This window comes from Undibacterium pigrum, assembly GCF_003201815.1.
GTDB lineage: Bacteria > Pseudomonadota > Gammaproteobacteria > Burkholderiales > Burkholderiaceae_D > Undibacterium > Undibacterium pigrum.
In genome coordinates, this window is the sequence record NZ_QJKB01000002.1 from 230,685 (window position 1) to 461,370 (window position 230,686).

183 protein-coding genes and 13 tRNA genes (1 of these 196 running past the window's edge) are annotated in these 230,686 nt (G+C 51.4%); 89 read left to right on the top strand and 107 right to left on the bottom strand.

Annotation, left to right across the window (positions count from 1 at the left end; all coding sequences use genetic code 11):
- On the bottom strand, positions 1 to 1,682 hold the 5' portion of the coding sequence (locus DFR42_RS29865; protein WP_281275142.1) for a methyl-accepting chemotaxis protein. 241 nt of this gene lie to the left of the window's left edge; only the first 1,682 of its 1,923 coding nucleotides appear in the window; it begins with the start codon at positions 1,680 to 1,682; the stop codon falls past the left edge of the window.
- A gap of 200 nt (positions 1,683 to 1,882) precedes the next feature.
- On the opposite strand from DFR42_RS29865, the gene DFR42_RS08065 reads away from it, so the two are divergent.
- From DFR42_RS08065 to DFR42_RS08085, 5 genes are all read left to right on the top strand, one after another.
- Positions 1,883 to 2,557, top strand: coding sequence for a response regulator (locus DFR42_RS08065; protein WP_110254474.1), 675 nt, complete (start codon positions 1,883 to 1,885; stop codon positions 2,555 to 2,557).
- The gene (locus DFR42_RS08070; protein WP_110254475.1) at positions 2,557 to 4,008 is read left to right on the top strand and encodes a sensor histidine kinase; all 1,452 of its coding nucleotides are present in this window, start codon (positions 2,557 to 2,559) and stop codon (positions 4,006 to 4,008) included. Before DFR42_RS08065 ends, DFR42_RS08070 begins: the two co-directional genes overlap by 1 nt.
- A 62-nt stretch (positions 4,009 to 4,070) precedes the next feature.
- The gene (locus tag DFR42_RS08075) at positions 4,071 to 4,385 is read left to right on the top strand and encodes a metal-sensitive transcriptional regulator (RefSeq protein ID WP_110254476.1); all 315 of its coding nucleotides are present in this window, start codon (positions 4,071 to 4,073) and stop codon (positions 4,383 to 4,385) included.
- 55 nt (positions 4,386 to 4,440) lie between these two features.
- Positions 4,441 to 5,280, top strand: coding sequence for a substrate-binding periplasmic protein (locus tag DFR42_RS08080; RefSeq protein ID WP_170133445.1), 840 nt, complete (start codon positions 4,441 to 4,443; stop codon positions 5,278 to 5,280).
- A 46-nt stretch (positions 5,281 to 5,326) separates the two neighbouring features.
- A complete protein-coding gene (locus DFR42_RS08085; RefSeq protein ID WP_170133446.1) occupies positions 5,327 to 5,704 on the top strand; it encodes an Imm41 family immunity protein in 378 nt (125 codons plus the stop codon).
- A 33-nt stretch (positions 5,705 to 5,737) separates the two neighbouring features.
- On the opposite strand, the gene DFR42_RS08090 is transcribed toward DFR42_RS08085, so the two are convergent.
- Positions 5,738 to 7,288 (bottom strand): B12-binding domain-containing radical SAM protein, encoded by a 1,551-nt coding sequence (locus DFR42_RS08090; protein ID WP_110254479.1) that lies wholly within the window; start codon positions 7,286 to 7,288, stop codon positions 5,738 to 5,740.
- Between the two features lie 733 nt (positions 7,289 to 8,021).
- Here DFR42_RS08090 and DFR42_RS08095 point away from each other — a divergent pair.
- Positions 8,022 to 8,366, top strand: coding sequence for a hypothetical protein (locus DFR42_RS08095; RefSeq protein ID WP_110254480.1), 345 nt, complete (start codon positions 8,022 to 8,024; stop codon positions 8,364 to 8,366).
- 280 nt (positions 8,367 to 8,646) lie between these two features.
- On the opposite strand, the gene DFR42_RS08100 is transcribed toward DFR42_RS08095, so the two are convergent.
- Positions 8,647 to 9,651 (bottom strand): HDOD domain-containing protein, encoded by a 1,005-nt coding sequence (locus tag DFR42_RS08100; protein ID WP_110254481.1) that lies wholly within the window; start codon positions 9,649 to 9,651, stop codon positions 8,647 to 8,649.
- 248 nt (positions 9,652 to 9,899) lie between these two features.
- Between DFR42_RS08100 and DFR42_RS08105 the strand changes: the two genes are divergently transcribed.
- Positions 9,900 to 10,925: an alpha/beta hydrolase fold domain-containing protein gene (locus DFR42_RS08105; RefSeq protein WP_245936882.1), complete on the top strand. Its 1,026-nt coding sequence runs from the start codon at positions 9,900 to 9,902 to the stop codon at positions 10,923 to 10,925.
- Positions 10,918 to 11,271: a type II toxin-antitoxin system PemK/MazF family toxin gene (locus tag DFR42_RS08110; RefSeq protein WP_245936883.1), complete on the top strand. Its 354-nt coding sequence runs from the start codon at positions 10,918 to 10,920 to the stop codon at positions 11,269 to 11,271. Before DFR42_RS08105 ends, DFR42_RS08110 begins: the two co-directional genes overlap by 8 nt.
- A 127-nt stretch (positions 11,272 to 11,398) precedes the next feature.
- Here the strand turns inward: DFR42_RS08110 and DFR42_RS08115 are convergent, their stop codons facing one another.
- The gene (locus DFR42_RS08115) at positions 11,399 to 12,826 is read right to left on the bottom strand and encodes a glycoside hydrolase family 18 protein (protein ID WP_170133447.1); all 1,428 of its coding nucleotides are present in this window, start codon (positions 12,824 to 12,826) and stop codon (positions 11,399 to 11,401) included.
- A 164-nt stretch (positions 12,827 to 12,990) separates the two neighbouring features.
- Here DFR42_RS08115 and DFR42_RS08120 point away from each other — a divergent pair, with 164 nt between their 5' ends.
- On the top strand, positions 12,991 to 13,203 hold the full coding sequence (locus tag DFR42_RS08120) for a SlyX family protein (protein ID WP_110254485.1): 213 nt from the start codon (positions 12,991 to 12,993) through the stop codon (positions 13,201 to 13,203).
- A 98-nt stretch (positions 13,204 to 13,301) separates the two neighbouring features.
- Here the strand turns inward: DFR42_RS08120 and DFR42_RS08125 are convergent, their stop codons facing one another.
- From DFR42_RS08125 to DFR42_RS08145, 5 genes are all read right to left on the bottom strand, one after another.
- Positions 13,302 to 14,468 carry an ABC transporter substrate-binding protein gene (locus DFR42_RS08125; RefSeq protein ID WP_110254486.1) on the bottom strand — a complete coding sequence of 389 codons (1,167 nt, stop codon included), beginning with the start codon at positions 14,466 to 14,468 and terminating at the stop codon, positions 13,302 to 13,304.
- A 31-nt stretch (positions 14,469 to 14,499) separates the two neighbouring features.
- Complete coding sequence (locus DFR42_RS08130; protein ID WP_110254487.1) at positions 14,500 to 15,738, bottom strand: cytochrome P450; 1,239 nt, start codon at positions 15,736 to 15,738, stop codon at positions 14,500 to 14,502.
- A gap of 78 nt (positions 15,739 to 15,816) precedes the next feature.
- Complete coding sequence (locus DFR42_RS08135; protein WP_110254488.1) at positions 15,817 to 16,797, bottom strand: MBL fold metallo-hydrolase; 981 nt, start codon at positions 16,795 to 16,797, stop codon at positions 15,817 to 15,819.
- A 145-nt stretch (positions 16,798 to 16,942) separates the two neighbouring features.
- Positions 16,943 to 17,794 (bottom strand): HDOD domain-containing protein, encoded by an 852-nt coding sequence (locus DFR42_RS08140; protein WP_110254489.1) that lies wholly within the window; start codon positions 17,792 to 17,794, stop codon positions 16,943 to 16,945.
- Positions 17,795 to 17,845: 51 nt separating this feature from the next.
- A complete protein-coding gene (locus DFR42_RS08145) occupies positions 17,846 to 19,525 on the bottom strand; it encodes a methyl-accepting chemotaxis protein (protein ID WP_110254490.1) in 1,680 nt (559 codons plus the stop codon).
- A gap of 505 nt (positions 19,526 to 20,030) precedes the next feature.
- Here DFR42_RS08145 and DFR42_RS08150 point away from each other — a divergent pair.
- Positions 20,031 to 20,756: a glycine-rich domain-containing protein gene (locus tag DFR42_RS08150; protein ID WP_110254491.1), complete on the top strand. Its 726-nt coding sequence runs from the start codon at positions 20,031 to 20,033 to the stop codon at positions 20,754 to 20,756.
- A 16-nt stretch (positions 20,757 to 20,772) separates the two neighbouring features.
- Here DFR42_RS08150 and DFR42_RS08155 read toward each other — a convergent pair whose 3' ends face one another.
- Positions 20,773 to 21,390 (bottom strand): PilZ domain-containing protein, encoded by a 618-nt coding sequence (locus tag DFR42_RS08155; RefSeq protein WP_110254492.1) that lies wholly within the window; start codon positions 21,388 to 21,390, stop codon positions 20,773 to 20,775.
- Between the two features lie 121 nt (positions 21,391 to 21,511).
- Positions 21,512 to 22,540 (bottom strand): GlxA family transcriptional regulator, encoded by a 1,029-nt coding sequence (locus tag DFR42_RS08160; protein ID WP_110254493.1) that lies wholly within the window; start codon positions 22,538 to 22,540, stop codon positions 21,512 to 21,514.
- A 102-nt stretch (positions 22,541 to 22,642) separates the two neighbouring features.
- On the opposite strand from DFR42_RS08160, the gene DFR42_RS08165 reads away from it, so the two are divergent.
- Positions 22,643 to 23,086: a PaaI family thioesterase gene (locus tag DFR42_RS08165; RefSeq protein ID WP_110254494.1), complete on the top strand. Its 444-nt coding sequence runs from the start codon at positions 22,643 to 22,645 to the stop codon at positions 23,084 to 23,086.
- A complete protein-coding gene (locus DFR42_RS08170) occupies positions 23,086 to 23,640 on the top strand; it encodes a PaaI family thioesterase (RefSeq protein WP_110254495.1) in 555 nt (184 codons plus the stop codon). The genes DFR42_RS08165 and DFR42_RS08170 overlap by 1 nt, the downstream gene beginning before the upstream one ends.
- 14 nt (positions 23,641 to 23,654) lie before the next feature.
- Here the strand turns inward: DFR42_RS08170 and DFR42_RS08175 are convergent, their stop codons facing one another.
- The gene (locus DFR42_RS08175) at positions 23,655 to 24,458 is read right to left on the bottom strand and encodes an arylamine N-acetyltransferase family protein (RefSeq protein ID WP_110254496.1); all 804 of its coding nucleotides are present in this window, start codon (positions 24,456 to 24,458) and stop codon (positions 23,655 to 23,657) included.
- Positions 24,448 to 24,963, bottom strand: a complete 516-nt coding sequence (locus tag DFR42_RS08180) for a flavodoxin family protein (RefSeq protein ID WP_110254497.1) — start codon at positions 24,961 to 24,963, stop codon at positions 24,448 to 24,450. Before DFR42_RS08180 ends, DFR42_RS08175 begins: the two co-directional genes overlap by 11 nt.
- A gap of 191 nt (positions 24,964 to 25,154) precedes the next feature.
- Here DFR42_RS08180 and DFR42_RS08185 point away from each other — a divergent pair, with 191 nt between their 5' ends.
- Positions 25,155 to 26,078, top strand: a complete 924-nt coding sequence (locus DFR42_RS08185) for a LysR family transcriptional regulator (protein WP_110254498.1) — start codon at positions 25,155 to 25,157, stop codon at positions 26,076 to 26,078.
- On the opposite strand, the gene DFR42_RS08190 is transcribed toward DFR42_RS08185, so the two are convergent.
- From DFR42_RS08190 to DFR42_RS08210, 5 genes are all read right to left on the bottom strand, one after another.
- The gene (locus DFR42_RS08190; RefSeq protein WP_110254499.1) at positions 26,075 to 27,475 is read right to left on the bottom strand and encodes an SH3 domain-containing protein; all 1,401 of its coding nucleotides are present in this window, start codon (positions 27,473 to 27,475) and stop codon (positions 26,075 to 26,077) included. The two genes, DFR42_RS08185 and DFR42_RS08190, sit on opposite strands and share 4 nt — an antisense overlap.
- 7 nt (positions 27,476 to 27,482) lie before the next feature.
- A complete protein-coding gene (locus DFR42_RS08195; RefSeq protein WP_110254500.1) occupies positions 27,483 to 27,803 on the bottom strand; it encodes a hypothetical protein in 321 nt (106 codons plus the stop codon).
- A gap of 34 nt (positions 27,804 to 27,837) precedes the next feature.
- Complete coding sequence (locus tag DFR42_RS08200; protein WP_110254501.1) at positions 27,838 to 28,305, bottom strand: GNAT family N-acetyltransferase; 468 nt, start codon at positions 28,303 to 28,305, stop codon at positions 27,838 to 27,840.
- Positions 28,306 to 28,458: 153 nt separating this feature from the next.
- Positions 28,459 to 29,766: an NCS2 family permease gene (locus DFR42_RS08205; protein WP_245936913.1), complete on the bottom strand. Its 1,308-nt coding sequence runs from the start codon at positions 29,764 to 29,766 to the stop codon at positions 28,459 to 28,461.
- Positions 29,767 to 29,955: 189 nt separating this feature from the next.
- The gene (locus DFR42_RS08210; RefSeq protein ID WP_110254503.1) at positions 29,956 to 30,864 is read right to left on the bottom strand and encodes a LysR family transcriptional regulator; all 909 of its coding nucleotides are present in this window, start codon (positions 30,862 to 30,864) and stop codon (positions 29,956 to 29,958) included.
- 271 nt (positions 30,865 to 31,135) lie between these two features.
- Between DFR42_RS08210 and gcl the strand changes: the two genes are divergently transcribed.
- The 5 genes from gcl (at position 31,136) to pyk (ending at position 37,812) form a co-directional block, all read left to right on the top strand.
- Positions 31,136 to 32,911, top strand: a complete 1,776-nt coding sequence (gene gcl, locus DFR42_RS08215) for a glyoxylate carboligase (protein ID WP_110254504.1) — start codon at positions 31,136 to 31,138, stop codon at positions 32,909 to 32,911.
- 108 nt (positions 32,912 to 33,019) lie between these two features.
- Positions 33,020 to 33,799, top strand: a complete 780-nt coding sequence (hyi, locus tag DFR42_RS08220; RefSeq protein ID WP_110254505.1) for a hydroxypyruvate isomerase — start codon at positions 33,020 to 33,022, stop codon at positions 33,797 to 33,799.
- A gap of 193 nt (positions 33,800 to 33,992) precedes the next feature.
- Positions 33,993 to 34,880 (top strand): 2-hydroxy-3-oxopropionate reductase, encoded by an 888-nt coding sequence (gene glxR / locus DFR42_RS08225; RefSeq protein WP_110254506.1) that lies wholly within the window; start codon positions 33,993 to 33,995, stop codon positions 34,878 to 34,880.
- A 153-nt stretch (positions 34,881 to 35,033) separates the two neighbouring features.
- Complete coding sequence (locus tag DFR42_RS08230; RefSeq protein WP_110254976.1) at positions 35,034 to 36,302, top strand: glycerate kinase type-2 family protein; 1,269 nt, start codon at positions 35,034 to 35,036, stop codon at positions 36,300 to 36,302.
- 85 nt (positions 36,303 to 36,387) lie between these two features.
- Entirely contained in the window at positions 36,388 to 37,812 is a 1,425-nt protein-coding gene (pyk, locus tag DFR42_RS08235; RefSeq protein ID WP_110254507.1) for a pyruvate kinase, read from the top strand.
- 2 nt (positions 37,813 to 37,814) lie between these two features.
- Here the strand turns inward: pyk and DFR42_RS08240 are convergent, their stop codons facing one another.
- Together DFR42_RS08240 and DFR42_RS08245 are read right to left on the bottom strand one after the other, a co-directional pair.
- A complete protein-coding gene (locus tag DFR42_RS08240; RefSeq protein ID WP_110254508.1) occupies positions 37,815 to 38,189 on the bottom strand; it encodes a VOC family protein in 375 nt (124 codons plus the stop codon).
- Between the two features lie 155 nt (positions 38,190 to 38,344).
- Positions 38,345 to 40,591, bottom strand: coding sequence for a M9 family metallopeptidase (locus tag DFR42_RS08245; protein ID WP_110254509.1), 2,247 nt, complete (start codon positions 40,589 to 40,591; stop codon positions 38,345 to 38,347).
- Positions 40,592 to 41,285: 694 nt separating this feature from the next.
- Here DFR42_RS08245 and DFR42_RS08250 point away from each other — a divergent pair.
- The 4 genes from DFR42_RS08250 to DFR42_RS08265 all read left to right on the top strand — a co-directional run bounded on the left by DFR42_RS08250 (position 41,286) and on the right by DFR42_RS08265 (position 44,241).
- The gene (locus DFR42_RS08250; RefSeq protein ID WP_110254510.1) at positions 41,286 to 41,921 is read left to right on the top strand and encodes an ATP phosphoribosyltransferase regulatory subunit; all 636 of its coding nucleotides are present in this window, start codon (positions 41,286 to 41,288) and stop codon (positions 41,919 to 41,921) included.
- Between the two features lie 214 nt (positions 41,922 to 42,135).
- Positions 42,136 to 42,456 carry a hypothetical protein gene (locus DFR42_RS08255; RefSeq protein ID WP_110254511.1) on the top strand — a complete coding sequence of 107 codons (321 nt, stop codon included), beginning with the start codon at positions 42,136 to 42,138 and terminating at the stop codon, positions 42,454 to 42,456.
- Between the two features lie 36 nt (positions 42,457 to 42,492).
- Entirely contained in the window at positions 42,493 to 43,377 is an 885-nt protein-coding gene (locus DFR42_RS08260) for a sensor histidine kinase (protein ID WP_110254512.1), read from the top strand.
- A gap of 45 nt (positions 43,378 to 43,422) precedes the next feature.
- On the top strand, positions 43,423 to 44,241 hold the full coding sequence (locus DFR42_RS08265; protein ID WP_110254513.1) for a LytR/AlgR family response regulator transcription factor: 819 nt from the start codon (positions 43,423 to 43,425) through the stop codon (positions 44,239 to 44,241).
- A gap of 3 nt (positions 44,242 to 44,244) precedes the next feature.
- Here the strand turns inward: DFR42_RS08265 and DFR42_RS08270 are convergent, their stop codons facing one another.
- Positions 44,245 to 44,751 carry a hypothetical protein gene (locus DFR42_RS08270; protein ID WP_110254514.1) on the bottom strand — a complete coding sequence of 169 codons (507 nt, stop codon included), beginning with the start codon at positions 44,749 to 44,751 and terminating at the stop codon, positions 44,245 to 44,247.
- 340 nt (positions 44,752 to 45,091) lie between these two features.
- Here DFR42_RS08270 and DFR42_RS08275 point away from each other — a divergent pair, with 340 nt between their 5' ends.
- On the top strand, positions 45,092 to 45,925 hold the full coding sequence (locus tag DFR42_RS08275; RefSeq protein WP_110254515.1) for a hypothetical protein: 834 nt from the start codon (positions 45,092 to 45,094) through the stop codon (positions 45,923 to 45,925).
- A 75-nt stretch (positions 45,926 to 46,000) separates the two neighbouring features.
- On the opposite strand, the gene DFR42_RS08280 is transcribed toward DFR42_RS08275, so the two are convergent.
- The 7 genes from DFR42_RS08280 to DFR42_RS08310 all read right to left on the bottom strand — a co-directional run bounded on the left by DFR42_RS08280 (position 46,001) and on the right by DFR42_RS08310 (position 55,225).
- The gene (locus tag DFR42_RS08280) at positions 46,001 to 47,086 is read right to left on the bottom strand and encodes a hypothetical protein (protein ID WP_170133448.1); all 1,086 of its coding nucleotides are present in this window, start codon (positions 47,084 to 47,086) and stop codon (positions 46,001 to 46,003) included.
- A gap of 346 nt (positions 47,087 to 47,432) precedes the next feature.
- Complete coding sequence (locus tag DFR42_RS08285) at positions 47,433 to 48,197, bottom strand: LytR/AlgR family response regulator transcription factor (protein ID WP_110254517.1); 765 nt, start codon at positions 48,195 to 48,197, stop codon at positions 47,433 to 47,435.
- The gene (locus DFR42_RS08290; protein WP_110254518.1) at positions 48,190 to 49,320 is read right to left on the bottom strand and encodes a sensor histidine kinase; all 1,131 of its coding nucleotides are present in this window, start codon (positions 49,318 to 49,320) and stop codon (positions 48,190 to 48,192) included. The genes DFR42_RS08285 and DFR42_RS08290 overlap by 8 nt, the downstream gene beginning before the upstream one ends.
- Entirely contained in the window at positions 49,317 to 49,889 is a 573-nt protein-coding gene (locus DFR42_RS08295; protein ID WP_110254519.1) for a transcriptional regulator, read from the bottom strand. The genes DFR42_RS08290 and DFR42_RS08295 overlap by 4 nt, the downstream gene beginning before the upstream one ends.
- 200 nt (positions 49,890 to 50,089) lie before the next feature.
- Positions 50,090 to 51,448: an 8-oxoguanine deaminase gene (locus DFR42_RS08300; RefSeq protein ID WP_110254520.1), complete on the bottom strand. Its 1,359-nt coding sequence runs from the start codon at positions 51,446 to 51,448 to the stop codon at positions 50,090 to 50,092.
- Between the two features lie 22 nt (positions 51,449 to 51,470).
- The gene (locus DFR42_RS08305; protein WP_110254521.1) at positions 51,471 to 52,859 is read right to left on the bottom strand and encodes a nucleobase:cation symporter-2 family protein; all 1,389 of its coding nucleotides are present in this window, start codon (positions 52,857 to 52,859) and stop codon (positions 51,471 to 51,473) included.
- Positions 52,860 to 53,467: 608 nt separating this feature from the next.
- Positions 53,468 to 55,225 (bottom strand): allantoate amidohydrolase, encoded by a 1,758-nt coding sequence (locus DFR42_RS08310; protein ID WP_110254522.1) that lies wholly within the window; start codon positions 55,223 to 55,225, stop codon positions 53,468 to 53,470.
- Positions 55,226 to 55,435: 210 nt separating this feature from the next.
- On the opposite strand from DFR42_RS08310, the gene uraH reads away from it, so the two are divergent.
- Entirely contained in the window at positions 55,436 to 55,789 is a 354-nt protein-coding gene (uraH, locus tag DFR42_RS08315) for a hydroxyisourate hydrolase (RefSeq protein ID WP_110254523.1), read from the top strand.
- Positions 55,790 to 55,792: 3 nt separating this feature from the next.
- Here the strand turns inward: uraH and DFR42_RS08320 are convergent, their stop codons facing one another.
- A complete protein-coding gene (locus DFR42_RS08320) occupies positions 55,793 to 56,731 on the bottom strand; it encodes a LysR family transcriptional regulator (RefSeq protein WP_110254977.1) in 939 nt (312 codons plus the stop codon).
- Between the two features lie 341 nt (positions 56,732 to 57,072).
- On the opposite strand from DFR42_RS08320, the gene DFR42_RS08325 reads away from it, so the two are divergent.
- Both DFR42_RS08325 and DFR42_RS08330 read left to right on the top strand, forming a co-directional pair.
- On the top strand, positions 57,073 to 58,305 hold the full coding sequence (locus DFR42_RS08325; RefSeq protein ID WP_110254524.1) for a urate hydroxylase PuuD: 1,233 nt from the start codon (positions 57,073 to 57,075) through the stop codon (positions 58,303 to 58,305).
- A gap of 28 nt (positions 58,306 to 58,333) precedes the next feature.
- Complete coding sequence (locus DFR42_RS08330) at positions 58,334 to 59,557, top strand: M20 family metallopeptidase (protein WP_110254525.1); 1,224 nt, start codon at positions 58,334 to 58,336, stop codon at positions 59,555 to 59,557.
- 142 nt (positions 59,558 to 59,699) lie between these two features.
- Here the strand turns inward: DFR42_RS08330 and dbpA are convergent, their stop codons facing one another.
- On the bottom strand, positions 59,700 to 61,085 hold the full coding sequence (dbpA, locus tag DFR42_RS08335) for an ATP-dependent RNA helicase DbpA (RefSeq protein WP_110254526.1): 1,386 nt from the start codon (positions 61,083 to 61,085) through the stop codon (positions 59,700 to 59,702).
- Between the two features lie 145 nt (positions 61,086 to 61,230).
- Positions 61,231 to 62,883, bottom strand: coding sequence for a DUF4214 domain-containing protein (locus DFR42_RS08340; RefSeq protein ID WP_110254527.1), 1,653 nt, complete (start codon positions 62,881 to 62,883; stop codon positions 61,231 to 61,233).
- 198 nt (positions 62,884 to 63,081) lie between these two features.
- Between DFR42_RS08340 and DFR42_RS08345 the strand changes: the two genes are divergently transcribed.
- From DFR42_RS08345 to DFR42_RS08360, 4 genes are read left to right on the top strand one after another with little or no spacing between them, the layout of a single operon-like run.
- Positions 63,082 to 63,606, top strand: coding sequence for an SRPBCC family protein (locus DFR42_RS08345; protein WP_110254528.1), 525 nt, complete (start codon positions 63,082 to 63,084; stop codon positions 63,604 to 63,606).
- Positions 63,607 to 63,616: 10 nt separating this feature from the next.
- A complete protein-coding gene (locus DFR42_RS08350; protein WP_110254529.1) occupies positions 63,617 to 64,729 on the top strand; it encodes an acyltransferase family protein in 1,113 nt (370 codons plus the stop codon).
- Between the two features lie 3 nt (positions 64,730 to 64,732).
- The gene (locus tag DFR42_RS08355) at positions 64,733 to 65,023 is read left to right on the top strand and encodes a hypothetical protein (RefSeq protein WP_110254530.1); all 291 of its coding nucleotides are present in this window, start codon (positions 64,733 to 64,735) and stop codon (positions 65,021 to 65,023) included.
- A 53-nt stretch (positions 65,024 to 65,076) separates the two neighbouring features.
- On the top strand, positions 65,077 to 66,006 hold the full coding sequence (locus DFR42_RS08360) for an AraC family transcriptional regulator (protein ID WP_110254531.1): 930 nt from the start codon (positions 65,077 to 65,079) through the stop codon (positions 66,004 to 66,006).
- A gap of 2 nt (positions 66,007 to 66,008) precedes the next feature.
- Here DFR42_RS08360 and DFR42_RS08365 read toward each other — a convergent pair whose 3' ends face one another.
- Both DFR42_RS08365 and DFR42_RS08370 read right to left on the bottom strand, forming a co-directional pair.
- Entirely contained in the window at positions 66,009 to 67,598 is a 1,590-nt protein-coding gene (locus DFR42_RS08365; RefSeq protein WP_110254532.1) for a 2Fe-2S iron-sulfur cluster-binding protein, read from the bottom strand.
- 47 nt (positions 67,599 to 67,645) lie between these two features.
- Positions 67,646 to 68,179 (bottom strand): carboxymuconolactone decarboxylase family protein, encoded by a 534-nt coding sequence (locus DFR42_RS08370; protein WP_110254533.1) that lies wholly within the window; start codon positions 68,177 to 68,179, stop codon positions 67,646 to 67,648.
- A 393-nt stretch (positions 68,180 to 68,572) separates the two neighbouring features.
- Between DFR42_RS08370 and DFR42_RS08375 the strand changes: the two genes are divergently transcribed.
- Positions 68,573 to 70,675: a S46 family peptidase gene (locus tag DFR42_RS08375; protein WP_110254978.1), complete on the top strand. Its 2,103-nt coding sequence runs from the start codon at positions 68,573 to 68,575 to the stop codon at positions 70,673 to 70,675.
- A gap of 56 nt (positions 70,676 to 70,731) precedes the next feature.
- Here DFR42_RS08375 and DFR42_RS08380 read toward each other — a convergent pair whose 3' ends face one another.
- Both DFR42_RS08380 and DFR42_RS08385 read right to left on the bottom strand, forming a co-directional pair.
- On the bottom strand, positions 70,732 to 71,145 hold the full coding sequence (locus tag DFR42_RS08380; RefSeq protein WP_110254534.1) for a GFA family protein: 414 nt from the start codon (positions 71,143 to 71,145) through the stop codon (positions 70,732 to 70,734).
- Between the two features lie 38 nt (positions 71,146 to 71,183).
- The gene (locus DFR42_RS08385; RefSeq protein ID WP_245936884.1) at positions 71,184 to 74,009 is read right to left on the bottom strand and encodes a bifunctional diguanylate cyclase/phosphodiesterase; all 2,826 of its coding nucleotides are present in this window, start codon (positions 74,007 to 74,009) and stop codon (positions 71,184 to 71,186) included.
- A gap of 312 nt (positions 74,010 to 74,321) precedes the next feature.
- Between DFR42_RS08385 and DFR42_RS08390 the strand changes: the two genes are divergently transcribed.
- Positions 74,322 to 75,116 carry a CPBP family intramembrane glutamic endopeptidase gene (locus tag DFR42_RS08390; protein ID WP_170133449.1) on the top strand — a complete coding sequence of 265 codons (795 nt, stop codon included), beginning with the start codon at positions 74,322 to 74,324 and terminating at the stop codon, positions 75,114 to 75,116.
- Between the two features lie 66 nt (positions 75,117 to 75,182).
- On the opposite strand, the gene DFR42_RS08395 is transcribed toward DFR42_RS08390, so the two are convergent.
- The 7 genes from DFR42_RS08395 to DFR42_RS08425 form a co-directional block, all read right to left on the bottom strand.
- On the bottom strand, positions 75,183 to 75,764 hold the full coding sequence (locus tag DFR42_RS08395; protein ID WP_170133450.1) for an outer membrane beta-barrel protein: 582 nt from the start codon (positions 75,762 to 75,764) through the stop codon (positions 75,183 to 75,185).
- A 277-nt stretch (positions 75,765 to 76,041) separates the two neighbouring features.
- Positions 76,042 to 77,136 carry a polymer-forming cytoskeletal protein gene (locus DFR42_RS08400; RefSeq protein WP_110254537.1) on the bottom strand — a complete coding sequence of 365 codons (1,095 nt, stop codon included), beginning with the start codon at positions 77,134 to 77,136 and terminating at the stop codon, positions 76,042 to 76,044.
- 104 nt (positions 77,137 to 77,240) lie between these two features.
- Positions 77,241 to 77,723 carry an SRPBCC family protein gene (locus tag DFR42_RS08405; RefSeq protein WP_110254538.1) on the bottom strand — a complete coding sequence of 161 codons (483 nt, stop codon included), beginning with the start codon at positions 77,721 to 77,723 and terminating at the stop codon, positions 77,241 to 77,243.
- Between the two features lie 100 nt (positions 77,724 to 77,823).
- Positions 77,824 to 78,189, bottom strand: a complete 366-nt coding sequence (locus DFR42_RS08410; protein WP_110254539.1) for a response regulator — start codon at positions 78,187 to 78,189, stop codon at positions 77,824 to 77,826.
- 1 nt (position 78,190) lies between these two features.
- Entirely contained in the window at positions 78,191 to 81,334 is a 3,144-nt protein-coding gene (locus DFR42_RS08415; protein WP_110254540.1) for a response regulator, read from the bottom strand.
- 50 nt (positions 81,335 to 81,384) lie between these two features.
- Complete coding sequence (locus DFR42_RS08420; RefSeq protein ID WP_170133451.1) at positions 81,385 to 82,194, bottom strand: response regulator; 810 nt, start codon at positions 82,192 to 82,194, stop codon at positions 81,385 to 81,387.
- Entirely contained in the window at positions 82,187 to 83,248 is a 1,062-nt protein-coding gene (locus DFR42_RS08425) for a response regulator (RefSeq protein ID WP_110254542.1), read from the bottom strand. Before DFR42_RS08425 ends, DFR42_RS08420 begins: the two co-directional genes overlap by 8 nt.
- A gap of 305 nt (positions 83,249 to 83,553) precedes the next feature.
- Here DFR42_RS08425 and DFR42_RS08430 point away from each other — a divergent pair, with 305 nt between their 5' ends.
- The 3 genes from DFR42_RS08430 (at position 83,554) to DFR42_RS08440 (ending at position 87,336) form a co-directional block, all read left to right on the top strand.
- Positions 83,554 to 85,584 (top strand): UvrD-helicase domain-containing protein, encoded by a 2,031-nt coding sequence (locus DFR42_RS08430; RefSeq protein ID WP_110254543.1) that lies wholly within the window; start codon positions 83,554 to 83,556, stop codon positions 85,582 to 85,584.
- Between the two features lie 85 nt (positions 85,585 to 85,669).
- Complete coding sequence (locus DFR42_RS08435; RefSeq protein ID WP_110254544.1) at positions 85,670 to 86,311, top strand: pyridoxamine 5'-phosphate oxidase family protein; 642 nt, start codon at positions 85,670 to 85,672, stop codon at positions 86,309 to 86,311.
- A 119-nt stretch (positions 86,312 to 86,430) separates the two neighbouring features.
- Complete coding sequence (locus tag DFR42_RS08440) at positions 86,431 to 87,336, top strand: TraB/GumN family protein (protein ID WP_170133452.1); 906 nt, start codon at positions 86,431 to 86,433, stop codon at positions 87,334 to 87,336.
- Between the two features lie 87 nt (positions 87,337 to 87,423).
- On the opposite strand, the gene DFR42_RS08445 is transcribed toward DFR42_RS08440, so the two are convergent.
- Entirely contained in the window at positions 87,424 to 88,971 is a 1,548-nt protein-coding gene (locus DFR42_RS08445) for a DUF4214 domain-containing protein (RefSeq protein ID WP_110254546.1), read from the bottom strand.
- A gap of 352 nt (positions 88,972 to 89,323) precedes the next feature.
- On the opposite strand from DFR42_RS08445, the gene DFR42_RS08450 reads away from it, so the two are divergent.
- Positions 89,324 to 89,752 carry a hypothetical protein gene (locus DFR42_RS08450; RefSeq protein WP_245936885.1) on the top strand — a complete coding sequence of 143 codons (429 nt, stop codon included), beginning with the start codon at positions 89,324 to 89,326 and terminating at the stop codon, positions 89,750 to 89,752.
- A 12-nt stretch (positions 89,753 to 89,764) separates the two neighbouring features.
- On the opposite strand, the gene DFR42_RS08455 is transcribed toward DFR42_RS08450, so the two are convergent.
- Complete coding sequence (locus DFR42_RS08455; protein ID WP_170133453.1) at positions 89,765 to 90,496, bottom strand: substrate-binding periplasmic protein; 732 nt, start codon at positions 90,494 to 90,496, stop codon at positions 89,765 to 89,767.
- Positions 90,497 to 90,776: 280 nt separating this feature from the next.
- Complete coding sequence (locus DFR42_RS08460) at positions 90,777 to 91,976, bottom strand: GIN domain-containing protein (protein ID WP_110254548.1); 1,200 nt, start codon at positions 91,974 to 91,976, stop codon at positions 90,777 to 90,779.
- A 202-nt stretch (positions 91,977 to 92,178) separates the two neighbouring features.
- Here DFR42_RS08460 and DFR42_RS08465 point away from each other — a divergent pair, with 202 nt between their 5' ends.
- Positions 92,179 to 92,823 carry a YcbK family protein gene (locus DFR42_RS08465; protein WP_170133454.1) on the top strand — a complete coding sequence of 215 codons (645 nt, stop codon included), beginning with the start codon at positions 92,179 to 92,181 and terminating at the stop codon, positions 92,821 to 92,823.
- Positions 92,824 to 92,856: 33 nt separating this feature from the next.
- Here DFR42_RS08465 and DFR42_RS08470 read toward each other — a convergent pair whose 3' ends face one another.
- The 3 genes from DFR42_RS08470 to DFR42_RS08480 all read right to left on the bottom strand — a co-directional run bounded on the left by DFR42_RS08470 (position 92,857) and on the right by DFR42_RS08480 (position 99,407).
- Positions 92,857 to 95,574: a M16 family metallopeptidase gene (locus tag DFR42_RS08470; RefSeq protein ID WP_110254550.1), complete on the bottom strand. Its 2,718-nt coding sequence runs from the start codon at positions 95,572 to 95,574 to the stop codon at positions 92,857 to 92,859.
- 65 nt (positions 95,575 to 95,639) lie between these two features.
- The gene (locus tag DFR42_RS08475; RefSeq protein WP_245936886.1) at positions 95,640 to 98,396 is read right to left on the bottom strand and encodes a M16 family metallopeptidase; all 2,757 of its coding nucleotides are present in this window, start codon (positions 98,394 to 98,396) and stop codon (positions 95,640 to 95,642) included.
- A gap of 186 nt (positions 98,397 to 98,582) precedes the next feature.
- Positions 98,583 to 99,407, bottom strand: a complete 825-nt coding sequence (locus tag DFR42_RS08480) for a D-hexose-6-phosphate mutarotase (protein WP_110254551.1) — start codon at positions 99,405 to 99,407, stop codon at positions 98,583 to 98,585.
- A gap of 158 nt (positions 99,408 to 99,565) precedes the next feature.
- On the opposite strand from DFR42_RS08480, the gene DFR42_RS08485 reads away from it, so the two are divergent.
- Both DFR42_RS08485 and DFR42_RS08490 read left to right on the top strand, forming a co-directional pair.
- Entirely contained in the window at positions 99,566 to 99,949 is a 384-nt protein-coding gene (locus DFR42_RS08485; RefSeq protein ID WP_342766839.1) for a SirB2 family protein, read from the top strand.
- An 18-nt stretch (positions 99,950 to 99,967) separates the two neighbouring features.
- Positions 99,968 to 101,524, top strand: a complete 1,557-nt coding sequence (locus tag DFR42_RS08490) for an amidase (protein ID WP_110254552.1) — start codon at positions 99,968 to 99,970, stop codon at positions 101,522 to 101,524.
- A 24-nt stretch (positions 101,525 to 101,548) separates the two neighbouring features.
- Here the strand turns inward: DFR42_RS08490 and DFR42_RS08495 are convergent, their stop codons facing one another.
- Positions 101,549 to 103,147: a GMC family oxidoreductase gene (locus DFR42_RS08495; protein WP_110254553.1), complete on the bottom strand. Its 1,599-nt coding sequence runs from the start codon at positions 103,145 to 103,147 to the stop codon at positions 101,549 to 101,551.
- Positions 103,148 to 103,276: 129 nt separating this feature from the next.
- Here DFR42_RS08495 and DFR42_RS08500 point away from each other — a divergent pair, with 129 nt between their 5' ends.
- Complete coding sequence (locus DFR42_RS08500; protein ID WP_110254554.1) at positions 103,277 to 104,305, top strand: helix-turn-helix transcriptional regulator; 1,029 nt, start codon at positions 103,277 to 103,279, stop codon at positions 104,303 to 104,305.
- On the opposite strand, the gene DFR42_RS08505 is transcribed toward DFR42_RS08500, so the two are convergent.
- On the bottom strand, positions 104,296 to 106,629 hold the full coding sequence (locus DFR42_RS08505; protein ID WP_110254555.1) for a PAS domain S-box protein: 2,334 nt from the start codon (positions 106,627 to 106,629) through the stop codon (positions 104,296 to 104,298). The two genes, DFR42_RS08500 and DFR42_RS08505, sit on opposite strands and share 10 nt — an antisense overlap.
- 19 nt (positions 106,630 to 106,648) lie before the next feature.
- Positions 106,649 to 107,116 (bottom strand): thioredoxin family protein, encoded by a 468-nt coding sequence (locus DFR42_RS08510; protein ID WP_110254556.1) that lies wholly within the window; start codon positions 107,114 to 107,116, stop codon positions 106,649 to 106,651.
- 185 nt (positions 107,117 to 107,301) lie between these two features.
- Between DFR42_RS08510 and DFR42_RS29115 the strand changes: the two genes are divergently transcribed.
- Together DFR42_RS29115 and DFR42_RS08515 are read left to right on the top strand one after the other, a co-directional pair.
- Positions 107,302 to 107,469: a hypothetical protein gene (locus DFR42_RS29115; protein ID WP_170133455.1), complete on the top strand. Its 168-nt coding sequence runs from the start codon at positions 107,302 to 107,304 to the stop codon at positions 107,467 to 107,469.
- Complete coding sequence (locus DFR42_RS08515; RefSeq protein WP_110254557.1) at positions 107,462 to 108,619, top strand: DNA polymerase Y family protein; 1,158 nt, start codon at positions 107,462 to 107,464, stop codon at positions 108,617 to 108,619. Before DFR42_RS29115 ends, DFR42_RS08515 begins: the two co-directional genes overlap by 8 nt.
- A 92-nt stretch (positions 108,620 to 108,711) precedes the next feature.
- Here the strand turns inward: DFR42_RS08515 and DFR42_RS08520 are convergent, their stop codons facing one another.
- The 3 genes from DFR42_RS08520 to DFR42_RS08530 form a co-directional block, all read right to left on the bottom strand.
- The gene (locus DFR42_RS08520) at positions 108,712 to 109,245 is read right to left on the bottom strand and encodes an HD domain-containing protein (protein WP_110254558.1); all 534 of its coding nucleotides are present in this window, start codon (positions 109,243 to 109,245) and stop codon (positions 108,712 to 108,714) included.
- 83 nt (positions 109,246 to 109,328) lie between these two features.
- Positions 109,329 to 112,103 carry a M16 family metallopeptidase gene (locus tag DFR42_RS08525; RefSeq protein ID WP_110254559.1) on the bottom strand — a complete coding sequence of 925 codons (2,775 nt, stop codon included), beginning with the start codon at positions 112,101 to 112,103 and terminating at the stop codon, positions 109,329 to 109,331.
- A 256-nt stretch (positions 112,104 to 112,359) separates the two neighbouring features.
- A tRNA-Arg gene (locus DFR42_RS08530) sits at positions 112,360 to 112,436 on the bottom strand.
- A 267-nt stretch (positions 112,437 to 112,703) separates the two neighbouring features.
- On the opposite strand from DFR42_RS08530, the gene DFR42_RS08535 reads away from it, so the two are divergent.
- From DFR42_RS08535 to DFR42_RS08550, 3 genes are all read left to right on the top strand, one after another.
- Entirely contained in the window at positions 112,704 to 113,252 is a 549-nt protein-coding gene (locus tag DFR42_RS08535; protein ID WP_110254560.1) for a c-type cytochrome, read from the top strand.
- Between the two features lie 553 nt (positions 113,253 to 113,805).
- A complete protein-coding gene (locus tag DFR42_RS08545) occupies positions 113,806 to 116,592 on the top strand; it encodes a TonB-dependent receptor (RefSeq protein WP_245936887.1) in 2,787 nt (928 codons plus the stop codon).
- A 1,083-nt stretch (positions 116,593 to 117,675) separates the two neighbouring features.
- Positions 117,676 to 120,531: a TonB-dependent receptor domain-containing protein gene (locus DFR42_RS08550; RefSeq protein WP_245936888.1), complete on the top strand. Its 2,856-nt coding sequence runs from the start codon at positions 117,676 to 117,678 to the stop codon at positions 120,529 to 120,531.
- A 73-nt stretch (positions 120,532 to 120,604) separates the two neighbouring features.
- Here the strand turns inward: DFR42_RS08550 and DFR42_RS28965 are convergent, their stop codons facing one another.
- The gene (locus tag DFR42_RS28965) at positions 120,605 to 120,958 is read right to left on the bottom strand and encodes a hypothetical protein (protein WP_146218806.1); all 354 of its coding nucleotides are present in this window, start codon (positions 120,956 to 120,958) and stop codon (positions 120,605 to 120,607) included.
- Positions 120,959 to 121,074: 116 nt separating this feature from the next.
- On the opposite strand from DFR42_RS28965, the gene DFR42_RS08555 reads away from it, so the two are divergent.
- Entirely contained in the window at positions 121,075 to 122,817 is a 1,743-nt protein-coding gene (locus DFR42_RS08555) for a methyl-accepting chemotaxis protein (protein WP_245936889.1), read from the top strand.
- Positions 122,818 to 123,020: 203 nt separating this feature from the next.
- On the top strand, positions 123,021 to 123,305 hold the full coding sequence (locus tag DFR42_RS08560) for an energy transducer TonB (protein WP_425450876.1): 285 nt from the start codon (positions 123,021 to 123,023) through the stop codon (positions 123,303 to 123,305).
- 123 nt (positions 123,306 to 123,428) lie between these two features.
- On the opposite strand, the gene DFR42_RS08565 is transcribed toward DFR42_RS08560, so the two are convergent.
- The 4 genes from DFR42_RS08565 to DFR42_RS08575 all read right to left on the bottom strand — a co-directional run bounded on the left by DFR42_RS08565 (position 123,429) and on the right by DFR42_RS08575 (position 130,084).
- Entirely contained in the window at positions 123,429 to 125,597 is a 2,169-nt protein-coding gene (locus DFR42_RS08565; protein WP_110254565.1) for a M3 family metallopeptidase, read from the bottom strand.
- Between the two features lie 135 nt (positions 125,598 to 125,732).
- Complete coding sequence (locus tag DFR42_RS29120; RefSeq protein WP_170133434.1) at positions 125,733 to 125,870, bottom strand: hypothetical protein; 138 nt, start codon at positions 125,868 to 125,870, stop codon at positions 125,733 to 125,735.
- Between the two features lie 7 nt (positions 125,871 to 125,877).
- On the bottom strand, positions 125,878 to 127,086 hold the full coding sequence (locus DFR42_RS08570) for an MFS transporter (protein WP_110254566.1): 1,209 nt from the start codon (positions 127,084 to 127,086) through the stop codon (positions 125,878 to 125,880).
- Between the two features lie 118 nt (positions 127,087 to 127,204).
- Positions 127,205 to 130,084, bottom strand: coding sequence for an ATP-binding protein (locus tag DFR42_RS08575; RefSeq protein ID WP_170133456.1), 2,880 nt, complete (start codon positions 130,082 to 130,084; stop codon positions 127,205 to 127,207).
- Between the two features lie 163 nt (positions 130,085 to 130,247).
- On the opposite strand from DFR42_RS08575, the gene DFR42_RS08580 reads away from it, so the two are divergent.
- The 4 genes from DFR42_RS08580 to DFR42_RS08600 all read left to right on the top strand — a co-directional run bounded on the left by DFR42_RS08580 (position 130,248) and on the right by DFR42_RS08600 (position 134,675).
- Positions 130,248 to 131,807: a DNA-3-methyladenine glycosylase 2 family protein gene (locus DFR42_RS08580; RefSeq protein ID WP_245936890.1), complete on the top strand. Its 1,560-nt coding sequence runs from the start codon at positions 130,248 to 130,250 to the stop codon at positions 131,805 to 131,807.
- Between the two features lie 43 nt (positions 131,808 to 131,850).
- Entirely contained in the window at positions 131,851 to 132,333 is a 483-nt protein-coding gene (locus tag DFR42_RS08585) for a methylated-DNA--[protein]-cysteine S-methyltransferase (protein ID WP_110254568.1), read from the top strand.
- Between the two features lie 261 nt (positions 132,334 to 132,594).
- Positions 132,595 to 133,158, top strand: a complete 564-nt coding sequence (locus DFR42_RS08590; protein ID WP_110254569.1) for a phasin family protein — start codon at positions 132,595 to 132,597, stop codon at positions 133,156 to 133,158.
- 341 nt (positions 133,159 to 133,499) lie between these two features.
- Entirely contained in the window at positions 133,500 to 134,675 is a 1,176-nt protein-coding gene (locus DFR42_RS08600; protein ID WP_110254571.1) for an acetyl-CoA C-acetyltransferase, read from the top strand.
- Positions 134,676 to 134,749: 74 nt separating this feature from the next.
- Here the strand turns inward: DFR42_RS08600 and DFR42_RS08605 are convergent, their stop codons facing one another.
- The 6 genes from DFR42_RS08605 to DFR42_RS08630 form a co-directional block, all read right to left on the bottom strand.
- Entirely contained in the window at positions 134,750 to 137,161 is a 2,412-nt protein-coding gene (locus tag DFR42_RS08605) for an alpha/beta hydrolase family protein (protein ID WP_110254572.1), read from the bottom strand.
- A 156-nt stretch (positions 137,162 to 137,317) separates the two neighbouring features.
- The gene (locus tag DFR42_RS08610) at positions 137,318 to 138,463 is read right to left on the bottom strand and encodes a HupE/UreJ family protein (RefSeq protein ID WP_110254573.1); all 1,146 of its coding nucleotides are present in this window, start codon (positions 138,461 to 138,463) and stop codon (positions 137,318 to 137,320) included.
- Positions 138,460 to 139,647 (bottom strand): tetratricopeptide repeat protein, encoded by a 1,188-nt coding sequence (locus tag DFR42_RS08615; protein ID WP_245936891.1) that lies wholly within the window; start codon positions 139,645 to 139,647, stop codon positions 138,460 to 138,462. Before DFR42_RS08615 ends, DFR42_RS08610 begins: the two co-directional genes overlap by 4 nt.
- Positions 139,648 to 139,674: 27 nt before the next feature.
- Positions 139,675 to 141,765, bottom strand: a complete 2,091-nt coding sequence (locus DFR42_RS08620; RefSeq protein WP_110254986.1) for a TonB-dependent receptor — start codon at positions 141,763 to 141,765, stop codon at positions 139,675 to 139,677.
- 87 nt (positions 141,766 to 141,852) lie between these two features.
- Positions 141,853 to 142,113 carry a hypothetical protein gene (locus DFR42_RS08625; protein ID WP_110254574.1) on the bottom strand — a complete coding sequence of 87 codons (261 nt, stop codon included), beginning with the start codon at positions 142,111 to 142,113 and terminating at the stop codon, positions 141,853 to 141,855.
- 40 nt (positions 142,114 to 142,153) lie between these two features.
- The gene (locus tag DFR42_RS08630; RefSeq protein WP_110254575.1) at positions 142,154 to 143,656 is read right to left on the bottom strand and encodes a DUF4331 domain-containing protein; all 1,503 of its coding nucleotides are present in this window, start codon (positions 143,654 to 143,656) and stop codon (positions 142,154 to 142,156) included.
- Positions 143,657 to 143,979: 323 nt separating this feature from the next.
- On the opposite strand from DFR42_RS08630, the gene DFR42_RS08635 reads away from it, so the two are divergent.
- Complete coding sequence (locus DFR42_RS08635) at positions 143,980 to 145,401, top strand: RtcB family protein (protein WP_110254576.1); 1,422 nt, start codon at positions 143,980 to 143,982, stop codon at positions 145,399 to 145,401.
- 69 nt (positions 145,402 to 145,470) lie between these two features.
- Here the strand turns inward: DFR42_RS08635 and DFR42_RS08640 are convergent, their stop codons facing one another.
- Positions 145,471 to 147,000: a peptide MFS transporter gene (locus DFR42_RS08640; RefSeq protein WP_110254577.1), complete on the bottom strand. Its 1,530-nt coding sequence runs from the start codon at positions 146,998 to 147,000 to the stop codon at positions 145,471 to 145,473.
- Positions 147,001 to 147,485: 485 nt separating this feature from the next.
- Between DFR42_RS08640 and DFR42_RS08645 the strand changes: the two genes are divergently transcribed.
- Entirely contained in the window at positions 147,486 to 147,665 is a 180-nt protein-coding gene (locus tag DFR42_RS08645; RefSeq protein WP_110254578.1) for a hypothetical protein, read from the top strand.
- On the opposite strand, the gene DFR42_RS29125 is transcribed toward DFR42_RS08645, so the two are convergent.
- Positions 147,646 to 147,783 carry a hypothetical protein gene (locus DFR42_RS29125; protein ID WP_170133457.1) on the bottom strand — a complete coding sequence of 46 codons (138 nt, stop codon included), beginning with the start codon at positions 147,781 to 147,783 and terminating at the stop codon, positions 147,646 to 147,648. The genes DFR42_RS08645 and DFR42_RS29125 overlap by 20 nt on opposite strands.
- Positions 147,784 to 147,809: 26 nt before the next feature.
- On the opposite strand from DFR42_RS29125, the gene DFR42_RS08650 reads away from it, so the two are divergent.
- A complete protein-coding gene (locus DFR42_RS08650; RefSeq protein WP_245936892.1) occupies positions 147,810 to 148,220 on the top strand; it encodes a glutaredoxin family protein in 411 nt (136 codons plus the stop codon).
- Positions 148,221 to 148,339: 119 nt separating this feature from the next.
- Here DFR42_RS08650 and DFR42_RS08655 read toward each other — a convergent pair whose 3' ends face one another.
- On the bottom strand, positions 148,340 to 150,298 hold the full coding sequence (locus DFR42_RS08655) for a methyl-accepting chemotaxis protein (protein WP_110254579.1): 1,959 nt from the start codon (positions 150,296 to 150,298) through the stop codon (positions 148,340 to 148,342).
- A 460-nt stretch (positions 150,299 to 150,758) separates the two neighbouring features.
- Here DFR42_RS08655 and DFR42_RS08660 point away from each other — a divergent pair, with 460 nt between their 5' ends.
- The 8 genes from DFR42_RS08660 to DFR42_RS08695 all read left to right on the top strand — a co-directional run bounded on the left by DFR42_RS08660 (position 150,759) and on the right by DFR42_RS08695 (position 161,816).
- Positions 150,759 to 151,874, top strand: a complete 1,116-nt coding sequence (locus DFR42_RS08660; protein WP_170133458.1) for a hypothetical protein — start codon at positions 150,759 to 150,761, stop codon at positions 151,872 to 151,874.
- A 484-nt stretch (positions 151,875 to 152,358) separates the two neighbouring features.
- Positions 152,359 to 153,687 carry a M16 family metallopeptidase gene (locus tag DFR42_RS08665; RefSeq protein WP_110254581.1) on the top strand — a complete coding sequence of 443 codons (1,329 nt, stop codon included), beginning with the start codon at positions 152,359 to 152,361 and terminating at the stop codon, positions 153,685 to 153,687.
- 4 nt (positions 153,688 to 153,691) lie between these two features.
- Positions 153,692 to 155,095: a M16 family metallopeptidase gene (locus tag DFR42_RS08670; RefSeq protein ID WP_110254582.1), complete on the top strand. Its 1,404-nt coding sequence runs from the start codon at positions 153,692 to 153,694 to the stop codon at positions 155,093 to 155,095.
- A gap of 213 nt (positions 155,096 to 155,308) precedes the next feature.
- A complete protein-coding gene (locus tag DFR42_RS08675; protein ID WP_110254583.1) occupies positions 155,309 to 157,771 on the top strand; it encodes an alpha/beta hydrolase family protein in 2,463 nt (820 codons plus the stop codon).
- A 117-nt stretch (positions 157,772 to 157,888) separates the two neighbouring features.
- Positions 157,889 to 158,320, top strand: a complete 432-nt coding sequence (locus DFR42_RS08680) for an ANTAR domain-containing response regulator (RefSeq protein ID WP_110254584.1) — start codon at positions 157,889 to 157,891, stop codon at positions 158,318 to 158,320.
- Between the two features lie 108 nt (positions 158,321 to 158,428).
- Positions 158,429 to 159,841: a sensor histidine kinase gene (locus tag DFR42_RS08685; protein WP_245936893.1), complete on the top strand. Its 1,413-nt coding sequence runs from the start codon at positions 158,429 to 158,431 to the stop codon at positions 159,839 to 159,841.
- Between the two features lie 21 nt (positions 159,842 to 159,862).
- Positions 159,863 to 160,618, top strand: coding sequence for a LytR/AlgR family response regulator transcription factor (locus DFR42_RS08690; RefSeq protein ID WP_110254585.1), 756 nt, complete (start codon positions 159,863 to 159,865; stop codon positions 160,616 to 160,618).
- A 385-nt stretch (positions 160,619 to 161,003) separates the two neighbouring features.
- Positions 161,004 to 161,816 (top strand): TatD family hydrolase, encoded by an 813-nt coding sequence (locus DFR42_RS08695; protein WP_110254586.1) that lies wholly within the window; start codon positions 161,004 to 161,006, stop codon positions 161,814 to 161,816.
- Positions 161,817 to 161,824: 8 nt separating this feature from the next.
- On the opposite strand, the gene DFR42_RS08700 is transcribed toward DFR42_RS08695, so the two are convergent.
- Positions 161,825 to 162,397, bottom strand: a complete 573-nt coding sequence (locus tag DFR42_RS08700) for a CcdC protein domain-containing protein (RefSeq protein ID WP_211324196.1) — start codon at positions 162,395 to 162,397, stop codon at positions 161,825 to 161,827.
- A 170-nt stretch (positions 162,398 to 162,567) separates the two neighbouring features.
- On the opposite strand from DFR42_RS08700, the gene DFR42_RS08705 reads away from it, so the two are divergent.
- Entirely contained in the window at positions 162,568 to 163,440 is an 873-nt protein-coding gene (locus DFR42_RS08705; RefSeq protein ID WP_110254587.1) for a DMT family transporter, read from the top strand.
- Between the two features lie 51 nt (positions 163,441 to 163,491).
- On the opposite strand, the gene DFR42_RS08710 is transcribed toward DFR42_RS08705, so the two are convergent.
- Positions 163,492 to 165,447, bottom strand: a complete 1,956-nt coding sequence (locus tag DFR42_RS08710) for a CocE/NonD family hydrolase (protein WP_211324198.1) — start codon at positions 165,445 to 165,447, stop codon at positions 163,492 to 163,494.
- A 57-nt stretch (positions 165,448 to 165,504) separates the two neighbouring features.
- Complete coding sequence (locus DFR42_RS08715; protein ID WP_110254588.1) at positions 165,505 to 166,167, bottom strand: GGDEF domain-containing protein; 663 nt, start codon at positions 166,165 to 166,167, stop codon at positions 165,505 to 165,507.
- Between the two features lie 152 nt (positions 166,168 to 166,319).
- Here DFR42_RS08715 and DFR42_RS08720 point away from each other — a divergent pair, with 152 nt between their 5' ends.
- The 3 genes from DFR42_RS08720 to DFR42_RS08730 all read left to right on the top strand — a co-directional run bounded on the left by DFR42_RS08720 (position 166,320) and on the right by DFR42_RS08730 (position 169,933).
- Positions 166,320 to 167,153 carry a 1-aminocyclopropane-1-carboxylate deaminase/D-cysteine desulfhydrase gene (locus tag DFR42_RS08720; protein WP_281275153.1) on the top strand — a complete coding sequence of 278 codons (834 nt, stop codon included), beginning with the start codon at positions 166,320 to 166,322 and terminating at the stop codon, positions 167,151 to 167,153.
- 103 nt (positions 167,154 to 167,256) lie between these two features.
- The gene (locus tag DFR42_RS08725; RefSeq protein ID WP_170133460.1) at positions 167,257 to 168,003 is read left to right on the top strand and encodes a substrate-binding periplasmic protein; all 747 of its coding nucleotides are present in this window, start codon (positions 167,257 to 167,259) and stop codon (positions 168,001 to 168,003) included.
- A 160-nt stretch (positions 168,004 to 168,163) separates the two neighbouring features.
- Positions 168,164 to 169,933 carry an ABC transporter substrate-binding protein gene (locus DFR42_RS08730; protein ID WP_110254591.1) on the top strand — a complete coding sequence of 590 codons (1,770 nt, stop codon included), beginning with the start codon at positions 168,164 to 168,166 and terminating at the stop codon, positions 169,931 to 169,933.
- Positions 169,934 to 169,945: 12 nt separating this feature from the next.
- On the opposite strand, the gene DFR42_RS08735 is transcribed toward DFR42_RS08730, so the two are convergent.
- From DFR42_RS08735 to DFR42_RS08765, 6 genes are all read right to left on the bottom strand, one after another.
- Entirely contained in the window at positions 169,946 to 170,251 is a 306-nt protein-coding gene (locus tag DFR42_RS08735; protein WP_110254990.1) for an NIPSNAP family protein, read from the bottom strand.
- A 44-nt stretch (positions 170,252 to 170,295) separates the two neighbouring features.
- A complete protein-coding gene (locus tag DFR42_RS08740) occupies positions 170,296 to 171,063 on the bottom strand; it encodes an SDR family oxidoreductase (RefSeq protein ID WP_110254592.1) in 768 nt (255 codons plus the stop codon).
- A gap of 643 nt (positions 171,064 to 171,706) precedes the next feature.
- Positions 171,707 to 172,768, bottom strand: coding sequence for a TIGR00266 family protein (locus DFR42_RS08750; RefSeq protein ID WP_110254594.1), 1,062 nt, complete (start codon positions 172,766 to 172,768; stop codon positions 171,707 to 171,709).
- An 8-nt stretch (positions 172,769 to 172,776) separates the two neighbouring features.
- Complete coding sequence (locus DFR42_RS08755) at positions 172,777 to 173,463, bottom strand: TIGR00266 family protein (protein ID WP_110254595.1); 687 nt, start codon at positions 173,461 to 173,463, stop codon at positions 172,777 to 172,779.
- 9 nt (positions 173,464 to 173,472) lie between these two features.
- Positions 173,473 to 174,132, bottom strand: coding sequence for a TIGR00266 family protein (locus DFR42_RS08760; RefSeq protein ID WP_110254596.1), 660 nt, complete (start codon positions 174,130 to 174,132; stop codon positions 173,473 to 173,475).
- Positions 174,133 to 174,218: 86 nt separating this feature from the next.
- Positions 174,219 to 175,442, bottom strand: coding sequence for a M48 family metallopeptidase (locus tag DFR42_RS08765; protein ID WP_110254597.1), 1,224 nt, complete (start codon positions 175,440 to 175,442; stop codon positions 174,219 to 174,221).
- 226 nt (positions 175,443 to 175,668) lie between these two features.
- Between DFR42_RS08765 and DFR42_RS08770 the strand changes: the two genes are divergently transcribed.
- The gene (locus tag DFR42_RS08770) at positions 175,669 to 176,547 is read left to right on the top strand and encodes a LysR family transcriptional regulator (protein ID WP_110254598.1); all 879 of its coding nucleotides are present in this window, start codon (positions 175,669 to 175,671) and stop codon (positions 176,545 to 176,547) included.
- A gap of 11 nt (positions 176,548 to 176,558) precedes the next feature.
- Here the strand turns inward: DFR42_RS08770 and DFR42_RS08775 are convergent, their stop codons facing one another.
- Positions 176,559 to 176,951, bottom strand: a complete 393-nt coding sequence (locus tag DFR42_RS08775; RefSeq protein ID WP_110254599.1) for a hypothetical protein — start codon at positions 176,949 to 176,951, stop codon at positions 176,559 to 176,561.
- Between the two features lie 252 nt (positions 176,952 to 177,203).
- On the opposite strand from DFR42_RS08775, the gene DFR42_RS08780 reads away from it, so the two are divergent.
- From DFR42_RS08780 to DFR42_RS08790, 3 genes are all read left to right on the top strand, one after another.
- Positions 177,204 to 179,543 (top strand): DEAD/DEAH box helicase, encoded by a 2,340-nt coding sequence (locus DFR42_RS08780; RefSeq protein ID WP_110254600.1) that lies wholly within the window; start codon positions 177,204 to 177,206, stop codon positions 179,541 to 179,543.
- 255 nt (positions 179,544 to 179,798) lie between these two features.
- The gene (locus DFR42_RS08785) at positions 179,799 to 179,993 is read left to right on the top strand and encodes a hypothetical protein (protein ID WP_146218808.1); all 195 of its coding nucleotides are present in this window, start codon (positions 179,799 to 179,801) and stop codon (positions 179,991 to 179,993) included.
- Complete coding sequence (locus DFR42_RS08790) at positions 179,984 to 181,132, top strand: alpha-amylase family glycosyl hydrolase (protein ID WP_110254602.1); 1,149 nt, start codon at positions 179,984 to 179,986, stop codon at positions 181,130 to 181,132. Before DFR42_RS08785 ends, DFR42_RS08790 begins: the two co-directional genes overlap by 10 nt.
- 47 nt (positions 181,133 to 181,179) lie before the next feature.
- Here DFR42_RS08790 and DFR42_RS08795 read toward each other — a convergent pair whose 3' ends face one another.
- The 5 genes from DFR42_RS08795 to DFR42_RS08820 all read right to left on the bottom strand — a co-directional run bounded on the left by DFR42_RS08795 (position 181,180) and on the right by DFR42_RS08820 (position 186,031).
- Positions 181,180 to 181,479: a hypothetical protein gene (locus tag DFR42_RS08795; RefSeq protein WP_110254603.1), complete on the bottom strand. Its 300-nt coding sequence runs from the start codon at positions 181,477 to 181,479 to the stop codon at positions 181,180 to 181,182.
- Positions 181,480 to 181,551: 72 nt separating this feature from the next.
- The gene (locus DFR42_RS08800) at positions 181,552 to 183,750 is read right to left on the bottom strand and encodes a C1 family peptidase (protein WP_110254604.1); all 2,199 of its coding nucleotides are present in this window, start codon (positions 183,748 to 183,750) and stop codon (positions 181,552 to 181,554) included.
- A 239-nt stretch (positions 183,751 to 183,989) separates the two neighbouring features.
- On the bottom strand, positions 183,990 to 184,958 hold the full coding sequence (locus DFR42_RS08810) for a peptidylprolyl isomerase (RefSeq protein ID WP_110254606.1): 969 nt from the start codon (positions 184,956 to 184,958) through the stop codon (positions 183,990 to 183,992).
- Positions 184,959 to 185,179: 221 nt separating this feature from the next.
- On the bottom strand, positions 185,180 to 185,680 hold the full coding sequence (locus tag DFR42_RS08815; RefSeq protein ID WP_110254607.1) for an SRPBCC family protein: 501 nt from the start codon (positions 185,678 to 185,680) through the stop codon (positions 185,180 to 185,182).
- Positions 185,681 to 185,695: 15 nt separating this feature from the next.
- Entirely contained in the window at positions 185,696 to 186,031 is a 336-nt protein-coding gene (locus DFR42_RS08820) for an ArsR/SmtB family transcription factor (protein ID WP_110254608.1), read from the bottom strand.
- 243 nt (positions 186,032 to 186,274) lie between these two features.
- Here DFR42_RS08820 and DFR42_RS08825 point away from each other — a divergent pair, with 243 nt between their 5' ends.
- The 3 genes from DFR42_RS08825 to DFR42_RS08835 all read left to right on the top strand — a co-directional run bounded on the left by DFR42_RS08825 (position 186,275) and on the right by DFR42_RS08835 (position 189,339).
- Positions 186,275 to 187,933: a M20/M25/M40 family metallo-hydrolase gene (locus tag DFR42_RS08825; RefSeq protein WP_211324200.1), complete on the top strand. Its 1,659-nt coding sequence runs from the start codon at positions 186,275 to 186,277 to the stop codon at positions 187,931 to 187,933.
- 89 nt (positions 187,934 to 188,022) lie between these two features.
- Positions 188,023 to 188,577: a hypothetical protein gene (locus tag DFR42_RS08830; RefSeq protein WP_146218809.1), complete on the top strand. Its 555-nt coding sequence runs from the start codon at positions 188,023 to 188,025 to the stop codon at positions 188,575 to 188,577.
- Between the two features lie 21 nt (positions 188,578 to 188,598).
- Entirely contained in the window at positions 188,599 to 189,339 is a 741-nt protein-coding gene (locus DFR42_RS08835) for a hypothetical protein (RefSeq protein WP_110254610.1), read from the top strand.
- 283 nt (positions 189,340 to 189,622) lie between these two features.
- Here the strand turns inward: DFR42_RS08835 and DFR42_RS08840 are convergent, their stop codons facing one another.
- Complete coding sequence (locus DFR42_RS08840; RefSeq protein ID WP_110254611.1) at positions 189,623 to 190,903, bottom strand: TonB family protein; 1,281 nt, start codon at positions 190,901 to 190,903, stop codon at positions 189,623 to 189,625.
- Positions 190,904 to 191,244: 341 nt separating this feature from the next.
- Here DFR42_RS08840 and DFR42_RS08845 point away from each other — a divergent pair, with 341 nt between their 5' ends.
- Complete coding sequence (locus tag DFR42_RS08845) at positions 191,245 to 196,005, top strand: NAD-glutamate dehydrogenase (protein WP_110254612.1); 4,761 nt, start codon at positions 191,245 to 191,247, stop codon at positions 196,003 to 196,005.
- Between the two features lie 127 nt (positions 196,006 to 196,132).
- On the opposite strand, the gene DFR42_RS08850 is transcribed toward DFR42_RS08845, so the two are convergent.
- On the bottom strand, positions 196,133 to 196,687 hold the full coding sequence (locus DFR42_RS08850) for an SMI1/KNR4 family protein (RefSeq protein WP_110254613.1): 555 nt from the start codon (positions 196,685 to 196,687) through the stop codon (positions 196,133 to 196,135).
- A gap of 144 nt (positions 196,688 to 196,831) precedes the next feature.
- On the opposite strand from DFR42_RS08850, the gene DFR42_RS08855 reads away from it, so the two are divergent.
- The 3 genes from DFR42_RS08855 (at position 196,832) to DFR42_RS08865 (ending at position 202,919) form a co-directional block, all read left to right on the top strand.
- The gene (locus tag DFR42_RS08855; RefSeq protein ID WP_110254614.1) at positions 196,832 to 198,451 is read left to right on the top strand and encodes a M28 family peptidase; all 1,620 of its coding nucleotides are present in this window, start codon (positions 196,832 to 196,834) and stop codon (positions 198,449 to 198,451) included.
- Between the two features lie 193 nt (positions 198,452 to 198,644).
- Positions 198,645 to 200,723: a M13 family metallopeptidase gene (locus tag DFR42_RS08860; protein ID WP_245936894.1), complete on the top strand. Its 2,079-nt coding sequence runs from the start codon at positions 198,645 to 198,647 to the stop codon at positions 200,721 to 200,723.
- A 108-nt stretch (positions 200,724 to 200,831) separates the two neighbouring features.
- Positions 200,832 to 202,919 carry a M13 family metallopeptidase gene (locus tag DFR42_RS08865; RefSeq protein ID WP_211324207.1) on the top strand — a complete coding sequence of 696 codons (2,088 nt, stop codon included), beginning with the start codon at positions 200,832 to 200,834 and terminating at the stop codon, positions 202,917 to 202,919.
- A 177-nt stretch (positions 202,920 to 203,096) separates the two neighbouring features.
- Here the strand turns inward: DFR42_RS08865 and DFR42_RS08870 are convergent, their stop codons facing one another.
- Entirely contained in the window at positions 203,097 to 203,888 is a 792-nt protein-coding gene (locus DFR42_RS08870) for a LytR/AlgR family response regulator transcription factor (RefSeq protein WP_110254616.1), read from the bottom strand.
- Entirely contained in the window at positions 203,885 to 205,063 is a 1,179-nt protein-coding gene (locus tag DFR42_RS08875; protein WP_110254617.1) for a sensor histidine kinase, read from the bottom strand. The genes DFR42_RS08870 and DFR42_RS08875 overlap by 4 nt, the downstream gene beginning before the upstream one ends.
- A gap of 153 nt (positions 205,064 to 205,216) precedes the next feature.
- Here DFR42_RS08875 and DFR42_RS08880 point away from each other — a divergent pair, with 153 nt between their 5' ends.
- From DFR42_RS08880 to DFR42_RS08890, 3 genes are all read left to right on the top strand, one after another.
- Complete coding sequence (locus DFR42_RS08880) at positions 205,217 to 205,699, top strand: (2Fe-2S)-binding protein (RefSeq protein ID WP_110254618.1); 483 nt, start codon at positions 205,217 to 205,219, stop codon at positions 205,697 to 205,699.
- Positions 205,696 to 207,900 (top strand): xanthine dehydrogenase family protein molybdopterin-binding subunit, encoded by a 2,205-nt coding sequence (locus DFR42_RS08885; protein WP_110254619.1) that lies wholly within the window; start codon positions 205,696 to 205,698, stop codon positions 207,898 to 207,900. Before DFR42_RS08880 ends, DFR42_RS08885 begins: the two co-directional genes overlap by 4 nt.
- 85 nt (positions 207,901 to 207,985) lie before the next feature.
- Positions 207,986 to 208,381 (top strand): MAPEG family protein, encoded by a 396-nt coding sequence (locus DFR42_RS08890; RefSeq protein ID WP_110254620.1) that lies wholly within the window; start codon positions 207,986 to 207,988, stop codon positions 208,379 to 208,381.
- Here DFR42_RS08890 and DFR42_RS08895 read toward each other — a convergent pair whose 3' ends face one another.
- Complete coding sequence (locus tag DFR42_RS08895) at positions 208,382 to 209,890, bottom strand: tetratricopeptide repeat protein (protein WP_110254621.1); 1,509 nt, start codon at positions 209,888 to 209,890, stop codon at positions 208,382 to 208,384.
- A 40-nt stretch (positions 209,891 to 209,930) separates the two neighbouring features.
- On the opposite strand from DFR42_RS08895, the gene DFR42_RS08900 reads away from it, so the two are divergent.
- On the top strand, positions 209,931 to 210,197 hold the full coding sequence (locus DFR42_RS08900) for a hypothetical protein (RefSeq protein ID WP_110254622.1): 267 nt from the start codon (positions 209,931 to 209,933) through the stop codon (positions 210,195 to 210,197).
- Between the two features lie 7 nt (positions 210,198 to 210,204).
- On the opposite strand, the gene DFR42_RS08905 is transcribed toward DFR42_RS08900, so the two are convergent.
- Complete coding sequence (locus DFR42_RS08905) at positions 210,205 to 210,753, bottom strand: GNAT family N-acetyltransferase (protein WP_211324210.1); 549 nt, start codon at positions 210,751 to 210,753, stop codon at positions 210,205 to 210,207.
- A 156-nt stretch (positions 210,754 to 210,909) separates the two neighbouring features.
- Here DFR42_RS08905 and DFR42_RS08910 point away from each other — a divergent pair, with 156 nt between their 5' ends.
- From DFR42_RS08910 to DFR42_RS08940, 7 genes are all read left to right on the top strand, one after another.
- On the top strand, positions 210,910 to 211,395 hold the full coding sequence (locus tag DFR42_RS08910; protein ID WP_110254623.1) for a low molecular weight protein-tyrosine-phosphatase: 486 nt from the start codon (positions 210,910 to 210,912) through the stop codon (positions 211,393 to 211,395).
- A gap of 26 nt (positions 211,396 to 211,421) precedes the next feature.
- Entirely contained in the window at positions 211,422 to 211,622 is a 201-nt protein-coding gene (locus DFR42_RS08915) for a hypothetical protein (RefSeq protein ID WP_110254624.1), read from the top strand.
- Positions 211,623 to 211,668: 46 nt separating this feature from the next.
- Complete coding sequence (locus tag DFR42_RS08920; protein WP_170133461.1) at positions 211,669 to 212,628, top strand: M23 family metallopeptidase; 960 nt, start codon at positions 211,669 to 211,671, stop codon at positions 212,626 to 212,628.
- A gap of 102 nt (positions 212,629 to 212,730) precedes the next feature.
- Positions 212,731 to 213,891: a sensor histidine kinase gene (locus DFR42_RS08925; RefSeq protein ID WP_110254626.1), complete on the top strand. Its 1,161-nt coding sequence runs from the start codon at positions 212,731 to 212,733 to the stop codon at positions 213,889 to 213,891.
- A gap of 10 nt (positions 213,892 to 213,901) precedes the next feature.
- Positions 213,902 to 214,675 carry a LytR/AlgR family response regulator transcription factor gene (locus DFR42_RS08930; RefSeq protein WP_110254627.1) on the top strand — a complete coding sequence of 258 codons (774 nt, stop codon included), beginning with the start codon at positions 213,902 to 213,904 and terminating at the stop codon, positions 214,673 to 214,675.
- Positions 214,676 to 214,947: 272 nt separating this feature from the next.
- Positions 214,948 to 216,132, top strand: a complete 1,185-nt coding sequence (locus DFR42_RS08935; protein ID WP_110254994.1) for an efflux RND transporter periplasmic adaptor subunit — start codon at positions 214,948 to 214,950, stop codon at positions 216,130 to 216,132.
- Positions 216,133 to 216,134: 2 nt separating this feature from the next.
- A complete protein-coding gene (locus DFR42_RS08940; protein ID WP_110254628.1) occupies positions 216,135 to 219,374 on the top strand; it encodes an efflux RND transporter permease subunit in 3,240 nt (1,079 codons plus the stop codon).
- Positions 219,375 to 219,599: 225 nt separating this feature from the next.
- Here the strand turns inward: DFR42_RS08940 and DFR42_RS08945 are convergent, their stop codons facing one another.
- The 4 genes from DFR42_RS08945 to DFR42_RS08960 all read right to left on the bottom strand — a co-directional run bounded on the left by DFR42_RS08945 (position 219,600) and on the right by DFR42_RS08960 (position 224,767).
- The gene (locus DFR42_RS08945; RefSeq protein WP_110254629.1) at positions 219,600 to 221,129 is read right to left on the bottom strand and encodes a S41 family peptidase; all 1,530 of its coding nucleotides are present in this window, start codon (positions 221,127 to 221,129) and stop codon (positions 219,600 to 219,602) included.
- Positions 221,130 to 221,200: 71 nt separating this feature from the next.
- Complete coding sequence (locus DFR42_RS08950; protein ID WP_110254630.1) at positions 221,201 to 222,754, bottom strand: S41 family peptidase; 1,554 nt, start codon at positions 222,752 to 222,754, stop codon at positions 221,201 to 221,203.
- Between the two features lie 93 nt (positions 222,755 to 222,847).
- The gene (locus tag DFR42_RS08955) at positions 222,848 to 223,867 is read right to left on the bottom strand and encodes an LLM class flavin-dependent oxidoreductase (protein WP_110254631.1); all 1,020 of its coding nucleotides are present in this window, start codon (positions 223,865 to 223,867) and stop codon (positions 222,848 to 222,850) included.
- An 81-nt stretch (positions 223,868 to 223,948) separates the two neighbouring features.
- On the bottom strand, positions 223,949 to 224,767 hold the full coding sequence (locus tag DFR42_RS08960) for a nucleotidyltransferase domain-containing protein (RefSeq protein ID WP_110254632.1): 819 nt from the start codon (positions 224,765 to 224,767) through the stop codon (positions 223,949 to 223,951).
- 138 nt (positions 224,768 to 224,905) lie between these two features.
- On the opposite strand from DFR42_RS08960, the gene DFR42_RS29735 reads away from it, so the two are divergent.
- A complete protein-coding gene (locus DFR42_RS29735; protein ID WP_245936895.1) occupies positions 224,906 to 226,261 on the top strand; it encodes a hypothetical protein in 1,356 nt (451 codons plus the stop codon).
- A gap of 25 nt (positions 226,262 to 226,286) precedes the next feature.
- Here the strand turns inward: DFR42_RS29735 and DFR42_RS08970 are convergent, their stop codons facing one another.
- The 14 genes from DFR42_RS08970 to DFR42_RS09040 form a co-directional block, all read right to left on the bottom strand.
- Complete coding sequence (locus DFR42_RS08970) at positions 226,287 to 227,339, bottom strand: hypothetical protein (protein WP_110254633.1); 1,053 nt, start codon at positions 227,337 to 227,339, stop codon at positions 226,287 to 226,289.
- Between the two features lie 7 nt (positions 227,340 to 227,346).
- Positions 227,347 to 228,375 carry an RNA ligase (ATP) gene (locus tag DFR42_RS08975; protein ID WP_110254634.1) on the bottom strand — a complete coding sequence of 343 codons (1,029 nt, stop codon included), beginning with the start codon at positions 228,373 to 228,375 and terminating at the stop codon, positions 227,347 to 227,349.
- 89 nt (positions 228,376 to 228,464) lie between these two features.
- Positions 228,465 to 228,540 (bottom strand) — tRNA-Met (locus DFR42_RS08980).
- Positions 228,541 to 229,002: 462 nt separating this feature from the next.
- A tRNA-Ser gene (locus DFR42_RS08990) sits at positions 229,003 to 229,090 on the bottom strand.
- A 243-nt stretch (positions 229,091 to 229,333) separates the two neighbouring features.
- Positions 229,334 to 229,410: transfer RNA gene (locus DFR42_RS08995), tRNA-Thr, on the bottom strand.
- Positions 229,411 to 229,415: 5 nt separating this feature from the next.
- Positions 229,416 to 229,490: transfer RNA gene (locus DFR42_RS09000), tRNA-Asp, on the bottom strand.
- A gap of 6 nt (positions 229,491 to 229,496) precedes the next feature.
- A tRNA-Ser gene (locus DFR42_RS09005) sits at positions 229,497 to 229,585 on the bottom strand.
- Positions 229,586 to 229,662: 77 nt separating this feature from the next.
- Positions 229,663 to 229,738, bottom strand: a tRNA-Arg gene (locus DFR42_RS09010).
- A gap of 10 nt (positions 229,739 to 229,748) precedes the next feature.
- Positions 229,749 to 229,824: transfer RNA gene (locus DFR42_RS09015), tRNA-Trp, on the bottom strand.
- A 41-nt stretch (positions 229,825 to 229,865) separates the two neighbouring features.
- Positions 229,866 to 229,942: transfer RNA gene (locus tag DFR42_RS09020), tRNA-Ile, on the bottom strand.
- Between the two features lie 10 nt (positions 229,943 to 229,952).
- Positions 229,953 to 230,027: transfer RNA gene (locus tag DFR42_RS09025), tRNA-Ile, on the bottom strand.
- 4 nt (positions 230,028 to 230,031) lie between these two features.
- Positions 230,032 to 230,107, bottom strand: a tRNA-Asn gene (locus DFR42_RS09030).
- Between the two features lie 87 nt (positions 230,108 to 230,194).
- Positions 230,195 to 230,268, bottom strand: a tRNA-Lys gene (locus DFR42_RS09035).
- A gap of 76 nt (positions 230,269 to 230,344) precedes the next feature.
- A tRNA-Ala gene (locus DFR42_RS09040) sits at positions 230,345 to 230,420 on the bottom strand.
- Positions 230,421 to 230,686 lie beyond the last annotated feature (266 nt).

A 230,686-nucleotide genomic window follows, 5' to 3' on the forward strand; every position in this document is an offset into this window, starting at 1 on the left:
GCATGGCCAGCCAGTTCGTTACCGGCGTCGACCTGTTCTACGCTGCTGCCTATCAGGCCCTTGATTTCTCGGGCAGCGGTGGCGCTGCGCTGGGCCAGGTTGCGGACTTCGGTGGCGACTACGGCAAAGCCACGGCCTTGTTCACCTGCGCGGGCGGCTTCGACGGCGGCGTTCAGGGCCAGGATATTGGTCTGGAAGGCGATGCCGTCTATGACGCCAATAATTTCAGAAATCTTGCGGGAACTGTCATTGATGGCTTCCATGGTGTGGATAACCTGGCTGACGATACCACCGCCGTCGGTGGCTACCTTGCTGGCATCATTGACGAGTTGATTGGCCTGTCTGGCGCTGTCGGAGTTTTGCCTGACCGTACCTGTCATTTGCTCCATTGACGAAGCGGTTTCTTCCAGACTGGAAGCCTGGGTCTCGGTACGTGCTGACAAGTCCACGTTACCCCTGGCAATATCGTGTGTGCCATTATTGATATTTTCTATGCTGTCCCTGACATTGCCGACTATGTCGATCAGGCTGACACGCATATCTTCAAGTGCCTGTAACAGACGACCGGTTTCATTGTGACCATTGATGTCAACCGGGAAGCGCAGGTCACCACTGGCAATATGTTGCGCCACTACGATGGCTTGTTCCAGCGGCATGCTGACTGAGCGTGCTATGGCCCTGGCAAACAAACCAGCTACACAAATCAGTGCCAGCATGGCAAAGATCATGGTCCACCTGAGCTGGTAAAAATCACTGATGCGCTGGTCCAGTATGCTGTGCAATTCCTTGCTTGCATCGGCATTTAACTGGAATTGTGTGTCTATGGCCCGGGTAGTCAGTTGTACATATTCTACCGATGAAAAATCCAGGGTCTCGGCCTTGGCTATTTTTTCAGTGGCCACTTTCATCGCGCCCATGGCTTGTCCGGTAGCTTCCTTCATGATGGCCCCGAGTTTTTTCTCGATATCGGGATTGCTGAGTACGGCCTTGTTGAAAGAATTGTTCATCTGCTGGGTGCGGTCATTTGATCTCGCGACAAGATCAGATACCACCATCTTGTCTTCCTGTGTCGCTTCTTTTTTCGCCAGCAACCCGGCACCCTTGGCGCGCATGCGCCCCAGTTCTTCCGTCAGGTAGGGCTGGACATAGTACATCGCCTGTATCAGCTGATAACTGTCTATGTTGGGGTCAAGGCTGAGACCATAATAATCGCCGATAAGATCATTGACCAGCAGCAGTTTGGGGACCAGGGCGCTGTGGGCCTGATAACTGGCAGGTACGGCGATTGTGGCTTTGGTAACTTGCTCACGCAAGGTGCTCCAGTCTTGTTCGGCCTTGTTCCAGGCATCGGTGATGGCTTTGTCATTGATTTTTTTGACTATCGCAGCCATGCCTGCATATGAATTATCGGCCTCTTTCTGCTTGGCTTCGCGCTTCTCTTTTTCACTTGTGATACCGCCCAGTACCAGTGCGGATAATCCTCTGTGCTGTTGCGTCAGTTGTACCGTTTTAAGTATCAGGGCCATGGCTGGCAAGCCTTGTTTTTCAGCCAGCGCTGCATCCAGGTTTTTGGAAGATTCGAGGTAATACAGGGCAGTCGGTATGGCTGTCAAAATCAGAGCTATTACGCTGAGTAGCACAAATTTTTGCCATAGCAATAACTTTGTCAACATCGATGTCATTTCAGCCCCCTGGTTGTTAAATCTATAAGATTATCTTGTCAGGCAGAAAGTTTATAAATTTATCTTAGGTCAGACCTGGCATAAATACGATGCGTTTATTGAAAGTCCGGGGTTTTCCATGTCAGAAATAGTTACAGAAATAGTGACGCTTTTGAATCAGGCTGGTAGCCTAGCGTGTATCTGGAGTGAACAGGCTGTGTATGCGCATACTATTAGTTGAAGACCATATCGAGTTATCCCACTGGCTGGCCAAGGCTCTGCGCGATGCGCATCTGACGGTGGAAACTGCCATGAACGGCGCAGATGCCGATGCGCTTTTGCATACTCAGGAGTATGCGCTGGTGATTCTTGATCTGAGCCTGCCCAGGATGGATGGCATGGATGTGCTGAAACGCATGCGTGCCCGTGGCAGCAAGACACCGGTATTGATACTGACGGCCCGTGGTGGGCTGAATGACCGCGTGCAGGGCCTGAACTCTGGTGCAGATGATTACCTGCCCAAGCCATTTGAGCTGGCCGAACTGGAGGCCCGTGTCAAAGCCCTGTTGCGCCGTGCCCAGGGTAATGAGGCCGTCACCCTGACTTGCGGTGCGTTGAGTTTTGATACCGTCATACGGCAGTTCCATTACGAAGGCCTGCCGCTGTCACTGACGCCGCGTGAATATGCGGTGCTGGAAACCCTGATCAGCCGCCCCGGCCAGGCGGTATCCAAGGACAAGCTGTTTGATGAAGTGTTCGCCCTGGATGACGATGCCAATCTGGATGCCATAGAAATCTATATCCACAGGCTAAGAAAAAAACTCGACACCGTCAGCACTGGCAAGGTCGTCATCGTTACCCTGCGTGGCATAGGTTATTTGCTGGAAGCACGCTGATGGCCAGGCCTTATCGACTCGGGAGTTTACGCGGGCAGTTCTTGCGCTGGTTATTGATACCCCTGGTCTTGCTGGTGGCTTTGAATGCTTTTTCGGTTTACCGCAATGCGCTCGATGCGGCGGACCTTGCCTATGACCGTTCGCTGCTGGCTTCTGCCAGGGCGCTGGCAGAGAGGGTGCAGATTGTCGATGGCAAAGTAGTGGCGAATGTACCCTATGTGGCGCTGGACAGTTTTGAAACCGATACCCTGGGGCGTCTGTATTACAAGGTGACTGGCGTCAATGGCGAATTTGTGTCCGGTTATGAAGACCTGCCGGACCTGCCAAAAAATGTGCCACGCTCAGAAATCTATCCCGCCCTGGTACATTTTTTTCACGCTGATTATCAGGACCAGGCTGTGCGCATCGCCGCCCTGCACCAGCCTGTGTATGACGACCAGATGCGTGGCATAGCCCTGATAGAAGTCGGCGAAACCATGGATGCCCGGCGCGGCCTGTCACGTAAAATTCTTATCGATACCCTGTTGCGCCAGGCCGCACTGGTGCTGGCCGTGGCACTCATGGTCTGGGTCGCTCTGCGTTTCGTACTCTCACCCATCATGCAATTGCGTGCTGATGTAGAAGCACGTGAGCCTACCGACTTGTCTGATTTTGACCCAAATGTCGTGCACAAGGAAATACGCCCGCTGGTGAATGCCATGAATGCCTATATGGCGCGGCTACAGACTTTGATCAATGGACAAAAACGCTTCATCGCCGATGCCTCGCACCAGTTGCGCACGCCGCTGACAGTATTGAAAACCCAGGCCGAACTGGCCTTGCGTGAAAACGATGCAGCAGCCATGCGCCAAATCGTTGCCAGCATCGCCCAGACTACCGATGCCACGGTGCATCTGGCGAACCGCCTGCTGACACTGGCGCGTACTGGCCATGGTGCTGCCGCAGCCGAGCTGGAATATATCTTGCTGAACCAGCTGGCGCAAGAAGTTTGCCTGGAACTGGCCATGCCCGCCGTGCGCAAACAAATCGACCTGGCACTGGAAGCCGATGAAGCTATTTCCTATCGCGGCAACACCTTGCTGCTGCATGAAATGCTCAGCAACTTGCTGGACAATGCCATACGCTATACGCCAGAAGGCGGGCGCATCATCTTGCGGGTTTATTTTCAAGAAGGGCAAGCAGTGATCGATATCCAGGATACCGGCCCGGGCATACCTGAAGCTGAACGTGAAAAAGTGTTTGAACCCTTTTACCGCGCCTCCGCCAGTTCTGTCATGAACCCTGGTGGCACTGGCCTTGGTTTATGCATAGTCCATGACATCGTCAAGCTGCATGGCGGCGATATCAGCCTGGCTGATGCCAGCCTGCAAGAAGACGCTCAAACAGACAGCATCGGCTTGTCGGTTTTGCCAGGCTTACGCGTGAAAATCCGTTTCCCCATCCAGGACTGACTGGTGTAGGATACTCAGTAGCAGTATCGGATTTAAAATCACCATAGCGAAGGAGGCTTTTCATGGCAGATACTCCCCCACTGAAAATAGTGCAAGGCACGGCTTTGAACGAGCAGCAAAAGAAAGACCTGTTACACCGCCTGGCCAGGGTAGAAGGGCAATTGCGTGGGGTACAAAAACTGATCGCCAAGGCAGCAGTGCCGGCCGACTGTGAGGCGGTCGCGCAACAAATGTCGGCAGCACGCAAGGCGCTGGACCGCTCTTTTGTTACTTTGCTGACCAGTGCAGTTGTCACCCATGCAGAAAAGGCAGAGACTACAGAAGAAGCCATCGCCAGTACCAGGCGGCTGGCCTCATTGCTGGAAAAATTTGCCTGAAGCCAGGAAGCCTGTAAAAGATTTATCACAAGAGCTAACACAAGAGTCATCAAGCATGCCTACCCTAGTCCAGCCAGATCGTTCTGACCTTGTACGCAGATGGTGGCTGCCGCTGTGCCTGCTATTATTTTTTGTGTTTGGCTTATTTACCTCTTCGTCAATTAAAGCAACTGAAACGGCAAAACAGGAAAAGCTGGTTTTGCTGATACGCGAGCTGCGTAATGACGCCGGTGACATGGTGCCCATACGCGATGAAATCCGCCAGCTACTGAATTACTTTGAACATCAGCTGCAAATCAAATTTGAAATCCGGCGCTATCCCTGGACGCGGCTGTTGATCAATGCCAGGGCCGGTGAAGGCATAGTTTTTGGTTTGTCAAAAAACCGCGAACGCTTGCAGACATATCAGTTTTCTGAAGCCATCTATGCCAACTATGTCTGGCTGGTCACGCGTAGTGATGCCACCTTCACTTATAACAGCATGCTGGATTTAAAAGGCAAGACCGTTGGTATCATACGTGGCACCAGCTATGGTGATGAATTCGATAGCCAGCGCAATGTCCTGTTCCAGGTAGAAGAAGACATAGGCTCGCATGGCGCACGCCTGAAAAAACTCATCAATAAAAGAATGGATGTGATGATCTTTGGCGACCGCCGCGCCCAGGCAGACGAGGTCGAACAATTATTGCTGCGCATCTTGCGCAAGGAATCCAGCACTACAGACAAAACAGTGGAACAGGGCTTCAAGGTCTTGTCCAAACCCATGCTGGTCGACGAATTGCATTTTGCTGCTGTTGGTAGCCAGTATGAAGAATGGATACGCAAGCTCAATGCAGCCATCCTGTTGGGACGAAAATCCGGCGAGATCAGCCGCATACTTATCAGTGATAAATAAGTGTGCAAGTGCCAATGCAAGTAGAGAAATGAAGGTGCAAGTTTTGATGTTTGTACATATCTTGCGTAACCTGCCAGAGCACCCAAACTGGGAAGGCAGCTTTTATGAACAACTCACGGAATACGGGACATGGAACAAGAAAGAATTCTGGCTGCTGCATCGCGATCTTGTCCTGGCAGCGCATGAACTGAAAGATGCCGAGACAGTTGATAAGCAACTGGCTGAGGCAATAGTCAGGCTGCAAGCAAATGTAGACAGACTACTCATGGCGCATTTCGATCAGAACGATGTTTTTACAATTCTCGATTTGAGTGCCGACGAAACCTATGCATTCAAGGAAAGATTTGAAATGGCAGTAGCGGGTGTTTTCTCAGGCAAAGTTATTGCTGAGGATGCATTTGAGTTGATCAACCCACTATTGTAAAAATTAATCAGCGCCTGCGTAGTGTATGCGGGATCACGCCACCATATGCCGCGCCTGTCTCTGCGGGATGGATTTCGTCACTTCCCTGGCGGCTTCTTTCCGGGTTTGTCTTTGTGGAGCAGAAGGGTCAGCCTTGTTGCCCTGCTTGTGCATGGCCTGACCTGCATAGTCGCTCGACATGGCCAGCTGTATCGCTTCTGCGGCAGTGCCCTGTACTTCCAGTAGCCACTTGTTGACCAGGGCTGCCAGCTTGTCGAGGGCGATGCGGTGGGTGGCATCGGTATTGGCAAACAGCCAGTCAGACAAGGCCATGAAATTTTCGAAAGCAGTATCTGCCAGTATCAAGGGCAGGCTATGGGAAAAACGTCCTGAATTGGCAATCAGGTCCCAATAGCGGGCAAAGCGTATCAGCCTTTGCATATCGGCGAAGGCGATGTCCTTGTTGGCCAGGATGGTGTAAGGTGGTTGTGGGTCAAAGGCCAGTTGATAGGCTTCAGTATGACGGATGATGGGCGTGCCGCGCAGGCGCTTCAGGATGCCGAACTGTATCTCGTGCGGACCCAGTGCCACCAGCTTGTTAAAACCCTGGGCAAAACTCTCCATGGTTTCACCAGGCAAGCCCGCAATCAAATCCACATGCAAATGCGCATGCGAATGTTCGCAAAGCCAGCGTATATTCTCGGCGGCCTTGTCATTGTTTTGCTTGCGGCTGATCAATGCCTGCACTTCTGGATTAAAGCTTTGTATGCCTATCTCGAATTGCAGGCTGCCTTCCGGGAATTTTTGTATGCCTTCTTTCAAGGCATCCGGCAAATGATCAGGCACCACTTCAAAATGCGCGTACACAGGATCATGCGGCGCAGCTTCGAGTTTATCGAGGAAGAATTGCATGATCTTCAAACTGGTTTTGATATTCAGGTTGAAGGTACGGTCGACAAACTTGAACAGCCGCGCACCACGCTGATATAGCCCTTCCATCTCTTGCAGGAACTGGTCTATATCAAATGGCCAGGCCGTCTTGTCGAGTGCAGACAAACAGAATTCACACTTGAAAGGACAGCCGCGCGACGCTTCCACATACAGGGTGCGGTGACGGATATCCTGGTCGCTATACAAATGGTAAGGCAATTGTATGTCGGCCATAGGCGCTTGTACGCCTGCGTGTACTTTCATCAGTGGTTGCGGACCTTTCAGGATTTGCTGGCACAGGCTGGCAAAACTGACGTCGCCCCAACCAGTGATGACATAGTCGGCCAGGCGTATGATTTCCTGGTCGGCAGTTTCATGCGATACCTCAGGGCCGCCGAGTATGACCACCGCCTCAGGTGCCACGCGTTTTAATACCGCAACGATTTGCGTGGTTTCCACGACATTCCAGATATACACACCAAAACCGACGATGAACTTTTCGCCGGGTTTGCGCAAGGCCAGGATACGTTCGACGATGTCGGTACTGCGTGCACCGATAACAAATTCCTGGATTTGTGTGACTGGCTGCAACTCGCCCATGTTTGCAAGCAAATAGCGTAATCCCAGCGAAGCATGGGAATAGCGGGCATTCAGGGTAGTCAGCAGGATGGTCATGATACAGATGGCGGGAGCGGCTAAAACCACTATTGTACGCCTCTAGTGCAGGTAGCCTGCCATGAATCCGGTACGCCTCAGCGCGACGCCTGTCGGTCGCGCTTGTGCGGATAGTGAAACTTGCTCATCTGGCATGGATATGCCGATGTTGACATTACTAAGAACTTACAACGAATGCTGTTACAACGACGACTACACAATAATACAGATACTACTACGACAAGAGACTACAACAGGACAACGATCAGTCAGTCAGAGCAGCAGTCAGCATAACGATAGTTGCCAGAATTTGAGCAAAAACGATAACGGTGATCATGTTTATTTCCTTGGTTGATTAAAAACAAGTTCATGTTACAAGAAGGAAACTTGCCAATCCAATTACATGTTTAGATGACCGTTATACGATTTGTGAATGTCATTGTTTAGTCATATTTCCAATTGGCATGAATGTGAGCTTTCCGGTAAGCCCTCAGTCTTGAAACGCATAGACCATCGCCCGGTAATTCCGCGCAGCGACGGTTTTCTTCCTCAGGCATTTCATCTTACGCAGATCACCTCTGCTACCTCGCTTGTCAGCCCGTTTTACTCGTCAAAGTGCGCGCCTCAAAAATCGTTGAAGAGGTGTTTTTGACACTTCATTCTCAGTTTCCTGCATTTCGTCGCATGCCCCTCGCGAATTGACAGCGCAAGTTCTAAAGTACACACATCAACCAACCACAAAGAGGAAAACGAAATGAAAAACACATACAACAACACATTCAAAACTGGCCTGATTTTGTCTACAGCATTGTTGACTGGCGCACTGGCAATCACTGCTGCTTTCACACAAGGCAAGGCTGAAGCAAGCCAGAATGTCGCCAGCATCGCCAGCGTAACCATCTCTGCAAAACGCATGACTGCAGAACAAAAACTGGCCTACGACACTGCTGACAACCTGGCACAAAACGTCACACACACTGTGCTGATCAGTGCTAAAAGATTGACTGCGCAAGAAAAACTGGCGATCGATATGGAAGACCAGATTGAACGTCAGCAACTGGCAGAAAAAGCAGCATCCCGCAAGCACGTACAAGGCTGATGAGCATGTGTTTTGTGAGCGATAGCAATCGCCAAAGCCACAAGGGATGCCAGGAAGTGCAAACGGTTTTTTTCTTCATGACAGCCCGTTTTTAAAACAAAGATTTTCGACAAACAGACGGAAGTTTTTGTTTTGAAAATGGGCAAAGGGTATCAGAGGCTGTTGCAAAGTTAAACTAACTTGGCGTCCCCGGCTAGGCGTCGTCGGCGCAGACAGTGCTTTAGCACTGGGTTTTACATGCGGGCGGCGCAACAACGCCAGGTTAATTTTGCAACAGCCTCTAAGGTTCTTCCTGCGAATGCAGCGCTGTTAAACAGCGCTGCATTTCTGCGTCTGCCGATAAACGCAATTCATCCTCATCGGCATCAATGACACCAGCATTCACCAGCAATCTGATCTTGCTGATGTCACTCGCCTGTTTCAGCACCAGACCCAGATCCTGCAATTCACCTTCATGACTGACCTGGGCTTTGAGTGCCTGCATGACGGCATCGGGGAAATCCCATTCTTTGGCAATGCGGTAAGACAGGATATGCGCCATGTGAAAAAAACGCAGGCGAAATTCGGTAGCCAGTGGCATGACCGGGGCCAGCATGATTTGATCAAGACTGCGAAAGGCAATGATCAAGCCTATGTTTTGCAAAAGACCTGCGAGATAAGCATGAAAACCATCCAGCCCTCTATCTTGTGCCAGCAGGCGGCAGGCTTGCGCGCATTTTTCTGACTGTTCCCAGATCAAAGGTGCAACCACGCTGGTGATACGTCCGGACTGCAGTTGTATCAGTGGCCTGAAAGCCGTGCGTGCTACCAGCAGGCGCAAGCCATTGATGCCCAGCAGGCGTATGGCATTGTCGAGATTGCTGATCTTGTCTGCCGGGCTGTAGTAAGAACTGTTGACTTCGCTGATGATCTCGGCCAGCAAAGTCACATCCCTGGAAATATGGTTGGCCAGCTCATCGACAGAGACATTTTCATTGCGCAGGCTTTTCAGCAATTGCGGCAGCACGCTGGGTACGCGTGGTATGTGGCGGGTATCGCTGAAGTCGGCACGCACCAGACGGTCCAGCGCGATCAGCAAGGGTTTTTCTGCGCCGTGCTGTATCTGCTTGCCATGCACACCCAGCAACCAGGGGTAAAAGCGTGAATCAACATCAAATGCTGCTTGCCAGGCCCCCTCTTCTGCCACGATATCTTCAGGTTCGCTGAATACTGTCACGGCTTGCAGGGCGTCGGCAGACTGGTCCTTGCTGAAACGCCTGATCAGGCTGCGCAAATAGCCTAGCATCTTGCCTCCGGCTGGTAGCGGCAGAATGACGGCAGGCAGTGCAGCAACATAGGAGGCGCTCCATACGGTTGATGCCTGCTATATTCGCACAAACTCGGGCCGCTTTGCACACCCACCATGAGGGCTGTTGCTTGTTTACGGGCTCAAGTAACAAATGTTGCAATAATTAACTGGAATAAAGTCCCACAGTTTTTATAAGATAAGCATTACACCTGCTTTTCTTTTCATCCCTGCTAACGGAGTACAAGATGCCTGTGTCATTCCCTATGTCTGTCTTTCCACGTCCTGCATTGCCTGCGCTGGCGCTTTGCCTGGTAGTGTCGCTGGCCTTGCCTGTTGCTTCAGCCAGTGCAGGTGTGCTGCGCGACAAGATCATGGAAAAACGCCAGGAGAGAAAAGAGCAGAGAGACGCGCAGGCCGCAGAAAAAAATGAAATGAGTGACCCGGAAACAACAGATCTTGCTCCCCAGGGCCTGCCTGCCGGTACCAGGGTTTTGCGTGACATTGCCTATGGCAGCGACAAGCAGCAGACCATGGACATCTACCTGCCCGCCAATGCAGCAAGCCAGAAAAACATGCCTGTGATCTTCATGGTGCATGGCGGTGCCTGGAGAACAGGTAGCAAGACTGCCCGTGGCGTGGTCGAAAACAAGGTAGCGCACTGGCTGCCCAGGGGTTATGTCTTCATCTCCATCAATTACCGTATGCTGCCAGAGATAAAGCCCCTGGAGCAGGCAGATGATGTGGCCAAAGCACTGGCGGCGGCGCAAACCAAGGCGGCAGAATGGGGCGGCTCGCGCAACCGTTTCATCCTCATGGGCCACTCTGCTGGCGCCCATCTGGTATCACTGCTGGCCAGCTCACCCGCAATCGCTGCAAAAGCTGGTGCTTCAGCATGGCTGGCCACTGTCTCCCTCGACAGTGCCGCTTACGATATCAGCAAGATCATGGAGCAAAAACATTATCGCTTTTATGATGATGCCTTTGGCACGGACCCCGCCTACTGGCAGGCTGCCTCACCCAGCCTGCAATTGAAGCAATTGGCCTCGCCTTTCATGGCAGTCTGCTCCAGCATAAGGCCAGACAAACCCTGTGCTCAGGCTGAAGTATTCATCCACAAAGCCAAATCCCTGGGCATGCAGGCTGTCTTGCTGCCGCAAAGCCTTAGCCATGCAGAGATCAATAAAAACCTGGGTCTGGATAATACCTACACGACAGCAGTGGACAATTTTTTAAAGCAGTTTGATACGGTGCTGCATGCAGGGCATGATTAATCGCGGTGAGATTTACTGGGCCTGCCCTGATGAAGAACGTGGCAATATTGCTGGCTTGGCTCATCCACATGTGATTGTGCAAGACAATGTCTTCAATCATTCACGCATCACTACGGTCATTATTTGCGCCCTGACGACCAACCTCAAGCGCGTGACCGAGCCGGGCAATGTCATGCTCGATGCCGGTGAGGCTGGTCTGGAGAAGCAAAGCGTGGTCGTGGTGTCCCAGGTATCGTCGATAGCCAAGACTCAGCTTGGTGAATACATAGGGTGCTTGACTGATGACAGGATTGAGCAGATTCTGGCGGGAATGAGATTTCAGCAGAGGGCGTTTTTTAATAGCTAAATTTAATATCTAAAGAGCTTGTGTGGATGCATATATTGTAGGAGCGGCTTCAGCCGCGAACAATTCACCGCATGGCGTGTTCGCGGCTGAAGCCGCTCCTACAGAGAACAGTTCGCTTTGATATTCCTTATTTGGGCTCGTAATGCAAACCACCCTGCAAACCTGCCTCAGGATTCAATCCTGTATACAGGCTGCGTAGCAGACTACCCTCTTCATCGTCCTGCCCCAGATGCCAGAACATGGCACCGGCCAGCTTGTATTTTTTCAGGTAAGCGATTTTGTAAGCGAAAGAAATTTCATTGTCATAGCTGATGAAGATTTTCTTTTCTGCGTTATATATCCATGGCACCTTGGTCTCATTACTGAAAAAAGACTGATAACCCAGGTTGGCGGCCAGCAGTTTCTTGATTTCACCATAGCCTGGCATGCGTGGGTCTTTGCGGGCAGTACAGGTGTCACAACCCACCAGCAAGCTGGGGTCACCTGCATACACATCACCTGCAGGCGTGACAAAGGGTTGATACAGACCACGGTTCTCTCCGGCTTCTACCTGGAAATAAGCACGGCCATAGAATGGCAAGCCCAGCACCAGCTTGCTGGCTGGCACACCGGCATACAGGTATTGCTGTACGGTGGCATCCACAGTCAGCGGCAAAGGTGAAGGGAAGCGTTGTTCCAGTGCCTTCTTGCTCAATGCCGGTTTGATGGGCAGGGCGCGCAGGGGATTATCAAACATGTGTTCACGCGCATCACCAAACAGATGGGCATTGTGGTTCGTCAGTTTTTCCCATGGGCCAGTCAGGTCATAACTCATGAGATTGATGTAATCAACCTGGGCCGCGATTTGTGGCAAATGCAGGTAGGTGCGCGCCATATTGAAAGCGCCACCAGCTACAGCGATCGTCAGTTGCGGGGTTAGCTTGTTGTCCGGCCTGGTGGCTTTCAACTGGCCCAGTTGCGTGCGCATTTCCTTGAGCAAATCAACAAAGTTCCGGGCATCTTCTGCACGCGGATATTCCCAGTCTATGTCGATACCGTCGAAACCATATTCACGCACCATATCTACGCAGGACTGTGTCAGTTTTTTTCTATTGTCTGCTGTTGCAGCGGCAGTGCGGTAACGGCCTACGGTAGGGCTTTCGTCATTGCTGTAGCCCCAGCCACCGATGGAAAATTGCAAACGCAAATCAGGATTATGTTTTTTCAAGCCCTGCAATTCCTGGAAAATCTTTGCTGCTGCTGGCAGCTTCGTGCCTTCTTCCAGTATGCATTTCCCATCCTGGCTGATGGTCAGGAAAGAAAAATTCAGGTGCGTCAGCATGCGTGCTTTTTCGGCGGTAATCGCTGACACCGGGAAGGCAACTTTGCCCTCGTCATAATGATTGATTTCTTCTTTGTCGAGTGCATAATAAGCCATCACGACAGGTTTATTTTGCGCCTTTACCGCAGGCTTGCTGACTTCTTTGGCATGGGCCGGAGTGGCTAAGACCAGTATGCCAAACAGGCAGGACAAACTGGACAGCAGGGGACGTGGGGAGAGGTCTGTAATTTTCATATACATAGCATGCAAGCGCAGGCAAGTCGGGTCAACAGGTTTTTATTTTTTAGCTAATCAGGGCATACCACTTGCGCAGCTTGCTTGTAAGCAGAGAATACCAGTCCACTAGCATACCAGACTGGTATGGCATACTGTGCACCTGATTAAATGAAAGCGACACCATGACGACAGAAGAAAGACTGATAGACCTGGAAATACGCCTGACCCGTCAGGATGACCTGGTCGACACCCTCAATACCCAGGTGTACAGGCAACAAAAGAAAATCGACGAGCTGGAGGCACTGTGCACTGCAATGGCAGCGCGCCTGCGGGAAGTAGCTGTGGCGGCGAGTCAGCAGACTGCGGTGGTGGATGAGAGGCCACCGCATTATTGAGTGTGATCAAACGATGCTGTGCAGGAGCGGCTTTAGCTGCGAATTGCCTGCTAAGACGAAATGTTCGCGGCTAAAGCCTCTCCTGCAAGACCTGGTTTTTACTCCGCCTGATAAACCCACTTCCCACCCTTGATCTGCACCATGACACGGGCCCTTTGATCGAGACCCAGGTGGTCAGTTTTGCTCATATTGACTACACCATTGGTGGTAGCCAGTCCTTGTGTCGCTTCCAGGGCATCACGCAAGGCTGCGCGGAATTCTGCAGTACCGGGCGCAGCTTTCTTCAAGGCGACGGGGATGGCTTGTTGCAGCAGCAGGCCAGCGTCCCAGGCATAGGAGGCGAATGCGGCCAGGCTGCCTGCGCCGTAAGTGGTTTCAAATTTGCTGGAGAAATCCAGCGCGGCTTTTTTGACGGGGTTGTTGTCAGCCAGTTGTTTGGCGACCATGACCGGGCCGGTAGGCAGGAAGGTGCCATCGCAGTCTTTGCCGCAAACGCGCAGGAAGTCGCTGTTGGCGACGCCGTGGTTGTGGTAGATGCGGCCTTTATAGCCACGCTCTGCCAGGGTTTTGGGTGGCAGGGCGGCGGGCGTACCGGATGCACCGACGACGATGGCTTCTGGATTACTGGACATCAGTTTCAAGACCTGGCCGACCACGCTGTTATCGCTGCGGCTGAAACGTTCTGTCGCGACGACCTTGATTTTTTTCAGCTCGGCATACTTCGTCACTTCCACCAGAAAGGCTTCACCCAGGGCATCTGAGAAACCGATGAAGCCCATGGTCTTGATACCTTTCCTGCTCATGTCTTCGGCGATCGCAATCGCCATCATGGTGTCGGTCTGCGGGGTCTTGAACATCCAGGCTTTATTCGCATCCATGGGTTCTATGATGCGGTTGCTGGATGCCAGGCTGATGGTCGGGGTCTTGCCTTCACCGATGACGCCTAGCATGGCGAGGGAGTTGGGCGTAGTGGTCGAACCTATGATGGCATCGACTTTCTCTTCCGAAATCAGCTTGCGCGTATTGGTCACGGTTTGCGTGGTGTCTGAGGCATCGTCGAGGACGATATAGTCGACTTTTTTACCCGCGATTTCCTTGGGCAGCATGGCAATCGCATTTTTCTCGGGGATGCCCAGCGAGGCCGCCGGGCCTGTAGATGAAATGGTCACGCCTATCTTGATCTGTGCCTGCGCATTGAGGCTGGCGCAAAGCATGATCGTTGCTGCTGCCAGCAGGCTTTTTTTGATGTGCTTGTTTGTCTTCATTTTGTCTCCGTATTTTTTGTTGTGAGTCGTTTTATAGTTTGCAGGGTACTGATAAAAAACCGCGGAAGCGTGCGCGCCCACCTCTGACGGGTGCTGCGCTTAATTCATAATCAGGGAAGCGGGCCAGCAGGCGAGAAATCGCCACCCGGCCTTCAAGCCGTGCCAAAAACATGCCTGCGCACTGGTGTATGCCGGAGGCAAATGCCAGATGGCGGTTCGGGCTGCGGCTGATGTCGAGTTTGTCAGGATCAGGGAATTGCAAGGGGTCACGATTGGCCGCGCCTATGCACAGGCTGATGCGGCTGCCAGCGACGATATTGATATCGCCAATTTGTGTATCCACCGTCGTCATGCGGTTGCCTAACTGGTTGGAACTTTCAAAGCGCAAAAATTCTTCGATGGCGGTATTGATCATTTCTGGCTGGGCGATCAGGCGGGCTTTTTGTTCTGGCCATTCCTGCAGGGCAACCAGGCCATTGCCTATCAGGTTGGTAGTGGTTTCATGCCCGGCATTGAGCAGGAAAACACAGTTTTGCAAGAGCTCGGTTTCAGTCAGTTTTTCACCATTCGCCTCGCCTTCTATCAGGCGGGTCAGCATGTCCGTTTTCGGGTCACCAGGATGCAGGCGGCGTTGTGCCACCAGTTGTTTCAGGTAATCCAGAAATTCTGCAACACATTGATTGGCATAGGCAAAAAATTCTGGCGTAATGGCGGGTTCCAGCGCACCAAGTATGGCGAGTGACCATTCACGCAAGGGTTCGCGTTCATCATGCGGCACGGCCAGCAGATTACCGATGATTTCTACCGGTATGGCTGAGGCGAAATCGCTGATGAGATCAACCTCATTCTTGTTTTCCATCTGATCCAGCAAACCATCGACGAGTTTGATGAGGCCGGGTTCGGTATCTGCCATGGCAGCGGGTGTCAGGCCACCCATGATAAGGCGGCGCACCCTTGTGTGCAATGGCGGGTCATTGAAGACCAGGCTATTGGTGTGGTGTTCATACAGCAGGGTATCGCCGTAGCGCGGTTTGAATTCCAGTTTTTTGTCCGAGCTGAAGGTCCTTGCATCCTTATACACATGCACCAGGTCGGCATAGCGTGTCAGCAGGTAAGAGCCATCCGGCATCTTGCGCACGGGTGTCTGTTCGCGCAGGGCGTGGTAATAGGGATAGGGGTTCTGGTAAAAATCTGCGGGCAGGTGGCGCAGGTCAAAATCATCACTAATGAGCGGCACTGATGTGACGATATTCTGATACTGAGAAGACATAAAAATCCCGGCAAAGGACAGAGTTTGCACTGTGTCCGATTTGCCGGGGACTGTCAATCAGGCAGATGACAATTCAGATCATGGCAGAGGTGCGTAATTGAGTGGCGTCCAGGCATAGCCCTTGCCTTCTTTGCGCACATAACCGAGGGCAGGGAAGGCCAGGTGGGCGGCACCGACCAGATAGCCTTGCTGCGCTGCATCAGCGTAAGCTTTTTGTCTTTGCGCATAGGCTGCCTTGCTGTCGCTATCAAATTGTATGGTGACCGTAGGGTCGTCAAACTGCACTGCAGCAACGTGCATCAGGTCGCCCCACAGCATCAGGGTCTGGCCCTTGCTTTCAACTTTATAGGTGCTGTGACCAGGGGTATGGCCATGAGCTACTACCGCTCTGATACCGGGCACCAGTTCAGTATCACCTTCAAAGGCTTTCAGTTTGCCTGCCTGCACATAGGGCTTCAGTATGGCGATGGCCTTTTCAAAACTGCCTTTGGCGTCCGCTTTGGCTTTGTCCAGGTTGGCCTGGCTTAACCAGTAATCGGTGTCATGCTGGTCTATACGTATGGTAGCGTTAGGAAATACAGCTTTGTCACCATCGACCAGGCCACCGATGTGGTCCGTGTGCATGTGAGTGATGTAGATCTCATCAACTTGTTCAGGCAGGTAACCGGAAGCTTTCAGGTTGGCCTGCAGCTTGCCTGTCGTTGGGCCAAAGAATGCACCAGCACCACTATCGATCAAAATGAGCTTGCTGCCGGTATTGATGAGGAAGGCATTGAATGAAGTGACTACCGGAGTCTGCTGATGGTATTTGGCGAGCGCCTTGCCAACTTTTTCTGGCGTGGTATTGGTCAGCAGTTTGTCGACAGGCAGGGGTACGGTGCCATCAGACAAGGCAGTGACTTCAAAATCACCCAGCATGGTGCGGTAAAAGCCGGGTGCGCTGGTTTTTACCATCGGTGCGGCAGCGTGAGCGCTGATGGCGGGAATGCCAAACACGGCGATGCCAGCGAGGATGGACGAACTGAACAGGCCGGAACGGAGCAAACTTTTCAATTGCATGGTTTTTCCTTTGAAGATGGCAGGGACGCAGCAGACTGGCAACTTTAGCCTGACAGTTTGCTGTGATGGGCGAAAATTGTAAATGCGACAGCTATTATGCCGAATTTCTGCCTGCTTCGTTGGGAGCCGCTTGTTCGCGTCAGTATTAGCTGATCAGGGAGGCAGTCAGGGCATCGACTTCTTCAGCTGACTCAGACAGGATGGAAAGCAGGGTGCCTTCCCCAACCGCAAAATCAATTTCTGATGCTGACTGGCGTATGCTTTCTGGCGAGCGTGGGTCAAGCGGCGAAGGCACTGCTGCCAGTTCATTGGCTAGCAACAGGGTGTCACCCAGGGTTTCTGGCGGCATGACGCGCATACCATACCACAGGGCTTCTACGGCTGATACCACGCGTTTGGGCACCAGCAATTTATTCAGGACTGCACGGCCTATGAAGGTTTCATCGGTTTCTGCCAGGGTATCTGGTGTTGCCGGGGCAGGATCAACTTCCAGCAGGGCCGGGAATTCCTGGGCGCGTGATAACAGGTAAAAGCCACCAACTTCATGCACGATACCGGCAAACAACGCAGTCTCAGCATCCACCTTGCTGACCTTACGGGCAATCAGATGTGCCAGTGCGGCAACATAGGCAGAATGACGCCACAGCGCTTCCATTTTGCTGCGTATGGCAGTGTCAGAGACAGCGGCACTGAGCTGACGCATGACAACAGCAGCAGTGACTGATCGTAAGGTATTGAAACCCAGTATAGTGATGGCAGTACGGATATTGGTGACGCCACCGCCAAAGCGGTTGTAGGCAACAGAATTGGCAATGGCTACCACGCGGGCAGACATCAGGGGTTCCGTCATGACCAGTTTTGCGGCAGTTTCTATGCCGCAATCGGGGTCGTCGAGTGCCTGTTGTATTTTCAGCGAGGCATTCACATTGGTCGGAAATACCAGGTCGCCCTTGCTGGCTTGCGCAACGATACTCTTTAATGCTTCCGACTTGTTCATAATGTGTTTGTTGGAGCAGACCTGACGCAGGAAATCTGCCCCACAAGCCCGCTAATTTTTATTGAAACCTAATGCCCTCACCAGTTTACCAGCAGTTGCCATGATCAAGGAGGGTTCTTCATCAGTATAGTCGTTGCGTACCGGTGTCGCTTGTACTTGCTGTACCCGTCTTACCGTATTTGCAGAATTATCCAGTTTGAAAGCCGAGACAGCTCTGGCCAGGTTATTGGCCTGCTCTTCCATACTCTCGGCTGCTGCTGCTGCCTCTTCTACCAGTGCGGCATTTTGTTGTGTCATTTCATCCATCTGATTGATGGCACGGTTGACTTCTTCTATGCCTGAACTTTGTTCCTGGCCAGCCGCCGTGATCTCTGCCATGATCTGCGCTACATGTTTGACCGAGCTGACGATTTCAGTCATGGTCTTGCCCGCCGCATCGACCAGCTTGCCACCAGCATCGACTTTTTCAACCGAGTCACCGATCAGAGTCTTGATTTCCTTGGCGGCACTGGCACTGCGCTGGGCCAGGTTACGCACCTCGGATGCCACGACAGCAAAGCCGCGCCCCTGTTCACCGGCACGGGCCGCTTCCACTGCCGCATTCAGCGCCAGGATATTGGTCTGGAAGGCAATACCGTCGATGACGCTGATGATGTCGACAATCTTGCGTGAGCTTTCCTTGATGGAGTTCATGGTATGCACGACCTTGCCCACTTCTTCACCACCCTTGATGGCAAAGTTGGATGCAGAAGTAACCAGGCCATTGGCCTGTCTGGCATTATCGGCATTGTGTCTGACAGTGGCGGTAATTTCTTCCATGGAGCTGGCGGTTTCTTCCAGCGCACCAGCCTGGTTTTCAGTACGGGAAGAAAGGTCAGAGTTACCCGTAGAGATTTCTACTGCGGCAATCGCAATGGCGTCAGTACCCTGCCTGACTTCACTGACGATATTGTGCAGGTTGTCACTCATTTCCTTGAGTGCATTCAGCAGCTCACTGATTTCATCCGTGCCGTCAGAGGCTTCGCGGAAAGTAAGCTCACCCGCAGCAACGCGCTTGGCAATCGAGACGGCATCCCGCAAAGGTGTGGTGATGCTGCGTGTCAGGAAGATGGAAAATCCCGCACCAAATAACAGTATGACTGCACCAATGGCGAACAGTGTCATGGTCAGTTGCTTGCCCTTGCTTTCGGCAATGGCAGACAATTCAGAGGCTGATTTGTTTTGGATATCCACCAGTTTATTGATTTCAAGCAAGGCTTTTTGTTGCAGTGGGTCAACCTGGGTGGCAATGAGTTTGACCGCTTCTTCACCATTAAAGGCCAGCAGCATTTTCATGGCTTCTTTGATGGGCACGTCAATTTGCTTGTCGAATTCAGAAACGCTGTCGACTATTTTCTTTTCTTCATCGCTGAGACCCAGGGCAACGAGTTTTTCGCGGGCTTCGGCAAAACGGGCTTGCTGTTTTTTGGAAATGGTTTTTTGTTTGTCGATTTCACCAATATCGCTTTGCAGGCCGATATTGCGTATGGCAATGCCACCTTCCAGCATGCTGCTTTTCATGGTGGCAGCAAGTTCACTTTTGCTGTGGGAAAGCTCCAGTCCGGCAACCATGTCCTTGCGGTTGCTGGCGCTGAAAATACTATCGATGACCAGTATGAGTACCAGCGTAGCGAGTATTACACCAAAGCCCACGGCGAGTCGGGTTCCTATGCGCAAGTGACGCAAATTCATAGTGAATCTCCCAGAAAGAAATACGGTAATACGAGGTCGTGCTTACTTAACATCTTTAATCTGGCGGGCTTGCTGCCTGAAAATCTATTACTCCATTACATGCAAGCTACATGCCAGCCTGAGCTATCACACAATAATTTGCTGGCACTGTTCAGACAAGCATTTGCATGATGAAAAGATTTCAGATAAGCCTCTTGGAAAAACTTTTGTATAAAACAAACATAGCAGAGTCTTAGGAAGAGAAAATCTGGTATCTCAGACCCAGCCTGAAATAAGCTACGGTGTGTTTTTGTTTCGCAGGGCCTATGCAAAACTGCTACGGCGGCGTGCAGCTCATGGCGATACGAATGTTCATTCACCACTGTTGCCTTGCCGGAACATTTGTGTCAGTCCTGGCAGTTAACTAAATCCACTTTGTTTCCATACTATGCCAAAATTGCTTTGGCGCAAAGCATGCATGGCGCAAGTTTTTGTTAAATTCTATTGATCGAGAGCAAGAATACTTATGTCCATCTTACTTAGCATCCTTGTCCTGGTACTGGCTGTCAGTCTGCTGGTGGTCTGGATACGGTGGAGGCGTGCTGCGCAGGCTGACTATATACGTAGTTACATGTTTCCACCCGGACTGTTGGAAAGGCTACACAAACAGCGCCCTGATCTGGCATTAAAAGATCAGCAACTGGTCGCACGGGCCCTGCGCCAGTTTTTCCTGGTCTACCTGAAATCCGGTTTCAAGCATATTTCCATGCCTTCCCAGGTTGTCGATGACTTGTGGCATGAATTTATACTCTATACAAAAAACTACGAACAATTCTGTACAAAAGCCTTTGGCCGTTACATGCACCATACCCCGGCAGCTGTATTGGGAGCCAGCCAGCGCAGCAACGAGGGTCTGCGCCGTACCTGGTGGTTTGCCTGTCTGGAAGAAAATATCAATCCACGCCGGGCCACCCGCCTGCCCCTGTTATTTGCCCTGGATGCAAAATGGAATATCGCTGACGGTTTCCGTTATGAACCCAATTGCAGTGCCTTGCGCAGCAACGGTGATGGCACGGTGTATTGCGGCGGCGACTTTTATGGCGCAGGCAGTAGCGATACTTCTTATGACTTTGGTGATGGCCAGCACACTGGTGGCAGCAGTATTGATAGCAATGGCGGCAGTGACAGCGGTGGGGATAGTTCGGGTTGTAGCGGCGGCTGTGGCGGAGGTTGCGGCGGTGGCGGGGATTAAACCAGATTAATCCAGCTCAGGCATTACCAGGTCTCAGCGCTGCATTACTGCTTTCCAGCCTGTCCATCAGGATTTTCTTTTCACCATCGCGGAAATTCAAAAATTCCAGACCGATGCGGAAAGCATATTGTGAGAGTATGGTGTACACCATCCTGCTCTCGACTTCGATTTTTTGTACCGGCGCACCTATATGCAAAGGTGGTAGCGACATAATGAGCTTCACCCTGCCATTGAAAAACACATTGTAGTCACAAAACATGCTGAGGCCATTTTCAGAAATGTCATTGACCCTGCCGTAATAACTGTTTTGTTGATCCAGGCCTTGATGTATCAGGGCGATTTCCCATTTCACCAGATAACGCGTATGTGAACGCAGTAACTGCGTTTTGACGACATTGAACTTGGCCAGCGTATCGGCAATCGCCGGGTTTTGCGACTGGGACAAGTCTTGCACGACGATGACATCACCCAGATCCGGATTGCCTGATAGCGAGTTAAAGCCTGGTGCCGCGGCTGTAGCTGGAACAGCCGCCTGTTCCGCTACCGTGGGCTGATCAGCAGGCGTAGCGGGAACTGCTGGCGCGACAGGATCGGTGCCATAAGAAACTTTTCTTTTTCCGGGTACTTTGTGCATGGCACCATTATATAGATAAAGCCGGACATAATTTCCACAAAGAAATTACAATAAATTTTTGATATGCTTTGTGTATATTATATTAATTTACACTGAGAGGCATAGTATTGAATAGATCTGCTTACACTGTGCTGACAGCCCGTTTTGCCGGTCTGAATTGTTCACGGTAGCTGGCTGGTGACAAGCCAGAATGTCGTTTGAACAGGCGGCGGAAAGAGCTGGGGTCGCTATAGCCTGTGCGTTCTGCCACTTGTTCCAGCGTCAGCGTGGTGGTTTCCAGCAAGCGCTTGGCAATGTCCATCTTGACTTGCTGTGCATAGGTGGCTGGCGTGGTTTCCAGGGTCTGGTGAAAATGCCGTATCACGGTACGCTCACTGACTGCCAGATGCTCGGCCAGAGCAGGCAGACGGAAAGGCAGGTGGTGATTCAGGCTCAGCCATTTTTGCGCACGCTGTACCAGAACATTTTCATGCTGGTGAGTGTCTTGCTGGGTCAGGCTCAGCATTTGCATATAGGGCATTTGCGAAGTGCGGTTGGCATCGATCAGCAAAGTCTTGGCGACACCACTGGCAATATCGTGGCCGCCAAAGCGCTCCACCAGATGATAGGCAAGATTCAGGAAGCTGGTAGCGGCACCGCTGGTCAGGATATTTTCATATTCATCCAGCACTTCAGACAAACGCAGGCTGACTTCAGGATAACGGGTCTTGAATGCTCTCTCCAGCCACCAGGTAGTGGTCGCATGGCCGCCATCCAGCAAACCGGCTTCCGCCAGCAAGAAGGTGGCGCTGCAATTGGCTGCCAGCACACAGCCCTGTGCATGTCTGGCGCGCAATATGGGGAATAGTTCACGCATGGCATGCATGCTGCTGGTCAGGCCGGTAATGCCGTTTTCCATATACAGGCCAGGCAATAAAATGATATCCGCCTTGCTGTCGGCCTGTATGCAGGCATCGGCACCGAGGCTGACTCTGGCGGGCGTCATGACAGGCTTGCCATCGATGGAATGGGTGCTCCAGGTGAACAGGGGATCTACTTCATCGACGTTCTTGAGTGACCAGATGGCATTGGCGACCGCAAACACATCCAGCGGGCCAGTGACCGCAGATGCCATGCATTGAGGGTAGAGCCAGACTTCGATATGTGCCATTTGTCGCAATCTGCATTAAAAGAGTCAATACTGACACTGTCCGTCTTTTCCTGCAATATCTAGAATACAGAACGGATATTAATAGCGACACAGGAAACAATCATGACGACAGCAGATACAGACAACAGTGCAGCAGAGCAGGCACAGCGCCTCAACCAGTTTGGTGCCAAATTCCTGCCCGGCCATCTGGGCATCAATATCCTCAGTGTGGAAAAAGGCAAGGTCACGGCAGAGTTGCCAGTACAGCCACATTTGCTGGCCCCCAATGGCTACCTGCATGCTGGCAGCGTCGTCACCCTGGCAGATACTGCCTGCGGCTATGGCTGCGTCGCCAGCCTGCCTGAAGGCGCACAAAGCTTTACCACCATTGAATTGAAGTCCAACCACCTGGGCACCGCCCGCGAAGGCACCATCAGCGTGATTGCCACTGCTGTCCATCTGGGCCGTACGACCCAGGTCTGGGATGCCATCGTCAGTTATCAGGGCAAGACCATTGCCCTGTTCCGCTGTACCCAAATGATCTTATTTCCAAAGAAGGAAGCATGATGACAGATGCAAAGATTGACCCAAAGATTGACCCAACTGCAGTCCTGAAACAATGGCAGGAACAGGAAGCCGCAGTCCGCGCCCGCATGGCAGAACCTGGTGTGCTGGGCCTGGACCAGTTGAAAGCCGTCAGCGGTATTGATTTCCTGCGCGGCATTCTGGAAGGGAAATATCCGGTTGCCCATATAGGCAAGACCCTGGACTTCATCCCGGTAGAGGGCGAGGCTGGCCGCATCGTCTTCCAGGGGACGCCGGGTTTGCAGCATTACAATCCACTGGGCAGTGTACATGGCGGTTATTTCTGCACACTGCTGGATTCAGCGGTGGGTTGTGCTGTGCAATCCATGCTGCCTGCAGGTGTCGGTTATACCACGCTGGAAATCAAGGTCAATCTGATACGCGCCATGAACAGCAAGACCGGGCCAGTACGCGCCGAGGGCAAGGTGATACAGGTGGGCAAGCAGGTAGGCACGGCAGAAGGTCGTATCGTCGATGCGGCAGGCAAGGTATATGCGCATGCCACGACGACCTGCCTGATATTTCCTCTGCCTTGAGCCGGACGCCCAGTTCAGTGATGGCGTGCCAGTAATTTGCTGATATCGGTATCCACGGGCAAGTGCATGGCAAAATGTTCCAATAGCAAGGCGCGGTATTCATCTGCATTGTGAATGCTATGCACATGCCGTCCTTGCTCATCGGTGATGATGCATTTATTGTTGGATATGCTGATGCGACCCTTGGCTGTGGCAATCGAGCATATCGACTTTTGCGTAAAATGCGATGCCGGTGAAGTCTGCTGATATTCACACATTTCAAAAAAATCGCTGATAGGATGAGCCCTCGCACTGAAGCGGTATTGTGCATGCCCGACACTATCATCCCTGGTCTGCATGAGCACATAATGCTGCTCATCATCCACTGCCAGGTAATAGCGCAAGCCCAGTTCAAGCACGCCCTCACCGCCTAATCGCAGCGGTGTACGAAAGCAATCGCCAAAGCCCACGTCGGCCAGATAGTCTTGTCCATCCACGCTTACCAGCAAAAGCATGTGATCAAAGTCTGGCCCGTAGTCCTTGCCATTATGCACGCAGGCAGACAAGCGGCTGACGCCAAAACCCAGTGTTTCCAGCAAGAGCGCAAAGGCCTGGTTCAGTTCATAACAAAAACCACCACGGCCCTGTCGCAATAGTTTATCCAGCAAGGCATCGGTCGATAAATCCAGTTTCTTGCCGAGACTGATATCGAGGTTTTCAAAAGCAATGCGCTGCAAATGTGCCTGGTGCAAGGCGGTCAGCGTTTGCAGATCAGCCCGCCGCGGTCCCTGATATGTCAGCCTGTGCAGATAGGCGTCGACTTGTGTTTCATTCAGCATGCAGGCTCTCCGTAAATCGTTCTATGGCAAGCAGATGTTGGTCATGGACAAAGTCCTTTTCACAGCTTGCATACAACATGCCCTGGTAAGCCATGCCCAGATAAGCAAACGTCAGTTGAAAGACTTGTTCAAAGCAGGCGGCGGGTATGGCATCACAACCCGTGCCCAGCAGAGCTGCTTTCTTGCTGCGTAATTGCCGTCCCAGGTCTTTTTCAACTTTCAGCAAATCAGAAATCCTGTCCATGAAAGTCTTCATGATAGCGCTGGGTGCATACCAGTACATAGGGGTTGCCAGTATGATGCGGTCAAAGCTGAGCACCTGCTTCATCAGCGTCAAGAAATCATCATCGCGGTTCCTGAATTCATAATCGAAAGGCGCGATCTGGTATTGATTCAGGTCGATGATGCTGGCCTTGAGTTTGCTGGCAATGGCGATAGCCAGTTCAGCAGTATTGCCTGTGCTTCTGGAGCTACCAACGATAATCACAGTACTGGTTTCAGACATGGTTGCGAAATGTGCTAAACAGGAAAGAGACCTGAATATACTCTGCTATGAAATTTCTTGCAGAGCGCGGGCCGCATATTTTCTTGAAAAGTACATGCCTGTTGTCAAAGTCAGCGATGCATTACAATCAGTCCAGATAGCAGACTTTTGCAACTACCTGACCGGCACACTGGATAACCTCTGGAACAAATATGTCCAAGCTTGCATTCGACCCTACCCAGACCGACTGGAACCTGATACGCAGCTTTGTTGCGGTCGTCGAGCAGGGGTCACTGACCCGCGCAGCCGAGGCCATGGGACTGAGCCAGCCTACCCTGTCACGCCAGATCGCCGAACTGGAAAGCAGTATAGGCGCCGCCTTGTTTGAAAGAGTAGCACGTGGCCTTAAGCTGACACCTACGGGCGAAAATCTGGTAGAACCCGCCAGGGTCATGATGACAGCGGCGCGCTCACTGGGTATGGCTGCTGCCACACAAAATAATGACATGCAAGGTACGGTCAGGATCACAGCCAGTGAAATGGTATCGGGTTTTGTCTTGCCCGCCCTGTTGCGCCAGCTGGCGCAACAGCATCCGGAAATCCAGATAGAACTGGTCGCCAGCAACCAGATCAGTAACTTGCTGGAACGCGAAGCCGACATCGCCATACGCATGATCAGGCCTGCCCAGTCAGCCCTGATTGCCCGTCATCTGACGGACTGGCCCATAGGCATTTATGCGCATAAAGATTATCTGGCGGGTTTGCCCATACTGTCAGAACATGAGCAAAACAACCCGCTGGCCATGATGCAAAGATATCGCTGGCTGGGACTGGATCAGTCTGACCAATATATCTCAGGCTTCCGCGCAGCTGGCATACAGATAGACCGCAGCTTTTTCGACTTTCGCTGTGATAACTATCTGGTCAACTGGCAAACCATACAACAAGGCCTGGGTGTCGGTGTGGTCATGCGCTGGCTGGCAGAGCGAAATCCAGATCTGGAACGGGTATTGGTAGAACAGGAATTACCATCTCTGCCAGTATGGCTGACCACGCATCGGGAACTTAATTCCAGTAAACGTGTCCGGACGGTATTTGATTTTCTGGCAGAAGGTTTATTGCAGCACAGGTTTTAGCAACCACAGATCAGGTACTGGTCAATATCGAATAAATACCAGCGCCCCCCTGCATTGACGAATATCATTCTGTAAGCGGGTTGATGGACGGCACTGGCTAGCATGATGCCGCGGTGCCAGGCCTCAGCAATCACAAAATCGGCAACGCCATCATTGTCAAGGTCTATGCTGGTGATGCTGGCCTGAGAAAAATGCTCATGCGTATTCGATTTTGCCTTGCTATCGTATTGGAGTTTGACTGGCGCTTGTGTCGTCACTTTCGCCTGACCCTGCAATGTGGGTAATTGGCCAGGGGTATAAAAATACAAGAGCGCTTCCTCTTTTGTTCTGGCATGTAAACTTTCCAGTCTCCTTTGCGCCAGGCTCTTTACAGGTTCAGGCTGATCTTCAGATTCTATAAAACGAAAACCCTGTTTACAGTTATCCACACCCAGGCTGTATTTTAAATCTGAGTTTTTTGATTTGACGCGGCCATCCAGCATGAGCAGGTTTTTGATCACCGGTTTTTGCAGGAATACATCGGTCTTGCCCAGGTCCCACCAACCTATGACGTAATTACCTGCCGGTTCGTATTCATTCCAATACGGTCCGCTGACTGGTTTGATCGCATACGGCATCTGATATTGCCTGGAGATTTCTTCAGGACCCGCAGAAGGCCTGCCCAGTTCATCCAGTGATTTGAAATACGAAGGTGCTGCTGCAGGTAAATCCAGTTGCCGCAACATGACCAGCACGCCAGGATAAAACAGGGATGAATGCAAACTGGCAGTCGCCTCTGCAACCTTTGGGCTGGGTAATTCCTCAGACTTTGCCAGCTTCAGTAATTCTTCCCATGGAGAGGGAGGCTGGAAATAAGGTGAAGCTGGTTCGATGATACCGGCCATCATGCGCTGCTTCATGGCTTCAAATTCAGGGATAGGGTAGCGCTTGAGCGCTGGCCGTTTCTCCCATACAAAATTACTGTCTACCGTTTCCAGCGCTTTTTGCTGTGGACTGAGCATGGTTTCCTGGAAGTAGGAGCCAGCATCTTGCAGTCGCTTTAAACTGGGTCCTATCCAGAAGCTGCGCGCCGGAAAATAATTGGTGCTATCGCCAGTCCGGTTATTACTATCGACAAAGTTTTCCACTCGCAAAGCTTTGTCACCCAATAAATTGCAGGCAATAAAACCATGTTGCCCTTCACCCCAGGTGATGGCGCAGAATTTCGCGCTGGACGCAGCAGCATCCATTTGCACCTGCGTATTTGCCACCAGATGCGTCAATACCTCAGCATTCGCTTCTGGTTTTGCACGCACATTGACCCAGGAGCCATGCACCCAGCGTGCCTCACTGGCATACCCATTGTCACAGAGCAGACCAGCGGCAAGTAATAAAAATGGAGTCAGCGATTTTTTCATTGTCACTTCAGGTCAGGGATTGCGCATACTCAAGCGCAGCCTGTGCCAGGACAGGGAATTTCTTACCGTGCGTTGCGCTCAGAGCCACCCATTCTTTCATCGGTCGGCCTTTGCCTGAGGGGTCCCACAAGACGGCATCCTCCAGTGCAATCGCCTTTGCATGTTCATCGCCTGTCAATTTGAATACCACCGTCTCTTTATGCAGGGCGACAAAGGCTTTGCCATTGATTTTAAGACATGCCTTGCCAAACATCTGGCCAGGTTCTGCTGAGGCTGTCGCTGTCAGCTTTTTGGTCAGTTTGTCATATTCGGTCTGTGCATCGCTCATGTTTCACCTCATCGCATAATCTGTTCATGCTAACTCAACTGATAGTAAAAACATAGGAGCGGTTCGCCCCTGATTCAGGCGCGGGATCAGGGGCTGGCATCCAGCCCAGAGACTCATAAAGACGGATCGCGCTGTGCATGCTGTCCCAGGTGTCGAGATGCAGGGTTTTGAGCCCCCTTAGTTTCGCTTCAGACATCAAGGCCATCAACAAACTGCGCCCTATGCCCTTGCCACGATAGCGGTGATCAACATGAAAGCCAAACACTTTTGCTTCTTGCGCATTTACCGTTTCAAACGCTTCCAGGGCGATGCAGCCACACACCTGTTGATCCAATTCGGCAACTAGTTCGATGAGATTTTTACTTGCAGGTAAGCCTGCTGAACCTATGGCTGCATCCAGACCATCAAACTCAACCACGAGTTTGAAGCTGGCAAGTGATGCCTGCACCAGCTTGCGTATCTGCTGATTATCAGCTTCACCCGCACTTCTTACGACTAACATGAATACTCCATCTGACTAATTTAGTTCTGATGCGCTTGTCACAATATGAGGGAGTATGCAGCAAATATTATTTGGCTCATAAAAAATATCACAAAAAAAGACAGCGCAGTTTCCTGCGCTGTCTTTAGCTGTAGCTTCGTTTATATACTTGCTTCAACCTGCACCCAGATAAATAAACTTGAACAGGAATACCCCGGCAATCAGCCAGACGATGACCTTGACTTCTTTGGCACGTCCGCTCAACAATTTCAGGACTGCAAATGCAATAAAGCCAAATGCGACACCTGTTGCAATTGAATAGGTGAAAGGCATCAACAAAGCGGTGATGGCGGCAGGCACGCTTTCTGTGGTGTCTGTCCAATCGATTTCAACCAGTTCACGCAACATCAGGCAAGACACATAGAACAGGGCAGGAGCAGTAGCACAGAATGGAACCACGCTAGCCAGCGGCGCAATAAACAAACAGGCCAGGAACAGCAGACCGACAGCCACGGCTGTCAAACCTGTACGGCCTCCGGCTTCCACACCGGCCGCGCTTTCTATGTAAGCTGTCGTGCTGGAAGTGCCCAAAAAAGAACCTGCAACGATGGCCGTACTGTCAGCCAGCAGTGCCTTGTTCAGTCTTTCCATTTTACCGTTGACCAGCAAACCGGCACGGCTGGCAACGCCCATCAAAGTACCTGTTGCATCAAACAATTCCACCAGAAAAAATACCAGTACCACATTCAGGATACCGACGGAAAGTGCCCCCATGATATCCAGCTTGAACAGGGTAGGATCGAGCGAAGGCGGCATGGACACGACACCGTGGAAGGTATTACCGGCAAAGAAAAAACTCAATACCGTCACACTCAGTATGCCGATCAGGATGGAGCCTTTGATACGGTAGCGGTCCAGCGCCACGATGAGGAAGAAACCCAATATTGCCAAAATAGGCTGTGGCTTATGCAAGTCACCAATACCCACCATGGTCGCTGGATTGGCAACCACTATGCCTGAATTCTTCAGTGCGATCAGACCCAGGAACAAGCCTATACCTACCGTGATGGCAGTGCGTATGGAACGCGGTATACCATTGACGATCATCTCGCGTAATTTGAAGACACTGACGGCGACAAACAGACAGCCGGAAATAAACACCGCACCCAGCGCTGCTTCCCAGGGTATGCCCATGCCCTTGACGACGGCATAAGTGAAATAGGCATTCAGACCCATGCCCGGTGCCAGCGCCATGGGGTAGTTGGCATACAGGCCCATGATCATGGTACCGATTGCGGCAGCCACACAGGTGGCGACAAACACCGCATCCTTGGGCATGCCAGCATCGCCAAGGATAGAGGGGTTGACGAAAATGATATACGCCATGGTCAGGAAAGTCGTCAGACCTGCCAGTAATTCTGTACGTACATCGGTACCGTTTTCTCTTAACTTGAAAAATCTGTCGAGAAAGGAAAGCTGCACAGGGCTGTGACTGACAGGCCTGTTGCTATCTTGTGCAGCCGGAATTTGCTCGGAAGTTAACACGTTTGTCTCCTTGATTATGGATAATCCAATTTTTGTTTGTGAAAAGACGATAGCGCAATTATTTCCATATCAAGGCTAAGGAATTTCTATAGATGCTATTTGAATTTGAATATGTGCCCGGCCCCATCAATTTTTCAACCAGTAATCTGGCTGTGCGTAGATTGCTTTCAAAGCATCAATAAAAAACCTGGTTTTCACAGGCAAATGTCGTTGTTGCGGGTATACGGCGACGATGTCGTATTGTGGCAAGGCATAATCATCCAGCACGGTAATCAATTCACCAGAAATCAATTGTGCCTGTATTTCCCACGAAGAGCGCCAGGCCAGGCCCAGGTCTTCGCAAGCCCAGCGGTGTAGCAATTCACCATCATTGCAATCCAGATTGCCAGCCACCTTGATAGTCACCGGCTTGCCGTTTTGCTGGAAATACCAGCCGCGCTGTTGTCCGCCCTGCAAGTTGAAGGCAAGGCAATTGTGCTGGGCCAGGTCTTCCAGCGTGCGCGGTATGCCATGTCGCTCAAAATAGGCTGGCGTACCACAAACCACACGGCGGTTGCTGGCCAGCTTCACTGCAACGAAATTGGGATCGATATTGCCCCCTATGCGTATACCCAGGTCATAACCCTCACGTATCAGGTCGATCACCCTGTCAGTCAGGTTGAAAGAAATCTGCACGGCTGGATTGGCCCTAACGAATTGCGGTGCATGCGGTGCCACATGCTTGCGCCCGAAGGCAGCAGGGGCGGAGACGATGAGATGGCCGGTAGCCTTGTGTCGTCCCTCTGATACCAGTTGATCCGCATAACCAAGGTCAGCCAGCAATTTGCGGCAATGATCGAGATAGACCGTGCCCTGCTCTGTCAGCGTCAGATGGCGGGTGCTGCGGTGCATGAGCTTCACGCCCAGGCGTTTTTCCAGCGCATCAATGCGGCGACCCAGCATGACCGGGGTGATGTTCTGGCCCAGCGCGGCACGTGCCAGGCTGCCTTTTTCAACGACATCGACGAAGGCTTCGATTTGGGTGAGTTTGTCCATGGTTTATCCATGTGAATTTGACATGAAAACCTCTCACCACAGAGGAAGGAAAGACTTCTTGCAAGAAGTCTTCGTTTCGCAAGCGAGTGGCATGCCACTCGAATTCCTTGCTACACCACTGAGGCACAGAGAAATCTTGAAAGCTTCATTATTCCATACTTTTTGTATCGAATAAGACGAGAATTTGTCTTCTTATCAGTAGCCTATTTTGCCTTTAGCATGTGTTTCAAGATCTGCATACACACGACTAATAGCAAAACTGGAGAGCAAAATGGCAAAGATGACGGCGGCGCAAGCGGCGGCTTATGTGTTGGAAAAAGAAGGTGTGCATCAGGCGTTTGGGGTGCCGGGTGCAGCGATCAACCCGTTTTATGCTGCGTTAAAGAAGCAAGGCACCATCAAACACATACTGGCACGCCATGTTGAGGGTGCTTCACACATGGCTGAAGGCTATACCCGCGCCCAGGCTGGCAACATTGGCGTCTGTATAGGTACCTCCGGCCCAGCGGGTACGGACATGATTACCGGTCTGTATTCTGCCCAGGCAGATTCCATACCCATACTCTGTATTACTGGCCAGGCACCCAGGGCAAGGTTGTACAAGGAAGACTTTCAGGCTGTGGATATAGAATCCATTGCCAAGCCTGTCACCAAGTGGGCGGTAACGGTGCGTGAACCTGCTCTGGTGCCCATGGTATTCCAGCAAGCTTTTCACATCATGCGTTCTGGCCGCCCTGGCCCGGTATTGATTGATTTGCCATTTGATGTGCAGATGGCCGAGATAGAATTTGACCCGGACACTTATCAGCCGCTGGAAGTGTATAAACCCAAGGCCACCCGCGCCCAGATAGAAAAAGCTCTGGACATGCTGAACCAGGCTGAACGCCCTTTGATTACCGCAGGTGGTGGCATCGTCAATGCCAATGCCTCAGCCTTGCTGGTGGAATTTGCCGAGCTGACTGGCGTACCTGTCATACCCACCCTGATGGCCTGGGGTGCAATAGCAGATGACCACCCTTTGATGGCAGGCATGGTCGGTTTGCAAACAAGCCACCGCTATGGCAATGCCACCATGCTGGCATCTGACTTTGCGCTGGGTATAGGCAATCGCTGGGCGAATCGTCACACTGGTTCCATTGACGTGTTTACCAAGGACAGGAAATTTGTCCACATTGATATAGAACCCACGCAAATTGGCCGTGTGTTTGGCTCTGACTTTGGCATCGTCTCTGATGCTGGTGCGGCATTAAAACTTTTCATAGAAGTTGCCAAAGAATGGAAAGCTGCAGGCAAACTCAAGGACCGCTCTGCCTGGGTAGCTGATTGCCAGCAACGTAAACGCACGATGTTACGCCGCACGCATTTTGACAATGTGCCGGTGAAACCGCAACGCGTGTATGAAGAAATGAACAAGGCCTTTGGCCGCGACACCTGTTATGTCAGCACCATAGGTCTGTCGCAAATCGCCGCTGCGCAATTCCTGCATGTGTATTACCCGCGTCACTGGATCAATTGTGGCCAGGCTGGCCCTCTGGGCTGGACCATACCTGCAGCACTCGGTGTCTGCGCTGCTGATCCGCAGAGGCAAGTGGTCGCCATCTCTGGCGATTATGATTTCCAGTTCATGATAGAAGAACTGGCCGTCGGCGCGCAATTCAAGCTGCCTTACCTGCATGTGGTCGTCAATAATTCTTACCTTGGTTTGATACGCCAGTCGCAGCGTGGTTTTGACATGGATTATTGCGTGCAACTGGCGTTTGAAAACATCAATGCGCCAGAGCTGAATGGCTATGGCGTCGATCACATCGCGGTAGTCGAAGGCCTGGGTTGCAAGGCAATCCGTGTGACTGAGCCTAGTGCCATTGCCGATGCCTTTGCCCAGGCCCAGCGCTGGATGCAAGAGTTCCGCGTGCCAGTTGTCGTTGAAATCATACTGGAACGCGTGACCAATATCGCCATGGGCACCGAGATCAGCAATATCAATGAATTTGAAGAGCTGGCGACAGAAGATGGTCATGCCCCAACAGCCATCGCTTTACTCGATTAATCAACGGACGAAAAATTTACAGGTGCCAGACCTCCCCGTCCGGCACCCCGTGAACTCCCGTAGCTATGCTGCGGGAGGCTTACGGTCACTCATTTACAAGGATATGCGATGACCAGACTGGCCGCCAATCTCAGCATGTTGTTTACCGAACATGCATTCCTCGATCGTTTTGCCGCTGCCGCGCAGGCAGGCTTCAAGGCGGTGGAATTTCTGTTCCCCTATGCTTTTGAAGTAAAACAGATAGCAGCAAAACTGCAGGAAAATAATTTGCAACTGGTGTTGCACAACCTGCCCGCAGGTAACTGGGAAGCAGGAGAACGCGGTATCGCCTGCCATCCTGATCGCGTGGAAGAATTCCGCCAGGGTGTGGATATCGCCATCGCTTATGCAAAAGCCCTGAATGTCTCGCACCTGAATTGCCTGGTCGGCATACGTCCGGCAAATGTCAGCGCACAGGAAGCAGAACAAACCCTGGTCAGCAATCTGCGCTATGCGGCTGACAAACTGAAGGCAGCGAATATCAGCCTGCTCATCGAATCCATCAATACCTTTGACATACCCGGCTTCTTTTTATCTGGCACACAGCAGGCGCTGGACCTGATACGCGCTACCGGTTCAGACAATATCTTCGTGCAATACGACATCTATCATATGCAGCGTATGGAAGGTGAACTGATCAATACCATCAAGAATAATCTGGACAAGATCAAACATATACAACTGGCTGACAACCCGGGTCGCTTTGAACCGGGCACAGGTGAAATCAATTACCGCACTGTCTTCGCTGCACTGGCCGACATGGGCTACCAGGGCTGGGTGGGCTGCGAATACAAACCGCAGAACGGCACTGTTGCTGGACTGGGCTGGATCAAATCGCACGGGCTTTAATTTCTAAAATCTTAAGACCTCTCAACACAGAGGCACAGAGACACAGAGAAAAAACTAAGAGAAAACCTATTTTTAAATTTACATTAGAAATTAAGGAAATTGTCTTTGGTTTTCCTCTTGATCTTCTCTGTGTCTCTGTGCCTCTGTGGTTAATGGTCTTCATCAAACAACAACGAAACTATCAGGAACTATCATGGCTAAAATTGGATTTATAGGTTTGGGTATCATGGGCGCACCTATGGCCGGGCATTTGCAGGCGGGTGGGCACAAGCTGTATTTGCACGACATCAAGAACCCGCCGTTTGAATTGATAGAACGTGGTGCCACCGTCTGCACTTCTGGTGAAGAAGTCGCCAAACGCGCAGACATCATCATCATCATGGTGCCGGATACGCCGCATGTAGAAGCTGCGCTGTTTGGTGAGAACGGTGTAGCCGCTGGCCTCGAAGCTGGCAAGATCGTGGTCGACATGAGTTCTATCTCACCGATTGCCACCAAGGACTTCGCAAAAAAAATCAATGCCCTGAAATGTGACTACCTCGATGCGCCAGTGTCTGGTGGTGAAGTCGGTGCCAAGGCGGCAAGCCTGACCATCATGGTTGGTGGCCCAGAGGCTGCTTTTGACAAAGTCAAACCCCTGTTCGAACTGATGGGCAAGAACATCACCCTGGTCGGTGGCAACGGCGATGGCCAGACTACCAAGGTCGCGAACCAGATCATCGTTGCCCTGAACATACAGGCCGTGGCTGAAGCTCTGCTGTTTGCATCGAAAGCCGGTGCAGACCCGGCCAGGGTCAGGCAGGCACTGATGGGTGGCTTTGCGGCATCGCGCATACTGGAAGTGCATGGTGAACGCATGGTCAAGCGTACTTTCAACCCCGGCTTCAGGATAGAGCTGCATCAAAAAGACTTGAACCTGGCCTTGCAGGGGGCAAAAGCTCTGGGTGTATCTTTGCCAAATACCGCAACCGCGCAGGAGTTGATGAATGCCTGTTCTGCGAATGGCATGCGTGGTCTCGATCACTCTGCCCTGTGCAGGGCGATAGAGATCATGTCGAATCATGAGATTGCCAAGGCTTGATATCAGTGAGCCTTCATTGTGGATGCACGAAAAAAATTCACCTGGTGATAAGCTTTTTGAAGGCATACTTGATTTTGGCTCCTTCCCATTGAAGGGGAGGGAATGCAGTCCCAGTTTTGTATAAGCATCATCCGTTTTCACGAAAGCCCAGACATGACCACCCTAGCCCCACGCCAGTTCTTGCTCGACCTCTACACCAGCGCCGTCGCCGCCGTCAGCGCAGAGAAATGCCTGCCCGCCTTTTTGCCAACACCACCCGCAACAGGCCGCACCCTGGTCATCGGTGCAGGTAAAGGTGCAGCAGCCATGGCCAAAGTAGTGGAAGATCACTGGCAGGGTGAACTCTCAGGTCTGGTGGTCACCCGCTACGGCCACGGTGCAGACTGTCGAAAGATAGAAGTGGTCGAAGCTGCCCACCCAGTACCCGACGAAGCAGGCAAGCAGGCCGCAGCGCGCATACTGGATATGGTGCAAGGGCTGGGCAAGGATGATCTGGTACTCTGCCTGATCTCTGGCGGTGGCTCAGCCCTGCTGGCCCTGCCTGCGGATGGCATCAGCCTCGAACAAAAACAGGCCATCAACAAGGCTTTGCTGAAAAGCGGTGCAGCGATTTCTGAAATGAATTGCGTACGCAAGCATTTGTCTGCCATCAAGGGTGGCCGCCTGGCACTGGCCTGTGCTCCGGCACGGGTGGTGACCCTGCTGATATCTGACGTACCCGGTGATGAACCTGGCATCATCGCCAGTGGCCCCACTCTGCCCGATGCCACGACTTGCGCAGAAGCTCTGGCAGTCTTGCGCAAATACGACATCGCTATTCCAGCAGAAATTTTGCAGCATCTGGAAAGCGGCAAGGGCGAAACACCCAAGCCAGATGATGCACGTTTTCAAGGTCACAGCCATCATGTCATCGCCACGGCTCAGGAGGCACTCGAAGCCGCAGCAGCCACTGCCCGTGCAGCAGGCATCACACCGTATATTTTGTCGGATGGCATAGAAGGCGAAGCGCGTGATGTCGCCCTGGTACATGCTGCGCTCGCGAAGCAGGTTGCCAAACATGGCCAGCCATTCCAGAAGCCTTGCGTATTGATTTCAGGTGGTGAAACCACGGTTACCGTGCGTGGCACAGGGCGTGGTGGCCGCAATGCAGAGTTTTTGTTGAGCCTGGCAGTGGCACTCGATGGTCATGCAGATATCCACGCCATCGCCTGCGATACCGATGGCATAGATGGCTCGGAAGATAATGCCGGGGCGCTGTATGCACCAGATTCTGTCGCCCGTGCCGCAGCAAAACAAATACGCGCCCGTAGCCTGCTGGAAAACAATGATGGCTATGGATTTTTCAGCGCACTCGATGACCTCGTCGTCAGTGGTCCTACCCGCACCAACGTCAACGACTTCAGGGCCATCCTGATTTTATAAGACGCAATCCAGATATCCAGAGGCAGCAAGAATCACGGTGCATCGCGCCGTGATGGCTGCCGCCTATAACAAATGAAAGCATATTATGCACCGTAGCCGCAAAGCCAAAATTGTCGCCACCCTGGGTCCTGCCAGCAATAGCAGGGAAATGATCAAGGCACTGTTTGAAGCCGGTGCCGATGTATTCCGTTTCAACTTCAGTCACGGCAGCCATGCCGACCATCAATTGCGTTGCCATATCGTGCGTGAGATCGAAGCAGAACTGGGCCGCCCCATCGCCATCCTGGCAGATTTGCAAGGCCCGAAACTGAGGGTAGGACAATTCAGCGCTGGCCGTGTAATCCTGACAGCAGGACAGGAATTCCTACTCGACAGCGATACTACACCTGGCGACGCAAACCGGGTTTGCCTGCCACATCCTGAATTGTTCGCCGTCATCACTGCCGGGCAATCATTGCTGCTAGACGATGGCAAGCTGCGCCTGCAAGTCATGGACAGTGATGCCAGCACCATACGCACCCGCGTTATCAATGGCGGTGCCCTGTCTGACCGCAAGGGCGTGAATGTGCCCGACGCGGTCTTGCCGATACCGGCACTGACTGAAAAAGATAAACGCGACCTGGCATTTGCAATCGACATGGGGGCAGACTGGATAGCCCTGTCCTTTGTACAAAGACCAGAAGACGTGGCAGAAGCCAAGGCTCTGGTGGCAGGTCGCGCAGGCGTGCTGGCCAAGCTGGAAAAACCCGCGGCACTCGACAGGCTGGAAGAAATCGTTGCTGTGTCCGACGCCATCATGGTGGCACGTGGCGACCTCGGTGTGGAACTGCCACCAGAACGCGTACCCGGTGTGCAAAAACGCATACTGCGGGTTTGCCGCAGCCATGGCAAACCTATCGTCATCGCCACCCAGATGCTGGAATCCATGATAGCCGCACCCGTACCTACTCGCGCCGAAGCATCGGATGTTGCCAGCGCAATTTATGATGGAGCAGATGCAGTCATGCTGTCGGCAGAGTCAGCCAGCGGTGCCTACCCTGTTGCAGCGGTAGAAATCATGGACCGCATCATCTGCGAAGTCGAACGCGACCCTCTGTATAAGAACATGATCGCCGCCCAGCATGAAACGCCGCAGAATAATAAGGGTGATGCCATCTGCGCCGCCTTGCGTTCAGTCACGCAAATTGTCGGTGCAGTTGCTACGGTGACTTATACGAGCTCAGGCCATACCAGCCTGCGTGCCGCACGTGAAAGACCGATGGCACCGATACTCAGCATCACCCCCAGGATAAATACCGCCCGCCGTCTGGCACTGGTCTGGGGCGTGCATTCCAGCGTCAGCGATATCGTACCCAATGAAGACATACTGGTTGCCACCGCCTGCCGCACCGCCTGGCAGGAGGGGCTGGCGCAAGTCGGTGAGCAAATAGCTATTACAGCAGGCGTGCCGTTTGGCCAGCCTGGTTCGACAAATCTATTGCGGATAGCCGAGATCTGGCCGCAACCCTGACTTTATTCCCATACATTGACATCGCTGGCCGTATGGAAATCTGGCCGCTGGGGATTAACGACGCAAAACCGGTGTCCAGTCGGCGCTTCCATGACGACCCAGCGTTCCATGACTTTGACGATCTTGGCACCGAGTTTTTCCAGACGCTGGACCTCAGCTTCCTTGTTGTCGGTTTCTATGTCGAGATGTATGCGGCTGGGGTGCTCAACCTTTTGCAAGAGCATTTTCGGACCAGTGGGGGTGGCTTCAAGAACCACGTATTTGTCGTCTGCATCCCCGGCCGGATAAGCCAGCGCAGCAGCCCAGAAATTGGCTCCCGGTTCGATATCATCCACCTGGCAATCAATCACAAAACATGCCAATCTACTTTTATGCATATTGAGCTCCGTTCATTTGTGTGGATGTACAGAATATCAAAAAATTAGAATTCATTGCATAAAAAAGGGGCAGACATTTGCATGTCTGCCCCAACACCTTGTTACACTTTTCTTATAATGGCTGCTTCGTGCCTGGCAAACAGCCAGTTTTTTAATCAGTCATAGGTTGCAGAAACATTGACGCCAGCAAAACTTTGTCTCGCGTTCAGCATGATGTAGTACCAGCGGTTGGCAGTTGGATTGCTGATCGTCACGCTTTCATCATTACCGCTCTTGACGGAAGCATAGTCATAGATACCTGTGCTTGGATATTTGTCCATGGACACATACATATCCACATCACCAGTACCGCCACTTGTTGTCAGCTTCAGGTTTTTCGCACCTGCTGGCACCATGATGTAGGCATAGGTCTGTGTGCTGGAAGCATAACCACGTTTTACGCAGTTTTTACCCAGGTAACTACCGGCAGGGCAATCAGGAAGGCTGTTGTCGACTGGCAGTGGTGGTTCGCCTGCAGTAGTGACTGTCGCCATCCATGTGCTGAATTCATTGTCGTAGCGTGTGCCTATATTGTTCATATAGGTTTGGTAGCCATCATAATCACCAACACGGAACTTGGCGATGACAGCATCCACATCATTGCGATGTTTTTCCATCATGAAGCGGGTTGCCATGTAGCCCCAGTTATAGGCACGTGTCACATAATCAGACATGGAATAAGTATTGCCGAAAATTTGGCTGAGCTTATAGTTAGTGCCTGTTCTGGTCGCGTCTATGGCTTTCTGGTTATTGTTTTTCAATGACAAGTATTCAGCTATGCCTTCTATCCACCAGACGGTAGGCTTGGCAGTACCAGCACCGAAATCACCCTTCATGTCGAAACGGCCATCGAGATAATGCACGTATTCATGTTGCAGATTCCAGACCTGAAAAGTCGGGCGCAGCCATGATGCTTCATGCGCTACAAAACGTGCCTGGTTACCGACAACACTAGGGTCGCCTTCCAGATACATGCCGCCATTATTGGTGTCGATACCGTACAGCAGGGATGCATATTTGCCATAGTTGGTATAGTCATCAAATACCACCACTTCCAGTGCAGTATTGTTGTCACCGGCTACTGGCTGACGCTTGCTTTGCAACATGGTATGGAAATAATTTTCTTCTGCTGCCAGCATGGCGCAAGAATCCTGCATCTGTGCCGTAGTCATGTCCTGAGCACGGATCTTCAGGCTAGGGCTGCAAGTGTAATTATTTTTCAGGATGGTATTGGCCAGTGTGGTCTCGTAATTGCAAGTGCCATACTCAGCGCAATTGGCGTTGTCATAGTATTTGACAGCAGATGCAGCATTGAGCCACATCATGGCATCAGTACCTGTCATGGTGGAATGACTGAGCTGGTACTTGACCATGGGTTTGACCGTAGGTAACTGGTTAGGATATTGCATGAAGCGGAAAGCTTCATTTTCAGTATCGCTCAGTTGATATTCCCGCGGTGTTCCCAGCAAGGCTGTTTTGTTGTTGACGATAAAATTGTTCAATGCGGTCGCATAGGACAAATCACTGCGCAACAGTGGCAATGCATCAGGGCGTGAGTGACCATAGAACAGTACTGTCAGCGCAGCTGTATAGCCATCCGCTGCAGTATCTGCTTTCAAGGCATCACTGGCTGTTGGATTGGATGGTGTATTGGTGTAGCGCGTGATGATATTTTTTACGCTGGACAGATAGTAGGCTTCATCATGCAGATTGGTCACCAGTTTCAGGGTCTCTGCTGCTGTGCTTGGTCCTGCGGTATTGGTCTTGAACAGTTGATTACCATCGACCAGTTGTTTGATAGGGGCGCGCATGCTGGTCAGCAAGTTGGCCGCAGGTGCCGGGATGGTGTTACCGCCAGCCAGATAATAACCCGCACGCAGGTAAATGATCAGGTTGACCAGGTTCATATTGGTGGCATTGTAGTTCGCCGCTTCTTGTGCGAAGCGGTTCACGACTGCTGTGAAATTGGCTGGCGAATACACCTTGGCAGCATCAGTTGCGTTCAGCGAAAACAGGCCGTAATGGCATTCATAGCTAGGCAGATTAACGATGTAAGTTGCCAGTGCGTCGCCGCTGTAGCCAGCCAGGGTCGCCATGTTTTTGCAGTCAGCCGATGGTGGTGGTGCCATCAGACTTCTTTGCTTGTCAACGATGCCCAGATCCAGACGCGTGCCGTTTGTCGGTGGCAGATTGAATTTTTTTTGCTCTGCTGTCGGTGGCAAACTTTGTCTTTGATGCGGCATCGGTGCTTGTTTCAAGCGTGTATGCCCTTCTGTTTCTGCAGCTTGTACAACTTGCATGAAGCCTGTCAAGCTGAGAGCCAATAGTCCGGCCACGCTTGCAATTTTGTTTGGATATAACATGAATTACGTCTCCCTGATTGTTGAAAAGTTTAAGCAATACCGCCCCCTTCAGGCTTTTTCATTCGTCAGTTTGTAGACTGACGCCGCCTGAATTTCCGGGAGCAGGTATTTACCAACTCCATATATGTGAAAGCAGCAGACATGCATCTGCATGCCGCTGCTTCCTTGTATCAATGCCTGCGCAACCTGATGGCTGTCACCTATTAAAATCAGCGCCGGACATTGTTTTACCAAATGCAAATATCATTTGGTGGAAATATATTAGTAATATATTTTATAAATATCTAGGCCAAATTTCACAAAACCCTAAAATTGGGCGTTTATTTAGCAGGGCGGAATTTTAAGTTTGAAAACTCAAAACGGAAAGAATAAAGTTTTGAAAAGTTGTAAAAATGCGTAACAAAAAAATCCCGTAAATCATTAAAAAATCACATTTTTGAATTTTGATGTTCTTGATTGACAGAAACAGCGGGCAAATTTATGATCAATGCATGATTACTTTTTCCACATTTATTTTGCATGCAGCATCCCATCAGTCACATCGCTGGCTGGGAGAGCTATTGCTTGGATGAATGTTAAGCCCCATCACTAAGAAAGCCCTCTCAGCCTGCACAGAGGGCTTTTTTTATTTCTGCTGTCGGCAAGGCGCGCGTTCTTGTACAGCAGATGTTGCAATGCAATGATGGAGTGAAAAATGGAATTAAGAATAGAAGAGCAATGCCGTGGCGTACGAATTCTGGCCGGTGAAGAAGTGAAACAAAGACGTCGTCTTTTAAACGCTCTGATTGATATCGCAGAAGCAAATGGCTTTAATGAAATCATCTTGCCTTCCATAGAACCAGCGAGTGTCTACGTCAACAAGGCAGGCCCTGAAGTGCTGTCGCAGATGTATGTTTTTCCAGATAAGAAAGGCCGCTCCTTGTGCTTGCGTCCTGAAGCCACCGCTACTGTGCAACTCCTCGCCGACAAACACCTGAAGCAAAAGAAAAATCAAAAGTTCTGGTATTTTGAACGCTGCTGGCGCTATGAAAAACCGCAGGAAGGGCGCTACCGCGAGTTCTACCAGTTTGGGGTGGAAATCATCAATCCCGATAAACCCTCCTGTCGGGAAGAGCTGCTGGCCATGGCAGAACAAATGGTGGCTTTGAAAACAGATGCCTATGAAGTTGCCAGTGCTGTTAAACGTGGCCTGGACTATTACACTGAAGCGGGTTTTGAAATATCAGTCCCGGCGCTGGGTGCACAAAAGCAGGTAGTTGGCGGTGGCAGCTACAAACAGGGCATAGGTTTTGGCCTGGGCTTTGACAGGCTGATGTTGTGCAATAAATAAAATTCGCTTTGGGAGAGATGCTTGCTGGTGCTTGCGTATCAACTCTCCTTCGCCCTGTGTCAGATACAGCTCTCCATTTATCCCGCAAAATGACCGTTAAACCCTGACAAGCTACTGTTAATCGCAGCAAGCTATCAGCTGTCCAGAGTGCCTGATATTCTGCCTACATGGATGCAGCAAGTCATCCGGCAAATAAGAGATAAAGGAGATAAACATGGATACTCAAACACAAAACACTTTGGTCACCGTTGAAAAAGAAACTAACAGGAGCGATAACATGAGCAGCGCAGACAACAACCCTATCCTTGCCTTCGTTAAAAACCTGGCAGATGCACTCAAGTATGTAGGTCGTCATGCTTTCAACTGGGTAATGCAGGCATCATGGAAGAAAATTTTGCTGACTTCCATCCTGACTTTGATCACTGGCGGTCTGCTGCATCTCTCATCACTGGCAAATGGTTTGGTGTTTGGCGCTATCATCGTCAAATTGTTTGCTGACAAAGACAGTGCAGCAACAAACCCTCAAACTGAATAAGCCGCTGTGAGAACATAAGCGGTAAATGGAACTGGTATGAAACAACGCGACGATAACAAAGTACTACACCTGATCATGGACATCACCGACACGGTGACCGTGGTCTGGTGGAAGTTCTTTGACTGGCTGGCGGTGGTGCCCTGGTCATCCTTACTGGGCATCTCGCTGGTTGCCATGATAGTAGGCGGCGCGCTGGGTCTGGGTGGCCTCATGCCAGCACTGGTGTTTGCTTCTTTTATTATCAAGAGTCTGGCGGGCGGCAAGCGCAGTGCAGAAATTGCTGCTACCGCTGCCGCAACCAGGGCAGATGTTGAAGCACTGGAACGCCGTTTGCTGGAAGCCGAAATGGCCGCCCTGCAAGCACAGATAGAACCGCACTTTTTGTTCAATACCCTGGCGTTGATAGGCCAGCTCATAGAAACCAATCCGGCACAAGCCACGATAGTGCATCAACACTTGATCAAATACCTGCGTTCGGCCATGCCGCAAATGCGCGACAAGGGTAATGGCAAGCTGGGCCAGCAAATGGACATGTGCCGTGCTTACCTGAACATCATGCAGGCCCGCATGCAAGAGCGCCTTAGCTACAATATAGACCTGCCATCCGAGCTGGAATTTTTGCCCTTCCCTTCGATGATGATACAAACCCTGGTTGAAAATTCCATCAAGCATGGCCTGGAACCCAAGACCACGGGTGGGCATATCAGTATCACGGCCAAACAGGTAGATGGACAGTTGCTGGTGGAAGTAAGTGACAACGGCATGGGCTTTGACCTGCATGCAGATGATGGCATGGGCCTGACGAATATACGTGAGCGCCTGAAAGTCCTGTATTCAGGAAAAGCGCAACTCGTCATTGAAGCACCACAGGCTGGTGGTGCAGTCGTCGGCATACTTGTGCCTGTAGACAGCAAGCCATAAGCCTATTATTCTTATTCAATCTACATTCCAACACTAGGCAAGAGCATGTCAGCATTAGCAACTGCAGCAACAGCAATGATAGTCGATGACGAAAGCCCCATGCGCGATCAGTTGCGTGCACGCTTGCAGCAGGTATGGCCTGATTTGTCCATCGTTGCAGAAGCGTCCAATGGCATAGTCGCCATAGAACAGGCTGAAGAACTGCGTCCCGATATTATCTTCCTCGACATACGCATGCCCGGCAAGAACGGCATAGAAGCCGCCAGCATCCTGTCGAAACAGGCTTTGGTCGTATTCGTTACGGCCTATGATGAATATGCAATCCAGGCGTTTGAGCGCGGTGCCATGGATTATTTGTTGAAACCGGTAGAAGCCGACAGGCTGGCTGGCACATGCCAGCGCCTGCAAGAGCGATTGCAACAGCGACTGCAGCAAGGCCAGCAAGAAAAATCATTAGCAGCAAATGCTGCCAGTGATCAGGCAAAGCAGGTGGAACAAATGCTGACGCAACTCATGCAGCACCAGAGCCAGAAACGTGAATATCTGCGCTGGATACAAGCCAGCGTAGGTACCAGCCTGCGCATGGTCAGCACCAAGGAAGTTTTGTTTTTTCGCTCGGATGAAAAATATACCCTGGTGCAGACTGAACAGGCAGAATACCTGATACGCAAATCACTGAAAGAACTGGAAGATGAACTCGACCCCAAAGAGTTCTGGCGTGTACACCGTTCCACACTGGTGCGTGTCTCCGCCATTGCTGAAGTGACCCGCGATTTCCGTGGCCGCCAGTTGATTGCCCTGAAAGGGCATGGCGAAAAACTGGAAGTCAGCCGCAATCACACCCACCTGTTTCAACAGATGTGATTTTCACTTGCTGAGATTGTCATCTACCCTGAAGTAGATTTTGACAGGTGCAAGATCTGGCGCTTTTTTCTGATAAGGGTAATGAAATAATTCAGCCGCCAGGCGCCCATTGTTGGCACTGGGCACCAGCATGACTTGCGAACCTTTGGCGATGCCAAAATAGTTTTTCTTGTCGCAGGCTTCGAAGGGAGTAGCAGGCCCCCAGGCGAGAGGGCAAGCTGTCTGCCATACGACAAAACCGCGCCAGTTGAGTATATTGCTGCGACACTCCATACCAAAGCTACGTACGGAAAAAGTCAATATTGAGGTATAGCCATCCTCCCCTTTTAAAGTCAGATAAGCCTTGTATTGCCTGGGACTGAGTTGTTCTTCCTCAAACTCCACACTGGCTTTGGTGCCACTGCAATCCAGTTCCATGGGTTTTGGGGCTGCAGCAAAAGCTGCCGCAGTATAGATGCTGAAGATGCTGAAACATAGAAAAAATAAAAAATTTCTGATAGCCAAACTCATTTTGATATAGCCTCGCTTTTTCTTGAAGGATTTATGCTGCGGGATAATTTGCGCATATCCGCATCCGTATCATATGCCAGTTTTTCAAGAATATCGCCAGAGAGCACACCAGTGAAATCTCCAGGCGAGGAAAGCTGATACTTGCAGAACGGATCAACACTGATACATTTCCGTGCAACTGCCCGCAAACCTGCTTGCTGCCGAATGAGAAGCGCTACATCAGGTTCATGAATTGCATGTAAAAATTTGAAATAATCCTGTCCTGTCAGCCCAGGTTTTCAGATACTGCCAGCCTGTCAATTTATCCGGCAATATTCTTATTCCGGCAGGAAAGCCCACTATGTCCCAGACACCATTACTAGCGCGCGGCGTTTCAGCAGAAGCGCAACTTGCATCCATCAATGCCGCTTTTCCAAAACGCCGCATGCAAATACTCACCACTGGAAAGCAGGGGCTGCTAAGCCTGATAGGCTTTTCCATGGTCGGGCTGGCTCTGCTGATCGGCGCACTGTACATGGCTTTGCCGGATTTTCTGTATGACTACAAGGTGTCCAGAGATCCTGTAGTGGATGAAAGCGCGCAAATACACGGTAGCTGCAAAACCAGGAAAGCGATCTTTATCGACTGTGATGTCCAGATACGCTACCTGCCTACGCCACAGGATACTGTCGCAAAAGAAATCAAGCACAGTTTCATGTTTGTCAGTTTTCAACCATCCCTGTCCACAGTAGCCGTCAGATCCAGATCTGACCCCAGCATGATCACGACCAGTATAGCGACCGAGCACATCACTAACCGTTTTTTCATGATACTGACATTTAGCGCCCTGTTCGCTTTCATATTCTTTGGTTGCCTGTATGGTGCCTGGAAAAGCTTTCTCCTCAAGAACCTGATAAAAAACAAACCGGGCTTGCAGGCAGTGATGGTGAAAGTCAACGACATACAAAATGAGCGTACTGTATCTTTTGAAACCGAAATTGATGGCAAGAAGAAGAAACTGCAACATATCCTGCGCAAGAAAGAAGAGCCGCTATTCCTGCCGCGTCAGGAAGATCTGGCCCTGGCAGTCAGGCTCACTGGCACACCTCATGTCATACTTCTCAATGATGAGCTGACAACTATCGATTTTACTGAGCAGGAAAGAAGCGCACTCAAGGCAGCTATTGCAGCCTGAGTTAACAAACAGCATAAGAGTTCGCATGTATTTTGCATGCGCATGCGAACCAGGATGACATCATCTTATTCTCATTCAAGCGACAGCCTTGCGCTGATGCTTTATTCTTAGTGATAATTTTCGTAAGTCTTCATCCGTATCATAGGCAAGTTCTTCCAAAATTTCCCCAGACAGCACCCCATTTCTATTTAGCAGGTCTATCACGCTCCATCGATGGATTGCGCAGTTCATGCCGTAGTACATGGCTTCCAGAGGCGCCTTGCACTCAGGGTCTGGGTTGGCCGCAAAGATATCAATAATGCCTGCGACCAGGTCATGCATATGATGGAAATTATCTGAGCGCTGTATGATTTCCAGCAAGATTTTCGCATCACCAGCTTGATAATTATTGATCAGTAATCTCAGATATTCCCAGGGTGTTTTTTTACGGGCGAATTTTTTCAGTGCGAGCGTACGAATATCATCACCCTTGAAATGACTGAGGGCATTTACTGCATGCAGTATCTGACGATTTTTTTTAATGCTCTTTTGCCTGGCCATTTCCAGCAAGGGAGCATAGTCAAACGGGAATTTTGTTTTGTCGAAAAAGAGCAGATATATATCTTTTCTGTTGTCATCTTTTTCGGCAAGAGCAAGTCTGGCGATTTTCTCTATATCTGCCGGGTTCATCCCAGCAATACGGGATGGCCAAAAACGTGAAAACCGATCGTCTTCGTCGACAATTTCTTCTACGTCTGCAAGAGTATATGGTGCAATTTTACTGCGTCTGTATTTCTTTCTAGGCTCAACTGATAAAATCAAATCAAGATAATTTTTGATTGCCGGATTTACCTCTGCGGCTTTAGTCAGTTCTGCGTAAACATCGACAGACTTGTTTTCTTTTTGAAAATCATCGACTCGCCAGCGGTCTTCGTAATCTGCTCTTTCTTGTTCTGGAAGTTGTCCCACTTTTTCAGCCGCCATGATCAGACCTGCCATGCCTTCAATTTCCAGCAGCACATCTCTCGCATACAGCTCATAGCCATTGTTGAAAGTTTTTTCAAATCTCTTTAACAAAACTTCTTTAGCGCCGACAACTCCTTCGCGATGAAAATACAAGACCAGATCACTTAACTGATCCATGCCATAGTCATTCTGCTTTTTGGCGCTGAACTTCTTCATGATGACGCGTATCAAATCGTCTTTTTGCCGCGATCGCTTGATCAGGCTGTACAAATACTCTGCCCTGCTGCCTTCGCATTGCCTGTCATAGGCGAGATTGTTGACGGTGGCAGCCAGTATCTGCGCAGAGAAATCTATTTGTGGTTGGGCTTTCAAGAGCAGCATCGCTCTGCCCGTGCCCAGTTTCAGAGAATGGAGGAACTGCTTTTGCAGTTCTGCGGTTTCGACAGGATTTAATGAAATCTGTTTTTGCACTGATGAATAAAGAGTGAGGACTGACCTGAGCTCAAGTCAGTATTGAGGGGATTTTTGAGACTATAGCAGAATGGGGCGAGTGTTCCGCAATTCACATACCCTTGAACCGGTATTGATAACGCTGGCTCACAGGCAAGCGGGCGCCATGTTCGCGCAGGCTCAGCCACAATGCTGCATCGGCATCGCGGTTGACGCTGGCAATGCGTTTGACGGCGACCAGATAAGCGCGGTGGATTTGCCAGAAGCCGGCTTCTTCCAGTGTATCTGCCAGTTCTTTCAGAGGGGTGCGTATATGGGCTTCTATTTTGTCTGTTACTACGCGCGTGTATTTCAGCTCAGCACAAAAATAGATGACTTCGCTGAGATCGATGAAGTGTATGGTATTGCCAACGGCTGCCTGCAACCAGGCTGGTGATTGCGTTTTCTTTGGTGGCTTGTCCTGTATCTTTTGCATGAAGTTGCTCAGATCAGGCGGTGGTGTACCCAGGCGTTCACGCACGCGGGTGATGGTGCGTGCCAGCCTTGCGGGACTGCTGGGTTTGACGACATAGTCCAGCGCACCTTCTTCAAAGGCGGCAATCGCGTGTTCCTGAAATGCAGTGACAAAAACGACATGGGTGCGGGCCGCAAAAGCCTTGGCAACTTCGAGGCCGGTCAAGCCAGGCATGCGTATATCCAGAAACGCCACATCTGGTGACATTTCCCTGGCCAGCCTGAGTGTTTCAAAACCGTCGCTGGCTTCAGCCACGATTTCGGCTTCTGGCCATAGCAAAGCCAGCGATTCGCGCAATTCTGCCCTGAGCAAGGGCTCATCATCTGCAATCAGCAGCCGTGGTTTTCTATCGTGGTTATTCATGGTGCAGTTCAGATTGCAAATTCATCGGTAAAATCAATTCTGCCATGGTGAGCTGCTCGGCTTCCATGCGCAATTCAAAGCTTGCCTTGTCGCCATACAGGGCATGCAGGCGCTGGCGCAGATTACGCAAACCTACGCCATTACCCAGCACTTTTTGTTCCAGTCCTGCACCATCGTCGCTAACGGTGACATACAGCCTTCCTGCCTGCTCGTGCGCCTGCAACATGATTTTCACTTGCCCTGGCTGGCATTCAACACCATGTTGCACGGCGTTTTCTACCAGTGACATCAGCATCATGGGCGGTAAAATTGCGTTATTCAGACCTGGTAAAAAATGCATCTGAAAACTCAGGCGTTCGCCAAAACGTATGGCCATCAATGCCAGATAATGTTCTGCCAGTTCGAATTCCCGTTCTACGGTAGACATGGGACTGCGTAAATCTGGCAAGGCACTTTGCAGATAGGCGATCAGGTGGTCCAGCATCTGCACGGCTTTTTCTGGATCATGACGCGCCAGGTAACGGCTGTTGGCCAGGGTATTGTATAAAAAATGGGGTTCGACCTGGGCTTGTAGTACCTTCAGTTCTGCCGTCAGCGCCAGCTGTTTTAAATTGGCGATCTGCAAGTCTCGTGATTTTGTCTGTACACGCCACAAAGGCAGCCCCAGCAATACACCGGAAAACGCGAACGAGCTGGCAAATGCCTGCAAGGTATTCAGACCATGCAATTCATGTTCGGCTATCCACCATTGATATGCGGCGACTGCCATCCAGGCTGTTAACACAGCGAGCGAGGACAGACAGCACCATATCCACAGCCAGTTGCGGCATTTGCCAAACAGCCGCAGGCTAAGCAACAGTATCCATGTCGTCACACATAATGGGAAAGTCAGCAAGGCAAATAATCCCAGCCAGGCCTGTGCCTGCCACTGTATCGCCAGCAAAAATACACCTGCCAGCATGCCTGTGCTCAGCAAGAACTGTGGTGCAGAAAAGCCGAGCATATCAAACGCAGCAGATGCCGCATCGCCTTCAGACATGCTGGAACGGTTTTTTTCAGACGGCCTGACCCACAGCAGGCGCTTGCCTGCTGTAGCCAGGGTATTGAGTAAAACCAGATTCATAGACTGGGGGCAGTCGGCAAGGGTTTGACCGGTTTCATTTTATCTACCGGCACATCCTTGCTCACCACTTCCAGCTTCAAATCATCCAGCCAGACCTGCCCTTTACCTTCATCGATAACACCAAAAGCGATGGCTTTGGCATCCGCAGGCACGTCCAGCACCACGCTGCGCAATTGCCAGTCTGTCGTGCCCTTGATAGGTTTGTCTTCACTATTGTAGAAAGGACTATCGTCCCGTGAAGGCGTGTCCACGCGCATCCACAAACCCGCCCAGTTATCAACATCCTTGGTTTTTACCCTGGCCTGGAAACGCAGGCGTTTGTTGCGGTACTGCTCAGCACCTATCATCTGCATCAGGGTACCCCAGCTTTTTTCTTCGCCACTTTCATAGCGGATGAACTTGCTGCCTTTACCGCTGATGGTCTGGTTGCGGTCTATACCGATCTGGTAGGATTTTGGTGTCTCACCAGCCAATACCCATGGCTCTGCCAATTTTTCTACCGATTCTGCGGCCAGCGCATACAAAGATGTAGCGGCAAGTACAGATAAAAGAATAAATCCTGGTTTCATGTTTTCTCCTGTGCATGACGACATGTCATGTTGTCACTTTGCCAGAGAAAAATGCGCTCATGGCTTGCTTGCGACAAGCGCATGATTTTAGCGATAAACGCAGCCGCTGCAGGATAAAAGATGTGCCTTTCTTTACATTTCTGTAGCAAATCAGATTGCTGGATGAATTGAACGTTAGTTTTCGATTCACTCAGTCGTCTTCAACGTGCTGCTTCTGCCAGTTGATGAGCCAGATGATTATGTTTTTCCAGGACGCGCGGCAAATCTATCGTCGTGATCTGCCCCTCCCTGACCACAACACGACCATTGATGATGCTGTAAGCCACATCTGAAGGTGTGCAAAATACCAGGGCAGCAACCGGGTCATGCCAGGCACCGGCATAGCCTGTCTGCTTGAGGTTGAACATGACAATATCTGCCGACATGCCGGGCTTCAGTGCACCTATGTCGTCACGGTTGAGTACCTTGGCACCACCCAGGGTCGCGACTTCCAGCGCCTGCCTGGCTGTCATCGCATCAGGCCCAAAACCCACGCGTTGCAAGAGCATGGCTTGCCTGACTTCGCCCAGCATGTGGCCTGAATCATTTGAGGCGCAACCATCAACACCGAGGCCAACACTGACACCGGCATCCAGCATCTTGCGTATCGGTGCGATGCCAGACGCCAGGCGCATATTCGAGCAGGGGCAATGGGCAATGCCAGTGCCTGTGCGGGCGAACATATAGATGCCATCATCATCGAGTTGCACGCAGTGGGCATGCCAGACATCATGGCCAACCCAGCCGCAATCCTCGGCATATTCTGCCGGGGTCATATTGAACTTCTCGCGGCTGTAGGCAATGTCATTGGCATTTTCTGCCAGGTGAGTATGCAGTGAGACGCCATAGCTACGCGCCAGTTTTGCTGATTCACGCATGAGATCGCGTGAGACAGAAAATGGTGAGCAGGGTGCCACGACGATGCGTTGCATGGCGTGACGGCTGCTGTCGTGATAAGTCTCTATCAGACGCTGGGTATCGCGCAGTATGCTGGCTTCATCTTCTACCACACGGTCTGGTGGCAGGCCACCTTTTGACTGGCCCACACTCATGGAGCCACGAGCCGCATGAAAACGCATGCCTATCTCTTGCGCAGCCTGCAGGCTGTGATCCAGCTGGCAGCCGTTTGGATAAATGTAGAGATGATCGCTGCTGGTGGTGCAGCCAGACAAGATCAGCTCTGCCATGGCGGCCTGGGTGGAAACCTGCACCATTTTTGGTGTCAGGTTGGCCCAGATAGGGTAGAGATTGGTCAGCCAGTTGAACAGCTCCCCATTTTGCGCCGCAGGTATGACACGCGTCAGGCTTTGGTACATATGGTGATGGGTATTGATGAGGCCGGGTATGACAACATGGTCTGTCGCATCGATGACTTCATCGGCAGTTTGTGGCAAGTCTGCACTTGACCCCACCTGCGCAATGATATTGTCGATGATGTATACCGCACCATTGCTGATTTCACGGCGCGTGTCGTCCATGGTGACGACGACGCGGGCATTTTTGATAAGTAAGCTGGCCATAACAAATAAAATAACAGATAAATTAATGATCGGAACTGTGGGCCGCAGCCATGGCAAATGCCTTGGCTTCAGACTCTGCACCCTGGCCGTTGAAAAACAGATTGAGCGTCACTGCCGCAATGGTGGCCAGCAAGATGCCGCTATCGACTATCGTGCCCAGCCAGTGCGGCAAGTGCGAGAAAAATTGTGGCGCCACCAGAGGTATCATGCCTGCCCCTATGCTGACCGCAACGATGAACAGGTTGTGGCGCTGGTGATTGAGCCCGGCATTGCCGAGTATCTTGATACCGGTGGCTGCCACCATGCCAAACATGACTATGCCTGCGCCGCCGAGTACATATACAGGTATCGATGCCGCCACATGCGCCATTTTGGGGAACATACCAAACGCCACAAGTATCACACCTGCAGCCGCGCAGACATAACGGCTGCGCACGCCGGTGACACCGACCAGGCCTATGTTTTGTGAAAACGAGGTGTAAGGAAAAGTATTGAAGACACCACCGATGACCGTGCCCAGGCTGTCAGCCCGCAGACCATTCGCCAGTTCTTCATTGCTGATGCGCTTGCCGGTAAGCTCAGACAGCGCGAGGAACATGCCTGTAGACTCGACCATCGTGACGATCATGACCAGGCACATACCTATAATGGCACCGAGGTCAAAAGTCGGCATGCCATACTGGAAGGGCATGATGAAGGCAAACCAGCCTGCCTCACCCAGGCCGTCAAAACTGACCTTGCCCAAGAGCAGCGAAACCATAAAGCCCGCCACCATGCCCAGCAAGACCGAGATATTACCCAAAAAGCCGCGCAGATAACGTGTCATGAGCATGATGGAGACCAGCACAAAAAAGGCAATCGCCAGGTTTTCAGGCGCACCATAATTGGGATTGGCTTGCATGGATTTGCTGGCCGCATCAAAGATCATCGGCTGCCCGCCCGCTGCCCAGTTGATACCCACACGCATGAGGGTAATGCCGATGACGGTAATGATGGTGCCGGTAACCACAGGCGGGAAAAACCTGACGGCCCGGCTCATGAAGGGCGTAATGATGAGACCAAAAATACCGGAGGCGATGACCGCCCCATAAATGCTGAGTATGCCCAGGCTGGGGTTGCCCGCCATCGCCACCATGGGGCCTACTGCCGCAAAAGTGACACCCATCATGACAGGCATGCGTATGCCAAATTTCCAGATACCCAGCGCCTGTATCAGGGTCACCAGGCCGCAACAGAATAAATCGGCATTGATGAGGAAGGCTATCTGGTCTTTGGGTAAATGTAATGCACCGCCGATAATGAGAGGCACGGCTATCGCCCCGGCATACATCACCAGCACGTGCTGTATGCCCAGAGTGAATAATTTTGCTGCTGGTAGCTTTTCATCTACCGGGTGTATCGCTGTTTGCATCGTCTCTTCCTTGCTTGATGGTTTGGTTGTGACACATCACTGCTGGGTTCTCTGACGGAACTTGTTCTCAGTGATGGCTGGAAATGCTCATACTGAAATGCTAAAGACTAAAGCGACTGGTAATCGAAATGAGGGGGAAATGCATCATGTGCAAGACTCCTGGTTTGCCTTCCTGACGATGGTGTCGTCAGGAAAAGCGGCTACAAATACAGCCGAAACATAGTGTCCGACTGCGCTTTCTACTGCTGCCTGACGAAATGCATCCTCCACGAACTGGAAGAAGACATCTCGTCAGGATTGATCTGCGTCGTAAAAAAATGCCGGTGAAAGCATGTTCTTGCGTCGCCTCAAACCATGCAGCGGTAAGCACCGCAAACATGGCAGCAGGCTCAAGCTCAGCCCTTGTTCTGCATCAGATCTTCATTGCGAAGCTGAAGCAGGCAATACTGAAAGTGGCGCCAGAAATCCTGGTAAAACGGGTACAGAAAAACCTCTCAACACAGAGACACAGAGGGGGCACAGAGGTGCACGGAGGAAAAACAAAACAGAAAAAGGTTTTCTCATGCTTTTCTCTGTGTCTCAGTGTCTCTGTGGTGAGCTCTTTGGTCTTAGTCCCTACCTTTAAAATTCCTTAAAAAATCGAGCAAGATTTGTGCCGAGACTTCTGCATCGTCGGCGCTCATGGTTTCCAGCGGGTTGTGGCTGATGCCGCCGTTGCCGCAGCGGGTGAACAGCATGGCGACATCGGTCATTTTGGCTATCGCCATGGCATCATGGCCTGCACCTGACGGTAATTCAAAAGCTGGCAAACCTGCTCTTTGCGTAGCTGCTGCCAGTTGCTGCATCAGCCATGGGGCACACGGTGCTGCCGGGGCGGATACGGCTTTGACGATGTTCACTTCAATATTGCGCTGCTGGCAGATGACTTCTATCTTTGCCAGGATGTCATTTACCGCAGCATCGCGGGTGGCATCATCAGCGGCGCGGATATCCAGCGACAGATTGCAGGAGCCGGGTATGACATTGACCGAACCATGTGGCACCTGCAACTGGCCTACCGTGCCGACCAGGGACGTGCCATTGGCGCAGCGCTGTTCTACATACAAAATGATTTCTGCGGCGGCAGCGGCAGCATCCTTGCGCATACTCATGGGTGTGGTGCCAGCATGGCTGGCAACCCCTTTGAGTTGCACCTGATAACGGCAACTGCCTGCGATAGAAGTGACTATGCCCACTGGCAGGTCACGGCCCAGCAAGACCGGGCCTTGCTCTATATGCACTTCGACATAGCCCAGTATCTGTGCAGGGTCACGTGCGATGGCCAGGATTTGTTTGACATCATGCCCGGCAGCAGTCAGTGCCTCACGCATGCTGATGCCGTCAGCATCGGTCTTGTCCAGCAAGGTCAGGTCAAACTGGCCGATGATGGCGTTACTGCCCAGGAAGGTGCTTTTGAAGCGCACGCCTTCTTCTTCAGAAAAGCCGATTATTTCGAAATTGAAGGGCAGTTTTTCATTTCTGTCGTTCAGGTGCTTGACGATGGCGATGGGTAGCAGGATGCCTTCACGGCCATCGTATTTGCCGCCATTGCAGACGGTATCGTAGTGAGAGCCGGTCAGCAGGGTCTTGGCATCGGTGGCATCAGACAGGTAGCGGCCAACGACGTTGCCGACGGCATCGATATGCACATGCATGCCCGCTTCACGCATCCAGGCCGCCAGTTGCTCTGCGGTTTTTTGGTGCGCGGGCGTCATGTAGGCGCAGGTCAGGCCATCTTCATCATCGCTCCAGGCGGCCAGGGTTTCTGACCATTGCATGATGGTCTTGCCAAATTGCAGGGTGTGTTCGAGCAAATCATTCAGGCGCAGCTCAGCAATGCGACCTATCTGGCGCAGGCATTCTGCCAGCTCGTCTGCACGCTGGTTCTTGAAGCGGCGCTGGAAGGTGGCGATGATGGTTTCCCGCGTAAAGCCCTTGCCATCCGGCCCTTTGACGGCGAGGATGAAGGGGAAACCAAACTTGCTGTTGTAGTCGGCATTGAGTTTATGCAGTATCGCAAATTCTTCAGGACTGCAATTGGTCAGGCCTGCCTTGGCCTGTTCACCGGTTGATTCTGCCGTCAATTCTCCGGCGATGGCGGCCTTGCCTGCCAACTCGGGGTGGGCACGGATCAGGCCCAACTGTTCTGCTTCTGTCGCCTGGCTGACCACGGTTTGCAAGGCCAGCTTGAGTGCCGTGATGCTGGCAAAGGGGCGGCTGGCCGCTGCCCGTTCAGGTATCCAGGGTGAATGTTCATAGATACCATGCAGGATATGCACAAAGTCTTGCGGGCTACAGTGGTTCAGGTGGTCCAGAGTTGTCGTCATAATTGCTCAGGTGTTGTGCCTGTTATTTGTACGTATTCATTAATGTGACCGGTATTGTCCCGGCATGATGATGAAGCTTAAGCCCAATTCTGGCCTGCAATGTGCTGCTGTCTTCATGATCTGTATATCTTCGATAGTATATTGATAGACTGCTGGCAGTATAAGATTTGGCTGATAGCGCATTTCAAGTCATCAATATAGGAGATCAGTATGGGAAAGCTCAGTACACATGTGCTGGATATCACCGTTGGCAAGCCCGGCGTGGGTGTGCAGGTGGAGTTATATGCCGTCAATGCAGACGAAAAAACCCTGCTGAAGACAGAAACCACCAACCATGATGGCCGCTGCAATGCGCCCTTGTTGGAAGGTGACAGCCTGAAGCCAGGCCTGTATGAGCTGGTATTTGCGGCAGGTGATTATTTCGACAAGCAGGGCGTGGACCTGCCCAGCCCCAAGTTCATAGACCGCGTGACCCTGGCTTTTGGCGTGGCCGATGCCAGCCAGAATTACCATGTGCCGCTGGTGGTGTCGCCTTGGGCTTATTCCACCTATCGCGGCAGCTAAAAACTATTTGCTCATCAAAGATTTGGCTGCCTGGGCTATCTGCTCACGCAGCCATCTGTGTTCTGGTGAATGATGCACGCGTTCATGCCAGAGCTGGTAAAAGCGCAGTGGCGGGAATTTGATGGGAATGGAAAAAGTCTTTAATTGCAGGCTTTTTTCATAAAAGCTCAGGTATTGCTTGCCCGTCGTCAGCACCATGTCTGACTGCGTCAGCATATGCGGCATCAGGCCAAAGTAAGCTGACTCAACCACGACATTGCGGCGCAGGTGCTGGCGTTCCAGATGGGCATCAATGACGCCATGATAGCCGGACAGGAGTTGCGAAGGTGCGACATGCGGCAGGCTCAGGTAGTCTTCCAGAGTCATGTCGTCAGTACCCGTGCGCTTGGCATAGGGGCTGTCGGCACGCATGGCGCAGACGATGGGGTCTTCAAACAGCTTGGACAGGTGCAGGTGTTGTGGTGGTTCATCCCAGTTGGCAATGACGAGATCAAGGTCACCGTCAGACAGATGGCGCACATAATCAACTTCTGCCCCCAGGCCATGGATGACGATGCGGCTTTTGGGTGATTCACGGCGCAGGCGCTCTACCACGCTGGGCAGGAATTGCACATGCAGGGAATCTGGCGCAGCGATGTGAAAGGTCTTGCTTTCTTGCTGGGCGACGAAGGGGACCTTGCGTTCAAACAAGAGCTCGGTTTCATCGAGTATGCGCTTGGCAGGCTTGAGCAGGGTTTCACCATGGGGGGTAGGCACCATGCCACGGCCACCGCGCACCAGCAATTGATCGCCAGTCAGCTCGCGCAGTTTGCGTAGCGAGGCAGAAATCGAAGGCTGCGGCTGGTTAAGCTTTAAAGCCACGCGGGAGACGTTTTTCTCACTGAGCAAAAGATACAAAATACGTATCAGATGCAGATCGAGATGATTGGGTAGTTGTGCCATGTTGATGCCTGTCTTCAAACGTATATCGAAATCTGTATTTTTAATATACTTCGTTTTCAATGAAGTTTGTAGGGAAAAAGTTTATCGTTACCAGACTTCACCAAGTTTTTTGCTATTGGTCTTACCTGCCCTTGGTCTAACTGCGACAATAGGAGACATTTGCAGCAGATAGATACAGGTTGTGGTTTTTTAGCACTAAGATCGTGAATCATGGTAGCGTAAGCTGCCAGAAACACCTGGTCGCAGCGGAGCTTCGGTTCGCGACCATTTTGGGGTATTTTTCTATCCCTCTCGTCTGAAGAGCCCGCGGAGGCAGACGAGCTTCTAACATGAGAGAAAACATGGAAGCTTTTTTACTTGCGTATGGCACTGAGTGGCTGAACCTGATCGTCCGCTGGCTGCATTTGATTACAGGCATAGCCTGGATAGGTGCATCCTTCTACTTCGTCTGGCTGGACAATACTATCCGCCCGCCCAAACCGGGTTCTGAACTGGCCAACAAGGGTGTGTCCGGTGAATTGTGGGCCGTGCATGGCGGTGGCTTTTATAACCCACAAAAATACCTGATCGCCCCCAAGGAATTGCCAGAAGAACTGCACTGGTTCAAATGGGAAGCCTATGCTACCTGGCTGTCTGGCTTTGCGATGTTGTTCATCGTCTATTACTTCAATGCGTCCCCGATGATGATAGACAAATCAGTCGCTGACCTGACTAGCTGGCAAGCCATAGGCATAGGTCTGGGCACGCTGCTGGTGGGCTGGACCGTATATGACTTGCTGTGCCGCTCTCCACTGGGCAAGCGTGAAGGCCTGCTGGGCATCATCATGTTTGTGTTCATTGTGGCGGCAGCATTCGTGTTGTCGAAATTCCTCAGTGGCCGTGCTGCCTATATCCACGTTGGCGCGATGATAGGTACGATGATGGTGGGTAATGTGCTAATGCTCATCATCCCAGGCCAGCGCAAACTGGTCGAAGCCATGCAGCAGGGCAAATCACCTGACCCCGTCCACGGCCAGAAAGCCAAGCAACGCAGCGTGCACAATAATTACTTCACCCTGCCGGTGCTGTTCATCATGATCAGCAACCACTATGCAATGACTTACAACCATGAATACAACTGGCTGGTGCTGGCTGTCATCATGGCGGCGGGTGTCTTGATACGTCATTTCTTCAACCTGCGTCACAAGGGTATTACCAACTGGGCTTATCCTGCGGCGGGCGTGACTTTATTGCTGGCAGTAGCTATTGCGATTGCACCAAAACCACCTGCCAAAGTGGCAGCATCTGACCCTGCCCTGTCGGCGGCAGAAGCAGAGGCTGCACAGTTCACTAAAGTGCAGGGCATCATCCAGCAGCGTTGTGCATCCTGCCATGCGGCTGCGCCTACCCAGCCCGGCTTTGCCACTGCTCCTGCCGGTATCAAGCTCGATACGCCGGAACAGATCAAACAGAATGCGGTAAAGGTCAATATGCAGGCCGTGCAACTCAAGGCCATGCCTATAGGGAATATGACACAGATGACGGAAGAAGAACGTGCAATCGTCGGTGCCTGGTTCCAGGCCGGTGCCAAGTAAATCAATAACAATCCAGAAAGTACAAGACATGAATAATTACGAACAACTCGACGCCTGGGTAGACAGCCACTTTGACGAGCAGGTCAAGTTTCTGCAAGAATTGATACGCGTTCCTACCGACACACCACCCGGCAATAACACCCCGCATGCAGAGCGCACTGCTGATCTGCTGCAAGACATGGGTATCAACGCAGAAAAACATGTAGTGCCAGATAGCGAAGTCAAGGAGGCTGGCTTGCAAAGCATCACCAATCTGCTGGTGCGTCGCCAGTATGGCCCGGGTAAGACGGTGTTGCTGAATGCCCATGGCGATGTGGTGCCACCGGGTGAAGGCTGGACCAAGGACCCTTACGGTGGTGAAATAGAAAACGGCAATATCTATGGCCGCGCTACGGCTGTCAGCAAATGTGATTTCTCGACTTACACATTTGCCCTGCGTGCACTGGAAGCCGTTGCCAAACCCAAAGCAGGCACACTGGAATTGCTGTTCACTTATGATGAAGAGTTCGGTGGCGAAGTCGGCCCGGGCTGGATGCTCAAACATAATCTCATCAAGCCTGACCTGATGATTGCTGCTGGTTTTTCTTACCAGGTCATCACTGCGCATAACGGTTGTTTGCAGATGGAAGTGACCGTGCATGGCAAGATGGCCCATGCAGCAATCCCTGATTCTGGTGTCGATGCCTTGCAGGCGGCAGTCAAAATCCTGAATGCCCTGTATGCACAAAACACGCTGTACAAACAGGTTACCTCGAAAGTCGAAGGCATCACCCACCCTTACCTGAATGTGGGGACCATAGAAGGTGGCACCAATACCAATGTCATCCCTGGCCGTGTGACATTCAAGCTGGACCGCCGCATGATACCGGAAGAAAATCCGGCAGAAGTCGAAGCGACGTTGCGCAAAGTCATCAGCGATACCGCTGCAGATTTACCGGGCATCAGCGTCGACGTAAAACGCATCTTGCTGGCAAATTCCATGCGGCCGCTGCCGGGTAATACACCGTTGGTGGAGGCGATACAAAAGCATGGCGGTACAGTATTTGGTGAAGCAATTCCGGCACTGGGTACACCTTTGTATACCGATGTGCGTTTGTTCTCGGAAGCGGGCATACCTGGCGTCATCTATGGTGCAGGGCCGCGCACTGTACTGGAATCGCATGCGAAACGTGCGGATGAGCGTTTGAATCTGGAAGATTTACGCAAAGCGACTAAGGTGATTGCGCGTAGTCTGGCAGATTTGCTGGTGTGATGACGGCATGAGAGTATTTGCAGGTTCACTGCTTGTGATTGGTGAACCTGCAAGATGTCATGATACTTTTTGCGTAGGCTATCGAAGCCATCCCAGCCATCATGGCTATGAAATACTGAGATCATCAATCAAATCAATCAAATCAGTCAACAATTCGCATCCTGAATTGCCTGCCCTTGATATTGGTTCGGCTCAGCCTGTCCACGGTTTTTTCTGCGACTTGCCTGTCGATGGCGACGTAGGTGACAAATTCCGAGACATTGATTTTGCCTACCTGTTCTTTTTTCAAACCGAGGTCAGCAGTCAATGCACCCAGCAAATCGCCGGGGCGTAGTTTGTCTTTTTTACCGCCCATGATGCAGATGGTCATCATCGGGGCTTGCAAGTCTCTTTCCGGGCCGGCTTCGAGGGCGTGGATGTCGCCCCAGCTGGCTGGCTCACCCTGATATTCTTCTATCAGCTTTACCCACTTCTTTTCACCAGGCGTGGCCAGGCTCAGTGCCAGGCCTTTTTCACCGGCGCGGCCAGTGCGGCCTATGCGGTGGATGTGGACTTCGGTGTCTTTGGATACATCGACATTGATGACGGCACCCAGGGTTTGTATATCGAGACCGCGGGCAGCGACGTCGGTGGCGACGAGGACTGAGCAGCTCTGGTTGGCAAAGCGTATCAAGACTTCATCGCGGTCACGTTGTTCAAGGTCGCCATGCAGGGCCAGGGCGCTGATACCCTGGGCGTGCAATTCTTCTGTCAGTTCGCGGCAATGGATTTTGGTATTGCAAAAAGCGATCGTGGATGTCGGCTGGTAATGGTGTAGCAGGGTGGCGACAGCGGTATTGCGTCCTTCAGGTGTAACCAGGTAAAACAATTGCTCTATATGATTGGCAGCATGCTGGGATTCAACCTTGATCTCTACTGGGTCGCGCAGCAGTTGTTCGCTGGCCTGGCGTATATCATCCGGGTAGGTAGCCGAGAACAGCAGGGTTTGCCTGCGCGTGGGTGTGGCGGCGACGATGTCGTAGATGTCATCATAAAAGCCCATGTCGACCATGCGGTCAGCTTCGTCCAGCACCAGGGTTTGTACGGTTTTCAGGTTGATGGTGCCACGACTGATATGGTCGATCAGGCGGCCAGGTGTACCGACTACGATATGCGCTCCATATTCAAGCGAGGCTATCTGTGGTCGCATGGCCGTACCACCGCACAGGGTGACGATCTTGACGTTAGGCATGGTCCTGGCCAGACGGCGCAATTCATTGGCGACCTGGTCAGCCAGTTCACGCGTCGGGCATATCACCAGGCCCTGTACGGCAAAATAAGTGGGATTGAGCTTGGCCAGTATGCCCAGTCCAAAGGCGGCGGTCTTGCCGCTACCGGTCTTGGCCTGGGCAATCAGGTCTTGTTGTTGCAGGATGACGGGCAGGCTGGCTGCCTGTATGGCTGTCATTTCCTTGTAGCCCAGGCTGTCCAGATTGGCGAGCATGGGCGCGGATAGCGGCAGGGTATTGAAGGCTGTGGATTCTGACATGGGGTGTATTTCTGTATGAAGATGACGACAGCGGGCTGCTTAGTTTATAAGCAGCCTGGCGGATATGTCGTCATTGTAGGGTAAGCCGCCACAGGTGTGGCGTGCTTTGTGCCGGAACGATGAATTTCTTGGAGGTAAGGCCAGTTTATGCAGGCCAGAGCAGGTATTCAATACCGTTTTGTATGGAACCTATGACCAGGGCCTGATTTTCGGCACTCTCACAAAAGCTGGCAAGCGCACCGGCGGCAGTGATTTTCTTGGTATTCAACTGGTCCAGCCAATAATCAAAGCCTGCTTTATCTGGTGTTCTGTGCAAGACATTTTGATAAAAATTGGTAATCAGCGTGGTATTCGAGGGGCTGCTGCCATACAGTTTTTGAAATTCAGGTGACAACATGAAACCTGCAGCGACAGTAGTCAGGCTGGAACCCTTGTCCATATCCGCAATCCAGTAACCCAGGCCCTTCAAATCGGGTTTGCGGTCAAAGGCAGCCTGATACAGTCTGTAAGCCTGCCCGGCTATGCCATTGATATCCAGAGCGATGTTTTCATCGCTGAAGTGCAGACGCTCAATATTGAACAGGGTATCGCTGCCTTCAGTACCGCTGTTGGCCTTGACGAGGGCGACACTGCCGCTGGCGGTGATGGTGTAATTGCTATGTGCACTGGCGTAGTTGGCCAAATCCAGGCCCAGGCCACCGTCTATGGTGTCGTTGCCGCCATTGCCGGTGAAGGTATTATTGACTTTATTGCCTATCAGTTTGTCATTGCCCGCACCACCTATGGCATTTTCTATGTAAGCACCAAAGGCGATGCCAAGATTTTGCTTGCCATCGTAAGTTGGTACAGTGCCACCGGTGTAACCAGGTGGATTGGGAGCCGCTTCCATGCGTATATCAGAGTAATTGCCAGGGGTCAGGTCAATCACACAGCCCAGCGTGAAATTGGCGACAGAAATGGTGTCATTGCCACCGGCATCCCAGATGGTTTTCAAAAATGGGGTGTTGGTATCAAAGGTATAGGTATCGTTACCGGTTTTATAGTTATTGTTGACCCCATACAGGTATTGTATGGCAGCGATGTCGTACACCATGGGTGTTTCCGGAACCACATCCTGAAAGGCAAACACGGGTTTGTTGTTCGCACCATAAGTGATGGTTCTGAACAGATCATTTTGTATGTCGGTATAAGACATGATGGTGTATTGCCTGGTATCCGTAGCGGCTGGCAAGTTGGTGCTGCCATCAAATGGATGTTTCAGACCCAGCGCATGGCCTATTTCATGTATCAATGACATGAAGTTATAGGAGCCGGTACTCCAGTCCTTGCTGGTAGCGCCAGAGCTTTCTGTAGAAATCCAGATATCACCGCCGTCAGGATAGTATCCATTTGGCTGATAAGCCCAGCCCCAGGCTTTTTTACCCGTGACAGTCATGTCAATGGCTGAAGTCCAGCCTATGCGGATATCACCAGCACTGCTGACATTGTCTGCCACCGGGATGAAATTCAGGTTGGCAACATCTGCCCAGGCTTGGAAAGCCCTGGTTGCAGAAATTTGTTGTTCTGTAGTCAGGGCAAAGTGAGACGTGGCTTTTTGTTCTTCCAGTGAGGAATACTTGCTGCCAGAATTGATGCCGTAAAAATAAGATTCACCACTGGTCCACGGAAAACTATAACTAATGCTTGTGCCTGCAGATGAGCCGGTCCCCCATTTGATCGCGTGGATGATGGCATCGATAATCAACTGGCCAGATGCAGGCACGGTGATTGTGGTAGAGGCAGAGCTGGGTGTAGGCATGGTGATAGAGGTAAGAGTGATCCTCCGCTAGCGTTATCGCATGGCGGGCTTATATCGCATTTTAGCGGTAATACCAGTCAATGCAAAATTTCTCACTGAGCTAACTCTGGCAAATAAATGCTGTGCAACTGGTAATAATAAGCCTGCCGTATTAAGCTGTTGCTCTATCCCATGCATGTATAAAACAGGAGTCGTATCATGATATTAGCGGCCATCATTCTGCTTTTGCTGATTGCTTTCATACTGTTTGTTGCTACCCGGCCCGATGATTTTCGCATAGAGCGTTCATTGAGCATGCAAGCCAGACCGGAGCAAATTTTCCCATTGTTGAATGATTTCCATGAATGGGAAGCCTGGTCGCCCTGGGAAAAAGTGGACCCTGCCGTGCGACGTAGCTATAGTGGCCCGCAACATGGCCAGGCCGCAGTGTATGCGTGGGCTGGCAATAAGGAACTTGGGGAAGGCAGGATGGAAATTCTGGAAAGCCAGCCCTTTAATTATCTCCGTATACAAATCAATTTTTACAAACCCTTCGCCGCACAAAATACCATAGAGTTTCGCCTTGATGAACAGGGACCCACGACGCTAGTCAGTCAGGCCATGTTTGGGTCCTGCAATTTCATGTCCAAATTAATGGGCCTGTTTTTCAGCATGGATAATATGGTGGGAAAAAAATTCGATGAGGGTTTGCTGGATTTGAAAAACATCGTCGAAAAGTCTTGATTTTTACTATATGCGACAACTGAAGTACCTGGCTGAGTTCAGCCAAAGCAGGGATAATAATTTCAACCTGATACGTTTGCTGGCTGCGCTGGCAGTATTGTTTGGGCACAGCTATGCCTTGCTACGTCAGCCCGAGCCGCTGGGAGCCACTCTGGGCATGAGCATAGGCAGTATTGCTGTCGACCTGTTTTTTGTCACCAGCGGTTATCTGGTGACGGGCAGTCTCATGACGCGGCAGAATCTGCCTGACTATTTTCTGGCGCGTTTCCTGAGGATATTTCCCGGCTTGATCAGTATGGTCTTGCTGAGCGTGTTTGTGCTGGGGGCGATATTTACATCGCTGCCTGCAGGCGATTATTTTTCCAGTTCTGGTGTATATCAATATCTATACAAATGCGCGACCATAGTCAGCGGGATTGTATACACCCTGCCCGGCGTGTTTGAACACAACCCTTATCCCGCAGCAGTCAATGGATCACTCTGGACCCTGATCTATGAACTGGCCATGTATGTCTTGCTGGCAGGTTTCTGGGGCTTGTATGCCTGTCTCTGGAAGCGATACCGCAGCCCGGCAATGCGTATATTGACTATGATTCTTGCTGCAATCATGATCTACGCAGTACGCCATCATTATTTACTGAATATGGCAGAATTTGACCGCATGTTCTTCATGTTCTTTTCCGGTGCTGCGTATTTTATTTTTCGCAAACATATACGACTTAGTCATGCATGGGCAACTGTAGCCATGCTGGCTCTGATCTTCAGTCACTATTTCAGTCACTATCTCAGTCCGCAAGTGTTTATCCTGGCCTATTATCTGAGCCTGCCCTATCTTTTATTGTATCTGGCTTATATACCTGCAGGCAGGCTGCGCATGTATAACCGCGCTGGGGATTATTCCTATGGCGTGTATATCTATGCCTTTCCGATACAGCAAGCCCTGTTATCCCTTGCACCACAGATGTCAGTCGCGATACTGACAGTATTCGCGACAGCGTTTACCATGATTTTTTCCATCAGCTCATGGCATGTCATAGAAGAACCTGCAATGCGCGCCAGGCGATGGCTGACTGAGCGATGGAAGCCGCAACAGAGCAACCTGGATGTATTGTCGAAAGGATGAAAAATGGCAAAACAGCGAAAATTCTATGCCTGGCTATGCCAGCACAGCCTCGCCAGTTTTCTTTTGCTGACACTGAGTTTCATCGTGTTTGGCAAATTGTCTTTTGATATCGTTCACCTCTTCAGCGCGAATGCAGAATACTTGCTCGACAATGGCTGGGCAGGCATGATAGATGGCGGCTTGCAGCAATTGCTGGAACTGATAGTCGCCGCTCTTGCTGCCATGGCTGCCTATATGGTGTTCAAGCTTTGCGAACAGGCTTTGCTGGAACGCATGCGGCACAGGTCTGATTGAGGCTGACAGCCTGGCGAGATCAATACAGCAAGCTCAACACAGCAACAACTATCATGCGGCATGATGCAAGGCTGGCTATCCTGCAGTCTGTCAGGGAGAAATCATTGAGTGAATCGAATTACCAGATGCGCATGCTGCGGGTTTTGCAATACATAGATGCTCATCTGGATGAAGACTTGACGCTGGAGCGTTTAAGCGCAGTCGCGGCTTTCTCAAAATTTCATTTCCACCGGCAGTTTTCCGACTACTTTGGTCTGGCGGCATTTTCTTATGTGCAGCTATTGAGACTCAAGAAAGCCATGTATGAACTGGCATTTCGCAGCCATAAACAGGTCATCGCCATTGCCCTGGACAATGGCTATGAAAGCAGTGAAGCTTTTTCCCGCGCTTTTAAAAAGAGCCTGGGTCTGAGTCCGGCGCAATTCAGAAAACAGCCTCAGTGGGATACCTGGCAACACAGTCAACTGACCATAGACCAACTGAGAGAACAGCATATGCCAGCCACTTACCAGCTCACAGACGTGCGCATCACCGACTTCCCTGAAACCCGTATCGCCGTGCTTGAACACCGCGGCGCACCTGCCTTGCTGGGCAATAGCATCCAGCAATTCATCGCCTGGCGCAAGCTCAATAAATTGCCGCCCAGCGTCAGTGCCACGTTTAATCTCATCTATGATGATCCCGATCAGACACCGGCAGATGAATACCGTTTTGACCTGGGCGCAGCAGTGCCAGCCGCAGTGACAGATAATCAGCACGGTATCGTCAACAAGCTCATCCCGGCAGGTAAATGTGCCGTCTTGCGACATACTGGCACGGATGCTCAGCTGGGCAGTGCCGTACGGTTTTTATATAACAACTGGTTGCCACAAAGCCAGCGCAATTTGCGTGATTTCCCGCTGTTTTTCCAGCGCATCAGCTTTTTCCCTGATGTGCCTGAACACCTCATGGTGACCGACATTTTCTTGCCATTGCAAGAATAAATTTACAGATCAAGCACCAGTTCACCCTCCTGCGCCCGCGAGACACAGATGCAGATGCGGTCTTTTCGCTCTGCTTCTGTCAACACCGCATCCCTGTGCAGTGCTTGTCCACCCAGCAGTTTCACCGCGCAAGTGCCGCAATTGCCGGTTTCGCATTCCGCTTGCGCTACTACACCATGGGCACGCACGGCTTGCAAAATAGTCTGGTCAGCACGGACATGAATGACTTTTTTACTGCGTGCCAGCTCCACGCGTATCTCTTCGTCCTGGTTTGATTTTTGTACCGCAAATCTTTCAAAGCGCACTCTTTGCGGGTCTATACCCAAAGCTGCCGCTGCATTCAATGCAGCAGCGATCATGCTGGCCGGGCCGCAGATATAAAACAGGCTGTCCTGACCTGCTTCTTTCATGATGCTGTGTATATCCATGCGCTGCTGCTGATCTGCCGCATACAGATGCAATGAGGCACCCAGTTGCATTTGCAACTCAGTACGATAGGCCATTGTATTGAGTGTGTGGCCTGCATAGTGCAAAGTGTATGGCCGCCCCTGCGCTGACAATTGTGCAGCCATGGGTTTGATGGCGGTGATGCCTATACCCCCGGCGATCAGCACGGCGGGTGCTGCATGTTCTATATGCGCGTGTAATGCAAAGTCATTACGTGGAAAATCACAATGCAAGTGCATACCCAGCGCATAAAGATCGTGGACTGCCATGGAACCACCACGGCCCCCGGGTTCGGCCAGCACGGCAATTTCATAACAGTCAGTTTGCCCGCCAGCAGAACTGATGGAGTATGGACGCGTAGCCGCTTGCCCATCTGCCAGCAAGACGGGTACCCGCAAATGTGCACCCGCGCTCACCGCAGGCAAGTCCTTGCCTGCAGGATCACGCAATTCATAGGCGCGTATACGTGGGCTGAGTTGGCGCACACCTGTAATAATTAACTCCAGTGGGCCATTACCAAGGCTGGTGGGTTTTGCTGGTGCAGTCTTTTGTGTTAACTGCTCTTCCAGTTGGTGCTTTTCAGCCAGCAGCTTCGCCAGCAAGCCCTGCACTTCCGTTTCGCTAAATCTGGGCGTGATATGTTGCGGGCAATTCCACTCCACGGCTTCTACCGTGATGACAATGGCACGTTCGACACGGGCGCGGTAGCCAGGCATCTCCAGTCTGGCGATCAGGCGTACATCGTCCTCTTCATGAACGATTTTGGCATGGCCCCATATCTTCATGCGGCGGCGGCGGGCGTAGTCCATGAGTATCAAGGATACCCTGTCGCTGGCAAACAGATTGCCCACGCTCAGGTATTGCGCATTCCCAGAAAAATCTGCATAAGCGATGGTCTTGTTATCGAGGATTTTAAGAAAACCGGCTGGGCCGCCACGGTGCTGCACGTAGGGCCAGCCGTTTTCTGAAATCGTCGCCTGGTAAAAGCTGTCACGTGCAGCGATAAATTCCATGTCCTGCGCCAGCAGGGAATCGCGTTTTTCTTCTACCTGTTCAAAACCACGATTGGCTTCGCGGCTGCCATACAGGCTTTGCGCCGCTTTCACACTGGGGGTAAAACTGATATCGGCAAATGCGCGTGACATGATGGTTTCCTCGCTGTAATGGCTAAGATGACAGGATTTTTCAGGTTTTACAGGCTAACTTTAGGGAAGTCGATATCCAGGCGGCTGGCCTTGCCCAGAATATTCGTCAGGATATTCATGCCCACATGTGTAATGACTTCGACAATATCGGCATCGCTATAGCCGTTGTCGCGCATTTCCAGAATTTCTGCCGTGGTGACTTCACCAGCATGTTCAACCAGTGAACGGGCAAATTTCACGGCAATTGCTGCTTTGGCATCCTGGCTGCTGCCAGCACGATTGGCTACCATTTCTTCATTGTTCAAGCCAGTGCCGCGGCCTATGGCGGTATGGGCAGAGACGCAATATTCGCAGGAATTTTTTTGTGCCACCGCCAGTGCGATGCGCTCACGGGTTTGCGGGTCAAGGCTGCCTTCACCTGCAATGCCATGCAAGCCAAGAAAGGCGCGCAGGGCTGCAGGTGAATTGGCGAAAGCCTTCAAAAAATTGGGAACCATGCCCAGTTTTGTTTGTATTGCTTCGAGCAAGGCCAGTTGTTCAGCATTGGCAGTTTCTTTGGTGACGAGATTGATGCGGCTCATGATTTTTCCATTCAAGCTAAGTGTGATCGGTATTTAAAGCGCCCTATTGCGCAGTGCTTAGTTTGAGCCTTGCATTGAAATATAAGAATAGTCTTAATGTTGAATTTATTATTCCGATAAATGGAATAATAAATTCATACTTCTGGTTTTTATCAATCCCGGCAGGAACTAGCTGCCGGTATATTTGTCTGTAATATGGTTTATTTGTGCTGATTTCAGCTTAAATAATTAGTAAATGCGCACGATTCCTGCCTGAAACGCAGAAAAATCCCGTCTTCAGCCCTATCTGGCCTGGCGGTCGCAGCTATACTGCTGCCAGAGCTTATGCCTGTACTTTAAGAACACAATTTGGAGTGTATTTTGTTTAAAACTGTTGCTGTCCCGCTGGCCCTGATGGGCGTTTTTTCATTTGCTCACGCTGACGAAGGTCAGTGGCAGCCGTATCAATTGCCACAACTGAAGTCTGAGCTAAAACGCATAGGCATCAATATGCCGGCAGAAAAACTGGCAGACTTGAACAAGCACCCCATGTCGGCCATGGTGTCACTGGGTGGCTGCTCGGCAGCCTTTGTTTCCAGCACTGGCCTGGTGGTGACGAATCATCATTGTGCTTATGGCGCAATACAAAGAAATTCCACGGCAGAGAAAAACTATATTGCGAACGGCTTCCTGGCCAGGGGCATGGCTGAAGAATTACCTGCCGGCCCAGATGCGCGCATGTACATTACCGACAAGGTTGATAATGTCACTGAGCAGGTCATGAAGGGTATCAATGCCGGTATGTCTGGCAAGGCCAGAAATGAGCATGTGGAAAACCGCATCAAGCAACTCATCGCCGAATGCGAACAAGACAAGGCATACCGTTGTTCCGTCCCCAGCTTTCACCGCGGCCTGGAGTATTACCGCATACGTCAGTTGATGATACGTGACGTGCGCCTGGCATATGCACCATCGGACAAGATAGGTAATTTTGGTGGCGAAGTCGATAATTTTGAATGGCCACGCCATACCGGTGATTACGCTTTCCTGCGCGCTTATGTCGGCAAGGATGGCCGCCCTGCCGATCCTTCTTCTGAAAATGTGCCATATCAGTCGAAAGACTTTTTGGTGGTGTCTGCCCAGGGCTTGAAGAATGGCGACCCCATCTTGCTGGCAGGTTATCCTGGCCGTACCAGTCGTTACAAATTGCCAGCAGAAATACGCTTTGCCCGCGATGTCAGTTTCCCTGCCAAAGTGGCAGAATCCAGGGCAGACCTGGCTGTGATTGCTGCGGCAACTCAGGGCAATGCAGGTGCTGGCGTACGCTATGCGAGTGTGGTCAAGGGCATCAATAATGGTTTGAAAAAGACCGAAGGCTTGCTCGATGGTTTTGCCCGTAAAGACATCGCTGCCATCAAGGATGCGCAGGATGCCGAGTTCCGGCTGTGGTTTGCCCAGCATGGCAGCAACAAGAATTTGCTGAAAGAACTGGATGCCGTCATCGCTGCCGACATGGCCATGTCCGACGAAGAATTTGCCTGGAATGTTGCCAGTACCAGTGAATTGCTGAAGAGTGCGCGCACCTTGTATCGCTTGGCTGTAGAAAGTGAAAAGCCGGATGCCGAACGCCATACCGGCTACCAGCAAAGGGATATGACTATCATTGCTGGCAAACTCAATCGCCTGGAACAATCCTATCTGCCCAATGTGGATCAGGCCAGGTTTACTGCTGCCTTGCAAAGATATAATCAATTGCCGGTCAAGACTCATCCACAAGGCCTGGATGTATTGCTGCCGACACCGGAAAGTGTCGCTGGCCTGTATCAGCACAGCACGCTTGGTGAAACCGCCAAACGCCTGGCCTGGATGAGCAAGGACCGCAAGGCTTTTGAACAATCGGACGATGCATTCATTCGTCTGGCGGTGAAATTGCATGACGCTGGCATGTCGCTGGAAAACCGCCGCAAAGAACTTGATGGCAATCTGGAACGAGTGATTCCACAATATATGCAAGTCGTCATCGAGTGGAAAAAATCCCAGGGCAAGCCAGTCTATCCTGATGCCAATTCCACCCTGCGCGTGACATATGGCACGGTAGCGCCCTACTCACCACGAGACGGCATCAGCAAAGGCCCGTTCACAACGGTTGAAGGCATAGTCGAAAAGCATACAGGCAAGTCTCCCTTCAATATGCAGGATAGTTTGTTGACTGCAGTAAAGGAAAAACGCTATGGCGTGTTCAAGGATAGTGTCTTGCAAACCGTGCCTGTCAACTTCCTGTCCACTGCCGATACGACAGGTGGCAATTCCGGTTCTGCTGTCTTGAACAAGAATGGTGAACTGGTAGGTTTGAATTTTGATTCGACTTATGAATCCATTACCAAGGACTGGTATTTCGATACTGCCATCACACGCGCCATTCACGTCGATATCCGCTATATGTTATGGGTCATGAAAGAAGTTGATCATGCCGATAATTTGTTGAAGGAAATGACGGTCAAATATCCAGCTAAATAAAGCGCATCTGCATGAAAAAAAGCGTGTCCCTGCAAATGGGGCACGCTTTTTTTGTTTCAGGGTTTGCGCGGCGTCTGCTCAAAATGCCGGCTGCTGTCAGAAGTAGTCAGCCAGGATAATTTGTTCTCACAAAAAATATCCATGCGCGGTGCCAGGCTTTCATGTTGATCGACAGTACCCAGATACAGCATGCTCAGGCCTGCATAGGTTTCCTGATTGGAGTTATACAGGGGCGTGCCGCAGTCAGCACAAAAATGGCGCTGGGTACGGGATGTGACGGTATAGCTTTTCAGTAACTCCTGACCCCGTGTCAAGACCAGTTCAGCCTGCTTGACCACGACATACGATGACAAGGGGGCTCCCGTCATGCGACGGCACATGCTGCAATGACAGGCCACGACTTGCAGCGCAGGTGCTGGGTAGTGATAGCTTATTTTCCCGCAACTGCATTGTCCGCTGATGGTTTGCATGCTGTTTCCATGATGTTGTTAATATCCATGCCTGAGGCTCAGGCACCTTCCCATTCCAGGTCTTTGCCATGGCCCCAGATCTGGGGGGCGACATAACTGTCGGCCCATGCTTCAACTTGTCCGGCTGGCATGGGTCGGGCTATACCATAGCCTTGTGCCAGTTCACAGCCGAGCCGCAAGAGTGCGGCACCGTGTTCCGGGGTTTCCACACCTTCTGCAATCACGACACGATTAAAGGCACGTGCCAGGCCGATGACGGCGCTGATGACGGCCAGATCATCCTTGTCTTCCAGCATATCACGGACAAAGCTCTGGTCTATTTTCAGGGTGTCGGCAGGCAGGCGCTTCAGGTAAGACAGTGATGAATAGCCAGTGCCAAAATCGTCGAGGGCAAAGCTGACGCCGATTTGCTGGCAAGCCAGCATCACATCGCGCACGTGCTGGATATCCTGTATGGCGGCAGATTCCAAAATCTCTATCTCCAGCCTTTCAGGTGCGATATCAGGGTAAGCAGCGAGTATCGTGCGCAGGCGTTCTACGAAGTCCTTGCACTGGAAATGGCGGGCTGCGATATTCACGCTGATGACCCAGTCTGCATGCAGGCCGGTCCAGGCACGTAATTGCTCCATGGCCTGTTGCAAGACCCAGTCACCGACATCGATAATCAAATCAGTATGTTCTATCAGCGGCAGAAAATGCAGCGGCCCGACTATACCTTGCTCGGGATGTTGCCAGCGCAGCAGGGCTTCCATGCCTGTGATGCGGCCCTGACGCATATTCACCTTGGGCTGGAAGTACAGCCGCATTTCCCCCTGTTGCAAAGCCTGGCGTATGCGCGCCCGCTGATTGTGATGAGTGCGTAATTGCTGGTCTTGCTCGGCATCGAATAAATGAAATTGATTGCGGCCATTCAGCTTGGCCTGGTACATGGCCTGGTCAGCACAGCGCAGCAGGGTATCTGCATTGATATCGTCACGCGGATAAATCGCCACGCCTATACTGGCGGACAGGCTGATGCTTTGCTGTTCTATCTGATAAGACTGTGCCAGTTCTGCCAGCAGCAAGGCCAGGTTTAATTCCACGCCCGCGACATCTTGCTGGTTTTGCAGCAAGACCACAAATTCATCGCCTCCCAGACGCGCCACATGGTGCTCGCTACCGGCACTGCTTTCCAGGCGACGTGCAACCTGCTGCAATAATTTATTGGCGAATTCCTGACCATGGCTTTCATTGATGGCTTGAAAATGATCCAGATCCAGCAGGCATACTGCCAGCCAATTTTTATTGCTGCGCGCGGTTTGGATTGCTGTACTGAACCTTTCACTCAGTGCAGCGCGGTTTTCCAGACCCGTCAGCACATCATGGCCAGCTTGCCAGCGCAGTTGCTGCATGAGCTGATGCTTTTCACTGACATCACGAAACACCAGTACACAGCCCATGACCTTGCCATTTTTTTGCCGTATCGGAGCTGCCGTGTAGTCGACTTCAAAGCGCTGGCCTGCACGGGCGCTCAAGACCTGGTTATTCGCCTGCAGGATATCGGTACTCTGGCAAATCTGTTGCAGAAATTCTTGCAGCGTGTTGCGTTGCTGGTTATCTGTCAGGGAAAACACCTCTGCCAGTGCATGGGACTGTGCTTCCTTACGGCTCCAGCCACAGATCTGCTGCGCGGCCTTGTTGAGCATCAGTATGTGTCCATGTACGTCGGTACTGATGACAGCATCACCGATGGATGCCAGGGTAGTCTCAACTCTGACATTTTCTGCGGCCAGTGTGGCTTGCGCCTGGTTGCGTTCGCTGATGTCGATGAGGGCACCTATGCTGCCTATGGCGATGCCATCGACATTGGTGAAACTGGCCTGGTAGTAAATCACGTCCAGAATTTTTCCGGCGGCCTGTATCTGCATTTCCATGACCAGCTTGTCTTGCCCACTTTCCAGTGGTGGCCGCGTGCTGGCATGCAAGGCCAGCACAGGCATGGGGCGGCCAACCACATCGGCTGCACGCAAGCCAAATAACTCTTCCCAGGCGCGGTTGATGCGCTGGCAAATGCCATGCTGGTCCTGGAAGAAAATCGGTATAGGCAGGGCATGCAGCAATTGCCAGGTGAAGTGCAGTTGCTCGCTATTGGCGCGCTGGCTGCGCTGTAGTGTCAGCAGTAAAGCTTGTACTTCATCAGCCATGCTGTTGAAAGTCTGGGCCAGGGCGCGTGCCTCCGCCGTACCTGTGACTGCCATGCGTACGGCATGCTGGCCTGTCTTGAACTTGTTGGTCGCCTCGGCCAGTTTGTGCAGGCTGCGGGCATTCGAGCGTAGCAACAAGCCAAGCAGGAAATAAATTGTAAAAATGACGAGCAGGGAAATTTTTGCCTGCCCCATGACCTTTTGCCAGATGTGCAGGTTTTCACCAGCGATGCTGGTTTCCATCTGCAAGACAGCGATACTGCCATCCTGCAATCTGACTTCCCTGGCAGAATTCTCGGCTTGCCAGGACAGCAGTTTGATAAACCAAGCTGGTACGGCAGTGACAGGCATGCTGGCATCTTCAGCCTGGATTTGTTGCCGGCTGTATTGCCAGCTGATGCGCGACAGGGCCGGGCTGGCTTCCACTTCCTGCAGCAGCAATTTGTGTATGGCGGAGGTATTACCTTGTGCCGACAGGCTGCTGAGAGCCGGGATCAGGTAGTGTGCGGTATGGCGTAATTCTGAACTCAGCCTTTGCCTGGCATCGCTGACTTCTGCATTGATCATCAGGTAATAACGCAGGCCACCAACGATCGCGATTATTACAAAGATGGGGATGAATAAACGGGTATAAACTCCTCGCTGTTGCCATCGCTGTAAAAAATCTCTTGGTGTTTGCACAAATTCAACAAATTTCAGTGAAGTAAAACAGTGTGGCTCCCACAATGAGCGGGGCAGGAAATGTGAGTAATTGTAACCTGAAGATTAATCTTGCCGTATTGAAAAAAATGATATGCGGCAAATTGGCTTAAATGGCGTGGCTGGCCATCGAATATAATGCCTTGCAGGAGGCTATCTTGTCCGCAATGCAAAGCAAAGACATCAGCAAATGTAATAAGAAATAAGCTTGCCTGTGTATCATCAGCACTACATCAGACTAGAGCACTGTATGGTGAGTTTTCGCCAGATCAGAACTACCTGGCGAAAAAGATAATGAAAAATAAACACGAAAATTTCCCTACAGGGCTGGAAGCCTGTTTTTTGCTGGTCTTCCTGATGGGCATAGAATTTATGTTCGGTATTCTGGTGCACGATATCAGAAGCTGGACTGGCATAGGTCCGGATGAAATCGATGGTGTCATCATGGTCTTGTCGAATGCCGTGTTATTCACAGCCATGTTGCACTACAAGGGTTTGAGCTATACAGAATTGTTTCATTCTTCTGCCGGGGCTCCAGTTGGCAAAACGCTATTGTTGATCTTGCCCGTCCTGTTGCTGGTGCCTGGGCTGGAGATCGTGCTGGGTATTCTCGGCGGCTGGCTGGAGGCGTGGCAACCCGTGCCTGCTGGTCAGCAAAGAATATTTGATGAAATGATGGCCAATGGCGTGCATTCCATCATTACGGCTTGCCTGGTTGCGCCAGTGCTGGAAGAAATGCTGTTTCGCGGCATTATCTTGCGCAGCTTCCTGCATCAATATTCGCGCTGGGTAGCTATCCTCGCTTCAGCCTGCCTGTTTGGTCTGGCTCATATGAATATCTACCAGTTCCTTTGTGCCACGATAGTCGGCGTAATTTGCGCCTGGCTGTATGAAAAAACACGCTCGCTGTGGCCTTGCATAGCCCTGCATGCAGGATCAAATGGCGCAGCGATTTATGCCTATCGAATGTCTTTGGCAAAAGCGGGTCATATTGCCTGGCAGCCTACGGCTGGTGCATATGCAGCGGCGCTGGTATCTGCAGGTTTGGGAATTTACATCTTGCGGCGCTTGCTGATGGTGAATGAATAGCGGAAGCCCTGATGGCTTCCGTCTATGCTTTTCAAATCAGGTCAAATAAGACCAGATACTGCCAGATTAGTAGTAGAAACTGCCGATCAGGCCAAAGTGATTACCGCTGAACTTTTGTTTGCTGTAAGTGGTTTCAAACTCTTCCTTGACCACGCGTGCCTTGAGTGACCATTGTGGTGTGAACAGGTATTCAGCTTCCAGTATGGCGCCATTGGAATTGTTGAAGCTGCGATTGTACTGGGAACCTGCGCCACTGCCACTGAGCTTGACGTTTCTGTTGAAACGCGCACCAGCGCCAACACGCCATTGTTGATTGATATTGTAGTAACCCAGTAATTCAACAGGGATGCGTGAGAAAGTCGCATCGCCATTGCTGGCTTCTGGTGTGAAACGGGCGTGATAGCCAATATTGGCTTGTCCAGAGAAATACTGGTTAAAACGATAATCAACACCGGCAGACAATACCAGGCCGCTACCAGCGGAAACGTTGGAGCGTGTGCCATCGGTGTAGCTTACGGTCGTGATCGTGTCGCCACCAGCACTCAGACCCATGCTCAGGGCAAGGCGCAAGGGTTTGGTGTCGGCTTGAGCTTGTGCGTTGGCAATCAAAGGCAGGCTTACTGCACAGGCAATCAGAAATTTTTTCATATACATTAAATCAAGATAAGATAAAGATACCGTCAAACCCGGATACAGGTCTGAACGGGGGCGCAAGTATAGGGGCAATTGCGCATAAAGGACAAGGTTTTTAACAATCTTGCCGGAGTGTTATCTTTATGGGATGCCAGTATTTGATGCTGGATCTATGGGGCAGGTTTTGTGTGGCAGGCAGGGCAGGTTTTGTGAGTTTGAGCCCGGATACTGGTCAGCCAGATCCGGGCAATAAAACAGTGTGGCGACAACTTGGCCAGAACTTAGCCAGAACTTACGAAAGCTGCATTTCACGCTTCAGGCGGCGTGGCACTTCCCAGTCCAGTTCAGTTTCACGCTTTTTTTCCAGCGCATCGATATGCTTGAGTTTTTTGCCTTCGACAAACTGGCCAGACAAAAGCAGGCGTGGTTTGCTGGCAGCAGATACAAAACCATGTGTGGCCCAGCGTGAGCGTGGCAGGCTGGTGGCTGCCAGGATGCCGTAATCTGCACCGCAACTGATACCTTTTTCAGCAACGATGGATTCGCCCGACTTGATGTATTTGGCGGCATAGATGCTGCCCTTGGTCGCTATCCAGCGACCGCTGTGGATTTCACCACGCAGGCTGCTGATTTCGCCAGTCGCACGCAGATAACCCCAGTTACTGATATCGCCCTGGCTGTGGATACTGGCCACATCCAGGTTGCCCTGGCAAATCAGGTTGGCAGCAAACAGTGCGCCTTCTACCTGGATATCAGTTTCACTGAACAACTCCCCCTGGCAATTGCAATCACCGGCAACATGGATGGCTGCAGCTGACAAATGGCCGCCAACAAACTGGATTTCGCCAACTTCCAGCACATCATCCAATTGCACATTGCCGTGGCAATCCAGGTCGGCACAGGCGACATAACCCAGTGCCTGAATATCACCAAATCCACCAAAGGCATCTTGATGGTCATAACGTGCCAGAATGGCGGGATGCACCAGAATATCCATATAGCTGCTGCCATCGGCAGCCGGTTTGCGCTGGTCCAGTTCCAGCATGCGTGCCATCCAGTCGGCACTGCAACCGGTCTTGATGAGGTATTCCACATCGATATTGCCACCGGCATCGAGTGCATGGCCAACATACAGGGATTGCACGCGGATATCACCAGTAACGGTCAGCTTGCCCAGGCAAAACACTTCTTCAGCCTCTAAATCACCATCAATGAGGCAATCACCACCGACGATGAACTGGGTGGCAATCACAGCATCACCCTGAATATGCACATCGCCAGTGCTGGAAAATTGCTTGCGTTTCAAGCGTGTGGTTTGTACCGGGGCAGGTAAGTCCAGAGCAGCCAGAACAGGCTTCTTGGTAGCAGTAGTAGTGCGCTTGGTCATGGGAACCTTGGTGAGAGATGAGTCGGGATAATTCAGAATAATTCGTAATTACAGAGCCGCATTATCCCTGATATGCAGACGGCTCAGCAATCCATAAAATTTTGTCAGGATGGCAGTGCATCCAGTCGTCCGGCTTCTGCCAGTTCACGGATGATGCGTACGGTATCCACGTCGGCTTCCTGATAGGCAGATTTACGGTATTCGTTATACATTTTCGCTTCGGCATCTTCTGCTTCAGCGCCACCGCTGTCATAGGCGAAACGGACAAACAGGGCGTCTGGTTGTGGTTCTTCTATGCTCATGCGCAAGGAAGATTGCGGGATATCCTTTTGCGCGGCCACATCGTAATGCACATGTTCCAGATGCACGAGGCTGACGCGGTCGGTGATTTCCAGCTCACCATATTTCAGCGTGCGTGTCATGCTGGCTTCGGTACGATCCATGATGCTGGCGTCATCGAGGTAAGAGACAAACAGCCTTGGCATTTCTGCCCGCAAGACCAGGCCACGCCATAATTGTTCGCGGGTGATGACCTCGACTGCAGGATTGCCGAGGTCATTGATTTCAACTAAATGTTCAAATTTCATGGAGCACCTTTTTTCTGATGCTGCCAGTTTACTCCGCTTGCCGCTGATTGTCCTTGATTGCCCCGGTTTGCCCCTGTTTGGACAGGCTGTCAGTGTCAATTCAAGCCTTGAGTATGGATTCGACCAGTGACAGGAAGGCCTGATAGCGTATCGGTTTTGCCACATAGGCATCACAACCTGCGGTACGGAAACGCTCTTCATCACCATTCATGGCAAAGGCGGTCAGGGCAACAATCTTGATATGCCGGGTGGCCGGGTCGGTTTTCAACTGACGTGTCGCTGTGACACCATCTATGCCAGGTAATTGCATGTCCATCAGGACCAGTTCCGGCAATTCGTCACGGGCCACCTGCAAGCCAATTTCTGCATCCACGGCCTGCAACACTTCATAGCCAGCATTTTGCAAAAGAAATGCCGCCAGTTTCATGTTCACTGGATTGTCTTCTATGATCAGTACACGCGTCATTTCACTTACCCCTGCCTGTCATGGCTCGTCTGACTTCACCTATGAAGCGGCCATGATTGAAATCGGATTTCTCCATGACTTTTTTGACATCGCCATTCAGGCGCAGTCTGTCTTCTGGCGTAATTTGTTTCGCTGTCAGGACAATAATTGGAATACTTGCAGTGACTGTATCATTTTTCAAGGCTTCTACCACATCGAAGCCATTGATTTCAGGCATCATCAAATCCAGCACAATGAGGTCGGGCTTGTGTTGTCTTGCCATGTTGATACCATCCTGCCCACCCAATGCAGACAAGGTTTGATAGCCAAATGAATCGAGCTGGGTACTCACCAGTTTTACCGCCTTGGGGTCATCATCGACAATCAGGGCAGTTTTATTATCTGTTGCCGGGTCATTGCAAAAACCCAGTGCGCTCAGGGCGGCGGTCAGGTTTTCTCTGGCGATGGGTTTTTGCATGACATGTGCAGCGCCCAGTGACAGGCCTCGGCCACGGTCAGCGACGATGGAAATGATGACCACAGGGGTGGATGCAAACAGCGGATGTTGCTTGAAGCGCTCCAGAAACTCCCAGCCATCCATGCCAGGCAATAAAATATCCAGGGTAATCAGGTCGGGGTGGGCTTCCTCAGCCATGCCCAGTGCTGCTTCAGCGGTGGTGGCGCGCAGTATGCGGAAACCTTCACTTTCCAGTTGCACCCGCAAGACTTCGGCCGCCTGGTCATCATCTTCTATGACCAGGGCCAGCAATTCTCCGTTGCCCAGACTGCTGGCGGTACTTGTAACAGGCGCAGGCTGGGCCGCCGTAAATTTGCCCGGCAGATGAGCAGTACGCCAGGGCAGCAAAACGGTGAAGGTAGAACCCTTGCCGACGATGCTGCTCATGCTGACGCTGCCTTCGTGCAGTTCGGCGATGCGTTTTACCATGGCCAGGCCCAGGCCCGTGCCCTGATGCTTGCGCGACAGGCTATTGTCAATCTGGGTGAAGGGCTGGAACAATTCTGCCTGTGACTCCGGCGATATACCTATGCCGCTGTCGCTGACCATGATTTCCAGATAATGCTCAAAGCGACCGCCCGCGACCTGATAACCTTCAATACGGCGCGCTGACAAATGTACCCGGCCACCCTCAGGGGTGAATTTGACGGCATTCGACAACAGGTTATAGACGATTTGTTTGAGCTTGACTTCATCGAGCCAGACATTGCCCAGGTCTTCCGGGATTTTGGCAGATACCTGCAGATTTTGCAGGCTGGCCTGTTCACGGATGACTTGCAGGCTGGCTTGCAGCAGGCTGGCAATATCGGTAGATTCCAGATTGACCTGCATCTTGCCTGCTTCTATCTTGGACAGGTCAAGTATGTCATTGATCAAGGCCAGCAAGTGCTTGCCACTATGAAAGATATCGGCTGCCGCATCTTTTTGCTGGGGTAGTAAATTCCCCATCAGACCATCCTTGAGAATTTCTGAGAAACCAACGATGGCGTTTAACGGTGTGCGTAATTCATGCGACATGTTTGCCAGAAATTCTGACTTCATGCGGCTGGCCTGTTCCAGTTGCTGGTTCTTGGCGGCGATTTCATCGCTGCTGGTGCGCAATTGGTCGGCCAGCATTTTCAGATCATTGTATTGACGCAGATTGTGCAGGGCGACGGCAAGCTGGCCTGCCAGCCTTTCCAGAAAAGCCTGTTCACCGGCCACTACGGTATTGGTTGTCGCCAGCACCATGACGGCGAGGCGGTGTTCCTGATACACCACAGGTATCATGAACACATGCCTGGGACTGAAATCTGCCAGCCCGGTTTGCATGCTGAGGCGGCTGACGTCAAGGGAATTGCTTTTCCCGGTCAGGGCCGCCTGTCCCAGCAAGCCTTCACCGAGTTCAAATTCGCGAGGAATATCCCTTGCCAGGCCATGGCTGGCTTCACAGCGGAAACGTGCATACCATTCATCAAAACTATACAACGCCGACATCTGGTAGCCATGGCGCTCAGCCAGCAAGGACAAGAGGCTGGCGAAAATCTTGTTACGTTCAAAACTGGCGGTGAACAGGATCTGTGCCTTGGCCTGGGTATCATCATAATGGGCCGCCGCCCTGAGTTTGCGCTCTGTTGCGGTGAAATCGGTGACATCCACATTGACTGACAAGCCGCCGATAATATTGCCCTTATCATCGCGCAAAGGTGCGGTACTGTTGGCAATGGTTTTGCGGTTGCCATCAAAGCAGCGTATGTCTGCCAGTTCGGCCAGTATGGTTTCACCGGTTTTCATGGTACGTGCCAGTGCCCATTCATCCGAGGCTATGCGCTTGCCACTATCGGGCCACCAGCCTGCATATTCACCATACTGGTCCAGATTGACCTGGCGACTACCACCCCAGATCAGCTTGGCACCAGGATTGATCGTGGTCAGCGAGCCTTCACGATCACAAATCAGCACGCCGACCGGCAAGATATCCAGGATTTGTTTCAACAGGGATTCGCTGTCGCGTACAGCCGCTTCTGCCAGGCTACGCTGTATCACATCACGCCTGAACTGCCACCACAGCAAGGCACCGCCCGCCAGTGTGATGATGAGGACCAGTATGCCTATATTGCGTGCCTGGACGAAATTGTTCTCCACCTGGATCTTGCGTTGTTGCAGCAAGACCCTTTCTTCCTCTTCCATGTTGCTGATTTGCACCATCAGGGCTTCCATGATCAGGCGCGGTGTACCACTGATGAGGTGCTTGCGTGTGGCAGGGTAACCCTCAGTCTGGTAAATTTGTAACGTCCTGTCGAGTGCGTTCAACCTCTCGTTCAATTTCAGTTGCAGGTTTTTGTATATCAATTGCTGACGGGGATTGTCAGCCGTCAGCTCAGCGATCTTTTTTTCTGCCTGGCGAATTTGCGCTGATTTGCTGTCGCGCTGACCGGTGAAGACATCATCGCCAGTGATAAAGTACAGGCGTTGTATGCTTTCCAGTTCCAGTACGCCAGACTTGACTTCATATAACTGGTCCAGTACCTGATAGGTGTGCGCCACCCAGAGCGAATTTTCACGGTAGTCTTGCAGTGAGCGATACAGTTGCCAGCCTGCAGACAAGAGTAAGGCCAGCCCGAACATAAGCCCTGCGAGGAGTCTGAATTCGGTACTGAGTTTTTTCATAATGCATTCTTTCTGTGAATATCTGCAAATTGAAACAGCCCTGCCAGTAATTATGCCTGATCTGGCGGTCTGCCGAGTCTTGGCTCGGGAGCGAATGCAATCAGTGTGCCTATGCTCAGATCCAGCACAAAATAATCCAGTCTCTGTTGACCATTCAAGCGCAATTGCATGCGCTGCTTGCGTCTTGCGCCGTAGGCGGGCTTGAGTGCCGCCGGCAAATCCTCCACTGAAATACCGCTGGTAAGCGGTGTCTGGTCAAGTTCCCTGAGAAAACGATTGGCGCTGGCATTACACAGACTGACAACACCGTCGACCAGCAAACAGGCTCCCATGGGCAAATGCTGTATGGCATCTGTGGCGATGTCCTTGTGTATGGAATGCATCAGCGCATCAAGTGTACGAAAAGCATGGGCACCTTCTGCATTGTTGAGAATGCCGTTATATTCTTTTAACAGGCGTTCACGCTCGAGTTTCAATGTGTATTGCTCAAGGGCCTGCCTGACTGTCGTCAGCAAGTCTTCATTCAGCCAGGGTTTGGTCAGTAACTTGTATGGCTGGGACTGATTGACGGCATTGAACACATTGCTGACGATATTGAGGTCAGGTTCGCCAGTGATGATCAGGCGCACTGCATCAGGGTATTCTTCCCTGACCGCGATCAGGAAAGCTGCCAGTTGCTCATTGCGTGGCTCACAGATCAGCACAGCGATGCGTTGCGTCGCCATGATGGCATTTGCCTCGTCAGCATTGCTGGCACTGACGACTGGGTGTTGCAAAGGTTCGAGTAAGCGCTGCAATGCCTGTTGCAGATAATGGTCATCATCGACCAGCAAAATACCGGGACGTTGTTTATCAGGCATCGGCATGCTGATCGTAGATGGCGGCAAAGCGCCCGGCCTGAGCAACAAAACAAGACAATACCTCAGGGTCAAAGTGAGATGGCTGGGTACGGCCATCGCCTTCAATAATAATGCTCATGCTTTGCTCATGATCAATTGAAGGCTTATACGGACGACGGCTGCGCAAGGCATCATACACATCACAGATTTGCATGACCCGTGCAGCAAGTGGAATAGCTTCACCCTTGAGGCCATTTGGATAGCCTGTGCCATCCCAGCGTTCATGGTGGTTCAGCGCGATTTCTGCACCCATTTCGGTATACGGTGAAGTGCCGCTGGCAAGTATGCTGGCACCCAGCGCACAATGGGTGCGCATGATATTCCATTCGTCGTTATTGAAGCTGCCAGGTTTCAGCAAGACATGGTCGGGGATACCTATCTTGCCTATGTCATGCATGGGGCTGGCCTGGAAGATCGCATCATGGAAGTCGGCAGGTAAATCCATGGCTTCAGACAAAGCACGGCAGTAATAGCTGATGCGGCGTACATGATGGCCGGTTTCTTCATCCTTGTGCTCGGCTGCCCGCACCAGGGTAAACACCGTGTCGCGATAGGCATTTTCCAGTTGCGCTGTGCGCTCCACTACCTGGCTTTCCAGTATGCGGTTATGATCAGTGAGGAAGTCGCCATATTCCTTGAGTCGCAAGAGATTGCGCACCCGCACGCTGAGGTCGGCCCTGTCGATAGGTTTGGTCAGAAATTCTTCAGCACCAGCTTCGAGGGCGCGCAGTTTGGAATTGCGGTCATCCAGTGCAGTCAGCATGATGACAGGCACGGGCTGCGTCAGGGGATTGGCCTTGAGTTCGGCAACTGTGGCAAAACCATCCATGCCCGGCATCATGATGTCGAGCAGGATAAGATCAGGTTGTGCAAAGGCGGCAATTTTGAGCGCATCCAGCCCATTATTTGCACTCATAGTAGAATAGCCTTCAGCACGCAAGAGTACTTCCAGCAGACGTACATTTCTTTCCTCGTCGTCTACCAGCAGGATACGTGCAGATTTAAGGTCTTTCATACAAAGCCTCCTCCTGAGTAAGAGAATAGTCTCAGCTTGTCCAATTGTCTAGCCTTTATTTCTATCTTTTTGGCAACAAATTCCCCAATATCCACGGTCAAGGCTATCGCAGTGATATTGTTGCTGATCTGTTGTGGCCTATCTGTGTGTATGCTCACTTATGACCGGGCCTAATTGCTCAGTGTGAGCGTACTCTGTGACATACTCGATGGCGCACTCTGCAACGTACTCTGTCATCTACCCAGACCATTGCAGGCTACAATAGCGCTTGCAAGTTTTTGCGGATCAGCTCCGTCTCCCCCTTTATGTCACATGGCCTGAATACCCCCCAAAGTAATGCAGTCAACTATATGGATGGCCCCTGCCTGGTGCTGGCCGGGGCTGGCTCGGGCAAGACACGGGTGATTACCCAGAAAATCGTCAACCTGATAGAACTGCATGGCTATGACCCCAAGCATATCGCCGCCCTGACCTTTACCAACAAGGCTGCGCTGGAAATGCAGGAGCGCATAGGCAAACTGCTGGCCGAACCACGCCAGGCCAGGCAATTGACGGTGTCCACCTTCCACTCGCTGGGCGTGAAGATACTCAGGCAGGAGGCGCAAGCCCTGGGCCTGAAAGACCGCTTTTCCATCATGGACAGTGATGATTGTTTTTCACTGGTGCAGGATCTGGCAATCACCACCGACAAGCAATTGATACGGCGCATACAGACTGCCATGTCCTTATGGAAAAATGGCCTGGTTGACCCTGAAGTCGCCTTGCAACAGGCGAAGGATGAAGACGAGGCCATCGCCGCCAGGGTTTACCGCAGCTATGTCGCCACCCTGTCAGCCTATCAGGCAGTAGACTTTGATGACTTGATACGCTTGCCGGTAGAACTGTTTCGCAGCAATGAACAGGTGCGCGACAAATGGCAGCGCCGCCTGCGCTATTTGCTTGTCGATGAATACCAGGACACCAATACCTGCCAGTATGAACTGGTGAAATTACTGGTGAGTGGCATAGGCAAGAAACCCATGTTCACCGCCGTGGGTGATGATGACCAGGCTATCTATGCCTGGCGTGGTGCCACCATAGAAAACCTGAAGACCCTGCAGGTGGATTTCCCCAATCTGGAAATCATCAAGCTGGAGCAGAACTACCGTTCCAGTACCCGCATCCTGCAGGCAGCCAATTCTGTCATCGGCAATAATCCCAAGCTGTTTGAAAAATCGCTATGGTCTGAGCATGGCCTCGGTGATCCGGTCAAGGTATTGGGCATGCAGGATGACGAGCAAGAGGCAGAGCAAGTCGCCATCATGATCTCGGCCCACCGCTTCGAGCGCCAGGCCAAGTATTCTGATTATGCGATTTTGTATCGCGGCAATCACCAGGCACGCGTCATAGAACAGGCTTTACGGCGTGAACGTATTCCTTACACTATCTCCGGTGGTCAGAGTTTCTTTGACCGCGCCGAGATCAAGGACATCATTGCCTATCTGCGCCTGATCGCCAATGAGGATGATGACCCGGCTTTCATCCGTGCCATCACCACACCCAAGCGAGGTGTCGGCCTGGCTACGCTGGAAGTGCTGGGTGAATTTGCCGGGCAATGGCAATGCTCGCTGTTTGCTGCCGTCTTCAAAGGCGGCATAGAAGCCAAGCTGCCTGACAAGCAGTTACGGCCATTACGGAATTTCTGTACCTTCATCAATCAGGTTGAGGCCCATGCCCACAGGGAAAGTCATGCCAGCGAATTGCTGGATGACCTCATGAAAGAAATCAATTACGAAGGCTATCTCTACGACAGCTTTGAAGACCGTGCCGCACAAAACAAATGGCAGAACGTGCTCGACTTTACCCAGTGGCTGAAGACCAAGGGTAGTGGTGGCAAGGATGGCAATGACGATCACCGCAGCCTGCTCGACCTGACCCAGATGGTGGCCCTGATGACCATGATGGAAGGCAAGGATGAAGAGCCGGATGCAGTGCGCATGTCGACACTGCATGCCTCCAAGGGCCTGGAATATCCCCATGTATTCCTGGTTGGTGTTGAAGAAGGCATCTTGCCACACAAGGGTGACCCCGATGCGCCTGTTGAGACTTTTGCCGCCCGCATAGAAGAAGAGCGTCGCCTGATGTATGTAGGTATTACCCGCGCCCAGCGTAGCCTGCATATCACCTGGTGCAAGAAGCGCAAGCGTGCAGGCGTGCAGGTGCATTGCGATCCATCCCGCTTTATCAAGGAAATGAAGCTCGATGAAGGCGATGCCCTGCCAGCAGAAGGTGAAGTCATGACGCCAAAAGAAAGGCTGGCTGGCCTGAAAGCCTTATTGAGCAAACCCAGGGAATAAGCCGGGAATTTTTTGGGAGTGTTATTATCGCCCGCAGCATACCCTGTCTTACATATCATAGTGGTCAAACCAGTCAGCTATTCTTATGTCAAACCAAAACTCAACTCCTTCATCAGTTCACCTGATTACCAGCGCTGAACAGCTGGACAATTTATTTGATGCCGTCGGTGCAGCTTCCATCAAAAAGGAAGTGCCGTATATCCATGCGCATTATCGCGCCATGATAGAAGCCTCGCCCTTTGCGGTACTGGCTACCCGTGGGCCAGATGGTCTGGATGCTTCGCCCCGTGGTGATGCGCCGGGCTTTATCGTGGTTGAAGATGAAAAGACGCTGTTGCTGCCAGAACGGCGCGGCAATAACCGCATCGATAGCTTGCGCAATATTTTGTTTGATTCCCAGGTCGGACTGTTGTTCCTCATCCCCGGCATAGGCGAAACCTTGCGGGTCAATGGCAGTGCCAGCATTTCTGTTGAACCTGCTTTACTGGAGCGCTTTGCCGTGGATGGCAAAGCACCAAAATGCGTCTTGCGCATAGCAGTGGATACAGTCTATTTTCAGTGCGCCCGGGCCATCATACGCTCGCAATTATGGCAGCGTGCTGCTAGCGAAGCGCCGGTGCCGCTACCCAGCCCCGGCACTATCCTGGCCGCCCTCAGCAATGCCGAAGTTGGTGGTGACAAATACGATAGTGACCTGCCAGCAAGACAGCGGGCCACCCTGTATTAATATTTTTGCATAAGCGCCATAAGTACCCTAAGTACCATAGGCACTTTCTGGTATCCTGTGCCGCCTGAAGAGACATCAGGCAGGCTGACAGATTATATATTTACATGGAAATATCGATAATGAAATTCAAGACTTCGCTTTCTCAATTAACGCTCAAGTGTCTGGCAGTGCTGGGGTTGACCGTAGCTGCCAGCCATGCATTTGCCCAGGCAGAAACGCCAGCCAAAGGTGTCTTCTGGGAAGTTAAATCGGAAAAGAATACAGCATATCTGTTTGGCTCCATCCATCTGGCCAAGGCCAGCTTCTATCCACTGCCAGAAGCAGTCGACAAAGCCTATAAACAGGCCGATACCCTGGTCGTTGAAGTCGACACTACCGATACCAAGGCAGCTGAAAAAGCCATGCCTTTTTTCACCTACACAGCACCCGACAAGCTGGAAAACCACATCAAGAAAACCACCTGGGAAAGCCTGCAATCCCTGGTTGGCCCGGCTGCGGCACAATTCCAGAGCCTGAAACCCACCATCGTTGCGACGGCACTCAGCATAGGCGTCTTCAGGCAGCAAGGCTATGATGCTTCCAAGGGTGTGGACTTGCATTATGTCTTGCGAGCCAAGCAGGATAAAAAAGAGATCGTTGAACTGGAAAGCACGGCATTTCAAGCCAGTGTACTCGGTGGTTTGCCGGATGAAGATGCCGATGCCATGCTGGCACAAACCCTGGATGGTTTGAAAAGTGGCGACACCCTGCGTGAAACCGCAGGCATGATAGCTGCCTGGAAAAGTGGTGATGCAGAAGGCCTCGCAAAAATCCTGCAAGATGCAGCCAGCAAGGATGCCGGTTCCAAAAAACTCATGAAGTTATTGCTGGATGACCGTAACCAGGGCATGAGCAAGAAAATCCTGGACTTGCATGAGAAGGGTAAAAAACTCTTCATCGTCGTTGGTGCAGGGCATTTGACTGGCGCTAACAGCATTATCGAATTGCTGGAAAAACAGGGCCTGGAAGTAAAGCAAATCAAATAAGCCTGAGTTTGAACCTAGGCTGAAAAACAAAAAAACGCAGAGTGATTACACGCTGCGTTTTTTTATGCCCGATGAATAGACCCGTCCCTAGCCCAGCCATAGAGTATATTCTATGCCATTCTGTATGGACCCCAGCACTTGTGCCTTGTTTTCTGTGCTTTCACAAAAGCTGGCCAACACACTCGCAGGCGTACCAGCACCCGAACTGAGTTCCTTGTTCCAGTAATCAAAGCCTGCCTGGTCAGGTGCCCGGTGCAAGACATTCTGGTAAAGATTGGTGATCAGCGTCGTCGTTGTGGGATTGGTGCCATACAGCTTTTGAAATTCTGGCGATAGAAAGAAGCCCGCTGCCACGGTCAGCAGGCTGGAACCTTTATCCATGTCAGCGATCCAGTAACCCAGGCCTGCTGCATCGGGTTTGCGGTCAAATGCTGCCTGGTAGAGCCGGTACATTTGCCCGGCATTGCCTTCCAGGTCAAAGGCGACCATGCCGTCATTGAGTTGTACTCTTTCGACGTTGACGATGGACGTGATTTCGCTATTGCCCGTATTGCGGAACGTCACGTCAGTGGCATTTTTTTGTATGCTGAAAGCGGCGCGGTTTTCCTTGATGACAAGCAAATCAAAGCCCGCCCCGCCATCCACCGTATCGCCACCTCCATTGCTTTCAAAGCGGTTATTGACGCTATTGCCTATCATCACATCGCTATAGCGCGTGCCGACCACATTTTCAATCACCGTACCGAAAGCGATCGATAAATTATTCTGCGATACCGTATCACTGGCCAGCCTGCCGACTGAACTATTGGCACCCTGATTGAGGTTGATGGTGGCCGCGATTGTCAGGGCTGACAAATTGATGGTGTCGATGCCGCCCGTATCATTGATGATTTTAAGCAGGCGGCCATCAGTATCCTTGATGAGATAATTCGTGGAATCCGCATTATAGGCTTTGACGCCATACAGGTATTTCAACGCCAGGTAATCATACTTGCCAAAGAAATCCCTCTCCTGACCTTGCGGTGCCTTGACATACGACATAACGGTATTGATTTCGCTGTCTTCTGCCGCTGCCAGAAAATTATCTGCAGTCGTTGATGCCGGTTCACCCGCATTGTAATTTCCTGGATGCTTGAGTCCTATAGCATGCCCAATTTCATGTACCAGAGTAGCCCAGCTATTGGTGCCGGGGATGATGTTGCTCAGATTGTCACTGGCTTCGTTATTGATATAGACATCACCGCTGACTTTGGGGTCTGTCGTATCCGGATAAGTCGCATAGCCAGCGCTGGTCGCCCCCTGAGCGTTGTTGCCCAGGCGTATATAGCCATATGTGCTATCGGTGTCTGTTACTTCCTTGAACGTGATGCCAAATTGCTGGGAAATCAAATCAAAAATATTTCTGGTGGCAATTTTTTGTTCATCGGTGAATACACTAAAACCTTTCCTGTCCGAGTCTTGAGCATAATTGGGGGCGACACTCATGAAGCTATACGTGACCTCAACGGCAGTCCCCACTGCACTGCCATTATTCCAGCGTGCAGTTGCCGAGGGCAGGAGTACATCTATCCGGTAATCGCCGCTATAGGGATTGACGATGACGGTTTCTTTTTGAGTGGAGACAGTGGTGGTCATGATGTTATTCCCAGGTAAATTGAATAAAAAATCATTGTTGCTGTCATGCGTGATACCCGGATGCCGGGATGCCAGTGATTAATGAAAGACTGAAGCTCAGTTGTACCTATTTTTTGGAGGGCCAGTGTCGTTGAGCAGATGTGCAGGCCAATAAGCAGAATAGTTCACAAACGCTGGATTAACAGCAGGATTGATGTAAAAGAAGGTGATTTGTCGCGTTTTCCCACATGCGCAGATCAGCAGGGTGTGGCCTGAGCCTTGCTCGCCGCATTTGTGTCAAAATGCAGTCCCGGCATCCCATGACATGGTCTGTAGATGCAAAAGACAGTAAAGAAAGTAGCAAAGAAACAAAATGACGCAAAATCTGATGATGAATGACAGTGCGCAATCCGATACGCCTGTTTCTTTACAGGAGCATCCCTGGATATCCCTGGAAACCGCGCTCGATGTAGAAGCATGGATGGATTTGCAACATCGCGAATTACAGCAAGCCCTGGGTGACAAGCCCACCACGGGCCAGGGCATATGCCTGACCCTGTTACATGGGGGGGAGCTATACCTGCATACCAACTCGGATGGCGACGTCTTGCTGGACCTGACTGAAGACGCGCAGTGGGTAGCGCCTGTGCTGATGGCAGTCACCCGCAGCAGCCCACCCAAGGGGCAAGTCTGGGGTTTGCCCGGACATGTGCTGATACAGTTGATACTGGGTTTGAATACTCTGGTCGCCAGCAGCCGCCTGGTTTTGCGGCATCAATACAAGGGTGCCAGAGTCGCTTAGGTTTAGCCCACTTTATCTGGGTGAGTAAATCCGGGCAAGTTCACCATCCTGACGTGCCTGCAGGATGGCCTGATCTATTTTTTGCAGCAGAGCAGCTTCAGCAGGCCCGCCCCCCTGGCGTATGGCGATGTGGATATCCACGGCAGAAACCGGCCTGGGTAATATGCAAAACAATTTACTGTCTGCTGACTTACCCGCAATTTCGGTCACATATTGCTGATTGATATAAGTTTCCAGGCGGCTGGTATTGGCTACCGAGCTATACAGCAAGAAAGCATCCATGCGACGCATGAAGAGTTTCCTGAAGCGCCCCAGGTTATTGCTGGTGTCATCCTCGACCTTGAACAAGACATTGCTGAGACGGTCAAATTCTTCACCATAGCTGGTGCCGCGCACGATACCTATGGTCTTGCCCTTCAGATCACTGACGGTGTTGTAGTTGAATTTTGCACTGCATAAGGTGACCAGCAAGGCCTGATCGGTGAAGATGGGCTGGCTGAATTTTAACAGACGCTGGCGTTCACGGGTTTTTGAAATGCCAAAAATCAGGCCTTCACCATTGGCCGCATTTTCTACCGCCCGCTTCCAGGGATAGCGCCTGACCTCGAATATCAGTTTGCTGTGCTGTTCCAGATAGCGCAGCAAGTCCACGACTTCTTTGGACAGAGGGATGACTTTACCTTTGCCATCCAGTTCTTCACTCATCAGCAATACTGTACTTTGCCGGGTTTGCGCCTGCGCCATGCCAGCCCAGCAGACGCATACTAGCAGTAGGCAGGCAAGTAGGCGCATATTGCGTGGCATTGTTATTCCGGGATGATATCGGTCACTTTATCTTAGCGCAATTTATCTGCTTTGGCTGCTGGCCTGACCGCAGAGTCGGGTTTGCACACCACAATCTCTGTTAAATATGGCAAACCAAGCCTGGCCGGAATATGAAAAAAACAAAACAGGGTTCATACCGCAATGGCATGAACCCTGACATCGTTGTGAATTACTTTGCTATCTTGACTACAGCTTGTGTTTAATTCGCTACACCATTTCTGTCTATTTTGACTACGCGCGAGCCGCCTGCTTTCTTGACATTGACTTCAGCCTCCCCAGGGCCGGTGACCTTGATACTGGCACTATCAAGCAATAATTCATTGGCATCCAGGTCGCCGCTGCCAGTCAGCTTGGCATTCAAACTTTTCGCCCTGCCTTTTAACTGTGTCGCCCCTGGACCATTCATCATGATCTCCAGCGTCGCTTCGGCTTGCAGTTCTACATTGAAGTCACCAGAACCGGAATTTTCCAGTTTCAATGTACCCGATACGCCACGGTAACTCTGGTTGGAAGGGCCATTATTGACAATCTGCAAGTCCTTCACCTTCAGATGCTCTGCATTGACATCGCCAGAACCGCTACTGTTCATCGTCAGCGCAGTAATTTCACCACTCAGGGATAATTCACCCGGGCCACTGTTGCGTACAGTGACTTGTTCAGCCTTGATATCGTCGATCTGAATATCGCCAGAACCAGACATGTCCAGCTCCAGTGCCTTGATGCTGCCGGACAATTTCACATCGGCTGATCCATGCTGTACCAGTTTCACGCTGGCTGATTGCAAATTGTCGGCTCTTAACTCACCGCTGCCATGCAGGGTAGCATCGAGTGACTCGCTAATGGTATGCATATGGGTATCGCCAGAGCCATGGATTTCAGTCTCAGCCTTGGCGACTTGCAGTTGCTGCAAATCCAGGTCACCACTGCCATTCGCCGACAGCTTCAAGACATTGACCTTGCCACTGAGCTTCAGGTCGCCCGATCCATTCATGTTCAAGGCTATGCTGTCTGTCTGCAGATCGCGCACTTCCATGTCACCGCTGCCATTGCTATCGATGCGGTTCAGGCTCTTGGTGGTGATCCTGATGGTGCCTGGCCGGTTGTTCCAGGTAAAGCTATACGACTTGCGCTTGCTGCGTATGATCAATACCTTGTTTTCCACCACGGTTTCTATTTCCGGCACCAGATTGTCATCACCGCTGATTTCTACGCTGGCATTGGCACCATTGGTGACGACCACGTCAAAGAAGCCAGCGTTTTCTATTGCCGCAAATTCAGTCACGGCGCGCTGCTCGGTGATGAGCTTGCCGCTACCCTTGATGGCATCGCTATTGACCCTGACTTCACAACCGCCAAGCAGGACTGATAATAACGCCAGGTATCCGAATGATTTGAACATGATATCGTGTGGGAAAGATTAAACAGGTGCCCAGTGTAATATTGTTTTATACGGATTTCACTGCTCATCCAGACAGAATGTAATTTCCTAGTCATCAACTGCAAATTTGCCGGATAAAACGTAAGCCTTTGCAACAGCAAGCAATTGTTTTTCAGCAGGATGTACACTAAGCTGGTTTTTATCGTCAAATCAAGACCAAAGAATGATACCTACGCGCCGCCAGTTATTAAAAAGAGGGCTATTGCTTGGTGCCGCCGGCATGGCCGGTCCGCATGGCCTCCTGCAAGCAGCCAACACCAGCAATGAAAAACAAGCACAGCCTACCCCGCCACCAGATCTGTTTGACTCTCAGGCGCTGGACATAGAATTCTGGGTCAAGCCGCGTACCCTGGACCTGATACGCCCGGCCACAGGTGAGCGCAGCAAGCTCCTGTACTGGAAAGATGGCGAAGTGCTTGATTCGGCCTATCAGCAGCTATGCCACTTGCTGCGCGACGTCAATGGCAAAGAAACTGCTCCGATAGATCCCAAATTGCTGGAAACCCTGTGGGCCACCCAGGCCTATATCTCCCGTCTGGGCATGACCAAACCACTAGAAATCCTGTCTGGCTACCGCACTCAGGCTTCCAATACCCGCCTGATAGAGCAAGGTGTACCCGCTGCCCGTAAATCCCTGCACATGGAAGGTAAGGCAGCCGACATACGCATACCCCAGTTGCATGAAGAAATTCTGGGGGAGCTGATACAGAGTTTCCGCCAGGGTGGCGTCGGGTTTTATTATCGCCAGACCGCCAATGGGGGCTGGATACATACTGATACCGGCTTGCAGCGGAGCTGGAAAGGCTGAGTCTGCCTGGCTGGCAGACCCCAGACATGGCGCTTATTGTTTTTTGGCGATTTTACTGGCATCACCAGTCGTCACTATGCTCCAGCGTTCAGGTTGCAGATATTTTTTGACAGCCTGGTTTAGTTGTTCCAGGCTCAGGTTTTGCAGCGCAAGGTCCTGTCTGACTTGCCATGAGTAGTCCACCCCCTTGTGCATGAGGGCATTCCATTCGGTCGTCAGGTAGTCATCATTGTGCCTGGACTGTAGTTTTAAACGGCTTAAAGCAGATTTGGCAGCTTGTAGTTCATCGCGGGTAAAGCCATTTGCTACCACTAACTGCATTTCTTCCAGCACTGCCTGCTGGAGCTTGTCGATATTTGAGCTGGCAGCGCTTGCCGTGATTTCCCAACTACTGACAGCATCGCTGGAATAAGGAGACAGGCTTGAAGTCACGCCATAACTCCATCCTTCTTTGAGACGTACCCGCCTGCCCAGTCTTGATTCTACAGAATGACCACCCAGCAGATAGCTGGCCACGTTCAAGGCAATAAAATCTGCATCATTGACACCGACTGGCAAGTCCAGTTGCCCAAGGAAATACCCGTTTTCTTTGCCAGGCGTATCCAGAAATTTACGCAATGGTCCATGGTCAACAAATTTGAATGGAGCTGGCTGGTAAGCGGCTTTGCTTTCCCAGTCCTTGAATTCTTCTTCCAGCACGGTCTTGACTTCTTCTATATCAAAATCACCGACTATCGCCAGATGGCCATTGCTGGCACCATAAAACTGCTTGTGAAAATCAATCAGGTCAGTCGCCTTGATGGCATTTAATTCCGAAATGACTTGCTGTGAAGTTTCCAGCGCACGTATATCGCCCATGGGATAACTATTGAAATGCCTGGCCAATTCATCTTTTGCCATACGTTCCGGGGTATTAGCAGCTTTTTGCCAGGAATATCTTTCGTTCATGATCGCGGCGGTGGCCTGGGCGAGACTGGGTTCTTTCAGGTTTAACACCATCAGTTTCAGTGCTTGTTTCAGATGCGATTTGTCAGTGATGAATTTGGTGACGCCACCACGCATGCGTGCTTTCTCCCGTTCTGCATCCAGGGTTTCTTTCCCATAGCGGCTGGTACCATTGAGCAAGACTTGCCTGGTCAGACGGTCTATCCAGCGTTTATTGGCGAGTGATTTTTCATCGCCCCAGTGTAAAACCAGTTCAACCACGACTTCCTGGCCGCGTGTGGGCTTCACCAGCAAGGCTGTTTCTATATTTCCTATCTTGATCCTGCGTGTGCTTTGCTGGATATTTTCTGGCGATGTATTAAATTCGGCAACGGCAGCATATTCATCAACATGAGAGAAATCCTTCATGATGTCACTGACTTGAGGTACTGCAGGCATGCTGCTGTCGACATTTTTCTGTTCTGTCAGCAAGATACCTGTGGTGCGGTTTTCTCTGACGAAATAACGCTGGGCTGCTTGTTGTAACTGCTCAGTTTTCATGTTGGCGACACGGTCTTTTTCCAGAAACATCAAACGCCAGTCGCCCGCAGCGATGTATCTGGATATCCTCATGCTCAATGCATGTGGATTGTTCATGATGTAGGAAAAAATATTCACATACTTGCTTTTAAATAAATCCAGATCTTGCTCAGTCCATGCATGATTTCCAAAAGTTTCTATCGCTTTTGTTACTGCCTTGGGAGAGTTCTCATCGGGACTGCCAGCCAAAATGCTGTAGCCGAACAGGATCAAGCCATTGTCCGTTATGCCTTCAGTATGAAATCCCAGGCCTTCATTGACAGGAAGTAAGTCACCGGTCCGGCTACGCAGTTCTCTTCCTGAGGTCAGCATGGTGGCTGCGAATTGCAGGGCAGTATAGTCGGGATGTAATAAGGAAGGACTGTGATAGGCTAATATCACTGGATTGGAATTGCCTTTTTTCCTGAGGATGACCTGGCGTTCTCCTTGCTGTGCCGGTTCAATAGTAGGTATTTTGGGCAAGGCAGATTTTGGTGTGGGAATTGTGCCAAACTGGCGCGAGATTGTCTGCAAGGCTATGCTGGCATCAAATTTTCCTGCAACCATCAACACGGCATTATCCGGACGATAGTATTGGCGATACAGCTGCTGTAATTGTTCTATGCTGACATTCTCGATATCACTTTTTTCACCAATCACACTGTGACCATAACCATGCCAGTCAAAAGCCACGGCCTGCACGCGGCGCATCAGCGTGTCATAAGCATTATTCTCCCGGAGTTCAAGCTCATTGCGCACTACCGTCATTTCAGTATCAAGCTCAGACTTCAGGATGCGTGCATTTAGCATGCGGTCTGCTTCCATACTCAAGACCCAGTTGAGCTCACTCTCATTGGCCTCGAATGTGGCGAAATATTGCGTATAGTCAGGAAAAGTAAATGCATTCGAACGCATGCCTTTTTCAATCAATTGCCTGGAAATTTCCGGGTAATTTTTACTCCCCTTACACAGCATGTGCTCCAGCAAATGGGCATAACCAGTTTGCCCTGCACCTTCATTTCTTGAACCTGCCAGATAAGTCATATTGACCGTTGTCGTCGATTTGGAATTGTCTGGCATCAGCAAGACTTTCAAACCATTTGGCAAACGGTATTCACTGATACCTTCTACGGTACTGAGCTTTTCTACATTTGCTGGCAAGCTTGTTGCTGCCTGTGCGTGGCTTCTGGAAAACAGCAGGTGTACGGCAAGAGCAATCGCTACAACCGGAGTTTTGATGTGAAGCATGATGTCTGAAAAAATGGGTATAAAAAAACCGGAAATCTCAGATTTCCGGTTTCATGAAAAAAAGCTTATTTGCTTGTAGCGGCCTTGGCCTTGGCTTCATCTGCAGCAATAAAGACACTCATTTTGGCTGGGTCTATATAGCGGCGGAATGCATCGTTGACCTGTTCGACTGTCAGCGCCTGTATCTTGTCATCCATGGCTTGTGACCAGGCCCATGTGCGTTTCAGATACAGATTGCTGTTCCAGCCGCTGGCCACTGCACCATCGTTGCTGCGGCCCTGTACCCGCTGCTGCAACAGTCCGGATTTAGCCTTGGCCAGTTCGTCGGCTGTGAAGCCATCTTTGAGAGCACGTGTCAGCTCTTCCTTGACAGCGATTTCCAGTTTTTCCAGATTCTGTGGCGCTGCCGTTGCACTGATACTGAAGCTACCTGTAGGGTCGATTTCGCCTGCAGTCAGGCTGGAACCACCGCCATAAGACAGGCCATCTTTTTGGCGTATACGTTCCAGGACGCGCGAGTTCATGCCGGCGCCGCCACCAAAAATATAGTTGGCTACGCGCAGGGCAGCGAAGTCGGCATCATCTTCACGCAGGCTCAGATTCATGCGACTTGTGTAAATGCCGTTTTCCTTGTCTGGTGTATTAAATGTTTTACGCACTGCAGGAATTTCTTCGCGTTTGCTGACCAGACGGGTGTACGGGGATTTGCTGGTCCAGCCATCAAAGACTTTGGCGACAGTTTGCCTGGTGCTGTCCACATCAAAATCACCGACGATAGACAATTCACCTTTGGATACGCCATAAAAGTCTTTATGGAAGGCTTTGATATCTTCGAGCCTGGCATTGCGTATGGCTTCCAGTGTTTCATCCAGTGTCATGGAGGCACGCACATCGCCTTTAGGGTAAGTATTGAAATGCTGGGCCATCGCACGACTGGCAACTGCGGAAGGCTCATTGCGTGAAGCCTCGGTGTTGACCAGGGCTCTTTCTTTCAACTGCTTGAATTCGCTTTCCGGGAAGTTCGCTTCTTTCAGGACGTGTGCCACCAGTTCCAGTGCTGCTGGCAAATTCGCTTTGGTAGTCTGGAATGAATACAGGCCGCCACTCATTTTCAGCTTGGACATTTCATCTGCCAGTTGGGCACGGCTGTACTTGCTGGTACCTGTGGTCAGCAAACTACCGGTAAAGCCCATAACTGTGGATTTACCGTACAGGCTTTTTTCATCCCCCCAGTGCAAATTCAGCGACACGTTCACGGTTTCGCCACGGGTCTTTTTAGGCAATAAGGCTACTTGCAGATTACCTATATTGCTGATCTGCGTACGCTTGTCGATGTTTGCCGGTGAGGGATCAAACACTTCGCCTGTCAGTGTCGCAGCCTTGGGTTTGAAGTCTTTCATGACTTCTGCAATACTTGGTGCGGCAGGTATGTCTGCGCGTTGTGGGTCATCTTCAGGGATGAAAGTGCCTATGGTGCGGTTGTCGCGCACCAGGTATTTTTTCACAGCAGCAGCGACTTCCTCAGAGCTGACTTTATCTGCATCATCCCTGTCCTTGAACAAATAGCGCCAGTCACCCATGGCGATATATTCAGATATGCTGATGCCTATGGATTCATGGTTGTTCAGCAGTTTTTCATAGGCGTTGACATGTTCACGCTTCAGACGTCCCAGTTCTTCCCTGGTCGGCGGATTTTTCTTGAAGTCCTCTATGCCTGCCAGCAACGCATCTCTCGCTGCATCGACAGACTCACCTTTCTTGACAACGGCACCAACGATGGCGAGGCCGGGTTCAACATATCCCATACTGCTGGAAAATACTTGTACCAGTTTGCCACTTTCTACCAATTGTTTATGCAAGCGACCATGTGGTGCACTGGCCAGTATGCTGCCAGCAAAGTTCAAAGCATCACGGTCATGGTGCAAGCCTGCTGGCACTTTATAGGCAATGATCACCATTTGCACATCACCCTTGCGACGCACGACAAAGCTGCGTTCACCATCCTGGGTGGGTTCTGTGGTCCAGAACTGTGGCAGGCTGCGGGTTGGTTTGGCGATTTTGCCAAAGGAGGCATTAATCCATTGCAGGGCTTTTTCAACTTCAAACTTTCCGGCCACCAGCAGCACAGCGTTGTCTGGCTGGTAGTAGTTACGGTAAAAGGCCTGCAGGTTTTCTATCTTGACGTTTTCTATATCACTGCGATTACCTATGGTGGAATTGCCATAGTTATGCCAGTCAAAGGCCACGCTTTGCATGCGTTTCATGAGCACAGCGCCGGGTGAGTTTTCAGCGCGCTCATATTCGTTACGCACGACCGTCATCTCGGTGTCCAGATCTTTTTTTGCGATATAGGAATTGACCATACGGTCTGCTTCCATTTCCAAAGCCCATTTCAAATTATCTTCATTCGCCTGGAATGATTCATAATAATTGGTGCGGTCCAGGGAGGTAGTGCCATTGCTACGCATGCCACGTTTATTGAATTCTTCATCAATTTTTTCATGCTTGGCAGCACCCTTGAACATCAAATGCTCGAGCAAATGCGCCATGCCCGTTTCGCCATAGTTTTCATGACGCGAACCTACCAGATAAGTCACATTGACCGTGACCGTAGGTTTGGATGCATCCGGCATCAGCAATATGCGCAAGCCATTAGTCAGGCGGTATTCAGTAATGCCTTCAACACTGGTCACCTGGCTGACGCCTTTGGGCAGATTGTCGGCCAGCGCTGCAGGCGCAGTGAACAGGAATACACCGCCCAATACCAGGGCGCGTAAAACAGGTTTAAGCTGGAGTTGCATGGCTGCACGGAGTTGTTGCATAAAATCTTTCAGTCTTAATAATGAGGCAAAAGGGGGACATAAAATAAATCCGTCAGGCAAAATATGCCGACGGATATGATTGGTAGAAATAATGAAAGTTGCAGCTATTTTGTAATATGAATAGACGAAAATCGTCGTATCTGTGAATAAAACAGATTGTGACTATGTGTTAAATGTGCATATTTGTCAATCGAGGGCTGAGACTATTTCCAGTGTCTGACTGGCTCCCCAGCTTTCACCGGGTGCGAGGCTGAGGGGGCGCAATATCGTCGCAGCTTCCACGCACAGCATGTGTTGCTCACCACCGGCATGCATGTCATTGATCTTTGCTGCACCGGCGCCAGGGTTCCACACCACGGCATCGGCAAAACCATTATTGCGTATGATGGTGCGTTGATGTGGCTGATGCAGTTCCAGTTGCGCCGGGGCATAGCCGTAGATGCGGTCAGTCTCGCCGCTGATGCGCAGGAAAGGATCGGCTTCCAGGCAATGATCTGCACCGCTGACGGTATCGCGGTAATGCAGGCCTTGCAAACCATGCAGGCTGACATTGGCAATATCCTCAACGGCCAGATAGGTATGCAGGGCCGTGGTGAAGCTGAAATTGGTGTCGCCGGTATTTTCTACTTCCAGCGCCATCTGCAAGGCATTGCCTAGTATGCTGATACGCAACTGGGCACGAAAGACATGCGGCCATATCGTCAGGCGGGCAATGTTTTCCCTGAGTTCATAGACTGCGACTGCTGCCCCATGTTCTGCCAGGCCGGTCTGCAAGAGCTTCCATTCAGAAGTACGGGCGAATCCATGCTTGGGTAAGGTGCCCTGATTGGAAAACTGCGGGAACACCACCGGCACACCGCCACGTATGGCCACACCGTCCTGAAAAGCCGAGCTTTTGCTCATGAATAATTGTTCGCTTCCACCGGCAGGTATCCATGAACATACATGTGCACCCTGGCTGGCAATTTTTGCGCTGGCACCGTCTTGTGACAGGAGACTGAGAAAATTCATGCAGGCTTTCTTTCAGTAAATGTTGATATTGTTGGTACTTAGCAGTGTAATGGATAGTTAAGCAAACGGTATTGCTTTAACATCAATTTGACCAGACAAAAATCCAGGCTTTCGGTTAGTATTGCAGGCACAAAAATTTACCCGGATTGAAGTTCATCATGTCCATCAGCTATCTTGCCATCAAACACCTGCATCTGACTTGCGTAGGTTTAAGCGGCAGCTTGTTCCTGTTGCGCGGTATCTGGAAGATGCGTGACTCCGCCATGTTGCAGCAGCGCTGGGTAAAAATATTACCGCACGTCATAGATACTATCTTACTGGGAAGTGCTCTGACGCTGGCCTGCTGGAGCGGGCAATACCCATTTCAGCAAAACTGGCTGACCGCCAAATTGCTGGCATTGTTGCTCTACATCGCCCTGGGCACTCTGGCCCTCAAGCGTGGCAAGACCCCGGCCATACGCCTGGCGGCCTTTATTGCTGCCATCGCGACTTTTATCTATATCGTCAGCGTGGCCCTGAGCCGCCAGCCAATTCCATTTTGATTGAAGGAAAGCAAGCACATGAAATCACCTGCTCTCAGTCGCAGCACACTGGCTCTCATGTCTGCATTATCTTTGCTACAGGGGCCTGCCTGCGCCAGCGAAACCCTGCATGAACTGGCGCAAGATATGAAAGCGGGCAAGACCACAGCCAGCCAGATTTATGACTTGTATGATGCGCGCATTAATATGTATAACCCTGGCATACAGGCGGTCACCACGCGCAACCCCCATGCCAGACAGGATGCGCAGGCAGCAGATCAGCAAAAAAAACCACGTGGCAGCCTGGCAGGCTTGCCCCTGCTACTGAAAGATAATATTGCCGTACAGGGCATGGTTACCACGGCAGGTTCAGTGGCGCTGGCAGATAATCTGGCAGCACAGGATGCACCACTGGTTGCCCGTTTGCGGGCAGCCGGTGCAGTCATACTGGGCAAGGCCAATCTCAGCGAATGGGCCAATCTGCGTTCCAGCCAGTCCAGCAGCGGCTGGAGTAGTGCTGGTGGACAAACCCGTAATCCTTACGCGCCTGAACGCAGCCCTTGCGGTTCCAGCTCAGGTTCTGGCGCAGCCGTGGCGGCGCGTCTGATACCGGCAGCGATAGGCACAGAGACGGATGGCTCCATAGTCTGCCCCGCCTCAGTCAATGGCCTGGTTGGTTTGAAGCCCACCCTGGGCCTGGTCAGCCGCACAGGCATAGTGCCGCTCAGCCATAGCCAGGATACCGCCGGGCCCATGACCCTGAATGTACGTGATGCAGCCATGCTGCTGAATGCCATGGCAGGCAGTGATCCGCAAGATGCTGCCACCCGCCAGGCAGACCAGCGCCGCAGCAAGGACTATACGGCAGGCTTGCAAACCACGGCCTTGCAGGGCAAGCGCCTGGGTATAGTGCGCAAAATGGTGGATGGCTATGATGCCGATACCAGGGCCTTGTTCGACAAGAGCCTGGCTATTCTCATCGCCCAGGGCGCTACCGTGGTAGACCCGATAGACCTGCCTTATCTCGAAGAACTGGATAAGGATGAACTCACGGTCTTGCTCTACGAATTCAAGGCCGACCTGAATGCCTACCTCGCCAAAACCCCGGCTACAGTCAAAACCCGCAGCATGGCCGACGTGATTAGCTACAACCAGCAACATGCAGATACTGTCATGCCTTATTTTGCCCAGGAATTGATGGAGCAGGCCCAGGCCAAGGGCAAGCTCAGTGACGCTGCCTATCGTCAGGCCCATGCCCGCGTCAAATTGCGCGCTGGCAAACAGGGCATCGATGTCGTGTTGAAGAAATACAGGCTCGATGCCCTGATCGCACCAACCACAGGCACCGCCTGGCTGATCGACTATAAAGCGGGTGATGTCGTCGAAGGCAGTTCCAGCAGCCCCGCAGCGATCGCTGGTTATCCCCATCTGACCGTACCCATGGGCCAGGTCAGGGGCTTGCCAGTTGGTTTGTCACTGTTTGCCGGTGCCTGGTCAGAAGCAAAATTGCTGAATATGGGCTATGCCTTTGAGCAAGCCAGACCCGCCTTGCCTGCTCCCAGCCTGGCTACGACAGCAACCGCTGCGGCCAAATAAATTTGCGAGTGCTGCCCTATAAAACTACAGGGCAGCCCGGATCATATCTGCCGCTTTCTCCCCTATCATCATGGTAGGGGCATTGGTATTGCCACCTATCAGGGTAGGCATGATAGAGGCATCGACTATCCGCAAACCTGTCATGCCGTGCACCCGCAATTGCGGGTCGACCACGGCCATGGCATCCACGCCCATCTTGCAAGTACCTATCGGGTGATACACGGTGTCACTGGTCTGGCGCAAGACCGCGCGTATCTCATCATCGCTATGTACATTCGCTGTCTGGAAGTCACTGGTGCGGGCTGCTACCAGCGCCGGTGCATCCATGAGTTTGCGCGTCAGTTTGAAACCCTTGACCATGCTTTCTATATCATCCGGGTGCTCCAGGAAGCGCGGGTTGATAAGGGGAGCCGCCATGGGGTCTTTGCTGGCCAGCGTCACTTCACCTATGCTCTTCGGGCGCAGCAGGCACATATGGCAGGAATAACCATGGCCCAGATGCAGCTTGCGTGCATGGTCATCCAGCATGGCCAGTACAAAATGCAGTTGTATGTCAGGTGCTGTCAGGCCGGGATCAGTCTTCAGAAAGCCACCGCCTTCAGCACCGTTTGAGGTCAGCAAGCCGCGTCTTTGCTTTTGATAACGTCTGAATTCCCTCACCATGCGCAGGCTGCCACCAGCGGATACGCCCAGCAAGTCCAGGCTTTTGGCGCGGTATTTGAAAACAAAATCAGGATGATCCTGCAAATTCTGGCCCACGCCGGGTAAGTCATGTACTACTGGTATTCCCAGGGCTTGCAAAGCCTTGCCATCACCCACGCCAGACAGCATCAGCAATTGCGGTGTCTGGAAAGCACCTGCTGCCAATAAGACTTCCTTTCCAGCCTTCAAGGTCTTGAGCTGTCCGCCCTGACGGTATTCAACACCAATGGCGCGCTTGCCTTCAAACAGTATGCGCGTCACATGGCAACCGGTTTCCACTTGCAGATTATTGCGCTTGCCCATGTGCGGATGCAGGTAGCCGCGTGCCGCTGTCCAGCGTTCACCATTGTGCTGGGTGACCTGATAAATGCCCACTCCTTCTTGCTCTTCGCCATTGAAGTCAGTATTGATATTGAAGCCAGCCTGACGGGCTGCTTCCAGATAGATTTGCTGGTAGGGATTGTCACTACGCAATTCACTGACATGCAGAGGGCCAGACTGGCCATGATAATGGCCGCCATGGGTTTCGTTGTTTTCTGATTTTTTGAAGTAGGGCAAGACTTCATCAAAAGACCAGCCCGTGTTACCGAGTGCCGCCCACTGATCATAATCCTGTTTGTGGCCACGGATATACACCATGGCATTGATGCCCGATGAACCACCCAGCATCTTGCCGCGAGGTTGATAACCGCGCCTGCCATTCAGGCCAGGTTGCGGGACGGTTTCAAAAGCCCAGTTATTCAACTTGGTCGGCAACATCGCCACCACACCCGCCGGGGTATTGACCACCCAGCTGTCGCCGTTGCCACCGGATTCCAGGATGGTCACATGCAGGTTCGGGTCTTCCGTCAGGCGGCCAGCCACGGCACAAGCGCCGGAACCGCCACCGACGACGATGTAGTCAGGAGATGTAGTTGTCATATTGTCTCTTAATATTATTGGTTTTCACACTATATTGCCGAAATCTGAGTTCCGGTGTAGCTTAGGATATTAAATCTTCAGACTCCAGAAAGTAAGGACAAATCCTGCCAGCTTGCAGCGAATACGCAGATGAACAACAAAGTGCTCTCAGTACAGGATGCAGTATTTCCGGCTCACCCGTTTTCGGGTCTGCTCGCGATAGGTCGTGAGCGTGAATGGCGTTTGCAAGAGATATTCCCGGCGCTGAGTCTGGATGCAGAAGGACAGGTAGCTACAGACGTACGCATCAGCTATACGCAAGCGCGAGAGAGTTTGTTGCGGGCACGTCATCAAGGCGGGGCAGATCTGGGGATATTGTCGGGTGCGCGCAAATCCCTGCCTGCACTGGGAGCCATGGCGAGCGGCATGCTGGCCCAGGCCACATTGGCAGAGGCCATGCATTTCGGCCTGGAATACCAGTTGATTGCTGGTGCCATGGTGCAATTACAACTGGAGCAAGGCGAGCGCACATCGGTGCTGACAGCCCGCCCCCTGTTTGATGACAGCGAGTTACAGGACTTTCTCGATACCGATCATCTGGCAACAGCCATCAATGTCAGTCGCGCCCTGTGCGGCCCTGCCCTGAAAATCGAAGGTGTAGAGTTGCGCGGCAAGCAGCAAGCCAGTCGCTCTGTTGCTGAAGATTTTTTTGGCTGCACGGTAGTGTACGGCGCAGATACCAGCCGCATTGTCGTCAATAACAGCGCCCTTTCCACCCTCTTGATCAATCCTGATCCAGAACTTGCTGCAGACAGTAAAATGCGCTGCGACGCAGAACTGGCCGCAGTCGGTCTGACTGGCAGGCAAAGCCTTTTGCACAAGCTGGTGAGTTTGCAATGCGATTACCGCAGTGTGCCTGAACTGGCGAGTGCACTGGGCATCAGTGAACGCTCCCTGCACCGCTTGCTGGTACGTGAAGGCTGTTCTTACTTCCAGATCGCAGAAAGCCTGCGCATGGAAAAAGCCAAACATTATTTGCGCCATACCAGCGTCAGCCTCGACGATATCGCTGCACAATTACAATACTCAGACAGCCGCAGTTTTCGCCGCGCATTCAAGCGGGCAGTCAATTTGACACCTTCGGAATTCAGGTTGCAGTTTTGTGCTACTCAGCGATAGACATCAAATTCAAACCAGAAAGTGGAGCCCTCGCCGGGCGCGCTGCAAAAACCGATTTGCCCATGCATTTTTTCCAGCATGGCCTTGGTGATCGACAAGCCCAGGCCCGTGCCGCCTTTTTGCCGGGTATCGGTGCCATCGGCCTGGGTGAAAGGTTCAAACAAATGTTCCTGGAACTCTGGTGCTATGCCTGCGCCGCGGTCGCAGACTTCAACGCGGTAGCGTGATTCTGTATTGATGATGCGCAGGATGACCGCTTCACCTTCTTTGGAAAATTTCGCCGCATTCGAAATCAGGTTGGCCATGACTTGCATGAGCCTGTCATGGTCTGCCAGTATCCAGGCCTGCTTGGGATGATGTTCCAGTTGCAGGCCAACCTTGAGCGAGGCGGCATAGGCCATATTCGATTCCATTGAACCCTTGACCAGGGCTACCAGGTCTACGGCTTCTGATTTGAAAAGCATCTTGCCACTGGCCAGCTTGTCCATATCCAGAATATCGTTGACGAGAGTGATCAGGCGCTTGCTGTTATTGTGAGCGATGCGTATCAGGTGCTCTGCCTGCCTTGGCAATACGCCGCTGACACCAGACTCCAGCAGGCTCAGCGAGCCACGTATCGAAGTCAAAGGTGTGCGCAGTTCATGGCTGACGACAGAAATAAATTCTGTCTTCAGGCGGTTCATGCGTAGCCTGTCGCTGATGTCCATGGCAAAGGCAACCCAGTCACGTTCAGAATTTTCCAGATGACTCAAGCCCACCAGGATGGGCACACCAATATTTTCCCCCTGTTGCAGCATGATTTCAAAAGGGGCGGTGGTGCCGGTCTGTATCAATTCCTTGTAGGCTTGCTGGCAGATTTTTAAATCCTGATTCGACAGCAGGGTTTCCCAGGCAGTGTTCTGGGTCAGCAGATAATCACGGCTATAGCCGCTGAACTGGGTAAACACATCATTCACATCCAGTATCTGGCCGGATTCATTACCCTGGATAATACCGATCAGGCTGGAGTTCATCAGCCTTTGCAGACGTTGTTCGCTGGTGCGCAAGGCATCCAGGGTCATTCTTTGTTCGGTGACATCTTCTATCATCCAGACCGCACCACGGACATAGCTTTCTGTCGGCAAGGCACGTCCGGCTACGCGGCCAGTGAAGGGTTCGCCATTGAAACGGCGTAAATTCCATTCCAGTTCCACCAGTTCATCGGCCTGCAAACCGGGTACGACCTGGTCGCTAAAATTTTTGTAGTCTTCCGGCCCCTGATACAGGAAGGTGGTCTTTACGCCTATCATGGCCTGGGCATCGGGGAAGCGGCAGAGTTCTGCCAGCGCCTTGTTGGCCCTGACGATAATGCCATCGCTGACGAACATGATGCCCACCGGTGCATTGGTGATCAGGATCTCCAGTTCCCTGGCCAGCTCTTTATAGCGATTCTTGTTGGCTTCCAGCAGTTCCTGGTTATGTCTGAGCATTTCTTCGGTTTGCTTGCGTTCGGTGATATCGATATGCGTGCCTACCATGCGCAAAGGCTTGCCCTTGCTATCCCACTCGACAATACTGCCCAGCGACATGATCCAGCGCCACTCGCCTGCCTTGTTTTTTTGCCGGAATTCGGCATGGTAATCGGTATTGCCCTGGGTGGCGGCATGGCTTTTGTAGGCGAGTTTGAGATGAACGACATCATCAGGATGTACCGCCGTACCCCAGAAGTAATCCCAGAATTGCTGGGGTTGGGCAAAATCACCAGGTTCGCAACCCAGCATCTGCAAATATTCGGCACTGAAATTGCCTTCGCCAGTTTGCAGGTCTATGTCATACAAACCCTGGTTCGAGGCTTTCATGACAAGGCGGCGCTGGCGCTCGGCGGCCTGCAATCTTTGTTCAGTCAGTTTGCGTTCGGTATTGTCACTGAGGAAGCCGTGCCAGAGTACGCTGCCATCCGGCAAGGCTTCGGGCGTGGCATCACCAACGACCCAGCGGTCCGGGCTATTGGCAGAGACGATGCGGTATTCCTGGTGCCAGGGGCTGAGTTCGGCAAAGGATTTGCGTACTGTAGCCACCATGCGTGGCAGGTCTTCAGGATGGACCTTGGCAAACATGAAGCTGGCATCTTCACGCAATTGCTCTGCCTTGACGCCAAAGAAAGCTTCTACAGCATCGCTGGCATAGGGCAGGCAAAAGCGCCCATCAGGATAGCGCCGGAATTGATAAAACATACCGGGCAGGCAACGCGAAAAATTCGACAATAAGGCGTGACTGCGTTGCAATGCCTCCAGCTCGGTTTCTTCCGGCGTTAGCTTGGCTGACATTGCAGGATCTTCAGACATGCCAGTTCATCTTTGCTGATTAGCGGTACAGCGCCGTGATTTCGTCAAAAAAATCATAGACGCCTTGCTCACTCATCTTGCGCGCATTCGACAATTCGCCACCTTTGGAGGCATACAAGACAGTATTGTCAGGGCGTAGCAAGACGGCTGCCGGTATGCCTTTTTTGGTCGGGCTGCCATACAAATCGACGAGTTCCTTGTTTTTATCGAACTGGCCTACATTGACCTTGACGGTGATGAACTTGCTGGCCAGCAGGGCCTCATTCTTGCCATGCATGGATTTATCAAGTTCCAGACAATCCTTGCACCAGTTTGCGCCAAAGATCACCAGCACTTTTTTATCCGTTTTTTTGGCTTCTGCAAGCGCCTTGCTGACAGCCGCTTTGGCATCGGCAGCTTCATCATAAACCTGTGGTGGATTGGCGCTGGCCGGGTTGATAGCGCATATCAGGCTGAGTGTGAAAATCAGGGAAAGCAGTTTTTTCATCATCATTCCATCAGAAAATTCAAGGGTACAAAACAAGAGCTGCAGGATCAGTCTATCTTAGCTTAAACAGCATCTGGCTGTAATTCCTTGTTGTGCGTAAATTTTATTTTGCTGTATGTATATTCAGTTATTTTGTGGATTCAGGATAAAATAGTGTATTTCCGTGTGAACCTGCAGGACAGTTTTTGAAAAAGATGATCGACAGTAATAGCGACTGTTTCTGTGCCGCGATAAAAATACGCAGGGATGCTAAGGCGTGCAATAAAGCTGACAATAAAGCTGGCAAATCCGGTCAGCGCGGCATTATTGCGCCAATGACTTATTTCAAAGCGATGATTGATTGCTATGAATAATAAACAACGTCGGATTGCTCATCTGGACATGGATGCTTTTTATGCATCTGTTGAGTTATTGAAATATCCTGAGCTTAAAGGACAGGCGGTACTGATAGGTGGCGGTTCTTCACATCGACCGATTCCCAAAGGCGATGGCACGCACGAATTTTCACGCATCAAAGACTATGTTGGGCGTGGTGTTGCGACTACGTCGACCTATGCTGCGCGGGCACTGGGCATATTTTCTGCGATGGGCATCATGAAGGCAGCCAAGCTGGCTCCCGATGTTTTTTTACTGCCGACTGATTTTGATTCCTATCGCAACTACTCGCGGCTTTTCAAGGAAGCCGTCGGCAAGATAGCTCCCAAAATTGAAAACCGTGGGATAGATGAAATCTATCTTGACCTGACAGATCATCCCCAAGAAACACGCGCCCTGGCAAGCAGTTTGAAAAAAGCGGTGTATGAAGCGACTGGCCTGACCTGCTCGATTTGTGTAGCCCCCAACAAGCTGCTGGCAAAGATAGGCTCAGATCTGGATAAGCCTGATGGCCTGACCATCCTGGATATGGAAGACGTGCCAACCAGGATATGGCCGCTGCCGGTAAAAAAAGTGAATGGCATAGGGCCAAAATCAACCGAACGCCTGGCCAGCCTGGGCATTAATACGGTGGGGGATTTGGCCAGTGCAGACCTGGGTTTGCTGCAAACTACCTTTGGCAGCAATTATGCTGGCTGGCTGTATAACGCGGCGCGCGGTATTGATGACAGGGAGATATCAACTGAATCAGAACCCAAGGTCATCAGCCGGGAAACCACCTTTGACCGCGACTTGCATGCCGTGCATGACAGGGCAGTGTTAACCGGGATTTTCACTGATCTCTGCACCCGCCTTGCGAGGGATTTAACAAAAAAGGGTTACCGCTGCAAGACCGTGGGTATCAAGATCCGTTATACGGATTTTCGTATCTCTACCCGTGACATCACCATTCCTGTCGCCACTGCCGACCCTGCCGTCATACGCAGGACGGCTGGGGAATGTCTGCGCCGCGTGGCGCTGGAAAACCGCTTTCGCCTGTTGGGTGTCAGGGCCAGTGCCCTGGTGAGAGAAGCGGATGTCATCAATGAGCGCCAGGTCAGCCAGGGCATGCTGTTTGATGATGTCTGAAGCACAATGCGATGCGATAGTAGAATTAAGCTGGTTTTGTTGCAGCACCACGAGATAAACGCGGTACTAAGGTAAAGTCTGTGGCCCTGATGTTAAGAGCGGGTCATTAGCCTGCTGCGTTGTAATCTTGCACTGCCATCTGTAGCGATGGTCTCAAATACATCATCCAGGCTGGTGAATATATCCCAGTGATCGACTTGTTTTTGTATGGCGATGGCTTGGATGAGTTTGAGTTCCAGCTCTGCTTCACGTTTGCCCTTCCATAACTTGTCAGCTGCAGCGACAGTGAATTCTTCCAGGCTCAGGTCGCCATGCTGCCACTGTGCATGCGTGACGCAGCAGCGGGCTACAGCGGTTTGCACACCCTGTTCCAGCAGCATTTTTTCACCGGCAGGTTCATGCAGGGAACCCGGGCCATCCAGCTCATCTGGGTGCAATATCTTGCCTGCATCATGCACGGCAACACCCAGGCGTATCAGATTTGCATCGAACTGCAGGTCCAGTTCTTCAAAGCTTGAAATCAGTATTTCTGCTGCTTCACCAACCAGTTTGACATGGGTCAGCAGGCGCTCTGAAGCACCTAGACGTGACAGCAACTGATAGGCTTCGGTTTTATTGTTGAGCATGGAGGGCAATCAAAAGAAAAATAAAGCAACAATAAAAAAGGCTTGCACAACAGAGTGTGCAAGCCCCTTAGTGACAGCAAAGCTTATTTGAAATCGCCTGCAAACACGCGCAAGGTTTTTTCATATCCCAGATGTTTGGCCATGGCTTCTTTGACTTGCGCCAAAGTCAGTGCCTGTATCTTTTTCTCTATATCAGCCTGGAATTGCATATTGCGGCCAAGGTACAGATTGTTGACCAGGCTATTGGCCAGTGCAGCATCCTGGCTGCGTTCCAGTTGATATTGCTGGATCAGGCTCTTCTTGCCATCTTCCAGTTCTGCGGCTGTAAAGCCTTCTGTCTGTACGCGGGCGATTTCTTCGCGTATGCCGGTTTCCAGTTTGGCACGGTTTTGCGGTGCATAAATGGCGCCGGCATTGAAGGCCCCAACTTCTTCTACCGATGACCCATTAAAGCTGGAGCCACCACCATAACTGACGCCATCTTTTTGACGTATGCGGTTCAGTATGCGTGAATTGGCACTGCCACCTAACAGGTAGTTGCCCATTACCAGCGCCGGATAATCAGGATGTTTGGTGCCAACAGGTACCAGCATGGTCGCAAAGAAGAAGGCATTGGCCTTGTCAGGCGTGACGATTTGTTTGTTATCCGCCTTGGTTGCCAGGTAAGGCTTGCTGATGCGGGTGAATTTTTGCTGTGTGTTCCAGTCACCAAAAGCCTTTTGCAATTCTGCTTTCAAGCTGTTGGCGTCAAATTCACCGACGACAGCAATTTGTGCCTGTTTTGCATGATTGGCACCATAAAACTGTTTCCAGAATGCCTTGGCGTCAGCCAGTTTGGCTGTTTTCAGGTAAGCGATTTGCTCATCTATGCTGCGATAGTAGCGTGGGTCATCTGCGGGATAAGTATTTTGTGCTTTCCTGCCTGCATCGACGGCGACAGCTTGCGGTTCCTTGCGTGACTCTTCCAGTTGCGCGAGCTGGGAATTCAGCAATTGTGTGAACTCGGCTTCATTGAAGGCGGGCTGGCGCAGGGCATCACGCAATAATTCCAGTACCCGGGGCAAGTTGTCACGTATGGTTTCCACCTGCACGTTGGCAATACTAACCGAACCACTGATTTGCAACTTGGTCTTGAGCTTGTCCAGTTCTTCAGTGAATTGCTGGCGGCTGAGTTTTTCTGTACCACGGTTGAGCATGGCAGCAGCCAGCTCCGCAGCACCGGCCTTGCCTTTCAGGCTGTTTTCATCACCAAAATTCAGCATCATCGACAGCACAACGGTATTGCCGCGGGTAGTTTTCGGCAGCAAGGCATACTGCATGCCATTGCTGAGTGCGCCTGTGATGGTACGTTTGTCGATATTGTCAGCCGAGGCGACAAAGTTTTCTGCCTGGGCGATGGCCACACCAGGTTTGAATTGTTTGATTTGCTCATCCACTGCCACCTTGGCCGGAGCTGGTGTGCGGTCAGGTTTTTCAGTCGGGATAAAGCTGCCCGAGGTGCGGTTACTGGATTTCAGCCAGGTGGTGGCGACTCTTTGTACATCGTCGACTTTGAGCGCCTTGACGCGGTCACGGAACAGGAAGAATAAACGCCAGTCGCCTGAGGCTATGCTTTCAGAAAGGGCTACGGCAAATTTTTCCGGGTCATTGAAAATCTGGGCTATGTCTGAATCCAGCTTGGCCTTGGCACGTGTCAGTTCCGCTTCGGTAACGGGAGCCTTGTCAAAACCTTCTATGGTTTCCAGCAAGATTTTTTTGGCTTCCGGCAAGTTTTGTTCAGTGCGCAAGTTCGCGCCCAGCATCAAAAAGCCAGGCTCTTCCAGATTTGCCGCCCACGGGAAGACGTCGGCAGTTTTCTTGGTTTCGACCAGCGCCTTGTACAGACGACCATTAGGCGTGTCACCCAGGATCAGGGCCAGCGCCTCGGTCGCGGCATAATCAGGGTGGGCAGCAGGCACGGTATGGTACAGGGCCGCTACGGCTTGTGAATCACCGACGCGACGGACGATGACATCGCGCTCGCCATCTTGCACTGGGTCCAGGGTATAGGTGGTTTCCAGTGTGCGCTTGGGCTTGGGTATTTTGCCGAACTTCGTTGCGATCAATTGCAAAGCCTGTTTGGCATCAAAGGCACCTGCCACGATCAGGGTGGCATTGTCAGGCTGGTAATATTTGCGCCAGAAAGCCTGCAGGTGCGGGATATTGACGTTTTCCACGTCAGTACGTGCGCCTATGGTGTCCTTGCCATAGTTATGCCATTGATGGGCGGCTGACATGATGCGCTGCATGAGAATAGCGATGCCGGAATTCTCATTTTTTTCCATCTCATTGCGCACGACCGAGAATTCTGTCTTCAAGTCTTCGCCTGAGATGCGCGAATTGACCATGCGGTCTGCTTCCATGCTGATGGCCCAGTCCAGGGTCTCTGGCTTGGCGGCAAAGGTTTCATAGTAATTGGTACGGTCCAGCCAGGTCGTGCCATTGAATTGCACGCCACGTTGTGACATTTCTTCCCACAGGCGTGGATGGGCCTTGCTACCCTTGAACATCAGATGTTCCAGCAAATGCGCCATGCCTGTTTCGCCATAGTTTTCATGACGTGAACCTACGCGGTAAGTAATGTTAACCGTTGTCGTTGGCTTGCTGGCATCGCGTACCAGCAAAACGCGCATGCCATTCGCCAGTTGATACTCATCTATCCCTTCCACCTGACGCACAAACTGCACGCCTGCAGGCAGGGCGGTTTTGGCAGTCGCTACGTTTTCCGCTGCGATGGCAGGCGGGATATGGACCAGCGTGGTAAAAGCCAATGCCAGGGACAGACTCAGGCTGCTGAGTTGCATGCGCGATGATTTCATGTAGCGACCTTTATGTAGGTAATAAATACTAAGTAACTAAGTGGTGTGTAAGTAGTGTGTACAAGACAGGGAATGGCAGTGCGGCAGACAATTGCGAATGCAGCCATGCCTCAGACCAGCAAAGCACAGATCTGGTTCAAATGTAAAGCGGCCTAGCTTAGTACAAACACAATAAAGAAAGCAACTAGTGGAAATAAATATGCTAATGCAGAATAAGTCTGGGAGGATTGGGAGAGTCGGGGGAGGGGAAAGAACTTGGCGCGCCAGACACGAATCGAACGTGCGACCCCAGCCTTCGGAGGGCTGTACTCTATCCAACTGAGCTACTGGCGCGTGGCTTATGCAAGGATGTGCACAAGTGAGACATAAGTAATGCAAGGGCAACATTCTACCCCAATTTAAGGCTGGCCTTGCGCATCAAAGCGGGTAATTTGTCGCTAAAGCAGCGAGATTTTCCTGATTCTTGGGCAGCTTAGCTTGCTTTTCATTCCAAACACGGCGCTTTCGCTCTATAATCCCAAGCTTTGGCACTTGCCGTTAAAGTTGCCTGGCTGCCTGGACTGAAGATTCTGTACCTAATTTATTTGCATTGAGGAAACCATGAGCGACGCGCACGACGAACACGAATCAGCGATCAAGACCCCTAAGCAACTTATCGTTGCAGTTCTTGCCGGATTCCTGGTCCCTATTATCGCCATTGTCTTGCTGGTACAGTTTGTATCGAATGACAAAAAAGTGGGCGCGGGTTCTTCTGCGCTGACGCCAGAAGCAATTGCCAACCGCATCAGCCCGGTAGCTGACCAGGGTTTCAATTTCAAGGATGCCAACGGCCCCAAGACTTTGCAATCTGGCGAAACAGTCTATAAAACCATCTGTGCAGCCTGCCACGATAGCGGTGCTGCTGGTGCGCCAAAACTGGGTGATGCTGCTGCCTGGGGCCCACGTATTGCTCAAGGCTATGACAAGGTAGTTGCCAATGCCATCGGCGGTCTGCGTGCCATGCCAGCCAAAGGCGGCAACCCTGATCTGGATGATATTGAAGTAGCGCGTGCTGTTGTGCACCTGGCTAATGCCGGTGGTGCCAAGTTCAAGGAGCCTGAAGTCAAGGCACCAGCGGCAGCAGCTTCTGCTGAAGCATCTGCAAAATAACTGTGCCAGCAGGCTCAACAAAAAACCCCGGTTTTCCGGGGTTTTTTGTTTTTTATGGCCGGAATTAACTGCCTTGGGGCAACATTTCTCAGTGGCTTATTGAAGTCTTGCTTTGATATGCTTTATTCCCCGCTCTTTTTTGGTGCAATACTCTTAGTCTTAATCTTAGTATAGATATATGTAGAGCAAAAAATGGCGCAATACCAAATATTAATTTTGTGGAAAGTATTTGAAGCTTAAACCCCGCTCAAAAAATATTTGCCCCGATTTTGAAACTTCACTGGCAATTAATAGTCCAAGCCTCACGGCCCTCTGTGTATATATCGCATTGTCATAGGCAACTGTTGTTTTTCTGCCGCTTGCATTCTATCAATATTGACAATGGAAACGCTTAAATGTTCTCATGCTGAGGCAAATTTTTTGAAAGAAATTTCTCAAAATTTTCCTCACGTCGAAAAAAATTTCCATTTTTATTTGGCGGTTTTGCAAATCAACAAATTTTGTTAAGTTGTCACAAAAGTTGTTAGGAACACATATATAACGGAGCGCAATAATGATAAGAGAAAAAACGATATCCAGATCGGTACGATTGATCTGTTCTAGTGGTTTGCTGTTGAGCATGGGTATGCTGGCCCAGCCAGGCTTCGCGCAAGAAGCTGTACAAAAAGTTGAAATTACTGGTTCCAGTATTAAACGTACTGAAACTGAAGGTGTTGCAACGACCCAGATTCTGAGCCGTAAAGACATCGAGCAAACCGGCAAAACTTCCATCGCTGACGTAGTCCGCAGTATCTCTGCAGATAACAACGGCAGTATCAGTGGTTCTTTCACTAACGGCTTTGCCGGTAGTGCTTCCGGCGTTTCCCTGCGTGGCTTGAGCGTCAGCTCCACACTGGTGCTGATCAATGGTCGCCGCACTGCGCCTTATGGCTTTGGTGATGACGGTCAACGTAGCTTCGTCGATTTGAACTCCATCCCTCTGGATGCAGTTGATCGCATCGAAATTCTGAAAGACGGCGCTTCCGCCATTTATGGTTCCGACGCTATTGCAGGCGTGGTTAACGTTATCCTGCGCCAAAACTACATTGGCCAATCTGTATCCGCCAATATCGGTCAATCCTCCCGTGGCGATGGTCGTGTAATGAGCGCTTCCGCAGCTGTTGGTTTTGGTAATCTGCAACAAGACAAATACAATGTCTTCATGACGATTGATGCCAAGAAACAAGAAAGAATCTGGCAAAAAGACCGTAGCGACTATATCGGCCAGGCCGATGCACGCCCTTGGGGTGGTCGCGACCAACGTGCTGGTCAAATTACTTCTGGTAACGGTGGCGGCTCCAACTTCCTGGGCACAGTTCGTCCAGTGAATGCTGCTGGTGGCGCGATTGCTGGCGTTGCAGGGAATGTCAAACAGTTGCCAGGTACTTGCTCTGCTGCAAATCTGGATCCAGTTGGCGGCACATCACTCGACAACGCCCTGGGCGGTTGCTTGTGGGACCCAGTGCAGTACCAAACTATTCAGCCTGAAACAGAAAACCTGAATCTGTATGCGCGCGGTACTTTTGCCATCAATGACAAAACTACAGCATACACAGAATTGGGCTTGTTCAATAGCAAGGCAAAAACACAGACAACACCATCCGGTCTGACCGGCGCTGGCTTTGATCTGGTGAATGCCCGCGTTAACAACACCAATACTGGTCCTGACCAGTTGTTGTTGCCTATCGGCCATCCAGACAATCCTTTTGCTGACAATCGCGCACGTCCACGCTGGGTAGATGCAGCACGTCCACGTACTGCTGACCTGGAAACTACAGTTACCCGTTTCCTGGCTGGTGTAAAAGGCACAGTTGCTGAATGGGATTACGACGCAGGTTTCCTGTATGCTGAAAGCAAAACAGACAAGACACAAAACGGTTACTACCGTCAGTCTGCTCTGAAAGCAGCAGTAGCAAATGGTACTTTCCGTATTGGTCAAGGCCGTGTAAATACTCCTGCAGTATTGGCGCTGGTTTCTCCAACACTGCAAAACTCCGGCGTGACGAAGAGCACATCGGTAGACTTCAAAGCAACTCGTGAACTGGCGCAATTGCCAGGCGGCGCTTTGGGTATTGCGGTTGGTGCAGAATATCGCAAAGAAGAAACCAACAGCGATCCTACGCCATACACAAATATCAATGATATCGCTGGTCTGGGTTACTCCGCTTCCAAGGGTTCCCGCAATGTGACTGCGCTGTACACAGAGATGGCAATTCCTGTCTTGAAATCCCTGGAATTCCAGTTGGCTGCCCGTACAGATAAATACTCTGACTATGGTCGTTCCACAACACCAAAAGCAGGCTTCAAGTTCACTCCGACCAATACCGTCGCATTCCGTGGTACTTATGCTGAAGGTTTCCGTGCTCCTAGCGCGGCAGAGAATGGTGATAGTGCTGTAGCTGCATTTACCAACATTCCTAGTGATCCAGTACGTTGCGCAGTGACCAAACTGCCTATCGACTGCTCTTCACAACAAGTTGGTGCGATCACTGTTGGTAACAAAAACATCAAGCCAGAAACATCCAAGAGCTATAGCCTTGGCTTCGTTGTAGAACCAGTCAAGAACTTCAGTATCTCCCTGGACTGGTGGAAAATTGTCCGTGACGGCGAAATCGGTGGCTCTGATCCTAGCGCGATTGTTACCAATCCAGCTGGTTACCCAGACGCACAAATCGTTCGTGGCGAAGCAACTACCAACTTCCCTGGCCTGGCTGGTCCTATCCTGATGGTGAAAGCGCCTTACCTGAATGCTGGTAAGACACAAACATCCGGTCTGGATCTGGATATGCGCAGCAAGTTTGACCTGGGCGCTAACGGCAAGTTGAATGCAGGCCTGGTTGTCACTTACATGCATGAATTCAAGCGTACCGATGCTGATGGTACTACGCATGAATTTGCTGGCACTCACGGTGACATCAACCTGTCAGGTAACGGCGGTACACCACGCACTAAAGTCAGCTTCAGCCTGGGCTGGGACCGTGGTCCTTGGACAGTGTCTGGTAACGTGAACCACGTATCGAGCATCAGCGACACCAATGAAATCGGTGGCGACTGTATCGATACTGACGCAAACCACAACCCTTACCTGGGTTGCCGTATTGCTGCATTCACGACAGTTGATGTGTTCGGTAAATGGAAGTATTCCAAAAACCTGGAATTCACAGCATCCATCACTAACTTGTTCGACAAGATGGCACCGTTGGACGTCCAGACTTATGGCCGTATCAACTACAACCCATCCCTGCATCAGTCCGGCGCAGTTGGCCGTTACTGGAACATCGGTGCTCGTTACACATTCTAATGTTGTAGCAGCCTATGTTTAAGTAGTGCCGATGGCGGATTTGTAGTCCCGTTCATGGCACTGCCTGCAGTGCTGAATAAGAACCCCGCAAGCTTGCTTGCGGGGTTCTTTCATTTTCAGGACCATGGAAACCATACAGCGCAAGTTTTTGCGAGATGCTGGGAGTAAGGGGCTGGATAGCGCAGGCGGCTAAGCCCAGCAGATGTGACGCAGGTTTGCTGCCACACACTGGCTTCTGGCACTGCCACGTGAGTTTTCCCTGGAGCGGCAGAGATAGCCACGTGCTGCACCTGACGACAAGGTCTATGCTTAAAACACTGGCAGATATTGGACTTATCCTATATGGGGCACGGGCTTTGCCAAGTCAAATCTGGGCAGGAATTGCAGTTTTCTTGTGTGCCAGCAGCATCACAAAAAGTGTCATTAATGCAAATAATCAATGACTGCTGATATCCGGAATTGTTGTTCTTAAGAGACAGCTACAAAAGTTGTACATACCAATCTTTAGTGCTGCCGGGAAATGAAATTTGCCCATTATTTTTCTTGGTGAACTGCTAAGCACTTTATCCATGGTTCAGACATGGGAAAAAAGCTGGCAAGGCATCCCCAAAATTGTGCAAAGAAAAAAGTCATCCAATTTTTATACTGAAAATTAACTTTCGAGGACTTGATAATTCTGAGCGGAAAAAAATAGCTAAATTAAATATAAATGTTTTGGTGCGACGTAATTTAACAACACATCTTCTTGCCTTGTTTAACATTTCGAATCATTAAAGTTGATCCGCTTCTTCTTATGCCAAATGCAAGTCTAGAAATAAATTTGTGAAGCTTGACACCTAAGTTTTCAAATGGTTCCATAAATAAGGAGATTTTTTTACGGAATAAAAAAAGCAAAAAAGAAGTATCAAGTCGATCTACAAAAAAAGCACTGATACCTACTCTTTTTGCAGTTTCTGTAAAAAAAACCCAACAGAAAAATTTTGCTACCGAGGCAAATAGGGGGTTCTGATGAAATATCAGGATCTTGCCCAGGTAGCATCGCTCATCAGTTCCATTTTTGGGGGTTTAGTCATGGTAGAAAAAATGTTGGCCCGATCAGTACGCCTGATGTGTTTGGGTGGTTTTGCGGTCGGCGCAAGTTTGCTGGCACAGCCAGCGATGTCGCAAGACGCAGTGCAAAAAGTGGAAATTACCGGTTCCTCGATCAAACGGATAGCACAAGAAGGCGCATTGCCTGTGCAAACCCTGAGCCGTAAAGACATAGAACAAAGTGGCGTCAATAACGTGGCTGACCTGGTCGCTGCTTTACCAGCCATGCAAGGCTTCATTACCGCATCTGCGTCGGTCAACGGTGGTGGCGCTGGTCGCCAGTCTGCCTCTATCCACGCTATTGGTACTGACTACACCCTGGTGCTGTTAAATGGTCGCCGCATGGCACCATATGGCACAGGCAGTGCGGTGAATCTGGGCAGCATTCCTTTATCTGCAGTTGAACGCGTAGAGATTCTGACCGACGGTGCATCCACCCTGTATGGTTCAGACGCGATTGCCGGTGTTATCAACTTCATCCTGAAAAAAAATCAGACCGACCTGAACGTAGAAGCAACCCTGACCAGCCCGCAACAAAAAGGTGGTCGCAGCGGCAACTTCTCTATCTCCAAAGGTTTTGGTGATCCTGACAAAGATGGTTTCAATGTCTTGTTTGCCTATAGCCATGATGAGCAAAAAGCGCTGGAAGCAACGCAACGTGATTTTTCCAAATCTGGCGTAGCGAGATTCATGAAAGATGGCAAGCATTACGCTACCTGGCAAACCAGTATCAACTCGACACCAGCCAATGCCGACATCTATGATTCCCTGGGCAATAACGCGACTTTCTCTCCAGACCTGGTGAATACCAACAAATGTAATGGCCCTAATACGTTTGCGCGTGGTGGCGTCTGCCGCTATGACTATGCGTCTACCGTGCAATTGCTGCCAGAACTGAAACGCGACAGCTTCTTTGCTTCCGGCAATTTGAAACTGGGCAAGGACACCACATTGTTTGGTGAACTGGTCATGTCCAATTTCTCCAACAAGGCACGTTATGCTGCACCAGCCCAGCCTCTGACAACTTTCAGTACAGATCCTGTCACCGGCCAAAAAGTCATCAACCCGAATTACATCGGTGCCTACAACAAATCAGTAGTTCCGCTGCTGGCAGGACAAGGCATTAATCCTAATGATGTGACTGATGCATTCTTCTACTATCGTGCCAATGATGCAGGCGGCCGCGCTGATGATTATCAAACTGAAGCCCGTCATCTGGTGCTGGGTATAGACAGCAACTACCTCGGCTGGGATCTGGGTGCCAGCTATACGCATTCCGAAAACACTGAGAAAGATGATGCTGTTTCCGGTTACATGAGCGCCAACCGTTTCGATGCTTTGGTTAAGTCCGGTGCTTACAATCCTTATATCGTCAACCAGAATGCAGCTTCCATCCTGGCACCTGCGGTATTGAAAGAAAACCTCGGCATTACCAAATCCAAGATTGACGTACTGAGCGCGCATGCTTCCAAAGAATTGTTTGACATGAGTGGCGGCAAAGCGCAACTGGGCTTGGGTGCAGATATGACCAAGCAGTCTTTCAACGACGCGCCTAGCGAACTGTCACAAGGTCCTGGCCCTCAGCATCCAGCATGGACAGATGTCATCATCGGTGGTGGTACTGGTTCTCAGGGTCTGGTTGCTTCCCGCAAGAGCTGGGGTACTTTCGGCGAATTGCTGATGCCTGTCATCAAGAACCTGGATCTCACAGCAGCCGTTCGTTATGACAGCTATGACGCAGTCAAGAAAGACAATGTCAGCTATGACGTCAATGGCAATGCTTCTCAGCCTGGTACGCAAGGTATTTCCGTGTCCAAGGCAACTTATAAATTGTCTGCACGTTATCAGCCTTTGCAAAACCTGATGCTGCGCGGCTCTTATGGCACAGGCTTCAAGGCACCGACACTGAATGATATTTCTGATCCGTTGAAGAATGATGGTTCTTCCAACTTCTTCCCTTGCCCTATCACCAAGCCTACAGATCCACGTTTCGCATATTGCCGTGGCACTGCTGAATATGGCCTGCTGAAAAAAGGTAATCCAAGCACAGGTTCAGATGCACTGAAAGCAGAAGAATCCAAACAGGCAGCATTCGGCTTCCGTTTCGAGCCAGTCAGCAGCTTGTCCCTGGGTCTGGACTGGTGGGATGTCAAACTGAAAAACCAAATCCAGAAATTGTCTCAGGATCTGGTTTTCACAACACCAGCACTGGCTGAACAATACATCTCTCTGTACTATGATCCTATCCAGAAATCCAAAGTTCTGGTCGCCAATCGTAGCCCTGTGAATCTGGCCAGCTCACGTTACTCTGGTCTGGACTGGGATGCAACGTTCAAAACAGCTTTGCCTATCGGTAAGCTGAGTATGAACTGGTCGGGTACTTACATGCTGACTGCAGAAAAAGATGTACCCGGTGCCGCCAAGGAAAGCAGTATCGGTCGCTTCGACTCTTATGATGATGTGACTTTCCGCATTATTTCCAGGCTTGTGACTTCCTTGAAAGTATCCGATCAATATACTCATAGCCTGACTATGAACTATCGTTCCGGTTACCACGATAAAGTCGCTAAAGCAGATGATGGCTATGTCCGTGCCGTGAATGCTGATGGTTCTGTTGGTGGTCTGGTAGATATGACACGTGATGTCAGCAACTACATGACGTTTGATTATCAATTGCAAGCCAAACCTATCAAGAACCTGACAATTACTGGCGGTATCCGTAATCTGTTCAATGTAGATCCACCATTCACTATCCGTAATACTGGTGGTGGTAATCAAGTTGGTTACGATGGTCGTTACACCGATCCTCTGGGCCGTACTTTCTACGTCACAGCTGCCTATAAATATTGATCAATTTGTTCATACTTATATAAACAGACAAAAAAACCCGGACATGTCCGGGTTTTTTTCATTTTTTTTCAAATCACCAAACAATTTTGAAAATATTTTTTCTTGCCCCTCTCATAAGACCACTGGCTATTTTGGCAAGAGAGTCATTTGCCAATAAAACGATCTTGCCATGGGGAAATTGAGAAAAATGTGAACAAAATTTAGTCAGCTGCCAAGCTAGGCAAGTATAGTTTTCTGCGCAAAAAATAAGCAAATCTGCAGGCCTGCATAAATGCAAATAATTTCTTTCCCACCTCACTTTCAAGGGGCGGGCATACCAGTAAAAAGCCCTTGCTACTGAGAAAAATTCGAGTATATTTCTAACTTTATCGTTTGCTTTTCCCTTGATTGAGCAGCTTTTTTCCAATAAATGCCAGTTATTTTGCATTTGTAAAAAAAAGTGTCCTGGCGGCAATTATGTGTGTTGGAGCAAGCAATCAGAGTAGTATTTCTTAAGATATTAATTCTCACCTTCCTCAACCATTTTTCACACCAGTCAAGCAAATGAATTTATCAAAAATGACAGTAAGTAAACGTCTGGGGCTGGGCTTTGCTCTGGTTTTAACGTTTTTAATTGCGGTAACCGTTGTCGGTATATCGAGAATGGCGCAAATCCAGGGCAGGCTGGAAAAGATAGTTAATGTCAGCAATGCCGAGACGCGTCTGGCACTGGATATGCGTGCCATCGTGTATGACCGCATGGTGTCGCTGCGCAACCTGACTCTGTTGAATGATGCGGCAGACATGGAGCCAGAGCTGAAAAAAATCGCCGAGCAAAACAAGCAATATGCTGCTGCCGATGAAAAGCTGAGCAAGCTGGCGGCAGAAGAAGGTGCAAACAGCGGTGAGAAAAAAAGCTTGCTGGGTAAATTGAAGGAAGCTGAAACTGCAGCAGCATCCCTGCCAGCAAAAGCCCAGGAACTGGGCCTGGCCAATAATGCCGAAGCAGCCACGATCACCCTGATCAAGAAACTCCGCCCGGTACAGAAAAAATGGCTTGATACCCTGGATGAACTGGTTACGCTGGAAGACAAGCTCAATACCCAGACAGCAGAAGAAGCCAGCTCCGCTTTCAAGGCCGCGACTACCCTGATGCTGGCACTGGGTGGCCTGGCACTCGCGGCAGGTATATTTGCCGCTTTCGCGATCAGCCGCAGCCTGTTGAAGCAGCTTGGTGGTGAACCTGGCTATGCGGCACGCATTGCAGGACAAATCGCTGCAGGCGAACTGACGGCGCCTATCGATCTGACGCATGGTGACAATGACAGCTTGCTGTTTGAAATGAAAAACATGCGCGACAGCCTGGTGAACATCGTCGCGCAAGTACGCAATGGTACTGACACCATCGCCACCGCTTCCAGTGAAATCGCCTCAGGTAACCTGGACTTGTCTTCCCGCACTGAGCAACAAGCCAGCTCGCTGGAAAAAACCACATCGTCGATGAAAGAACTGACGACCACGGTCAAACAAAATGCTGACAATGCCCGCGAAGCCAACCAACTGGCAGCATCGGCATCTGAAGTCGCACGTCAGGGTGGCGTGGTAGTGGCCCAGGTGGTTGATACCATGGGTTCCATCAATGAGTCTTCCAAGAAAATTGTCGATATCATCAGCGTTATTGATGGCATTGCCTTCCAGACCAATATCCTGGCCCTGAATGCTGCGGTAGAAGCTGCCCGTGCCGGTGAACAGGGCCGTGGCTTTGCCGTGGTTGCGGCTGAAGTGCGCAACCTGGCACAACGTAGCGCTGCTGCCGCCAAAGAAATCAAAACCCTGATTGGTACTTCGGTAGAGAAAGTTGAAATTGGTACCAAGCTGGTTGGTCAGGCCGGTGTCACAATAGATCAGGTAGTATCAAGCGTCAAACATGTGACCGACATCATTGCAGAAATCAGTGCCGCCAGCCAGGAACAAAGCGTCGGTATTGAACATGTCAATCATGCCATCATAGAAATGGATAGCATGACCCAGCAAAATGCCGCCCTGGTGGAAGAGGCTGCTGCTGCTGCGCAAAGCTTACAAGACCAGGCTTCCGAGCTGGCGAAAGTGGTCAGCATTTTCAAATTGCATGCAGGCGAACGTGTGCAGCAAATGTCTGCACCAGCTCCACAAGTCTCAGCTCGCCGTGTCGAGCCAGTGGCCATCAAGCCTAAAGCCAGAAGCACGGTAAAATCCCTGCCCGCAGCAAAAGCCGCACCGAAAAAAGCTGCTGCTGTGAACAGTAAAGATGAGTGGGAAGAGTTCTGATCCAGGCAGTGAAATGCCAGCACTTCAATATTGATCTATGAAGTGAAGACAGACACTAAGACGCCAATTGTTGCGAATAGTGTCTGGCCTTGAAATCTGTTGGAAATTTTTTATACTGAATAAAAATGCATAAGAAAATCTCTATGAAACCTCAAATATCTATTCTCATTTCATCCCTGTTGCTGGCAGTCAGCGCCTCGGTCATGGCGGCGGAAACTCCACCTGTCATGGACAGTAAATCCTGTGAACCACCAAAGTATCCAAAAGCTGCCCTGATGAATGAAGAAACAGGCACAGTCTCCATGGGCTTTCTGGTTGGTGCAGATGGCAAGGTAGTTGATTCCAAAGTCGAGAAATCCAGCGGTTCCAAGAGTCTCGACAAGGCTGCGCTGACAGCCCTGAGCCAATGCAAATTCAAGCCAGGCACCAAGGATGGCAAGCCTGATCAATTATGGGCAAAAGTGGATTTTGTCTGGAAGCTTGAGTAACCGCAGCTGAGATATCAGGTACTAATGAAAACAGGGGACTTCATGTCCCCTGTTTTTTTGTCACTGCCAATTAGCAAACTGAACAGTGCAGCTCAGTTTGCTGAATTTGCTGATCAATCAGGCTTATTGCTTTTGCAAGCCACGTCGTATCAACAAAGGTTCTATCTTAGGCTCGCGTCCGCGGAAATTACGGAAAGATTCCAGCGGGTCCATGCTGCCACCCTTGGACAATAATTGCTGACGGAACCAGTCACCATTCTTGCGGTTCAGACCACCGTTTTCCTTGAACCATTCGACGCTCTCGGCATCCAGCACTTCACTCCACAGATAAGCGTAGTAACCGGCTGAATAGCCACCGCCAAAGATGTGAGAGAAATACGTGCTGCGGTAACGTGGCGGCACTGGCGCAAAGTCCACACCAGCCTGTTTCAAGGCGTCTGCCTCAAAGACCAGTGCATCTTTTGGTATTTGCGCAGGTGTCAGTTGATGCCAGCGCTGGTCCAACAGGGATGCAGCCAGGTATTCTGTCGTCGCAAAACCCTGATTGAATTTATTGGCGGCCGTGATCTTGTCGACCAGGCTTTGCGGTATCACTTCGCTATTCTGATAATGTCTGGCGTAGTTCTTCAACACCTCAGGCCAGGTCGCCCACATCTCGTTCACCTGCGATGGATATTCAACAAAGTCACGTGGGACATTGGTGCCAGAAAAACGTGGGTATTTCACATTCGAGAACAGGCCGTGCAGGGCATGGCCAAATTCATGGAAAGCCGTGCGCACTTCATCAAAAGTCAGCAAGGTAGGCTGGCCTGCTGGCGGTTGCGGGATATTGAGGTGGTTGGCAATTACAGGCTTGGTGCCAAACAGTGTGGACTGTTCTACATAAGCATTCATCCAGGCACCACCGCGCTTGGTATCGCGTGCATACATGTCAGCGATGAACAAGGCCATGCTCTTGCCATCGGCATCAAATATTTCATAGACCTTGACGCTGGGGTGGTAGACCGGCAAGTCAGTGCGTTCCTTGAAAGTGATGCCATACAGTTTGGTGGCAGCAAAAAAAACACCGTTTTCCAGCACATTCTTCAATTCAAAATAAGGGCGCAACTGGCTGTCGTCAAAGCTGTATTTTGCCTTGCGTAATTGCTCGGTATAAAACGCCCAGTCCCATGCTGCCAGCTTGAAATTGCCTTGCTGTGCATCAATGATTTTTTGCAGCTCTGCGCCTTCTGCTCTGGCGTTATTCACTGCTGCCGGTGCCAGCTCGCTCAGCATCTTGTTGACTGCGGTGGTGGTCTTGGCGGTTTCATCTTCCAGGCCATAGGCGGCATGGTTGGCATAACCCAGCAGGGTGGCGCGTTCAGCACGCAGGCGCGCCAGGTCGATGGCGACCTGGCGGTTATCAAATTCACCGCCGTGGCTGCCACGGTTGACCGATGCTTCATGCAGGCGCTGGCGCAGGGCGCGGTTAGCCAGACTGGCTTCAAAAGGCTGGCCTGTGGTATTCATGAGCGGTATCACGAATTTATCTTTCAGGCCACGCGTCTTGGCTGCTTCAGCCGCGCTGGCGATTTCTTCTTCAGACAAACCTTGCAGTTCTGCCTTGCTGTCGACGATGATGGCTGATGCATTGGTTTCTTTCAATACGTTCTGACTGAACTTGGTGGACAAGCTGGCCAGTTGCGCATTCAGGCTCTTGAGTTTTTGTTTGTCCTTGTCACCCAGCTTGGCACCGGCGCGCACAAAATCTGTGTAATAGCGTTCCAGCAAGCGTGTGGATTCTGCATCCAGCTTCAAGGCCTGACGTGCTTCATATAATTTGCTGATGCGCTGGAACAGGCTGGCATTCAAAAAAATCTGGTCCTGATGGGCTGCCAGCTTGGGGGCCAGGTCACGCGACAGGGCTTCCAGCGTGGGATTGGTATTTGCACCGGTCAGGCTGAAAAACACGGTAGAAACACGGTTCAGCATCTGGCCTGCACGTTCCATGGCAATCACGGTATTGTCAAACGTGGGCGTGGCGCTATTGTTGGCAATTAGTTTGATCTCGGCTGCGTGCTGGCGCATGCCTTCTGTGAAAGCTGGTGCGTAGTGCTCATTCTTGATCTGGTCAAAAGCCGGATAGTGGTAAGGCAGTTTGCTGATACTGGCAAAGGGATTGTCAGCCAGTTTGCTGGCCGATTTCTTTTGCGTGGCGGCCTTGCCAGCCTGGGCAGTTTCAGCAGCAGTGACATAGCTGCCAGGCGTGGCCAGCGCCGTGCCCAGCAAAATGAGCAGTAAATGTTTGTTCATGTAGTTTTACCAGTATCTGTGATCAAAAAAGGAACCCAGTGTAGCAGACCATCAATAGGAAAGATCGTTCACCCCAGGCAAAAAAATAGCGCCTGAAAAGGCGCTATTTCCAGATACCTTGATCTGAGTTTCCGCTCAGCACATCACAAAACGGTTCGCCAGATCAAGTATGAAAGCCGGGCGCAGATAGGCCAGGAAAACCAGGGCCAGCACCGTCACCATGATGGCGGCCCAGAGCAGGCGCAGCAGTTTTTTGGATGATGATCTCGACATGGCGTGCTCAGGCCGCTGCCGTGCGGGCAATGGGTTTTTCACTGATAGGCAAATTCACCAGCGCGGCAAAAATACCCAGGCCAAGGACTATGCCCCATACCATATTGTAGCTGCCGGTTTTGGTATAGATATAGCCGCCCAGCCAGACCCCGATGAAGCTGCCAACCTGGTGTGAGAAAAACACAAAACCCGACAGCATGGACAGATACTTGACGCCAAAAATCCCGGCAATCACGCCATTCGTCAGTGGCACGGTGGACAGCCACAGCACGCCCAGCGCTGCGGCAAACAGATAGACAGAATAAGGTGTCAGCGGTGCCAGCAAGAAAAGGCCAATGACGACGCTGCGCGCCAGGTAGATGGCAGACAGCAGATAGGGTTTCGGGAACATGCCACCCAGCTTGCCTGCATAGTAAGAGCCAAAGATATTGAACAGACCTATCAGCGCCAGCGCATACACAGCCACACTGGGGTCCATGACACCCTTGTCTTTCAGGTAGGCAGGCATATGCACGCCGATGAAAACCAGCTGGAAGCCACAGACAAAATACCCAGCCACCAGCAGCAGGAAAGGCTTATAGGCAAAGGCTTCGCGTATCGCCTCCATGATGCTTTGCTGTGGGCCTGTGGCTTGCTCCAGTGCTGGTTCACGCAGTTTCCAGGCCATGGGCAGCATCAATACAACTACCAGCGCGGCCAGTACATAGAAAGCATTTTGCCAGCCTGCATGGTCAATCAGTTGCTGTTCTATCGGCATCATGATGAACTGGCCAAAAGAACCTGCCGCAGAAGAAATGCCAAACGCCCAGGAGCGTTTTTCCAGTGGTGCTGTACGGCCTATGATGCCGCTGACTGCACCAAAGGAAGTACAGGCCAGCGCCGCGCCTATCAGTATGCCCGTGCCTATAATGAACAGGGCAGAGTTATCGACCAGGGCCATCCACAGCAAGCCAGCGGCGTACAGGAAGGCACCCAGCACCATCATCTTCATTGTGCCTACCTTGTCTATCACCATGCCAGCCAGCGGGCCAAACACCCCCCACATGAGGTTTTGCAAAGCCATGGCCATGGAAAAAGTTTCCCTGGTCCAGCCATGTTGCTGTGAGATAGGTTGCATCCAGAAGCCAAAGCCATGTCTGACACCCATGGACAAGGTGATAACGATACCGCTGGCCAGCAGCACGGTTTTCAGGTCGGGGGCGCGTTGAGTAGTCATGATAATCACTTATAAGCAAACTCAGTTAGTGTATGCCATTCCTGAAAACCATGTGGACTGCCCAAACCACCATGACGGTATGGTGTCTGGAAGCAGTCAGGATGGCCTGTCGCTACCCTCAGGGATTCAGCGGCAGGCTCAGGCAAAAGCGCGTGCCAAGTCCTGGTGTGCTGTCGACCGTAATACTGCCATGCATGATGGTCGTCACCAGATTGTGGACAATGCTGAGACCCAGGCCGCTACCGCCCTGGCCCAGCTTGGTGGTAAAGAAGGGATCAAAAATACGTCGCAAGTTCTGCGCTTCTACGCCCTTGCCATTATCAGAGAAAATCAGTTGTACCTGATTGTCTGGCGCTTTATAGGCGCGCAAAAGCATCTTGCCATTTTCACGATTGTCAAAGGCATGCAGCATGGCATTGTTGATGAAATTATTCAGTATCTGCCCATATGGTCCGGGGAAGCTGTTTAACTCTATATCGTCGGGGATATCAATTTCCAGGGTATGGCCACGCTTGTGTATCAGGTTGTGCAGCGTGCGTATGACTTCCAGTGAAGTTTTGCGCAAATTAAATGTGCGGCGCATCTGGCTGGTCTGGTCTACCGAGACTTGTTTGAAACTGCTAACCAGGTCGCTGGCGCTCATGAGATTGCGCAGCAATAAATCATTGGCATTATTGATGGTGGCCGAGAACTGGTTGAGGTCAGAACGCTTCAAACTGTTTTCCGTCAGCTTGCGCAAGAAGATGGCCGACTGTTCCTGCAAGGTAGTGGCCGTCAGCAGGCTATTCCCTATTGGGGTATTGAGCTCATGCGCAATGCCAGCCACCAGTGAACCCAGGGCCGCCAGCTTTTCTTGCGAGATCAGGATTTGCTGGGCTTTTAATAACTGCTGGTAGGTCTCGGCATTTTCTATGGCGATGGCGGTATAGGCCGCCAGCATCATGGCAATATCCAGATGCATGCGCTGGAAGGCATGGCTGTGAGTACTCTGGATGGCAATCAGGCCTATGGTGCGGCCCTTGATTGTCAGAGGCACATAAATATTTGAGACCGGGATGATCTTCTCCAGATCAGCAAAATAGGCACTGTCCACGGTCAGCTTGTTGAGACCCGCTACGCTGATGTAATTCTGGTATTCAGTATAAATATCGCTGATGAAGATAGGTTCCTGATGCGAGACACACCAGACCGACAGCAAGTCCTTGTCCTTGATATCGCGTATATACGGCAACATGCGATGGCCGCGCAGGATATTGCAGGGGAATTCTATGGTCTCCTGTTCTGGCCGGTAAATGCCGACTGCAAATACTTCTGCCCCCATCAACTCATGGACATGGCGGTAGACGATTTCCATGATGGTGTCACGGTCCAGGCTGGACGTGATTTCACGGCCTATTTCGCTGAGCTGGTAAATATGCTGTTGGGCTTGCTGCAATTGTTCTGTCTGCAGTTGCAAGGCGGCGGTACGCTCCATTACCCTGGCTTCCAGTTGCTTCTGGGTTTGCGAATGTTCAGCATGGCTGAGGACTTGTTGTATGAGGTTCGCCAGATGGCGGCCAAACAAGACATCTTCCCGCGACCAGTGCCTGATCGCACTGGTCTGGGCGAAACAGAGCAGTCCTACGCTCTTGCCATGCAGACGCAAGGGGATTTCCAGTACAGAGTGCAATTGCTGTTGCCCCAGCAAGGCTCGCATCTCGCCAGCCACCACATGCAGGCGCATGTCATTTGCCACCAGCGGCACTTCATCCTGCTGCAGTATATGCATCAGCAAGGGCAAGTTCTGGCATGGCATTTCTGCCCTGACCGCAGTACAGCTTGCACCGGCTCTGGCATGGCAGTGCAAGCCTATGCCATTGCCATCGAACAAGTGAACGCTCACCAGCTCGGCATGCAGGATGCCCAGCGCGGTATCACTGATCAATTGCAGCACTTCGCTTTGCTGCCCTTCTTCCAGTAAACGGTTGGACGACAGTTCCAGCAGGATTTCTACCGGCGATTTGCGCGACAGATCATAGGCGCGCAATTCGCGGAACTTGTCTACCGTGCCCAGTTCACTGAGTTCGTTCGTGGTTTGCTGGTGCAGGCGGGCAAAGTGCAGTGCCTCTTTCCAGTTCTCTTGTTGCTCATGTAATTCAGACAGTGCCGCCAGGCTGCGCACTTTCTGGCTGCGTGAACCAATTTTTTCGGCATAGCTCAGGGCAGTAGCATAGGCAGCCAGAGCATCTTCGGTTTGCCCGGCAGCGCGCAAAATGTCGGCCAGCGAATCCAGGGTTGCCGCTTCCAGCCAGACATAGTCGCAGGCATGGGCCAGTTGCAATGCTGTGCGTATATGAGTTTCGGCAAGCGCCAGTTGCGCATTGCGGCTGGCAGCCAGGCCCAGATACCAGTAAGTCTCTGCCAGGTATTCATGAATGGCATGTTCTTCAGCCAGTGCCTTTGCTTTTAGAAAACAGTTTTCCGCCGCCTGTAATTCACCGGTATTGAGTTCATTGACACCGAGGTTGATGATCTGCTTGCACAGCAGATAAGGCTCATTCAACTGTTCCAGCAAGATTCCGGCATCAGTATGAAAACGGGCTGCGGTCTTGCGGTCACCGAGAGCATCGTAAATCTGGCCCAGCCCAATATGGGCTTCGACCAGGGTGACCTGGTCACGGTTGAATTTACTGAGATCGACGCAACGTGTCCAATACAGGATGGCATCGCGGTAAGCACCTTCGGTATAGCTGATGCGGCCCAGTGCCAGCAACATCAAGCCAGCGGGGCGTGTCAGTTGCTGTTGTTCCGCGACTTGCAAGCCTTGCTCCAGCTCATTGTGCATGGAATGCGCCTGTCCCAGTCTTTCCAGTATCAGGTAGCGCTGGTAACAGGCGTCAAGTTGCAGGCCGGTTTGTCCGGCGGCCTGGGCTTGCAGGCTCAACTGGCTGAGTAAACAAGTCGCCAGCCGCGGATGTCTGCGCGCGGTCTTGACGATACGATGCAAATTGCGATTCAAATTCAGCGCCTGGCGCATGATTCCCGATTTGTTTGTCCGAAAATGGCTAGAAGTGTGATACGCAGTCGCGTATAACGATTCCTGAAGATAGTAATGCAGATTGTTACGCCGGTACATGATTTTAACTATCCCGGATTTAATTGAATATAAGAAAGTGGTAGCTATGGAACAGCAGATACAGACAGCAGACAAACAGCAGGCAGCAGTGCCGCCTGATGCTACCAGTCTGATGCTGACGCAAGATAGCGAGGGGTTGACGCAAAAACAGTGCTATTACCGCGCCCTGGCCGCCAAGGACAGCCGTTTTGATGGCGTGTTTTTTACAGGCGTGAAAACCACGGGCGTGTATTGCCGCCCAGTATGTGGTGTCAAGACCCCGCGTGAATCTTCCTGCGAATTCTATAGCAGCGCCGCCGCCGCAGAAGCGGCTGGCTTTCGCCCCTGCCTGCGTTGCCGCCCTGAACTGGCCCCTTATGCGATACAGCAAAATCTTGCCCACGCCATCTGGCAAAGAATCGCCGATGGTGCCTTGAATGAAACGGATATAGAAAGTTTCTCCCACCAGGTTGGCCTGTCTTCCCGCCAGTTGCGTCGCGTCATGCTGCAGGAATTTGGTGTGACACCGGTAGAACTGGCCCAGACCCAGCGCTTGCTGTTTGCAAAAAAGCTGTTGCAGGAAACTCAGCTGGGCATGGCAGAGATTGCCTTTGCTGCCGGTTTTGGCAGTGTCAGGCGTTTTAATGCCCTGTTCTCAGAACGCTATCAACTGGCCCCGGGCTCGATACGCCGTGCCGCCGACAGTGCTGGTGAAGGCGTCAGCCTGAAACTGGCTTACCGTCCTCCTTATGCCTGGGACGCAGTGATCACTTACCTTGCTGGCCGGGCCATGCCGGGTCTGGAGGCAGTCATTGATGAAAAAGGTGGCAAGGCCTATGTACGCAGCGTGCATATGGATGGACTGGAAGGCTGGCTCAAGGTTGCCCATTTGCCTGCCAAGCAACAACTCAGCCTGCAAGTCTCGCCCAGCCTGGCACCGGTACTCATGCCTCTGATGGCCAGGGTCAGGCAGCAATTTGACCTGGAAGCCAATCCTGCCGTCATACAAAGTCATTTGCAAAGCCATGCCTTGCTGGCCGCACAAATCCAGCGCACTCCCGGTATGCGTGTACCCGGTGCTTTTGACAGTTTCGAGCTGGCTATTCGCGCCGTGCTGGGCCAGCAAGTCAGCGTGGCGGGGGCTACCACGGTGGCGGGTCGTTTGGTGACGCGCTTTGGCCAGCCTGTTGTTACACCGTTTGCTGGTGTTACCCACCATTTCCCCAGCCCGCAAACAATTGTCGATCTGTCGATAGATCAACTGGCAGGCATAGGCATACCCGGCGCGCGCGCTGCCACTTTGCAAAACATCGCCAGGTTTGCACTCGATGGTGGCCTGCAAAGGCAGTTGGCTGCCAGCTCTGACGAGATGGTGGCCAGGCTAAAGACTGTCAAAGGCATAGGTGAATGGACGGCGCAATACATTGCCATGCGTGCCCTGCGTTTCTCGGATGCCTTCCCTGCAGGTGACCTGGGTTTGCAAAAAGCAGCCGCATTGCTGGCAACCCCGGCAACCCCGGCAAGTGAGCGCCTGACTGAAAAACAATTGCTGATAATTGCCCAGCCCTGGGCACCGTGGCGGGCCTATGCAGCTTTGTTGCTGTGGCAATCATTAAGTAAAGAGTAAATCAGGAATACGTAACGAATAAGTAAGGACTAAAGGACAGATCATGAAATACCTCAATTACCAAAGCACGGTTGGGCAATTGCTGTTAGCCGCCAGTGAACGTGGACTCAGTGGCGTGTATTTTGAAAACCATAAGCACTTCAAGGGTAGCGCGGGCTGGCAAGAAGACGAGTCTGACCCCATCCTGAACCAGGCACGCCAGCAATTGCAGGAATACTTCGCCGGTCAGCGCCAGGACTTTGACGTGCCACTGGATTTGTCGGCCGGGACAGAGTTCCAGCAAGAAGTATGGGCAGCCCTGCGCCGCATCCCCTTCGCCCAGACCAGCAGCTATCTGGCACTGGCGCAGGGTATAGAGCGTCCCAAGGCTGTACGTGCTGTGGGGGCGGCAAATGGTCGCAACCCCCTGTCCATCATTGTCCCCTGCCACAGGGTGATCGCCAGCAATGGCGCGTTGACTGGTTATGCAGGTGGTTTGCAGAATAAGGAAGCTTTATTGATGCTGGAAAGAAAATTTTCCAAATAACAATATTGCTGGGGATTCATGGATGGCCGGTGCTTAAAGTATGAGCAGCAGAGTGAGCAGCGCAGGTATTTTCACAAAAAGCAGATGGATATCTGAAAATATCATTTAGTTAATTTTGGTGCGACGCACAAAAAGTGCTTGACCTTTTAAATTCTGCGTGTAGAATCGTATTTGTTGCGGTGCACCATTCAATAATTCGTGGAAAGCGCTGCCGATCATTAACGCTGTTAAGCCACTTAATTCCATTTACCGGAGAATGCCATGACTACCAATACACCAGAACAATTTATCGCTACTACTAAAGCTAACCTGGAAGCCCAATTTGCTTCCCTGACTTCCCTGAACAAAAAAGCATTTGAAGGCCTGGAGCAGTTGTTTGCCCTGAACGTCAATGCTGCCAAGGCAAGTTTCGAAGAAGGCACTGCTGCTGCTAAACAACTGCTGAGCGCCAAAGACCCACAAGAATTTTTCACTTTGTCTGCAGCGCAAGCTCAGCCAAATGCTGAAAAAGCACTGGCTTATGGCCGTCACCTGGCAAGCATCACGACAGCAACTCAGCAAGAATTCACTAAAGCAGTTGAAGCGCACATCGCTGAAACAAACACTAAAGTGATTTCCCTGATCGACGAAGTCACAAAAAATGCACCAGCTGGTTCCGAACAAGCTGTTACAGCCTTGAAATCTGTCGTTGGCAACATCAACGCAGGCTACGAGCAACTGTCCAAAACAACTAAACAAGCTGTGCAAACACTGGAAGAAAACCTGAACAAGGCTACTCAACAGTTCACACAAGCTGCTGAAAAAGCAACTGCTAAAAAGAAGTAACTGAAACGAAGTAATTTAGCAATTGCAGATTCAGGCTCACTGTAGTGAGCCAAAGTAAAAGTAAAAAATTCCCGCATGTCAGCATGTGGGGATTTTTTTTTGCATTGATTGTCGCAATGTTTCGGTTTTTGCTGCGCATTCCCTTCCCGCCAGTCAGTTCTGATCGCTTATCTCAGCCTGGCACTTCGCTCTGCATCAGCAAACATGGCAAAAAACCATCTTTTTTTAAATGCCCGGACTCAGGCAAGCGCGAGCAGTGGTAAGCTAGAGGATGTATCCTAAAAGCAGCAAAACATTTGACCATCCCACACCCTCGCAAGGGTAAAACCAGGAGAATTTACATGCAAGACGTGGTAATCGTAGCTGCAGGTCGTACTGCAGTAGGCAAATTTGGTGGCTCTTTGGCAAAAACGGCGGCTTCCGACCTGGGCGCGCATGTCATCAAGGCCCTGCTGGCAAAAACCGGCCTCAGCGGTGATCTGATCAGTGAAGTCATCCTGGGCCAGGTATTGACCGCAGGCGTAGGCCAGAATGCGGCACGCCAGGCGGTCATCCGGGCTGGATTGCCAGACATGGTGCCAGCCTTCACCATCAACAAGGTATGCGGCAGTGGCCTGAAAGCGACTCACCTGGCGGCACAAGCCATCAAGGCAGGCGACGCAGATATCATCATCGCTGGTGGCCAGGAAAACATGAGTGCTTCACCACATGTATTGAATGGTTCCCGCGATGGCTTCCGCATGGGCGATGCCAAACTGGTTGATACCATGATCGTCGATGGCCTGTGGGATGTCTACAACCAATACCACATGGGCATCACCGCAGAAAACGTCGCCAAGAAATATGGCGTGACTCGTGAAGAGCAAGACTTGTTTGCCCTGGCATCACAAAACAAGGCAGAAGCCGCGCAAAAGGCTGGCAAGTTCAAGGATGAAATCATTCCTTTTGAACTGGTCAGCAAAAAAGGCACGACAGTATTTGATACTGATGAATTCATCAAGCATGGTACGACACTGGAATCCCTGGCCTCCCTGCGCCCTGCTTTCGACAAGAATGGTACCGTCACTGCCGGTAATGCTTCTGGTCTCAACGACGGCGCTGCTGCCGTCATCATGATGACAGCCCAAAGAGCCGAACAACTGGGTTTGCCAGTGCTGGCCCGCATCAAGGCTTACTCTTCTGCCGGTGTGGACCCAACCATCATGGGCATGGGCCCGGTACCTGCAGCCCAGCTCTGCCTGAAAAAAGCTGGCTGGACACATCAGGACCTCGACCTCATGGAAATCAATGAAGCCTTTGCCGCTCAGGCAATTGGTGTCAATAAAGAAATGGGCTGGGACACCAGCAAGATCAACGTCAATGGTGGCGCGATTGCAATTGGCCACCCCATCGGCGCATCTGGTGCCCGCATCCTGGTCAGCCTGATCCATGAAATGATACGTCGCGATGCCAAAAAAGGCTTGGCGAGTTTGTGTATCGGTGGCGGTATGGGTGTGGCATTGGCGATAGAGCGTTAAGTTACAGTATGTGTTAATCAAAAAAAACCGCCAGATTGATGAATCTGGCGGTTTTTTATTGTTAATGCGACTTCTTATTTCTTCAGGCACTTCTCCAGGAACTGATCCTGTTCCCACAGCAGATGCATGATGTTTTCCCTGGCCGCATAACTATGGCTTTCCTTGGGCAAGATCACCATGCGCACCGGTGCGCCCAGGCCCTTCAATGCCTGGAAATAACGCTCAGTTTGCAGGGTGAAGGTGCCGGGATTATTATCGGCTTCACCATGCACCAGCAAGAGTGGCGTCTTCATTTTATCGGCACTCATGAAGGGTGACATTTTGGTGTACACCTCAGGGGTTTCCCAATAATTGCGCTGTTCACTCTGGAAGCCAAAAGGTGTCAGCGTGCGGTTATAAGCACCACTGCGCGCAATACCGCAGGCAAACAGTTTCGAATGCGTCAGCAGGTTTGCAGTCATGAAAGCACCATAAGAATGGCCACCGACAGCAACCCGTTTGCGGTCTATATAACCCAGAGCATCGACGGCATCTATCGCTGCTTCTGCACTGTCCACCAGTTGCGGAATGAAATTATCGTTAGGCTCGGTCTTGCCTTCGCCTATGATGGGGAAGGCCGCATCATCAAGCACGGCATAGCCGCGTGCTACCCAGTAGATGAAGGATGCCGCGCCGGGGAAAGTAAACTGGTTTTCATTATGCTTGCTTTGTCCGGCAGAGTCCTTGTCCTTGAATTCTGCAGGGTAAGCCCAGATCAGCAAAGGAAGCTTTTCTTTCTTGATTTTGTCGTAATTGGCGGGCAGGTACAAGGTGCCTGACAATTCCACGCCATCCTTACGTTTGTATTTGATGACTTCTTTCGAGACATCCTTCAAGCCCATGAAAGGGTTCTTGAATTGTGTCACAGGAGTGAGCTGGCTGCCACCTTTGATATTGCGGAAGTAGTAGTTGGGATACTCAGTTTTCGATTGTATCTGCACCAGTACATCGCCTTTTTTGACATCTTCTATAGAGACGATATTTTCTATCTTGTCAGTGTAAGTTGACTGATACAGACGTGTCTTTTTCAGGCTGACCAAATCCAGTTCATCAATGAAGGGGAACTGACCTTTTTTGGTATGGCCCGCGCCCAGCAAATAAGCCTTGTTATCTTCTATGGCCAAAACCTTGCGGTGGTACTGGTTGAATTTTGTTTCAAAACGCCCAGGGTCAGAATAAATATCCTGCATATTGCGGTCAGAGATCACGCGTGGTGCTTCTGCTGGATTGGATGGATTGAACAGATAAGCCTTGGTATTGCGGGTGTCATACCAGGCATCGCTGACGACAGCCAGCTTATCATTACCCCAGTTGATACCAGCATAGCGCTGGGCAGTTTTTATCAGGGATATGGCAGCTTTGTCGAAAGGCGCATCCCAGGAAAATACTTCATCGCGGTAATCGACTTTATTGGCCGGATCACCGCCATCAAGTGCCTGCACATAAGTGAGGCTGGATGGTTTATCGGCACGCCATTCCATATGGCGCTTACCGACAGCCACTGCACTAAAGCCCTTGGGGATGACTTCATGCACGGGTGTTTCATTGACGACCTTAAGCTGCTTGCCACTGACATCGCTGACGATGGTTTTTAAAGGAAAACGCTGCAACGGGACGATGTAAGAGAAAGGTTTTTGCAGCGTGCTGGTCAGCACATATTTGCCATCAGGTGAAAAACTGACATCAGCAAACATCTCGGCTTTTTTGACCAAACTGCTCTTGCCTTGCAGGTTGACTTTATGCAGTTCAGAAGTCGTCAGGGTTTCAAAATTACGCTCATCATTCTGATTTTTTAACAAATCGGCATAAGTGCGGTTTTGCGATGCCGCGCCACTGGAAGTGGAAATGATGGGGCCACTGGGCAAATCCTTGCTGGCATCAAGCAGTGCGGGACGGTTTTTCGGCAAGACCTTGATGAGCAGGCTTTCGCTATCCCTGTACCAGTCGAAGGGTGTGCCCAGATTGGCATTCAGGTTGGCTTCAGTCAGTTTTTTTGCGGTAGCGGTTTCCACGTCTACTACCCACAGTTCCACACCTTTGGCTGCCGTATTATTAAAGGCAATTTTCTTTTCATTCGGTGACCAGACCAGGTGGCTGATCAGTGGGTTGTCTGGCAAGCCCTTGACCTGTACTTCATCGGTGGCATCAACTTTGCGCAGCTTGATATTATTGATATAGGTCAGCGTGCTGGAAATATTAGTGACAGGATTGATGCGCAAACCAGCCAGGCGCATTTCTGTCTGGTTCAAATCATTCAGTGATTTATAGGTATTGCGATAACTGAGCAGCAGTGTCTTCCTGTTGCTGTCCATGCTCACGACAGGGGCGCGCTGGAAGTCGGCCAGATCGAGTATGGCTTGCGGTGGTTTTTGATAGTTCAAATTTTCTTGTGAACCAGCATTGGCACTTAGCGCGGCGAGCAAGAGCAGACTCAGTTTGCTTTTCATGAATATCCTCAGTTGAACTTTGATGAACCCACCCCGGCAACAAGCCCGGGGAAAGCTTCATTCTAGCACCCCAATATATTCAAATTATGCTGTTTTCTTCAGCACTCATAACCAAATAGCTAAGTAACGTAGCTGGCAGAAGGCCACATGCAAGTTCTAGGAAATAAGGAGCATATTGAAAGCGCGCTCAATAAACCACACCAGGGCAATCAGGATAATCAGCCCTGAACCCACTTGCAAGATGGCACGCTGGTATAGCCAGTGGCGGCGCAACAGGTAAGCCAGGGGCAAAAAGCCTGCGACGATGATCAATTGTCCAATTTCTACACCCAGGTTAAAACCCAGCAATGCCAGCATCAATGCAGATTGTGGCAGACCAAGATCGGCCAGTACGCTGGCGAAACCAAAACCATGGATAAGGCCGAAAGCAAAAGCCACAATCCAGCGCCGTCCCTGGAAGAGTGGGAACAAATTGTTCAGCGCCGCCAGAATGACAGATGCTGCGATTGCCGACTCTATCAGCCGTGACGGCAAGGCCAGTACATTCAAGGCAGCCAGGCTCAGGGTAATTGAATGGGCAACAGTAAATGCCGTGACTATCTTCAGCACATCGATTGCTGCTGCTTTAAAACTGCTGGCAGCCTGCCATTTACCACCATTGAAAACCAGTACTGCCGGTAATAGTAGCGACAATAAAAACAGTATGTGATCAAAGCCTATCCAGATATGCCAGATACCGTGAAAAATATAATCGCTGAACTGCTGCCACTGATTCACCTCAGCCACGACAAACTCCTGGCTGGCCTGCTCAGGGCTGAAGATAGCGGTGATCGTCGCATCCTTATGATTCACCAGACGCAGCAAGCCCTTATGCTGGGTATCCAGGTCAAAAAATAATTGATATTGCACTTTGATTTTTTCAGCATTGCAGGTGCTGTCAAACATCAATACGGTATAGGCACCATCGCTGTGCTGGTCTATCAGTTGTTGCCTGACTGTCAATGGGCATGATTTGTCGCCCGCCGTGATCTTCAGCCTGGCCAGTGCATAGGCAGCGATGTCGGCATGCTTGTTGCGTACTTCATCCCAGGTCAGTTCACCATTGCCGTCTTCATCCAGGCCTATGGCAAAATCCAGGTCACGCAAGGCGATATCCCATTGTCCGTGAATGCCGTTCTGGTCTGCCCTCAGGCTAAGGTAACTGTCGCTGGGCTTGTGTGCATGAGCTGGCAGGCTGAATAAACTGAACATCAGTGCCAGAATAAAACTGCGTGTCAGCCAGTGCTTGATACCGGATATCATGAATGTGCTCCCAGTTTGGCGAGCACGGTCTTCAGCGTCAGGTCTTGCAGTTTATTTTGATTCAGCCACGTCAGCGCTGGCGCGGCAGCCTGTGGTTCATGTGCGGCGGCTGCTTCCAGCAAGATACGCAAGTCTGCGGTTTCTTTTTGTATGGCCCAGTTCAGTTGCGCCAGTTTCAGGGCGATGGCTGGATTGTTTTTCAAATGCAGTTCATAGCGGGCCTGCTCGCGCTGGTGCACAGTGTCACCACGCAACATGGCAGCTTCAAAACGTTGATCCAGCAAATTGATTTGTGCTGCCGCAAGCGATGATTTTTGCGCCTGCAAGGCCAGGGCATAGCGCAGCAATAATGCGTCTACCCTGGTTTTATCTTTCAATAGCTTGACGACTTCTGCAGGTCTTTGCTGATCCAGTAAAAAGTCAGCATAAGAAGCCAGCAGATAACTGTCTGGTGACGCCAGTGACAGCGCGGTTTGATACCAGGCTTCGGCCGCTTTGACATCGCCCAGTCTTGCCGCCATTTCTGCCAGTAGTGTCGTTACCCAGATTTTTGTCCCGACATCGCTGCCTGCATTTTTTTCATATTTTTTATATGCACCAGCAAGCGCCGCATAACTGTTTGCGGCATCACCATTGAGGCTACCGACATTGTGCAGGCAGGTCAGGGTGATCAGTTCAGGGGCAAGCGGATACAGGCGCATGCAACTGGCTTTGGCTTGGGCAAACTGGCCCTGTACCTGCAAGACCGTGGCGCGTGTCAGCCAGGCCTGAGCATTGTCCCTGTCCTGCTTTAATACAGTGTTCAGGTCCAGCAGCGCTTCAGGAAATTGGTGCGTGCTTTGCAGTATCGTGGCACGTAAAACCAGCACGCTGATGGGAGGATTTGGCAGGCTCCACCAGGGTTTCAATACTGCCTGTGCATAGCCCAGATAACGCGGGTCACCATCATTGCGGGCAGCGTTGATATAGGCTTGTGCCAGTTCGCTGGCAATTGCCGGGTTACCGGGTTCTTTGCCCAGACGCTTGCGCAACTGTGCAAATTCACGTTGCACTGGGTCATTACGTGCAGGCAGATATTCCAGGACCTGTTTGCCATTAGCGGGGATAAAAGGGGTGGCCTGCACATCCAGACTCAACATGAGTAACAAGAGCAGCAAAGCGAATAAGGGGCGTGTCAGTTGCATGATGCGTCTGAGTTCAGAAATGAGAAATTAAAAATTAAGAGTGAGTGCTACACGCAGCGCGCGCGGCTCTGCCGGGTGGCTATGTATATCATTGACAGCAGCAGCTTCGCCCGGTAGCCGCGATGCATAGTAATAATCCACATCGCTGACCTGACGGTTCAGGAGATTGAGCACTTCCGCAGTCAGCTTGACATTCTTGTTGATGGCATATGCCAGCTTGGCATTGACCAGGGTAGAAGCGGCAGAGCGTACGCTATTGTCTTCAATCAAGGGACGGCCACCAAAATAACGCAGACGCAAGCCGCCTGACCATTTGTCGTGATTCATGGTGATACCTATGGATGCAGTGCGCTCTATCGAACCCGGTACATACTGGCCTGCCACATCATGATCGCGAAAACGAGTACGCGAGATGGCAAAGTCCGCATCAATAATAAGGTCCTGAGACGCTGTGTAATAGTTCGCGATTTCTATGCCGGTGCGGCGGCTGGGGCGGCTGGCTTCTGTCGTACCAGCGTCTCCAGTGAACAAGAGTTCAGAGGCCAGGTCCAGCTGCCATAGCGACAGCGAAGTTTGCAGATTGTTGACCAGGCCGTTGAGGCGCACACCCAGTTCTTTACCAGTGGCCTTGACCAATGGGCTGGCCCTGGTCACGGGATTGCCATCTGCATCTGTTTTCAGGCCAGTTTTTGGGTCTGCCGTTTGCGTCGTGCCGCGCGCATCATTGCTATGGAAACCCTGGCCCCAGTTGGCATAGACTTCCGTATCCTTGTTCAGGCTGAAAATGAGCGACATTTTGGGGCTGAAAATATGGGCATTGAGCTTGCCGGAATTGGCCGCCAGATTGCTGTTGACATCAAAGCTATATCTGTCTGCACGCAGGCCAGCCACTGTACGCAACCAGGGCTGCCATACCGTGGTGTTGGAGATATACAGGGCGGCACTGGATTGTTTGACCTGATCTTCCCGCGTGGTCGACATTAACTGCTGCGCCCTGGTGCTATATAAGCCGACAGGCGACAGGCGGTCAGCCCTGAATTGCATACCTACACTGGTTTCAGAGTCAAAACCTGCCAGCTGATGTGTCCATTGACGTTCGCCATCCCAGCCAAATACCGTGCGTTGTTCAGTCTGGCGGAACTGGTCACCATTCTCTGTATCATCCAGTGCATAAGTGAAATTGCTGTGTAAATCGAGATGCGAGCGTATCAGGTAGGCATTTGCCTTGATGTTGCCACCGTCGAGCTGGCGCTTCCAGTTCATCGACAGGCTATAGCGGGCTGTCTTGCCGCCATCTGTAGGATCTATGCTGCCAAATCTATCCAGCAAACCAGCATTCAGGGCACGTTGCGGTATCTGGTCGGTGGAACGCCAGGACGCCTGCATGGCCATGGCTGCCAGGCGGAAATCATCTTTATTGCTGGTCCAGCTATACGACAGCAAGGCATTAATGCGCTTGAAATTTTCTGGCGTATTCCAGGGGCCGTCCTGGCCTGATACATCCAGCCCAGCCAGTAAAATGCCAGGGCCAGTGTTGATGGAGTTGGCCAGCAATGCACGGCGATAGCGGTTTTGTCCAAACTCCACACTGGCCAGGCCTTGTTTCAGGCTGCGCTTGTAATCAAATGCGGCGGCTCCGGCTGCCGAGAAATCACCTTCCTCAGCATAGTAAGTGCCTTTTTTGTAGCGTATGGTATGGATGAGTTCAGGGATTAAAAAATTCAGGTCGGAATAGCCTTGTCCATGTGCATGGCTGGGCATATTGACTGGCATGCCGAGTACGCTGGAACTGAAATCAGTGCCGTGATCCAGATTGAAACCACGCAAATAATATTGATTGGCTTTGCCATCGCCAGAATGCTGGGTAACGATCATGCCGGGTACGGCTTCCAGTAATTCTGCAGTACGCCCCAGCGGCCGGTTCTCCAGCTGGGCTGCGGTGATCATGCCCTGGTTTGCTGAATCTGCCAGACCTATCTGAGCGGTGGTATTGCCTGCGATGATGACAGTCGCCAGCGAGTCGCTGGTATTGCCTTGTACGCCACCTGCATGCGCCTGCATTCCTGCCAGGGGAGCCAAAGCAATGCAGATAAAACCTGATTTCAGTAGTGAGCGCATGTCATTTCCGGACAATAAATAAATGGCAAAATGTTTGGAACCAGCCCGGCAAAAACGCATGTATGCCGGGCCGGGGACTGCAAACTGCTAGTTGATAGTTACCGGTTCAGTACCTTCCGGCGCAGTCACTATCGCCGCATCAATGGCTTGCGGTTCTGCTGTATCTGCGCTGGTACTGAACAAGTTCAATACATATTGCGTGAATGTATCGATAGTGGAAGTGACGGGTATCGTGGTTCCCGTGCCTGTGCCCGTATTGCTCGCTGCAGGGCTGCTACTGCCCCCGCAAGCTGCCAGCATGAGCGTCAGCGTGGTGCCGGCGATCAGATAATAATGTCTTGCTTTCATGATGACTCCTTGAGTATGGTATGCACGATGATTCAGACGCTTAGCGTTTAAGCGCACCGGCCACAGGGGTTTTCAGGTAAGGAAAGGCATTGTCCGTAAAGCTGCTGTCGAGATAAGCACCGTCAGTGAAATCTATGCTGCCAGCGGGTGCATCGGCAGGTACGCAGCCTATGCTCAGTACGCACAAGCGGCCCATGACGACGCGCAAGGCAATGTCAACCACATCATCACCTGGACGGCGACCATTCGGGAAACCAGCACTGTCGCCAGCGATGACACCCAGGCGATTTTGCGTTGCACTGACCGGCGTTGTCGTGTTCAGACGCAGCATTTCAGATGGTGTGACCGTTGCTGGCTGATTGACACCCTTGATACCGGTCAGGAAAGTCGCGACCAGATCATTGCGCGGGAAGTTGGTAGGCGCTTTGACACCAGCACTGCCGAACAAGACTTCGACCAGGGCGGGCAGGGTAGGGTTAGTCACATAATTGATGAACTGTGCATCACCACTTGGTTTGCTGTGGTTGAACTGATCCTTGTCCTTGAGGCCAATCACAACTTCATTCACCAGTGGCATGCCCAGACGCGATACTTGTGTCCATGCGCCGCCTTCTTTGGATGCCGCACCTGTACTGCTTGGTGTCGGGTTAATTGCGCGACCCTGGCGCAGGCTGGCTGTGGTCCAGCCACCGATGACGGCTTCCTTGCCATTAGTCAGGCAGGTAGTAGGCACTTCCATTTCTATTGCCGTGACGTTTTTCATGGCGAGGTCATCATGACCTGCTTTTTCTGCATTTGGATCAAATGCCGTGGCAGGTGCCTTGATATTGATGAGATCAAAGGTTTCACCCAGGTTGACTACGAAGGGGTCTTTGCGCTGGCCCACAAAGACCTTGCCCGGTGTGGCGCAGCCGGGGATATTGACGGCAAACACATGCTTGGCAGCATAGCCCGCATAATCGGGGATGGATTTGTTACCGATGTAGTCAACCGGTTTGTCAAAAGTGGTGGAACCGGTAGTTGCATTGGTAACAGCCTGGCGTGTGCCGGTGCGGCGGTCACCAGTGACCATGGTGACGGTATAGGTTTCACGTACATTCAAACCAGCCGGGTTGACGCCATCAATTGCGCCGCCATTGATGACCAGCGGAATAGACACTTTCTTGCCGCCAACAGTAAACTGCGCATCATTATTGGTATTGCTGAAGCGAAACTGGAAAGTCAGATGCTCTTTGCCATCACCGACATTGTCGATGTGGATTTCATACAGGGCATCCGGGTCCATGGAAAAATAATTCGGTCCGCCGTAGGCATCTTGCAGCGGGGAGTAATTGGCGATCAGGGTAGTAAAGGCGCTGCGGTTTGCTTCATAGCTGCGGAACATATAAAAATCTGCTGCATCCACTTTTGGGTGGCGGGTAATAAACGGCGCTTCACGGTGACTGGAAGCCTGTGCTGGCAGGGATGCTATACCGCTGAGGCTTCCTGCGGTGACCACGGCGAGCAGAATTTTCTGAGAGAATCCTGATGTTACTTGTCTCATGACCAACTCCTTGATTTTAGGAAAATAAGTGTAGGAAAAATGCCTCTTGTAATTGAAAAAAGAGAAAAAAATCGCGAGGGGCATTCTTGATACGTGGGCTGGTGAAGTTTGGATGCATTTTTTTTAAAGAAATTACACAATTTGTTTTCACGGGATTTCTGGCCGGGCATATATTCACAAGTTCACACAAGGCATAAGCAAGAAATTTGCACATTCTGTAAATATCGCTATACTTAATGTTCTCCTCTTGGCGCTGCTGCTAGAGGTACAAATGCCCCCGAATCGCCGGAGGCGCACCTGTACTTCAAATTTTGGTAGCAGCCATGACTTCTATATCTCGTGTTTCTATACCTCGTGTTTCTATATCTCGTTTGCAATCTGCCCTGCAAAGACAGGGCATCCATGTTGAACATGCCAATGGCATATTCCAGCTTCATCATGAACATGCGCAGGCAACAGTCTTGTTGCCTGACAGTCTTCCTCTGGAAGAAAAAGCAGTAAAACAATTGATGGCTTTTGCTGCTGTCAAATCCGCCGACGGCCATCATGCCGTATGCAAGGCATGTGCCACGCCTGACTTTCATCCGGGCAGTATTGCGCCGGTAGGTTCCATCGTTGCCACTGATGCCGGTTTTGTGATTCCCGCAGCCATAGGCACGGACATCAATTGCGGCATGCGCTTGTTGACGACTGGTTTTAATTTGTCCCAGGTCAGTCAGCATAAACAGGCATTGATACGCCAGTTGCAAAAGGTCTTGCTGGAAAATGGCCGGGATGTGCCTGCCCATGCCAAAGCATTTGCCGCACTCAGCGATGCTGGTCCTTCTGCTTTTCTGGAGTGCCTGCCTGATAGCGGCATCTGGGCCACGGCAGACCGCGACCGCCTGCAACAAGAGCTTGCCGCCTGCATAGGATTGCAGGAATTTGCTGGTGCCCGCCGTTATGCGCCAGAGGCCTGGTTCAATCGCGATGGCATTGTGCGTGACCCCAGCCTCGGTACGCCTGGCGGTGGTAACCACTTTGTCGAGTTGCAGATCGTCGATGCCGTCTTCGACCGCCACCTGGCTTATCGTGCAGGCCTGGCCAGGGACGATATTGTCGTCATGATACATAGCGGCTCACGTGACGTTGGTTTCTATGTAGGTCAGCGCTGGATGGACAGGGCCAGGGCCGAATGGCCTGCCGGTCTCAAGCATCCTGACAGCGCCTTGTATGGGCTTAGTGGTGAACTGGCTGAAGAATACCTGCAGGCCATGGGCGTGGCAGCCCGCTATGCCTGGGCCAACCGCATGGTATTGGCAGAACTGGTCAGGCAGCAATTACAGGTGGTGCTGGGTGATGCCAGGTCATCCCTGATTGTGGATGTACCTCACAACGTCATCTTGCGTGAGCATGGCATGAACATCCACAGGAAAGGCGCAACTCCGGCGCGCGAGGGTGACCTGGCTCTGATACCCGGTTCCATGGGGGATGCCAGTTATCTGGTGCAAGGCCTGGGCAACCCTGACTGGCTATGGTCATGCAGCCATGGCGCAGGCCGTCGTGTACGCAGGCAGGATGTGCGACGCCTGCGTCATGGCAATACCGATGCCAGCTGGCAATGTGTGACCCTGCGCGAAGAGCGCAAGGTGGAAGAAGCACCACAAGCCTATAAACCCATAGGCCCGGTGATAGAAGCGCAAGAAACCGCAGGTCTGATCAAGGCCGCAGTCAGGCTGAAACCGTGGGTGACATTCAAAGCCTAAATGTAATCAGCCATAAAAAATCCCCGCGCAATCATCATTGGGCGGGGATTTTTTTATGCAGCGAACAGCTTAGTGGATGCCGTGCATTTTCTTTTTCATCCAGTTGTTCAGCAGCATCAGGACGATACCTGCACCTATCGGTATCAGGGTAAAGATCAGGAAGAAGACTGACAATGAATAAGTTTCAGAAATATGGTCGATATAACTACCGGTGTAACCAGCCAGTTTGTTGGCAATCGCAGTATTGAGGAACCAGACGCCAAACATCAGGCCCAGCAAACGTGCCGGTGCCAGTTTACTGATGTAAGACAAGCCTACCGGGGAGATACACAACTCGCCCATGGTATGGAAGAAGTAAGCGGCGATCAGGAAGACCATGCTGACACTCGCTGTTTTTGCACCAGCCGGGATGCTGGAAGCGCCATACGACAAAGCGGCAAAGCCCAGACCCAGCAAGACCAGGCCAACACCAAATTTAACCGGGCCGCTTGGATTCCAGTGTTTTTCCCACATTTTGGAAAACATCGGTGCCAGGATCACCAGGAAGAAGGAGTTCAATACACCAAACCAGGTAGCAGGCACGCTGGATTGATCAAGACCAAATTCACGTTGCAACATCCAGATGACCAGTACCCAGATCAAGCCTATGCAAACTACCAGTAAGGCATTCGATAAGAGATAGCGTTTTGCCGTACCAGCAAACAATTTGATGAGCAGCCAGGTCAGGATGATGGTCGGTATGACGGTCATCAGACTGTTGACAATCTTGAACAGCATGCCACTGGTACCGACCAGGTTGCGGTCAGTATAGTCGGCAGCGAAAATCGTCATGGAACCACCTGCCTGTTCAAACGCAAACCAGAAAAAGATGGTGAAGAAAGAGAAGACGCAAATTGCTTTCAGACGGTCTGCCACGATATGAGGGGCAGCTTCAGTTTCCACAACAGCAGTGCCAGTTTGTTGGGATTTGGCGAGACCAATATCGCCAAAGATACCCTGGCCAAAATAGAACTGGATCGCACCCAGTATCATGAAGGCGCCAGCCAGGCCAAAGCCCATAGGCCAGGAGATATTTTCACCGATGTAGCCGCATAACAGGATGCCGAAGAAAGCGCCTGAGTTTACGCCCATGTAGAACAGGGTATAACCACCATCACGACCGCCTTCATTTTCCTTGGTATACAACTGACCAACGATGGCAGAGATATTTGGTTTGAACAAACCAGTACCGGCAACCACCAGGCCCAGGCCGGTGTAAAAAGTTGCCGGGGTATCAAACAGCAAACAGGCATGTCCGGCAGCGATGATGAAGCCACCCAATACGACAGAACGGCGGCTGCCCAGTATCTTGTCGGCGATAAAACCACCGAGGATAGGGGTCAGGTAGACCAGGCCAGTGTACCAGCCATACAAGGCTGTCGCATCAGCACGGCTCCAGCCCCAGCCGCCTTTGGCTGCGGTAGTGACCAGAAACAATACCAGCAGCGCGCGCATGCCGTAGTAAGAAAACCGTTCCCACATCTCTGTAAAGAACAGGACGAACAAGCTATCCGGGTGTCCCAGAATAGTGTGTGCACCTGGCGTTTGAATTTTGTTCAAAGTGCTCTCCAATAATTATTTTGTATAAAAGTCGCAGCTGGCCGCAAAATTTTTTTCAATGCGTACCTGTAAATGATGTGAATTGAGTCAATTCGGCGCGTAGCTTACCACGACAAAAATCTCATATAAAAAGACATATGCTGCAATGCAGCAAAAATTCCCTTGCATACCCAGCTTGCATGCTTTATTCAGAAGACAACTAATTGTGCTGGGCTTTTGCCATTCTTACTTGCAAAATAAATATCAATAAGACAAAATTTCTGTGCGGATGCAATAGTTAAATAGTGTTAAGTGAAATATATTTGATGGTATTATTTTGTTCAATTAATAATTTCAAAAAGACATGTAGCCCATTCTCAAGGTGTACCCGATGTATTGAGACTTGGCAGGCAAGGCCGGTATTACTGCTTAAACCAGGTATTTGACTTGGGGGCAAATGCTCTGGTGTGGTCCTGTTCCCCCATCAATCAATAAGGAGACTTTAGATGTTCAAATCAACAACAAAAAAATTAATTGCACTGGCATTGGCAATTGGCTGCAGCGCTGCGTTTGCTTACCCTCCTCCATTTTATTTCTGCAATAAGATCTGCATCAAAGAAGGCCCACGTGGTTCTGAGGCCTGGGCTGCCTGCATGGAGGATTGCCTCAACGGTTATCCTGAATAATGATTTTTTGAAACCTGGCTGACACCAGGCCAACCAGCGAGCGGCTGGCCTGATGTGGCTGTTCCACGACAGTGACCAGCAACAGGCTGGTCACTGCTTGCATGACAAACTTGTTCATCACATTTTATTTATCTGGAAACCAGCATGAAAACAGCAAAGACGATACTGACCTATGCTCTCATCATTGCCGTGGGATTGTTGATAGGCTATGTCGCACCACGTCTGCCCATGTGGTTGAAGCCTGCTTATCAGGAAGCCGACTATTCTGCCCACTTCCAGAATACCAGCAGCAAGGTGCTGATGTATGGCACTGCCAGTTGCAGCTTCTGCAAAAAGACGCGGGCGTATTTTGATGAAAACAAAATCGAATTTACTGAGCTGGATGTAGAAAAATCTCCGGCTGCCGCAGCCAAACATGCAGAGCTTGGTGGTGAAGGTGTGCCTGTGATCATCATAGGCAAGCGTATGATACGCGGCTATCAGCCTGAAGTATTTGCCGGGGCTTTGCAAGTCATGAACATGGACAAAGTCAAAACTCAGACTGCGGCGAAATAAGTTTTAGCAAGCCGCGATTATAGACCGCATAAAAAGTAGACCGCATAAAAAATGGACATCAAACACAAAGTTCTGATGTCCATTTTTTTACTGCACGAACTGCCCGGGCTGTTCAGAAATTAACTGACCTTGAACACCAGCAGGGCCTGCCATAATTTCTGTGCTTCCTCTTTTAGCGAAGCTGCAGCAGCAGCAGATTCTTCCACCAGTGCGGCATTTTGCTGGGTAGTCTGGTCCATCAAACCTATCTCATTGGTAATCTGCGCAATGCCGTGACTTTGCTCGGTAGAGGCGCTGGAGATTTCATTCAGGATAGTCGACAAGCCTTCTACCGATGCCAGTATCTCGGTCATGGTTTTACCGGCATGACCTACCACTTCAGAACCTACATCCACTTTGGCTATCGAGGTTTCTATCAGTGACTTGATTTCTTTCGAGGCAATGGCGCTGCGTTGTGCGAGGTTGCGAACTTCAGATGCCACCACGGCAAAACCGCGGCCCTGTTCACCGGCACGTGCAGCTTCTACTGCGGCATTCAGGGCCAGGATATTGGTCTGGAAGGCGATACCTTCTATCGCTGCGATAATGTCGAACATCTTTTTGGATTCGCCAGAAATGTCCGCCATGGTGTTGACCACCTTGTCGACCTGGGTACTGCCACGCTGCGCTGTTTGGGCGGCAGAGACTGCCAGTTGTCTGGCCTGTTCGGCATTGCCAGCATTTTGCCTGACGGTCTGGTTCAGGCTTTCCACACTGTTTGCCGTTTCTGCCAGCGATGATGCCTGGTTCTCGGTTCTTTCTGAAAGGTCGATATTACCCATGGCAATTTCACCCGAAGCATTCGAGACAAACTCGCTGCTATCACGTATATGCGTGACCATGGTCTTGAGTTGCTGTTGCATGCCATGCAGGGCATACAGCATGCTGCTGTTGTCACCTGGCTTGAGTGTGACCACCGTAGTCAGGTCACCCTCGGCCACGCTTTTTGCTATGCCTACTGCCACATCAGGCTCACCACCCAGCGGGGCAATGACCAGCTTGTTGATGACAAAAGTCAGGATGGCCGACACTACCAGCACGCTGAAGATGCCAATGAAAATGGCGGTATTGCGCAGGTAATTGACGTCGGCCAGTATCTTGTCTTCCGGCACACTGATGACAAAAGACCATGGCGTTGTTGTTGCACCTATCTGTACAGGCACGTACATGCGCTTCACCCTGGTCTCCATGACGCTGTGCTGTATGGTGTCGCTGTAATTCTGGCCAGCCTTGATGGCGGCTTTGGCCGCTTTGGCTTCGGCACTGTCACCCATGCCCTGCCCTACATTTTTGGCATCGGCATCACCGATATAGATACCGTTGTTGGAAATCAGGCTGGCATAACCGGTTTCATAAGGATGTATCTTGCTGACATCTTCCTGGAAACCTGCCACCGGTAAATCTACCGTGACTGCACCAACAAACTGACCCTTTGCATTGACCGGGATGGTGACCGTGGTCATGAACACATCCTTGCCAGCGATCTTGTACATATACGGTTCCAGCAAGACTTCATTGCCGCTTTTCTTGGCCAGCAAATAATAATCTCCAGCACCTTCTTTTTCATAGTCGGTCAGGGCTTCGACCTGGGTCTTGCCGCTGCCACGGTTCCAGTAAGGCAGGTAGCGGCCAGTGGCATCATGCCCTTCCTTGCCTGCATATTCGCTGTCCTTGCCATCAAAGGCATTGGCTTCCCAGATCGTGCCTACACCGGTAAATTCCGGATGGCCTTCCAGCACGCTTTTCAATAACAGATCAGCCTGTGCACGGTCTGCCTTGCCGCTGGCTTGCATGGCAGCCAGCTCAAATGCCAGGCTGCGCGCCGCATGCAGGGCGAGGTTGATACGCTCAGCCACCTTGCCCGCATTATTGATGGCCAGTTGCCTGGCGTATTGCTGGGCAGATTCTTGCTGCATGTTGCTGGCCTGGCTGGTCAGCAGGCTGATGGTCACGGTAAAGCCTGCCAATACCATGGCAATAACGGCAAAAAGCATTTTGGCGCGCAAGCCAAAGCGCGTATTTTCTATTGTTGTTGTCATTGTAATGATGTGTGGATGTGAAGCCGTTTCATTTGCTGGTATGCATAGTATGCCGCCTAGTTTGCGTCAGAAACAGCATTCAATGAATTAGTTGTGAGAATTTGCAACGATTAGAATTCTTCACAAAAACCGAATGGTTTTCGTAGCGTCACATTGAAAAAATTACTTTGCCTTGAAAAGTCTCAATATACCGAGAAATTCATGCAATTGGCAAAAACAAGGATTTAAAGCCAGTGGCCGCATTAGCAAAGCGCTGGACAGCAATTTACTTATGAGACGCGCTATATGCTCCTATATTGCAGGTGCCTGCATACGCGCCACGAGAAAGTCTACCAAAGCCCTGAGTCTTAAGCTTTGGTGTCTGCATCGCATTATTATCTTTTTGATCAATATGGATGCTTTAATCGTATTTTATTTATGACATATAATCGCAAAATCTTATAAAAATCAACGTATATAAATGGAAAAATTGATGTTTTTGACGCGAAAATTGTCGTATTTCCCCCTGGTTTGTCTTTTAGTCGCTTGCGGCGGTGGGGGAAGTGGAAGTACGAGTACCGGTAGTACCATTAACAATGGCGGATCAGCGGCAATTGTTAGTAGTTTAAGTGAGGATCAGCGACAGTTCGAAAGTTTTTATTTGCAAAGCAATGGCGGTGCATATCAATTTCATTGGGGCATTGACCAGTTGTCGATAGACTTTGCAAATCTGCTTACTACACTTACATATGCTGAGGCAAAAGACTTAATTGAAGAAAACCGTTTCACGATAGCGCAATCACCTTTGAATTTTGGATCACAAGCAGAATCAAGAGAACATTATGTTTCTGGAGATACAAAGAAAATTGATACTCGATACTACAATGCATATCTGATTAATGGTGCAATTGTCTATTCCATAGTAGCCGAGTCAGATGAGAATCCATTTCGTTATTCCTATGTTGGTAATACAGTTCGTATGGATATTCTTGCATTAGACAATAAAACCATTATTTCAAGTTATCAACTTGAAAATCTGCGCAGCAGAGACCTGATTGGCGGTCTGATCAATACGCCCGCAGAAGCATTGGTTGCTTATGCTGACCTGGCTCAATACCTGGTATATAAAAAAAGCCAAGCTAGCTATTTGCCGGGTGCTAAATACTTACTAGCCTCAAAAAGAATATTGACCGACACATTCATGATAGATGATTGCGTACCAGTCCTGAGGAAAGTCACAAGCATAATTCCATGCTTTGAAAACAGTAATTTACAAGACGCTCTCTCCAAGGGAATCAAGGCATATGGCAAAACCTACTTCTTAAATGAAGGGACCGTTTCCAAGCCTGCAGGTACTTCTGTTTGGATCAGTAATTCCCCTAGGAAGGACATCTTTACTGGCAACGAAAAGCATTACCGTTTTTTTGCCGAGATAGGTGGGAAAATTTATCCTGGTGATCTTCAGTATGCTGGACAAATGTTACTTGGAGATCAAGTGTATGACAGAAAAGCAGATGCAGCCCCATACCTTGATTATTCAGTCTATCTAAATAAACCGGCCAGAGATAGCTTTGTCGCAGCGATTTTAAAGCGCTGATGCTACTCTGTTGATAGAGAAGGTCGGACCCGGGGTCATTTCAGCTTGATATGTCATATTAAGCCAGAGTCAGAGGTTGAAGGATAGGGACTGATCATTAAAAGCAAAAAACCCGTCATGTGTTCATGGCGGGTTTTTTTGTTTACGGTAGACGTGGAGAGTAGAAATGCAGACAAAAGGCATTACGCGATTTTTACCTGAATTATTCTTCTTGATTCTGCAATCCACTGTTCTGTTGATTAAAGACTGTCTACACCAGACGTTCAAGCGCATTCGATATGCTCATCTGGATTCGAATTGCAGGTGATTGCTGGAGTGGTTTAATTCAGATATGGTGTAAAAAACTAAAGTTTCTGTACTTTTTATATCAAATGCGCCAATGTGTTGTTCTGATGGCAAAGATGCATCTGATGCCATGAATAAAAATCTGAACTTGGAATTCTTTTTCAGATCATAGTTATTTTACAAAAAAGGGAGAGCAACAATGAAGTGGAAAACCCTGGTTGCCGCTGGCAGCCTGTTGGGCGCCTTAAGCATAAGCGGCGGTGCGGCGCAGGCAGTGACCCTGGAACAGGTAAAAACCTTTACCCTGCCCAATGGCATGAAATTCCTGGTACTGGAAAACAGCACCATACCAAATGCGAATATGTACACCTACTGGAAAGTCGGTTCGCGCAATGAAGTGCCTGGTATCACTGGCCTTTCGCATTTCTTTGAGCACATGATGTTCAATGGCTCGAAAAAATTCGGCCCCAAGCAATTTGACCGCACTATGGAAGCCAATGGTGGTGCCAATAATGCCTATACCAACAATGACCTGACGGTGTACCAGGACTGGTTCCCGGCAAACGCACTGCCTGTGATTTTTGATCTGGAAAGTGACCGCATTGCCAATCTCAGCATCGATCCCAAAATGGTTGAGAGCGAGCGTGGCGTGGTCTTATCCGAGCGCAGCACTGGTCTGGAAAACTCCAATCTGCGCGCCTTGTGGGGCGAAGTCTATGCGGCGGCCTTCCGCGCCCATCCTTATGCTATTCCTACGATAGGCCATGAATCCGATATCAAGGCCTGGACACAGGATGACTTGCAGCGCTATTTCAACGTCTATTATTCGCCAAACAATGCCGTGGCCGTCATCGTTGGTGATGTCAAGGCAGCAGAAGTCAAACGCCTGGCTGAGCAGTATTTTGCCAATGTCCCGCAACGCGCCCTGCCACCGGTAGTACGCACGGTAGAGCCCGAGCAAAAAGGCGAGCGCCGTGTGTTCGTGCGCAAGGAATCTGCCACTGCTGCCAATCTCATGCTGTCATACAAGATGCCGGCAACCAGCAATCCTGATTACTATGCCCTCAATGTCATCGCCAGCATACTCACAGACGGCAAGACTTCGCGCATGTACCAGGCCCTGGTAGACCAGCGCCTGGCAACGCAGGTGGGGGCGGATCATGGCAAGGCCTTTGACCCTGGTCTGTTTAACTTCTTTGCCGTGGCAGCCAACAAGGTGCCCGCTGCCAAAGTCGAAGCCGCCATGCTGACGGAAATAGACAAGCTCATCAAGGATGGCGTCACCGTTGAAGAACTGCAAAAAGTGAAGAACCAGAAATTGCTGAACTTTTACCGCACCCAGGAAACCATCAATGGCAAGGCGGCACAGCTTGGTGAATATGAAGTGTATTTTGGTGATTACAAAAAACTCTTCGATGCACCTGATGCCTATCGCAAACTGACGCCTGCCGATATCCAGAGCGTCGCTGCCAAATACTTCAAGAAATCACAAAGAACAGTAGGCGTGCTCGCCGCTGTGGAGGAATAAGAAGATGATCAGTAAAAATATAATCGGCCTCAGCCTGGCCAGCCTGAGCTTGCTGGCAGCGAATAGCCACGCTGCTGAATTTCGCCTGCCAGCCTTTGAAACCACCAAACTGCCCAATGGCCTGACCGTGTATCTGATGGAGCGTCATGACGTGCCCCTGATCGCCGTACGTGCTGTAGTCAAGGCTGGTGCCGTCAGTGATGCAGCCAATGCGGGTCTGGCCAATCTGACTGGCGACGCCTTGTTACTGGGCAGTAGCAAATACGATAAAAAGACCCTGGACCAGACTTTTGATTTTCGCGGTGGCCGTATTGGCAGTACCACGACCACAGAATCGACTTCCCTGAATGCTGATTTCGCCAGTGCCGATGTCGATGTACTCTTGCCCATCTTTGCTGACGCCATGTTGCGCCCGGTATTTGAAGCAGAAGAATTTGGCAAGCTGCGTTCACGTACTGTGGATGAACTGAAGCAAGCCAAGGAAAGCCCGCGCAATGTCGTGCAAGCTTATTACCGCAGTATGTTGTTTGGTAGCGGTGCTTATGCCAACCCAGTGTCAGGCACAGTCACCAGCGTGACGGCATTGCAGCCTCAGGATGCCAAAAAATTCCATCAAAGCTATTACCGCCCTGAAAATGCCGCTCTGGTGATTGTTGGGGATTTCAAACCCAGTACCATGCGCGCCCAGTTGACCAGCCTGTTCGGCGCATGGAAAGCCACAACTGCCGCACCTGCTATTGCTGCCAATGGCAAGGTAGAGGCAGACAAGGCCCGCGTCTGGCTGGTCAACAAATCAGATGCGGCGGAAACCACCTTTGTCTTTGGTGGCAAGGGCATCGCCCGCAATGACCCTGACTATGTTCCACTACAAGTCCTCAATACCATTCTTGGTGGGCGTTTTACTTCCTGGCTCAATGATGAGTTGCGCGTCAATTCTGGTCTGACTTATGGTGCTGGCAGTAGTTTTAGCCCATTGTCAGAAACCGGCAGCTTTGCTGTAACCAGTTTTACCGCCACTCCCAAGACCGAGGCGGCACTGGCATTGGCCACCAAGACTTACCAGCGCCTGTGGGACAAAGGGATTGATGCTGCAACCCTGGAATCGGCCAAGGCCTATGTCAAAGGGCAGTTTCCGCCGCGTTTTGAAACCAATCAGCAACTTGCTGGTTTGCTGGGCGACATGTTTGTTGCCAGGGTAGGACGTGAGCAAATTGATCACTTCATGCGTGATGTGGATGGCCTTAATGTAGACAAAGCCAAACAACTGGTGGACAAACATTTCCCACGCAATAAACTGCAAATGGTATTGATAGGCAAGGCCGAAAGCATACGCGGCATTGCTGCCAATTATGGTGAAGTCACTGAACTCGACATTACTGCCAGCGGTTTTGCACCGGGCGCAAAATGAGTGCTTCGCCATAGTAAGCCTTCAGTGATCGCCTAACTAAGCTGTAAAAAGCCTGTAAAGCGCTTACAATGCAATAAAAACTCCGCCCCAATATGGGGCGGTAGTTTTTTATAGGGCATAAAAAATTATCAAATTAGCCCTGAAATTATTGTCAAGCTGCGATTAAGCTCGTGCTTAAGCTCGTTGTTAAGTTGTAATCAGGATGCTCTGTTAATGATACGTATTAAACCCCTGTTCGTCGCCGCTACATTCGCTCTGTTAGCGTCGGCCAGTAGCCAGATCCAGGCTGGCCATGTACCGGAATCCGGCTACCAGTTGCCACCGGCAGAATTGCAGGCCGTGGTCGATGCTCCCAGAGGCCCACTGTTTCGCCTGGGGCCTCAGCGCAAGACGGCTTTGCTGTTGACCCTGCCTGGCCTGCCCGGCATTGCCGATGTTGCCCAGCCAGAATTGCGGCTGGCGGGTTTGCGTATCAATCCGCGCACCCGTGCCACCAGTCATTTTGATTTTGGCAATGGCATGAGTTTGCTCGATATCTCCACAGGCAAGGCACGTGAAGTCAAGGGCTTGCCAGCCAAACTCAAGATAGCAGAAACTGCCTGGTCGCCCGATGAGCAATGGCTGGCCTTCAGCTTGTGGGTAGATAACGGTGTAGAACTATGGTTGCTGGATATTAAGAAAGGTACTGTCCGTCGCCTGATGGCAGACAAGCTCAATGCCGTGACCGGCCCCGGTTTTTCCTGGATAGAAGGCTCAGAAAAACTGCTGGTCAGGTTGACGCCACTGCACCAGAAAGAATTGCCACCCCTGCCTGCAGTACCAGCAGGCCCGAATATGCAGGAAACCAAGGGCGGCAAAACCCTGCAAAACCGTATTTATCCCGACATGCTGAGAACAGCGCGGGATAGCGATACCCTGGACTGGTATCTGCAAACTCAGCTGGGCATCGTCAATCTGAATGGCGAGGTGCGCCGCATCACCCGTCCCATGACCCTGATCAAATCCCTGGCGTCACCTGACGGCAAGCTGATTTTGACCACGCAATTGCGTCGCCCCTATTCCACCATGTTGCCCGTGGACCGTTTTGCCCAGTTGATAGAACTCTGGGATAACCAGGGCAAAAAGATCAAGACCGTGGCCGAGCGCCCCCTGCGTGAACGCATACCCACAGGCAATGATGCAGTGCAAGCCGGGCCGCGTGACTTTGGCTGGCGTACCGACAAACCGGCTACCCTGTACTGGCTGGAAGCCCAGGCAGGTGGTGACCCGGAAGTGAATAGCAAAATCCATGACGCCTTGTTCCAGCAGGCCGCACCTTTTGATACACCTGCCCAAAAGCTGATGGATATACCCTGGCGTTTTGGCAATGTGCAATGGGGTAATGACTACCTTGCTGTGGTGACTGAAAACTGGCTCAAGACACGCGATACCCGCACCTGGCGCATACAGCCAGGCGTGCCGGACAGCAAGCCTGAGCTGATGTTTGCCCGCAAATCGGAAGACCAGTATACCAATCCCGGTAACCCGGTGATGACCCAGAATGCCCAGGGCCGCCTGGTCTTGCGCATCAGCCCGGATGGCCGCGCCATTTTCTTTACCGGCACAGGAGCCAGCCCTGAAGGCGACCGCCCTTTCCTCGATAAATTCGATCTGACCAATAAACAAACGACCCGTCTGTGGCGTTCGCAAGCACCGTATTATGAAGAAGTGCAGGCCTTGCTGAATGACAAGGGCAGCAGCTTCATCACCAGCCGTGAGTCTGTCGAAGAAAGGCCCAACTTTTATCTGCATGATTTGCTGGCGAACGTTGCACCGCGCGCATTGACACAATTCCCGCACCCCATGCCGCAGTTCAAGGGCATCAAAAAACAGCAAATTCGCTATGAGCGTGAAGACGGCGTAGACCTGACGGCGACGCTGTACCTGCCACCTGGCTATGATCCCAAACGCGATGGGCCACGCCCTTTGCTGATGTGGGCATACCCTCGTGAATTCAAATCGGCAGAAGCCGCCGGCCAGGTCATAGGCTCACAATACAAGTTCAATCGTATTTCCTATAACGGCCCGCTACCCATGCTGGCACGTGGCTATGTCGTGCTGGATGGGCCTACCATGCCCATCATCGGTGAAGGCAAGAAAGAACCTAACGATACCTATCTCGAACAATTGAAGATGGATGCTGAGGCGGCTGTCGATGAAGTGGTGCGCCTGGGTGTGGCAGATCGCAACCGTATCGCCATAGGTGGTCATAGCTACGGTGCTTTCATGACTGCCAACCTGCTGGCGCATACCCGCTTCTTCCGCGCCGGGATCGCCCGTTCGGGTGCCTATAACCGCAGCCTGACGCCTTTTGGCTTCCAGTCTGAGGACAGAAATTACTGGAAAGCCAACAAGGTCTACCAGGAAATGTCGCCCTTCAATTTTGCCCACCAGTTCAAGGACCCCATCCTGTTCATCCATGGTGAGCAAGACAATAATTCTGGCACCTTCCCCATGCAAAGCGAACGCATGTACCAGGCCATACAGGGCCTGGGCGGGGCCACCAGGCTGGCCATGCTGCCAAATGAAAGCCACAGCTACCGCGCCCGCGAATCCATCCTGCATATGCTGTGGGAGCAAGACCGCTGGCTGGAGATGTATGTCAAAAACGCCAAGCCTGACGGCAACAGGGATTAGCACGTGCGTCATTAATTGCAAGGGAGAGGCGGCAGATACGACATATCTGCCGCCTTTTTCACATGAACTTAAAGTTTTGCATTAATATGTAAATTGACTCTTTTTCTACACCTGACCATGCTAAAAGCCGTGATCCTGGATGCGAATGCTGTTGCCCGCAATTTGCTGGCCTCTGTTCTGGTGAACGGCGGGCATGAAGTAGTGGGGGATGCCAATCTCAGCCCAGCCAGCCTGGCACGTGTCATCAAGCTTAAACCCCAGGTGGTCTGTGTTGACATAGGGGAAACGGATGAAGAAGGCCTGGCCATGCTCGACAAGATCAAGGCTGAGCTGCCCAAGGCATTGTTATTTTTGGTGTCTTCAAAAATTGATGCGACCATATTGCAGACGGCCCAGCAGCGTGGTGTTCATGGCTTTATCGTCAAACCCTTCAATTCTGTGGCTGTGCTGACTTCGATACGCAATACCATCTTGCGCATTGCCAAACAGCAAAGAGCCGCTACTGCCGAAGCCACGCCTGAAGAAGGCGGGGAAGCCGCGGCTGAATAGTTCGTCTGCGCAAACAGGCATTTCATCCACCGGCGGCCAGTTTTATCGCATTCTTCCTACTCCAGCATCGCAATCCCTACACTGAATCAAACTTCATAAGGAATTGCCATGTCAGCCATCGATACCATGCGCTCAGCTTTACATCATTCAGAACAATTATTGCCATCCGAAGTGACGGCCAAGAGCGAAACCTGGCTGACTCGCGCCCGTAACTATCCGGTATTTTCGCGCACCTGGTATCGATACCGGGCGCAGGCATGGATAGGTGTGTTTGTCATCGTTGACGTGATAGCGTTCATCGTGGGTTTGCTGGCAGATACCGACATGCGCCGTATGGCTTCTGCCTTTATCCCTTTTACCCTGGGGGGAACAGCCCTGCATTTGCTGGGGCCGGCAATGGCCGTGTGGGTCAGGAACCGGGCCTATGCCGGGAAAAAAGAAGTCATCGCTCTCACCCTGGCTTTGTTGCTGGGGGCGGCATGCAGTTACGGCGTATTACTGGGCGTGAAATATGTCACCAAGTTGATCGCCTATGGCGATGCCAATGTAGAAATTTCGGTAGTTGGTACTTTGGGGGCGAGCAGTAAAGTCCCAGGAAGTGCATCAGCGTCTACCAGCGCCACCTCAGTGGAGGATGCTGGCGCATCCTCTGCAAATGGTCAGTCCAATAAGCAGTCGAATAATCAGTCGAATAATCAGTCGAATACCAGCGCGGACAGTAAAGACAATAAAGAAAGCAGTAAAATTGCGCAATCACCTACCCTGACACTGGTGATGCAGGTATTCTCATTTTTGCTGGTTACAAGCCTCATCACCTACACTGGGGGGGCAATTGATCTCTGGTATTTCTTCCGTCAGAAAAAGCGCCTGCAAGAAGTCTTGCGTCAGCATGAACTGACTGCGGCACAGGAAGCTCGCCGCGAAGCAGAATTGCGCCTGTCTGTATTGGCGGCACAGGTAGAACCACATTTTCTGTTCAATACTTTAGCGGGTGTGCGTTCGGCCATACTGACCGAACCTGAAAGGGCAACTGCCATCGTCGATCACCTGGTAGATTATCTGCGCGCCACCATCCCGCAAATGCGCAATGATGGTAGCTCTGCCCAGGCCAGGCTTAAGCAACAACTGGAAGCAGCCAGCGCCTATCTGGGCCTCATGCATGCCCGCATACCGCGCCTCAGTTATAGTGTGGACTCAGAAGTAACTGACGCCGCCTTGCCGCCACTGATGCTGATCTCGCTGGTAGAAAATGCCATCAAGCACGGGGTCGAACCCAAGATAGGCCCTGTCCATGTTGCTGTCCTCGCGAAACAATTACAGCAAGATGGCCAGGACATGCTGGAACTGACGGTTGCAGACAATGGCGTCGGTTTTGCCGGCAGCAGTTCAGGCTCTGGTATAGGTCTGGCAAATATCCATGAAAGACTGGCATCCATGTATGGCAAGCGTGCCAGCCTGGTATTGAAAGCCCTGCCTGAGGGCGGTGTGGCAGCAACCATACTGCTCCCTCTCGAACCATAATAGACAAAAAGAGACAATCACATGACCACAGCCATCATCGCCGATGACGAAGATTTACCCCGCAAGGAATTGCGCCGCATGCTCAATAAAGTCTGGCCAGAGCTGGAAATACTGGCCGAATGTGAACACGGTGCCGAAGCCCTGGAAGCCATCCATCAGGAAGAACCTGACATTGCCTTCCTCGACATACGCATGCCCGGCATGACTGGTCTTGATGTGGCACATGCAGTCAAAGGCCGCTGCCATGCCGTCTTTACCACGGCTTATGACAGCCATGCACTGGATGCCTTTGCAGCAGGTGCCATCGACTATTTGCTCAAACCCATTTCCGAAGCCAGATTGCAGGAAGCGATCGCCAGGTTAAAGGAACGTATCAGCAACAAGCAACCAGTGGCGGATGTCAGCCAGCTCATGTCTGAACTCGACAAGCGTCTGAAGAATACGACAGCAGAAAGAATACGCTGGATCAGTGCCAGCGTTGGTGACACCATCAAGATGTTCCCGGTAGAAAAAATCCTGTTCTTCAGTTCAGATGAAAAATACACGCGGGTAGTCTGTGCCGACGACGAAGCCCATGTACGCAAGCCATTGAAAGAAATCATGGATGGACTTGATCCGGATGTTTTCTGGCAAGTGCATCGTGGTGTGGTCGTGCGTGCTGATGCAATTACCCGTGCGCACAGGGATGAGCTGGGTAAATACACGGTGGAGTTGCGGGGTTTGCCAGAAAAGCTCAAGGTGAGTCAGGCATATGCATGGCGCTTCAAGCCCATGTAAGAACATGTTTCCGATCTTACTGCGCGAGTGTGATCGTAAACACGTTCTAAGTGCGGCCATTAAAAATCGAATCTGGCGTTGTTGCGCCGTCTTGCCGTGCTAAAGCACTGTCTGCGACGACGACGCCTAGCCGGGGGCGCCTAGCCAGTTTCGGTTTGTAATGGCCTCACGGTATGTCAAATCCCACAATCACGAAATGAAAAGCTTGATGTTTTTATTGAAGTCGCATTAAGATGGCGCTGACGTAAAAAAACAGCGTCATTTTTTAATAATAAGATTTGGATCTATCCAGACTATCCTTTGCAGTTTCTGCTTCTGTATACCCACAAAAATATCCTTGTGCGGCCGGTAGTCCAAATAATAAAAACAACAGGAAATTTATACCATGTTACAAAAACCTACACTGATAGATATCGGTGCGAATCTGAGCAACCGTCGTTTTCATGCTGACCTTGATGCCGTTATTTCACGTGCCAAAGAGGCAGGCGTGGAACATATCATCGTCACCGGCACTTCAGAGCGTGCCAGTCATGATGCGCATGCGCTGACGCAAACTTATCCAGGCTATCTGAGCAGCACGGCGGGTGTGCATCCGCATGAGGCCAAGAACTGGAATACCCAGTGTGCAAAAGCCATAGAAAAACTCGCTGACTATGATAGTGTAGTGGCCGTTGGTGAATGCGGTCTCGACTATAACCGCATGTTTTCAACGGAAACAGAACAACGTGCCTGCTTTGAAGCGCAGTTGCAATTGGCAGTGCGCGTGCAAAAACCAGTGTTCCTGCATGAGCGTGATGCGCATGAAGATTTCTTTGCCTTGCTCAGGCAATACCGGCCGCAATTAAAGGGCGCGGTGGTGCACTGTTTCACTGGCAATACAGACGAACTGCGCGCCTATCTGGATCTCGACTGCCACATCGGTATCACTGGCTGGATCTGTGATGAAAGGCGCGGCGATGATTTGCGCAAGGCTGTCAAATTTTTGCCCAAAGAAAAATTGATGATAGAAACCGATGCACCGTTTTTATTGCCGCGCAATTTAGCAGTGCGTCCTGATGATGGCCGCAATGAACCCATGTATTTGCCCGTGGTATTTCAGGCAGTTGCGAATATCTTGCGGGTATCGCCGGTAACGCTGGCACAGCAGATTAGAAAAAATACTGAACAGTTTTTTGCTCTGCCTGCGGCCCTATCGTAAGCTCCTGTTCAAGCTTGTTGATCGCTGGTTTCAACAGCAGTTGCAACAATTGATGATGGAACTGTAGCTGGCTTTTGCAAGCTGCGTGACCAGCGCAACAAACCAATTGCGTAACTGATGTAATAAGCGGCCAGCATGCCAAACAGGAACAGTGTAAGCGGGCTGCTGGAAAAATCGCCCGGGGGCGCAACAAAAGATTGCGTTGTGAAATACAGCGTAGCCATGCGCCAGGCAATCCGGCCTATCATCAGCAGTGACAAGGCAATGCCTAGGTGGGCATTCGGCGTATAGAATTTTCCGGCTGGACCATGATCAAATTTCGTCAGGCGCAAGCCATAGGCACCAAGGCCACTGCCAGCTATCAATCCCCCCATCATGAACAGCAGGTTGCCCTCATGTTTGAGCGCACCAAATGCCACCAGCCCTATCAGTACAGGAAAAATACAGACGGTCAGCAAGGCACGCACACCCGAGTATTTTTGCCTGCCTACCATACGTCGTACACGCGAGATGACACGCCAGACAATGAATGCACCAACAGCAGTACCTATCATCAGGGAAGTGGGGTTTGCAGTCGCCATGAAAAGCTTTCTGTATAGCGTGTAGAGAAGTTTTTAAAGTCTATCATCTGCAAAAAATCCGTCAGTACCGGAATGTATCAACTGCACCTGGTATTTTCCCATGTCCGAAAGCTGCCAGCAGCTTTTCCCGTAGTTTGTTAAGCTGCACCCCTGATCCTGATGGAGTGCATATGCGCAGCGTTGACTTGTTACGTTTGATTTCCCTGGCCGCTATCTGGGGCGCGTCCTTTCTGTTCATGCGGGTACTGGCGCCTGTGGTCGGTGTGTTGTGGAGTGCCGAGGTCAGGGTGGGGCTGGCGGGTATAGCCTTGCTGATCATGATGTATGTCACAGGCCGGGCGATGAATTTCCGTGATAACTGGAAGTCTTTTTTGATACTGGGCACGATTAACTCTGCCCTGCCATTTGCGTTGTATTCATATGCTGCACTCAGCATACCTGCTGGTTATTCGGCAATCGTGAATGCGACCAGCCCTTTGTGGGGGGCGGTCATGGGAGCCGCCTTCCTGGGTGAACGCTTGACTGTGCGCAAGATGGCGGGCATGGCGATAGGTGTACTCGGTGTCGCCTTCCTGGTGCGCCTGGGGCCGGTAGAATTCACCAGCAAGCTGGTACTGGCTGTGCTGGCCTGCGTAGGTGCGACCCTGTGTTATGCGATAGTCGGTATCTATACCAAGAAAAAACTCACAGGCATCACGCCCATGCAAATGGCGACGGGTTCGCAAGTGGGGGCGGCATTTGTCTTACTGCCCTTCCTGCCGCTGGCACCAGTGCAGGGCGAGATCACGGCGACGATAGCAATGGTTGGTATTGCATTGGCCTTGTTATGCAGTGCCGTGGCTTATCTGATTTATTTCCGTTTGATGGCAGACCTGGGGCCAACCAAGGCGCTGACCGTGACTTTCCTGATACCCCTGTTTGCCTTGCTCTGGGGTTATCTGTTCCTGAATGAACACATCACGGTGAACACGGCCATAGGCTGCGCTGGTGTGGTGCTGGCGACATGGCTGGTGGTGTTCCAGCCAGCTCAAAAACCAGCTTAAAGATTGACCTTAAAAAATGCCGCTGACTCTATATGGGGCAGCGGCATTTTTTTATTCATCCAGTGCTGGCAAAACTTTGACATGCAGGGCACTTGGTTGCTGGCTGCCGAAATACACTTTATGCGTCGCCTTGATGAAGTCACTATCCTTGGCTTCATAGATGTTAGGCACAAAGGATTGCGGGTTACGGTCTATGAAGGGGAACCAGCTGGACTGCACCTGCACCATGATGCGGTGGCCGCGCTGGAAAGTGTGCAGCACATCATTGATGGCAAACTTCACCTTGGTCACCTGGTTGGGCACCATGGGTTTGGCCGTCTCAAAACCATCACGGAAACGGGCGCGGAAAGGTTCGCCGCGCACCAGGGTTTGCTGGTTGCCACGGTTTGTTTGCGCATCTATTTCCAGGTTGGGTGGATTGACATCAATGAGTTTGACAACGAAGTCAGCATCGCTGCCTGTCACGCTGACAAACAAATCCGCGCTTAGCGGGCCAGCCAGGGTCACGTCTTTTTCCAGCACATCACTTTGCCAGGTCAGCACATCAGGACGGCTGCTGGCAAAGCGCTGGTCAGCCGCGACATATTGATTACTCCAGCGCGTGACTACTTCGGTGGTATAGGGTACAGGTTTGGCCGGGTCGCTGATGTATTCTGCAAACTGTGCATCCTGGTTGGCCGGTGCACTGAAACTCAGCTTGCCATTGGCATGGAAATACAGGGCTTTGTCCTTGCTCTCTTTCGGTGGCCAGGCATCAAAACCTCGCCAGCGATTGGCACCGGTTTCAAACATCCAGGCTTCGGCCAGTGCTGGCTTGTCGCCGGTTTTCAGATGATGCTTGAAGAAGGCTAATTCTACGGGCTGGTAAGTCTGTACGGTCTTGTAGCCAAAATGCGCATCACCGACTTTCTCGCCATCAGTACGGAACCAGCCACCATGTGTCCATGGTCCTATGACCAGGGTGTTTTGTATGCCGGGGTTTTGTTTTTCTATGGCCTTGTAGGTATTCAGCGGGCCATATAAATCTTCTGTGTCATACCAGCCACCGACGGTCAGGACCGCAGCCTTGATGTTTTTCAGGTGTGGCAGGATATTCCTGCTTTGCCAGAAATCATCATAGTTGGGGTGCGCGGTAATGTCGTTCCAGAAAGGGATGCCGTTCTTGAAATAGCGGGTGTTGGCATTCGCTACCGAACCCAGGTCCAGGAAGAACTGGTAACCATCAGGTGTGCCAAAATTAAAAGTTTTCCAGCCCTTGTTTTCTACAGGCTGGGGACGCGGCTGGCCAAAGCTATGGAAAAAACCAAAGGCCATTTGCAGATTGAAAGCGCCATTCCTGTGCATGTCATCGCCACGGAACCAGTCAGCAATCGGTGCCTGCGGCGAAACGGCTTTCAGAGCAGGGTGACCATCGATGGCACCCGCCGAGCTATAAAAGCCGGGGTAAGAATTGCCCCATAAACCAAACTTGCCATTATTGTTGGGCAAATGCTTGAGCATCCACTCTATGCTGTCGTAGGTATCACTGCTTTCATCGATATCGGTTTTTGATTTTTTCTGATCAATATGTGGACGCATATTGACGAATTCACCTTCCGACATATAGGTACCGCGTACATCCTGATAGACAAAGATAAAGCCATCTTTTTCATATTCCGCAGTTGGCCCCAGCTGGGTTTTGTACTGGTCACCGCCATACGGCATGACAGAATAGGGCGTGCGGTTCATGAGGACAGGGTAACGCTTGCTGGCACTCGCATCATTGGGCATATACACGGCAGTAAACAAGAGTTTGCCATCACGCATGGGGATGCGGTATTCAAACTTGGCATAGTTTTTACGGATGTACTCGGCACGCAGTTTGGCGGCGTCTGTCTTGTCATCAGCATTGCTGGCACTGACTATATTGCTGGCGGAAGCCAGTGCAGGTGTAGTCAGGCTGCTTAATATTGCGCCCAGCATGATGGAGAGCGCAGGCAGGGCCTGACGCAGTTGCGGTGTTCTCATGAATTCCCCGGATATTATTATGTTTGGATTAGTGTGCAAAGACGCCAACAAGTTCCATTAATCTTCTGCATTTGGGTCATAGTCCGGCAAAGGCGGCTCAATTTCCACGATCTGGTCTGCGCCCTGGCTGCGGGCAATCTGCAAGGCGCTGTTGACTCTTTTGAGCATATTGTCAGCAGTATCCTTGTGGGCATTGGTAGTCAGGCCGGTGGCAAAAGTCACCGTCAAACCGGGGGAGATGGCATTCCAGTCTACTTCGGCAATACGCAATTTAAGGCGGGCGATGGCCTTGCGGCTGGATTCCAGCCAGGTGGTTGGCATGACGATGGCAAATTCATTGGCGGCGACACGGCCAAAGGAATCGAGGGTGCGCAGCATGGTCAGAGCTTCTTTGGCAACTTGCTGCAAGACCTGGCGTGCTGCGGCCTGGCCATGTTGTTCGAGTATCTGTTCCAGGCCATCAACAGCGATGGCGGCCAGGGTAAAGGTATGGCCAGTGCGGAAAGAGCGCGCCAGTTCGCCGTCTAGCATGGCGACTAGCGCACGGCGGTTCAGAGCGCCAGTCAGGTGATCGGTCCTGGCCATGCTGTCGAGCTGGGTCAGCACCGTCTCCAGCGTGGGTACGAGGTTATCCTGATGGCCTTCGTTCTTGATTTGCTTGATCAACTGGTCTATTTGTTGTCTTGCATTTAACAAGGGCTGATTAAAATCTGTGGGCATGTACTCTCCGGCTATGCACTAGGTATAACTATAAGGCTGACGCCAGGCGCTACAATGGTACTTTACCATTGTCACCCGCCTTTCTGCCAAGCATGTTATTCACCAGCCCAAGTTCACCCTGTCAGCAAATCCACAGTCAGCTCTTCCCGGGTATGGATGTTTGGATGAAACGCGACGATATGCTGCATCCCCAGGTGTCTGGCAATAAGTTTCGCAAACTGAAATATCCCTTGCTGGGTTTGCAGGAACAACGCAGGCATGTGGTTTCCATGGGCGGGATCTGGTCCAATCATATTCATGCCCTGGCCCATGCCGCCCATGCCCTGGGTTTGCCTGCCACCGCGTTGATACGCGGTGCTGAGGGCATGCACAGCGCCATGCTGGATGATGTACGGGCTTTGGGCATGCAAGTCCGTTTCGTCAACCGTGAAGCTTACCGTCAGTTACGGCTGGATGACTCAGCCTGGCGCGGGCATCTGGAAGATTCAGGTGCAGATGCGCTCTGGTTGCCCGAGGGCGGCAGCGCACCACTGGCCTTGCGCGGTGTGGCCGAACTGATAGCTGAACTACCCTTTGTTCCGGATTATCTGGTGGTGGCTTGTGGCACAGGGGCAACGCTGGCGGGTTTGCTGGCTGGCCTGGAGGGGCGCTCGAAAGTGCTGGGTATTGCCGCCATCAGTGGCGGCGATTACCTGCGCAATGACATCAGCCGCCTGTTAAGCGAGGCGGGCTATCCTGATTATCAAAACTATGAATTGTTGACGGAGTTTCATCATGGTGGTTATGGCAAGGCACCTCCGGATTTGCTGGATTTTGCCCGCCAGTTCGCGCATGAAACGGCGATTCCTCTGGAGCCAGTTTACACTGCCAAAATGCTGTTTGCTTTGCGCCAGTTGTGGCATCATGGTCATCTGGCACAAAATGCCCGGGTCATTGCCATACATACCGGTGGTTTGCAGGGAGCACGTGGCTTTGCCCGTATGTAGTGATGTGGTAGTCATGCTGTAGTCTGGCGTTTATAGCCTTCGCTATCGGACAGGTGCAAATATGAAAAGACGGCGCGCAAGTTGGCTTACTGCTTTGAGCGGGATGGCAGCTCTGCTCTCATGCTGGGCCTGTACTTCAGGTGCACTGGCAGCGGAGCAGCCTTTGCGTGTGGCTATCTACGAAAACCTCGATTATCCCCTGAATATTTTTGACAAGAACCACCAGTTGCTAGGTGGCTTGCAAAAAGACTTCATAGACCAGCTCGCGAAAAAACTCTCTGCACAAGTCAGCTATACACCCTATTCCCGCAGGCGCATAGAAAGTGTCGTGATCCAGGGGGATGCAGATCTCATGTGCTATTCCAGCCCTGCCTGGTTTGACTTGCCCAAGGAAGTCGGCTGGACCGTGGCGACTTTCCCCCAGGTGGAAAGAGTGGTCGTGCTGGCAGACAAAGCCAGTATAGAAATCGTCCCGCAACAGATGGAAGGCAAGAAACTGGTGTTGCAACTCGGTTATCACTATCCGCAAATCGCCAGCCAATTGGCAGACGGTAAAATCAAGCGCATCGACCTGACTGATGTACCAGGTATGTTCCGTTTGCTGGCACTGGGCGGGGCAGATGCCATGGTCAGTTCGGATGGTGAGATCGAAGGTTATTTCAAGAATTTCCCGGAAAAACGCAGCCTGTACAAAATTTCCAAAACCCCGTTTTCTGTCGTACAGACGCAATGCGCCCTGTCGCATAAGTCTGCCTGGAAGCTGGAGCAAATCAATAGCGCGATACAGTTTTTGCAAGAGAACGGCGAGATGGACAGGATTATGCGTAAGTATGGTTTATCCATGCGCTAAATCCTGGTTGGACTTACGAAAAATCGCCCCAGCTGCGTTGCAGCTCCTAGCCGTACTAAAGTACTGTCTTCGTCGCTGACGCCTTGCTGGGACAATTTTTCGTAAGTCCTAATTAGTGTTAACTGTTATCCTGCTAGCTTTATTCTTCTTTTTTCTTCAGATGAAATCTTCCCTGACTGCTGTGCTGACGGCTTTGCTATGCAGCCTGAGCCTGCCTGCGATAGCGGCAGCTGACCCGAATAAAGTCTTGCATCTGTCTTTCGAAGCTGCCGACGATGGCTTTGATTCCATGCGCACCAATAGTACTTATTCCAACTGGGTGTCAGATGCGATTTTTGAAGGCCTGGTGACCTATGATTACCTGGCACGCCCCGCCAAACTGGTTCCCAATACCATAGAAAGCTTGCCGGAAATCACGGATGGCGGCAAGACCTTGACCTTTCGTCTCAAGAAAGGGATTTATTTCTCTCCGGACCCGGCATTCAAGGGCCAGCGCAGGGAATTGCATGCCAGCGATTATGCCTATACCTTCAAACGCTTGCTGGACCCAAACAACCGTTCTGTGCAGTCACGTGTACTTGATGGCAAGCTCATTGGTCTTGATGAACTGGTAGCAGCCGCCAAAAAGACTGGCAAGTTTGATTACGACAAACCCATCGCTGGTCTGGAAACACCAGACAATTACACCCTGATCATGCGCCTTAAAGTAGCTGATCCTGCCCTGATTTACTATCTGGCCAAACCACTGGGCGGTGCTGTCGCCCGTGAAGTGGTTGAGCACTATGGCGAAGCTGTGAATCAACATCCGGTGGGTACGGGTGCCTACATGCTCAAGCAATATGTGCCTCGCAGTAAAATCATCCTCGAAGCCAATCCAGAATACCGGGGTTTTGTCTGGGACTTCAAAGGCACGGGTTCAGAATGGGACAAGCAGATCATCAAGGACATGAAGGGCAAGCAAATGCCCCAGGTCGGAAGGGTTGAGATTGCCATCATAGAAGAAGAGCAGTCACGCTGGCTGGCCTTTGATTCTGGCCAGCTGGATTTTGAAATGCTGGTGCCTGCCGCCTCGGTCAAATTGCTGGACCAGGGCAAGCTCAAGCCTGAGTTTGCTGCCAAGGGTTTGCGCCTGTACCGTTTTGTGGAACCTGGTGTCACCCGCACCTACTTCAATTTCGAAGACCCTACCGTGGGAGGCTATACCAAGGACAAGATAGCCCTGCGCCGTGCGATTGCCCTGTCCTTCAATCACCAGGAAGAAATTGACCAGGTCTGGTTTGGCCAGGCCATCAAGGCGCAAGGCATGGTGCCACCGGATGTGGTCGGCCACGATGCCAGCTATCGCAACAGCAATGCCTATGATCCCAAACTGGCTAATAAATTGCTCGACAGGTTTGGCTACAAGCGCGGTGAAGACGGTTTCCGCAGCATGCCGGATGGCTCACCCCTGAAGCTGCGCATCCATTCTGCCCCCAAGACCAAGGACTATGCACGCATGGAAATCTGGAAGCGTTCGCTCGACAAGATAGGCATACGTGCAGAATTCCCGGTTGCCGGTTTTGCCGACAACCTCAAGTCTGCCTACCAGTGCAAGCTCATGATGTTTGGCATGGGCTATACCGCCGACATCCCTGACGGCATCGATTTCCTCGAAGCCTATGCAGGCAGCAATGCCTATCGCGGCAATTTTGGCTGTTACAAATCGGCCGCTTTTGATGAAGCCTATGAAAAAGCCCGCCTGATGCCAGAAGGACCAGAACGCCAGAAATTATTCAACACCATAGAGCGCGTCATGGAAGCTGATACCGTACACAGCCTGGAACTCTGGCGCTTGCGTAACTGGCTGATACAACCCTGGGTCAAGGGTTATAAAACCCACCCCATCATGCGCGGTGACTGGCGTTTCCTGGATGTAGAAAAGAGTAAATAATTTCTACGCTTGCTATGCAAAGACTGGCCGGAAAAAACTGCGCTCATAGCTGATGATGCATTTTGTTTCTTCCGCCAGTTTGAAAGCTGCCTGGCATTCTGCATCATCCAGCATTTGTATGCGGTATTGTTCATAAGCCGCCAGGCTGGGGAAACTGAACATGGCCAGCGCCACATTATTCGCGCCTTCAGATGGCAGGAAATAACCATGGTGCTGGCCACCAAACTTGTTCACCAGCGGTATCCAGAGTTTGCCGTAATGCTCAAACTCTTTCAGTTTGGCAGGGTCTATGATGTAGCGGAGATAGCAGGTAATCATGATATAGGCTGACAGGATAAAAAAACCTATCTTACCTGTTCTGCTCAAACCTGTATCAATCCCCCGTCGGCACACAATTCCACACCATTGACGTAGCTCGCAGCTTTCGATGCCAGGAATAAGACCGCAGCCGCAATCTCTTCCGGCTGGCCCATGCGCCCTGCTGGTGCGGCATCAGCCAGGTAGGCTGAAAAATTCGCGATATCTTCTTCTTTCATGCCCAGGCCATTTTCCATGATGGGCGTGCGGGTCACACCCGGGCTGATGGTATTGACGCGTATTTGCCTGTCCTTGAGGTCATTTGCCCAGCTGCGTGCAAACGAGCGCACCGCCGCTTTCGAGGCATTGTAGAGACTCAGATTGGGCATGCCCTTGCTGGCAGCGATAGAGGCATTCAGGACGATGGCAGAAGCCGGTTTCATCAAAGGCAGCAGGCTTTGCACTGTAAAGAACAGGCCTTTGACATTGGTGTCAAAAGTGGTGGCAAATTCGTTTGCTGTGGTGTTGCCAAACTGGTTGTGGATGGCGATGCCGGCATTGGCGAACAGGACATCTATTTTGTCCCCTTGTTGAGCTATCTTGTCATGCAGGGTTTGCAGGTCGCTGATACTGGCGACATCTGCCTTGATCGCGATGACTTTGTTGCCGAGGATTTCTCTGGCTTGATCCAACCTGACCTGTGAGCGGCCAGTGATGTAGACACGTTTGGCACCGGCATGGATAAAGGCCTGGGCGCTGGCGAGGCCTATGCCGGAGGAGCCACCAGTGATGAGTATGGTTTGTTCATTGAATGCGTTTGATGTTGCTGACATTTCGGTTCCTTGAAGAGGGAGGGGAAATGGCAGTATGGTGGATAGGGATTGGTGAAACAATCCATGTTTGGTTCATGATATTGGTGAGTGAATTTCAGTAATTGAGATCCAAAATTTTCGACGCATGAGTTCCGATCAGACGGATGGTGATGAACTATCGGTCATAGCCCTGTTCACCTGGCTAATTACTCGTCGTAAAATCGACGATTCTTATTAACGTCATTCCAGCGTGCTTTTAGCTGGAATCCAGTGGCGTTCGTTGTATACCGTGAAGTTGCATTAACTTCTGAATCTTACAGCTTTGGATGGCTAGATTTTCAAATGCCTGCACACGTGATTTCAGATTACCGGCCGGTGGTAGACCGGCGGCTACATACCTTTTTGCTTCGCCAAAAAGGTATGCCAAAAAGGCGACCCAGGCGTCGCTGCCCCCTGAAGGGGGTTCCCTTTGCTGCAAGTCAAAAAATGGGAAGGCTCGAAAACTCGCTACGCTCAAACATCGATCCTTCTTTTTCCATTTTCTGCCTTGCAGCAAAGGCATCGACACATGGGAACTGCGGTAAGTCAAAAGCAAAAGCAACGTCAACACGACCACCGATCAAATTTCTTTGACCTGGATAATCAAGAATTGCCGTTTGCCTGCTTACTCCTTCGCCGGACGATATTGTTTCGCCCAACTTGCAAAAGCACCTACGCTGCGTGTTTGTATCCACAGCTTGCCTTCGCCCTTGAAGCGGCAGACGAAACCTTCGCCGGAGAAGAACAGGGACTTGTAGCCGCCGACTTTGCTGATGCTGTATTCCAGACCTTCGGTGAAGGCGACGATGTTGCCGGTGTCGACGACGTAGCCGTCCTTGACGTCGATTTCTATGATGGCACCATAGCTGTTGAGCCACAGGTCACCTTCGCCGGATGCGCGGATCAGGAACAGGCTTTCGCCGGAGAAAAAGCCTTTGGTGAAACCCTGCCATTTGGTTTCTATGTTGATGCCGGGCGTGCTGGCGACAAAGGCGCCGCTTTGCAGGTACAGGGTTTCACCGCGCATGTAGCGGTGGATCAGGTCACCTGGAGTGGCGGGGGCGATGCCGATTTCGCCGGGGCCGTTTTCAGCAGTGAATTCATTGATGAACAGGTTTTCACCAGACAGCATGCGTGAGATGCCGCCTTTCATCTTGGTCTTCATGACCAGGTTGGTGTCCATCGTGGCCATGGCGCTGGCTTCCACTTTCAGCATCTGTCCGCGTGGTAAATCCACCGTGACAAAGCCAAAATCAGGGCTGCCATCTATCCTGAATTTCAAGCCGGCGAAGTCTGTCGCTGCGACTGGCAGCGCAGGGGCGATGCTGGTGCTGGCAGGTAGCTCTTGCTTGAAGCTGGCTGGCGGCGCTGCTTCCGCTACGGGTGCAACTACCACTGTAGCTGCAGGCAATGCTGCTTCAGGTGCCGCAACCGGCTTGCTGATGGCAGCATCGCTATCGCTTTTTAAAACCACTTTCAAGCCATTTTTTTCTATGGTCTGGCGGTATTTCTCAGCAGTCTCGCTATCAAGGCCACGCTTGATGACGCGCGGTGCGGTTTCCAGTAAATTTTTGGCTTGTTCAGTTGAGAGCTTGAACAATTTTTCTATGGTGCCACAGGCTTGCTCAAAACTGATGCCTTCAGCCAGTTCACCGGTGAGGACGATATCTATCGTAGTGTTATTCATGGCTGTCCTTATCGTTTGCTGCCAGCTTTGAGATTGGGGCCGAGCAGGCTGCCAAAGCTGCTTTCATTATGTGACTGACACCAGACCGTACCGCGGCCAGTGAATTTACAGACCATGCCCTCGCCACCGAGTATGGATTGCAACCAGCTCTTGCCTGCCTTGGTGATGGAGAATTGCAGGGTTTCGCTGAAGGCCACAATGTGGCCGGTATCGACGATGTAATCACCATCCACTTCTACGGGATAGATGGCTCCAAAGGAAGACAGCACGGCCGTGCCCTTGCCCTTGAGTTTGAGCCAGAAGATACTTTCGCCAGACAAGATGGATTTGAAACCCTGCCAGCCCAGGTCAACTTCTATGCCTTCATCGCAAGCCAGGAAAGAGCCACCCTGGACGATGAGGTTATCGTTATCCAGCGGCATCACCAGCATGTCGCCTGCCAGGTCAGTCCCCAGCCAGACTTCGCCGGGCGTATTCAGTGGTTCGAAATGATTCAGGAACAGCGATTCACCGCCGAGCAGACGCTTGGCCGCTTTTAACAGTGAGCCGCGCTGTTTTTTATGGGTGGTCGTGGTGATTTGCATATTGCTGCTCATGGCCAGCATGGCACCGGATTCTGCAGTGCAGACTTCACCAGGACGCAGGCTGACTTTGGCTGCGGTATTACCAGGCTGATTGACTAATTCTACTTGCATGATACGCCCTTACAGTTTTGGATTGAGCCAGCCAGCCAGGCTGGAAATGCTGCGTGTCTGGATGACGATCTTGCCCTGACCGCTGATACGTGTCACCAGGCCTTCGCCACCAAAGAAGCTGGAAAACAGGCCGCCAGCCAGTTGCAGATTCAGGCGCAGGGATGGGTCATAAGCCACCAGATGACTGGTGTCGACGATGTATTCACCGTTGACTTCTTTTTCCAGCAAGGCACCATAAGCACCAAACCAGACCTTGCCATGGCCGCTGACCTTGATGCGGAACAAGCCTTCACGGGCAATCCAGGACGCGAAACCAGCAAAGCCCAGGCCTATCTTGACGCCTTCTTCGCATGCCAGGAAAGCGCCGGGCACCAGAAAATATTCTTCATCGTTCAGTTCACGGCACAGGATTTCGCCTGGCGTGGGTTGCACGATGGTGATACGGCGTGGCGCAGAAGTGGCATTCTTGAAGCGGCTGATGAACAGGGATTCACCACCCAGATATTTGCGCAACAGGCCCTTGAGCAAGCCACCATTGAAATGCGCTGTCAAATCCAGGCTGGCATCCATACTGGACATGGCATCCGGTTCTGTCATGATGCTTTCGCCAGGTTCGAGTTCCACCTCGACGTAGGAGAAGGCATGGCCTCCTTTGATATTGGTTTTCACTACTAACTCCTTTGGTTTGGACTTTCACAGCATTGCTCCGACTATGCCGCTGCTGCCGGTGCTTGCTGCAATTTGCTATTGAGGTTTCAGGATTGCGTTGCTGGCGTTTGTTCAGGTGTTGCCGGTACGGGTTTCTTGGGTTGATTTGTAGAAGACTGAGCGACGAATTTTTTGACGGCCTCCTGCAAATCCTTGAACGCGGCTTCCTGATTGATATAAGGCCCCTGGGACTTTTCTATCAGCTTGCGCAAATGGGACATGCGTTTTTCGCTGGCAGGATGGGTACTCAGCAAGCCCATGGCCTGCTTGTAGGCTTCACGCGCCTGCTTGTTGTCGATTTTTTCCAGTGCAGCTTTTTCTTCCGCAATCATGCGTTCAAAGAAAACCGGCAAGCCCGCAGGGTTGACACGGGCGCGCATCAGCAGCAATACGCCTTTTTCATCTGCATCAGTTTCAAAGTGACGCGAATATTGCTGGCTCAGCAGCATGGGAGCCGCATTGCTGAAGACCGCCAGCAAACCGCTGACATCACCGAACACGGCGCTGGCAACCAGATAAATTCCGGCATTGCCTATGATGCTGCGCGTGCCATGGCGTTCTTCGACATGGCTGATTTCATGGGCCAGCACACCCAGCAATTCTTCGGCACTGCCAGCTTTTAATATCAGGCCAGAGTGGATGGCAACATAGCCACCAGGCAAGGCATAGGCGTTGGTAGTGCTATCGTTGACGATGTTGATGGAATAGCGATACGGTGAATTTGGCAGGGCCTGCAATAAAGGCGCAGTCAGCGGCTTTAAGACCGCATCGGCGTCGGCCTTGGGCATGCGCTTGTTCTTCAGGTCATCCTGGGCAGCAACACCAGCACCGAGTTTTTCTTCCCATTCCACCGGCACTTGTTTGGCAGCATAGGCAGACAGACTATCCATTTGCCAGATCAGGCCTACAGGCAGGGCCAGCAATAACAAGCTGAACCCTATCAGCACACCCCAGCCCAGCATGCGCTTGCGGCTCATGGCAGAAATCTGGCGCGAGCATTCGGGATGGGCCAGCAAGGCAGGATGTTTCAGGATGCGTCGATCACTGGTGTACAGTACCAGGTCAGGTTTATGGGCATGCTTGATGAAGATCAGGGTATTGTTGGAACCACCCAGAGTCAGCTCCATGTTGGAAAATGACATGGTGCCCAGCAAGGATGCCACCTGATAACTGAGTCCGGCTTGCGACAGGCTCAGTTCACCAACATCACGGCCACCGGGCAGGGATGCATGAAAAGCATGGCAAGGAAATTTACTGGAAGCTAAGTCCATGAAGGTCCTGAGGTGATTGAAAATGAGTTGCCAGCTGTGACAGACTGGAAATTTGTCAACAGGGGCGACAGAATTATAAATCAGTGATGCATATTTTTTGATTAAGTTTTCTGCAGTCCATGCCTTAGTATGCTTGTCGTATTAGAAAGATAAATATGCACCTGCGACAGAAAAACTTATATTCCCCTGTTGATACAATATTGTTCAACAATAAATGAGTAGCAATATGTCACCAGACTTGAATGATCTACTGGCTTTCGCCCGTGTCGCCGAATGCCGCAGTTTTCGCCAGGCAGCGCAGGAATTGCAAGTGACGGCTTCTGCACTCAGCCACACCATGACCAGGATGGAAAAAAAACTGGGCATGCGTCTGTTGCAGCGTACCACCCGCAGCGTCAGCCTGACCCCGGCAGGAGAACGCTTGCTGCAAAGCCTGCGGCCAGCATTGCAGGAAATCCAGGGGGCGCTGGAAAGCCTCAATGACTTACGCGATAAACCAGTCGGTCGTTTGCGCCTGAATGTGCCACGCCCTTCAGCGCAACTCACGCTGGCCCCGCTGCTGGCAGCCTGGCATGCAGCCTATCCAGAAGTGGAACTGGAAATTGTCAGCAGCGATGCCCTCATCGATATCGTTGAACAGGGGTTCGATGCTGGTTTGCGTTTTGGTGAAAGCCTGCAGCAAGACATGGTGGCCGTGCCCGTGGGGCCGGAAGTCGGTTTCGTCGTCTGTGCTTCACCCGGGTATTTGCAAAAGCACGGCATTCCTGCAACACCGCATGATCTGCTGCAACATCAATGCATACAATTTCGTTTTCCCAGCGGGCAAAGATATCGCTGGGAATTCCAGCGCGGCCAGGAAAAACTGGAAGTTGCCACCAACGGAGCACTGGTGCTGGATGATTTTTATGTCGCCACCCGCGCAGCCAGCGATGGCGCGGGTATCTGTTATACCTATCGCGGCTACGCTGAAGCGCTGGTACAGCAGGGGCAATTGCAATATGTGCTGGAAGACTGGTGGCCAGCGCCTGAGCGCACATATCTGTATTACCCCAGCCGCCGTCATCAACCGGCGGCTTTGCGGGCTTTCATTGATTTCATGAAATGAGTGAGATGCACTTATTTTGGTGTTGTCGCAACTTCCCAGGCAAAGCTGCCGCCTTTTGATTTGACAGCTTCATACAGGCTACTGACCTGCTTGTCTGCATTGTTATTTTGTGCTGCGACTTTGTTGCTGGTTTGTAGCTTCCATTTTTTTGTTGTGGCTTTATTGCTGGATGCAGAAAAGCTATAAATCAATTCGTAGCGCAGCCCCAGATCGTCGGCAGCCTTGCGAAAGGCATCTATGTTTGCCTGTTCTTCAGTCTCATACGAGATTTTTAGCAGGACATCGACCTGGGGATTTTTTGCGTATTGACGAATAGCATCAGAAGGCAGGTCAGCAGCACTGGCAGTGAGTGCGGTGCTTGCAAGACAGATAAAGGTGGATGCCAATAACAGGTATTTTTTCATGGGGTATGGGTTTCCTGAGTCTGGTTTTTCAGTTTTAGGCAGTTTATTTGGGTTTGTACATCGATAAAGTGCCAAAATGATATCTAATAATATCAAAAATATAATTTAAAAGTAAGTAAAAATAAATAAGATTTTTATTTTTTGTCAAGCGCCATTGGCAGGTATTTCCCCTGACTTAGCCACAGGAGAGTAAACTGTAGGGATAACCATCTTGTCGCATCCTGCGATACGAGCGAACGAGCGAGCATCGCCATGTCAGAAAACAAACCTCCGATTACTTTTGAAGACCTGCAACTGAGTGCGCCCATCATGCGCGCCTTGCAGGATGTAGGCTATGAAACACCGTCGCCAATACAGGCGGCCACCATACCGATTTTGCTGTCCAACCGTGATGTGCTGGGCCAGGCACAGACTGGTACAGGCAAAACTGCTGCTTTTGCCCTGCCCATCCTGTCACGTCTGGATGTGCGCCAGACTACGCCGCAGGCACTGGTGCTGGCACCAACGCGTGAGCTGGCAATACAGGTGGCAGAAGCCTTCCAGACGTATGCCCGTCATATTCCGGGCTTCCATGTCCTGCCTATCTACGGCGGCCAAAGCTATGGCCCGCAACTCTCGGCCCTGCGCCGTGGTGTGCATGTCGTGGTTGGTACTCCCGGTCGCGTAATCGACCATCTGGACAAGGGCACGCTGGATTTGTCCGCCCTGAAAACCCTGGTGCTGGATGAAGCCGATGAAATGCTGCGCATGGGCTTTATCGATGACGTAGAACGCATCCTGCAAGAAACACCGGAAGGCCGCCAGACTGCCTTGTTCTCGGCCACCATGCCTTCGGCCATCAAGCGCATTGCCCAGACTTATCTGAACAAACCGGCAGAAGTCACGGTTGCTGCCAAGACCGGCACTGCCGACAATATCCGCCAGCGTTACTGGCTGGTCAGCGGCATGCACAAGCTGGATGCCCTGACACGCATACTGGAAGCCGAAACTTTCGACGGCATGATCATTTTTGCCCGTACCAAACTCGGTACAGAAGAACTGGCAGCCAGGCTCGATGCAAGAGGCTTCTCGGTTGCTGCCATCAATGGCGACATCAACCAGCAACAGCGCGAGCGCACTATCCAGCAACTGAAAGACGGCAAGATCGATATCCTGGTCGCTACTGACGTTGCTGCCCGTGGTCTGGACGTAGAGCGTATCAGTCACGTCATCAACTATGATGTGCCGTATGACCCAGAAAGCTACACCCACCGCATAGGCCGTACTGGCCGTGCAGGTCGCAGTGGTGAAGCCATCCTGTTCATCACGCCACGTGAAAAGAATCTCTTGAAAGCGATAGAAAGAGCGACGCGTCAGCCAGTGTCACCACTGGAGCTGCCGACTATACAGACCGTTAACAACGTCCGTATCGCCCGTTTCAAGGACCAGATTTCCGCCACGCTGGCGCAAGGTGGTCTGGAAGAATTTACGTCCCTGATCGAAGATTTTGAGCGTGAGCAAAATATCCCGGCAGTGGAAATTGCTGCGGCGCTGGCAAAAATGGCGCGTGGCGATGAACCTTTGCTGCTGGATAAAAACCGTAAAGAAACGAAAAACGATGACAGCTGGCGCGATGAGCGTCCTGCCCGCGCTGAACGTGGCGACAGAGGCGACCGTGGTGACCGTGGTGACCGCGATCGTGGTGACAGGGGTGACAGATTCGAACGCGCACCGCGTGAAGACCGTGGCGCACGCCGTGAACACAGCCCGCGCACGCCAGAGCCTGGCATGCAGACTTTCCGTATCGCGGTGGGTCATGATCATGGCGTCAAGCCCGGCAATATCGTTGGCGCGATTGCTAATGAAGCCAATATAGAATCCAAGTTCATCGGTCGTATCGATATCTATGATGACTACACCATCCTCGATCTGCCAGACAATCTGCCTGGTGATATGATGGAACATCTGAGTTCAGTACGTGTGGCAGGCCAGGCCCTGCGCATCAGTGCAGAAAAAGGCCAGGGCAGCAGCAGTGCACCAGCATCCCGTCCTGCACCACGTGCAGCGCGTGAAGAAGCGCCTCGCGAACGCGCCCCACGTATCGCGGATGCCGCACCTGGCAGCAAGCTGAATCAGGTAGTAGACCGTGCCGCCCGTGCTCCTCTGGATGAAGAGCGCCCGGCCAAATCTAAGAAAGACAAGGCTGACGGCAAAGGCAAGGTCAGCATCCCCATGCTGACTTACCGTATTGAAGTCGGCAAGGCGGATGCAGTAACGCCTAGCAATATCGTTGGTGCAATTGCCAATGAAGCCGGTCTGGAAGCCAAGCACATAGGCCGTATCGATATTTTCGACGACTACAGCACGCTGGACCTGCCAGATGGCATGCCCAAGGAATTGCTGAAGCAGTTGAAAGGCGTCTGGGTCGCAGGCAAGCAAATCCAGATCAGCCCGGTTGGCGAAGACCATGTGCGCAAACCTCTGCCAGTTAACCAGCCATCACCTTTCGGCCCCAAGAAAGCCGGCGGTGATCGTCGTGTGACAGAAAAAGCCAAAGGCTATGGAGCAGGCAAGCCAGCCGCTGCCAAGCCACATCGCAAAGGCCCCAAATAAAGCCTGATTGAGATCTGACTGAGTTCTCATAGCGTTCTCAGTGAATTCTCATTGACTTCTCATTGACTTAATCCGCAAGCCAAACCCCGCCTTCAAGCGGGGTTTTTTATTGCTATTTTAAAACTGTGCAATGTAACTAAACTACATGTTTTTTTAAGGAGTTTGTCATTAATTATTAATTTTCATCCAGATTATCTTGAAGCCCTCTTTTTCTTGATGTATCTTAACTACATAAATCAATAAAGAGACATGAACATGAAAAAACTGACCACTCTGGCTTTGCTGAGCCTGCTATCCCTGCCTGTGCTTGCGCAAACCAGCAGCACCGTAAAGCATCCTGCATGGAGTAAAAATACAGCGATTTATGAAGCAAATATTCGCCAGCATTCACCAGAGGGTAGTTTCAAACGTTTTCAGGATTACCTGCCTGAGCTAAAAAAATGGGAGTAGGCATCATCTGGATCATGCCCATCAATCCCATAGGCGAAAAAAACCGCAAGGGCACTCTCGGCAGTTATTACGCCGTGCGCGATTACAAAGGCGTGAATCCTGAATTTGGTACGCCTGCTGATTTCAAGAATCTGGTTAATGCAGCCCATGCGCTAGGCATGAAGGTCATCATAGACTGGGTCGCCAATCACACAGCCTGGGACCACCCCTGGGTCAAAAGTCACCCCGAGTATTACCTGAAGAATGACAAAGGCGAGTTCGTCCCGCCTGTGCCAGACTGGCAGGATGTCATCAAGCTCAATTATGCCAATCAGCAGCTACGTGCAGAGATGATAGATGCCTTGAAATTCTGGCTGACAGAATATGGTATCGATGGCTATCGCTGCGACGTCGCCGAGATGGTACCAACCGACTTCTGGAACGAAGCGCGGGCAGCACTCGATAAGGTAAAACCTGTTTTCATGCTGGCAGAAGGCGAGGCGACAGACTTGCATGAAAAAGCCTTTGACATGACTTATGCCTGGCAACTCAAGGACTTGTTTGGCGAGATCGCCAAAGGCAAGAAAAACGCCAATGACCTGGCCGCCTATATGGCAGGGCCGGAAAAGAAATTCCATGCCAATGCCTACCGCATGCTGCATACCTCCAACCATGATCTCAATTCCTGGGAAGGCACAGAGTTTGAGCGACTGGGCGATGGCGCAGAAAATTTCCTGGTCTTGTCCAATCTCTTGAAAGGCATGCCCCTGCTATATTCTGGCCAGGAAGCTGGCAATACCAAGCGCCTGGAATTCTTTGAGCGCGACCCCATCAAGTGGCAAGACCATCCTTACAAGGCTATCTACACCACGCTGTTCCACCTGAAGAAAACCAATCAGGCTTTATGGAATGGCCAGGATGGCGCAGAACAAGTGCGCATGGCGACATCAAATGACGCCGCCATCTATGCATTCTCGCGCAGCAAGGCAGGTAATCAGGTAGTGGGTATTTTCAATCTGAGCGGGCAGACGCAAAGCTTCAGCTTTAACAAGCCCGTTGCCAAGGGGCTCAGCAATCTGTTTACAGGCAAGGAAGAAGCCATTCAAGCTGGCCAGAAAATTGATCTCAAACCCTGGGAATACAAGGTGTTGGTCAAATAAAAACCAATGCTGGTCGTAACAAAAAATGCTGAGACCAGCATCGTTCATTACTCAGGATACTGGCATATGTTTTTGCAAATCTTTTCTAATGAGGTCTTTAAACGTTCCAGTTCAGTTTCTTCTTCTTTAGCCAATTCAGAAATTCTGCCAGGATCTGTTTCAGTTTTTTTCTTTGCCTGAATTTTTCTGAGTTTAGTGATGAACGCTGCATTGAAATTTTCAGAATCATTAAAGTCTGGGGTCGTGCAAATGCGATAGCATACTGGTGGAGTGGTCGGGGTTTGCGCCAGGGCATGCAGGTTGCTGAAACAAGCAATGATCGTAGCGGCTTTTATCCAGGTTTTCATTTTCATATTTATCGTTTGAGTTTGTTCAATTTACTGCGCATCAATCTGCTGACTTAAATTTGTCTGGTATTTTCAATAATCCAGATTTTCCACAGGCACTTGCAAAGCATCTGCTGATTCCAGACCCAGGATACGCGCCAGGGTTTGCGAGATGACAGCCAGGTCGTTGTCAAAACTGCCGTGGGCAACTCTTATCAGTTCCTTGCCGTTATTGATATGGGTGTCGTTGATGATGTGCAGATTGGTTTTTTGCTCCGCTGTCAGTCCTTCGCCATTTTCGGCAAAATCACTGGGCAGGTCTGTGCCCCAGTAGAATTTATTCCAGCTCTTCAACGTAGCAATGGTGGCTTCATTCCAGTGTCCATCCTGGGTTTTCTTGCCGATGAAATAGGCGGCATCCAGACTGGCAGCCATGCCCAGCAAAGGTGTTTTGTGGCGGGTTTCAAAGGCGCGTGCGACCAGGTATAGCAAGGACTTGCGGTAGATGCCTGCGACATTGTCATCCCGCTCACGCGCATCTGACAGCAGATGGATATGGAAATTTTCGCGTGCCAGGATCTCATTTTCTATGGCTGGGCGATAGGTGCTTTCTGCAAATTCCAGACTGCATGCTGGTGCATACAGGCTGCAAGTGCTGACGCTCAGCTTGCGTGCCGCCAGCAGGTTCAGCAAGTGACCATGCACGATGGAACCTGCTGAATGACCTACCAGATGAATTTCCAGTTTGCCCTTGCCCAGTGCCTTGTTCAATTCCTTGAGGCGGTCGGCGATGGCCAGCAAGCCGCGTGGCGGGTCGTCATCTTCGATAGCCAGTTCAGCATTTTGCTTCATCTGCGTCCACTGCGCCTTGCCCCCCAGGCTGGCTGCCATGCTTTCTACCGTGCGGTCCATGACATCGACAGCGGCATTTTTGAGCTGCTGCCACCAGCCACCTGACAGTAAGGCTGCTGGCAAATAATCTTTCAGCTTGTCTTCCAGGATATCACCCAGGGTTTCACTGAGCCCGGTTTTCCAGGTGATGAAAACCGGGTAAATGCCATTTGCGAGAAAATAGGGGGCCATGGCGGCGATGCGCTTGAGCGAATCATCTTCACTGTTCAAGCCACCATGAGCATACAGGGCCAGTTTTAATACCTTGTCAGTGCCGTGTTGTTTGAACCATTCTTGCGGGGCCTGGAGCAAGACTTTTTCTACCGTGGCTGCCGCATTGGCGACTTCCAGCAGTCTTTGTATCAGGCCACCATCATTGCCCATGACCACGGTGAGGCTATAAGCCTGATCCATGTTCAATGCAGGCTGTCCAGGTTTGCCGGATGCGCTGGCGCCACTTGGTATCAGGGCTGAACCACTTGCCTTGAAGGCTGCGGCAGCCGGGATATTGGCGGGTGCTGCCAATTGTTTTTCAGCGCGGGTACGGTTAACTGCATCAACCTGGCGCACGGGTACACCCAGCGACACCGTCCAGGCATCGCTGCCATTCACCAGCCAGTCGTCATAGGTGAGTATGGCCAAACCTTGCAGGCCCCACTCCCTGCCCCAGGAATTTTGCACGACAAAGCCCTGGTCGGTATAACCCAGCAAAGCAAAAGCGTGGCCTCCGGCTTTGATCTCACTGAAGTTTACTACCGGTAATTGATCCAGCCTGCTCAGGTTGCTGGCCCTGGGCGGTGTTACCTCGCCCCAGCCCTGATGCAGCTTGCATGAGACGTAAATCGCACCAATCTCGACGATGGCAGCCTGCATGTCGGTAATCGATGCCTTGTCTATGCGGTAATACACACCTAAGGCACGACTCAGCGCATCTTTTTCCCAGCCGGGCTTGGGTGCTTCGAAATCTGGCACTTTGTCATGCTTGTCTACTGTATAGGGCCAGAGTTCACGGCTACAGACCCCATGTTTGTGCCAGCCCTTGAGCGCGCCACGACAACTCGACCCCACATAATCTTCCCCTGCCCACTCATCATACAGTTGCGCCAGATGGTAAATCATGCGCGGGCTGCTTTCCTTATTGCTGGAGTCACGTATCCAGAACAGGTAATTGATGACGGCAGCCAGACCAAAGCCAGTGCATGCACCATCTTTGCCCTGATTCAAGATCATATTGGCCTTGATGTATTTGGCCAGGCAGTTTTTGACGAAGTCAGCGTCGGGATAAGCGGTGGGCAAATTTCTTACCCTTGGGGTATATATGCGGTCGCGCAGATCGAGGCGGTCGGGCCGCGCATCCAGTGCCAGCTCACTGCCGTTGAAGGGGATGGTCTGGGTGGGCATGAGGGCTCCTGAGGTGGGCAAGCTCAGGCTGAGGTGCCTTGCTTATATTATTGATAATAATAGTGTCTCAGGATTTATATTACTTGGCAATAGTTCAATGATGTTGTGGTTTGAAATAAACGCGTGGTGTCAGTGGCAAGGGCCAGCGCCAGCGCTAAAAGGCCGGGTGCAAATTGATGACAAACAAAAAGGGCCGTCAAGCCAGGCTTGACGACCCTTTTTTCAGTCAGAATGAAGACTTATTTTTTTGCTGCATCAGCAGAAGCGGAGGCAGATGCAGACGCCGCCGGTACTACTGTTGGTGTCACCGTCAATGGTGCAGTTGCTGCCGGAGCAGAAGCTGCTGCTGGTGCTTCCTTGATTTCTATCTTGGCTTTTGCCTTCATGTCATCCAGCATCTTCTTCAGATTTTTTTGTTGCAATTGCTGAGTCAGGCCGGCCTTGACTTCTTCCAGTGGAGGAACGGCGACAGGACGGGAATCATCCAGTACGATGACGTGATAACCGTACTGGGATTTGACTGGCTCTTCAGTGAATTTGCCTTTTTCCAGTTTGGCAACTGCATTGCCAAATTCTGGCACCATGCCGCGTGGATTGAACCAGCCGAGGTCGCCGCCATTGACTTTGGAACCTGGGTCCAGGGATTTGGATTTTGCCAGACCTTCAAAAGCCTTGATGTCTTTTTTGATCTTGACGATGATGTCCTTGGCTTCGTCTTCTGTTTTTACCAGGATATGACGGGCCTTGAATTCATTGCCGCCATTCTTGGTTTTGAAGTCTTCGTATTCTGCTTTCAGGCCTTCATCCGTAACAGCGGCTGTCTTGATGTAATCCTTGACATAGGCATTGGCCAGGATGGATTGACGTGTCATTTCCAGTTGGTCAGCGATTTCAGGTGTTTTATCCAGGCCTTTTTTTGCTGCTTCTTTGGCAACCAGGATTTGCATGGCCAGGTTGTCGATGACCATTTTGCGTGTTTCAGGCGTATCAGGCATGCCTTGGGCAGCTTGCTGTTGCATGATCTGGTCGAGTTGCTTCTTGCTGATTGCTGTGCCGTCTACAGTGGCAGCGACTTCGCCGCTGGCAGTTGCGGAAGCGGAGGCAGTTGCCGGAGCGGATGCAGCTTTATCAGCATTTTTATCATTACAGGCGCTGAGTACCAACATGGCAAGCGCGCTACCCAGGACTACGCGGGATTTAATTGACATACACATTCCTTCAATATTGAGCTGACTTTGCAGCAGATATCATGCCTGTCGGCATACGACGATTTAAAAAATGACGCTGAATTCTACTCGCGATTATACCTGTCATGCTAGTTATTCACTTTTACTTACTAAAATTCAGTAAAAATGGCTGTATATGCCGCTCTGGAGCAGTCTCCGGAGCTTGCCGGAAACAGCCCCAGTCAGGCTTAGTCTGGGAAATATCAGAGACTGGCGAGATAAGCCTGCAATTGATCCAGCAAAGCAGCAAAACCCTGATCCATGCTGACAAAGGTCGCATGGAAGACCCTTCTTTCTTCATCCGTGGCGTTGTCGAGCAGGCTCCAGCGTATCGTCAGCAAAGTGCCATCGGCATGTTCATCAAAACTGAGCGTCGATAAAATCTCCAGCGGCCAGGTCGGGCTCATGGGATGGTGCGCCAGATTGCCAGCCTCGTCAGAAAAGCTATGGTGATATACCAGTTTTTCAGGGCGGATTATTTCCTTGTAAACAAATTTAGCCCACATCATGCTGTCATCCGGGCCACGCATGCCAAAGTGATAGCTGCCGCCAACGCGCAAATCCATGCTGGACTGGACCACGCTAAAGCCTGTCGGACCCCACCATTTTGCCAGGTGATCAGCTTGGCTGAAGGTGGCAAATACCAGTTCACGCGGTGCCTTGAGGACGCGGGTAATGACAAAATCTGGCTTGTTTTCATTCATGCTTGCTCTCCTGGTTTATGTTTGTTGCGGTTCTTGCAGGTTTTGCAGATAGATTTCCAGTTTGTCCAGGCTCTGTTCCCAGTGCTGGCGATACTGATCCACCCAACCTGATGCTTCTTTGAGTGGTGCTGCCTGTAACTGGCAAGGCCGCCACTGGGCACTACGGCTGCGCGTGACAAGGCCCGCCCGTTCCAGCACTTTCAAATGCTTGGTAATGGCGGGAAGGCTCATATCAAACGGCTGTGCCAGCTCACTGACCGAGGTTTCACCCGAGGCCAGCCTGGCCAGGATGGCCCGGCGGGTGGGGTCGGCCTGTGCCGAAAATGTCATGCTGAGGGCATCTTGTTGCATAGGATGGCTGAATTTCTTTATTTAACTATTTGGTAAAATAAGATAATTTTATTATTTGTCAAACGTGATTTCAGCAAAATTTTTCAGGTATTTCTGTTAAAAAGAAGGAATATTTCCTAAAAGCACAGAAGTCGAGGAACAATTCGTGACTTGTTTGCTCAAACCCCAGGCAGCAAGTCCGGTATAAGAATGATAATGAAGACCGTACCGGCATTTAAAAAAAAATCCCAACAGGAGACATTAATGCGCATGCTTCAGGTTTTATGCAGTACCGCCCTTATCGCCAGCAGTTTTTCCGGCCAGCTTGCTCTGGCAGCAGCAAATGAAGAAAAGATCGATCTCGACCTGATTACCAAATTGCGTGACGAGGCCATGAACCGTTCCAAGGCACAGGAAATACTTGGGGTACTGACAGATGAAATCGGCCCGCGCCTGACCGGTTCGCCCGCCCTGCGCCGTGCAGGTGACTGGACCCGCAGCAAATTCGGTGAGTGGGGCCTGCAAAACGTACATAGTGAAAGCTTCGCTCCCTTTGGCCGTGGCTGGACACTGGAAAAAACCACCCTGCGCATGGTTGCCCCCGCTCAAGTCGATTTGTATGCCATCCCCAAAGCCTGGACGCCAGGAACAAATGGCTTGCAGCGCGGCAAGCTGGTCATCGCAAAAATGGCTGCTGATGAAGACCTGGCCAAATGGAAAGGCAAGCTGGCTGGTGCTATCGTTTTACTGGATGAGCCTTTGCCCATCAAGCCCCATGTGAAGGCAGATGCACATCGTTATTCTCATGATGAGCTGGGTGAACTCAGCAAGATAGATTTTGATCCCGCGCCTTCCCGCCGTGGCGATATACAAACCTATGTGAAGCGCTTCATGTTCGCCAAAAAACTGCGGGCTTTTTTGACAGAAGAAAAAGTCCTGGCGGCCTTGAATGTCACCCGTGGCGAAGATGGCACCATCTTTGTACAGGAAGGCGGCTCCTACAAAAAAGATGAGCAAACCGGCCCGCCTAACCTGGTAGTCGCCACTGAAACCTATAACCGCCTGTATCGTCTGGTGGAAAAGAAAAAACCAGTGGAACTGGAAATTGACGTCAAGGCCACGTTCAGCGACGAAGACCCGGAAGCCGCCATCAATGTACTGGCAGAAATCCCCGGCACAGACAAAAAAGATGAAATCGTCATGCTGGGTGCGCATCTGGATTCATGGCATGGTGGTACAGGCGCTACGGACAATGCTGCTGGTGTTGCCATGGCCATGGAAGCAGTGCGCTTATTGAAAGCTAGCGGCTTCAAGCCACGCCGCACCATACGCATCGCCTTGTGGGGCGGTGAAGAGCAGGGTTTGCTGGGTTCTCGTGCCTATGTGAGTAAATGGATAGCGTCGCGGCCAGAACCCACAGACCCAAAGGAACTGGAATTACCCAGCTTTGCCCGCAAGACTACCGGCCCCTTGAGTATCAAACCCATGCACGGCAAGATTTCTGCCTACTTTAACCTCGACAATGGTGGCGGAAAAATCCGTGGTATCTATGCCGAGAATAATGCCGCCTTGAAACCCATTTTTGAAGCCTGGCTGGCTCCTTTCCATGATGTGGGTGCAACGACGACCACCCTGCGCAACACTGGCAGCACCGACCATGTCAGCTTTGACCGCGTAGGCGTGCCGGGTTTTCAATTCATCCAGGACGATATGGATTACTTTAGCCGTACCCATCATTCCAGCGTGGATGTGTATGACAAGGTACAAAAGAGTGATCTGACCCAAGCTTCCATGGTATTGGCCAGCTTTGTGGCGCATGCGGCCAACCGTAATGACATGTTGCCGCGCAAGCCCATGCCTAAGGAACCATCACCAGAAGAGAAAAAAGACGAAGCGAAATCAGCCGAAGAAACGACAAAGTAAATCCAGCCTGCGGCATTCTCAAAGGAAAGGACCATTTGTGCATACATAGGAATACAATGCACGAAGGTCCTTTTTGACAGAGATAGCAGATGAGTGAAGTAAGCATGACTGGTGCGGAAAGCGTGCCAGATAGTTTGGCAGAAATGTTGCCTGTTGGTATGATCGCTGGTGGCGGCATGGCAGCTGCAGCCATGGCTATCGTGGCAAACCGCAAGTTTTTGGCCGCCCAACCGCTTGAGCTGCAAAACAGTGACTGGCAAGCCTTCCATTACGAGCGTATTTCAGTGACAGAATTTGAAATCACCGGTGGCATTGCCGATGCCAGCTCCAGTGGCCGGAAATTTCATGGCAGCCATGATACGGTAGTCATCAGCGAAGCCGAGATACTGGCTGAAATGCGCTTGCTGCTGCCACAAACTCACCCTTTACCTGCAAAGCCAGTAAGTCACAGTACGGCGCAAGTCCCGACTAGCCATGGCGAGCCAGTTCCCGGCCCCGGCGTTCTCAAAGTGATATTCACGCTGCCGGATGATGAGGCGGGCCGACAAAGAATACTGCGCGCCTTTCAATTGCAAGCTGACTTTTTTGGCGCAAAAGTACAGGCTTGCTCTCTGCATGATGCCAGCTTGTTGCAGCTCGACTAATCTAGGCAAGTTAATCATCTTATGCTGCGTACCTTGTTGAAGTGGCTGGTCTTGTCCAGTTTTTGCCTCTTGCTGCTGGCCTTGTGGAAAGGCAAGGTTTTGCCGTCTGTGGCAGAGGTGGATAGTCTGCTGCTAAATGAACCACAGCAAACTCAAATCACGCAAGCCGCATTTGCGACCAGCAAGGGTGGGGTTGACTATAAAGTGCAGCCTCTCTACGACTATGACCTGGTTGGTCTGGTCGTCAGCAAACACGATGCCAAAACCTGGTGGGATTATTTGCATCGCGAATGGAATGACCACCTCAATATCATGGATATCTGTGTGGTCTGGGGTAATAATATAAGCAATGGTGTCTACCATGAGCTGACTTTTTCCAGCGGCCAGTTTACTTGCAATATCCGCGCAGATACCGCAGAGGCATTTGCTGCCTTTGACCAGACGGCAATTTCAAATAATCATTTGCTGACCGACCAGGCTGCACTGGCAAAAATCATACAAAAAGTTGATATCGGTGACCAGATACATCTGCGGGGCCGCCTGTCAGAATATTCGCATAATCATGGCTTTGCCTTCAAGCGCGGCACCAGCATAGTCCGCACGGATACTGGCAATGGTGCTTGTGAAACCATCTTTGTCGACAGCTTCGAGATCATCAAAAGTGGCAGCCAGCCCTGGCGACGCCTGGCCTGGCTGGCAGGCTTGATACTTGTTGCCAGTATCGTGGGATGGTTTATGCAACCCGTGCGGTTTAACGACTGAGATAGTAGAACTCATTTCATAAATAGGATGAGTGCGAACAAGGCGATTTGGGATGCAGTGCAAGGCATGACCCGCTGCTAAGGCTGGTGCCTTAGCGAGGGCGAGGTAACAAACTTCGCGCAGCAATGCGCCCAAATCGCCAGTTCCCGAAGGGTTTGCCTCATAACGCGGTCTGGACTGCCGTTGCACCGCTATTGACTGCCTCGCCCGCCTTGCCAGCCCACGTTATGAGGCAAACGCATCTCACCCTATTTATGAAATGAGTTCTAGTACAGGAAATTGCCTATTTTTTATCTACGGTACGGACAAATCGGATTACTCCAGCACTTTGGTACGGTTTTCCGTTCATGGAGGCAGGAGCAAATTGGCATCGTTCAAGGAGCTTGACGACATCATTGTCAACGGTAGAATCTTTGCTGCTATCTTCAATTTTGATGCCTGAGGTTTTTCCTTGTGCGTCAACAAGGAAGCGCAGTCTGACCAACCATTGTTTTGCACCAGGATTCACTACACTATATTTATCCGACCGGCAGCTGCTTTCTATCAATTCTGGCGTCGGGGCAGCAGGCCCTTCGACACCTAAGCTCCATACATATTGATAGCCTAGCCAGCTGGTAACAGATTTGTCGTTCAGACTTGCAGGGTCAAATTTGCAAAGCGACAAGGCGTTAAACGCAGCATCGTCCAGGACTTTCCATCCGCTGCTTTGTGAGATGTATTTGGCCGCAATACTCCCGGTTTCCGTAATCAGGAATCTAAACTGTACCCGACCTTGCAGCTCATACATTAATGCTTCGCGCGGATATTCTGGTTTTTTGCAACTGTCCTGTCTAAGGTTGGCATTCTTGAATTTGCCATCTGGTTTGACATTAGTGATAAAAGCGCTTGGTTTGATATTTGCAAATTTGGCGGCGGTTTCTTTTGCCAGGTCATCTCGCCCGGTCAGCCTGTAAATTTTTTCCAGGGTCCTCAAAATTGATTGCTCCCAATACACCTTATCATTACTTTGTTTTTCGTTCAGTGTGACGGCACGCTTGAGTGTAGTTTCTGCTTCTTCAAGGCGTCCTTGGGCCAGGAATATATCGCCAAGCAGTGCGAAATTTCCAATCAGGCCTGTATCTTCTTCGCCATACGCAGATTGAAGAATCTTTATCGCCTGCAATAAGGATATTTCTGCCGATTTATAGTCATTCCCGGAAAAATGCATGTTCCCCAGCCGGTTGAGTGTGCGTGCCCTTTCACGTCCGGCCAAGGCAGGTACTTTTTCTTGTATGGCTATAACGCGCAACAGCACAGCTTCTGCCTGCTTGAGTTGCTTCAGATTCTCGTAAAAGTTTGCCTGCTGGTTCAATACTTCTATTACTCTCTCTGGATAGGTGTCCTGTTCTTTTTCTGCTAAAAGTAATGCCTGTTTATTCAAGTCAAAGGCGAGTGGGTATTGTTGTTTTTGAACGAATGCAGTCAAAGCTTCGCTATTAAGTGCCCGAATCGTGTCAATTTCAGCAGCTTGAGCCACGCCAGTAATGCAAAAGCTCATGAGCGTGGCGAGAATGGTATTTTTCATTTTTCTATGCGTAATTTTTAAATTTTTCCGGATGGCCAGAGGGAAAACAGGCCTCCGGGTAAATGTCACATTAAAGATATGCAATTGTAGCCTGTGAACTTCAGAGAAAAATGCACAGCAGAAAGAATGTTATTACTTGCTTCTATCTTTGCCTATCTAGCCAGCTTCTTAAATCAATATTCATTCAATATGGTGATGAAATCATGCAGTGCATCACCCCAGTTTAAGCTCGCGCAATAAACTCATTTGTTTCCATCCGCATAATGGAGGATACTTGCACAATATGGTGCATCTGCCTTTGCATCTTTATCTCTCGTTATCTTCCAATAGAAGGAGAACGTATGACCTCTTCCCACTTCGCTGAGCTGATCGCTTATGCGCAAGCGCACACTGGCCCGGCATCTGAACGCCAGGGTTCTTTTATCACTACCTATTTTGAAAACACCGACCCGGATGAAATCATCAGCCGTGGCCCAGCTACCCTGTTCGCCCAGGCGAATGCCCACTGGCGTTTGCTGGACGCTCCGCGGGCGGCGAATACGCCCAAGATCAGGGTGTTCAATCCCACCCTGGCAGAAGACGGCTTTGTCAGCGACCATACTGTCGTGCAGATCGTTAATGACAATATGCCCTTCCTGGTGGATTCGGTGACGATGGCGATCAATCGTAGTGGCCGCACCGCACACTGGATAGTGCACCCGCTGATGAGCGTGGCACGTGATGCGAACGGTAGTGTGACTGCAGTCAGCACAGTGGCAGCGGCAAAGGCTGCTGGCAGCACTGATCCGGTTGAGTCCCTGATCCTGGTTGAGTGCGACCGCATCGTTGACCAGGCTGCACAGCAGGCGCTGGTGGAAGATCTGAAAAGTGTCTTGTCCGATGTACGTGGTGCCGTAGTTGACTGGCAACCCATGCTGGCGCGCGCCCGCGAAGTGCGCGCCGCTTGTGAAAAAGCCACGCAGTCGCCAGAAAAACGCGATGAAGCGATTGCCTTCCTGGCCTGGCTGGAAGACCGCCATTTCACCTTCCTCGGTGTACGCGACTATGATTTAAAGCGCGAAGGCGACAATGTCAGCCTGGTCGCTATCGCTGATTCTGGCCTGGGCATCTTGCGTGGTCCTGTCAAGACAGCAGAAACCCGTTTGCCACCAGAAGTCGTGGCCCTGATGGATTCCACAGAAATGGTCATGGTCACCAAGGCCATGACCCGTGCTACCGTGCACAGACCAGCCTGGCTGGACTATATCGCCGTCAAGCGTTTTGATGATGCCGGCAATGTCATCGGTGAATCACGCTTCCTCGGTCTGTACACTTCCACAGCTTATTCGGAACCGGTAGGCAATATCCCGCTGGTACGCCAGCGTGTAACGAATGTCATGAATACTTCTGGCGTCGTGCCTGAGAGCCATGCGGCCAAGTCGCTGCAAGCCATTCTGGATGATTATCCGCGTGATGAATTGTTCCAGATCGATGCTGCAACCCTGGCTGATCATGCTATCGGTATCCTGCGCCTGCAAGAACGCCAGCGCACCCGCTTGTTCTTGCGTCGAGACCCTTTTGGCCGCTTCACTTCAGCCCAGGTATTTGTACCGCGTGACCGCTATAACACTGAACTGCGCGTCAAGATAGGTAATGAATTGATGATGGCACTGAATGGCCAGTCCATAGAATTCACGCCCATGCTGACTGATAGTCCATTGGCACGCATACATTATCTGGTCAGGGCCAAGGATGTAGCACCACAAAACGTCAATCTGGCGATACTGGAAGCACGCATCGCCAAACTCGCACAACGCTGGGAAGATGATTGCACATCCGAGCTGTTGCGCTCGCATGGTGAAGGCAATGGCCTGAGCCTGGCAAACCGTTTTGCCAATGCCTTCCCGACTGCCTACCGTGAAGATTTTTCTGCCCTGGTGGGTGCAGAAGATGCCGACATGCTGGCCAGCCTGAACGCCGGTGCACCGATGATGGTCAAGCTCTATCGCCCTCTCGATGCAGGTCCAGGCAATTTGCGCTTCAAGATTTATAACACTGCCAAGGTGGCACTCTCCGATTCCCTGCCTGTGCTGGAACATATGGGTGCCAGGGTACTGGATGAACATCCCTATGCCATCGTCAGTGGTGCCGAAACTTTATGGATACATGATCTGGGCTTGCAATTACCAGCCAATACCGATTTGTCCGCGGTGAAAGTACGTTTTGAAAACCTGTTCTCGCAAGCCTGGGGTGGCGAGGTCGAAAGTGATGACCTCAATCGCCTGGTACTCAATACCACGCTGGATGCACGCTCAATTGCCGTCTTGCGTGCCTGCTCGCGCTATTTCAAACAACTGGGTTTTGCCTATAGCCAGAACTATATCGAAGCGGCACTCAACAAAAATGCACCTATCACGCAACTGATTGCCGAACTGTTTGGTGCGCGCTTCAAGCCTGATTATGTCGGCGACCGCGACCTCGCGCAAAAACATATACGCGAACAGCTGGAAGCACAGATGAGCAATGTAGCGAGTCTGGATGAAGACCGCATCCTGCGCCAGTTCATCGCGACTATTGTTGCGACCCTGCGTACCAATCTGTGGCAAACCACGGCCACTGGTGCATTCAAACCCTACATGAGCTTCAAGCTCAACCCGCGTGAAGTGCCGGGCGTGCCAGAACCTAAACCTCTGTTTGAAATCTGGGTCTATTCTCCACGAGTTGAAGGCGTGCATCTGCGCGGTGGCAAGGTCGCCCGTGGCGGCTTGCGCTGGTCTGACAGACGTGAAGACTTCCGTACCGAAATTCTCGGCCTGGTGAAAGCCCAGCAAGTCAAAAATACCGTCATCGTGCCGGTAGGTTCCAAAGGTGGTTTTGTCCTCAAGAATGCACCACCAGCGACAGACCGCGAAGCCTATCAGGCTGAAGGTGTGGCTTGCTACAAAATCTTCCTGTCCGGCCTGCTGGATGTGACTGACAATATCGTCAAAGGTGCTGTAGTACCACCACAAAAAGTCATACGTCATGATGTCGATGACCCTTATCTGGTGGTTGCGGCTGACAAGGGCACGGCCACTTTCTCGGATATCGCCAATGGCGTCTCGGCTGATTATGGCTTCTGGCTGGGTGATGCCTTTGCCTCTGGCGGCTCGGTCGGTTATGACCACAAGAAAATGGGTATCACTGCCCGCGGTGCATGGGAATCGGTCAAGCGCCATTTCCGCTCACAGGGTGTGAATACGCAAGATACGGCTTTCACCGTGGCTGGTATTGGTGACATGTCAGGCGACGTGTTTGGTAATGGCATGCTCTTGTCTGAGCATATCAAACTGGTGGCGGCATTTGATCACCGTCATATTTTCATCGACCCATCACCTGATGTGGCCATTTCATTTGCCGAGCGTCAGCGCCTGTTCAACCTGCCGCGTTCGAGCTGGGATGATTACGACAAGAGCCTGATCTCTGCCGGTGGTGGTGTTTATCCACGTGGTGCCAAGTCCATCAGCCTGAGCCCTGAGGCACGTGCTGTGCTGGGCATAGAAACGGCTGAACTGGCACCGGTAGAATTGCTGCGTGCCATTTTGCAAGCACCGGTAGATTTGCTCTACAACGGCGGCATAGGCACTTATGTCAAAGCCAAGTATGAAACCCATGCCCAGGTCGGTGACAAGGCTGGTGACGCTTTCCGTGTCAACGGTAATGATTTGCGCTGCAAGGTATTGGCCGAAGGTGGTAACCTTGGTTGCACACAAAATGGCCGTATAGAATTCGCACAAAAAGGTGGTCGTATCTATACCGATGCGATAGATAATTCTGCCGGTGTTGATTGCTCTGACCATGAAGTCAATATCAAGATTTTGCTGGGTAGCATCGTTGAAGCGGGTGACCTGACCCTCAAGCAGCGTAATGACTTGCTGGCGTCGATGACCGATGAAGTTGGTCACCTGGTCCTGACCGACAATTATTATCAAAGCCAGGCCCTGGATATTGCCGCGCACCGTCCATTATATGTACTCGATGGTCAGCAAAGACTGATGCAGTCACTGGAAAAACAGGGCCGCCTGAACCGTGCCATAGAATACCTGCCCAGCGATGATGAAATCTTTCACCGCAAGGCATTGAAGCAAGGGCTGACTGCACCAGAAGGTGCGGTTGTGCTGGCCTATGCCAAGATGTCAGTGTTTGATGAGCTGGTTGCCAGCAATTTGCCGGATGATCCTTTCTTCAGCCGCGCATTAAAAGCTTACTTCCCGCAAGTCTTGTCCGAACGTTTTGCTGAAGCGATTTCCAACCACCCGCTGAAGCGTGAAATCATCGCCACCTTCATCACCAATACCGTGGTCAATCGTGCCGGTGCTACCTTCGTCAACTTCATCGCTTCTGAAGCTGGGGCGACTGCGGCTGACGTGATACGTGCCTTTACGCTGGCCCGCGAGATATTTGATCTGGAAGTATTGTGGGATCAGATCGATGCACTGGATTACAAGGTTGATTCAAAACTGCAACTCGACCTCTTGTCCAAGCTGATCGCCATTGCCCAAAGAGCCTCGCGCTGGATGCTGCGCATACGTTCGCAAAGCACTGACTTGCCTACGCTGATACAACGCTACCAGCCAGCAGCGCGTGAGCTGCGCTGGCAGCTGGCAGACTGGCTGCCAGCCAATGCCCACGCCAACTGGCAAAAAGAAGCAGAGGCACTGACACAGGCCGGGGTTGAAGCCACGCTGGCACAAAACCTGACAGCACTGGAATACATCTTCCCGGCACTCGATCTGGTAGACCTGGCGCAAAGCACCAGCAGTGAACTGGAGCAGGTGGCCCGTGCCTACTTTGGTATTGATGATGAGCTGGGCCTGACAGGCTGGCGTAATCAAATCAATCGCCTGCCTACAGACACCCTGTGGCAGACCCAGGCCCGTGGCAGTGCGCGTGATGATGTGTATTCGATTGCCAGCCAGATTACCCGCGGCATCCTGTCACGTCAGGAAGACATTGCCAACTGGCGCGCCCAGCATGCACCAGCTATAGATAGGCTGACTGCCCTGCTCAACACCATCAGCGCACAGGGGCCTGATCTGGCACCTGTATCGGTGGCCTTGCGCGAATTGCGTCATCTTGCTTAATGTAGTTGAAACGAAGTAAATGAAGGAAGCAAAGCCGCCCACCATACAAGTGGGCGGCTTTGTTTTTTCTGTCTTGTTTATTGTGACTGAGGTACTGCAAATATGCACTGCAAATACGCACTGCAAATTAATCCTCATAAATTAATTCATCTGCCTCTTCTTCAAACATTTTTAGCGAAGCAACCAGCAAGTCATTGAAGGACGCAGCGACATATTCCATGCAATCAGGGTCATGGGTAAAGCAGATGATCTGCCCCGCCTTCCCTTGTGCCCTTGGTGACATGTCCAGTATCAGTAACAGAGTGCCGCCACCAAAGCTGGCGAAGGGTAGCCAGCCGGGCTCATACCAGTTTGGGCTTATCCGCGCATCGCGTGCTTCTTCCTGTTGATAGTCCAGATATTGCACGGCCCGGTTTTTCATGCTCATGCGTTCGTCCATGCAATCGCTGAGAGAAAGGAAGTCATAGCCCGTCAGATACCCAGGGCGGGCAAACAAGGCTTTGTAGTAGCCGCCACCATTGGCGGCCAGCCAGGCTTGTTTCAATTCTTCAGGCAAGGGGAAACCGAAATCTTGTTCCAGCGCAGTTATCTCAGCCAGTGTGGCGCTGGGCTGAAGCTCAGGTGCCACGTCGGCATCTGCATACAGGGTAAGGACTTTTTTCAGGTAGTCTGAGAATCGCATAAATTTATTTTCCGGGATGCAGGATGATTTTTACAAAAACTGCTATCAATATATACAATCTTGCCTGCAAATGTTGAACGTATGGCGAAGTTTTGAGTCAAATCGCATGTTGTCTCTGTCTATCCAGTACTGAATAATAATCATATGAAAAAAAATTCTGCACACTATTTATCTACCGCTCTACTAGGCTTTGCCCTGACAATTCCTGCATATGGTTTTGCACAGACAAGCCCTGCAAAAGTTGATGAAGTCGCTTTGCGCGCCCATCTCGCACTCTTGTCATCCGACCTGTTTGAGGGCCGTGGCACAGGCCAGCGTGGTGGTGACCTGACTGTCGCTTATCTCGAAACCCAGGCCGCGGTTGCTGGACTGTTGCCAGCCAATGGCAAAAGCTACAGACAGGCAGTCAGCATCAATGGCATCAAGTCTTTGCCACTGGAAAGCTCGGTCAATATACGTCTTGCGAGATCGCTTAACCTGACTTTTGGTGAAGACTGGATCTGGAGTGCGGGTGATGCCATAAGTAGCCATCAGTTCGATCATGAATTGCTGTTCGTCGGTTACGGTATCAATGCGCCTGAAGAGCAATGGGATGATTTCAAAGGTGTGGATTGCAAAGGGAAAATTCTGGTCGTCATGGTCAATGATCCGCAACCTACAGCAGAACAGCCGGACCGCTTTGGTGGTAAAGCCCTGACTTATTATGGTCGTCGCACTTACAAGACTGAAGAAGCCCTGCGCCGTGGTGCGGTTGGCGTTTTGTTGATACACACTGAAGCGTCTGCAAATATCGGCTGGGATGTCTTGAAAAACGGTGGCATGGGTGAGCAATTCCAGTTGGCGAACAAAGATACAAAAGGCCTGGCAATACAAGGCTGGATTACCGATGCTGCGGCAAATACCTTGTTTGCAGCGTCCGGTCTGGATTTGAATGCCCTGCGTCAGACTGCCGAAAACAAGGACTTCAAGCCAGTTGCCATCAAGGCGAGGCTAAAGGGTGAAGCAAAATCGCAAATACGCCAGCTGGAACAATTCAATATTGCCGGCATCGTACCTGGGACAGACCCACAACTTAACAATGAACTGGTGATCTACAGCGCACACTGGGATCACCTTGGCAAGCAAGATGGTACAGGCGACCAGATTTATAACGGTGCAGTCGATAATGGCTCAGGCACCGCAGCCTTGCTGGCCATGGCAAAAGCCGCGGTCGTACAACCTGCCAAACGCAGCCAGATGTTCTTATGGGTGGCGGCAGAAGAACAGGGTTTGCTGGGCAGCGCCTGGTATGCCAGCCATCCTTTATGGGCCCTGAATAAAACCGCGGCAGCACTGAATCTGGACACGCTTAATTTTGTTGGCCGCACCAAAGACATCAGTGCCTTTGGCGCAGACCGCAGTGATCTCATCGTGGCTGCCAATAAGGTGGCGCAGGGCATGAACATGACAGTTGCACCACCACGTGTCGATGTGGCCGGAGGATATTTCCGCAGCGACCATTTCAGTTTTGCCAAGGCAGGCGTACCAGCATTTTCCATAGGCAGTGGCCGCGACTATATCAATGACCCACAAGCCTCATTGGAAAAAGCGCGTGGCTACGGCAAACGTTATCATCAGGTCACCGATGAATATGATGCAAGCTGGGATTTATCCGGCATGACAGAACAGGCACAGTTCACATTGAACCTGGGGCAAGAAATTGCTAACACCAAATCCATGCCGGCGTGGAAAGAAAATGATGCGTTTTCCAAAATGCGTAAGTAAAAAAAATCAAAAAAATACTTGAACTTGTAGTAACAAGTCGCTTCAAAGCTGTGCCGCATGGATGTGGTGTGCTGGCCTATTTTATGGATGAAGAGAACTCTTTTCTTTGCGACATGGGAAAGTAATTAGTCATCATATCGATAGACATAAGCAGGGGCGGAAATAGAACAGTAAATAACAAAAAAAGAAAACCATGAAAGAAATAATGAACAAGACCAAGTTTGCATTAAAGCCAATTGCCAGCGTATGTTTACAAGTTATGCTTGCTTTGCCCTTCATGCACTGTAGTGCGATCGCTGCCGTGGACACTGCTGCTGTCGTTAAAAAAGAAGTTGGCATGGACACTTCAGTCTTACCGGGAGATGATTTTTATCGTTATGTGAATGGTGGCTGGTTAAAAAATGCAGTCATCCCCGATCACAAAACTATAATCGGAAATTTTGATAGCCTGATTGAAGAGTCTGATAACAAGGTCTTGAAGTTGATACAGCAGGCAGGCAAGGCCGAGCCTGGCAGTGCAGTGCGCAAGGTAGGTGATTTTTATGCGGCTCATTTGAATATTGATGCCATCAATCAACTTGGTCAGGCACCATTGCAAAATGAGATGCAAAGCATCACTTCTCTCCAGGATAAAATCAGTCTTGCAAATTATCTTGGCAAGCATCTGCGTGCCGATGTCGATCCCATCAATACTGCAAACATCTTCACCGAAAATTTGTTTGGCTTGTGGGTAGCCCAGGGTTTTCATGATCCTAAAAAGTATATGCCCTACCTTTTGCAAGGTGGTCTGGGTCTGGCAAATCGCGAATACTATTTGTCCAGCAACGCCAAGATGGTCGAGCTCAGGAAAAACTATGTGGCATACATAGCCGCAATGCTGAAACTGGCCGATGTCGCTGAACCAGAAGCAGCGGCAAAACGCGTATTTGACCTGGAAATGCAAATCGCCAAAGGTCATACGAACCGCGAAGCAACTTCAGACGTCATGCAAGCCGACAATACCTGGAGCATGGCTGATTTTGGCAAGAAGGCACCGGGCATGGACTGGGCGACTTATTTCAAGGCAGCTGGTCTGGATGAGCAGAAAAAATTCATTATCTGGCATCCTAGCGCTTTGAAAACCTCATCTGCACTGGTGGCGAATACAGCGCTGGCAAGCTGGCAAGACTATTTGCGTTTTCATGTTATTAACCAACGCGTCAATGTATTACCTCAGGCTTTCTTTGAGCAAAAGTTCAAATTTTATAGTGCCCTCAGTGGTGCCAAAGCGCCACAGCCGCGCTGGAAATATGTAGTGACAGCGACCAATGAGGCATTGGGTGAAGAAGTTGGAAAACTCTATGTAGCAGAGAATTTTTCACCCGAAGCCAAGCGTCGCGTCAATGATATGGTGACGAATTTGCTGACAGCTTTTGGTGAACGGGTACAGGCATTGAAATGGATGACGCCAGCCACCAAGCAGGAAGCCCTGGCAAAAATCAAGGCGACTTATGTTGGCGTTGGCTATCCAGATAAATGGCGTGATTATTCCGGCTTGAGAGTGGATGTGAATGATGCTTACGGCAATCGCGAAAGGGCGCAGGAATTTGAATATCGCCGTGCCCTGGCAAAATTCGGCCAACCCGTTGATCCCACAGAATGGTGTATGAATCCGCAGCTGGTGAACGCGGTTAACATGCCCATGCAAAATGCCATCAATTTTCCCGCTGCATATTTGCAGTCGCCAAATTTTGATTTGAATGCCAGTGATGCGACTAATTATGGTGCGCTAGGTTCCACCATCGGCCATGAAATCAGTCATGGCTTTGATAATTCTGGCTCCATGTTTGACGCAAAAGGGGAATTGCGCAACTGGTGGAGCAAGGCTGATCTGGCGCATTTCAAGGCATCCTCCAAAGCACTGATTGCGCAGTTTAACCAGTATCGTCCCTTCCCGGATCTGGCTGTCAATGGTGCCCAGACATTGGGTGAGAATATCGCTGACCTGGCTGGCCTGATGGCAGCGTATGACGCATATCATGCCTCAATGAAACAAAAAGGGCTGGCAATTACCAAAGAAGATGAGAAAGAATTCTTTTTGTCTTATGCGTATAGCTGGCGTCGTAAAATGCGCGACGAAACTTTGCGCACCATTATTATTACCAATGAACATGCTCCAGTTCAATATCGCATACTGACAGTGCGCAACCTGGATGCCTGGTACGATGCATTTGCAGTACAGCCAGGACAAAAACAATATCTTGCACCCAAGAATCGCGTCAAGATCTGGTAAGTCGATATTGATGCCAGCATTATGTGTATGCGGTCATTTTTGGTTTTAATAATGTAAGTTAATCGGCTTTGGCGCAGTCAATTATCAGATTTCATAAGAAAGAAAATAATGAAAAAGACTAAGTTCGTATTAAAACCGGTCGCCAGTGTTTGTCTGCAAGTCATGCTGAGCGTACCCTTGATGCACAGCATGGCACATGCTGCTGATGCACCTTCTGCGGCTGCTACCAGGCCAGCAAGCTCGGTAAAAAAAGAAACCGGCATGGATACCTCGGTTGCGCCCGGTGATGACTTTAATCGCTACGCCAACGGCGGCTGGGAAAAGACAGCTGTCATCCCTGACGACAAAGTAGCCGTCGGTATTTTTGATGTGCTGGTAGAAGAGTCCGATGCCAAGGTCTTGAAAATCATAGAGCAGGCCACCAGGGCAGAAGCGGGCAGTGCCACGCGCAAGATAGGCGATTTTTATGCGTCTTATCTGAATATCGATGCCATCAACCAGCGTGGCCTGGCACCTTTGCAAGCTGAGATGCAGAGCATTGCCGAGATCAAGGACAAGGCTGGACTAGCAGCATATCTGGGCAAGCATTTGCGTGCTGATGTAGACCCTATCAATGCCACCAATGTATTTACTGAAAACCTGTTTGGCCTGTGGGTGTCGCAAGGCTTTCATGACCATACCAAATACATGCCTTATCTCTTGCAAGGTGGTCTGGGCTTGCCTGACCGTGAATACTATCTGTCCAGCAGCCCCAGAATGGCAGAGATCAGGAAAAACTATCTGGCGCATATAACAGCGACGCTGAAACTGATCAATGTGCCTGATGCCGAGCAGGCCGCCAGGCGCGTATTCGATCTGGAAGTGCTGATTGCCAAAGGCCATGCCAATCGCGAAGCAACATCCGATGTGTTGAAAGCCGACAATACCTGGACCCTGGCTGATTTCAATAAAAAAGCCGCAGGACTGGATTGGACCGTCTATTTCAAGGCAGCCGGTCTGGACGGCCAAGGCAAATTCATTATCTGGCATCCTACTGCCTTGAAAGCCTCGTCTGCACTGGTGAAAAATACTGCGCTGGCGAGCTGGCAAGATTATTTGCGCTTCCATGCCATCAACCAGCGTTCCACCGTATTGCCGCAGGCTTTCTTTGATCAGCGCTTCAAGTTCTACAGCGCACTTAGCGGTGCCAAGGCACCGCAGCCGCGCTGGAAATATGCAGTGACAGCGACCAATAATGCGCTGGGTGAAGAAGTCGGAAAATTATATGTGGCCGAGAATTTTTCTGCTGAATCCAAGACCCGCATCAATGGCATGGTCAGCAATATCCTGGCTGCCTTTGGTGAGCGTGTACAGGCATTGAAATGGATGACTCCGGCCACCAAGCAAGAGGCACTGGCCAAGATCAAGGCGACTTATGTCGGTGTTGGTTATCCAGACAAATGGCGTGACTATTCCGGCCTGGTTGTCGATGCCAGTGATGCCTATGGCAATCGTGAACGTTCTCAGGAATTTGAATACCGCCGCGCACTGGCAAAATTTGGTCAGCCTGTCGATGTGACAGAATGGTGCATGAACCCGCAACTGGTGAATGCCGTTAATATGCCATTGCAAAACGCCATTAACTTCCCTGCTGCGTATTTGCAGTCCCCCAACTTTGATCTGGCCGCCAGCGATGCTACCAATTATGGTGCATTGGGTGCCACGATAGGTCATGAAATCAGCCACAGCTTTGATAATTCCGGTGCCATGTTTGACTCAAAAGGAGAGCTGCGCAACTGGTGGAGCAAGGCTGATCTGGCGCATTTCAAGACTTCTTCCAAAGCCCTGATCGCCCAGTTCAATCAATACAAGGCCTTCCCTGATCTCTCCATCAATGGTGCGCAGACCCTGGGTGAGAACATTGCTGACCTGGCCGGTTTGATGGCCGCCTATGATGCCTATCGCGTGTCAATGAAACAAAAAGGCCAGGCCATTACCAAGGAAGATGAACAGGAATTCTTCCTCGCTTATGCTCGTAGCTGGCGCGGCAAGATGCGTGATGAAACCCTGCGCACCGCCGTCATTACCAATGAACATGCGCCGGGACAATACCGTGTCCTGACCGTACGTAATCTGGATGCCTGGTACGATGCCTTTGCTGTGCAGCCTGGTCAAAAACTTTATCTGGCACCTAAGGACAGGGTCAAGGTCTGGTAAAAAACCTACTTACGATCTTAAGCGCGAGCGCGATTTTGTTTGATGTGGGGATCATGTGCTGCTCAAAATGCTCATGTACTAGAGTACATTCCGCTTTTTGCGCTGCGTTTTTGTCACCCTCGATCCCGCTGACGCACGCTCGCTACAGATCGTAAACAGGTTTTAAGAAAAAAGATGTCAGGCCGGTCGCAAGCCATCATGCATGCGCCGTCTGACTTCTGCAACATAGCGCTCGCTGACCGGGACTTTGTCCTGGTTGGCGAGCACCAGTTGATATACACCATCTCCCAGCACTTCAAGCTGGCTGAGCTGGTCACAGCGCACGATGGCACTGCGGTGTACGCGCAGGAAGCTGGCCGGATCGAGATGTTTTTCCAGTTGGCTCAGGGCAACCCTGTGCAATACTTGCCTCTGTCCCATATGCAACTGCATATAATTTCCAGCCGCTTCTATCCATAAAACATCTGCCAGTTGTATGCACTCTATGCGGCCTACCGAGCGTACGCTGATCTGTTGCCAATAAGCGGGTTGCTCTTTCTTCGCTTCATCTTCTGCCTTGACATATTGCCCCATGGCTTGCGCATAGCCAGCTTGCTGGCGCTGCTTGAGCATGGCGGTGGCGCGCTCCAGCGATAGTGCCAGACGCCGGTCGTCAAAAGGCTTGAGCAAGTAATCGAGGGCATGCAGGTCAAAGGCTTCTATCGCATGGGCGTTGAAGGCCGTGACAAAAATCACCAGCGGTGGCGCAGTCTGGGTGCTCAGTTCACGTGCCAGTGCCAGGCCGGTTTCGCGTGGCATTTGTATATCGAGAAAGATGACATCAACAGCATTGGCATCCATAGCTGCGCGCGCCGTGGCGACGCTGGCGCATTCGGCGACGATGCTCCAGCCGGGATGGTCCTGCAAGGCATAGCGCAAGTTGGCGCGGCCCGGCTCTTCATCATCGACGATCAGTGCATGTATTGTCATGATATTGCGTTCTCGGGCATGTGTAGCGGCATGCGGATTTGCACCTCAAAACGCTGCTGGCCATCTTCCTGTATGCGCCCGCTATGCATGCTGGCGCGCCCTGCATAAATCAAGTCCAGCCTGGCGCGGGTTTGTGGCAAGCCCAGACCCAGCCCGGGGTTGGCGCCAATGCCATCAGTGACGGTATTGCTGACACTGATGCTGAGTTCTTCATCATCCAGTTTGAATTGCATGCGGATATCGCTGCTGCCCTCGTGGCAATCCAGATCATGACGCAAGGCATTTTCCAGCAAGGGTTGCAGTAGCAAAGGCGGGCAGTCACCTGCCAGTACATTCGCGGTATCACCTGCGATGCTGATTTGCAGGCGTGCGCCGTAACGCAACCTTTGTAATTCCAGATAATCACGTATGAAAGTCATCTCGTCTTCCAGCCTCACCCAGTCCTTGCTGCTGGCCGTCAGTGCATAGCGCAGCAAATCACTGAGGCGGTTCAGGCCAGTCAGGGCAATGCGCTTGTCATCTGCCCTGACCAGGGCGCTGATGGCGTTGAGGCAATTGAAGATGAAGTGCGGCTCCAACTGCCCGCGCAAGGCATCCAGTCTTTGCTGTTCCAGGTCCAGCCGCAGATGCAGTACATCATTCATGGATTGCTGCAAGACTTGCTCACGCACACGTGCCTGCCGCCAGGTGCAGATCGCCAGCACGGCAATGAAGGTGCCGGTGGACCAGGCATATTCGAGGAAGATCGTAAAGTTACGCATATTGAAGGCCATGGTCACGATGTCCTGCAACCCAAAGCTGCGTTTTTCCTTGAGCAGGTCAAGGATAGCGATATATATTATTTCCAGTGGCAGAAAGCCCAGCAGCATGATCATATACGCCAGCGCTATGCCCTTCGCTTTGCTGAGAAATTTTTCGTGCCGCATGAAAATCAGGTAGAGGCAGGTGCTGAAGACCATCATCAGCAAATGGCTGCTGACCCAGAACCACAGTATCTCGCTAAAGCTACGCTGGGTAGTTCCGTACTTGATCAGGTCAGCATAATTGCCAAGAGCACCAATGGCACACAAACTGGTCCACACCAGGATATTGCTCAGCAAAAGTTTGAAGACGATGATTGCTGTGAGCTGTGGCACCTGGTTCAGGGCGGGAGTATCTGGGCGGGCATTTTCCATGGTAGCAGTATAGCAGTCTGCATGACCGTATTTGCCTGTGCAGAAAGGCAGTAGCGACAGGGTTTCGGGGTTTCGTCACAAGCTCAGCCATGGCACAGGCTATTGCCAGATAATCCATTGCAATCGATATACCAGCGTGGACGAGGGGGCAGGATGGATGTAAGTCTGAAAGTGAATGGGCAAGTGCGCAAGTGTCAGGCAGAGGGTGATACGCCGCTGCTATGGATATTGCGTGAAGACCTGGGCCTGACTGGCACCAAGTTTGGCTGTGGTGCTGGCCTGTGCGGTGCCTGTACCGTGCATCTGGATGGGCAGGCTTTACGCAGTTGCGTCATGCCGGTAGCAAGCCTGAACGGGCGCAATATCACGACGATAGAAGGTCTGTCGCCCGACCGCAGCCATGTCCTGCAACAAGCCTGGATAGAACATCAGGTGCCGCAATGTGGGTATTGCCAGTCAGGCATGCTGATGGCGGCTGCTGCCTTGCTGAAGACCACGCCGCATCCCAGCGACAAGCAGATTGATGCGGCAATGACCAATCTGTGCCGTTGCGGTACTTATCCGCGTGTCAGGGCTGCCATACATACGGCTGCCGCGAAACTCAGGCCATTAACGAAGAAGGGACAGAAGGCATGACTGAAGATATCACTACGGTGCGTTCGCCTGCGCGCAGGAATTTCCTTAAATCTTCGCTGGTGGCCGGTGCATGGGTACTGGGCAGCAGCACCATACCCATGCTGAATAGTCTGGCGGCGGATGAAGCGGGCAAGGCAGGGTCGACCTTTGCTTCGCCCTTTGATTTCTGGCTCAGCATCGATGGCACAGGTGTGGTGACTGCTTACACCACGGTCACCAATCTGGGGCAGGGCACCCATGCCGCGATTGCCCAGATCGTCGCCGAAGAACTGGAAATGTCCCTGGCAAATGTACGCATAGAACATGCACCCGTCATCAAACAATTCCACAGAGAATGGCCACCCGGCATCACGACTTTTGCCAGCGCAGGTTTTAATTCTGCACTGGAAACGATAGCACCAGCCTGTGCTGCGGCCAGGCAAATGTTGTTGCAGGCAGCAGCCCTGCAATGGCAAGTGGATGTCAAAAATTGCGTGGCTGTCAATGCACAAGTGACTCATGCTGCCACTGGCCGCAGCCTGCCCTACACCGCCTTGATCAAGGCAGCGGCAATACTTGCACCACCAGAAAAACCGGTGATCAAATCGCCGAAAGACTGGAAGGTGCTGGGGCAGTCAACACCACGCCCTGACATTCCGGCGCGGGTAGATGGTAGTGCAGTGTTTGGTATCGATGTGCAAAGACCAGGCATGCTGATGGCAGCAGTCCTGCATGCCCCGCGTTTTGGCAGCAGCTTGCAAAGTGTGGATGATGGTCCTGCGCTGGCTGTGAAAGGTGTACGCAAGGTCGTGCATCTGCCCAATGCCGTAGCGGTGGTGGCTGAGCGTTACTGGATAGCCCACAAGGCAGTGCAATTGCTCAAGCCAGTATGGCAGGATGGTGCACATGCCAGTATCAATACCGCAGAGATGCGCAGCAGCTTGCTGAGGGCAGTTGCTGCTGGCGATGGCAAGCTCTTCCCTAGGCCAAAAAAACAAAAAGAAGGTGCCGCAGAGACAGCAATGAAAGAGGCAAGCAGCATTATCGACACCAGCTTTGATGTGCCTTTCCTGGCCCATGCAACGATGGAACCCTTGAATGCCACCGTTGAAGTGACTGCTACAGGTGCACAAGTCTGGCTCTCCACCCAAAGCCAGACTGACACACAAAATGGCGTCGCCAAGGCACTGGGTTTTCAGCCTGAGCAAGTACAGATACATACCCAGCACGCAGGCGGCGGTTTTGGCCGCAGGCTGGAACATGATTTTGCTATCGAGGCTGCCTTGATCGCGAAGGCCGCCGGTGCCTGTGTAAAAACCATCTGGTCGCGTGAGAACGATATGCAGGCTGGCTATTACCGCCCCATCACCGCTGCCCGTGTGCAACTGGCGCTGGACAAAGATCATTTGCCCATGGTTTTGCGGCTCGATACTGCAGGACCTTCACTACTCGAATATACGCGGGTCACGAATAGCCCGGCCAGGAACGGTCTTGACTGGACCTATATCATGGGCTGGTTCGGTAGCAGCTATAAATTCCCTCTATTCGATACCCGTTGGACCAGAGTGGACTTTGGTGTGCCCTGTTCTTACTGGCGCTCGGTAGGCAATTCGCAAAATTGCTTTTTCCTTGAACATACACTGGAACAGGCCGCACGCAAGGCGGGCATGGATAGTCTGGAATACCGCCGCCGCCTGTTGCAACATAATCCCAAAGCCATCGCCTTTGTGAATGCGTTGGCAGAGCGCGCAGGCTGGAACACGCCCTTGCCCAAGGGCTATTACCGTGGTTTTGCAATGAATGGCAATAGCTTCCTGTTCAGTGCTCATATCGTTGAAATTGCAGTCAGCAAACCGGGGCAATTCCGTCTGGTAAAAATTACTGCTGGCATCAACCCGGGAGTCGTCGCCAACCCCAAAGCTGTCGAGGCGCAGATGATGGGCGGTACACTGTTTGGTTTGTCTGCGGCCCTGTTTGGTGAAATCAGTTTCAGGGATGGCCAGGTGGAACAGGGCAATTTTGATAGCTATCGCCTGGTCTCGCTGGCACAGACACCAGTACTGGACGTCATGGTCACGAGTACTGGTGACAGACCGGAAGGCGTGGGCGAAGAAGGCCCGCCATCGATAGGCCCGGCCATTGCCAATGCCTTGCTGGCAGCCAGTGGCAAGCCCGTCACGCGTCTGCCGCTGTCGCAGGCGGGGTGGAAACTGATGGCATAGCCACAGATTTTTCTGCGAATTTATTTTACTGCTGGTATTGTGATGTTGTAGAAGAACATAAATTCACATCAATCCGGGAGACAAAATGAATATAGCAAACTGGTGCGTGCTGGCGGCATGCCTGCTACCGACAATAACGGTGGGGCTGGCCAAGGCGCAGTCTGCAAAAATGCCGCGCGATGCAGGCAGGTATGACAATAATAATCCCAGGGAATGGGCGCAAAGTTTAAGCGGCTGGAAGCAACGTGCCAATGCTGCCCAGCAAAATGGTTTTGAAGCCCTGCCGCTATTCATCGCCGCTGTCGTTCTTGCCCAGCAAGCCCATGCAGACCAGACGCGCATAGATCAACTGGCAGTCTTGTTCATTGCCCTGCGTATTGTGTATACCATTGCCTATCTGATGAACCAGGGTACTCTGCGTACCCTTATCTGGAGCGGTGGCCTGGCGACCAGTATCGCGATCTTGTTGATGGCGGCTTAGCTATTTTTTGATCATGACCAGGATATGGGCGAGTATGTCTTCGCCCTTATCCTTACGGGCAATTTGCTGGCTGGCTTCAGCAATTGCAAAGCCATGCAATTGCGCCAGTCGTTGCAGATAAGCATAGCCATGCGCATAGCGTTGCGAAGGGCGCAAGAGATAATCAGCATCTTCGCTCGCTACTTCTACAGAAAATCCCAGCACTGCTTCGGGCTGCATGACGCGGCTGGCAGCAGCAAATACCGGTTCAAGATCGCCGATATACACAAACACATCAGCCGCAATGATGAGATCAAAATCCTGGTCTTGTAATTGCAACCAGTCGCCGATTTCTGCACAGTGCAGTTCATCATATAAGCCGGTACTTTTAGCCTTGGCCAACATTCTTTCTGACAAGTCTATGCCCGTCAGTTTACTGGCATTGGCACGCAGATACGGGGCGCATAAACCGGTGCCGCAACCCAGGTCAAGATAATTGCCAGGGTTTTTGCTGGCATATTTGTTGACTGCCGCGCTCAGTAGTGCTGGCACCTGATAATGCAAATCCTCCAGCAAGTGCTGGTCGAAATGCGGTGCATACTGATCAAACAAATCAGCCACATAGGCTGGTGGTGATGCGGAGGGCGTTGCAGTCGCGCCCAGGGCTGCCAGTGCATAAGTGATCTGTGCCAGTTCTGCCTCATCGCTGCAATAGCTGGCAGCAGTTTGATATGCCTTAATGGCGGCATCGTCCCGGCCCAGCAGGCGCAAGACATGGCCACTTTGCAGATGGGCCTTGCCATAGTCGGACTTGATTTTCAGTGCCTGTGCAAAGCTGTCCAGGGCGGTTTCGAATTCCTGAATTTTTTGCAGACAGATACCGCGATTGCACCAGGCTTGCAGATGTCCTGCCTGCAAATGCAGGACCTGTTCATAAGCTGCCACCGCTTCTGCATCAAGGCGCAAACATTGCAGGCTGTAGGCACGGGCAAAATGGATGGCAGCATCATTTGGATTCAGTTGCAAAGCCTCGTCAAAATCCTGCAGGGCTTGCTGGTGTTCATCCATGTCTTGCAGGCAGATGCCGCGGTTCAATAAGGCCCCGGCATAGCGCGGATTATATTCCAGTGCCTTGTCATAATGATGCAAGGCAGCGGCCAGCTTGCCCAGGCTGCGCAAGACATTGCCACGGTTATTCCAGACCATGGCGTAATCCGGCTTTATCTGCAAGGCGCGGTCATAACTGGCCAGGGCTTCTTCCGATAAACCCAGGTCTTGCAAGGCTGCACCAAGGTTGCCATGGGCAATGGCTTGTTGCGCATCGATGGCAATAGCCTGGCGCAATCTTGTGACTGCTAGCCTGGCATCACCGCGCTGTCTGGCGATCACGCCCAGCAATTGCAGGGCATCAAAATGCTCAGGCTCTGTTTGCAATACCTGTTGATAGATGGTTTCTGCTGCGTCGAACTGGCCTTGCTGATGCAGTGTTACTGCCTGCTGCAATATGTTGCTGATCTTGGTTGTGCTCATTTTCCTGTACTATCAGGGCTATTCTTAAAGGATGGATTTTATGGACCAGCAAGAACTCTTGGAATTATTGTGGAGCCTGCTACCCTCACCCGCCTACCTGATTGCCGCGTTTGCTTTTGGCTTGCTGGGTATGGCCGCGTTTTACTATGGCAGGAAAAAACCCAACAAGAGGGTCAAATGGCTGTCGGTGGGCTTGATGTTTTACCCTTACTTCATCGGTAGTGACATACGCATGCTGTATGGCACAGGTATCGCTTTTTGCATAGCCATCGCCGTCAGCATTTATTATCCCTCTGAAACCAGGTAGCCTTCATTCAGCCCAGGATTTTTTCCATCTCTTCAAACTGCAGATTGTCTACCAGCATTTGTTCCTTGCCATTGTCGGACGGGAATGGCTTGAAGCGGCCAGTGCGCACATAACCACGGCGCTCATAATAGGCGATGAGTTCTTTCCTGACGCTGATGACCGTCATCCAGATTTTTTGTATGCCCCATAGGTCTTGCGCATATTGTTCAGCCGTTTGCATGAAGTGTTTACCTATGCCATTACCCTGCAGCACAGGACGCACGACAAACATGCCCAGGTAGGCGGCGCCTTCCGTTTTTTCCAGATTGACGCAACCTATAATGTCATCACCCTGCAGGCATAGCAGGATGACGGAATCGGGGTTGGCGATCAATTCGCGCACTTCAGGCGGGAATATGCGTGAGCCTTGCAGCAAGTCTGCTTCGGTAGTCCAGCCCTGACGGCTGCTGTCGCCACGGTAGGCGCTATTTACCAGCGCTGCGATAAGGTCTGCATCAGCATCCACTGCTGGTCGAAAGCTGATATCTGTTGTCTTGCTTGAAATATTTTCTGTCATACGCGTCCATATAAGATGGGGTTTCTGTCTTGCCTGGCGCTGGAATAATAACATGCGCATTTCCTCTGCCAGAATCTGGCTTTGCCGACCTGAAAACCGCGTGTTAGCATGTCATGATTAAATGAATTTTTACCATCAGGGATTGTTGATTTTTTAATGAAAAACGCCGCGACCAGGGCAGTCCTGTTTGTCTGCATGGGCAATATCTGCCGTTCACCCAGTGCCGAAGGGGTATTCCGTACCTATGCTGAGGCCGCGCAACTGAACTTGCATATAGACTCGGCTGGAACCCATGCTTATCACATAGGCGAGGCGCCAGACCCACGCTCGCAGCAATTTGCCGCCCGTCGTGGCATAGACTTGTCGCAGCAAAGAGCGCGCAAGCTGGCCGCGGACGACTTTGAAAAATTTGATTTATTGCTGGCCATGGACAAAGAAAACCTGGCCAGGATGAAGGCTGCCTGCCCGCCTGCTTATCAGCACAAACTGAAACTCATGATGGACTATGCCAGCCATAGTGACAGCGACATCGTGCCCGACCCTTATTATGGCGGCCCTGATGGCTTTGACCTGGTACTGGATTATATTGAAGACGCCAGCGCTGGCTTGGTTCGCGCCATACAGAATGAGGGGAAAACCTGATGCAAGCCCGGGACCAGGAGTTTGTTATGAACTCCATACGCAGTTATTTGCAAGCCCGTCCTCAAAGTGCGGATACTGCCGAGGGCATACAGCATTTCTGGATACGGTGGCCAGGTGACGCACTGCCTTTATCTGTGATATCAGACATACTTGAGCATATGCGCAATGCAGGTGAACTTGAGAGCGTGAACGTGGGTGGCCGTACGATCTGGCGTGCAGCGTGTTGAATGGAGTTATGACCTGAGCATGTCTTTGAGCCGCCTTTTTTTTCTGATGCCAATAAGTTCCACGCTGTTTTTCAGCTGTGCCAGCCTGGCGCAGACTGGTGGCTATACGAGCGGCCAGACATCAAATGAGCAGGTCAACATAGAGACCATCAAGAAAGCCTATTCTCATGCCGTGCTGGCCAGCAATCATAGCCGCATGCCAGCGACAGTGACACTGCAACTCAGCAGCTACAGCAATTTGGCCTCCAGCCGGGTTTGGCCTATACAGGCACAACTGGCCAGCGGGCAAAGCCTGGAACTGGTTGAAGTCTCGGCTGCCAACCAGCAGTTTGGCTATACCTTTGATTACCATAAGCATTATGTCCAGGGTGACCCCGGGGCGCGACATGATGAAAATGTCAGTTATCGCATCCCCTTCATGGCCGACCAGCCATACCAGATATTGCAGTCTGCAGATGGCCCGCTGTTTTCGCACCAGACAGTTGCTACGCGCTATGCGGTGGATATCAATATGCCCATGGGGACGACAGTGATTGCGGCACGGGCAGGCATCGTTGCCGAAGTGGCCAGTGAGTTCAATGACAATGGCAGACCTGAACCTGAATTTTTTGACAAGGCCAATTATGTCCGCATCTTGCATGAGGACGGCAGCTGGGCAGATTACTTCCACCTCATGCAACATGCCATCCAGGTCCAGCCGGGCATGCGTGTGGATGCGGGACAAGTCCTTGGCCTGTCTGGTAATAGCGGTTATTCCACTACGCCACACCTGCATTTCCATGTACAGGTGAACCAGAACGGTACCATCATTTCCCTGCCTTTTCGCTTCAGCAATAAACATGATGGCGTGTTTACGCCACGCTACCAGAGCTGGCTCATCCCCGACCAGCAGACTATCAAGCTCAGCAATGCCAGCAAAAACAAGCCCAGGAAAACCCTGCGTGAATGCCTGCCAGCAGGCAAGACAGTGGATGATGCCGTGATACGTTGCCTGTCTAGTTCCTGAACCTTTCCCTGTTCCATAACTTATGTGATGAAAGTCATTTTTGCAGTGATGGAAATCCCGCAGGCAAAAATTTCCAGGCTGCGGCGCTGATATACTGCATTCATGGATACCGCCAGCACACACCCTACTGTCACTACTATCAAGCCACCTTCAGCGCCAGCTTCCTGGCAGGCGGCTATCAGGGTATTGCTGCTGAATGTATTCATCTGGACCACACTCAGCCTGATAGGTGCACTGACTTCCCTCAACGATGATTTGCGGGCAGGGGTCCAGGGAGATTTCTGGCTGATCTTTTTAAGCTGGGGTCGCTCGGCAATTGCCCTGGCCTTGCTCAGCTATATTCTCATGTATGTGCTGACGCGTTGGCCCTGGTTTTTCAGCCGCGTCAGTCATATTGCCCTTGGTTACGTCTTGCTCCTGCTCATCGTCTTGCCAGGGCAATTATTATATGTAGGCAAGTTGTTCACCCTGGATGGCCCGCATGATATCAACTGGGGGCAGATCGAGGCTGAGCTGCAAGTATTTGACAAGCTGGCCGCCCTGCTACGCCTTTCTTCCATCAGTGCCGTGTATTTTGCCGTGGTCGCCATCAAGATCTGGCAGCAAAGCCAGGAGCGTGGGCAGGCCTGGGCGCAGGAAAGGGCCGATGCTCTGGCCTTGCGTCTGGAACTGGAACAACAAAAATCCCTGGCCCTGCGCGCACAGCTTGAACCACATTTCATGTTCAATGCCCTCAATGCCATCAGCGCCCTGGTGATTTCAGACAGCAAGGATGTGGCTCTGGATGGCATACATGGCCTCAGTGAGTTATTGCGCTATGCCCTGGCGGCGGGAGACAAGAACTGGGTCAGGTTCTCTGAGGAACTGGCCTTTGTGCAGGATTATCTGGCGCTGCAGCGTCTGCGCTATGGCGAACGCCTGCATATTGCGATAGAGGGCGTGGATGAGCAGGTACTCGCCTGCGATTGCCCACCCCTGCTGTTACAGCCACTGATAGAAAACGCTCTGAGACATGATCTGGATTGCCATGAAGAAGCCAGCGACATCCTTTGCCATTTTGAGTGCCAGTCCCAGACTTTGCTGATACGCATCAGCAATCCCCTTCATGAGGAGGCTGCTGCCAATCCCGGTGTTGGACTGGGTTTGCGCAATACCCAGGCGCGCCTGCAACTGGCTTATGGCGATGCCGCCTCCTTGCAGACAGAAACCAGCGCTGGTCGCTTTCAGGTGAGGATCAGCATGCCGGTGGCAAGAAAAGCATGAGAGTCGCGGGATGACAGCCACTATCCGCAGCATCATCGTCGATGATGAAGAACATGCGCGCATCACCTTGCGCTATGCCTTGAGCAAATTTCCTGAATGGACAGTGCTGGCCGAGCTGAAAAATGCTGCCACTGCCCGTGAATACCTGGCGCAATATGCCGTTGATGTGGTGTTTCTTGATATACAAATGCCCAAAGAGTCAGGTCTGGAACTGGTGCAAAACCTGCTTGAACAAGGCAAGCCGCCACTCATCATCTTTGTCACCGCCTACAATGCCCATGCGATTGATGCCTTTGACTTGCATGCCCTGGATTACCTGCTCAAGCCCTTCAACGCAGAACGTTTTGCCAAAACCCTGGCAAGAGCCAGGGAAATGCTGGACCTGACCCGCCCTCCTGCATATGGCCAGGCCCTGGCAGCCTGCCTGGCCTCAGGCCTGCAAGCAACTTACCCGCGACAGGTGACGGTCAGGTCTATTGGCGAAATGGAAAGTATTTTGCTCTCTGAGGTCTACTGGATGGGGGCGGCGGGCAATTATGTAGAGTTACATCTGGACAGGCGCGTAGTCTTGCACAGGGTAGCTTTAAGCAAGCTGGAAGAATATCTCGACCCCAGGCAATTTGTGCGGGTACACAGAAGCGTCATCGTCAGGGCAGACCAGCCTGCTCATTTGCAGGTGCTGGGAAATGGCGGTTATCAATTAAGCCTGCGGAATGGTGCAGAGGTACCTGTCAGCAAGAATTATGTCGAGATTGTCCGTCAATTATTACTCAACCCGGTCTGAGCTTAATGGCAGCAGGCATACCAAATGTTAGCCTATGCAAACAATACGCAAACAATGGCGGTGCAAAAAATTTCAGCGTCTTCCTGAACTTAGCACCGCTATTTGGGTCTGAATTCCCGTAATACAAGCAAGTCTGTTTGCATTTCAATCCGCCAAATCAGCATTTCATCCATAAAAAAGTGCACTTCAAAACCTGGGTGATTGAACTGGACAAGACTATAGGGAATACTTCCTCATCCAATTTCCCCAAACCAATAGCGACAGGGACCATCATGTTACGTAAAACTCTACTTGTTCTTGCCATTGCTTCTGCCCTGGCAGCCTGCAGCAAAGACAAAGCCACAGAAAAAGCCAGTGCCAGCTCCAGTGCCAGCGCTACAGCAGACAAGGGTGATGCCAAAGACAAGAAAGACAAGGCTCCCGTCAAGCTGGTGATCGCGCCTGAAGACGTGTTGACAGTACAAAGCAATGCCCTGGCATCCGGCCCGGTAGTGACTGGCTCGATACAGCCAGAGCGCAAGGCAGACTTGCGCGCCGAAGTGGGGGCAGTGGTTTTACAAGTATTGAAAGAGAATGGTGATGTCGTCAAACGTGGCGATGTCCTCGTCAAGCTCGATGAAACCTCTATCCGTGACAATCTCAACTCTGCCGAAGACGCAGCCCGCAATGCTGCCCTGGCGCTGGACCAGTCTGACCGTGCACTGCAACGCCTGAAAACCTTGCGTGCCTCAGGCATGACTTCCCTGCAGGCCCTTGATGATGCTGAAGTACGCCGCAACAGCGCCCAGAGTGAATTGTCTGCTTCCAGAGCACGCGCCGTGGTGGCCCGCCAGCAATTGCAGCGTACCGTCGTGCGCGCCCCGTTTGATGGCGTTGTCAGTGAACGCAAGGTATCGGCTGGTGATACTGCTGCCATAGGCAAGGAACTGGTCAAGGTCATAGACCCGACCAGCATGCGCTTTGCTGGTCGTGTATCTACCGACAAGATCGCCCTGGTCAAGGTGGGCCAGCCTGTGGGTTTCCGTATCAATGGTTACGCTGGACAGGAATTCCGTGGCAAGGTCACCCGGGTAGACCCGGCCGCCAATGATGTTACCCGCCAGGTAGAAGTGCTGGTGGCCTTTGCCGACAGCAATCAGCCGCGTGTATCCGGCCTGTATGCAGAAGGCAATATAGAAGCAGCGATGGTCAGTGCCCTGATGCTGCCAGAAGCAGCGGTCATCAAATCTGGTGACAAGACTTATGCATGGAAAGTTGCAGGCAAGACCCTGAGCAAGGTTGACCTGCAAATCGGCAAACGCGACCAGCGTACAGGTAATTATGAAATCCGCAGTGGTCTGGCAGCAGGTGATGTCGTCATGCGCAGCCCCAGCTCCAGTTTCAAGGATGGTCAGAACATAGAACTGGCTGCTGCCAAAGTGGCAGTGGCTGATGCGACTCCAGCGCAAGGAAAATAAGCATGTTTTTATCTGACTTCAGTATCAAAAAGCCGACTGCGACCATCGTTCTGATCGTCGCCCTCATGGCTTTGGGTTTGCTGGCACTCAGCAAACTGCGCGTCAACCAGAACCCTGACGTCGAAGTGCCGGGCTTGTCGGTGATTATTACTTATCCTGGTGCTTCACCGGATACGGTAGAACGCGAAATCATCAATCGCCTGGAAAAATCATTGCAGGCAGTGGCTGGTGTGCAGGAAGTCTGGGCCACGGCATCAGAAAACAGTGGCCGCTTCGATATGCGTTTCAGCTTCAAGAAAAACATGATCGAGGCTTCGGATGAGGTCCGCAATGTCATCTCTGGCCTGCGCTATAAAATGCCGACAGAAATGCGCGAACCCATGATACGTCGCTGGGACCCGGGTTCACAGCCCATCGTCAACATGGCCCTGTCGTCCAACAAGCAGAGCCATGCCGAGATTTCACGCCTGGCAGAAGATACCCTGGCCGACAAATTGCGCAGCATCCCTGGCGTGGCGACGGTAGAGGTGACGGGTTCCTTGAAACGTGAATTGTCAGTACTGTTGCGTGCAGAAAAACTGCGTGAATTCAATGTCTCGGTTGGTGAAGTCGTCAGTGCCCTGCGCAACCAGAATACCAATGCCCCGGTAGGCAAGATACGCGGTACGCTGGATGAAGAGAGTATACGTCTGGTGGGCCGCATAGAATCTCCAGAAGAATTCCAGTCCATTGTTGTCAAGCGTACTGGCGACCGGATCGTTCGCCTGTCGCAAGTAGCGACCATAGAAGACAGTTTTGCAGATAAGGATGGTCTCAGCATACGTAGTGGCAAGCCGAATGTCGGTATCTTTGTCACCCGTGCCCGTGATGCCAGTACCGTCAGCGTCGCAAAAGCTGTCAATGATAAAGTGGAAGAGATCAATAAGGAACTTGAGAAAACACAGCCGGGCACCAAGCTGGAAGTCACCCGTGATGGCGGCAAGGATGCACAACGCAGCCTCAATAATGTGATTGAATCCCTGGTACTGGGCGCTGGCCTGACCATCTTCGTGGTATATGCCTTCTTGAATTCCTGGCGTTCCACCCTGATCACTGCTCTGAGTTTACCCACCTCGGTGATTGCGGCTTTCATTGCAGTTTGGCTGTGTGGTTTCACGCTTAACTTCATGACCCTGCTGGGCCTGTCGCTGGCGATTGGTGTGCTGATTGATGATGCGATCGTAGTGCGGGAAAACATCGTGCGCCATATGCAAAATGGCTCAGACCGTCGCACTGCTGCACTCGAAGGTACGGCAGAAATTGGTCTGGCTGTAGCCGCAACCACCTTCTCCATCATTGCAGTATTTATTCCTGTGGCCTTCATGCCTGGCATGCCGGGTGAATGGTTCCGTCCTTTTGCCTTGACCGTAGCTTGCTCGGTACTGGTCAGCCTGGGTATCTCGTTCACGCTTGACCCTATGCTGTCAGCATACTGGGGTGACCCACCAGATCATCATACTGCGCCCAAGAAAGGTATCAGCAAGGTACTGGCACGTTTCAATGACTGGTTTGATCATCAGTCTGACCGTTACGGCAATGTGATTGCCTGGGCTCTGCATCACCGTCGTTCCATGGGCGCGATTGCCATGGTGAGCCTGGTGGTAGCATTGGGTGTGCAAGTCAAATGGGGTGGCACCAGCTTCTTGCCGGCTTCAGACTCTGGCAACCTGATGATCACTGTGCGCACACCGGCTTCTTCTTCACTGGAATATGCACGCCTGAAAATGGAAAGGGCTGCAGAAATCGCCCGCACCCTGCCAGAAACCAAGGAAACCAATAGCAATATCACCCCTGCCGGTGGCCGTATTTATGTCGATATCGGCAAGCGTACAGAACGCAAGCGCGGTGCCAAGGAAATCGCAGCAGAATTGCGTGAAAAAGTTCGTGTACTGGTTGGTGCTGAATATGTGGTGCTGGATGACCTTAACAATGGCGCACAAAAACCGGTACAGATAGAATTCACCGGCCCGGATTCACGCAAGCTGCTGGAAATTACCAGTGCCTACATGGACAAATTACGCCAGGTGCCAGGTGCGGTCGACGTCGGTTTGTCTGAGCAAGATCCGAAAAAGGAACTGAAGATAGAACTCAATCGTGGCCTCGCCAATTCCATGGGTATTTCTTCCAATGATGCTGCACAGGCCTTGCGTGTTGCCTTTGCCGGTATCGAGGTGGGTGACTGGGTAGACCCGACTGGCGAGACCCGTGATGTGGCAGTGCGCCTGCATCCTGATGACCGCGTCAGCAAGGAAAACATAGAGCGTCTGCCTATCGCAGTCTCTGGTACCAGCCAGATGGTGCCTCTCGATCAGATCGCCACCATCACCATGGGCAAGGGGCCATCAGGTATTGAACATGCCAATGGCAAACGCACGATTACCGTATCTGCCAATGCTCAGGGACGTTCGAATGGTGAAGTGATTGATGATGCCATGAAGCTGGCCAAGTCTTTTGATTATCCGCCTGGCTATGGTTTGTCACTCGGTGGTTCCGGTCAGGATCAGCAAGAAGTATTTGGTGCCATGCTGATCGCACTTTTGTCCGGCATAGGTTTGATGTATCTGATACTTGTGATACAGTTCGGCTCCTTCACGGCTCCGCTGGCGGTCATGCTGTCCTTGCCGCTGTCATTGATAGGTGTCGTACTGTCCTTGCTGGTAACAGGTAGTACCCTGAACCTGATGAGCTTTATCGGCATCATCATGCTCATGGGCCTTGTTGCAAAGAATGCGATTCTCTTGCTTGATGCAGCTCGCAAGCAAGAGGCCGAAGGCTATGACCGTGAAGAGGCATTGATGCATGCAGGCCGTGTACGTCTGCGCCCTATCCTGATGACCACCTTTGCATTGATTGCAGGTATGTTGCCAGTGGCGCTGGGCCTGGGTGAGGGTGGTGAGTTCTATCGCCCTCTGGCGATTGCAATTATCGGTGGCACCATTACATCGACGATTCTGACCTTGCTGGTTGTGCCAACTTTCTATGACAGCATAGAAATATCACGTGACCGCATGATGGCAAAAATGCGCAGACGTATGGAAGTACGCAATCCTCTGATCGCATTTTGCATGACCATGCTGGAAGCCATATTTACCTTGCTGTGTGTGCGATTTATTTATCGCATGGTGATGAAACTTTTTGGCATCGTCACTGGTCGAAACCGTAGATCGCATGCAGCATTGAATATCAAGGCTGAAAATGCCTGAAGAATATGGCAGAGAAATCTGAACAAACATAGCTAAGAATAGTAAAGAATTGTAGTAGTAACGCTTCCCTCTTGCTGATAAGACCCATTGTTCTCTGGTCAGCAATTTTGACAGCCTGCGCAACGAGGTGTGCGCAGGCTTTTTTTTATGGGCAATCAGAACATTCAATAAAAAAGCCTGCAGATTTTGTCTGCAGGCTACAGGCTGCCAGCGCAAAGCAAGGACTTACTTGCGTTTGACCAGGTCGTTCTCCACAATTTTCTGGAAACTGCTGACAGACCATACCAGATCGGTCGCTACGATAGCTGGTTGGTAAACCTGACCAGCTAACCTTGGCCGGTTGACATACACCTTGTTGGGAATGACGGCGCTGGCCAGGCCCGATGACAGAGGGTTCATCCTGACTTCCATATAAGTAGAATCAGCTGCGCTGGGTGCACCTATCAGTGTGGTATTGTCAAAGCGTGTAAAGACATCCAATGCATCCAGGCAGGCGCTGGCACAATCTCCCGCCACGATGACATATACTGGCGTTTTCAGCTTTTGTGGATCAGTCGGCAGATCAGCAACAGGTTTGGCCAGCTTGTCTGTGGCACGCGCGGTTTGCTGCACATAGAAAAGTTCTTTTTTCTCCAGTGCAGCCTGCATATTTTCACCATGCTGTTTTGCCCAGGCAGCCATGTCATTGCGATTTTCCTGGCGAAATTTTTCTGCGATGTCCAGTATGAACCGGGTATTACCCTGTGAAGCGCGCCACCAGGTTTCTGTATTGGCAAAATAGGCATTCATTTGCCGGCTCACCCTGTCCTTGCCCCACAATGCTTCCGCAAATCTCCTGCTCCATGCAGATGAGCCACCCTGGTTATGCCGCAAGTCGATGACGATGGCGTCTGCATTCAAGGCCCGTTCACGGTGCTCCAGAATGTCTTGCGTCATGTCTTCATAGGTCTTTCTTTCTTCAGCATTGGGCTGGAAGGTGGGCATGGCAAACCACAATAAATTTTTTCTGGGTTCGCTGATACCAAGTGCTAATTTCTCCCCAGCGTAGGCTGATTTTGCCCAGTTAAAAAATACCTGGTTCTGGTCTTGCCATTGCAGGGCGTGCGTAGTGGTCTTCCCCTGATACGCAAATTGGCATGCCTTGGGCAAAGTGATGAAAGGATTGCTCTTGTCGACAAACAGCTCACCGCTATATACCCACCAGTGGCCAGCTTCTTCACTACGGCCCTTAAAAGAAAATACATTGTCTGCTATGAGCTGTTTGGCAGGCTTGCCATCACAACTGATGACTTCAGAACCTGCATCCGGTTTGCCAGCTTCGGCGGCATACACATACAAGCCCTTGTCACGCCAGACAGTGATGAAGCCAGGCCAGCGTGCAGCTGGAGCAGTTGATGCAGGGAAGGTCGTCCTGGCACCAGCATGACCATCATGTATGCTGACATTGAAGCGATTCAGGACAGCAGAATAAGTTGCGGCATCTTTGACCTGGTCGGCAAGTGCTAGCGCATTGTCGCGTGCCTGATCCAGGTGTTTTTTAAAGCCGGGATTTTGCCTGTCATAGGTACCCGGATGATTATCCAGTGTGACTTGATACGCTTCATTGATATCCTGCCTGCTGGCCTTGGCCCAGGCTGCTGCCGTATCTGGCAAATTCGGGCTGCTAGTCTGAGCAGGCGCACCACTGCAATATGCTGCAGTGGTGAGTGCTGTCATTAATACGCTGTATTTGAAGCGTAAAGAAGGTTTTTTCATTGTCTGCTATCTCCATTGATTTTGTATGAAGGTACAGACATATCCAAAGATTGATTGGTTCAGCTGACTAATTATTTTCCTGAAGATTTTTTTGAGGCAGAAGTGTTAAGATCGTTTTCCACTACCGCCAGAAAATTATTGATGGACCAGGCTACATCATTCACCGTGATGGCGGGTAAATAAATCTGGCCGGCAGCCCTGGTACGGTTGACGTATACCTTGTTGGGAATAGTCACCAGCGCCAGCCCCGATGGCACGGTCTTGCCTCTGACTTCCATATAGCTGGAATCTGCAGAGCTGGGCGCGCCTATGAGTTTGGTATTATCAAAGCGTGTGAAGATATCCAGCGCGTCCAGACAGGCGCTGGCGCATTGACCTGGGACGATGACATACACCGGCGTTGTCAGGCTGACCGGGTCTGCTGGCAAGCTGCCTGTGGTGGCAGTTGCTTTGGCTTCAGGCTTGAAGCCAGATGACTCAACATAAAAATATTCACCTTTGTCCAGCGCTGCCTGCATGCCTTTGGCATGTCGCTGCGCCCAGGCCGCACTGTCTTCCCGGTTCTCACTTTTAAATTGCTTTATCAGCTCTTGTACATAGCGGGTGTTATCTCTGGAGGCGCGCCACCAGACATCGGTATTGGGTGAGTAGGCCTGCATCAGGCGATTCACTCTTTCCTTGCCCCACAAGGCACTGGCAAATTTGCGGCTCCATTCTGAAGCGCCACCCTCGTTGTCGCGCAAATCAATGACGATGGCATCTGCATGCAAGGCACGTTCGCGATGCTCAGTAATTTCCTTAGTCATTTTATTGAGGGTATCGCGCTCTGCCTGATTGGGCTGAAAGCTGGGCATAGCGACCCACAGCAGGTTTTTTCTTGGCTCTGTCAAACCCGTGGGCAGCGTTTCCCCATTGTAGGAACGTAAGCGCCAGGTTTCGAAATTGTCATTGGCAGCTTGCCAGTTGAGCGTATGTGTCAGTGTCTTGCCTTGATGGCTGAACACGCATTGTGTGGGCACTTGTACAAAAGGATTGCCGTAATCGATCAGGGCCTGTCTGGCCAGATACCACCAGTGCCCTGCCTCATCACTGCGGCCCTTGAAGGAAAAAACATTTTCCATGATGAGTTCTTTGGCAGGCTTGCCATCACAACTGACTAGCCTGGCCCCGACAGCAGGCTGCGCTGTTTCAGAGGCATAGACATATAGCGCATCGCCACGCCAGACCGTGATAAACCCTGGCCAGCGTGCCGGTGGCGTCAGAGACGGAGGCAGCTTTGCCTGCGCACCTGCATGACCATCATGCAAGCTGACATTGAAGCGATTGAATGCAGCCTGATAGCCTGCGGCATCTTTTACCTTGTCCGCAAGGGCCAGTGCATTGCTGCGTGCCGTATCGAGGTTTTTGCGAAAATCCGGATTATGGGGATCATGTGTGCCCGGATGATTTTCCAGGGTTTCCTGATAAGCCAGCTGCAGATCTTTTTTAAATGTTTCTGACCAGGCTGCCGGTGTCGTTGGTAAATTACTTTGCGCACTGACTGTTGCAGCTGGAACAGCCAGGCCAGCAAGGCTAAATAATGTGACGACTGCGGTAAAAGAAAAACGATGCGCGAAATTTTTCATGTTCTTGTTTGTCCCCAAAACATAAGTGTATCTCAGGACAAACAAGAAACGGCAAAAGTTCTCTCAGATTACTTTTGCCGTTTTAAAAAATAATCAAATCATATTTTTTGGAGCCAGTTTAAGAGCGGCACCTGCCTGTGCCGCAATTTCATAAGAATGCAGGCGCGCAGCATGATTGTGGATTTGTGCCGTGATCATCAATTCATCAGCGCCGGTATATTCTATGAAGGCCTGCATTTTCTCCGTAACAGTATCCGGTGCACCGATGGCCGAGCATGATAAGACCTGCTCCAGCAAGGCATGCTCTTGCGGGCCGATATTCTGCAAGAAATTGGCGACTGGCAAAGGCAGCTTTGCCGGGCGGCCACTGCGCAAATTGATGAATGCCTGCTGGGCCGAGCTGGCCAGGTAATAGGCTTCATCATCCGTATCAGCCGCAAATACATTAAACCCAAGCATGACATAAGGTTTAGCCAATTGCGTCGATGGGCGGAAGGTGGCGCGGTAAATTTCTATCGCCTGCATCATTTGCTGGGGTGCGAAATGCGAGGCAAAGGCATATGGCAAGCCCATGGCTGCCGCCAGTTGTGCACCAAACAGGCTGGAACCCAAAATCCAGATCGGCACTTTCAAACCATGCCCGGGCACAGCACGCACTGCCTGCTGAGAGTCTTCGCTGAGGTAATCCATCAGTTCATTCACATCCTGTGGGAACTCATCTGCATCGCTGGAGAGATTGCGGCGCAGCGCACGCGCAGTGCGCTGGTCTGAGCCCGGTGCACGCCCCAGACCGAGGTCTATGCGGCCAGGATAGAGCGATTCCAGCGTGCCAAATTGTTCAGCGATGACGAGTGGCGAATGATTTGGCAACATGATGCCGCCAGCCCCTACGCGTATGCTTTTGGTGCCACCGGCAATATGGCCTATCAGGACAGCAGTGGCCGCACTGGCAATGCCTGGCATGCCGTGGTGTTCTGCCAGCCAGTAACGCTGATAGCCCCAGCCCTCGCCATGCTGGGCCAGGCTGAGGGAATTGCGGAAAGATTGCGCAGCATCACTGCCTTCGGCAATCGGTGACAGGTCGAGTATGGATAAAGGGTATGAAGAAGACATGAGCCTGCAATTTCAAATGTAGAGAAAACCATTATGGTTGAAATCGCAGATTTCTGTTTGCAGGCCCTGATTCCTTGCTTTTTAAGCAGGCTTTTTCATAACTGTATCAAACAGCAACCTGTCCAGTACCGAGAAATCCATGTCACCCGTGCTATTGGTTCTGACACTGTCGAGTCTCTGCAACTGGCTCTCGATAAAACGGTTGATGACAGGCATGGGCACCGATAATTCTGATTCCTTGGCACGGCGTTTGATGACCAGTAATTCGGTGATGGCTGCCAGCAATTCATGATCTTCTATAGTCGCATCCACCATGTCCTGAAAACGCATGGGCACAGGACCCAGGTCTTGTTCTATCCACAGACAAGCCAGCAGAGGGCGCAATACATACAGGTATTTTTTCAGCTTGACCATTTCACCCTGCAAGTGCTCGCGATAGTTTTTACTGGCCATGTGCAGGTAATGGTAGTAAGCCCTTTCCGGTCTGTGTACTTCGCGCGAGGCCGCTTGCAGGGCTTGCAAAAAGACAGTGTCTGCCGCATACACTACCGGTGAAGACAACCACTCTATCAGCGTCGCATTGCCATTGCGCAGCAAGCCCAGAGCCTTGCGCAAGTCCCAGCCGCTGACATCATAGATTTCATTGACAGGCAATTCGATGACATCACGGCCAGGGAAGACAGTCAGATACCAATCGAGCTTGTTGGCATAGATAAAGCGCACATCATAGTCACTGTCTGGTGATGCAAAGCCCCAGCCACGGCTGCCTGATTCGCAGGCAAACAAGACTTTGACGTCATGCATCTCTTCTATACGTTGCAGGGTCGCATTGATCTCTCCGCGTATCGCCGGGTCTATGGGATGCTCTTGTTCTTCCAGTGGCAGGGTAGTCGTGTTCATGGTGATCTTTGATAATGATTTTGCAAAAAATGATACATGTTTTCAGTCTGATAATTTGTAAGGAAATGCAATTCGTATTGTCGGCTCAGGATTTCAAGACTAGTCTGATTTCCCATGCTGTATGCCAAGAATAAAACCATGCCACCACATTCCCTGCCAAAACTGCCTGCCCTCGCATTGATACTGACCCTGGTTGCGTGTGGCGGTGGCGGCGGTTCTGCACCTGGCAACACAGGAACGATTGGCACAACGACGACAACTACCACAGGTAGTGGCAGCACCACAGGAACCACGAATGCAACAGCGCCAGTCATCAATAGCTTTAGCGCTAATCCTGCCAGCATTAATGCCGGGTCAAGTACGCAACTGAGCTGGACAGTCACCGGTGCCACCAGCCTGACGCTGAATGGTGCTGCTGTTACCGGCAACAGCCTTGCCGTCAATCCGGCTGCAACCACGACTTATACACTGACCGCCAGCAATTCTGCCTGCAGTACAGCCTGCAATACCAGTGCTACGGTCACAGTGACTGTAAACAGCGCAGGCACCGGTAGTACTGCAGGCAATGCAGTTTATGGCGACTTGCGCAAGGCTGACCTGGGTGCTGGTGCGAATTTGAATGGCAGCCTGCCTTTCCCTGCCAATAACGCCTGGAATACCGATATCTCGGCTGCGCCTGTCGATCCTGCGTCCGACGCACTGATCAGCAGCATAGGCCTGGGTACAGGCCTGCATCCGGATTTTGGTGCAGGCCTGTATGACGGCGCGCCGATAGGCATACCCTATGTGGTCGTCGCTGGCAGCCAGCCCAAAGTCAGTGTGCAATTTACCGACTATGGCGATGAAAGCGAACCCGGCCCTTACCCCCTGCCAGCCAATGCACCGATAGAAGGGCAAAAAGCCAATGGCAGCAGCTTTGATGGTGACCGTCATGTGCTGGTCATAGACCGCGATGCCAACCGCCTGTATGAAGTTGGTAATGCCTATCCACAAGCAGGCGGTAGCTGGAAGGTCAGTGGCGGTGCCATATTCGACCTGACTTCCAATACAGTCAGGCCCGGTGGCAAACCAGGCTGGACCAGTGCCGATGCCGCAGGCCTGCCCATCTTCCCTGGTCTGGTACGTTATGAAGAAGCTGCCAGCGGTGTCATACGCCATGCCTTGCGCTTTACCGTCAGCCGTACACGTCGTGCCTATGTGCCACCAGCGACACACTGGGCATCATCCAACACCAGCAATATCCTGCCCCCCATGGGCATGCGCGTGCGCCTGAAAGCCAGTTACCAGATACCGGCTAATTTTTCCAGCGAAACCAAGGCCATCCTGCAAGCCATGAAAACCTACGGCATGCTTGTGGCCGACAATGGCTCCAACTGGTACATCAGCGGCGCACCAGATGCACGCTGGAATAACGATAAACTGGTGTCAGAACTTGGCAGTGTCAAAGGCAGCAGCTTTGAAGTGGTGCGCATGGACGGGCTGGTTACACCTTAGTTGCAGGCAGCACTATTTGGGAAGTTCATGATGAGAGTGCTGCCGCTTCCTGCAAGAACCTGGCTTTGATTGCTTCAGCATCGGTATCAAGAAAGAAGTTTTCAAAGCTGGTTTCATCCGCGAATGAATTGCGTATCTGCGCCATCAATTCACCCAGCTCTTTACCAGACAAACCGGTAACTTCAGCAACCAGGGCGCCATTGAATTGCTGCTTCACCTGTTTTCTTCGGGCGTATTTTTCTAGCGCCTGCTCATGCGCCAATTTGAAATCCGGGAAACGGGCGAAAGCCATTTCCAGAAATGCCTGTTTTTGCTCTAGTCGTGCAGGCGTGCCACTTTCTGCCCATGCATAGGCTGGCAGTTGAATCACATCCTGTTCATCCAGCCACAACAAGAAAGCATTGTAAGTCGCCCGCTTGGCGTCGCGTATCCTGGCCTTGTGGTTACGGTTATCCAGCAGATAGATTTCACGGTTGACATAGGGTGAAGAAACAACATAGAGGAAGATATCTTCCAGGGCCTTGAACTGCCCTGTCGCCCGCATATCCTCATACAGCAGCGCATCGTAACCCAGCAAATCCAAGGCTGCACCAAAATCCCGTGTAATGCACAATTCGGCAATCAGATGATCTTTATTGTCCGGGTCGCGCATGGGATACAGCAAGCCCAGATGACCAAACTTGGCCCCAAATTTATGCGCGATACGGCCTATCAGATTACCAAAATCATTCAAGCCAAAATAGCGTGAAGCAAAATCAAATGAGTCGTATTCTGTCCTGATCAGATCAAGCTGGAATACACCTTCTGCTACCGCCAGGCCTATACTGGTGACATCACCATTGGCGACAACTTCTGTCGCCTGCAGTGCATCAGCAAATTGCCTTGAATTATAATCATTGTCAGCTTCGATCAGGATATCAAGATCACCAAAATCAGCCTTGTCAGCATAAGCCATGACCGCCTCTATCCGGCGTTGCGGGAAATGCTGTTGCAATATAGTCACCGCATGATGTTCCACCTCGCGATATCGTGCAGCTGGCAAACGAACTGATCCAGCTTTTAATGCATTTCCACCCATGATCTTTCTACCTGTCTCCGTGTTTCAGCAAATATGTGTTTGAAATAGCCTTGAACGACATGCTACCATCCAGACGCTTGAAGACCACACCTTCCCTGGCTGTTGCCGGGTTCAGTGAGCCACCCTCAGCATAATCAAGCACTTTACTTACATCGCCAGCAAAGCGTTCCAGTGTCATGTTTTCCAGCCAGGGCACTTCATGCACAGTAGCACCCAGGGCACGCAGTGCGGCCAATACTTCCTGACGCTCAGCTCTGCCCAGATATCTGCTGGCATCAATATCAAAAATATCGAACAGATAAAAATCCTGACCACGCATTTTCTCAGGGTTGCCCTGTATGCCCTCGCCGATGATCTCACCTTGCAGGGCCAGATTACGGCCAAAGGCAGTCAGTGCAGTCAGCATCTGATTTTGCTTTGCCACGCGCCACAGGCTATTGGCTTCAGATTCCCTGATCCACCAGTTCCTGCCGCATACACCAGAGACGCCTGCATTGTGAAAGACCGTCATGCTGGAACCATCAAGCTTGATGGTGACTTCAAATTCTTCCTGTGCCTGAGTGCTCAAGACTTCAGTCAGATTCTGGATACGCTCCTGATCCGTCTTGCGTATATATTCAGGAAAAGCGCCTTCCACTTCACCAGACAGTGAGGCTGGAATGGCTGGTTCCCATTTTTCTATACCCAGTACCTGGCTAAAATCTGCGTTGCCATCATCAGTAAGTTCAATCAATTCTGGAAACTGATTCAGCGGCAGTATCATGCCCTGTGAAATCTGGCCACGCAGTTTGATCGTGCGCAGCCTTATTCCGTTTTTTTCATTCCAGATGATTTTGTTTTTTTCAAGAAATGCAAAGCGTGCATCGCTCAAAGGCAAAAAGGAATCTATCTCAAAATAGACACAGGCATCGCCTACCTGGAATTCATTTTTCTTGACGACCACGGACCAGCCATCCACGCTGGCGCATTCTATGGCATCTGCATCAGGGATGGGTCTGATATTGCTGACGGTTCTGATAGTGACTAATTTTCTCATGGGGATTCCTTTTTATTTTTGTATGCGCATTTAAGACGACAGCAATTGTATTTGAATAGAGCGAAGGGAGATCGGGAAATGTAGGATAGTGGTCGAGATTGCTGGATTTGAACCAGCGACCGCTCGCATATGAAGCGAATGCTCTGCCAACTGAGCTAAATCTCGTATGGTCAAGGAATGGAGGAATGATCGCCACGAATCGGCAAGGCCGAGACGGGTCTGTGTGTGGCGATCAAAGATGGTGCTTCAGGCGGGATCAGTGGACTGTAATAGTGAAAGCGAAAGTGAAGGACATGCGCCCGGCGAACCAGGGCAAGGCGCAAAACACAGCGATAGCGGGGCTATCGCGAGTATTTGCAACGCCGCCATGGTCGGCGCGCGCATGGCAGGCACTTCGCTTTTCACTGTTACAGTCCACTATAACCTGCAACAGTCGGTGTAGAAGACCGGGGCTCTATCCTTTGAGCTACTGACACGTAATTATATGTGCCACCGGACAGATAAACTTTCGAAATGTCTGGTGGCCTGAAGTGCATCAGAATATTCCCTGAGGCATGAAGCGATATGAAGCGTAACCTATCTGGAGACTGCCCCATGAACATGAATCATGCGATGCTACTTACAAAATGGAGGAAGCGGTGAGATTCGAACTCACGGGCCCCATCGGGCCTACTGTTTTCAAGACAGTTGCAATAGACCACTCTGCCACGCTTCCATAGATGGCGCCCTATAGCGGAATCGAACCGCTGGCAACCCGCGTGTGGACTGTCACAGTGAAATCGAGAGTGAAGGACATGTGCCCGACGCGTCAGGGCAAGGCGCAAAGCGCAGCGATAGTGGTGCTATCGCGAGCATTTGCAACGCTGGCATGATCGTCGCGCACATGGCAGGCACTCCGATTTTACTGTGACAGTCCACAAGAGGCGGGGACTCTACCATTGAGTTAATAGGGCAAAACTGGTGCCGGCTGCAGGATTTGAACCCGCGACCCACTGATTACAAATCAGTTGCTCTACCAGACTGAGCTAAACCGGCAAAAATGGCGCCCCATAGCGGAATCGAACCGCTGGCAACCCACTAGACAGGCGGGCACTCTACCATTGAGTTAATGAGGCAAAAACTGGCGGAAGATGTGCGACTCGAACGCACACAGGCTCGTGAAAACCCTCCGGATTAGCAATCCGGTGCAATACCATTATGCGAATCTTCCTTCAAAAAATACCGCGCATGTGCGTCAGCACATCCCACTGGTGAGGTAGTGAGGATCACATGATCACACGGTAAAACTGGACCCGCCTGCAGGGGTCGAACCTGCGGCCTCAACATTCGTATTGTTGCGCTCTTCCAACTGAGCTAAGGCGAGAAAAAATGTTTGGCATCCCAGGCAGGACTTGAACCTGCAACCTTCGGTTTTGGAGACCGCGACTCTGCCAATTGAGCTACTGAGATAATGGCTATGCATTTCATGCTGATGAAATGCATATAAAAACTGGTACTTGCAGATGGAGTTGAACCACCAGCCTCTGCCTTATCAAGGCAACGCTCTGACCAATTGAGCTATGCAAGTAAAGATAATATGGTGCCCCTTGCTGGTTTTGAACCAGCGACCCACCGGTTATGAGCCGGTTGCTCTCCCACTGAGCTAAAGGGACATTATGGCTCCTCGACCTGGATTCGAACCAGGGACATGCGCATTAACAGTACGCCGCTCTGCCTGCTGAGCTATCGGGGAATTAAACTAAAATGCATCTCTCGCTGTTGAAGAAATGCGCTCAAAAAATATCGGTTAAAACGACTACGCTTTAATCGGTATTCTTGCTGGTCGGGATAGAGAGAATCGAACTCTCGCCGTTCGGTTAAAAGCCGAATGCTCTACCTTTGAGCTACATCCCGCGTGATGGTGAAGTGTGGCATCTGACGATGCCTGGTCTTTCGTTTCATGATTTACTCCTGTGTTGAGATAAGAAAATGGTGGAGGTGGACGGAATCGAACCGACGACATACTGCATGCAAAGCAGGCGCTCTCCCAACTGAGCTACACCCCCGTAATCTGTAAAGCAATTGCGCATGGCTTGAAATGACATGTTATTTACTGCGTATAAAATGGTGCGTCCCCGTGGTAGCTAGAACTCATCTCCTCAATGCGCCCAAATCGTCAGTTCCCGAAGGGTTTGTCTCATAACGCGTGCTGGACTGCGTTGGACTCGTTATCAATAGCACCGCTATTGACTGCCTCGTCCGCCTTGCCAGCCCACGTTATGATACAAACGCATCTCACTCCCGTTGAGGAGATGAGTTCTGTCCACGCTCT

Bases quoted from the DNA above. Each gene is read 5' to 3' on its own strand.
- DFR42_RS08970 (WP_110254633.1), bottom strand. From the start codon at position 227,339: ATGGGTGGAAATGCATTAAAAGCTGGATCAGTTCGTTTGCCAGCTGCA.
- DFR42_RS08750 (WP_110254594.1), bottom strand. From the start codon at position 172,768: ATGAATAACACTACGATAGATATCGTCCTCACCGGTGAACTGGCTGAA.
- DFR42_RS08915 (WP_110254624.1), top strand. From the start codon at position 211,422: ATGAACTCCATACGCAGTTATTTGCAAGCCCGTCCTCAAAGTGCGGAT.
- DFR42_RS08800 (WP_110254604.1), bottom strand. From the start codon at position 183,750: ATGCCCACCCAGACCATCCCCTTCAACGGCAGTGAGCTGGCACTGGAT.
- DFR42_RS08775 (WP_110254599.1), bottom strand. From the start codon at position 176,951: ATGAAAAAATACCTGTTATTGGCATCCACCTTTATCTGTCTTGCAAGC.
- DFR42_RS08550 (WP_245936888.1), top strand. From the start codon at position 117,676: ATGTTGGCCCGATCAGTACGCCTGATGTGTTTGGGTGGTTTTGCGGTC.
- DFR42_RS08835 (WP_110254610.1), top strand. From the start codon at position 188,599: ATGCTGCGTACCTTGTTGAAGTGGCTGGTCTTGTCCAGTTTTTGCCTC.
- DFR42_RS08345 (WP_110254528.1), top strand. From the start codon at position 63,082: ATGATATTAGCGGCCATCATTCTGCTTTTGCTGATTGCTTTCATACTG.
- DFR42_RS08910 (WP_110254623.1), top strand. From the start codon at position 210,910: ATGAAAAACGCCGCGACCAGGGCAGTCCTGTTTGTCTGCATGGGCAAT.
- DFR42_RS08560 (WP_425450876.1), top strand. From the start codon at position 123,021: ATGGCGGCGGAAACTCCACCTGTCATGGACAGTAAATCCTGTGAACCA.
- DFR42_RS08490 (WP_110254552.1), top strand. From the start codon at position 99,968: ATGAAATCACCTGCTCTCAGTCGCAGCACACTGGCTCTCATGTCTGCA.
- DFR42_RS08830 (WP_146218809.1), top strand. From the start codon at position 188,023: ATGAGTGAAGTAAGCATGACTGGTGCGGAAAGCGTGCCAGATAGTTTG.
- DFR42_RS08665 (WP_110254581.1), top strand. From the start codon at position 152,359: ATGAAGTGGAAAACCCTGGTTGCCGCTGGCAGCCTGTTGGGCGCCTTA.
- DFR42_RS08360 (WP_110254531.1), top strand. From the start codon at position 65,077: ATGCGGCATGATGCAAGGCTGGCTATCCTGCAGTCTGTCAGGGAGAAA.
- DFR42_RS08925 (WP_110254626.1), top strand. From the start codon at position 212,731: ATGGATACCGCCAGCACACACCCTACTGTCACTACTATCAAGCCACCT.
- DFR42_RS08610 (WP_110254573.1), bottom strand. From the start codon at position 138,463: ATGATATCCGGTATCAAGCACTGGCTGACACGCAGTTTTATTCTGGCA.
- DFR42_RS08140 (WP_110254489.1), bottom strand. From the start codon at position 17,794: ATGAACAAGTCGGAAGCATTAAAGAGTATCGTTGCGCAAGCCAGCAAG.
- DFR42_RS08320 (WP_110254977.1), bottom strand. From the start codon at position 56,731: ATGGCACAACTACCCAATCATCTCGATCTGCATCTGATACGTATTTTG.
- DFR42_RS08110 (WP_245936883.1), top strand. From the start codon at position 10,918: ATGATTAATCGCGGTGAGATTTACTGGGCCTGCCCTGATGAAGAACGT.
- DFR42_RS08785 (WP_146218808.1), top strand. From the start codon at position 179,799: ATGAAAAAACTGACCACTCTGGCTTTGCTGAGCCTGCTATCCCTGCCT.
- DFR42_RS08620 (WP_110254986.1), bottom strand. From the start codon at position 141,765: ATGCGCTCACTACTGAAATCAGGTTTTATCTGCATTGCTTTGGCTCCC.
- DFR42_RS08630 (WP_110254575.1), bottom strand. From the start codon at position 143,656: ATGAGACAAGTAACATCAGGATTCTCTCAGAAAATTCTGCTCGCCGTG.
- DFR42_RS08350 (WP_110254529.1), top strand. From the start codon at position 63,617: ATGCGACAACTGAAGTACCTGGCTGAGTTCAGCCAAAGCAGGGATAAT.
- gcl (WP_110254504.1), top strand. From the start codon at position 31,136: ATGGCAAAGATGACGGCGGCGCAAGCGGCGGCTTATGTGTTGGAAAAA.
- DFR42_RS08855 (WP_110254614.1), top strand. From the start codon at position 196,832: ATGAAAAAAAATTCTGCACACTATTTATCTACCGCTCTACTAGGCTTT.
- DFR42_RS08875 (WP_110254617.1), bottom strand. From the start codon at position 205,063: ATGGAAAATGCCCGCCCAGATACTCCCGCCCTGAACCAGGTGCCACAG.
- DFR42_RS08680 (WP_110254584.1), top strand. From the start codon at position 157,889: ATGCTAAAAGCCGTGATCCTGGATGCGAATGCTGTTGCCCGCAATTTG.
- DFR42_RS08285 (WP_110254517.1), bottom strand. From the start codon at position 48,197: ATGAATAACCACGATAGAAAACCACGGCTGCTGATTGCAGATGATGAG.
- DFR42_RS08410 (WP_110254539.1), bottom strand. From the start codon at position 78,189: ATGACGCGTGTACTGATCATAGAAGACAATCCAGTGAACATGAAACTG.
- DFR42_RS08175 (WP_110254496.1), bottom strand. From the start codon at position 24,458: ATGCTGAATGAAACACAAGTCGACGCCTATCTGCACAGGCTGACATAT.
- DFR42_RS08535 (WP_110254560.1), top strand. From the start codon at position 112,704: ATGAGCGACGCGCACGACGAACACGAATCAGCGATCAAGACCCCTAAG.
- DFR42_RS29735 (WP_245936895.1), top strand. From the start codon at position 224,906: ATGCCACCACATTCCCTGCCAAAACTGCCTGCCCTCGCATTGATACTG.
- DFR42_RS08245 (WP_110254509.1), bottom strand. From the start codon at position 40,591: ATGTTATATCCAAACAAAATTGCAAGCGTGGCCGGACTATTGGCTCTC.
- DFR42_RS08280 (WP_170133448.1), bottom strand. From the start codon at position 47,086: ATGAAGAAGTTCAGCGCCAAAAAGCAGAATGACTATGGCATGGATCAG.
- DFR42_RS08655 (WP_110254579.1), bottom strand. From the start codon at position 150,298: ATGACAACAACAATAGAAAATACGCGCTTTGGCTTGCGCGCCAAAATG.
- DFR42_RS08090 (WP_110254479.1), bottom strand. From the start codon at position 7,288: ATGACCATCCTGCTGACTACCCTGAATGCCCGCTATTCCCATGCTTCG.
- DFR42_RS08450 (WP_245936885.1), top strand. From the start codon at position 89,324: ATGACGCAAAATCTGATGATGAATGACAGTGCGCAATCCGATACGCCT.
- DFR42_RS08700 (WP_211324196.1), bottom strand. From the start codon at position 162,397: ATGGCGACTGCAAACCCCACTTCCCTGATGATAGGTACTGCTGTTGGT.
- DFR42_RS08525 (WP_110254559.1), bottom strand. From the start codon at position 112,103: ATGAAATCATCGCGCATGCAACTCAGCAGCCTGAGTCTGTCCCTGGCA.
- DFR42_RS08475 (WP_245936886.1), bottom strand. From the start codon at position 98,396: ATGCAACAACTCCGTGCAGCCATGCAACTCCAGCTTAAACCTGTTTTA.
- DFR42_RS08415 (WP_110254540.1), bottom strand. From the start codon at position 81,334: ATGAAAAAACTCAGTACCGAATTCAGACTCCTCGCAGGGCTTATGTTC.
- DFR42_RS08365 (WP_110254532.1), bottom strand. From the start codon at position 67,598: ATGTCACGCGCATTTGCCGATATCAGTTTTACCCCCAGTGTGAAAGCG.
- DFR42_RS08695 (WP_110254586.1), top strand. From the start codon at position 161,004: ATGTTACAAAAACCTACACTGATAGATATCGGTGCGAATCTGAGCAAC.
- DFR42_RS08860 (WP_245936894.1), top strand. From the start codon at position 198,645: ATGAAAGAAATAATGAACAAGACCAAGTTTGCATTAAAGCCAATTGCC.
- DFR42_RS08615 (WP_245936891.1), bottom strand. From the start codon at position 139,647: ATGCAACTGACACGCCCCTTATTCGCTTTGCTGCTCTTGTTACTCATG.
- DFR42_RS08545 (WP_245936887.1), top strand. From the start codon at position 113,806: ATGATAAGAGAAAAAACGATATCCAGATCGGTACGATTGATCTGTTCT.
- DFR42_RS08190 (WP_110254499.1), bottom strand. From the start codon at position 27,475: ATGAAAAAATCGCTGACTCCATTTTTATTACTTGCCGCTGGTCTGCTC.
- DFR42_RS08460 (WP_110254548.1), bottom strand. From the start codon at position 91,976: ATGTTCAAATCATTCGGATACCTGGCGTTATTATCAGTCCTGCTTGGC.
- DFR42_RS08905 (WP_211324210.1), bottom strand. From the start codon at position 210,753: ATGACAGAAAATATTTCAAGCAAGACAACAGATATCAGCTTTCGACCA.
- DFR42_RS08880 (WP_110254618.1), top strand. From the start codon at position 205,217: ATGGATGTAAGTCTGAAAGTGAATGGGCAAGTGCGCAAGTGTCAGGCA.
- DFR42_RS08200 (WP_110254501.1), bottom strand. From the start codon at position 28,305: ATGTTAGTCGTAAGAAGTGCGGGTGAAGCTGATAATCAGCAGATACGC.
- DFR42_RS08885 (WP_110254619.1), top strand. From the start codon at position 205,696: ATGACTGAAGATATCACTACGGTGCGTTCGCCTGCGCGCAGGAATTTC.
- DFR42_RS08465 (WP_170133454.1), top strand. From the start codon at position 92,179: ATGATACCTACGCGCCGCCAGTTATTAAAAAGAGGGCTATTGCTTGGT.
- DFR42_RS08650 (WP_245936892.1), top strand. From the start codon at position 147,810: ATGAAAACAGCAAAGACGATACTGACCTATGCTCTCATCATTGCCGTG.
- DFR42_RS08605 (WP_110254572.1), bottom strand. From the start codon at position 137,161: ATGAAAAGCAAACTGAGTCTGCTCTTGCTCGCCGCGCTAAGTGCCAAT.
- DFR42_RS08380 (WP_110254534.1), bottom strand. From the start codon at position 71,145: ATGCAAACCATCAGCGGACAATGCAGTTGCGGGAAAATAAGCTATCAC.
- DFR42_RS08960 (WP_110254632.1), bottom strand. From the start codon at position 224,767: ATGAACACGACTACCCTGCCACTGGAAGAACAAGAGCATCCCATAGAC.
- DFR42_RS08770 (WP_110254598.1), top strand. From the start codon at position 175,669: ATGTCACCAGACTTGAATGATCTACTGGCTTTCGCCCGTGTCGCCGAA.
- DFR42_RS08390 (WP_170133449.1), top strand. From the start codon at position 74,322: ATGAAAAATAAACACGAAAATTTCCCTACAGGGCTGGAAGCCTGTTTT.
- DFR42_RS08165 (WP_110254494.1), top strand. From the start codon at position 22,643: ATGACGACAGCAGATACAGACAACAGTGCAGCAGAGCAGGCACAGCGC.
- DFR42_RS08085 (WP_170133446.1), top strand. From the start codon at position 5,327: ATGTTTGTACATATCTTGCGTAACCTGCCAGAGCACCCAAACTGGGAA.
- DFR42_RS08815 (WP_110254607.1), bottom strand. From the start codon at position 185,680: ATGAATGAAAACAAGCCAGATTTTGTCATTACCCGCGTCCTCAAGGCA.
- DFR42_RS08080 (WP_170133445.1), top strand. From the start codon at position 4,441: ATGCCTACCCTAGTCCAGCCAGATCGTTCTGACCTTGTACGCAGATGG.
- DFR42_RS08690 (WP_110254585.1), top strand. From the start codon at position 159,863: ATGACCACAGCCATCATCGCCGATGACGAAGATTTACCCCGCAAGGAA.
- DFR42_RS29120 (WP_170133434.1), bottom strand. From the start codon at position 125,870: ATGTCGAGATCATCATCCAAAAAACTGCTGCGCCTGCTCTGGGCCGCC.
- DFR42_RS08300 (WP_110254520.1), bottom strand. From the start codon at position 51,448: ATGGCCAGCTTACTTATCAAAAATGCCCGCGTCGTCGTCACCATGGAC.
- DFR42_RS08840 (WP_110254611.1), bottom strand. From the start codon at position 190,903: ATGAAAAATACCATTCTCGCCACGCTCATGAGCTTTTGCATTACTGGC.
- DFR42_RS08735 (WP_110254990.1), bottom strand. From the start codon at position 170,251: ATGATTACCTGCTATCTCCGCTACATCATAGACCCTGCCAAACTGAAA.
- DFR42_RS08445 (WP_110254546.1), bottom strand. From the start codon at position 88,971: ATGACCACCACTGTCTCCACTCAAAAAGAAACCGTCATCGTCAATCCC.
- DFR42_RS08485 (WP_342766839.1), top strand. From the start codon at position 99,566: ATGTCCATCAGCTATCTTGCCATCAAACACCTGCATCTGACTTGCGTA.
- DFR42_RS08625 (WP_110254574.1), bottom strand. From the start codon at position 142,113: ATGAAAGCAAGACATTATTATCTGATCGCCGGCACCACGCTGACGCTC.
- DFR42_RS08685 (WP_245936893.1), top strand. From the start codon at position 158,429: ATGTCAGCCATCGATACCATGCGCTCAGCTTTACATCATTCAGAACAA.
- DFR42_RS08790 (WP_110254602.1), top strand. From the start codon at position 179,984: ATGGGAGTAGGCATCATCTGGATCATGCCCATCAATCCCATAGGCGAA.
- DFR42_RS08265 (WP_110254513.1), top strand. From the start codon at position 43,423: ATGTCAGCATTAGCAACTGCAGCAACAGCAATGATAGTCGATGACGAA.
- DFR42_RS08555 (WP_245936889.1), top strand. From the start codon at position 121,075: ATGAATTTATCAAAAATGACAGTAAGTAAACGTCTGGGGCTGGGCTTT.
- DFR42_RS08865 (WP_211324207.1), top strand. From the start codon at position 200,832: ATGAAAAAGACTAAGTTCGTATTAAAACCGGTCGCCAGTGTTTGTCTG.
- DFR42_RS08065 (WP_110254474.1), top strand. From the start codon at position 1,883: ATGCGCATACTATTAGTTGAAGACCATATCGAGTTATCCCACTGGCTG.
- DFR42_RS08850 (WP_110254613.1), bottom strand. From the start codon at position 196,687: ATGCGATTCTCAGACTACCTGAAAAAAGTCCTTACCCTGTATGCAGAT.
- DFR42_RS08765 (WP_110254597.1), bottom strand. From the start codon at position 175,442: ATGGACTTAGCTTCCAGTAAATTTCCTTGCCATGCTTTTCATGCATCC.
- DFR42_RS08230 (WP_110254976.1), top strand. From the start codon at position 35,034: ATGACCACCCTAGCCCCACGCCAGTTCTTGCTCGACCTCTACACCAGC.
- DFR42_RS08845 (WP_110254612.1), top strand. From the start codon at position 191,245: ATGACCTCTTCCCACTTCGCTGAGCTGATCGCTTATGCGCAAGCGCAC.
- DFR42_RS08895 (WP_110254621.1), bottom strand. From the start codon at position 209,890: ATGAGCACAACCAAGATCAGCAACATATTGCAGCAGGCAGTAACACTG.
- DFR42_RS08675 (WP_110254583.1), top strand. From the start codon at position 155,309: ATGATACGTATTAAACCCCTGTTCGTCGCCGCTACATTCGCTCTGTTA.
- DFR42_RS08515 (WP_110254557.1), top strand. From the start codon at position 107,462: ATGAATAATAAACAACGTCGGATTGCTCATCTGGACATGGATGCTTTT.
- DFR42_RS08355 (WP_110254530.1), top strand. From the start codon at position 64,733: ATGGCAAAACAGCGAAAATTCTATGCCTGGCTATGCCAGCACAGCCTC.
- DFR42_RS08160 (WP_110254493.1), bottom strand. From the start codon at position 22,540: ATGGCACATATCGAAGTCTGGCTCTACCCTCAATGCATGGCATCTGCG.
- DFR42_RS08340 (WP_110254527.1), bottom strand. From the start codon at position 62,883: ATGCCTACACCCAGCTCTGCCTCTACCACAATCACCGTGCCTGCATCT.
- DFR42_RS28965 (WP_146218806.1), bottom strand. From the start codon at position 120,958: ATGCAAAATAACTGGCATTTATTGGAAAAAAGCTGCTCAATCAAGGGA.
- DFR42_RS08935 (WP_110254994.1), top strand. From the start codon at position 214,948: ATGTTACGTAAAACTCTACTTGTTCTTGCCATTGCTTCTGCCCTGGCA.
- DFR42_RS08400 (WP_110254537.1), bottom strand. From the start codon at position 77,136: ATGACCAAGCGCACTACTACTGCTACCAAGAAGCCTGTTCTGGCTGCT.
- uraH (WP_110254523.1), top strand. From the start codon at position 55,436: ATGGGAAAGCTCAGTACACATGTGCTGGATATCACCGTTGGCAAGCCC.
- pyk (WP_110254507.1), top strand. From the start codon at position 36,388: ATGCACCGTAGCCGCAAAGCCAAAATTGTCGCCACCCTGGGTCCTGCC.
- DFR42_RS08480 (WP_110254551.1), bottom strand. From the start codon at position 99,407: ATGAATTTTCTCAGTCTCCTGTCACAAGACGGTGCCAGCGCAAAAATT.
- DFR42_RS08325 (WP_110254524.1), top strand. From the start codon at position 57,073: ATGGAAGCTTTTTTACTTGCGTATGGCACTGAGTGGCTGAACCTGATC.
- DFR42_RS08975 (WP_110254634.1), bottom strand. From the start codon at position 228,375: ATGAGAAAATTAGTCACTATCAGAACCGTCAGCAATATCAGACCCATC.
- DFR42_RS08305 (WP_110254521.1), bottom strand. From the start codon at position 52,859: ATGCAAACAGCGATACACCCGGTAGATGAAAAGCTACCAGCAGCAAAA.
- DFR42_RS08095 (WP_110254480.1), top strand. From the start codon at position 8,022: ATGAAAAACACATACAACAACACATTCAAAACTGGCCTGATTTTGTCT.
- glxR (WP_110254506.1), top strand. From the start codon at position 33,993: ATGGCTAAAATTGGATTTATAGGTTTGGGTATCATGGGCGCACCTATG.
- DFR42_RS08395 (WP_170133450.1), bottom strand. From the start codon at position 75,764: ATGAAAAAATTTCTGATTGCCTGTGCAGTAAGCCTGCCTTTGATTGCC.
- DFR42_RS08430 (WP_110254543.1), top strand. From the start codon at position 83,554: ATGTCACATGGCCTGAATACCCCCCAAAGTAATGCAGTCAACTATATG.
- DFR42_RS08100 (WP_110254481.1), bottom strand. From the start codon at position 9,651: ATGCTAGGCTATTTGCGCAGCCTGATCAGGCGTTTCAGCAAGGACCAG.
- DFR42_RS08115 (WP_170133447.1), bottom strand. From the start codon at position 12,826: ATGAAAATTACAGACCTCTCCCCACGTCCCCTGCTGTCCAGTTTGTCC.
- DFR42_RS08635 (WP_110254576.1), top strand. From the start codon at position 143,980: ATGACTTCTATATCTCGTGTTTCTATACCTCGTGTTTCTATATCTCGT.
- DFR42_RS08590 (WP_110254569.1), top strand. From the start codon at position 132,595: ATGACTACCAATACACCAGAACAATTTATCGCTACTACTAAAGCTAAC.
- DFR42_RS08930 (WP_110254627.1), top strand. From the start codon at position 213,902: ATGACAGCCACTATCCGCAGCATCATCGTCGATGATGAAGAACATGCG.
- DFR42_RS08455 (WP_170133453.1), bottom strand. From the start codon at position 90,496: ATGGCGCAGGCGCAAACCCGGCAAAGTACAGTATTGCTGATGAGTGAA.
- DFR42_RS08130 (WP_110254487.1), bottom strand. From the start codon at position 15,738: ATGTCTTCTCAGTATCAGAATATCGTCACATCAGTGCCGCTCATTAGT.
- DFR42_RS08705 (WP_110254587.1), top strand. From the start codon at position 162,568: ATGCGCAGCGTTGACTTGTTACGTTTGATTTCCCTGGCCGCTATCTGG.
- DFR42_RS08810 (WP_110254606.1), bottom strand. From the start codon at position 184,958: ATGTCAATTAAATCCCGCGTAGTCCTGGGTAGCGCGCTTGCCATGTTG.
- DFR42_RS08120 (WP_110254485.1), top strand. From the start codon at position 12,991: ATGACGACAGAAGAAAGACTGATAGACCTGGAAATACGCCTGACCCGT.
- DFR42_RS08135 (WP_110254488.1), bottom strand. From the start codon at position 16,797: ATGCAATTGAAAAGTTTGCTCCGTTCCGGCCTGTTCAGTTCGTCCATC.
- dbpA (WP_110254526.1), bottom strand. From the start codon at position 61,085: ATGTCAGAATCCACAGCCTTCAATACCCTGCCGCTATCCGCGCCCATG.
- DFR42_RS08825 (WP_211324200.1), top strand. From the start codon at position 186,275: ATGCGCATGCTTCAGGTTTTATGCAGTACCGCCCTTATCGCCAGCAGT.
- DFR42_RS08290 (WP_110254518.1), bottom strand. From the start codon at position 49,320: ATGAATCTGGTTTTACTCAATACCCTGGCTACAGCAGGCAAGCGCCTG.
- DFR42_RS08145 (WP_110254490.1), bottom strand. From the start codon at position 19,525: ATGAATTTGCGTCACTTGCGCATAGGAACCCGACTCGCCGTGGGCTTT.
- DFR42_RS08505 (WP_110254555.1), bottom strand. From the start codon at position 106,629: ATGTCTGAAGATCCTGCAATGTCAGCCAAGCTAACGCCGGAAGAAACC.
- DFR42_RS08275 (WP_110254515.1), top strand. From the start codon at position 45,092: ATGTCCCAGACACCATTACTAGCGCGCGGCGTTTCAGCAGAAGCGCAA.
- DFR42_RS08500 (WP_110254554.1), top strand. From the start codon at position 103,277: ATGAACAACAAAGTGCTCTCAGTACAGGATGCAGTATTTCCGGCTCAC.
- DFR42_RS08950 (WP_110254630.1), bottom strand. From the start codon at position 222,754: ATGAAAAATTTCGCGCATCGTTTTTCTTTTACCGCAGTCGTCACATTA.
- DFR42_RS08740 (WP_110254592.1), bottom strand. From the start codon at position 171,063: ATGTCAGCAACATCAAACGCATTCAATGAACAAACCATACTCATCACT.
- DFR42_RS08255 (WP_110254511.1), top strand. From the start codon at position 42,136: ATGGATACTCAAACACAAAACACTTTGGTCACCGTTGAAAAAGAAACT.
- DFR42_RS08900 (WP_110254622.1), top strand. From the start codon at position 209,931: ATGGACCAGCAAGAACTCTTGGAATTATTGTGGAGCCTGCTACCCTCA.
- DFR42_RS08715 (WP_110254588.1), bottom strand. From the start codon at position 166,167: ATGCCCACAGATTTTAATCAGCCCTTGTTAAATGCAAGACAACAAATA.
- DFR42_RS08940 (WP_110254628.1), top strand. From the start codon at position 216,135: ATGTTTTTATCTGACTTCAGTATCAAAAAGCCGACTGCGACCATCGTT.
- DFR42_RS08185 (WP_110254498.1), top strand. From the start codon at position 25,155: ATGTCCAAGCTTGCATTCGACCCTACCCAGACCGACTGGAACCTGATA.
- DFR42_RS08435 (WP_110254544.1), top strand. From the start codon at position 85,670: ATGTCAAACCAAAACTCAACTCCTTCATCAGTTCACCTGATTACCAGC.
- DFR42_RS08405 (WP_110254538.1), bottom strand. From the start codon at position 77,723: ATGAAATTTGAACATTTAGTTGAAATCAATGACCTCGGCAATCCTGCA.
- DFR42_RS08660 (WP_170133458.1), top strand. From the start codon at position 150,759: ATGGAAAAATTGATGTTTTTGACGCGAAAATTGTCGTATTTCCCCCTG.
- DFR42_RS08755 (WP_110254595.1), bottom strand. From the start codon at position 173,463: ATGCAAGTAGAATTAGTCAATCAGCCTGGTAATACCGCAGCCAAAGTC.
- DFR42_RS08425 (WP_110254542.1), bottom strand. From the start codon at position 83,248: ATGAAAGACCTTAAATCTGCACGTATCCTGCTGGTAGACGACGAGGAA.
- DFR42_RS08710 (WP_211324198.1), bottom strand. From the start codon at position 165,447: ATGAGAACACCGCAACTGCGTCAGGCCCTGCCTGCGCTCTCCATCATG.
- DFR42_RS08920 (WP_170133461.1), top strand. From the start codon at position 211,669: ATGCCAATAAGTTCCACGCTGTTTTTCAGCTGTGCCAGCCTGGCGCAG.
- DFR42_RS08375 (WP_110254978.1), top strand. From the start codon at position 68,573: ATGGGCGTTTTTTCATTTGCTCACGCTGACGAAGGTCAGTGGCAGCCG.
- DFR42_RS08470 (WP_110254550.1), bottom strand. From the start codon at position 95,574: ATGCTTCACATCAAAACTCCGGTTGTAGCGATTGCTCTTGCCGTACAC.
- DFR42_RS08565 (WP_110254565.1), bottom strand. From the start codon at position 125,597: ATGAACAAACATTTACTGCTCATTTTGCTGGGCACGGCGCTGGCCACG.
- DFR42_RS29125 (WP_170133457.1), bottom strand. From the start codon at position 147,783: ATGAACAAGTTTGTCATGCAAGCAGTGACCAGCCTGTTGCTGGTCACT.
- DFR42_RS08270 (WP_110254514.1), bottom strand. From the start codon at position 44,751: ATGAGTTTGGCTATCAGAAATTTTTTATTTTTTCTATGTTTCAGCATC.
- DFR42_RS08720 (WP_281275153.1), top strand. From the start codon at position 166,320: ATGGATGTTTGGATGAAACGCGACGATATGCTGCATCCCCAGGTGTCT.
- DFR42_RS08495 (WP_110254553.1), bottom strand. From the start codon at position 103,147: ATGACAACTACATCTCCTGACTACATCGTCGTCGGTGGCGGTTCCGGC.
- DFR42_RS08780 (WP_110254600.1), top strand. From the start codon at position 177,204: ATGTCAGAAAACAAACCTCCGATTACTTTTGAAGACCTGCAACTGAGT.
- DFR42_RS08440 (WP_170133452.1), top strand. From the start codon at position 86,431: ATGAAATTCAAGACTTCGCTTTCTCAATTAACGCTCAAGTGTCTGGCA.
- DFR42_RS08520 (WP_110254558.1), bottom strand. From the start codon at position 109,245: ATGCTCAACAATAAAACCGAAGCCTATCAGTTGCTGTCACGTCTAGGT.
- DFR42_RS08310 (WP_110254522.1), bottom strand. From the start codon at position 55,225: ATGACGACAACTCTGGACCACCTGAACCACTGTAGCCCGCAAGACTTT.
- DFR42_RS08075 (WP_110254476.1), top strand. From the start codon at position 4,071: ATGGCAGATACTCCCCCACTGAAAATAGTGCAAGGCACGGCTTTGAAC.
- DFR42_RS08105 (WP_245936882.1), top strand. From the start codon at position 9,900: ATGCCTGTGTCATTCCCTATGTCTGTCTTTCCACGTCCTGCATTGCCT.
- DFR42_RS08240 (WP_110254508.1), bottom strand. From the start codon at position 38,189: ATGCATAAAAGTAGATTGGCATGTTTTGTGATTGATTGCCAGGTGGAT.
- DFR42_RS08260 (WP_110254512.1), top strand. From the start codon at position 42,493: ATGAAACAACGCGACGATAACAAAGTACTACACCTGATCATGGACATC.
- DFR42_RS08155 (WP_110254492.1), bottom strand. From the start codon at position 21,390: ATGCACAAAGTACCCGGAAAAAGAAAAGTTTCTTATGGCACCGATCCT.
- DFR42_RS08585 (WP_110254568.1), top strand. From the start codon at position 131,851: ATGAAATACCTCAATTACCAAAGCACGGTTGGGCAATTGCTGTTAGCC.
- DFR42_RS08725 (WP_170133460.1), top strand. From the start codon at position 167,257: ATGGCAGCTCTGCTCTCATGCTGGGCCTGTACTTCAGGTGCACTGGCA.
- DFR42_RS08180 (WP_110254497.1), bottom strand. From the start codon at position 24,963: ATGTCTGAAACCAGTACTGTGATTATCGTTGGTAGCTCCAGAAGCACA.
- DFR42_RS08170 (WP_110254495.1), top strand. From the start codon at position 23,086: ATGACAGATGCAAAGATTGACCCAAAGATTGACCCAACTGCAGTCCTG.
- DFR42_RS08070 (WP_110254475.1), top strand. From the start codon at position 2,557: ATGGCCAGGCCTTATCGACTCGGGAGTTTACGCGGGCAGTTCTTGCGC.
- DFR42_RS08600 (WP_110254571.1), top strand. From the start codon at position 133,500: ATGCAAGACGTGGTAATCGTAGCTGCAGGTCGTACTGCAGTAGGCAAA.
- hyi (WP_110254505.1), top strand. From the start codon at position 33,020: ATGACCAGACTGGCCGCCAATCTCAGCATGTTGTTTACCGAACATGCA.
- DFR42_RS08250 (WP_110254510.1), top strand. From the start codon at position 41,286: ATGGAATTAAGAATAGAAGAGCAATGCCGTGGCGTACGAATTCTGGCC.
- DFR42_RS08330 (WP_110254525.1), top strand. From the start codon at position 58,334: ATGAATAATTACGAACAACTCGACGCCTGGGTAGACAGCCACTTTGAC.
- DFR42_RS08195 (WP_110254500.1), bottom strand. From the start codon at position 27,803: ATGAGCGATGCACAGACCGAATATGACAAACTGACCAAAAAGCTGACA.
- DFR42_RS08945 (WP_110254629.1), bottom strand. From the start codon at position 221,129: ATGAAAAAACCTTCTTTACGCTTCAAATACAGCGTATTAATGACAGCA.
- DFR42_RS08125 (WP_110254486.1), bottom strand. From the start codon at position 14,468: ATGAAGACAAACAAGCACATCAAAAAAAGCCTGCTGGCAGCAGCAACG.
- DFR42_RS08645 (WP_110254578.1), top strand. From the start codon at position 147,486: ATGTTCAAATCAACAACAAAAAAATTAATTGCACTGGCATTGGCAATT.
- DFR42_RS08295 (WP_110254519.1), bottom strand. From the start codon at position 49,889: ATGAAACCAGGATTTATTCTTTTATCTGTACTTGCCGCTACATCTTTG.
- DFR42_RS08510 (WP_110254556.1), bottom strand. From the start codon at position 107,116: ATGAAAAAACTGCTTTCCCTGATTTTCACACTCAGCCTGATATGCGCT.
- DFR42_RS08730 (WP_110254591.1), top strand. From the start codon at position 168,164: ATGAAATCTTCCCTGACTGCTGTGCTGACGGCTTTGCTATGCAGCCTG.
- DFR42_RS08580 (WP_245936890.1), top strand. From the start codon at position 130,248: ATGGAACAGCAGATACAGACAGCAGACAAACAGCAGGCAGCAGTGCCG.
- DFR42_RS08820 (WP_110254608.1), bottom strand. From the start codon at position 186,031: ATGCAACAAGATGCCCTCAGCATGACATTTTCGGCACAGGCCGACCCC.
- DFR42_RS08955 (WP_110254631.1), bottom strand. From the start codon at position 223,867: ATGTCTTCTTCATACCCTTTATCCATACTCGACCTGTCACCGATTGCC.
- DFR42_RS08870 (WP_110254616.1), bottom strand. From the start codon at position 203,888: ATGACAATACATGCACTGATCGTCGATGATGAAGAGCCGGGCCGCGCC.
- DFR42_RS08795 (WP_110254603.1), bottom strand. From the start codon at position 181,479: ATGAAAACCTGGATAAAAGCCGCTACGATCATTGCTTGTTTCAGCAAC.
- DFR42_RS08210 (WP_110254503.1), bottom strand. From the start codon at position 30,864: ATGGACAAACTCACCCAAATCGAAGCCTTCGTCGATGTCGTTGAAAAA.
- DFR42_RS08420 (WP_170133451.1), bottom strand. From the start codon at position 82,194: ATGCCTGATAAACAACGTCCCGGTATTTTGCTGGTCGATGATGACCAT.
- DFR42_RS08890 (WP_110254620.1), top strand. From the start codon at position 207,986: ATGAATATAGCAAACTGGTGCGTGCTGGCGGCATGCCTGCTACCGACA.
- DFR42_RS08370 (WP_110254533.1), bottom strand. From the start codon at position 68,179: ATGAGCCGCATCAATCTCGTCACCAAAGAAACTGCCAATGCTGAACAA.
- DFR42_RS08150 (WP_110254491.1), top strand. From the start codon at position 20,031: ATGTCCATCTTACTTAGCATCCTTGTCCTGGTACTGGCTGTCAGTCTG.
- DFR42_RS08570 (WP_110254566.1), bottom strand. From the start codon at position 127,086: ATGACTACTCAACGCGCCCCCGACCTGAAAACCGTGCTGCTGGCCAGC.
- DFR42_RS08670 (WP_110254582.1), top strand. From the start codon at position 153,692: ATGATCAGTAAAAATATAATCGGCCTCAGCCTGGCCAGCCTGAGCTTG.